This window comes from Dyadobacter sp. AC419 (genome assembly GCF_979253085.1).
On record NZ_CEEDCD010000019.1, the window covers coordinates 286,111 to 516,796 of the forward strand.

175 protein-coding genes and 4 pseudogenes (2 of these 179 running past the window's edge) are annotated in these 230,686 nt (G+C 47.5%); 112 read left to right on the forward strand and 67 right to left on the reverse strand.

Going from position 1 to position 230,686, the window contains the following annotated elements; genetic code table 11:
* A protein-coding gene (locus AC0IYG_RS14810; RefSeq protein ID WP_471711838.1) for a PepSY-associated TM helix domain-containing protein crosses the window boundary here: on the forward strand, window positions 1-463 show its 3' end. The gene continues 659 nt to the left of window position 1, outside the view; the window shows 463 of its 1,122 coding nt (coding positions 660-1,122); its start codon lies off the left edge, out of view; its stop codon occupies window positions 461-463.
* A 12-nt stretch (window positions 464-475) separates the two neighbouring features.
* On the opposite strand, the gene AC0IYG_RS14815 is transcribed toward AC0IYG_RS14810, so the two are convergent.
* A complete protein-coding gene (locus AC0IYG_RS14815) occupies window positions 476-1,750 on the reverse strand; it encodes an alginate export family protein (protein WP_471711839.1) in 1,275 nt (424 codons plus the stop codon).
* A 228-nt stretch (window positions 1,751-1,978) separates the two neighbouring features.
* Here AC0IYG_RS14815 and AC0IYG_RS14820 point away from each other — a divergent pair, with 228 nt between their 5' ends.
* From AC0IYG_RS14820 to AC0IYG_RS14865, 10 genes are all read left to right on the forward strand, one after another.
* The gene (locus AC0IYG_RS14820) at window positions 1,979-3,748 is read left to right on the forward strand and encodes a glycoside hydrolase family 1 protein (protein WP_471711840.1); all 1,770 of its coding nucleotides are present in this window, start codon (window positions 1,979-1,981) and stop codon (window positions 3,746-3,748) included.
* A gap of 286 nt (window positions 3,749-4,034) precedes the next feature.
* Window positions 4,035-4,112 (forward strand): potassium-transporting ATPase subunit F, encoded by a 78-nt coding sequence (locus AC0IYG_RS14825; RefSeq protein ID WP_471712316.1) that lies wholly within the window; start codon window positions 4,035-4,037, stop codon window positions 4,110-4,112.
* Between the two features lie 26 nt (window positions 4,113-4,138).
* Entirely contained in the window at window positions 4,139-5,824 is a 1,686-nt protein-coding gene (gene kdpA, locus AC0IYG_RS14830) for a potassium-transporting ATPase subunit KdpA (RefSeq protein ID WP_471711841.1), read from the forward strand.
* Between the two features lie 14 nt (window positions 5,825-5,838).
* Window positions 5,839-7,878: a potassium-transporting ATPase subunit KdpB gene (gene kdpB / locus AC0IYG_RS14835; RefSeq protein WP_471711842.1), complete on the forward strand. Its 2,040-nt coding sequence runs from the start codon at window positions 5,839-5,841 to the stop codon at window positions 7,876-7,878.
* A 36-nt stretch (window positions 7,879-7,914) separates the two neighbouring features.
* Window positions 7,915-8,472, forward strand: coding sequence for a K(+)-transporting ATPase subunit C (locus tag AC0IYG_RS14840; protein ID WP_471711843.1), 558 nt, complete (start codon window positions 7,915-7,917; stop codon window positions 8,470-8,472).
* 85 nt (window positions 8,473-8,557) lie between these two features.
* Window positions 8,558-9,658, forward strand: coding sequence for a porin (locus AC0IYG_RS14845; protein ID WP_471711844.1), 1,101 nt, complete (start codon window positions 8,558-8,560; stop codon window positions 9,656-9,658).
* 14 nt (window positions 9,659-9,672) lie between these two features.
* Window positions 9,673-10,797: a sensor protein KdpD gene (locus AC0IYG_RS14850; protein WP_471711845.1), complete on the forward strand. Its 1,125-nt coding sequence runs from the start codon at window positions 9,673-9,675 to the stop codon at window positions 10,795-10,797.
* Window positions 10,794-12,548 (forward strand): HAMP domain-containing sensor histidine kinase, encoded by a 1,755-nt coding sequence (locus tag AC0IYG_RS14855; RefSeq protein WP_471711846.1) that lies wholly within the window; start codon window positions 10,794-10,796, stop codon window positions 12,546-12,548. Before AC0IYG_RS14850 ends, AC0IYG_RS14855 begins: the two co-directional genes overlap by 4 nt.
* Before the next feature lie 104 nt (window positions 12,549-12,652).
* Window positions 12,653-12,829 (forward strand): hypothetical protein, encoded by a 177-nt coding sequence (locus AC0IYG_RS14860; RefSeq protein WP_471711847.1) that lies wholly within the window; start codon window positions 12,653-12,655, stop codon window positions 12,827-12,829.
* A gap of 145 nt (window positions 12,830-12,974) precedes the next feature.
* Entirely contained in the window at window positions 12,975-14,531 is a 1,557-nt protein-coding gene (locus AC0IYG_RS14865) for a GNAT family N-acetyltransferase (protein WP_471711848.1), read from the forward strand.
* Window positions 14,532-14,538: 7 nt separating this feature from the next.
* Here AC0IYG_RS14865 and AC0IYG_RS14870 read toward each other — a convergent pair whose 3' ends face one another.
* Window positions 14,539-15,555 (reverse strand): DUF6624 domain-containing protein, encoded by a 1,017-nt coding sequence (locus tag AC0IYG_RS14870; RefSeq protein ID WP_471711849.1) that lies wholly within the window; start codon window positions 15,553-15,555, stop codon window positions 14,539-14,541.
* Between the two features lie 66 nt (window positions 15,556-15,621).
* The gene (locus AC0IYG_RS14875; RefSeq protein WP_471711850.1) at window positions 15,622-16,908 is read right to left on the reverse strand and encodes an alpha/beta fold hydrolase; all 1,287 of its coding nucleotides are present in this window, start codon (window positions 16,906-16,908) and stop codon (window positions 15,622-15,624) included.
* Between the two features lie 175 nt (window positions 16,909-17,083).
* Here AC0IYG_RS14875 and AC0IYG_RS14880 point away from each other — a divergent pair, with 175 nt between their 5' ends.
* Complete coding sequence (locus tag AC0IYG_RS14880) at window positions 17,084-20,653, forward strand: carboxypeptidase-like regulatory domain-containing protein (protein WP_471711851.1); 3,570 nt, start codon at window positions 17,084-17,086, stop codon at window positions 20,651-20,653.
* 20 nt (window positions 20,654-20,673) lie between these two features.
* Here AC0IYG_RS14880 and AC0IYG_RS14885 read toward each other — a convergent pair whose 3' ends face one another.
* From AC0IYG_RS14885 to AC0IYG_RS14945, 13 genes are all read right to left on the reverse strand, one after another.
* Window positions 20,674-21,231, reverse strand: coding sequence for a dihydrofolate reductase family protein (locus AC0IYG_RS14885; RefSeq protein ID WP_471711852.1), 558 nt, complete (start codon window positions 21,229-21,231; stop codon window positions 20,674-20,676).
* A gap of 114 nt (window positions 21,232-21,345) precedes the next feature.
* Entirely contained in the window at window positions 21,346-22,257 is a 912-nt protein-coding gene (locus tag AC0IYG_RS14890; RefSeq protein WP_471711853.1) for a helix-turn-helix domain-containing protein, read from the reverse strand.
* Between the two features lie 13 nt (window positions 22,258-22,270).
* Window positions 22,271-23,077: an SDR family NAD(P)-dependent oxidoreductase gene (locus AC0IYG_RS14895; protein WP_471711854.1), complete on the reverse strand. Its 807-nt coding sequence runs from the start codon at window positions 23,075-23,077 to the stop codon at window positions 22,271-22,273.
* 155 nt (window positions 23,078-23,232) lie between these two features.
* Window positions 23,233-24,822 carry a M12 family metallopeptidase gene (locus AC0IYG_RS14900; protein ID WP_471711855.1) on the reverse strand — a complete coding sequence of 530 codons (1,590 nt, stop codon included), beginning with the start codon at window positions 24,820-24,822 and terminating at the stop codon, window positions 23,233-23,235.
* Between the two features lie 177 nt (window positions 24,823-24,999).
* Window positions 25,000-27,426, reverse strand: coding sequence for an ABC transporter permease (locus AC0IYG_RS14905; protein WP_471711856.1), 2,427 nt, complete (start codon window positions 27,424-27,426; stop codon window positions 25,000-25,002).
* 181 nt (window positions 27,427-27,607) lie between these two features.
* Window positions 27,608-28,264, reverse strand: coding sequence for a hypothetical protein (locus AC0IYG_RS14910; protein WP_471711857.1), 657 nt, complete (start codon window positions 28,262-28,264; stop codon window positions 27,608-27,610).
* A 137-nt stretch (window positions 28,265-28,401) separates the two neighbouring features.
* Complete coding sequence (locus AC0IYG_RS14915; RefSeq protein ID WP_471711858.1) at window positions 28,402-29,250, reverse strand: hypothetical protein; 849 nt, start codon at window positions 29,248-29,250, stop codon at window positions 28,402-28,404.
* Window positions 29,225-30,619, reverse strand: a complete 1,395-nt coding sequence (locus AC0IYG_RS14920; protein ID WP_471711859.1) for a c-type cytochrome — start codon at window positions 30,617-30,619, stop codon at window positions 29,225-29,227. Before AC0IYG_RS14920 ends, AC0IYG_RS14915 begins: the two co-directional genes overlap by 26 nt.
* A gap of 11 nt (window positions 30,620-30,630) precedes the next feature.
* A complete protein-coding gene (locus AC0IYG_RS14925; protein WP_471711860.1) occupies window positions 30,631-32,358 on the reverse strand; it encodes a RagB/SusD family nutrient uptake outer membrane protein in 1,728 nt (575 codons plus the stop codon).
* 13 nt (window positions 32,359-32,371) lie between these two features.
* Window positions 32,372-32,725, reverse strand: a complete 354-nt coding sequence (locus AC0IYG_RS14930) for a hypothetical protein (RefSeq protein ID WP_471711861.1) — start codon at window positions 32,723-32,725, stop codon at window positions 32,372-32,374.
* Window positions 32,706-34,388: a TonB-dependent receptor domain-containing protein gene (locus AC0IYG_RS14935; protein ID WP_471711862.1), complete on the reverse strand. Its 1,683-nt coding sequence runs from the start codon at window positions 34,386-34,388 to the stop codon at window positions 32,706-32,708. The genes AC0IYG_RS14930 and AC0IYG_RS14935 overlap by 20 nt, the downstream gene beginning before the upstream one ends.
* Entirely contained in the window at window positions 34,348-34,917 is a 570-nt protein-coding gene (locus AC0IYG_RS14940; RefSeq protein WP_471711863.1) for a TonB-dependent receptor plug domain-containing protein, read from the reverse strand. The genes AC0IYG_RS14935 and AC0IYG_RS14940 overlap by 41 nt, the downstream gene beginning before the upstream one ends.
* Entirely contained in the window at window positions 34,917-35,396 is a 480-nt protein-coding gene (locus AC0IYG_RS14945; RefSeq protein WP_471711864.1) for a carboxypeptidase-like regulatory domain-containing protein, read from the reverse strand. The genes AC0IYG_RS14940 and AC0IYG_RS14945 overlap by 1 nt, the downstream gene beginning before the upstream one ends.
* Window positions 35,397-35,645: 249 nt before the next feature.
* On the opposite strand from AC0IYG_RS14945, the gene AC0IYG_RS14950 reads away from it, so the two are divergent.
* Window positions 35,646-39,617 carry a hybrid sensor histidine kinase/response regulator transcription factor gene (locus AC0IYG_RS14950; RefSeq protein ID WP_471711865.1) on the forward strand — a complete coding sequence of 1,324 codons (3,972 nt, stop codon included), beginning with the start codon at window positions 35,646-35,648 and terminating at the stop codon, window positions 39,615-39,617.
* Between the two features lie 29 nt (window positions 39,618-39,646).
* Here the strand turns inward: AC0IYG_RS14950 and AC0IYG_RS14955 are convergent, their stop codons facing one another.
* Complete coding sequence (locus AC0IYG_RS14955; RefSeq protein ID WP_471711866.1) at window positions 39,647-40,798, reverse strand: ABC transporter permease; 1,152 nt, start codon at window positions 40,796-40,798, stop codon at window positions 39,647-39,649.
* Window positions 40,770-41,999, reverse strand: coding sequence for an ABC transporter permease (locus AC0IYG_RS14960; protein WP_471711867.1), 1,230 nt, complete (start codon window positions 41,997-41,999; stop codon window positions 40,770-40,772). Before AC0IYG_RS14960 ends, AC0IYG_RS14955 begins: the two co-directional genes overlap by 29 nt.
* Before the next feature lie 264 nt (window positions 42,000-42,263).
* Here AC0IYG_RS14960 and AC0IYG_RS14965 point away from each other — a divergent pair, with 264 nt between their 5' ends.
* The 12 genes and pseudogenes from AC0IYG_RS14965 to AC0IYG_RS15020 all read left to right on the forward strand — a co-directional run bounded on the left by AC0IYG_RS14965 (window position 42,264) and on the right by AC0IYG_RS15020 (window position 64,855).
* Window positions 42,264-44,633, forward strand: coding sequence for an ABC transporter permease (locus tag AC0IYG_RS14965; RefSeq protein WP_471711868.1), 2,370 nt, complete (start codon window positions 42,264-42,266; stop codon window positions 44,631-44,633).
* A 307-nt stretch (window positions 44,634-44,940) separates the two neighbouring features.
* Entirely contained in the window at window positions 44,941-48,132 is a 3,192-nt protein-coding gene (locus AC0IYG_RS14970) for a SusC/RagA family TonB-linked outer membrane protein (RefSeq protein WP_471711869.1), read from the forward strand.
* Window positions 48,133-48,146: 14 nt separating this feature from the next.
* A complete protein-coding gene (locus AC0IYG_RS14975) occupies window positions 48,147-49,964 on the forward strand; it encodes a RagB/SusD family nutrient uptake outer membrane protein (RefSeq protein WP_471711870.1) in 1,818 nt (605 codons plus the stop codon).
* 166 nt (window positions 49,965-50,130) lie between these two features.
* Complete coding sequence (locus tag AC0IYG_RS14980) at window positions 50,131-54,300, forward strand: hybrid sensor histidine kinase/response regulator transcription factor (protein WP_471711871.1); 4,170 nt, start codon at window positions 50,131-50,133, stop codon at window positions 54,298-54,300.
* 31 nt (window positions 54,301-54,331) lie between these two features.
* The gene (locus AC0IYG_RS14985; protein WP_471711872.1) at window positions 54,332-55,384 is read left to right on the forward strand and encodes a glycoside hydrolase family 43 protein; all 1,053 of its coding nucleotides are present in this window, start codon (window positions 54,332-54,334) and stop codon (window positions 55,382-55,384) included.
* Window positions 55,385-55,440: 56 nt separating this feature from the next.
* On the forward strand, window positions 55,441-55,644 hold the full coding sequence (locus AC0IYG_RS14990; RefSeq protein WP_471711873.1) for a hypothetical protein: 204 nt from the start codon (window positions 55,441-55,443) through the stop codon (window positions 55,642-55,644).
* Window positions 55,645-55,661: 17 nt separating this feature from the next.
* Window positions 55,662-58,118 carry a glycoside hydrolase family 95 protein gene (locus AC0IYG_RS14995; RefSeq protein ID WP_471711874.1) on the forward strand — a complete coding sequence of 819 codons (2,457 nt, stop codon included), beginning with the start codon at window positions 55,662-55,664 and terminating at the stop codon, window positions 58,116-58,118.
* Window positions 58,119-58,148: 30 nt separating this feature from the next.
* Window positions 58,149-59,838: pseudogene (locus AC0IYG_RS15000) on the forward strand (glycoside hydrolase family 43 protein).
* 61 nt (window positions 59,839-59,899) lie between these two features.
* Window positions 59,900-61,809: pseudogene (locus AC0IYG_RS15005) on the forward strand (alpha/beta hydrolase-fold protein).
* 27 nt (window positions 61,810-61,836) lie between these two features.
* Window positions 61,837-62,919: an endo-1,4-beta-xylanase gene (locus AC0IYG_RS15010; protein ID WP_471711875.1), complete on the forward strand. Its 1,083-nt coding sequence runs from the start codon at window positions 61,837-61,839 to the stop codon at window positions 62,917-62,919.
* A gap of 103 nt (window positions 62,920-63,022) precedes the next feature.
* Window positions 63,023-63,922 carry an NmrA family NAD(P)-binding protein gene (locus AC0IYG_RS15015; RefSeq protein ID WP_471711876.1) on the forward strand — a complete coding sequence of 300 codons (900 nt, stop codon included), beginning with the start codon at window positions 63,023-63,025 and terminating at the stop codon, window positions 63,920-63,922.
* Between the two features lie 12 nt (window positions 63,923-63,934).
* Window positions 63,935-64,855, forward strand: a complete 921-nt coding sequence (locus AC0IYG_RS15020) for a helix-turn-helix domain-containing protein (RefSeq protein WP_471711877.1) — start codon at window positions 63,935-63,937, stop codon at window positions 64,853-64,855.
* Here AC0IYG_RS15020 and AC0IYG_RS15025 read toward each other — a convergent pair.
* Window positions 64,852-65,424, reverse strand: coding sequence for a Crp/Fnr family transcriptional regulator (locus AC0IYG_RS15025; RefSeq protein WP_471711878.1), 573 nt, complete (start codon window positions 65,422-65,424; stop codon window positions 64,852-64,854). The two genes, AC0IYG_RS15020 and AC0IYG_RS15025, sit on opposite strands and share 4 nt — an antisense overlap.
* A gap of 194 nt (window positions 65,425-65,618) precedes the next feature.
* Between AC0IYG_RS15025 and AC0IYG_RS15030 the strand changes: the two genes are divergently transcribed.
* Complete coding sequence (locus AC0IYG_RS15030) at window positions 65,619-66,386, forward strand: SDR family NAD(P)-dependent oxidoreductase (protein ID WP_471711879.1); 768 nt, start codon at window positions 65,619-65,621, stop codon at window positions 66,384-66,386.
* A gap of 87 nt (window positions 66,387-66,473) precedes the next feature.
* Here the strand turns inward: AC0IYG_RS15030 and AC0IYG_RS15035 are convergent, their stop codons facing one another.
* Window positions 66,474-68,108, reverse strand: coding sequence for a carboxylesterase/lipase family protein (locus tag AC0IYG_RS15035; RefSeq protein ID WP_471711880.1), 1,635 nt, complete (start codon window positions 68,106-68,108; stop codon window positions 66,474-66,476).
* Window positions 68,109-68,245: 137 nt separating this feature from the next.
* Here AC0IYG_RS15035 and AC0IYG_RS15040 point away from each other — a divergent pair, with 137 nt between their 5' ends.
* Window positions 68,246-68,992 carry an NUDIX hydrolase gene (locus tag AC0IYG_RS15040; RefSeq protein WP_471711881.1) on the forward strand — a complete coding sequence of 249 codons (747 nt, stop codon included), beginning with the start codon at window positions 68,246-68,248 and terminating at the stop codon, window positions 68,990-68,992.
* Window positions 68,993-69,018: 26 nt separating this feature from the next.
* Here AC0IYG_RS15040 and AC0IYG_RS15045 read toward each other — a convergent pair whose 3' ends face one another.
* Complete coding sequence (locus AC0IYG_RS15045; protein WP_471711882.1) at window positions 69,019-71,451, reverse strand: ABC transporter permease; 2,433 nt, start codon at window positions 71,449-71,451, stop codon at window positions 69,019-69,021.
* A 195-nt stretch (window positions 71,452-71,646) separates the two neighbouring features.
* Window positions 71,647-72,483 (reverse strand): helix-turn-helix transcriptional regulator, encoded by an 837-nt coding sequence (locus AC0IYG_RS15050; protein WP_471711883.1) that lies wholly within the window; start codon window positions 72,481-72,483, stop codon window positions 71,647-71,649.
* 161 nt (window positions 72,484-72,644) lie between these two features.
* Between AC0IYG_RS15050 and AC0IYG_RS15055 the strand changes: the two genes are divergently transcribed.
* Window positions 72,645-73,472, forward strand: coding sequence for a 3-keto-disaccharide hydrolase (locus AC0IYG_RS15055; protein WP_471711884.1), 828 nt, complete (start codon window positions 72,645-72,647; stop codon window positions 73,470-73,472).
* Between the two features lie 34 nt (window positions 73,473-73,506).
* A complete protein-coding gene (locus tag AC0IYG_RS15060) occupies window positions 73,507-73,908 on the forward strand; it encodes a Dabb family protein (protein WP_471711885.1) in 402 nt (133 codons plus the stop codon).
* A gap of 59 nt (window positions 73,909-73,967) precedes the next feature.
* Here AC0IYG_RS15060 and AC0IYG_RS15065 read toward each other — a convergent pair whose 3' ends face one another.
* From AC0IYG_RS15065 to parS, 3 genes are all read right to left on the reverse strand, one after another.
* Window positions 73,968-74,501 carry a YceI family protein gene (locus tag AC0IYG_RS15065; protein ID WP_471711886.1) on the reverse strand — a complete coding sequence of 178 codons (534 nt, stop codon included), beginning with the start codon at window positions 74,499-74,501 and terminating at the stop codon, window positions 73,968-73,970.
* Window positions 74,502-74,681: 180 nt separating this feature from the next.
* Complete coding sequence (locus AC0IYG_RS15070; protein WP_471711887.1) at window positions 74,682-75,140, reverse strand: RES family NAD+ phosphorylase; 459 nt, start codon at window positions 75,138-75,140, stop codon at window positions 74,682-74,684.
* Between the two features lie 37 nt (window positions 75,141-75,177).
* Window positions 75,178-75,582, reverse strand: a complete 405-nt coding sequence (gene parS, locus AC0IYG_RS15075; RefSeq protein WP_471711888.1) for a type II RES/Xre toxin-antitoxin system antitoxin — start codon at window positions 75,580-75,582, stop codon at window positions 75,178-75,180.
* Between the two features lie 243 nt (window positions 75,583-75,825).
* Here parS and AC0IYG_RS15080 point away from each other — a divergent pair, with 243 nt between their 5' ends.
* The 3 genes from AC0IYG_RS15080 (at window position 75,826) to AC0IYG_RS15090 (ending at window position 80,474) form a co-directional block, all read left to right on the forward strand.
* Complete coding sequence (locus AC0IYG_RS15080) at window positions 75,826-78,336, forward strand: PAS domain-containing sensor histidine kinase (protein ID WP_471711889.1); 2,511 nt, start codon at window positions 75,826-75,828, stop codon at window positions 78,334-78,336.
* A 169-nt stretch (window positions 78,337-78,505) separates the two neighbouring features.
* Complete coding sequence (locus AC0IYG_RS15085; RefSeq protein WP_471711890.1) at window positions 78,506-79,246, forward strand: alpha/beta fold hydrolase; 741 nt, start codon at window positions 78,506-78,508, stop codon at window positions 79,244-79,246.
* Window positions 79,247-79,256: 10 nt separating this feature from the next.
* Entirely contained in the window at window positions 79,257-80,474 is a 1,218-nt protein-coding gene (locus AC0IYG_RS15090) for a PAS domain-containing sensor histidine kinase (RefSeq protein ID WP_471711891.1), read from the forward strand.
* An 8-nt stretch (window positions 80,475-80,482) separates the two neighbouring features.
* On the opposite strand, the gene AC0IYG_RS15095 is transcribed toward AC0IYG_RS15090, so the two are convergent.
* The gene (locus tag AC0IYG_RS15095) at window positions 80,483-81,829 is read right to left on the reverse strand and encodes an alkaline phosphatase family protein (RefSeq protein WP_471711892.1); all 1,347 of its coding nucleotides are present in this window, start codon (window positions 81,827-81,829) and stop codon (window positions 80,483-80,485) included.
* A gap of 301 nt (window positions 81,830-82,130) precedes the next feature.
* Here AC0IYG_RS15095 and AC0IYG_RS15100 point away from each other — a divergent pair, with 301 nt between their 5' ends.
* Both AC0IYG_RS15100 and AC0IYG_RS15105 read left to right on the forward strand, forming a co-directional pair.
* On the forward strand, window positions 82,131-82,403 hold the full coding sequence (locus AC0IYG_RS15100; protein ID WP_471711893.1) for a hypothetical protein: 273 nt from the start codon (window positions 82,131-82,133) through the stop codon (window positions 82,401-82,403).
* Window positions 82,404-82,446: 43 nt separating this feature from the next.
* Window positions 82,447-83,268, forward strand: coding sequence for an alkaline phosphatase family protein (locus AC0IYG_RS15105; RefSeq protein WP_471711894.1), 822 nt, complete (start codon window positions 82,447-82,449; stop codon window positions 83,266-83,268).
* Here AC0IYG_RS15105 and AC0IYG_RS15110 read toward each other — a convergent pair.
* From AC0IYG_RS15110 to AC0IYG_RS15155, 10 genes are all read right to left on the reverse strand, one after another.
* Window positions 83,265-84,155 carry a helix-turn-helix domain-containing protein gene (locus AC0IYG_RS15110; protein ID WP_471711895.1) on the reverse strand — a complete coding sequence of 297 codons (891 nt, stop codon included), beginning with the start codon at window positions 84,153-84,155 and terminating at the stop codon, window positions 83,265-83,267. The genes AC0IYG_RS15105 and AC0IYG_RS15110 overlap by 4 nt on opposite strands.
* An 82-nt stretch (window positions 84,156-84,237) precedes the next feature.
* On the reverse strand, window positions 84,238-85,056 hold the full coding sequence (locus AC0IYG_RS15115; RefSeq protein WP_471711896.1) for an SDR family NAD(P)-dependent oxidoreductase: 819 nt from the start codon (window positions 85,054-85,056) through the stop codon (window positions 84,238-84,240).
* Window positions 85,057-85,186: 130 nt separating this feature from the next.
* Window positions 85,187-85,789, reverse strand: coding sequence for a pyridoxamine 5'-phosphate oxidase family protein (locus tag AC0IYG_RS15120; RefSeq protein ID WP_471711897.1), 603 nt, complete (start codon window positions 85,787-85,789; stop codon window positions 85,187-85,189).
* 38 nt (window positions 85,790-85,827) lie between these two features.
* Complete coding sequence (locus tag AC0IYG_RS15125) at window positions 85,828-86,811, reverse strand: type I glyceraldehyde-3-phosphate dehydrogenase (RefSeq protein ID WP_471711898.1); 984 nt, start codon at window positions 86,809-86,811, stop codon at window positions 85,828-85,830.
* A gap of 71 nt (window positions 86,812-86,882) precedes the next feature.
* A complete protein-coding gene (locus AC0IYG_RS15130) occupies window positions 86,883-87,767 on the reverse strand; it encodes a helix-turn-helix domain-containing protein (RefSeq protein WP_471711899.1) in 885 nt (294 codons plus the stop codon).
* Window positions 87,768-87,874: 107 nt separating this feature from the next.
* The gene (locus AC0IYG_RS15135) at window positions 87,875-89,122 is read right to left on the reverse strand and encodes a hypothetical protein (protein WP_471711900.1); all 1,248 of its coding nucleotides are present in this window, start codon (window positions 89,120-89,122) and stop codon (window positions 87,875-87,877) included.
* A 21-nt stretch (window positions 89,123-89,143) separates the two neighbouring features.
* The gene (locus tag AC0IYG_RS15140; RefSeq protein WP_471711901.1) at window positions 89,144-90,397 is read right to left on the reverse strand and encodes a hypothetical protein; all 1,254 of its coding nucleotides are present in this window, start codon (window positions 90,395-90,397) and stop codon (window positions 89,144-89,146) included.
* Window positions 90,398-90,418: 21 nt separating this feature from the next.
* Complete coding sequence (locus AC0IYG_RS15145) at window positions 90,419-91,303, reverse strand: hypothetical protein (protein ID WP_471711902.1); 885 nt, start codon at window positions 91,301-91,303, stop codon at window positions 90,419-90,421.
* 3 nt (window positions 91,304-91,306) lie between these two features.
* Window positions 91,307-91,879: a hypothetical protein gene (locus AC0IYG_RS15150; protein ID WP_471711903.1), complete on the reverse strand. Its 573-nt coding sequence runs from the start codon at window positions 91,877-91,879 to the stop codon at window positions 91,307-91,309.
* 8 nt (window positions 91,880-91,887) lie between these two features.
* Window positions 91,888-92,397, reverse strand: coding sequence for an RNA polymerase sigma factor (locus tag AC0IYG_RS15155; RefSeq protein ID WP_471711904.1), 510 nt, complete (start codon window positions 92,395-92,397; stop codon window positions 91,888-91,890).
* Between the two features lie 161 nt (window positions 92,398-92,558).
* On the opposite strand from AC0IYG_RS15155, the gene AC0IYG_RS15160 reads away from it, so the two are divergent.
* Complete coding sequence (locus tag AC0IYG_RS15160; protein ID WP_471711905.1) at window positions 92,559-93,704, forward strand: TonB-dependent receptor; 1,146 nt, start codon at window positions 92,559-92,561, stop codon at window positions 93,702-93,704.
* A 7-nt stretch (window positions 93,705-93,711) separates the two neighbouring features.
* A complete protein-coding gene (locus AC0IYG_RS15165; protein WP_471711906.1) occupies window positions 93,712-94,965 on the forward strand; it encodes an outer membrane beta-barrel family protein in 1,254 nt (417 codons plus the stop codon).
* Window positions 94,966-94,973: 8 nt separating this feature from the next.
* On the opposite strand, the gene AC0IYG_RS15170 is transcribed toward AC0IYG_RS15165, so the two are convergent.
* Both AC0IYG_RS15170 and AC0IYG_RS15175 read right to left on the reverse strand, forming a co-directional pair.
* Window positions 94,974-96,035, reverse strand: coding sequence for a phytase (locus tag AC0IYG_RS15170; protein WP_471711907.1), 1,062 nt, complete (start codon window positions 96,033-96,035; stop codon window positions 94,974-94,976).
* A 21-nt stretch (window positions 96,036-96,056) separates the two neighbouring features.
* Complete coding sequence (locus tag AC0IYG_RS15175) at window positions 96,057-98,885, reverse strand: TonB-dependent receptor (RefSeq protein ID WP_471711908.1); 2,829 nt, start codon at window positions 98,883-98,885, stop codon at window positions 96,057-96,059.
* Window positions 98,886-99,025: 140 nt separating this feature from the next.
* Here AC0IYG_RS15175 and AC0IYG_RS15180 point away from each other — a divergent pair, with 140 nt between their 5' ends.
* The 3 genes from AC0IYG_RS15180 to AC0IYG_RS15190 are packed head-to-tail and all read left to right on the forward strand — an operon-like array spanning window position 99,026 to window position 101,825.
* Window positions 99,026-99,703: a response regulator transcription factor gene (locus tag AC0IYG_RS15180; protein ID WP_471711909.1), complete on the forward strand. Its 678-nt coding sequence runs from the start codon at window positions 99,026-99,028 to the stop codon at window positions 99,701-99,703.
* Window positions 99,700-100,986 carry a sensor histidine kinase gene (locus tag AC0IYG_RS15185; protein ID WP_471711910.1) on the forward strand — a complete coding sequence of 429 codons (1,287 nt, stop codon included), beginning with the start codon at window positions 99,700-99,702 and terminating at the stop codon, window positions 100,984-100,986. Before AC0IYG_RS15180 ends, AC0IYG_RS15185 begins: the two co-directional genes overlap by 4 nt.
* A 26-nt stretch (window positions 100,987-101,012) precedes the next feature.
* Complete coding sequence (locus AC0IYG_RS15190) at window positions 101,013-101,825, forward strand: HAEPLYID family protein (protein ID WP_471711911.1); 813 nt, start codon at window positions 101,013-101,015, stop codon at window positions 101,823-101,825.
* An 18-nt stretch (window positions 101,826-101,843) separates the two neighbouring features.
* Here AC0IYG_RS15190 and AC0IYG_RS15195 read toward each other — a convergent pair whose 3' ends face one another.
* The 4 genes from AC0IYG_RS15195 to AC0IYG_RS15210 form a co-directional block, all read right to left on the reverse strand.
* A complete protein-coding gene (locus AC0IYG_RS15195; RefSeq protein ID WP_471711912.1) occupies window positions 101,844-103,466 on the reverse strand; it encodes a S8 family serine peptidase in 1,623 nt (540 codons plus the stop codon).
* Window positions 103,467-103,527: 61 nt separating this feature from the next.
* A complete protein-coding gene (gene ppsA, locus AC0IYG_RS15200; RefSeq protein ID WP_471711913.1) occupies window positions 103,528-105,447 on the reverse strand; it encodes a phosphoenolpyruvate synthase in 1,920 nt (639 codons plus the stop codon).
* Window positions 105,413-105,583: a hypothetical protein gene (locus AC0IYG_RS15205; RefSeq protein WP_471711914.1), complete on the reverse strand. Its 171-nt coding sequence runs from the start codon at window positions 105,581-105,583 to the stop codon at window positions 105,413-105,415. The genes ppsA and AC0IYG_RS15205 overlap by 35 nt, the downstream gene beginning before the upstream one ends.
* A complete protein-coding gene (locus AC0IYG_RS15210) occupies window positions 105,570-106,199 on the reverse strand; it encodes a PEP/pyruvate-binding domain-containing protein (RefSeq protein ID WP_471711915.1) in 630 nt (209 codons plus the stop codon). The genes AC0IYG_RS15205 and AC0IYG_RS15210 overlap by 14 nt, the downstream gene beginning before the upstream one ends.
* A gap of 412 nt (window positions 106,200-106,611) precedes the next feature.
* Between AC0IYG_RS15210 and AC0IYG_RS15215 the strand changes: the two genes are divergently transcribed.
* The 17 genes from AC0IYG_RS15215 to AC0IYG_RS15295 all read left to right on the forward strand — a co-directional run bounded on the left by AC0IYG_RS15215 (window position 106,612) and on the right by AC0IYG_RS15295 (window position 124,931).
* Complete coding sequence (locus AC0IYG_RS15215; protein ID WP_471711916.1) at window positions 106,612-107,616, forward strand: ABC transporter transmembrane domain-containing protein; 1,005 nt, start codon at window positions 106,612-106,614, stop codon at window positions 107,614-107,616.
* Window positions 107,609-108,961, forward strand: a complete 1,353-nt coding sequence (locus tag AC0IYG_RS15220; RefSeq protein WP_471711917.1) for an HlyD family secretion protein — start codon at window positions 107,609-107,611, stop codon at window positions 108,959-108,961. The genes AC0IYG_RS15215 and AC0IYG_RS15220 overlap by 8 nt, the downstream gene beginning before the upstream one ends.
* Before the next feature lie 22 nt (window positions 108,962-108,983).
* The gene (locus AC0IYG_RS15225; protein ID WP_471711918.1) at window positions 108,984-109,469 is read left to right on the forward strand and encodes a hypothetical protein; all 486 of its coding nucleotides are present in this window, start codon (window positions 108,984-108,986) and stop codon (window positions 109,467-109,469) included.
* Window positions 109,399-110,436, forward strand: coding sequence for a TolC family protein (locus tag AC0IYG_RS15230; protein ID WP_471711919.1), 1,038 nt, complete (start codon window positions 109,399-109,401; stop codon window positions 110,434-110,436). Before AC0IYG_RS15225 ends, AC0IYG_RS15230 begins: the two co-directional genes overlap by 71 nt.
* 24 nt (window positions 110,437-110,460) lie before the next feature.
* Entirely contained in the window at window positions 110,461-111,948 is a 1,488-nt protein-coding gene (locus tag AC0IYG_RS15235) for an alpha-amylase (protein ID WP_471711920.1), read from the forward strand.
* Between the two features lie 89 nt (window positions 111,949-112,037).
* Window positions 112,038-112,835 (forward strand): carboxypeptidase-like regulatory domain-containing protein, encoded by a 798-nt coding sequence (locus AC0IYG_RS15240; RefSeq protein ID WP_471711921.1) that lies wholly within the window; start codon window positions 112,038-112,040, stop codon window positions 112,833-112,835.
* Window positions 112,816-113,160 carry a hypothetical protein gene (locus AC0IYG_RS15245; protein ID WP_471711922.1) on the forward strand — a complete coding sequence of 115 codons (345 nt, stop codon included), beginning with the start codon at window positions 112,816-112,818 and terminating at the stop codon, window positions 113,158-113,160. Before AC0IYG_RS15240 ends, AC0IYG_RS15245 begins: the two co-directional genes overlap by 20 nt.
* 1 nt (window position 113,161) lies before the next feature.
* The gene (locus tag AC0IYG_RS15250) at window positions 113,162-113,923 is read left to right on the forward strand and encodes a TonB-dependent receptor domain-containing protein (protein ID WP_471711923.1); all 762 of its coding nucleotides are present in this window, start codon (window positions 113,162-113,164) and stop codon (window positions 113,921-113,923) included.
* On the forward strand, window positions 113,920-114,459 hold the full coding sequence (locus tag AC0IYG_RS15255; protein ID WP_471711924.1) for a TonB-dependent siderophore receptor: 540 nt from the start codon (window positions 113,920-113,922) through the stop codon (window positions 114,457-114,459). The genes AC0IYG_RS15250 and AC0IYG_RS15255 overlap by 4 nt, the downstream gene beginning before the upstream one ends.
* A gap of 65 nt (window positions 114,460-114,524) precedes the next feature.
* Window positions 114,525-114,836, forward strand: coding sequence for a hypothetical protein (locus AC0IYG_RS15260; protein ID WP_471711925.1), 312 nt, complete (start codon window positions 114,525-114,527; stop codon window positions 114,834-114,836).
* Window positions 114,826-115,107: a hypothetical protein gene (locus tag AC0IYG_RS15265; protein WP_471711926.1), complete on the forward strand. Its 282-nt coding sequence runs from the start codon at window positions 114,826-114,828 to the stop codon at window positions 115,105-115,107. The genes AC0IYG_RS15260 and AC0IYG_RS15265 overlap by 11 nt, the downstream gene beginning before the upstream one ends.
* A 2-nt stretch (window positions 115,108-115,109) precedes the next feature.
* The gene (locus tag AC0IYG_RS15270) at window positions 115,110-116,699 is read left to right on the forward strand and encodes a PepSY-associated TM helix domain-containing protein (protein WP_471711927.1); all 1,590 of its coding nucleotides are present in this window, start codon (window positions 115,110-115,112) and stop codon (window positions 116,697-116,699) included.
* 90 nt (window positions 116,700-116,789) lie between these two features.
* Window positions 116,790-117,827, forward strand: coding sequence for an SDR family NAD(P)-dependent oxidoreductase (locus AC0IYG_RS15275; protein ID WP_471711928.1), 1,038 nt, complete (start codon window positions 116,790-116,792; stop codon window positions 117,825-117,827).
* Window positions 117,803-118,648: a helix-turn-helix domain-containing protein gene (locus tag AC0IYG_RS15280; protein WP_471711929.1), complete on the forward strand. Its 846-nt coding sequence runs from the start codon at window positions 117,803-117,805 to the stop codon at window positions 118,646-118,648. Before AC0IYG_RS15275 ends, AC0IYG_RS15280 begins: the two co-directional genes overlap by 25 nt.
* 69 nt (window positions 118,649-118,717) lie before the next feature.
* Complete coding sequence (locus AC0IYG_RS15285) at window positions 118,718-119,989, forward strand: chloride channel protein (protein WP_471711930.1); 1,272 nt, start codon at window positions 118,718-118,720, stop codon at window positions 119,987-119,989.
* A gap of 245 nt (window positions 119,990-120,234) precedes the next feature.
* Window positions 120,235-123,453 carry a SusC/RagA family TonB-linked outer membrane protein gene (locus AC0IYG_RS15290; RefSeq protein WP_471711931.1) on the forward strand — a complete coding sequence of 1,073 codons (3,219 nt, stop codon included), beginning with the start codon at window positions 120,235-120,237 and terminating at the stop codon, window positions 123,451-123,453.
* Between the two features lie 29 nt (window positions 123,454-123,482).
* Entirely contained in the window at window positions 123,483-124,931 is a 1,449-nt protein-coding gene (locus AC0IYG_RS15295) for a SusD/RagB family nutrient-binding outer membrane lipoprotein (RefSeq protein ID WP_471711932.1), read from the forward strand.
* 129 nt (window positions 124,932-125,060) lie between these two features.
* Here AC0IYG_RS15295 and AC0IYG_RS15300 read toward each other — a convergent pair whose 3' ends face one another.
* The gene (locus AC0IYG_RS15300) at window positions 125,061-125,462 is read right to left on the reverse strand and encodes a hypothetical protein (RefSeq protein WP_471711933.1); all 402 of its coding nucleotides are present in this window, start codon (window positions 125,460-125,462) and stop codon (window positions 125,061-125,063) included.
* A 62-nt stretch (window positions 125,463-125,524) separates the two neighbouring features.
* On the opposite strand from AC0IYG_RS15300, the gene AC0IYG_RS15305 reads away from it, so the two are divergent.
* From AC0IYG_RS15305 to AC0IYG_RS15325, 5 genes are all read left to right on the forward strand, one after another.
* Window positions 125,525-125,872, forward strand: a complete 348-nt coding sequence (locus AC0IYG_RS15305; protein WP_471711934.1) for a DUF1801 domain-containing protein — start codon at window positions 125,525-125,527, stop codon at window positions 125,870-125,872.
* A gap of 74 nt (window positions 125,873-125,946) precedes the next feature.
* Window positions 125,947-126,669 (forward strand): SDR family oxidoreductase, encoded by a 723-nt coding sequence (locus tag AC0IYG_RS15310; RefSeq protein ID WP_471711935.1) that lies wholly within the window; start codon window positions 125,947-125,949, stop codon window positions 126,667-126,669.
* A 63-nt stretch (window positions 126,670-126,732) separates the two neighbouring features.
* Entirely contained in the window at window positions 126,733-127,632 is a 900-nt protein-coding gene (locus tag AC0IYG_RS15315) for a histone deacetylase family protein (RefSeq protein ID WP_471711936.1), read from the forward strand.
* Window positions 127,633-127,744: 112 nt separating this feature from the next.
* The gene (locus AC0IYG_RS15320) at window positions 127,745-128,503 is read left to right on the forward strand and encodes an OmpA family protein (RefSeq protein ID WP_471711937.1); all 759 of its coding nucleotides are present in this window, start codon (window positions 127,745-127,747) and stop codon (window positions 128,501-128,503) included.
* A 27-nt stretch (window positions 128,504-128,530) separates the two neighbouring features.
* Entirely contained in the window at window positions 128,531-129,679 is a 1,149-nt protein-coding gene (locus AC0IYG_RS15325; protein ID WP_471711938.1) for a DUF4249 domain-containing protein, read from the forward strand.
* Between the two features lie 55 nt (window positions 129,680-129,734).
* Here the strand turns inward: AC0IYG_RS15325 and AC0IYG_RS15330 are convergent, their stop codons facing one another.
* Window positions 129,735-130,163 (reverse strand): hypothetical protein, encoded by a 429-nt coding sequence (locus AC0IYG_RS15330; protein WP_471711939.1) that lies wholly within the window; start codon window positions 130,161-130,163, stop codon window positions 129,735-129,737.
* Between the two features lie 195 nt (window positions 130,164-130,358).
* Here AC0IYG_RS15330 and AC0IYG_RS15335 point away from each other — a divergent pair, with 195 nt between their 5' ends.
* Window positions 130,359-131,048 carry a hypothetical protein gene (locus AC0IYG_RS15335; RefSeq protein ID WP_471711940.1) on the forward strand — a complete coding sequence of 230 codons (690 nt, stop codon included), beginning with the start codon at window positions 130,359-130,361 and terminating at the stop codon, window positions 131,046-131,048.
* Between the two features lie 42 nt (window positions 131,049-131,090).
* Here AC0IYG_RS15335 and AC0IYG_RS15340 read toward each other — a convergent pair.
* From AC0IYG_RS15340 to AC0IYG_RS15365, 6 genes and pseudogenes are all read right to left on the reverse strand, one after another.
* A pseudogene (locus AC0IYG_RS15340) lies at window positions 131,091-131,650 on the reverse strand (sugar O-acetyltransferase).
* Window positions 131,651-131,776: 126 nt separating this feature from the next.
* Window positions 131,777-133,228, reverse strand: a complete 1,452-nt coding sequence (locus tag AC0IYG_RS15345) for a sulfatase family protein (RefSeq protein ID WP_471711941.1) — start codon at window positions 133,226-133,228, stop codon at window positions 131,777-131,779.
* 1 nt (window position 133,229) lies between these two features.
* Window positions 133,230-134,822 (reverse strand): RagB/SusD family nutrient uptake outer membrane protein, encoded by a 1,593-nt coding sequence (locus AC0IYG_RS15350; RefSeq protein ID WP_471711942.1) that lies wholly within the window; start codon window positions 134,820-134,822, stop codon window positions 133,230-133,232.
* A 30-nt stretch (window positions 134,823-134,852) separates the two neighbouring features.
* Entirely contained in the window at window positions 134,853-137,930 is a 3,078-nt protein-coding gene (locus AC0IYG_RS15355) for a SusC/RagA family TonB-linked outer membrane protein (RefSeq protein ID WP_471711943.1), read from the reverse strand.
* 145 nt (window positions 137,931-138,075) lie between these two features.
* On the reverse strand, window positions 138,076-138,888 hold the full coding sequence (locus AC0IYG_RS15360) for a pseudouridylate synthase (protein ID WP_471711944.1): 813 nt from the start codon (window positions 138,886-138,888) through the stop codon (window positions 138,076-138,078).
* A 193-nt stretch (window positions 138,889-139,081) separates the two neighbouring features.
* A complete protein-coding gene (locus tag AC0IYG_RS15365) occupies window positions 139,082-140,611 on the reverse strand; it encodes a SulP family inorganic anion transporter (protein WP_471711945.1) in 1,530 nt (509 codons plus the stop codon).
* A 165-nt stretch (window positions 140,612-140,776) separates the two neighbouring features.
* Here AC0IYG_RS15365 and AC0IYG_RS15370 point away from each other — a divergent pair.
* The 3 genes and pseudogenes from AC0IYG_RS15370 (at window position 140,777) to AC0IYG_RS15380 (ending at window position 142,022) form a co-directional block, all read left to right on the forward strand.
* Window positions 140,777-141,105, forward strand: a pseudogene (locus AC0IYG_RS15370) (ArsR/SmtB family transcription factor).
* Between the two features lie 93 nt (window positions 141,106-141,198).
* Window positions 141,199-141,603, forward strand: a complete 405-nt coding sequence (locus AC0IYG_RS15375) for an SRPBCC family protein (RefSeq protein WP_471711946.1) — start codon at window positions 141,199-141,201, stop codon at window positions 141,601-141,603.
* Between the two features lie 2 nt (window positions 141,604-141,605).
* Entirely contained in the window at window positions 141,606-142,022 is a 417-nt protein-coding gene (locus tag AC0IYG_RS15380; RefSeq protein ID WP_471711947.1) for an SRPBCC family protein, read from the forward strand.
* Here the strand turns inward: AC0IYG_RS15380 and AC0IYG_RS15385 are convergent.
* A complete protein-coding gene (locus AC0IYG_RS15385; protein ID WP_471711948.1) occupies window positions 142,019-142,813 on the reverse strand; it encodes an alpha/beta fold hydrolase in 795 nt (264 codons plus the stop codon). The two genes, AC0IYG_RS15380 and AC0IYG_RS15385, sit on opposite strands and share 4 nt — an antisense overlap.
* 188 nt (window positions 142,814-143,001) lie before the next feature.
* On the opposite strand from AC0IYG_RS15385, the gene AC0IYG_RS15390 reads away from it, so the two are divergent.
* Entirely contained in the window at window positions 143,002-143,328 is a 327-nt protein-coding gene (locus AC0IYG_RS15390; protein WP_471711949.1) for a hypothetical protein, read from the forward strand.
* Window positions 143,329-144,493: 1,165 nt separating this feature from the next.
* On the opposite strand, the gene AC0IYG_RS15395 is transcribed toward AC0IYG_RS15390, so the two are convergent.
* The 4 genes from AC0IYG_RS15395 to AC0IYG_RS15410 are packed head-to-tail and all read right to left on the reverse strand — an operon-like array spanning window position 144,494 to window position 150,702.
* Entirely contained in the window at window positions 144,494-145,891 is a 1,398-nt protein-coding gene (locus AC0IYG_RS15395; protein WP_471711950.1) for a TolC family protein, read from the reverse strand.
* Between the two features lie 32 nt (window positions 145,892-145,923).
* Window positions 145,924-149,130, reverse strand: a complete 3,207-nt coding sequence (locus AC0IYG_RS15400; protein ID WP_233792103.1) for an efflux RND transporter permease subunit — start codon at window positions 149,128-149,130, stop codon at window positions 145,924-145,926.
* 28 nt (window positions 149,131-149,158) lie between these two features.
* Window positions 149,159-150,241 (reverse strand): efflux RND transporter periplasmic adaptor subunit, encoded by a 1,083-nt coding sequence (locus AC0IYG_RS15405; protein WP_471711951.1) that lies wholly within the window; start codon window positions 150,239-150,241, stop codon window positions 149,159-149,161.
* 59 nt (window positions 150,242-150,300) lie between these two features.
* Window positions 150,301-150,702 carry a hypothetical protein gene (locus AC0IYG_RS15410; protein ID WP_471711952.1) on the reverse strand — a complete coding sequence of 134 codons (402 nt, stop codon included), beginning with the start codon at window positions 150,700-150,702 and terminating at the stop codon, window positions 150,301-150,303.
* A gap of 249 nt (window positions 150,703-150,951) precedes the next feature.
* On the opposite strand from AC0IYG_RS15410, the gene AC0IYG_RS15415 reads away from it, so the two are divergent.
* The 11 genes from AC0IYG_RS15415 (at window position 150,952) to AC0IYG_RS15465 (ending at window position 164,055) form a co-directional block, all read left to right on the forward strand.
* Window positions 150,952-151,335: a carboxypeptidase-like regulatory domain-containing protein gene (locus tag AC0IYG_RS15415; RefSeq protein ID WP_471711953.1), complete on the forward strand. Its 384-nt coding sequence runs from the start codon at window positions 150,952-150,954 to the stop codon at window positions 151,333-151,335.
* On the forward strand, window positions 151,286-154,171 hold the full coding sequence (locus tag AC0IYG_RS15420; RefSeq protein WP_471711954.1) for a SusC/RagA family TonB-linked outer membrane protein: 2,886 nt from the start codon (window positions 151,286-151,288) through the stop codon (window positions 154,169-154,171). The genes AC0IYG_RS15415 and AC0IYG_RS15420 overlap by 50 nt, the downstream gene beginning before the upstream one ends.
* Before the next feature lie 8 nt (window positions 154,172-154,179).
* Window positions 154,180-155,049: a SusD/RagB family nutrient-binding outer membrane lipoprotein gene (locus AC0IYG_RS15425; RefSeq protein ID WP_471711955.1), complete on the forward strand. Its 870-nt coding sequence runs from the start codon at window positions 154,180-154,182 to the stop codon at window positions 155,047-155,049.
* A complete protein-coding gene (locus AC0IYG_RS15430) occupies window positions 155,042-155,614 on the forward strand; it encodes a SusD/RagB family nutrient-binding outer membrane lipoprotein (protein ID WP_471711956.1) in 573 nt (190 codons plus the stop codon). Before AC0IYG_RS15425 ends, AC0IYG_RS15430 begins: the two co-directional genes overlap by 8 nt.
* 93 nt (window positions 155,615-155,707) lie before the next feature.
* The gene (locus AC0IYG_RS15435) at window positions 155,708-157,225 is read left to right on the forward strand and encodes an FAD/NAD(P)-binding protein (protein WP_471711957.1); all 1,518 of its coding nucleotides are present in this window, start codon (window positions 155,708-155,710) and stop codon (window positions 157,223-157,225) included.
* 143 nt (window positions 157,226-157,368) lie between these two features.
* Window positions 157,369-157,668, forward strand: a complete 300-nt coding sequence (locus AC0IYG_RS15440) for a hypothetical protein (protein ID WP_471711958.1) — start codon at window positions 157,369-157,371, stop codon at window positions 157,666-157,668.
* A gap of 5 nt (window positions 157,669-157,673) precedes the next feature.
* Window positions 157,674-157,967 (forward strand): hypothetical protein, encoded by a 294-nt coding sequence (locus AC0IYG_RS15445; protein ID WP_471711959.1) that lies wholly within the window; start codon window positions 157,674-157,676, stop codon window positions 157,965-157,967.
* A gap of 1 nt (window position 157,968) precedes the next feature.
* Window positions 157,969-158,124, forward strand: a complete 156-nt coding sequence (locus AC0IYG_RS15450; protein WP_471711960.1) for a hypothetical protein — start codon at window positions 157,969-157,971, stop codon at window positions 158,122-158,124.
* Window positions 158,125-158,248: 124 nt separating this feature from the next.
* Window positions 158,249-159,715, forward strand: coding sequence for a PhoX family protein (locus AC0IYG_RS15455; protein ID WP_471711961.1), 1,467 nt, complete (start codon window positions 158,249-158,251; stop codon window positions 159,713-159,715).
* Between the two features lie 75 nt (window positions 159,716-159,790).
* Window positions 159,791-161,566, forward strand: coding sequence for a cytochrome-c peroxidase (locus tag AC0IYG_RS15460; RefSeq protein ID WP_471711962.1), 1,776 nt, complete (start codon window positions 159,791-159,793; stop codon window positions 161,564-161,566).
* Window positions 161,567-161,703: 137 nt separating this feature from the next.
* A complete protein-coding gene (locus tag AC0IYG_RS15465; RefSeq protein ID WP_471711963.1) occupies window positions 161,704-164,055 on the forward strand; it encodes an ABC transporter permease in 2,352 nt (783 codons plus the stop codon).
* A 17-nt stretch (window positions 164,056-164,072) separates the two neighbouring features.
* On the opposite strand, the gene AC0IYG_RS15470 is transcribed toward AC0IYG_RS15465, so the two are convergent.
* Window positions 164,073-166,469 (reverse strand): FtsX-like permease family protein, encoded by a 2,397-nt coding sequence (locus tag AC0IYG_RS15470; RefSeq protein ID WP_471711964.1) that lies wholly within the window; start codon window positions 166,467-166,469, stop codon window positions 164,073-164,075.
* Window positions 166,470-166,629: 160 nt separating this feature from the next.
* Here AC0IYG_RS15470 and AC0IYG_RS15475 point away from each other — a divergent pair, with 160 nt between their 5' ends.
* The 3 genes from AC0IYG_RS15475 to AC0IYG_RS15485 all read left to right on the forward strand — a co-directional run bounded on the left by AC0IYG_RS15475 (window position 166,630) and on the right by AC0IYG_RS15485 (window position 169,366).
* A complete protein-coding gene (locus AC0IYG_RS15475) occupies window positions 166,630-167,718 on the forward strand; it encodes a sensor histidine kinase (protein WP_471711965.1) in 1,089 nt (362 codons plus the stop codon).
* Complete coding sequence (locus tag AC0IYG_RS15480) at window positions 167,715-168,470, forward strand: LytR/AlgR family response regulator transcription factor (protein WP_471711966.1); 756 nt, start codon at window positions 167,715-167,717, stop codon at window positions 168,468-168,470. Before AC0IYG_RS15475 ends, AC0IYG_RS15480 begins: the two co-directional genes overlap by 4 nt.
* A gap of 98 nt (window positions 168,471-168,568) precedes the next feature.
* Window positions 168,569-169,366, forward strand: coding sequence for a hypothetical protein (locus AC0IYG_RS15485; protein ID WP_471711967.1), 798 nt, complete (start codon window positions 168,569-168,571; stop codon window positions 169,364-169,366).
* 20 nt (window positions 169,367-169,386) lie between these two features.
* Here AC0IYG_RS15485 and AC0IYG_RS15490 read toward each other — a convergent pair whose 3' ends face one another.
* Window positions 169,387-170,118: an NUDIX hydrolase gene (locus AC0IYG_RS15490; RefSeq protein ID WP_471712317.1), complete on the reverse strand. Its 732-nt coding sequence runs from the start codon at window positions 170,116-170,118 to the stop codon at window positions 169,387-169,389.
* Window positions 170,119-170,342: 224 nt separating this feature from the next.
* On the opposite strand from AC0IYG_RS15490, the gene AC0IYG_RS15495 reads away from it, so the two are divergent.
* From AC0IYG_RS15495 to AC0IYG_RS15530, 8 genes are all read left to right on the forward strand, one after another.
* Window positions 170,343-173,789: a ThuA domain-containing protein gene (locus tag AC0IYG_RS15495; protein ID WP_471711968.1), complete on the forward strand. Its 3,447-nt coding sequence runs from the start codon at window positions 170,343-170,345 to the stop codon at window positions 173,787-173,789.
* Between the two features lie 32 nt (window positions 173,790-173,821).
* Window positions 173,822-177,121 carry a glycosyl hydrolase gene (locus AC0IYG_RS15500; RefSeq protein WP_471711969.1) on the forward strand — a complete coding sequence of 1,100 codons (3,300 nt, stop codon included), beginning with the start codon at window positions 173,822-173,824 and terminating at the stop codon, window positions 177,119-177,121.
* Window positions 177,122-177,155: 34 nt separating this feature from the next.
* Window positions 177,156-177,539, forward strand: a complete 384-nt coding sequence (locus tag AC0IYG_RS15505) for a hypothetical protein (protein WP_471711970.1) — start codon at window positions 177,156-177,158, stop codon at window positions 177,537-177,539.
* Between the two features lie 144 nt (window positions 177,540-177,683).
* The gene (locus AC0IYG_RS15510) at window positions 177,684-179,006 is read left to right on the forward strand and encodes a serine hydrolase domain-containing protein (protein ID WP_471711971.1); all 1,323 of its coding nucleotides are present in this window, start codon (window positions 177,684-177,686) and stop codon (window positions 179,004-179,006) included.
* A gap of 351 nt (window positions 179,007-179,357) precedes the next feature.
* Window positions 179,358-179,630 carry a hypothetical protein gene (locus AC0IYG_RS15515; RefSeq protein WP_471711972.1) on the forward strand — a complete coding sequence of 91 codons (273 nt, stop codon included), beginning with the start codon at window positions 179,358-179,360 and terminating at the stop codon, window positions 179,628-179,630.
* Window positions 179,620-182,562, forward strand: a complete 2,943-nt coding sequence (locus AC0IYG_RS15520; protein WP_471711973.1) for a SusC/RagA family TonB-linked outer membrane protein — start codon at window positions 179,620-179,622, stop codon at window positions 182,560-182,562. The genes AC0IYG_RS15515 and AC0IYG_RS15520 overlap by 11 nt, the downstream gene beginning before the upstream one ends.
* Before the next feature lie 12 nt (window positions 182,563-182,574).
* Entirely contained in the window at window positions 182,575-184,458 is a 1,884-nt protein-coding gene (locus AC0IYG_RS15525) for a RagB/SusD family nutrient uptake outer membrane protein (protein WP_471711974.1), read from the forward strand.
* 7 nt (window positions 184,459-184,465) lie between these two features.
* Window positions 184,466-185,161 (forward strand): DUF3823 domain-containing protein, encoded by a 696-nt coding sequence (locus AC0IYG_RS15530; protein ID WP_471711975.1) that lies wholly within the window; start codon window positions 184,466-184,468, stop codon window positions 185,159-185,161.
* Between the two features lie 76 nt (window positions 185,162-185,237).
* Here the strand turns inward: AC0IYG_RS15530 and AC0IYG_RS15535 are convergent, their stop codons facing one another.
* From AC0IYG_RS15535 to AC0IYG_RS15545, 3 genes are read right to left on the reverse strand one after another with little or no spacing between them, the layout of a single operon-like run.
* Window positions 185,238-186,764, reverse strand: coding sequence for an ArnT family glycosyltransferase (locus AC0IYG_RS15535; RefSeq protein WP_471711976.1), 1,527 nt, complete (start codon window positions 186,762-186,764; stop codon window positions 185,238-185,240).
* A 48-nt stretch (window positions 186,765-186,812) separates the two neighbouring features.
* Window positions 186,813-187,730, reverse strand: coding sequence for a helix-turn-helix domain-containing protein (locus AC0IYG_RS15540; RefSeq protein WP_471711977.1), 918 nt, complete (start codon window positions 187,728-187,730; stop codon window positions 186,813-186,815).
* Window positions 187,731-187,745: 15 nt separating this feature from the next.
* Complete coding sequence (locus AC0IYG_RS15545) at window positions 187,746-188,645, reverse strand: NmrA family NAD(P)-binding protein (RefSeq protein WP_471711978.1); 900 nt, start codon at window positions 188,643-188,645, stop codon at window positions 187,746-187,748.
* Window positions 188,646-188,804: 159 nt separating this feature from the next.
* Here AC0IYG_RS15545 and AC0IYG_RS15550 point away from each other — a divergent pair, with 159 nt between their 5' ends.
* The 3 genes from AC0IYG_RS15550 (at window position 188,805) to AC0IYG_RS15560 (ending at window position 191,301) form a co-directional block, all read left to right on the forward strand.
* Complete coding sequence (locus AC0IYG_RS15550; protein WP_471711979.1) at window positions 188,805-189,032, forward strand: hypothetical protein; 228 nt, start codon at window positions 188,805-188,807, stop codon at window positions 189,030-189,032.
* A gap of 90 nt (window positions 189,033-189,122) precedes the next feature.
* Window positions 189,123-190,547, forward strand: a complete 1,425-nt coding sequence (locus AC0IYG_RS15555; RefSeq protein WP_471711980.1) for a LamG domain-containing protein — start codon at window positions 189,123-189,125, stop codon at window positions 190,545-190,547.
* Window positions 190,548-190,680: 133 nt separating this feature from the next.
* Complete coding sequence (locus AC0IYG_RS15560) at window positions 190,681-191,301, forward strand: BRO family protein (protein WP_471711981.1); 621 nt, start codon at window positions 190,681-190,683, stop codon at window positions 191,299-191,301.
* 47 nt (window positions 191,302-191,348) lie between these two features.
* Here the strand turns inward: AC0IYG_RS15560 and AC0IYG_RS15565 are convergent, their stop codons facing one another.
* The 3 genes from AC0IYG_RS15565 to AC0IYG_RS15575 form a co-directional block, all read right to left on the reverse strand.
* Window positions 191,349-192,590 carry an RNA polymerase sigma factor gene (locus AC0IYG_RS15565; protein ID WP_471711982.1) on the reverse strand — a complete coding sequence of 414 codons (1,242 nt, stop codon included), beginning with the start codon at window positions 192,588-192,590 and terminating at the stop codon, window positions 191,349-191,351.
* A gap of 2 nt (window positions 192,591-192,592) precedes the next feature.
* Window positions 192,593-192,940, reverse strand: coding sequence for a YciI family protein (locus AC0IYG_RS15570; protein ID WP_471711983.1), 348 nt, complete (start codon window positions 192,938-192,940; stop codon window positions 192,593-192,595).
* Window positions 192,941-193,015: 75 nt separating this feature from the next.
* Entirely contained in the window at window positions 193,016-194,098 is a 1,083-nt protein-coding gene (locus AC0IYG_RS15575) for a calcium:cation antiporter (protein WP_471711984.1), read from the reverse strand.
* 199 nt (window positions 194,099-194,297) lie between these two features.
* Between AC0IYG_RS15575 and AC0IYG_RS15580 the strand changes: the two genes are divergently transcribed.
* The 3 genes from AC0IYG_RS15580 to AC0IYG_RS15590 are packed head-to-tail and all read left to right on the forward strand — an operon-like array spanning window position 194,298 to window position 200,055.
* Window positions 194,298-195,461: an efflux RND transporter periplasmic adaptor subunit gene (locus AC0IYG_RS15580; RefSeq protein WP_471711985.1), complete on the forward strand. Its 1,164-nt coding sequence runs from the start codon at window positions 194,298-194,300 to the stop codon at window positions 195,459-195,461.
* Between the two features lie 2 nt (window positions 195,462-195,463).
* Window positions 195,464-198,616 carry an efflux RND transporter permease subunit gene (locus tag AC0IYG_RS15585; RefSeq protein WP_471711986.1) on the forward strand — a complete coding sequence of 1,051 codons (3,153 nt, stop codon included), beginning with the start codon at window positions 195,464-195,466 and terminating at the stop codon, window positions 198,614-198,616.
* Window positions 198,617-198,654: 38 nt separating this feature from the next.
* Complete coding sequence (locus tag AC0IYG_RS15590) at window positions 198,655-200,055, forward strand: efflux transporter outer membrane subunit (protein ID WP_471711987.1); 1,401 nt, start codon at window positions 198,655-198,657, stop codon at window positions 200,053-200,055.
* A 38-nt stretch (window positions 200,056-200,093) separates the two neighbouring features.
* Here AC0IYG_RS15590 and AC0IYG_RS15595 read toward each other — a convergent pair whose 3' ends face one another.
* Window positions 200,094-200,270, reverse strand: a complete 177-nt coding sequence (locus AC0IYG_RS15595) for a DUF3606 domain-containing protein (RefSeq protein WP_471711988.1) — start codon at window positions 200,268-200,270, stop codon at window positions 200,094-200,096.
* Window positions 200,271-200,435: 165 nt separating this feature from the next.
* Between AC0IYG_RS15595 and AC0IYG_RS15600 the strand changes: the two genes are divergently transcribed.
* The 10 genes from AC0IYG_RS15600 (at window position 200,436) to AC0IYG_RS15645 (ending at window position 220,137) form a co-directional block, all read left to right on the forward strand.
* A complete protein-coding gene (locus AC0IYG_RS15600; protein ID WP_471711990.1) occupies window positions 200,436-201,323 on the forward strand; it encodes a dienelactone hydrolase family protein in 888 nt (295 codons plus the stop codon).
* Window positions 201,324-201,383: 60 nt separating this feature from the next.
* Entirely contained in the window at window positions 201,384-205,607 is a 4,224-nt protein-coding gene (locus tag AC0IYG_RS15605; RefSeq protein ID WP_471711992.1) for a hybrid sensor histidine kinase/response regulator, read from the forward strand.
* 234 nt (window positions 205,608-205,841) lie between these two features.
* Window positions 205,842-208,976 carry a SusC/RagA family TonB-linked outer membrane protein gene (locus AC0IYG_RS15610; protein ID WP_471711993.1) on the forward strand — a complete coding sequence of 1,045 codons (3,135 nt, stop codon included), beginning with the start codon at window positions 205,842-205,844 and terminating at the stop codon, window positions 208,974-208,976.
* 12 nt (window positions 208,977-208,988) lie between these two features.
* Window positions 208,989-210,677 carry a RagB/SusD family nutrient uptake outer membrane protein gene (locus AC0IYG_RS15615; RefSeq protein ID WP_471711995.1) on the forward strand — a complete coding sequence of 563 codons (1,689 nt, stop codon included), beginning with the start codon at window positions 208,989-208,991 and terminating at the stop codon, window positions 210,675-210,677.
* A 64-nt stretch (window positions 210,678-210,741) separates the two neighbouring features.
* A complete protein-coding gene (locus AC0IYG_RS15620; RefSeq protein WP_471711996.1) occupies window positions 210,742-212,295 on the forward strand; it encodes a glycoside hydrolase in 1,554 nt (517 codons plus the stop codon).
* A gap of 117 nt (window positions 212,296-212,412) precedes the next feature.
* Window positions 212,413-212,640 carry a hypothetical protein gene (locus AC0IYG_RS15625; RefSeq protein WP_471711997.1) on the forward strand — a complete coding sequence of 76 codons (228 nt, stop codon included), beginning with the start codon at window positions 212,413-212,415 and terminating at the stop codon, window positions 212,638-212,640.
* Window positions 212,641-212,749: 109 nt separating this feature from the next.
* The gene (locus AC0IYG_RS15630) at window positions 212,750-215,854 is read left to right on the forward strand and encodes a SusC/RagA family TonB-linked outer membrane protein (protein ID WP_471711998.1); all 3,105 of its coding nucleotides are present in this window, start codon (window positions 212,750-212,752) and stop codon (window positions 215,852-215,854) included.
* A 29-nt stretch (window positions 215,855-215,883) separates the two neighbouring features.
* A complete protein-coding gene (locus AC0IYG_RS15635) occupies window positions 215,884-217,428 on the forward strand; it encodes a RagB/SusD family nutrient uptake outer membrane protein (RefSeq protein ID WP_471712000.1) in 1,545 nt (514 codons plus the stop codon).
* Window positions 217,429-217,553: 125 nt separating this feature from the next.
* Window positions 217,554-218,630 (forward strand): glycoside hydrolase family 43 protein, encoded by a 1,077-nt coding sequence (locus AC0IYG_RS15640; protein WP_471712002.1) that lies wholly within the window; start codon window positions 217,554-217,556, stop codon window positions 218,628-218,630.
* Between the two features lie 25 nt (window positions 218,631-218,655).
* Window positions 218,656-220,137: a family 43 glycosylhydrolase gene (locus AC0IYG_RS15645; protein WP_471712004.1), complete on the forward strand. Its 1,482-nt coding sequence runs from the start codon at window positions 218,656-218,658 to the stop codon at window positions 220,135-220,137.
* Window positions 220,138-220,536: 399 nt separating this feature from the next.
* Here the strand turns inward: AC0IYG_RS15645 and AC0IYG_RS15650 are convergent, their stop codons facing one another.
* Window positions 220,537-220,725, reverse strand: coding sequence for a hypothetical protein (locus tag AC0IYG_RS15650; RefSeq protein ID WP_471712005.1), 189 nt, complete (start codon window positions 220,723-220,725; stop codon window positions 220,537-220,539).
* Window positions 220,726-220,748: 23 nt separating this feature from the next.
* Here AC0IYG_RS15650 and AC0IYG_RS15655 point away from each other — a divergent pair, with 23 nt between their 5' ends.
* The 3 genes from AC0IYG_RS15655 to AC0IYG_RS15665 all read left to right on the forward strand — a co-directional run bounded on the left by AC0IYG_RS15655 (window position 220,749) and on the right by AC0IYG_RS15665 (window position 223,230).
* Window positions 220,749-222,023: an MgtC/SapB family protein gene (locus AC0IYG_RS15655; protein WP_471712007.1), complete on the forward strand. Its 1,275-nt coding sequence runs from the start codon at window positions 220,749-220,751 to the stop codon at window positions 222,021-222,023.
* A 68-nt stretch (window positions 222,024-222,091) separates the two neighbouring features.
* Window positions 222,092-222,859 (forward strand): OBAP family protein, encoded by a 768-nt coding sequence (locus AC0IYG_RS15660; RefSeq protein WP_471712009.1) that lies wholly within the window; start codon window positions 222,092-222,094, stop codon window positions 222,857-222,859.
* A gap of 122 nt (window positions 222,860-222,981) precedes the next feature.
* A complete protein-coding gene (locus AC0IYG_RS15665) occupies window positions 222,982-223,230 on the forward strand; it encodes a hypothetical protein (protein WP_471712010.1) in 249 nt (82 codons plus the stop codon).
* Between the two features lie 67 nt (window positions 223,231-223,297).
* On the opposite strand, the gene AC0IYG_RS15670 is transcribed toward AC0IYG_RS15665, so the two are convergent.
* Window positions 223,298-224,224: an LEA type 2 family protein gene (locus tag AC0IYG_RS15670; RefSeq protein WP_471712011.1), complete on the reverse strand. Its 927-nt coding sequence runs from the start codon at window positions 224,222-224,224 to the stop codon at window positions 223,298-223,300.
* A gap of 149 nt (window positions 224,225-224,373) precedes the next feature.
* Here AC0IYG_RS15670 and AC0IYG_RS15675 point away from each other — a divergent pair, with 149 nt between their 5' ends.
* The 3 genes from AC0IYG_RS15675 to map all read left to right on the forward strand — a co-directional run bounded on the left by AC0IYG_RS15675 (window position 224,374) and on the right by map (window position 225,761).
* Window positions 224,374-224,577 carry a DUF4142 domain-containing protein gene (locus AC0IYG_RS15675; RefSeq protein WP_471712012.1) on the forward strand — a complete coding sequence of 68 codons (204 nt, stop codon included), beginning with the start codon at window positions 224,374-224,376 and terminating at the stop codon, window positions 224,575-224,577.
* The gene (locus tag AC0IYG_RS15680; RefSeq protein WP_471712013.1) at window positions 224,558-224,899 is read left to right on the forward strand and encodes a DUF4142 domain-containing protein; all 342 of its coding nucleotides are present in this window, start codon (window positions 224,558-224,560) and stop codon (window positions 224,897-224,899) included. Before AC0IYG_RS15675 ends, AC0IYG_RS15680 begins: the two co-directional genes overlap by 20 nt.
* Window positions 224,900-224,996: 97 nt before the next feature.
* Entirely contained in the window at window positions 224,997-225,761 is a 765-nt protein-coding gene (map, locus tag AC0IYG_RS15685; protein WP_471712318.1) for a type I methionyl aminopeptidase, read from the forward strand.
* Window positions 225,762-225,763: 2 nt separating this feature from the next.
* Here map and AC0IYG_RS15690 read toward each other — a convergent pair whose 3' ends face one another.
* Complete coding sequence (locus AC0IYG_RS15690) at window positions 225,764-225,967, reverse strand: hypothetical protein (protein WP_471712015.1); 204 nt, start codon at window positions 225,965-225,967, stop codon at window positions 225,764-225,766.
* Window positions 225,968-226,131: 164 nt separating this feature from the next.
* Here AC0IYG_RS15690 and AC0IYG_RS15695 point away from each other — a divergent pair, with 164 nt between their 5' ends.
* Both AC0IYG_RS15695 and AC0IYG_RS15700 read left to right on the forward strand, forming a co-directional pair.
* On the forward strand, window positions 226,132-226,599 hold the full coding sequence (locus AC0IYG_RS15695; RefSeq protein WP_471712016.1) for a hypothetical protein: 468 nt from the start codon (window positions 226,132-226,134) through the stop codon (window positions 226,597-226,599).
* A gap of 6 nt (window positions 226,600-226,605) precedes the next feature.
* Window positions 226,606-230,686, forward strand: partial view of a CusA/CzcA family heavy metal efflux RND transporter gene (locus AC0IYG_RS15700; protein WP_471712017.1) — the 5' portion only. Its footprint extends 275 nt past the window's final position; only the first 4,081 of its 4,356 coding nucleotides appear in the window; it begins with the start codon at window positions 226,606-226,608; its stop codon lies off the right edge, out of view.

The following is a 230,686-nucleotide window of genomic DNA, read 5'->3' on the forward strand; positions in this document are numbered from 1 at the left end:
TTGGATGAATATGTTTGCATTCAAACCCAAAACCTGGCAAAACGAAATGGTCGCCACGAAGCCCAACGCCGTTATTTCCGTTTCACCCAATCAAATGTATCGCAAAGCACTGGCGGCCATGCCTGACCTGGAACCGACCTACGTTTACCTGCCCACACAGCCGGAGCGCAAGTTTGAGGTCAGGGGTTATACCAAAGGGCAGTTTAAAATATGGGGCAGCGGTAACGCTGTGCGTGTGGATCAGCAAACGGGGGAAGTTGTAAAGATTAATCGACTAAATGAGAAACCGCTCTCTGAACGCATTGAAGCAACTTTTTTCCCGTTGCATGTGGGGAACTTCGGCGGTGTTGCCGTCAAATTGCTTTATGCGGTAATCGGACTTACACCCGGATTACTTGCCATCACCGGTTTTCTGCTCTGGTGGCGGCGTTCCAGAAAGCATTATAATAAAAGGCTTATTTGAAAAATGAGCTGTTCAAGGTTGTCGCATGCTGGACCATTTCAGGTTGAGCAGCTTTGGCGTAAAAGAGATCATCAGATAGCTCCATACGGGAATTTTTCCGGCATCCGGAACCTTGTTAAGCAGCTCCATCCGTTCGTCGGCAACGGTAAATGAGAAGCCATAAATGATCTCAATGCCTTTGACGGGCTTGTAATTAAGGGACAGGTCGCTTTCAAAACCCAGATATTTGCCCTCGATCTCGCTGCGTTCTTTGATGAGCGGATATTGTGAGTAAAAAAGGTGCGCATCGCCACGCAATGACAGACTTTTGCCCGCCTGGTAAATAACAAATAAGTAAGGATTGACCAGTCCTTTTGCATTAACATCCGCCGGAAACCGCGTGAACAGGTTCATATTCCCCATAAATTTCCAGGCAACACCATACAGCGGCACGAATGAACTTGATACGTCTTTTGGCTCGTCACTTTTATCCCCGCTCAAAATTTCTGCACCAAGCCTGAACAGCGTGTTTCCCGTATTTGCGCTGATCTCAGGTTGAATATAATAAGCCCGCAGTTTTTTCGCAGCCGCGTTTTGTCCGTATTGATAATATGCATTCACTGTTCCGTAAATGCTGCCCTTCGTGTATTCGAAGCGACCGCCATTGGTAATGCGCTGATAGTAATCCCGTTCACCCGTCGTTCTCCGAAATACATCCATGGCATTGATGGTCGTAAGCGTAATGTTGTTATCAAACTTGTGTTTTAAATGATGCAGAAAAAGAAATTTGTAAGTGTGCGACCCAACCGGCGAATAAGCGGGATCAAAGTGCTGTCCATACGGCCGTGTGAATGCGATGGTCAGGTCAGTTTCTAATTTCTTTTTATAGAGCAAACGGATTCCCTCATGCGCACGGCTTTGCTGGCTCCATGGTGCCGCCGAGAAAATCCGGCCGTTATCCAGCGACAATGCTTGCCTGCCCACGCGCAGCGATAGGTTTTTTGTAATGTTTGGTTCCGCATAAAGCTCGAAAAAGTTTACGCTGCCCACACGCGAAAAGCGCCCCGGATCTCCCCATACGTGTATTTCCTGCGGTGAAGCGTGCAGGCGAAGCCGGTTTGTTTTGAATGTAATGCTGAGCCGGTTTCTCTGGGTCGTGTACAGGTCGGGCATAACTGTATCCGCGGCGGTCCACATGAAATTGTCGCGATATTCAGCCCTGGGCCTCAGTTCAAAATCGACCGTCAGTTCCCGGCGCAATGTATCTGTGGATTGCGCACGCAAATTATCCGCTCCGGGAAAGAGCATTGAAAACGCCAGAGAAAGAATGGATAATAAAGTCGGGAAGGGGCGCCTGGACACAGAAAAACAGTTTGTCATGCAAAACTAGCTGATAATCTATAATTGCAGGCATCATTCGGCTGGTTTTGCGTAATGACATCTTTTGCCGACCTTCCCTGAGCTGGTACAGAATTAATAGTGCGCGGAAATTTTTGAAGTGACTTGTAAAAGTATTTTGAACTTAGCGGAGCATGTATGGAAACTTCTAATAACACAGTAGAGATTTGGGGAGGACTTGAGTGTACGATTAACCGGGTCAATGATAGCTATTTTGATCAGCTGGAATACGCCGGACACTATGAGCGTGAGGGTGATATTAGCCATATTGCATCTCTGGGCATCAAAAAGCTGCGTTACCCGATATTATGGGAGCGGCATCAGCCCGAGCCGGATGCGGAAATAGACTGGCGTTGCACAGAAGCAAAATTGCAGCAGATCCGCGAATCGGGCATTGATGTTATCGCGGGCCTTGTCCACCACGGCAGCGGACCCCGGCATGTGAATTTTTTTGACGGCAGCTTTGAAACGGGTTTAGCCAATTACGCAGCACAAGTGGCAGAGCGATTTCCCTGGATCCCCTATTACACGCCAGTGAATGAGCCACTTACAACTGCGCGTTTCTGTGGTTTGTACGGACATTGGTATCCACATCTGCATGACGAGCTGAGTTTTTACAAAATACTGATCAGTGAATGTAAAGCGACGGTGCTGGCCATGGCGGCTATCCGAAAGATAAATCCGGATGCCGAACTGATCCAGACGGACGACGTTGGTAAAACTTATAGCACACCGCTGCTGCGTTATCAGGCCAAATTTGAAAATGAACGCCGGTGGCTTTCCTACGAACTCATTTGCGGGACGCTCACACCAAAACACCTCATGTGGAAACGCCTCGTGACGGTGGGAATTGACCCCGAAGAACTGCATTACTTTCAGCAGAACAATTGCCGGCCAGCCGTGGCCGGATTTAATTATTACATTACTTCTGAGCGATATCTCGATGAAAATCTGGGAAAATATGATGCCTGGACGCACGGCGGAAACGGCATTCATGCGTATGCCGACATGGAGGTTGTGCGGGTGCACCACAATGAGCCTTGCGGGCCGAAGGTGCTGATCCGGGAAGCGTGGGAACGCCTGCGGTTGCCAATAGCAATTACAGAATGCCACTTAACCAGCACCCGGGATGAGCAAATGCGCTGGCTGCATCAGATGCTGGAAACCGCGGTAACATTGAAATCCGAAGGCGTTGACATTAACGCAGTCACGGTGTGGGCATTGCTCGGACTTCATGGCTGGGACCGGCTGGTAACCAGGCCCTGGGGCACTTATGAAACGGGTGTTTTTGACATCAGCAATGGTCAGTTCAGGCCCACGGCGCTTGCCATGATGATCAAAGCGCGCAAAGATGGGCAGGCATTTCAGCACCCGGTGCTTGAAGCAAAAGGATGGTGGCAGCGCCCGATCCGGCTGTTGCCATCGTGCAGGGAAGATTGTCCCGAAACAGAGGACGCCGAAAGTGCTTGTCAGCCCGTTCTAATCCTGGATGCAGGAGGGGATTTCGCCGAAGCATTGCATGAAATTTGTAAAGAAAGAAATATCCGTTCAGTGATCATCAGCACTTTAAGTCCGGAACAACTCACGGAAAACCGCATTAAGTCACTCAATCCCTGGGCTATTTTACACGGTCCTTCCGCCGGGGCAATCCATGCGCATCAAGTGAAACAGCTAAGCGAACTGGCCCGATTGTCCAAAAAAATAGGCGCGCATTACGCCATTTTTCAGTCACAAAATGGCGAAGACAATTATGAAAAAGTGCTGGCACAAAACGACCAGACACTGATCCTGTGCGCCGCCCCCCATCGCCTGCATGCACCCGATTTATTGCATCAGGCACTTGACATGCTGCTGGACGGTTATGTCGGCCATCACGACCTGGAAATTGATATAAACGTAAGGGCATAAGCATGCCTCGTTGCATTTTTTGATAAGCCGTCCTATCAAAATGATAGGGTTAAAATCGGTGTGTTTTGATTATCGAAATAATCAATATGCTGTGAAACAGGTTATTAAGTCTGTTTTAGAAAGTTTGGTATGCCTTTGTGATGACTTGTTGAAAATGGAAAGAAACCATTAAACCAGCATTCACTTAAATACCGAATATTATGCTCACAATCCTCTTAGTTGCCGCCGGCTGTTTATGCTTCGCGCTCTTTTATCAAACCGTTCAATTTTTCGAAAAGATCTGATCATGGCAGCATTATTCATCGTCTCCATCGGCGTGTTTGCGTACATGTGCTACGTGCTCATCAAACCCGAAAAGTTTTAACCCGATCGCTATCAATTTTTAACAAAATGAACTCAGAAATTTTAGGCGTCATTGCCATGTATGCAATTACAATCCTGCTGGCGGTGCCATTCGGGAAGTACATTGCCAAAGTATATGCGGGTGAAAAAACACTCCTTGATCCCGTATTGAATCCGCTCGAAAACGCATTCTTCCGCATCAGCGGCATTGATCGTAAATCTGAAATGAACTGGAAACAGCACATGGCAGCCTTGCTGACCATTAATTTTGTCTGGTTTTTACTGGGCATGTTTGTGCTGATGAATCAGGGATGGCTGCCGCTGAATCCGGACGGCAATCCCGGTCAATCGGCGGACCTTGCATTCAACACCAGCATTTCATTCGTCGTAAACTGCAACCTGCAGCATTACTCCGGCGAAAGCGGCGTGAGTTACCTTTCGCAGCTGTTTTTAATGTTTTTACACTTCGTCAGCGCAGGAACGGGAATGGCCGCAGCGGTCGTTCTCTTCATTGCATTGAAAGAAAAAACGGCCGATAAGCTCGGTAACTTTTACAATCTCATGCTGATTTCCTGCACGCGGATTCTGTTACCCGCAGCGATTGTTGTGGCGAGCATTCTGGCCTTTAACGGCACGCCGATGACGCTGGAAGGAAAAGACAGCATTGTTACCATGCAGGGAGACACGGTTGGCGTATCCACCGGTCCGGTTGCTGCGTTCGTGGCCATTAAGCACTTGGGAACCAACGGTGGCGGTTTTTATGGTGCCAATTCAGCCCACCCGCTCGAAAACCCCAACTATCTGACCAATATGGTCGAGATGTTTTCGCAAATGATCATTCCGCTCGCGATGATCTTCGCATTAGGCTTCTTTTTGAAACGGAAAAAAATGGCCTGGATGATCTTCGGCGTCATGACGCTCGGCTTCCTTTTACTCTGCGTTCCAACGGTGATCTGGGAAGTTCAGGGTAACCCCGCTATTGCGCAGATGGGGATTGATATGAGCTCGGGTGCTATGGAAGGGAAAGAAGCCAGGCTCGGCAGTGCAGCGTCCGGGTTCTGGAGTATAGCAACCACCGTTATTTCAACGGGCTCGGTGAATTCCATGCACGACAGCGCGATGCCGCTCTCCGGAATGATGCAGCTTTTGGCCATGATGACCAATGCATTTTACGGCGGCTGCGGGGTAGGAATCCTGAATTTCTTCATTTTCATTATCCTGGCAGTTTTTATCAGCGGGTTAATGGTGGGTCGTACGCCCGAGTTTTTAGGCAAAAAAATTGAAGGCCGTGAAATGAAAATCGCCATGATCGTAGCATTGTTACACCCGCTTCTGATCCTCGCCGGAACGGCACTTGCAGCGGCTTTTCCAGGCATTACATCAGCTAATCTGAACAATCCCGGCTTCCACGGTTTCAGCGAAATGCTTTACGAATACACTTCTTCGGCAGCCAATAATGGCAGCGGATTTGAAGGTTTGGGCGATAATAATCCTTGGTGGAACATTACAACAGGATTTGTGCTGATCTTCTCCCGTTTCATCCCGATCATCGGGCCGGTCGCGATCGCTGGACTTTTGGCCAATAAAAAATACATCCCCGAAAGCGCAGGAACGCTACGCACCGATTCAGGCACATTTGGCATGATGGTCATGGCGGTAATCGTCATCATCACCGCCCTCTCATTCTTCCCCGCATTGACATTGGGGCCGATTGCAGAGTATTTCAGCATGTAAATCAAAATTCTCCAATGAAAAATCAAAATGCATCCTTATTCCAAAAGGATCTCGTTAACCAGGCTTTAAAACAGTCTTTTACCAAATTAAACCCCAAAATCCTGTTCCGTAATCCGGTAATGTTCACCGTCGAAATAGGCACGTTCGTGATGTTTGTCGTGTGTCTCTGGATCCTGTCAGGAAATACCACGCAAGGCGGTTTTGGCTATAACTTTGTAATCTTTCTGATCCTGTTGCTCACATTGTTATTTGCCAATTTCGCAGAAGCCATTGCCGAAGCAAGGGGAAAAGCACAAGCTGACAGTCTGCGTAAAACACGCGAGGAAACACCCGCCAAGCTGGTGATCGACAACAAGCCCGGCTTTTCTGTTTCAACCCAAAGTGTGATGTCGGCGCAAATGAAAAAAGGCGATGTCTTTATCTGCGAAGCCGGAGACAACATTGCCACCGATGGCGAGATCATTGAAGGTCTGGCTACAATTGACGAAAGTGCAATAACCGGCGAATCTGCGCCGGTTATCCGCGAAGCAGGAGGGGACAAGAGCAGTGTGACAGGTGGGACAAAAGTGCTTTCCGACAAGATCAAAGTCATGGTTACCACGGCTCCGGGCGAAAGTTTTCTTGACAAAATGATCGCTTTGGTTGAAGGTGCAAGTCGCCAGAAAACACCAAACGAAATCGCATTAACCATCCTTTTAGCGGGCTTTACATTGGTGTTCGTGATCGTGTGTATTACGCTCAAACCATTTGCCGATTATTCCAACACGCCCATTACGATTGCTGCGTTTATCTCTCTTTTCGTGTGTCTGATCCCGACAACGATCGGCGGCTTGCTTTCTGCAATCGGCATCGCCGGGATGGACCGGGCATTGCGTGCCAATGTGATTACCAAATCGGGTAAAGCAGTGGAAACGGCGGGAGACATTGATGTGCTGCTTTTGGATAAAACGGGAACCATCACCATTGGTAACAGAAAAGCCACGCACTTCCATGCTGCGAAGGGCATTACCGACAATCATTTTATCAAAGCTGCTGTGCTAAGCTCGATTGCCGATGAAACGCCCGAAGGAAAATCGATCCTGGAACTCGCTAATGCAACGCCTGCCACTTACCAGATCGCAAGTCCGACATTCATCAAATTTACAGCCGAGACCCGCAGTTCAGGAGTTGATTTTGAAAATACACGCATTCGAAAAGGCGCATTCGACTCGATCCGGAATTTGGTAACGAGCGCTGGCAATTCCTTTCCAGCCGAGATTGAAGAAAGTGTAAAAGCAATTTCAAATAATGGCGGAACGCCGCTGGTTGTTTCTGAAAATGAACGGGTGCTGGGTGTTGTGGAATTGCAGGATATCATTAAGCCGGGCATTAGCGAGCGTTTTGAACGGCTCCGCAAAATGGGTGTCAAAACCGTGATGGTAACCGGTGATAACCCGCTTACTGCCAAATTTATTGCCGAAAAAGCCGGTGTGGATGACTTTATCGCCGAGGCGAAGCCTGAGGACAAAATGAACTACATTAAAAAAGAACAGGAAGGCGGGAAGCTGGTCGCGATGATGGGAGATGGAACAAATGATGCGCCAGCCCTTGCCCAGGCCGATGTCGGTGTTGCTATGAACAGCGGAACGCAGGCAGCAAAAGAAGCAGGAAATATGGTCGATCTGGATAATGACCCGACCAAGCTGATCGAGATCGTTGAAATCGGAAAGCAGCTCTTGATGACCCGCGGAACGCTGACCACGTTCTCCATCGCCAATGACGTCGCCAAATATTTCGCCATTATCCCGGCGCTATTTATCGCGAGCATTCCCGCGCTCCAAGGCCTCAACATCATGCGACTCAACAGTCCGGAAAGCGCGATTTTGTCAGCAGTAATCTTCAACGCCATCATCATCCCATTCCTGATCCCGCTCGCCCTCAAAGGAGTCGCCTACAAACCCATCGGCGCCAGCGCACTGTTGAGAAGAAACCTCTTTATATACGGTTTGGGAGGAATTCTAGTGCCGTTCGTAGGGATAAAGGTGATTGATTTGGTTGTAAGTATCTGGATTTAGATTCAACAAATAACAAATTATTAAAAGCTTAAAGACATGAAAACGAACATATTTCCTGCAATCAAATTAACCATTGTCACGCTGCTGTTTTTTAGTGTGGTTTATCCGGGTGTGATCTGGGTGATTGCGCAGCTGGCTCCTAATGGCGGGCATGGCGAAGTGGTGAATGCGAATGGTAAAAAGTATTATGCGAACATTGGCCAGACATTTACTGACGACAAATTTTTTAATAGCCGCCCTTCAGTCGTGGCCTATAATGCGGCTGGAAGTGGTGGCAGCAACAAAGGGCCTTCCAATGCAGAATATCTGGGCATCGTAAAGGCCAGGATTGATACTTTTTTGGTGCATAATCCCGGGGTTGAGAAGGCGGACATTCCTGTTGAACTGGTAACTGCAAGCGGCAGCGGACTGGATCCTGACATTTCACCGAAAGCTGCATTGGTACAAGTGAAACGTGTTGCCGCGGCCCGCGACATTCCCGAAGAGAAAGTCGCTCAACTTGTCAGCGCACACATTGAAAAACCACTCCTGGGCATGTTTGGGCCGGAAAAAGTTAATGTGCTGAGCCTGAACCTGGCTTTGGAAAAATTATAAAAACAATTCCCTGGACCTTACTTGCAGCGACGCGGGGTTCGGGCTTTCAACAGCGCCGCTACATTCATTTACAGTGATTATTTCAATGAAAAGTTTATTATTGGCAGCATTAGGTTTAGTGATTTTAAAACCGGCTTCGGCACAGGATTCGACTGAGACGAAAAATCCATTGACGATCAGCGGTTATGCAGAAGCTTACTACAATTACGATTTCAACCGGCCGCTCAACAACACAGTGCCAGGATTCCTTTACAACTTTAACCGCGCCGGGGAAGTGAATTTGAACCTTGGTTTTATCAAAGCAAATTACAGCACCGATCGCGTGCGGGCCAATCTGGCACTTGCGACGGGAACATATATCAATGCCAATTATGCAGCCGAACCGGGCGTGCTTAAAAATATTTTCGAAGCCAATGTGGGTGTAAAAATTTCCAAGACCGCCAATCTCTGGATCGATGCGGGGATTATGCCTTCACACATTGGTTTTGAAAGCGCCATAGGAAAGGATAATTGGGCCATGACCAGAAGTTTGGTTGCCGAAAATACGCCTTATTTCGAATCCGGCGTGAAGCTGGGTTTTACTACAAAAGATGAAAAGCTCTATCTCTCAGCGATGTATCTGAACGGATGGCAGCGGATCCAGCGGGTGGACGGAAACACGACGCCTGCTTTCGGGACGCAGATTACTTACAAGCCAGCGTCTAATGTAACATTGAATTACAGCACATTTATTGGCTCTGATAAACCCGATAGTTTAAAACTGATGCGCTATTATCACAATGTCTACGGAATTTTCCAATTGGCTGAAAAATTCGGGATAACAGCAGGCTTTGACTACGGAACGGAGCAAAAAGACAAAGGCAGCAGCGATTATAACAACTGGTTTGTGCCCGTGCTCATTGCCCGTTTTTCCCCAACACCCAAAGTGAACATTGCTGCTCGCGGTGAATATTTTCAGGATAAAAACGGTGTGATCATCGCTACCGGGACGGAGCATAGTTTCAAGACATTCGGCGTTTCTGCGAACGTTGATTATGCGATTTTCCCCGGCGTGCTCTGGCGCGTTGAAGCCAGAAACCTTAGCAGCAAAGACCGGATATTTCTGGAACGGAGCAATGACAGCACAGAAACAATGACTAAGAAAGACAACTTCTTTTTGACCACGTCCATATCCGTAGCATTTTAAAAACCACCAAACCAATGTCTGAAACCAATCCCAGTGCGCAGCATTTTTTAGACCTGATCAAGAAATCCAGGCGTGGAAAGTTCAAGATTTACATCGGCATGAGCGCCGGTGTGGGCAAAACGTTCCGGATGTTGCAGGAGGCGCATGCGTTGCTGCGCAATGGGATTGACGTCAAGATCGGCTACATCGAAACTTATAACCGGAAAGAAACCCATGACTTGCTCGAAGGCCTTCCCATTATCCCGCGGCGAAAGCTTTTTTACAAAGGAAAAGAGCTGGACGAGCTTGATGTGCAGGCCGTTATCAGTTTGCGGCCGGAAGTTGTGGTCGTCGATGAACTCGCGCATACCAACATTGAAGGCAGCAAAAATGACAAGCGCTGGCAAGATGTGCTCGAAATCCTGGAAGCGGGAATTAATGTGATCAGCGCAGTGAACATTCAGCACATTGAATCGCTGAATGAAGAAGTAAAAGGCATTACGGGCGTGGAAGTGAAAGAGCGGATCCCGGATAGTGTTTTGGGCGCGGCTGACGAAGTCGTTAACATTGATTTGACCGCCGACGAGCTGATTACCCGCTTGAAAGAGGGGAAAATTTATCAGCCCGAGAAAATACAGACGGCACTCAATAATTTCTTCAAAGCCGACCATATTCTGCAACTCCGCGAGCTCGCATTGAAAGAAGTTGCAAGTCAGGTGGAGCGGAAAGTGGAATCTGAAATTCCCAAGCTGGTTGCCTCTAAAAGAGAGAAATTTCTGGCGTGCATCAGCAGCAATGAAAGCACGGCCCGCCATGTGATCCGTAAAACGGCGCGGCTGGCGAGCTATTACAACAGCAAATGGTTCGTGCTTTACGTGCAGACGCCCAAGGAAAGTCAGGATAAGATCGCGTTGGACAAGCAGCGGCATTTGATCAATAATTTCAAACTGGCCACGGAAATGGGCGCTGAGATCATCCGCGTTCAGGATGCGAATGTTTCGGAGGCCATTATTCAGGTTGCCGAACAGCGCGAGATCACGACGATATGCCTGGGAAAACCGCACATTAATTTGTTCAGGGTGATATTAGCGACTAATCTTTTCAATAATCTTTTAAAAAAACTCTCATCTTCGGACATTGACCTGGTTATCTTGTCGTGACCAAAACAGACACCGGATTTTACAACATGAAAATCAAAACCAAACTGCGACTTGGACTTGGCGTCCTGTTTTTAATGATCCTGGCCCTGTCGCTAATTGCCGCGCGATATGTTTACGTCCTTAAAGAAGATACGGAGAACATTTTGCAGGATAATTACAAGACGCTGGATTACAGCAGAAGCATGTTTTTGGCCGTTGATCAAATCCCCAAGGATCCGGAAGGCTGGACGAATTTTGAACAAAATCTGAAAAATCAGCAGGCCAATGTGACCGAGCCAGGTGAAGCGCAGGTGACCGGAAAAATGGCGGAGCATTATGCGTTGCTGAAAGAAGACGTTGATAATCAGCAGTTGCCGGTGGAGATCAGGAATGATCTGGCGGAGCTTACCCGCATTAATATGGAAGCGATCCGCGCGAAAAGTGATAAGGCGCTGGTGACGGTTCAATCGGCGTTTATCTGGATCGCGCTGACGGGCACCATTTGTTTTCTGATCGCATTAACCCTGCTGATCAACCTGCCGGGCAATGTAGGAAACCCCATCCGCGAGCTTACCGAAAGTATCCGCGCGATTGCTGCCAAAAACTACGCGGAGCGCCTGCATTTTTCGGGAAAAGATGAATTTGGTGAACTCGCCAGCTCATTTAATTCCATGGCTGAGAAGTTGGAAGAGTATGATAGTAGCAATCTGTCACAGATTTTGGTTGAGAAAAAGCGCATCGAAGCATTGATCAACAACATGCACGAGCCGGTGATCGGTCTGGATGAAAATCAGAAAATACTTTTTGCCAATGATCAGGCCGTTAAAATAATCGGGATCGCGGTGAGTGATCTGCTTGGAAAGTCTGCCACGGAACTGTCGGGGCAAAATGATCTGATCCGTGCATTAATCGCAGAAAAATCGGGGATCAACGGCAATGTGTCCGCACCGCCGCTGAAAATTTATGCAGACGATAAGGAAAGCTATTTTGAAAAAGAAATCGTCGACATTACCATTGTGCCGACCGGCGAGCGGGTCAAGAAATTCATTGGTCAGGTGATTCTTTTGAAAAACATTACCCCATTTAAAGAGCTTGATTTTGCCAAAACCAATTTTATTGCAACGGTTTCCCACGAGCTGAAAACGCCGATTGCTTCTATCAAAATGAGCCTTCAACTGCTGGAAAGCAAGCAAACGGGCACACTTAACCCCGAGCAGGAACAACTGATGTCGAGCATTAAGGAAGACAGCGACCGCTTGCTGAAAATCACGGGCGAACTGCTGAATATGTCGCAGGTTGAGACGGGAAATATTCAACTCAACATTCAGCAAAGCAGCCCTTATGACATCCTCAAATACGCAGTGGATGCCGTGAAAACTTCCATCGAGCAAAAACACATTGAGCTGGTCGTCGAAGCGGACGAACAGCTCAATGATGTGAAAGCGGATATGGAAAAAACGGCCTGGGTGCTGATCAACTTTCTAACCAATGCGGTCCGTTACTCGCAAGAGGAAAGCCAAATTCACATTCAGCTTACCGGCACAGGCCAGGGCGTTACGTTCTTGGTCAGGGACGAAGGAAAAGGCATTGACAGCCGGTACCGCAGCAAAATATTCGACCGCTATTTCCAGGTGCCCGGCAGTTCCAAAACAGGGACCGGGCTCGGGCTGGCCATCAGCAAAGAATTCATCGAGGCACAAGGCGGCAGCATTGGGGTCACCAGCGAAATCGGCATGGGCAGTACGTTTTATTTTGAGCTGGCCAGATCTTAGCAGCTGTGACCATAAGGATCGATTAGCAGTTTAGTGGGATTCGCGAAGGGGTGGCATAAAAATTTACCAGACCGCGAATTTTTATCACCATCCACAAAAACGTTATGCAAGATCCTAAAATCGAAAATAATGAAGAGCCTAGTGAGAAGGGGCAGGCAGATTTGAGCGACCTGTTCACACCGGGGCTTTTCAGGAAGCTGGAAGGCACTGCTTACGAGCGACCGCTGAACAAACCCACTGATCGCCAGCCTGAAAAAGAAGACAGGGAGGATAATGCCTGAGTGTTTGCCTGCACCTGCGTCACCAAATGGTAACAGGAAGTTTGATCTCGTCTAGCATTTTATATGTACTATTGTGATAGACCACGATCAATCGGCGCTTGTTTCAAGTGACTGGGATGGGTGGAAAAAATTAGGCAAAACTCCAATGGAAGCAAGTAAGGACGTAAAATCGATTGAAAATATTGAGCTGGTTTTTTTGAAACCGGAAGATTACGAAGAAATTAAAGAAATGATGATTGAGACCTATTCCAGTATGCCGGATGCGTATTGGAAAGAACATCACATCAAAAGACTGACGAGTATTTTCCACGAGGGACAAGTTGGCATCAGGGTTGACAATGAACTGGCGGGATGTGCCTTGTCCATCATTGTTGACTACGAAAAAGTTGACTCGAAACATACATACAGGGCTATAACAGGCAATTACAGTTTCAATACGCACACCAACAAGGGCGACGTTTTGTACGGCATTGACGTGTTTATAAGGCCAAAATTCCGCGGTTTGCGCCTGGGAAGGCGTTTGTACGATTACAGGAAAGAGCTTTGTGAGAAATTGAATTTGAAAGGCATTGTATTTGGCGGCCGGATCCCGAATTATCATCAGTATTCGCATTCCATGTCTCCGAAGGAATACATTGAGAAAGTCCGGAACAAGGATATTCACGATCCCGTTTTGAACTTCCAGCTTTCCAACGATTTTCACCCTGCGCGGATTTTGCAGGGCTATCTTGAAGGCGACACGGATTCCAATGAATACGCTGTGTTGCTCGAATGGGATAATGTTTATTACGAGAAAAGTTCGGATCAGGCTGCATTCAAAAAGTCGATTATCCGGCTGGGTTTGATACAATGGCAAATGCGGTTGTACAACGATTTTGATGAACTGATGCAGCAGGTTGAATATTTTGTGGACGCGGTGTCGGGTTACCGGTGTGATTTTGCGCTTTTTCCTGAGTTTTTCAATGCGCCGTTAATGTCCGATTACAATCATTTGGCAGAAGCCGATGCGATCCGGAAACTGGCAGAATATACAGCAAAAATCGTCAGCCGTTTTTCTGAGCTGGCCATTTCTTACAACATCAATATCATTACCGGAAGCATGCCTGAGGTCGTGGACAACAGCCTTTATAATGTTGGTTATTTATGCAAAAGGGACGGGGGAATTGAGCGTTTTGAAAAACTGCATGTTACGCCCGACGAGGCAAAAGTCTGGGGGATGCAAGGCGGCACGAACATTAAAACATTCAATACGGACTGCGGAAAAATCGGGATCCTGATTTGCTACGACGTGGAATTTCCGGAATTGAGCCGCATTTTGGCCGATGAGGGCATGAACATATTGTTTGTTCCATTCCTGACGGATACGCAAAACGGCTATTCGCGGGTAAGGAACTGCGCGCAGGCGAGGGCTATTGAAAATGAATGTTATGTGGCCATTGCCGGCAGTGTCGGCAACTTGCCAAAAGTGCACAACATGGACATTCAATATGCTCAGTCCATGGTGTTTACGCCCTGCGACTTCTCATTTCCAACCAACGGGATCAAGGCAGAAGCCACTCCGAACACAGAAATGATCCTGATCGCCGACGTCGACATTGACATGCTGCGTGAACTAAATCAATTCGGAAGCGTACGAAACCTGAAAGACCGAAGAACCGACATCTATTCCATCATTCGCAAAAACGAGAGCCGGGATAATTAGGGATGCGCTATTTATTGAAACAGGCGAACTTTTTCAGGGACTTTTTGCCCAAGATCTTACGCAGTTTCTTGTAATAGCTGTCCTTATCCCAGCTGATATTCCAAAGAGCGGCGTATTCGGCCAATGTGTCTAAACCAACCGCTTTTCTTCTTTCGTCGACGCTGCCGGGGTCTGACAGTGGAAGCACATAGTAACTATTTGCTTTTTGGTCAAATCCAATCTGACTGCCATAGATCTGACATTTGCCTTGGCCTAATGCTACCAGGTCTTCGAGGAGCGCCAAGGCGCTATTCTCGGCAGCGTCGTTCTTTACTGCGTCTCTCATTAGGGGCAAATATTTTTCCTGCACAGCCAGATTAGCGTGCTGGAGAACCAGAAAGAGCGTATTACCGTGGTCCGCTATGATATCCGGACCTGGCCATCCGAAATTGTCGAATATATCGGTTACTATCGGAAGATTTATGCTATCCGCTTTCAGGATCAAACTATTTATTTCATTGACCTGCCTTGAATTCATTCCATATTTATCTATCGTGTCCCTGACCGTTAACCTATATTTCTGATCGTTTAACAAAACACTATCCAGCACTGCAATCAGGTGTCGATTGTATTTGGCCTCTTTGATTTCCTTGTTGTTTTTAATCAGGCCGATGGCTTGGCTCCACCTCGGATCGCTTCTTAAATTTTTAAATGTTGAATCGGACAGAACCTCATCCAGTTCATCGTATTTAGCCTTTTCGATGATTCTGAATAAATGATAAAATGCGCTGTCTGACCTTCCCGCCATTGACCAGGCAGATGCGGCCCGATAACGATCTTGCAGATAAGCCAGTCCGCCATTGCTATTGAAAGCGGCAGTATAAGTTTCGGCTGCATCCACGTAATGCATTTGGCGAAACAGAGAATCTGCCTTAACGATCTGGCGCGCGTAGCCCGCTCCAAAACCTTGACCAAAACAGTGGAAAACAGATGTTATCAGCAATGCACTGACTTTAATGATGAATCCAACTTGATATTTGTGCATAATGTTCAGGCATTACCATTTTACAACGTCGCTGCGTCGAAAATTTTCATTCGTTCACATAAAGCATCACTTCACATTCTCTAAAAACCTAACCAATGTGGGCACCAAGGTTTCTTCCAGACTGAGGTTTGGATTGTTGTAGGTTTGTAGATTCTCGGTTCTGTTGATGGATGATTTTTTGAGGATGTGATTCATGTTATCGATTAGTATGAGTTTTGCGAATGGGAGGGAGTTGGCTAAATTTTTGGCTTGGTCCGGGCCCGTTTGTAAATCTGTGAGGCCTTGTATGATCAATGTGGGTGATGAAATTCCTTTGATGATCTGGATCGGGTCGTGCGCCATCCATGAGATTAAGTAAGGCTGGACATCGGGCCTGAATATGCCGGATAATGTTGGATTGGAGACATTATCCGTTGTCTTTCCAGCCTTCAAACCGGCTACGATTTTCTCAGCGACGCGGAAGGTTGAATCAGGTAAGTTTGCGCTTAATTGTCTGTTAAGCAGCACATCTGCTGGTTCGGCCTGGCCATTGAGAATGATCAATCCGGCGGGTTTGAGCTCCCGGGCGACGATCATTGCGAGCAATGCTCCTTCGCTGTGGCCGAGCAAAACAACCCTTTTAAATCTTTTATCATTGGCAAGATCCTGCGTTATCGCCGTAAGATCTTTCACATAATCGTCAAACCGAAGATTTCTTTCGCTCATTCCGCCTGCCCGACTTTCACCCACGCCCCGCTTGTCGTAACGCACCGAAGCGAAACCCTGCGCCGCTAATCCGCCGCTCAGCATTTGCAACGAATTATTGCTGACACCATTTTGATTTCCATTGCGATCCGTTGGGCCGGAACCAGGAACGATAATGACCAATGTTTCTTTTTGCGCGGATTTGGGCAGCGTTAATGTTCCTTTCAACGTCAGGTCCGGGCGGGAGAAGCTGATTTCAGACTCCGCAAACTTTTCATTTGAAACTTGTTTCGCAGGCTCAGCATAAGGTGTGAATGTGAGGATGCCTATTTTCTGATCTGCATTGAGTGAAATCGTCAGCAGCAAAGGCGCTTTCGCAAAACTCGCTTTGAAGTAAGCCATTGAATCTTTACTCGAAAGCATCCGCGTTGAATCCAAATTTCCAAATTGCGACTTGATCTGCGTGAAAACAGTTTCCAGCCGACTCGCGGTCAAAACCCGCTGCGTGCCCGGCGACAGCATGGCAAAAGCACTGTCTGCTTTTCCATTATTAAAATGCCTTTGAAATTGATTTACGATCTGAACCGGTGACAATGGTTTTGTTTGTGCAGCAGTTTTCAGGCAGGAGAAAACAGCGATTATGGCCGCAAGGAAAAGTGGAGCTTTCATTCAAAAATATTTAAATACGAATGCATTTCGCCTCATAAACTACACGATCTGCCTAATTAAAACAAGGGTGATTACTTCATTTGGAAATCAGTCATAATCATCATGGACATGGCACATGCATATAACAGTATGATTATCAGGAGGCCTGCTTTTAAACATTGTAACCCAATGTAACATGCGAAGCTCGTCCCTTTTTAGCTGGATTCTCATCGTTCTGCTGCTCGGACCGACCGTGCTGGTTTACGGTCAGACGACCGCTGTGCTTACCGGTTATGTAACCGACGCCACGACGGGAAAGCCGATGCCCTTCGCCCATGTCTACATCAATGGCTCAACGCAAGGTGTGACAACGGACGAGAAAGGCTATTACACACTGGGCGGCATTCCATTGGGCACCGTAGAAATTGCGGCATCATTTGTGGGCTATCAATCCGGTGCGCAAAAGATCCGGTTCGAAAATACATCAGCGCAAAAGGCAGATTTTCGGTTGAAAGAAAGTGAGCATATGCTGGATGCGGTCACCATTCGGGGCAATCCAAAAGGATGGGAGCGGCATCTACGAAAATTTAAAAAGCAACTTTTTGGGGAGCCGTTTGGCGGGCAATGTCTGCTAATCAACAGCGAAGTGCTCAATTTTAAAGAGGAAAAAGGTCATTTCTACGCGACGGCTGACGAGCCTTTGATCATTGAAAACCAGGCGCTGGGATATCGGCTGATTTATGCATTGCAGCATTTCGACGCGAATGCGTCAGGAAAGGTTTATTCAGCCGGGACAGCGCGTTTTGAAGCGTTAAAGCCCGAGAACGAAAAGCAGGCAGATCGGTTTCGGCGCAACCGGCTGATCGCCTATGGAGGATCGATTCGGCATTTGATGGCCTGCCTGATCGACGATACATTTGAGGAAGCTGGATTTCTTGTTTATCAGGAAGATGTTACCCGGCCCATATCCGTCGAGCGCCGCATTATCACGCTTGCTGATGCGGTCGGCGCATACAAGCGGCTGGTTCCTGTTCAAGCTTCAAAACTGATTCAACCCGGCAAGCTGGCGAGTGAACGACGGCTCATTTCAAGTGCCAAACTGGTTATTTTTTATACAAAAACACCTTCCAATTTCTCGCCCTATCCCGACGCGCGTTACGCTTACACGGAAATGAAACTGCCCAGCGGCAAAATGCAGATGACCGTGAACGGGGTTATCACCATGCCTGAGGGAATGGAAGCAGAAGGGTCCATGGGCAATGACCGCCTTTCGACAATGTTGCCGGCGGATTGGAAACCCAATGGCGATGAAGAAGCGTCACTGATAAGCGGACCGCTGGCCACGCAGGGCAAGCTCGCACCACCGGACACATCCTCTGCACGCATTCATTCTGCATTTAATGAGCGATTCAAGTTGTTGTCTCCCAGCTTGTTTGTTCACATTGACAAACCGTTTTACGTAACCGGAGACCGGATCTGGATGAGCACTTATCTGCTAGATGCGGCCAGTCACCAGCGGGCCAGTGGCGAAACGGCCATGCATGTCGACTTGCTGACAGCGACCGGTGAATTTGTGGAGCACCAATGGGTGCGCATCATTGACGGACGCGGCCAGGGCCATTTTCGCCTGTCCGACTCCCTCGCAACGGGCGTGTATCGCCTGCGCGCTTACACGGATGAAGATGATGGGCAGCGAGGCCCGGCTTTCGAGCGTTCGGTGGCCATTTATAATCTGCTTAAAAATGATTTATCAAAAAGCGATGACTCCATTTCGAAGCAGGCAGACATTCAGATATTACCCGAAGGCGGGCGCTGGATTTCGGGGTTGCCAGCTCGTCTGGGTCTGAAAATTGTGCAGCCCAATGGTCATGGCTTATCCGTTGCCGGACGCATTGTGGATGATTCCGGCGCTGAAATTGTTCGCTTTCAGACCAATCAGCAAGGCATGACGAGCGTCGTAATGCAGCCCAATGCACAACGCACTTACTACGCAGATGTAATGCATAACAACAAGCTGCAACACATTCCTTTGCCCAAACCTGAAACGGAAGGGCTGTTACTTTCAGCCGACGCCATCAGTGACACAACCCGCGTAACATTAACCATCATGAGCGCGAACCGGACTGCGGCTGATTCGGCGTATGTGGTCATTCAGCAACGGGGCCAGATCGTTGATGAGCGAAAAGTGATTTTGCAAAATGGGCTGGCCAAAGTAAGCTTACCAACAACGACCTGGTTGCCGGGCGTGGCGCAAATCACCCTTTACGATGCGAGCGTCAGGCCGCAAGCCGAACGATTGGTTTTTGTTCCGGAAAAGGCGGTGCCCGTGCGTGTGGTTCTGAGTTTAAACAAAAAGACTTTATACAAGCCTCGGGAAGAGGTGGTTTTATCGATTCATGTAGATGACAACGGTTCACCAGCGGCAGCAGCCTTATCTGCCTCTGTTACCGACATTGCAAAAGTGCCCGGCGATACGTCCAGCGCAACTTTTTACACACATTTGCTATTAACGGGGGAACTTCGCGGACGCATCGAAAATCCAAATCAATATCTTGATAATCGCTCCGCCGAAACCCGCAAAGCCCTGGACGAATTGCTCCTTACGCAGGGCTGGCGGCGCATAAGCGGCACTTCCGAAGCTGATTCGGTCGGTGGTGTTGCATTTAAAGGCCGTGTGATGAATGCTAAAAATCAGCCGATAGCAGGCGCGCAGGTTGTTGTGGCATCGACGGCACCGAGGCAATCGTTTGTGAAATCGGTTGTGGCTGATGCGCAAGGGCGATTCCGTCTCGGCGGCATGTCGGTTGCCGACACGATCCTTCTGGTAACGCAAATCGCCAGCAGTAAATCCAAGAATATTTCCGCAAAAGAGGCATTTATCATGCAGGAAAAGCCTGGAAAGCAATGGGAAACCGGCAAAATAATGGCTGCACCAAGCTGGCCTGACTTGCAGGTGCAACTGGAAGCAGCGCGGACGCGGCAGCAGGCCAACACCGAAGCTTATCGGGACAAGGCGGCGAAAGACTTAGAGGAAGTGACCGTTCGGGGGCAAAAAATCAACGAAAGACCGGACGATATTCAGCTGCGGAGCTTACACAACAAGGCAGATGCGGTTGTTATTTTTGATGACAGATCGCCTGTTTATCCCAATTTATACGAAATGATCCAAGGGCGATTTACAGGCATAACCGTTACAAAAGCCTCCGCACCACCCAGGGGACCGTCAAAAACACCGGGTTACGTCGTGTATCTGAGAGGGGGAAACAGTTTCAAAGCGGGTGTCAGTCCCCTTTATCTCATGGATGGCGTTCCTGTGCAAGACCCCGACGGTAATGCTTTGTTGAACTTCAATCCCCGGGATATCGAGCGTGTTGAGTTGTTGAAAAATGCCGGCACGGCTGGTATTTACGGATTAAGGGGCGGAAATGGTGTTATTGCTTTTTTTACCAAAAGCGCCCGTTCCGAACTGGCTAAAGGGAGGCAAGAGGAAACTTTAAAACCGATTAAATTCATTGGTTACCCGTCGGTTCAGCGTGAATTTTATGTGCCGCGCTATGATCTGGAATCAACTGCCATTGCTGATTCCAGCGCTGTAGACGACCGGGATGTGCTTTACTGGAAACCACTCATTCAAACCAACACGCAGGGAAACAGTCAGTTGCGTTTCCCTTTATCCGACGTGGTGCAAACCTTGCGTGTAGTCATTCAAGGCATTACAGCCGACGGCCGTCCCGTACTGGGCATTCAGCTGATTAAGGTTCAATAGGTTCGTAAACATTAAGACGCTTAAAAGCCTTTTTCCGCAAGTTCATAGTAAAGCATTACCGCACCAAAATCGAACGGTTTGGTATTTACCAGCTTCAAAATCTTCCTGTCTGTGATCATTTCAAACAATGGTAAGCCGCTTCCCGCGATCACGGGATGGACCATCAGCTGAAATTCATCAATAAGGCCAAGGTTTATCAATGCAATGGTCACGCTTCGGCTGCCCACCAAAATGTTACCACCCGGTTCATTTCTCAGTGAAAGGATTTCTTCTTTCAAGCCTCTTTTTGCAATTCTTGCACTTGCCCAGTCAACATTTTCTAGTGTGTGCGAAAACACGATTTTGGGAATGCGGTCCATGGCTACGGCGAAGTCATCCGTTGATTCATTTCCGGTCGGATTTTCGGCGACGCCTTTCCAATATTCCATTAACTGATAAGTTTTTCGGCCATAAAGGGCAACGTCGGCGCTTTTCAGCAGGTCGCCGTAATAGTCATGCATGGCGTCGTCCGGAACCACTGCCGTGTGGTCGCAAAATCCGTCCAATGTCACATTGATTGCTGCGATTATCTTTCTCATCCTGTTTTGCATTAAGTCAATACATCTTGAACCGTTACAAAATTAGGTTGACGCAGCACCGTTTTGGGAAGCCATTTTAAACAAATGCAGGGGGCATTCAGGACTAATTCTTCACTAATTATAACTTGCTCTGAATTCCAGGGGTGTTTGCCGGGTCTTGGTTTTAAAAAGTTTGCTGAACGATTGCGGATACTCAAAACCCAGCTCGTACGCAATCTCACTAACAGAAAGGTGCGTCGTCGATAACCGCTCCTTGGCGCGTTCGATCAGTTTTTCATGGATCAAATGTTGTGTAGTGCTTCCGGTAAGCTGTTTCAGACAGTCGCTTAAATATTTGGAAGACAAATGCAGCTCGTCCGCCAGCCATTGCGCCGAGGGCAGACCATTGCTGAGCTGATCAGATTCGAAGTAACTGTTCAGGATCTTTTCAACCTTATCCAGCAGCTCACTGCTTACAGCTTTGCGCGTAATAAACTGTCTGTTGTAATAACGGTCGCAGTAAGTCAGCATGAGTTCAATGTTGGCAATCCACACTTCCTGGCTAAAACTGTCGATCGGCAGCGACAGCTCTTTTTCCAGTTGCAGGAAAATGTTTTCTATCGTTTTTTGCTCGTCGTCGGAAAGAATAAGCGCTTCATTTACAGCATAATCAAAAAATCCGTACGATTTGATCTTGCTGCCCAATGCCGCATTACGAAAGAAATCGGGATGGACAGACAGCTGCCAGCCAGCTTTTGCAAAAACAAAATCCTGATCGATAAAGCTCACCTGTTTTGGCGCAAAGCACGACATTACGCCCTCGTCGAAGTCGAATATACTTTGTCCATATTGTATTTTGCACGGGCATTCGGTCTTCAAAGTAACCTGGTAAAAGTCCGTGATAAGCCTTGTCCGCTGCTCGATTTTTATTTCGGGTAAATCCGCAAAGCGCATCAGGCTCACGAGCGGATGCTTTGGTTTGGGCTGCTGCAAAAGTTGGTGCAGCTGGCCGATAGACTGAATGTGAACCGTTGTTGTCGTTTCCATTTTACTAAGTTAGTTACAAGTGCGCTAATTTTTCCTGGTAAGATTTTGCCATAAACCGGCTGATAAAAGCATTAGGCAATAATGCCGCTATGCGTGACCCAATGCGGTTCCTGCTGCCGGATATGTGGAAATGTTTTTTGTCGTCCAAAGCTCTGAGCAGTTCATCGGCCACCTCTTCCGGTGACTGCGTAGCAGCCGTTTGATAGTCCGAGCTCAGCCCGACGCCCTTTTCATTGTTGATGCCCGCGGCTTCGTTGAAATTTGTTTTCGTAAGGCCGGGCGCAAACAGCATCACCTGTACATTGTAAGGCTTGCATTCCTCAGTAATCGCCTCCGTAAATGATTTGACAAAAACCTTACTCGCTGCATAAGTTGCCATATAAGGCACCGGAATGAAAGCCGCCATTGAGGCAACATTAATGATTGTCCCACTTTTTCGTTCACGCATTTGTTGCATGAAAAGGTGCGTCATAGCCACCAGGGAAGCATTATTAAGCTGTATCAGATCCAGTTCTGATTGTAAAGACAATGCTGCAAATTCACCACCGGAGCCAATTCCTGCATTGTTAACCAGGATAGCAATTTCCCAGCCTCGCTTTTTTGTTTCTTCAAAAACCTGAAATGGAGCATCCGGTCTGCTCAGGTCGCACACAACGAATTCGGCTTGAATGCTGTGTTTCGCCCGAAGCTGCTCAGTCAGTTTCAACAGCTTTTCCGCATTCCGGGCGACTAATATGAGATTGTGTTTTCTTGCCGCAAGCTTTCTTGCAAGGGCTTCACCGATTCCGCCAGAAGCGCCGGTTATTAATGTGTATTTCATTTTTATCTGCATTAAGTTGATGTTACAAAGGACATCATCTCATGCGCGAGACTTGTGTTCAAAAGTCGGTTTGTTGTGTTCGATCAGGCGTCGTTAATAAAAAATTCCCTGCACAAAAGCCATTGTGCAGGGAAAAGGATCATTGTTAAAATAAATTAAGGCTGATCTTCTGAATTCTCGGCTGAAATGTCCGTTACATTGCCCCAGCCACCTGAGATTGGTTTTACAGTTCCCACTTCGTCTACACTGTATAATGTGGCCTGGCTCACAACCAGCAGGTTTTTTCCGGTGGATGTCAATTGCGCATTGGATGCAAAAGTCATGGTTCCGTGCTGTACAATGTCGCCGTTTGTTGGGTTCACTTTATAGAGCTTGCCGTTTGGTTTAATAACATAAAGCCATGCTTTCCAGCCCACCATTTCAGTGACACCGTTGTATCCGTAACCCATGATGCTGTTGCTTTTGCCATCGGCCGAAATAATGTGCAGTCTGTCGCCCACAACCGCATAAGGCAGCCCGAATGCGTAAGCCAATGCAGTCCCGCCGGTGAAGAACGGCCCGGTAAATGGCTGTTTAATGCAGTTCGTAGCCAGGGTTTTCCAGACAATGCCGTCCTGCAATGTGTAAATGCTTCCTTTGTAGTAAGTCATGCCGATCACCGGTCCGGTTCCCGAAGACACGCTATAACCCCAGCCCGATTTGGTTTTGATCTGCGTAACCTTGGGGCCTTGTGACAAAAAGAAGTATGTGCCCAGTGCGTAAATCTCTCCGGCACCGGTGTATACGGATGGCAAAGGAGCATTTTTGCCGGTCGCGGCATCTCCCATCAGAATGCCTGTGGGTGTAACAGCCAGCACATTCGAATACATGGCCGTAATGCACCGGGCATCATTGATCGACAGGTGGCTTCGCTGCACACTGAAAGTCTTGTTATCCAGCGTGGTCATTACGGGCTGGCCGTTCATTGAGTGTGCGTACGAGTCAAGCATCATGATGGAGCCGAAATCAAACGGGCCGTAACTCCTGTTGTCGTAGCCCTCATTGTCCAGGACTGTAAAGTTCGCTTTTGCGTTTTCGTAAACATTGTTGAGGTTAACCTTCACATACGAGTCCCGGCCGTAGCGGGTATGCTCGTGCAGCAAACCAGCCGTATGCCCGATCTCGTGAAGGATTCCACCTTTTGTCGCAGCAATAGGAACGCCTATAAATTGCTGGCCACCAGCACGGCCGATCGAAGAAGAATAGCCGCGGCTGCGTGTAAATGTCACATAACTTGCCGGCACGAGCTGATGACCCGGAATGTCAATGACCGTGCGGCGACGCAAAAAACGCAATGGTGTAACGGCTTCCACATCGGCAATGGCGGCGAGAATTTGGCTGTCGTCCGAAATGCTGGCATCAACAGTGTATTGGATCGTGTTATTGGGCCAGAGTGAATGTATTTTGGTAAAAGCCTCCGTCCGCGCACCTGCATTTTTTCCGAGCTGTTCCGGTGTGAGGATGATATCACCTTCAAAAACAGCCTTGCCGTCGATTTCGGAATAGGTTATTTCTTTGCCAAAAAGCATTCCGCGTTTCGCAATGCCGGTTTCTCCCGGATAGGCCACTTCGGCGGCTATGGTATTTACTTTTGTTTCCGCAGCCGCACCGACTGCATTTTCAGGCTCCATTTCACGGCATGATGTGAAATAAAGTGTCGCACACAATGCGATTGATGTTTGGACTAATAGATGTTTTGCTTTCATGATTACCAGGCTTTAAAATGATTTAGTTTGATGAATGTTACCCACATTCGAATGACCAAAACTAAATCACGACCCTGCGCCAAGCCGGAAATAATCGGTGAACGGACGGTTAAAATCGCTGAACGTAAGGGGAAGGTTGGGAATGACTGCGATTAGCAGACGACCAGAATGCGGCACTCATTCGCTGCGCAATGATTTGACCGGGTTCATGAGTGCGGTTGCGACGGTTTTGGTGCTGATGGAGATTAATACCAAAATAAAAACAAGCAGGGCAGGAGCGGCGAACAGCCACCAGCTCAGTTCAATGCGGACGGCGTAATGTGCTAACCAGTTTTTTACCAAGAAATAAGTAATGGGCAAGCCGATCAATATCGCCACGAGGACTGTTTTGATAAAATCCTTTGATAATAACAGCATGAGATTCGTCGTACTTGCGCCAATGACCTTGCGAATGCCGATTTCCTTGGTGCGTTTTGAAACTGTGAATGTGGCCAGACCAAAGAGTCCGAGGCACGATATCAGGATGGCAAAGCCCGTTAAGGCGCCGAAAACCTGCTGAAACCGGTCGTCAGATTTGTATTGTTTGTCGTATTCGCTGTCGAGGAAAAAATAGCTGAAAGGCGCGTAAGGGAAGTTGGCTTCGTACACTTTCTTTAAAGATGCAAGCTGTTCTTCGGCATTCCCCTCGCCAAATTTCAGGCTTGCAAATGACCGAAAGCTGGGCGAATATAAATGTATGATGGGAATGTGCGGGGCTTTGGGCGATTCGTAATGGTAATTTTTGACAACGCCCCGGATCGTCGCTTTGCGGTTCCAAAGATCTACGCGCTTGCCGATGGCTTCTTCCGCCTTCGGGATGCCCCAAAGCCGGATCGTTTCTTCATTAACAATGAGCTGCCGGTCCGTCGTGTCTGCGAATCCCGGAGGCGTTGAGACGTCGAAGTTCTGACCTGCCAGCAGCTTAATGCCCATCACATTGAAAAACGACGTGTCGATTTCAGTTAAATAATAGTTGTAATAGGTTTTTGTGGCCGCCTCGGCCAGGTTAACGCCGGTTGTTGTGCCCATTTGGGTTGATCCTAAGCCAGGCACTGTTCCTGAAAATGAGACTGATTTTACCTTCGCCTGGTCAAGCAGCATTTGCCGAAAGGCGCCCTGATCCTGTCGCGCATTGCTGGCAACGGGTGCTTCTACAACAATGGTGTGATCAATGTCTAAACCGAGATTCTGCTGGCGTAAAAACTTAACCTGCCGATAAACCGCAAAAGTCTGCACGAGCAGGATTATCGTAACTGTGAATTGAAAAACAACCAGCGATTTCCGGAGTAATATGCCTTTGGCAGAGCGTGAAAAATTACCTTTTAATACGGCAACGGGGTCAAAGGATGATAAAATAAATGCAGGATAAAATCCGGAAACGCAAATGCTCAGGAGCAGAAAAGCTGCGACACTTTCCCAAAAGAATGCGTCTCTAAACAGTGTAAAACCCTCAGGCAAGCCCGCCATTTCTACAAAGACCGGCTTAATGACAGCGACCAATGTAAGGGCAAAAATCCCTGCGAGCACATTGATCAGAACTGTTTCGATTAAAATCTGAGTGCGGATCTGACTGCGGGTGGAACCGACTACTTTGCGCATGCCAATTTCGCGCGCACGGTCAAGGGCTTTCGAAGTGGTTAAATTAATGTAGTTGACAAAAGCAGTTAAAAGTACCAGAAAGGCGACACCAAGCAAAAAATAGACAGACTGCGCATCACCATTTGGCTCCGTCTCATAAGTTTTGTGGGAATACAGGTGAATGTCACTGATTTTCTCACCTGCAATGCGCTCATTGACAATCCTTTTTTCACTGACCAGCTTGTTGCTAAAAGCAGCCAGTGACTTTGTAAATGCCTCGAAAGTTGTGTTCTCATCAAGTTGAAGATATGCGTAGGTGTTGTTGTTATTCCAATTGTCTTCCGATTCGCCGAAATCTGATTGCATGGTCGGGTAGGATACGACCATGTCAAATTTCAGGTGGGAATTTGCCGGGCTGTCTGGCACGACACCGACAGTTTCCAGCAAAATGCCGCCTTTTGGCTTTGGGATAGTTAATGTTTTGCCCAGCACATCCAGCGTTTTAAAATAGGTTAATGCCAGGGATTCGGTCAGGATAACTTGCCGCGGCTTGGTGAAAAGTTCTGTTCTGCTGCCTCTCAGCAACGGATAGCCAAACATGGTAAAGAAGGATGAATCGACCGCGAAAACATTGTTGACCAGATAATATTTATCATTGAGCTGAACCGTGACATTCGGTTTGCGCAGCGGATAGGCACGTGTGTAATTGACGATCCCACCCATTTCCCGCATGGCTCTCGGCGCAACCGGCGGATACATTTCTGCATCCTGCGCGTCCAGGGCACCGTTATTCAAATAGTCCATGGAAATGCGGACAATGCGGTCGGACAGTGGATTTGAGTTTTCGTAACTTAATTCAAACCGCACATATTGAATGATCAGTAATGCGACTGCCAAGCCTGTGGCCAGGCCAGCAACATTGATGAGCGTGAAAATATTGTCCTTCCTGACAATGCGCAGGGCGATTTTGAGATAGTTCGTAAACATAAAAGCTGGTATAAATGCAGATCCATTTATACCAGCTTAATTATCATACCGAATTTAAAATCGGCTTTTATGCTTCTGAAATGCCGTTACGTCTATACGTAAATGTACGTATTCGGACAGTCAGGAATTAAATTGTTCGCTTGATTCTGCGACAGTAACTGCACTTAATAAAGGAGCAAGGTTATGGCAGCTCGTTCATATTATACCAGGCCTCCGTGCTCCAAAGCGTGTTTCCGGCTTTGCTAACAATGGTTTTACGGTTCAAATGAATGTAGACCATATGCTTGCTTTTCATGCCGGCCAGCTGCAATGTTACTTTCTTGCGGTCAGAAGAAACTTTAACTGATTTCACAGCCAGATTTTCCTCGTCCATTTTCGGGCCGCCGTAATCGCCGGTCGGCTTAAACCACCATTGACGGATCTCGTAATCAGCGGCTGTTTCAGCGACGCCTTCTTTCAAAGGTTCGGTAAATTCAATTTCCACACCGTCAGATTTGGCGCGTACAGCAAGCATTTCAAAAGCGACCTTATCATTGAAAGTCATTTTTTGAAGTCCGTAACCCAGCCTGCCGGCGTGTCCCCAGTTCCCCGTAGAGCCCACGCCGCCAATGTAAAGTGAGCCATCCGGGCTCCACACGAGGCGGTTAACACCTGCTTCCAATCCTTGCGTAAACCGGAAAACGGCTCCCTGGTAAACGCCATTCACTTTTTCTACAAAAAGGCGTTTAATCCCGCCATGTGTCACATCGCCGTGGATCATTTGATTTTGATAAGGACCTACATTCAATTTGGCAGGCTGGCTTGGCGAGTTGCCGATCTCATCCTGGGTTAGCCACATAACGGGAGGTGTTTCTTTGCGATTCGCCGTGCCTTCAAAAATCTACAGAACGCGAGCCATACCAGGCGCCTTCCTGCAAATGAATGATCTTGTTGGCTGGCAGCCAGTCGCCCTGGTTATCGGCGATGAATATTTCATTATCCACACCCAAACCGATGCCATTTGGCGTCTCTTAATCCCGATGCTACGAATGTGAATGAGCCGTCCTTTTTAGAGATTTTAACCACTTTTCCACGGTCCGGGATCTGTGGTTTGGTGCTTGCTCCGCCGGGGTTAATGGCCGTTGCTAGTGTTCCGTAGAAATAGCCGTCTTTGTACACCAGCCCGAATGCGAATTCGTGGAAGTTGGCAGAAACTTTCCAGCCGTTGCAAATGGTCTGATATTCGTCGATGAGCTCATCTTTGTTCAGGTCGATCAGCTTGGTCAGTTCCTGTTTTTGCATGATGTAAATTTCATCATCCACGACTTTCAAGCCTAGCGGCTCGGCCAGGCCATAGGCAATGCGTTTTACCTTAATGTCATTTGGCGTTGCTGCTTTGCGGCCGTCTACAATGTAAACCGAGCCCAGCGAATCCCAGGTGCTTACGACCATTCTGCCATCCGCAAGGAAATCCATTCCGCCTACTCTTGGCTGGAAATTATCCGGCCTTGCCTGCGCCAATGTAAAGCTTGGGTGAACGGCAACGAGTGGCGACTTATCTCCCGGAACGTCTTCTTTTTTAACGTCAACAGGCGTTTCGCCGGTCTTTTTAATATCGGCACCTTTGTAAGTGAAAACACTTGGCGGAACAACAACGAATTCTTTGCTGCCATATGGCCGCCATTGCAACGAAAGTCCTTTGCCAAATGCGCCCTGATAATATTCAACGCGGAAAGGGTGCTTGCCTGGTTTCAAAATGATCTCACCGTCCGTCGGTTGCAATCCGTGGTTTACGCCATTATCGATCACCATTTGGTTATCAATAAAAAAGCTTTCCGCCATCATCGCATACGAGTCTGAAAACAATGTTGGTCGTTTTTTTAATGTTGATAAAACCGCTTGCGTAAATGGCGAAGTTGTCTTTCAGATCACCAAAATCTTTGTCATCCAAATGCAACGCATTGATCGTGCCGGATTTAACGGGCAACATTTCATCATTAACTTCCGGAACGCTTCCGATGCCGCTGGCAAATTGATAAATGTTCACCGCGATGCCCGGTCGGGCCGCGTTTGGCTTCTCGGTTGCGGAAGCGACTTTTGCCGGAGCGATGGATTTAAGAACAATAGGATAAGCGGGCTTGGGCATTAATTTGTTTGCTGCCTGTGCTCTTTCCTTGTCTGCATCCAGTTCCAGAATGTAGGAAACCATTGTTTCTGCATCCTCTTTTTTCAAATCTGGGTGCGGCGACATGGCGATTTGTCCCCAGTTGCCTGCGCCGCCTTTGATTACTTTGGTAACGAGCGCATTCTTGTTTTTATCATTGTTTTCATAACGCTCAGCAATGGCTTTGTAGGCTGGTCCAACGGTTTTTACTTCCTGATTATGGCACGTGTTACAGTCGCTTTTTGCAAAACGTCCTGCCACCATATCCGCCTTACTTTCTTGCTGAGCGGATTGCGGTTGCGCAGGTTTTTCGGTCAGGTTTACTGACAATGTTGTTTTGCCATTGTTGTTCAAAACCAGTTTTCCATCAACGGCTTTGAAGCTCTTGTTTCCAGCAGTTTCGTCACGCTCATTGGTCACTGAAAACTTGCCGTCTGTTTTGTAATCCGTTGCAGCAGTCAGCGAATTCAAGTGCACATTCAATGTTAACTGAGCGCCCGCAGGAGCATTAGCAACGGTGAATACACGTTCAAAGCCCGCTTTTCCATTTCCGGCATCAAAAAACTCAGGTCTTTCTTCAACTGAAATCTTTTTGCCCTGATAATCCAGGTCGTATTTCAATGTTACCTGATTGTCCAGCACGGTGTGGCCTTTGTAGCTGATCTCCGGCGTGATTTCTTTGCCATCCGCGGTGATGCGCCACGGATTTTCGTCCGGTTCCTCCATGTAAGTGGTTCCGATCGAAACGGGCTGCGGGCCGTGCGAAGAGGTGTAAACAGGTCCGCTGAAATCGATTTTTCCTGTCCAGGCTTTGTATAAAGCAGCGGTTTTGGTGTTGTAGGCGAGCCAGAGATTATCGTGCAATGCAATGCTGAGAATCCGTGGTCTGGAATCGAGCACCGAGCGCAGCACCCATGCTTCGCGCGGGCGTTTTACATCTGAAAAGCCAGCATGGGTTGCTGGCTTTATGTTGAAAGTGCTGGCCGAGCCGAGCACTGCAACCAAAATTGCAGTACTCAGCACAGCCAAACTTGGCTTTTTAAATTTCATTTAAATATATGTTAGTAACCAGGGTTTTGCTTCAATTGTGGTGAAGAGTTCAGCACATTTTGTCCGATCGGGAAAATCTCTGTGTGATTGTCCGCGTCCGGTTTTTTGTCCCACCATGTGCCGGTTGTAAACACGCCCCAGCGGATCAGATCCGTTCTTCTGCGGCCTTCTGCAAGGAATTCACGCATCCATTCGTCGAGCATTTCCTGGTCGGTCAGCTCAGCGCCGTTGGCTTTATAAAGGCTTGGCGAGCCGGCTGGATAGTTGCGTTTGCGGACGGTGTTCAGCAATGTTGCCGCCGCCGCTTTGTTGCCTGCGCGATATTTACATTCAGCCAGAGAATAATAGATCTCTGCAAAACGGATTTCTGCATAAGCCGATGAAATCTTGTTCGGATCATCACTTGGATAGTAAGGATATTTCACGGGATAAAGGCCTGAATTGTTGTCGGCATTGTTCATATTCGAAACCTTGTCGGCAATCTTGGTTCCTGGTTTCGCATCCAAAAATTTACCCACCTGATCGCGCAAAAACAGGGGATAAGGGCCTTTGAAACCTCTTACTGTGTCCTGCTTGCCCGCTGCATTGGTGTAAGGCAAATATCCGTAAAGGAACATTCCTTCACGCTTGCTGCCACCCAGGTTTTTGTATTTTTTCAAACGCAGATCATCCTTATACTTTTGGAATTTGATAAACGGTTTCCCCAAAGTAAAGCTGTATTCCACGCTGTCCACGTCGCGGCCCGGCTGCATCGCATATTTCGGGTTGGCATTGCCAAAATCGGTGAATCCGAAATAGCTTGGCGCCAGGTTAGGCAGCATCCAGAAATACATGCCACCATCATACTGCCAGTGCGTTTGCGCAAAGCTGCCCGGGAATCCGAACATTGTTTCTTTCGAAGTCGGGTTGGTGTAATCAAAAGGAGCGTCCCAACGTGTCTCCAATGCATAAGCGCCATATTTGCCGTCGATAATCTCCTGCGCAAGCGTTTCACAATCTTTGAAACGGTCGGTTCCGGTGTAGACTTTTGCATTCAGATAAAGTCTTACCAGCAATGCGGCTGCGCCGCCTTTTGTCCAGCGTCCCGATACATTGTTGCCCAATGTCGTGTTGGTCGAAAGCTTTGGAAGCGCATCTTTCAATTCCTGCTCAATGAAGGCAAATGCTTCTTGCGGAGAAACTTGCTGACCGCCTTCGGTCTGGCCTTTTACTTTGGTAACAATGACAATGTTTCTGTAAAAATCCAGCAAACGAATGTTCAGCCACGCGCGGAGCACTTTCAGTTCAGCGATCATGCCGTCCAGCTCTTCACGCGTCATTTCGAATTTGGACGGATCGGTGATGCCTTCCAAATCTTCCAGCGAGTTGGTCGCCAGCGTTACGCCTCCGTAAAGTGCGTTCCAGGCATCGGTTGTATAGTTGTCCTGCGGAGTCCAGGTGTGATAATGCACGCGCTGAAACTGCCCGCCGTCAAACCAGTCACCCTGGCGGTTTGGCGTCATCATTTCATCGGAACTGTTCTCTTGCAGCATGAATGTGCTGCCACCCTGAATGGTCCAGTAACTGTGTTCGAATGCCCTCAAAAAGTCCCGCGTCACGTCATCGCGCGTTTGCAGGAAGTTTTCCGAGGTGATCCGGTCGTATAATTCTTCGTCCAGGTTGGTGCAGCCCGCCGTTACAGACAGCAGCGCACAGGCAGCAAACCGGAGCATATATTTTGAAATTTGAGTCCTTTTCATTTTTCGAATTAGGTCAGCTTATTAGAATGTAAGTTGTAAGCCCAGCAGCAACTGAGTCGTCGAAGGGTGAGTAATCCAGCGTGCCGTTGTTGTCGCCATTAGTGCGAACGCCCGGGTAAAGTCCGTTCACCTGGATCAGGTCGGGATCGCCGCCCGTGAACTTGGTGAATGTTGCCAGGTTTCTGGTCGTCGCGTAAATGCGCGCCGACTGCATAAACTTGGTTTTCAACGGCTGCGTGTAGCTGAGCGTAATGTTGTCGATTTTCAAAAATCCGCCCGGTTCCAGGAAGTAATCTGAAAGCGACGAATAAGTTGACGTGCTGCTCAGCTTGGAATATTTGCTGCCATCATACGCCGAAGTAAGCACATTGGCATTTTCCTGAGCAGCCGGAGTTCCCAGATAGAAGGCATACGTGTTGAAAAGCTTGTAGCCGAATGTGCCACGCAGGAACACGCTTAAAATGCCAGTTTTTGTATTTGAATGAGTTGGTAATCCCCGTTGTGAACTTAGGAAGACCGTTTCCTACAAACTGCTTGTCATCATTATTGGCTTCATTAGCAGGCACAATGTCCCCGTTTCTGTTGTAAACCAGCAATGCGCCATCATCATTTACGCCCGCAGATTTAAGTGCATAAAAACTGCCGATCCGCTGATCTTCCTGCAAACGCTGCAATGTTCCAGGGCTTCCCGGTGCAGGCATGCCTACAACGTCAACAAACTTTTGTCCTTTATACAGATCATTGGAGAACGAAACAAATTTGTTGTCATTCCAAGCGCCTGTGATGCCCAGGTTATAGCTGAAATCGCCTTTGTTTACAACTGCTGCATTCAATTGCAACTCAACCCCCGTGTTACGCATTGTTCCTACGTTGGCAAATGTCTGACCCTGAATGTTTGGCGGGTTAGGCACATTGTAGTTACCCAACAGATCCTTGTTGGTGCGCACGTAATAATTCAAACTACCATTGATCTTGCTGCTGAAAAGCTCAAAATCCACACCCGCATTGAAGTTGATCGCTTTTTCCCAGCGCAGGTTGTAGTTGGTGTTTTGGTTAGGACCCCAAACCTGGTAAGGACTGCCATTGTAAGGATAGTAACCATAGCCGCCGTATGTATCAAGCGATTTGTAACTGTCAAAATCCTGGTTTCCAGTTTCACCATAATCGGCGCGCACTTTCAATTCGTTCAGCCAGGGAATGTCTTTCAAGAAGCTTTCCTGCGTCACGCGCCATGCAAGCGATGCAGCCGGGAAATATCCCCATTTGTTGTCATAGCCGAATTTGGAAGAACCCTCGCGGCGAAGACTGGCAGACACGTAATATTTTTGGTCAAAATCGTAGTTAACACGTCCGAAGAATGCAATCAGCTTCGCAGTGTTTTTGTATGAAGCAACGCCATTAACGCCTTCTTCCAGGTTCCATAATCCCGTTCCGAGGCCATTATAGGAAAGCACATCGGATGGGAATTTTTCGTTAGCTGCATCAAAACCGGAGTTGGTAAAATATTGATAAGAGTAACCCGCAAGCAATTTGATCGAATGTTTGTCCAGATCCAGGAAGTAATTTCCCAACCATTCCAAACTCTTCTGATCATTGTCGTCCAGATACTGCCTCGCCGAATTGCGCTTGTTTCCGTTGACAACTGTTGTGTTGGTGGAAGGCGTAAACCAATATCTGCGAGTCGATTTGCTCACTTCTCCAAATGTCAAAGTCGTGTTCAGATTTTGCAGAATGTTCCATTTCGCAGAACCGTTCAAGTCCAGATATTTAATTTCCGAATCGCGGATCACGGTTTTAGCATTCTCAACCGGGTTATTAGCGAAAAATCCGGAGTTAATGTAGTTGTAACGACCCGCAGAATCGCGAACTGAAACCGTCGGGTTCAATGTCAATGCATAATTGAATCCGCTGTAATCCGCGTCGCTTGTTTTAGCATAACGCGGTGCCACACTAAATGTCAATGCAAACATGTCATTGGCAGTGGTATGGTTAATGTTCACGCGGCCACCATATTCTCTTTTTTCCGGCACGAAGGTCAATGCCTTGCGCATCCCGGAAATCGACCGAGCTGAAATAGTTCGTCTTGCCATTTCCACCCGAAAACTGCAATGTATGCTTGTGTGAAAACGATGGCTGACGGCTTACTTCCTTCATCCAGTCCGTATTTCCGCCGAAATCAACCCCGCGTTTGTTGGCCAAAAACTGGTCTTTGGAAAGCACTTCAAGCTGGTTGGTCAGATAATCGAAAGTCGTGTAACCGTCATAAAATAAGCGCGATTCGGCCGAGCCTTTTTTGGTTGTGATCACGATCACCCCGTTGCTTCCGCGCGTTCCGTAGATCGCCGAAGCCGCACCGCCTTTCAGGACGTCGATGGATTCGATCTCATTCTGGTTAATGTTGTCAATGTTACCGCCCGGAATTCCGTTGATGACATACAATGGCCCCAGACCCGCGCTGCGTGAGGAAGCACCGCGCAACTGAATGTTAGGCGAGGAGTTAGGATCCGCGCTGGACGTGTTCGTTACCGAAAGTCCGGCCACTTTTCCCTGGATCGCCATCAGCGGGTTATTGCTTCCACACGAAGCAGGTCCGAAGAAGAAAGGTGCGTGATCGCGCTCGAAACTTCTCTTTTGTTCAAAGATCCGTATCCGATCACGACCACTTCATTAAGGGTTTTTTGATCTTCTGCCAATGTGATTTCCACATTTGACTTGTTTGTTACGTCCACATCCTGAGCCACATAGCCAACGCTGGAAACGGTGATGGCCGTTGCGCCTGCTGAGAGCTGCAATGTGAATTTTCCTTCGACATCGGTAGTAGTTCCGTTTGTTGTGCCTTTTTCCACAACCGAAACACCCGGCAAAGCGCCTTGCTCATCAGAAACTTTACCAGAAACTGGGGTGCCCGTTTGGGCTTGTGCTACCCCGGAAATGGTCACAAGTACGCCCAAAAGCATCGCGATTGCTGTTCCGGCAGACCAGCTCATCCGCATCCGCTTTTTAGCAGCTTGCGCCATTTTGTACAAATTATTTTTCATTAAATTGTTGGTTAAATTGGAATTTGAAACTCCCGACTTGTTACTATCCAACTAAAATATTGGACTTATTTACAGTGGTGCGAATTTCCTGCTTTGCTGATTAATGGAATGATCTGTGAGTCTCAATTTTAGATCAATTCGTCTCAACATTAAGTTTTATTAATTACCGATGATTTTACAGGGATATATTTATAAAAATGTTCAACAAGAAAGGGTCGGTTTAAAAGCTGACTTTGTTCGGATGCCTAAGTGAAAAAGCTGCTTTCTACGTTCTGCTTCGTGTTTTTATATCTGGCCTGTGTGGGTCAGGAAGTGCCGTATTATTTCAAAAATTATAAAGTTTCGGATGGCCTTTCGGGCAATGCTACGGGTGACATTATCCAGGACAAAAAAGGATTTATCTGGATCGCCAGCCGCAACGGGCTCAACCGTTTTGACGGCAATTCTTTCAAGATTTTCAGGAGCAAAGAAGGCGATTCTACCAGTCTGGGAAGCAACTCCGTTTTCTCAATTTCCGAGGATGGCGACGAGAAACTCTGGATCGGCACGCATAAAGGAGTTTATATCTATAATCCTGTTTCAGATCAATTTTCTGTCTTCAAATTAATTCCGACGGGCGAGGTGCGAATGATCCGCGGCGATCAGGACGGCGGCGTGTGGATTATTTCGGATAATCAACTTTACAGGTTTGATTACAAAACAGGAAAAGTTACAGCGCTTCCTGATGCGGCGAACACGGTGGCTATACACGTTTCCACCAGCGGGAAGGTCTGGGCGACATTCAGCAATGGCGTCATCCGGCGTTATCATCCCGAATTGGGCACGGTGGCTAAATTTGACCTTTCGGGCCGTGTTAATGAGATTTTTTCCAACATGCGCCTGCACGCCGTTTCTGATTCTACGCTGCTGATTGGGAATATGAAAACGTTGTTGCTTTTCAATCACCAAACGGGCAACATTACCGACATTTCACAGCAAACTGCACAGAATCAGGACATTTACATTCATACATTCTTCCAGAACGGCAAAGACGAATATTGGCTGGGCTCAGAATCCGGGCTTTTTATTTTGGATTTGAAAAAGAGGAAAATGAAGCAGATCGTGAAGGAGAAATACAATCCTTACTCGATCACGGACAACATTATTAATTCCATTTTCAAAGATCGCGAGGGCGGCATCTGGATCAGCACACAGTTTGGCGGCGTCAATTATTACTCGTCTGAATTCAACCGTTTTCAGAAATATTTCCCGCAGCCCGGCAACAGCATTAGCGGGAATCTGATCCACGAAATGGTGAAGGACAAATATGGAAAGCTCTGGATCGGAACAGAGGACGCGGGCCTCAACCAGCTGGATTTGCAAACGGGAACATTCAAATCATTTCTGCCTGACGGGAAAAAAGGAAGCATTGCATACCGGAACCTCCACGGTTTGGTCGCAGATGGCGACGAGCTTTGGATTGGAACTTACGAGCATGGACTGGATGTGATGGATCTGAAAACCAATAAAGTGATCCGCCATTACAGCACGAGCATGCCCAACACTTTCGGGAGCAACTTCGTAGTGACGCTTTATAAAACCAAAGCGAATGAAATCCTGGTGGGAACGTGGTCAGGGCTGTTTAAATACAACCGTAGCAGGAACGATTTTACACCAATGACATTTGTGAACACGCAGGTGCAGAGCATTCACGAGGACAAGGAAGGCACATTGTGGGTGGCGAGTTATGGCGGCGGGATATTTTATTTTAATCCAAAAACAGGAAAAAAAGGCAGGATTCAGTATGATGCCAGCAAAAAAGGCGGGCTGCTGGATAACTACATTAACAGCCTTTACCAAAGCAAAAACGGCGATTTCTGGTTCTGCACCGAGCACGGACTTTCACGCTATAATGCGGTTTCGCAGCAGTTTAAAAATTATCGGATTGAAGACGGCCTGCCCGATAATCAGGTTTTCCGGGTTTTGGAAGATGACATGGGCAATTTCTGGATTTCGACTTCTCGCGGCTTGTCTATGCTCAATTCAAAAACGGGGAAATTTACCAATTACAATGAGGCCAACGGGCTGCTTAGTGAACAGTTTAACTACAATTCTTCCTTCAAAAATGATGACGGAACGCTGTTTTTTGGCACAGTAGCAGGTCTGATCAGCTTTAAACCGGCTTCATTTAAAAAGAATACTTACGTTCCTCCGGTATACGTGACCAGCATTCAGGCCAATAACCAGGAGCTGCGCATTGGCGGCAAAGATTCGCCGCTGACTGAATCGCCGATTTATACGGGACGGATCAAGCTGCCGTATGACCGATCCAGTCTGAGTTTTGATGTAGCGGCGCTCAGTTACGTGACGCCGGAAATGAATAGTTATAAATACATGATGGAGGGGCTTGAACCGCAGTGGGTTACATTGAGCAGCAGCAAAAAAATCTCTTTTTCAAAACTCCCGCCGGGTCATTATGTGTTAAGGATTAAGGGGTCGAACAACGATCAGGTGTGGAACGACCGGGAAACTAGGCTGAACATTGACATTCTGCCGCCGTGGTGGGCTACCGGCTGGGCTTATATGCTTTACAGCACAATTGTGGCCGCCATCGGGATCACGGTTTTCCGCTATTATCACCTGGCGATGGGCGAGAAGAACAAGCGCGAAATTGACGCCATCGAAATTGGCAAGGAGCGCGAGATCTACAATGCCAAGATCGACTTTTTTACCAACGTTGCCCACGAAATCAGAACGCCGCTGACGCTCATCAAAATGCCGCTCGACAAGCTGCTGGCTGACGAAAAGGCCGATGCGGAAACATTTGAGAACCTGACTATGATTAATAAAAATGCCAACCGCCTCATTGACCTGACCAATCAGCTGCTCGATTTCAGGAAAGCGGAGGCGAATAATTTCAGTTTGAATTTTACCAAAACAGACATTAATGAGCTGCTAGGCGAGGTCTTTTCGATATTCAGACCAGCCGCTGAGCAAAAGAACCTCAACTACAAAATCGAGCTGCCCAGGATCACATTGCACGCTTATGTGGACATTGAAGCCTGCAAAAAGATCATTAGTAACCTCATTAACAATGCCATTAAATACGCCGACAATGCAGTTAAGGTGAAACTTTTGCCTTTCAGCAGCGACGATCTGCTTTTTTATATTGAATTTACGAATGACGGACTGGTCATTGGCGATGAGGAAAAAGACAAGATTTTCGAGCCGTTTTACCGGGTTGCCGCCAGCCAGAAACAGGAGGGAACCGGCATCGGTCTTCCGCTTGCACGGTCGCTTGCCGAGCTGCACAAAGGCAGTTTGGAACTGAAACACCGGGATGAACAAACAAACACATTCCTGCTTTCGCTGCCCATTCACCAGGATTATGAAATGGACCTGAAAGGGGACACCGGCGAAGTTTCACCCGAATTTCTGATCACTGACGAACAAAGTCAGACGCCCGATCCGGCCAAGCCTGTGATCCTGATCGTGGAGGATAATGTTGAAATCCTGACTTACCTGAGCCGGGAATTGAGCGCCACTTATAATGTAATGCGTGCTTTGGACGGCCAGCAGGCGGTTGAAATATTGCAGCACGAAAATGTGCACTTGGTGATCAGCGACATTATGATGCCGGTGATGGACGGGATCCAGCTTTGCAGAAAAATGAAGAACGACGTGCAGTTCAGCCACATTCCGATCATTCTATTAACGGCTAAAAACTCGATCAACTCCAAAATTGAAGGGCTGGAGGTAGGAGCGGACGCCTACATTGAAAAGCCGTTTTCACTGGATCATCTGGCCGCGCAGATCACCAATCTGATCAACAACCGCAACATTATCAAGGAATATTTTGCGCGCTCACCGCTGACGCACATCCGCGGCATTGCATTCACGACGGCCGACAAGCAGTTTTTAGAGCAGCTTAACGCCATCATTTCCAAACGCATTGCCGACAGTAACCTGGACGTGGATTTGCTTTCTTCCTTAATGAACATGAGCCGGCCTACATTGTATCGCAAGATCAAAGGCATTTCGGATATGACGCCGAACGAGCTCATTAACCTTTCGCGACTGAAAAGAGCTGCGGAGCTTTTGGCAGAGAATAAATACAAGATCAACGAAGTCGCTGATATGGTCGGTTACAGCATTCCTACCAACTTTTCCAGAGATTTTCAGAAGCAGTTCGGCATCAGTCCTTCCAGTTATGTGAGCAAACTGCAAAGCAACACATTTTAAACGCGACGCCAAACCGGCGTCGCGTGTGCTTATTCGGCTTTGAGTGATTTTACGGGGTTCATAACAGCAGCCTTAATGCTTTGAAAGCTTACTGTAAACAATGCGATGCAAATCGCTATGCCGCCTGCAATCGCAAATATTTCCCAGGACAGGTCAATGCGATATACAAATGTTTTTAACCAATGACTGGTCGCATACCACGTCAGCGGCGTCGAAAGCACAATCGCGATCAGCACCAGTTTTACAAAATCCTTAGAAAGCAACGCGACAACATTCGCCACATTCGCACCCAAAACTTTTCTGATTCCGATTTCTTTCGTGCGCTGCTCGGCGGTGAAGGCTGCCAGACCCAGCAACCCAAGGCATGAAATGACGATGGCCAGCAATCCGAAACATTTGATCAGCACATTCACAACCATTTCTGAACGATACATTTTTTCGTAATCCTGATCGAGGAAATGGTAAGTGAACGGATAGTCGGGATTGATACTTTTGGTCACATTTTCAATATGGCTCAGCGCCTCATGCGTTTTTCCGGGGCGCGTCCTGATCATCAGATATTCGGTGTTCAATCCCTTATAATTAACCAAAATCAAAGGCTTGATCGCTTCATGGAAAGTTGAGAGGTGAAAATCCTTCATTAAGCCCACAATGGTGCCTTTTCCCATCCAAAACTTCACCTGTTTTCCAACCGGATCGGTCATTTTCATCATTTTGGCGGCCGCTTCATTGATAATGTAATTGGCCGTGTCCGCAGCGAAATCTTTTGAAAAGTCGCGGCCGTCCACCATTTCAATGTTCATTGTTTTGGTAAAATCATAACCCACGAACGTCGCGCTTACGGTGTTATCAAGGTCTTTGTCGCGGCCCGTCCAGTCCAGATCGCCTGAATTACTTGTAATGTTGGTCGGAATGGAACCTGTGGAAGTGGCCGCAACCACGAACGGTGAATTGATGATTTCTTCGCGCGCAACTTCCAGCTTATCATTCAAAATGCCTTCAATGGGAATGTAGACCACATTTTCCCGGTCAAGGCCAAGTCTCTTAGTCTGAATATATTTCATCTGGCGCCCGATTACCAGCATGCCCGTGATGAGAAATATCGAAAGCACAAATTGAAACACAACCAGTCCTTTTCTCAGAAAAACACCCTTATTCGTAAATGTAAGACGGCCTTTCAAAATCCGGATCGGTTGCCAGCGCAGACATGTATAATGCCGGATAACTTCCTGCAACCAAACCCGTAAGCAGCAGCAATGCGGTCAGTGAAAGCCAAAGCGAAGGGTCCGACAGCGAAAGCGTAATCTGTTTTTGAACAACTTCATTGAAAAACGGCAATACGGCGATCACAATCACAAAAGCGAGGAGACAAGCAAGCAGGCTGACAATCAGCGATTCGCCCAGAAACTGCATCGCCAGATATTTCCGCTCCGCACCGACCACCTTGCGCACACCCACTTCTTTCGCACGCTTTACAGATCTTGCGGTGGCGAGGTTCATGAAATTGACACAGGCGATAAGCAATATAAATATAGCTACGATAGAAAATACACGCACATATTCAATGCGGCCTCCGGTTGCTTTCAGGCCTTCATAACCCGAGTACAAATGCACATCCTGCAAACTTTGAAGCAAGGGAAAACTGAGCAATTCAGGCGGCGCGCTTTTCTTGATAACTTGGCGCATCACTTTTTCGGCATGAGCAGCATCGGCGTTCGGCGTAAGGAGCGCATACGTTTTAAAGCTGGAATTGCCCCACCATTTCATCCAGTCCTGTTCCTGAACTTTGAAATTAATGACCCAATCGAACCGTTCTGTGGCATTCAAAGGAATGTCCTCGAAGACTGAGCTCACCACGAAATTCGTCTTATTATCCACTTTCACTGTTTTGCCAACCGCATTTTGAGAACCAAAATATTTCTCTGCGAGCTTACGCGAAATGGCGATGGAAGTGGGCTGCGCGATGGCATTGGCAGCATTGCCATTGATAAATGGCGTATCGAAGATTTTAAAAAAATCACTTGAAGCGTATATCCCGCTTTCCTTGGTCGATTTTTCACCTGCTTTAATGAGCAGATCGCGGTTCCAGGTGATTTTCGTGATAGCCTTCACCTCAGGAACCTGCTTTTGAATCGCTTCCTGCCAGGGACCCGGCGTCGCGTCGCCCGCGCCCGTTTGCCCCTTCCAGTCATAGCCCGACCGGATATAATAGATTTGGCTCAGGTTCGGGTAAAAGCGGTTATAGGACACTTCATCCTGCACCCAGAGCCAGATCAGAAGGCTGCAAGACATGCCCAGCGCAAGACCAAAAATGTTAATGAACGAGAAGAGTTTATTCTTTAACAAACTCCTTACAGCGACTTTGAAGTAATTTTGAAGCATGGCCTGGGTGTTGGGTTTAGTAAAGGAATGTCACCGCTAGAAACTCCTTAAAAAATGTTCCATTATCTATCTTGCTCTAAGTCAGCATATTATCATTTGCTAGTGTTCGTTAATGAACATTCAAACTTGCAAATCGAACATGTAATGCGTTCCCAGCGCGTTTAAAGATGGTTTTTGGAAATGGCATGGCATTTGGGCCGGGTGTTTTTGGTCAATCCTGACTTGCTTAAAAATTGCCCTTAACCCACTTTTCCAGCTCCCGCCATGATCCGCAATTATTTCAAAATCGCCTTCCGGAACCTTATTAAAAGCAAGACATTTTCAGGCATTAATGTGCTTGGACTTGCGCTCGGCATGGCTTGCAGCCTGATGATCATGCTTTGGATAAAGGATGAGCTGAGCGTTGATGCTTTTCATGCGAACAAGCAGCAGTTGTACCGGATTTACATGAAAGAGTTTTTCAGCGGAAAAGTGCAGGGCGTTATCTGGACGCCGGGTTCGTTGGCAGAGGAATTGAAAAAATCAGTTCCCGAAATTGAAATGACGACGCCCTTCGAATGGGCCAGCAGCCAGACTTTTTCGGTGGGGGATAAGCTAAACAAACAGATGACAAATGCGGCGAGTGCGGATTTTTTCAAAATGTTCAGCTACAAACTTTTGCAGGGAACGCCCGATGCTGCTTTGAAAGACCGTAATAATCTGGCGATTTCCAGAAATATGGCGGTCACTTTTTTTGGCAGTCCGGAAGCCGCGATGGGCAAAGCAATCCGGCTCGACAACCGTAAGGAGCTGATGGTAAGCGCGGTTTTTGAAAACATTGCTGAAAACAGTTCTTTGAAATTTGACTGTTTGCAAAATTGGGACGGTTTTGTGGACGATAATGATTGGGCGAAAGACTGGGGCACCACCGACCCGCTGACCTTTTTCATGATCCGTCCGGATGCGGATCCCAAAAAGGTGGAAGCGAAAATCACCCACCTGCTGGATAAATATAATCGCGATGCCGGTAAGCCATTCAAAACGCAGCTGGCCATGCAGCCGTTTCACGAATATTATCTTAACAGCAACATTAAGGATGCAAAAATGGACGGCGGCCGGATCGAATATGTTCGTTTGTTCAGCTTTGTGGCCGTTTTTATTTTGCTGATTGCCTGCATCAATTTTATGAATCTGGCGACCGCCCGATCAGCCAAACGGGCGAAGGAAGTGGGCGTCCGGAAAGTTGTTGGCGCGATGCGTTCCATGCTCGTGGGTCAATTTATGGGAGAAGCTTTTTTGCTGTCCGTTGGTGCCGTCTTGCTGGCTGTTTTGTTTGTCGCACTTGCGCTTCCTTTTTTCAATAATCTAACCTCAAAGCAAATCACGCTGCCCATTCAAGAGCTTTCTTTTTGGGCGATTTTAGCAGGATTACTTGCTATAACCGGGCTCGTTGCGGGAAGTTATCCGGCTTTTTTCCTGTCTTCTTTGAACCCGATCAGGGTCTTGAAGGGTGCATTGAAATTTGATAATCAGTCTGTTTTTTTGCGAAAAGGCCTCGTTGTATTTCAGTTCGGACTTTCGATCATTCTTATTGTAGGGATGATCATTATTTATAAGCAAGTTGAGTTTGTCCAAAACAAAAATCTGGGCTATGACCGGGAAAACCTCGTTTATTTCCGCTTGGAAGGTGATTTAGCTAAAAATTTCAATGTGTTTCGCGAAGAATTGCTGCAAATCCCGACTATCAAAGACGTTTCGCACATGACAGAATCACCTGCGTCCAATGGCTCGGGTACGGAAGGGATAACTTGGGCGGGCAGCGATCCGAATGATAAAGTCAGGTTTACGCCGGTGGGTGTGGGCTATGATTTTGCCAAAACAATGAACCTCAAATTTGCGCTAGGGCGCGATTTTTCGAAACAATTCCCGACGGATTCCGCTGGTTTTCTGATTAATGAAGCCGCATTGAAAGTGATGGGGTTCAAAGATCCGATCGGGCAAAAGATAGGCTGGGGCAATGGCAAGGGCACAATCGTTGGCGTTTTGAAAGATTTTCATTTTCAGTCATTGCACACCACGATAAGGCCTTTGATCGTCTATCTTGGGGTGCGGCAAACTTCGGGTAATGCCATAATCCGCATTGAAGCAGGCAAAACAAAGCAGACAATTGCGCAGATTGAAACGATCTGCAAAAGGCTTAATCCCAAATTTCCTTTCACTTATTCATTCACAGATCAGGAATACGCACGCCAATATCAGAGCGAGCAGGTGGTGAGTAAATTGTCCACTTATTTCGCGTTTCTGGCCATCTTCATTTCTTGTCTTGGATTATTCGGGCTGGCCACATTCACTGCCGAGCAACGGACCAAAGAAATCGGTGTCCGCAAAGTGCTGGGCGCCTCGGTGGCTGGCATTGTCGGGTTGCTGTCAAAAGATTTTCTCAAACTGGTCGGTATGGCGATCATCATCGCTTCGCCCGTGGCGTGGTGGCTGATGAACCAGTGGCTTCAAGGTTTTGCTTACCAGATTGACATTGAATGGTGGATGTTCGCGCTGGCTGCGGTGATGTCGGTTTTGATTGCCGTACTTACGGTAAGTTTCCAGAGCATTAAAGCTGCGCTTATGAATCCCGTAAAGTCTTTGAAGAGCGAATAGGCGAGCGGAGCGACAAAAGTAACTTCTTATAACAATCCAAGATACTCACCGAAAAATACTTTAATTTCTTGGCCAAAATGTAACATAAGCCATCGTTTTTGTAACATAATTCGAGACTTAATTGCACTATCTGAATATATATTTGTGCTCAGTTATGCTGGGAAAGCAAATATGTTCAATTGTGTTTCATTTTCCTTTTTGAAAGGCACCCGACTTTTCCAGTGTAAGACCTCTGCTTAATGCGCAACCGTTTCGTTAGAAATCGTTGCGTAAAGAATGTTTCTATCACCTTAAATTCATTTTCATTATGAAAGGAAAATTACGGCTTCTTTTACAATTGTCATTTTTACAATTAACGAGCGTGGCGCTCAGCCCCGATTCGTTTGCAGCGGATGTTCCCGCCGGTAAAAAACATGGCAACAGCGCGCACGTGCTATCCACGGATAGGAAAATCAGCGGGAAAATTACAGATGAAAACGGGCAGGGACTTCCGGGTGTGAATGTGACGATCAAAGGCAGCACACGCGGAACTTCCACCGACGTTAATGGTGCTTATAACCTCGAATCCGTTAATGATGGGGATGTTCTCGTTTTCTCATTTGTGGGTTATCTGGCGAAGGAAGTGACCGTGGGAACCATGACCACGGTGGACGTGGTGCTTGCAACGGACACGAAAGCATTGGAGGAAATTGTGGTTGTAGGTTATGGCACGCAGAAAAAGGCAACCGTTACCGGATCGATCAGCAGCATTAAAGGGGATGCCATTGCGCAGGTTCCGGCGCCCAACATTTCGCAGTCGCTGGCCGGTCGTGTGGTGGGTGTGAGCATGCGGCCCAATGGCGGACAGCCTGGAAAAGACGATCCGGATATTCACATTCGTGGCATTGTAACAACCGGCAATAACCGCCCGCTTGTGGTTGTGGACGGCGTGAGAAGGGACAACATCCGCCAAGTGGACCCGGCCAGCATTGAAACCATTACCATTTTGAAGGATGCAGCCGCAGTTGCGCCTTACGGAATCGGCGGTGCAAACGGTGTAATTATGATCACCACCAAGAAGGGCAAAACAGGCAAGCCGCAGGTTCGGATCAGCTCGTCATATGGCTTTCAGAATCCGACTTATTTGCCTAATATGCTGAATGCGAAGGATTACATGGCATTGCAGAATGAGGCTTATCTGAACCAAACGCCGGGCGGAACAAGTCTTCCCAACGATCCCGAACTGGTTAAGAATTACGATCAGCTGCACGCCGACGATCCCTGGAAATATCCGAATTCAAGTTTTGTTGATGTGTTTAACAAGAATGTTCCGGTCCAAAACCACGGCCTGGAACTAAGCGGCGGCTCGGAAAATGTGACCTATCACGCCGGCGTAAGCTATTTTGACCAGAAAGGAATTTTCGATCCGGTGGGTTACAAGCGCTACAATTACAATCTGAGCCTTGAAATGGCAGCGACGAAATCGACAAAAGTTGGCTTGTCGTTATTCGGGAGCGTGGAAAATACCAAAGATGTCGATGCGGACGAAACCACTTCCGGGCACCTTTTCCGGAGCTTTTACAAATTCTTGCCAACACAAAGTCTGATTTATCCGGAAGGCGACAAGTGGGGCGAATCCTCAGCCAGCACACCCATCGGCGTTTTACGGTCGCCGGGATACAGACGGACTAATGGCAACACATTGCTGGGAACCATATTTGTGGAGCAGCAAATCGCGAAAGGCCTGAGTGCCAAAGCAGTTTTCAGCTATGACCCTTGGCAGCAGAACGTGAAATTGTGGCACGTGCCATTTGTTTATCACAAAATTGATCTTTCCCAAAAACCATATACTTACACGGAAGCCATTTCTTTGCAGGAAGGAAACGGACGGCCTTTCAGGTGGTTGGGTTTGCAAAATCAACGCCGGACCAACTTCACTTATCAGGGTTATTTAAACTATAACCGCACATTCGGCGCTCATGCATTTACTGGTTTGGTGGTTTTGGAAATGCGCAAAACTAAAATGGATTCCATGGCAACGCGCCGGAACAATTTCGCCATCGGCATTGACGAGCTCAGCTTTGGCAGTTCAGACAAACTGGATTATGACAACGCCGGAATCTCGGCAACCGGATCTGAGCTGGGTTACGTATATAGATTAGGGTATACTTACAAAGACAAATACATTCTCGAAGCAGCAGGTCGTTACGACGGACATTTTTATTTCGCTCCGGGCAGCCGCTGGGGATATTTCCCTGCTTTTTCAGCCGCCTGGCGTGTGTCGGAAGAAAATTTCATGAAGAACTTCCGCTTCGTGGACGAGTTGAAAATCAGAGGATCGTGGGGTAAGGCCGGAATGCTGGCAGGAGGGCCGTTCCAGTATCAGTCGGGATATGACTTGCGGGGCGCTGCTTATGCTTTTGGAGGTGGTTCACTGGTGCAGGCATCGAGAGTGCCGCGTGAGGCGAACTCCAAAATCACCTGGGAAATCTCTACCAAAACTGACATTGGTTTTGACCTGAGCATGTGGAATTCACTGCTGAACGTAGAATTTGATTATTTCCATGAAAAGCGGACGGGCATGCTGCTGGCACCGCAAGTAACGTTGCCGGTGGAATACGGACTTTCGCTTTCCCAGGAAAACAAGGGAAGGATGAGCGCCAACGGCGTTGAACTGAACATAGGAACACGCAAGCGGATTTCCAAAGACCTTGACTTTTCGCTGAATGCCAATGCAAGTTACTCCATCAACCGCATGCAGGAGGTTTTCCAGACCGACGCCGAAGCCAATAACCCGAACCGCACGCTGGTAGGAAGACAATTTGGAACACCTTATGGATACAAATCGCTGGGGTTGTTTCAGTCGTCGGAAGACACCAATGGTGACGGAATTGTGGGCGCGGCGGATGGATATAATGTTGTGCAGTTTGGCGATCTGCATCCCGGCGACATTAAATATGCGGATCTGAGCGGCCCCGACGGCACACCCGACGGACTGATTGACAATTTCGATCTGACCGTGATCGGCAATCCCGTTTATCCGGCATTAACATTTGGCCTTACGCCAAGTGTAAACTGGAAAGGCTTTGATGTGAGCTTGTTCTTCCAGGGATCAGGAAAGTCGAGCATTAGTGTGAGACAATTTATGACCGTTCCTTTTGAAAATAACGGCAGTAACACGGCTTACGAATATTTTGATAACCGCTGGACGCCTGAAAATCAAAACGCCAAATATCCAAGATCGACGCCTGCGCCTTATGCCAATAACACGAAGGATTCGGATTTCTGGTGGGTTAATTCAAGTTACCTGCGTCTGAAAACGGCGAGCATTGGCTATACAATCCCGAAAAGCGTGCTGGGTAAACTAAAAATGAGCTCGGCGAGGGTTTATTTCCTTACCCAAAACCTGTTCACGATCAGCAAGATCAAGCACATTGACCCGGAAATGGGATACACAGACCGCGAAACGGCTTATCCGGTCATGAAGGCAAGCACATTTGGAATCGATCTGACATTTTAATGATAACCAATACAATGAAAGCAGCTATAAACTACTTCAAAATCATAAGTATCGGCATTTTAATGCTTGTGCTTCCCGTATCCTGCGATACAGATGAGTTTTTGGAAAACGCCAACAAGGCCAATCTCACGGATAAAACACAGTGGGAATCCGAAACCAATGCAGACGTTTTTCTCAATGATGTTTACAGTGAAATTCCCAATAAGCTCAATCAAACGGAGACACTGGATTATTTCAGCGACGATTACAACATCAGCCATTATTACACGGCTTCCAACTGGCGGCAGGGCGTAACGCAGATCCCGTCCAGCAGCACGGACAATCCTTGGGGAGGAACGCAAGGGCCTACTTACGGTTACACGTGGCAGAATTTCTTTGTCAAAATCAGGAAATGCAACACATTTATCCAAAAATTGACGGAGAACAAAGCCAACTTTTCGGAGGGATATTTTAACAAACGCATTGACGAAGCGCGGTTCCTGAGAGCATTCTTTTACAGCGAGTTTTTTGTTCAAATCGGCGGTTTACCCATCATTACGGAGCCTTTGGACAGAAATACAATGAGCCCTGAGGAATTGCTGAGACCGCGCAACACTTTTCAGGAAACCTTCGATTTCATTGTGACAGAACTGGATCAGATTTCGAAAAATGAATTCCTGGCTGTAAAATATAATTTGTCTGACAAAGAAGCGGGCCGTGCAACATTAGGAGCAGCATTAGCCGTAAAAGGATGGGTCGAGCTTTTTGGCGCAAGTCCGTTGTTCAACACGGCAAAACCTTATCTGGCTGATCCGGGAAAATTTGTTCACTTCGGAAATTATGATCCGGCACGGTGGGCAAAAGCTGCGGCGACAAACAAAATGTTTATTGACAAATATGGCAATGGTCAGAAGTATGCATTGTTCGGTGATCTTAAAAACCTTTTCAGAGCGAGCAATGAATACAATTCGGAAGTGATCTGGGACCGTCAGGTTGTGGCCAATGTTGGCGGAATGGGTTCGAGTTACGAGCAGCGCGGCGGGCCTACATATGTGCTTGGCGAATATCGTTCGTGGGGAAATTACAATCCTACACAGGAGCTTGTGGACCAGTTTGCGATGGCCAACGGAAAACCGATCACCGATCCGACTTCGGGTTACAATCCACAGAAACCATATGTGAACCGGGAAAAGCGCTTTTATGACGCCATCGTTTATGACGGAGCCATTTACAAGCAGGACTGGATGCCCCGTGCGGACACCATTTACACCCGCATCGACCGCACTTACGCCAATCCCGACCGCACGAATCAGATCGACCTCGCCGGCAAAACAGACGTGGGCGATTCGGGTTACTATCAGAAAAAGCGCCTTAATCCCGATGCAGCGCCGGGTGCTGATGCAAGCGGACAGAACTACATCTTTTTCCGCTATGCCGAAATCCTGCTGAACTACGCAGAAGCACAAAATGAAGCCGCTGGTCCGGACGCTTCCGTTTACGACGCGATCAACAAACTGCGTGCGCGCTCTGAGCTGCCTGCGCTTACTGCGGGCCTTTCCAAAGATGCGATGAGAACGGCCATTGCCAGAGAACGGAGAGTGGAATTGTGCTATGAAGACAAACGCTTTTTGGATAACAAACGCCTGGCCACCGCCGCAGCCGTGATGAGCAAGCCGCGTCACAATATGGTGATCCGCAACTCGGTGCCTTCCAACAACTCGGGCGTGTGGGTTTACAGCGTGGAAGAAGAGAAGAAATACAATGTCAAATTTGAGCTGAAACAATACATGAGCCCGATCCCGCAAAATGTATTGGATCAAAATGCGGGCATCAAGCAAAATCCGGGATATTGATCATTTGAACCAACGAAGCCTGCCTGAAAAGGGCAGGCTTCTGTTTTATGCGCCTTTCCGTTCAGAATGTAACATGCGCTAGGGTTTATGTAACATAGTGCCAATTGTTATAGTATTATCTCCATATATATTTGTTTTCTGATGTAAACCAATGTAACAAGACACAATGGTAACAACAGATATTGAAATAAACGCACGGGTTAAGCGGATGATTGGAAACATATACAATGCATTATTTACGAACATTAAAACAGCAGCATTTGCCAAGTCGGGCGTCTGTATGCTGGTTGTTTGGCTTTGTTTTCTGACCCATGCATCCGGACAATCTGCAAAGCTTTTCAGTGTTGATAATGGGTTGTCGAGCAGCATGGTCACGGACATTCACCAGGATCGCAGCGGGTTTATATGGGTCGCGACGGAAGACGGGCTTAACCGTTTTGACGGAATAAAATTCACCGTTTACCGGCACGACAAAGCCAATGACGCAGGCGTTTCCAGCAATTTTATCCATGTGCTTTTTGAGGATCGCGCAGGCAAAATGTACACCGGCTCCATCCACGGACTGCAATATTATGATCAGGCGACGGATTCATTTCAGACGATCCCGCTGATGATTGGTCAAAGCAAATTGGGTAATGTCCGCGTGCTGACCATTTGCCAGAGACAAAACGGCGACATTCTGGTCGGGACTTCGGGGCACGGCATATTTAAGGTTGAGGGCAAGGGTTCACAGCTTTATGCCAAACAAGTTCCTATTGATATCCCGAGTAACCTGATCATTCATTTGTTTGAAGACAATGATCAGAATCTCTGGGTTTCAACGGAAGACCGCGGGTTGCACCGGTTTGTAAAGTCGTCGATGAAGTCCGGCAAAGCTTATTTTGTTTCCAAAAAAATTCAAAACAACATCATTACCAGTCTTTGCGAGGACAAATACGGCCGCGTTTTTGCGGGCAATATGGTGAGTGGATTGTTTCAATACAACATTACAAATGACACTTTTCAACCCGTCCCGTCCAATGAAAACGATCCGCTTCCGATCGCCGATCTGCGGGTGAATGCCAACGGGCAGATTCTCATCGGAACGCGAGGAAAAGGAATGAAATACTTTGATTCTGTTTCGGGTAAGATCCTGGATATGAGCCACAATGTAAATGCTTTTGACTTTTCCAAATCCAAGGTTTTTTCCATTTTTGAAGACAATGCGGGGAACACCTGGCTGGGCATTTATCAGAAAGGCTTGCTGCTATTGAGCGTCAACACGAACAGATTTGGCTACATGGGCTACAAGTCGGCAGGCAATAACCTGATCGGTTCGAGCGCGGTGAAGGCATTGTTTGAGGATAGCAACAGCACCATGTGGGTGGGGACGGATAATGATGGTTTATATGCATTGCCGCACGGAAGTAAGTCCAGCAAACATTATGTCAAAAGCCCCGAAAATCCTTCCGTTCCTGAAAATGTCATGGCGATTTTTGAGGATTCGGAAAAGAATCTCTGGACCGGATCTTACCTCACAGGACTTTCAAAACTGGATCGCAAAACCGGAAAATTCACCTATTCCGACGCATTAATAGATAAAAACGGTGACAATGTGCAGCGCGTCTTCGACATCAAGGAAGATGCGCAAAAAAGGCTCTGGATCGGCACGATGGGTTCAGGCATTTTCAGCATGGATCTCCGCACGGGCAAAACCGAAAATCTGGATGACCTGGATGACAAGATCAACCGGCCGAATGAGAATATGCTGCCCAACAGCTGGATTAACTGCTTATTGATTTCAAAAGACAACAAACTTTTTATCGGCACATTTAATGGATTGGCATGCCTGGATCTGGACACCAAAAGTTTTATTTCTACGTTCGGCGTCAACAGTCTTTTGAAAGGAATCGCAATTTATTCATTGTTTGACGATGACAGGGGCAACCTGTGGGCCGGGACTTCGCAGGGATTGAAAAAAATCTCCCGCGCCACCAAAGCGATCACGACATTCGACATGAGCAATGGCCTGCCCAGCAACTTAATTGGTGCTGTGAAAGGGGATAGGGCGGGCAACCTCTGGCTGAGTACGAACCGCGGCTTGTCCAGAATGGACGGGGGAAACCATCCAGGGGAAAGCAACACATTCGTCAACTTTTATTCTGCCGACGGCTTACAGGGAAATGAGTTTAGCCAGGGCGCTGCAATGGTCAGCAAAACCGGCGAGTTCTATTTTGGCGGAATCAATGGCATTACTTACTTCAAGCCCGAAGAAATTCGCTTGTCCGGCAAGCGGCCTGCTGTCCGCATTGTGGATCTTTATATTCACGATAAAGCGGTCAAAAAAGGCATGAAATCAGGCGGTTATATGATCGTCGATACGACCGTAAGCAGCGCGAAAGAGTTTAATCTGGCACATTATGACAATTCTTTCAGTCTGGAATTTTCCACGATGGATTTCATCGATGCCGAGCGCGTTTCCTATATGTACGCCATCAATGACAACGACTGGACGGCGCTGCGGACCGGAACGAACAGGCTTACATTTGACAATCTGGCTCCCGGAAAATACCGGTTCCGGCTGAAAGCCAAGTCCAGCAAAACCGATTCCGAGCAAACAGAGGTGACCATTATCATTCATCCAGCCTGGTATTTTTCCGTTTGGGCATGGTCTGTTTATGCGCTTTTGGCAATTCTGGCGGGCATTTACATTTTTATAACATTCAGGAACAGGCGGTTGGTAAAGCACGAAATGCTGGCGCACCTGCGACGCGAGGAAGTGAACGAAGCCAAGCTGCAATTTTTTATCAACATTGCGCATGAGATCCGGACACCATTAACATTGGTGGTGAGTCCGCTGCAAAAGTTGCAAAGCCAGGATTATAATCCGGAACGCATGCATTTGTATGAGATCATGGGCAGGAATACCAAGCGGATCCTGGATCTGGTGAATCAGCTGATGGACATTCGGAAGATCGAAAAAGGGCAAATGTCCCTGCAATTTTCAAATGTGGAAATGGTGGATTTTACCAAAGACATTTGTCTGCTTTTCGAGGAACAGATCGAATCCAAAAACATTGATTTCGTTGTTGATGTGCCCGCTGACAGGATTTTTGCACACATTGATCCGCTTAATTTTGACAAAGTTTTGATCAATGTTCTTTCCAATGCATTCAAATTCACGCCGAAAGGCGGAAGGATCCGGGTTGCACTTTTCACAAAGGAATCGGATGCAGCAAATGGCCAGTCTGAACTAATGATTGCCATCGAAGATTCCGGGCCATTCATCGACCAGCACGAAACAGAGCGCATTTTCGATTGTTTTTACCAATCCGATAATCACCGGGATTACAACCGATACGGAACAGGAATTGGTTTGCATTTGGTAAAACAATTGGTGGAGCTGCATGGCGGGAAGATCCGCGCCGAGAATATGCCCGAAAACGGCTGCCGGTTTGTGATCGCGATGCCGGTTGAAAAGGCATGCATAACAGCATTGGATTTTGTCCATCCGGGAACAGATGATCAGATTCAGGAAGAACCGGCACTCGCAGACCCCGCTCATAAAAACAGGCCGAAAAAGAATGCGAAACGCCTCGTTATCGTGGACGATGACAGTGAAATCTGCAATTATCTGACAGACGAAATGTCCGGGGAATTCACCGTTTCAGCTTATGCCAATGGCGAGGAAGCGTATAAGGCCATTCTGCGCGAGGTTCCGGATCTGATCGTCAGTGACGTGATGATGCCGGTGATGGATGGGATGGCGCTTTGTAAAAAAATCAAGACAAATCCATTGGTTAACCACGTGCCCGTCATTCTGCTGACAGCAAAAACCGCGGAGTCAACGAATGCGGAAGGGCTGGAAATGGGCGCCGACGCATACATTACCAAGCCATTTAATGTCGAAATATTGACCAAAACGATCAAAGGGCTGATTAAAAATCGGCAGATCCTGAAAAACAATGACAACGAGCAGCATTACCAGGAAGAATTTATTTCCAAAGTGAACATTAAGGCTTCCGAAGAAAAGCTTTTGGAAAAAGTGCATCTGCTGATTGATAAAAACCTCTCAAATCCCGACCTCAGCGTTGAAATGATTTCCAACGAAATCGGGATCAGCAGGGTGCATTTGCATCGCAAGCTGAAAGAACTTACGAACCTCACAACCAGGGATTTGATCCGCAACATCAGACTCAAACAAGCTGCGGAGCTGATGACCGTAAAAGGTCTAACGGTATCAGAGGTGGCCTTTGCCGTCGGTTTTGCGAATGTCAATAGCTTTTCGGTGGCTTTCAAAGAATTGTATGGCGTGTCGCCGACCATGTTTGCGGAGAATTATTTAGAAAAAGCATAATCCAATCAGCAGTTATATAATGTTTCAAAATATGATTTTATTTAAAAAACCGATTTTCGCCGCCCTCGTAATAGCAGGAGCGGTTGCAGGCCAGAGCGTGGGCCAGACCACAACATTGAAACCAAAACCATTGGTTACAGATCTCTTCACCGCTGATCCATCGGCGCACGTTTTCAATGGCAAAATTTACATTTATCCATCCCATGACATTGAAGCCAATGTGGCTCAGGACGACGAGGGAGGCCATTTTAATATGCGCGATTACCACGTGTATTCCATGGACAAGATCGACGGAAAAGTGACCGACCACGGCGTAGCACTCGATGTGAAAGACATTCCCTGGGCTGGCCGGCAACTCTGGGCACCCGACGCTGCTTATAAGAATGGCACTTACTATCTCTATTTTCCGGTAAAAGACAAAGAGGACGTTTTCAAGATCGGTGTGGCCACGAGCAAGTCGCCGACCGGCCCATTCAAGCCGGAAGCAAAACCAATTCCCGGCAGTTACAGCATTGACCCGGCGGTTTTTACGGATAAAGATGGGAAAAGCTATATGTATTTCGGCGGCATCTGGGGCGGACAATTGCAACGCTGGCACACAGGAAAATACAATGCAAGTCTCAAAACAGATCTCGGCCCGGGGCATGAGAACGAGCCTGCATTAAGCGCCAAAGTTGCGCGGATGAAAGACGATATGCTCGTCTTTGACGAAGCCCCGAAAGACGTGGTCATTCTGGATGAGAACGGCAAACCATTGCTTGCAAAAGATGCGGAACGCCGGTTTTTCGAAGGCGCGTGGATGCACAAGTTTGGTGACAAATATTATTTCTCTTATTCAACGGGCGACACGCATTTGCTCGCTTATGCCGTCGGCAGCTCGCCTTATGGGCCATTTACTTACAAAGGCGTCATTATGAAGCCCGTTTCCGGCTGGACAACCCACCATTCGATCATCGAATTTCAGGGCAAATGGTACATTTTCTATCACGACGTGGAATTGACTGGAAAAACGCATTTGCGCAACATTAAGGTAAGGGAATTACTGCGTGACAAAGACGGCAGCATTCAAACCATCGAGCCGTAATCCGCTATTTACGCTAACCTCTCACAGCGAATATGATGAACATGAACGCAAGCGAAATGAAGAGTCACTTAGCCGCATATCTGAACGGAAATGCGGATCAGCCCACAAAGCTGCTGATCGAGTCGTGGCTTGGTGACAAGCAGAATTTGCAGGCGTTTTATGATTATCTATTCCAGTTCGAGTCGGATAATCCCGTGATCAGCACCAATGCGGAACGGGCGCTGGTCCGGATTAAAGCCAGATTTTACAATTTATCATAGTTTATTCAACGAATACAATGCGCGTACTTTGCTTCCTTTTTTTACTGATTACAACGAGTGGTTTTGGTCAAACAAAACGTCCGTTAAAACTTTGGTATAACCAGCCTTCGGGTAAGACCTGGGAAAATGCATTGCCCGTTGGCAACGGCAGGCTAGGAGGAATGGTTTACGGAAATGTGGCCGATGAGCGCATTCAGCTCAATGAAGGAACGCTCTGGTCGGGCAGTCCCAACCGGAACGATAATCCTGATGCACTGGCCGCATTGCCCGAAATCAGGCGGCTGATCTTTGAAGGAAAGCAAAAGGAAGCTGAAAAGCTGGCCAATAAAGCCATTATCACCAAAAAATCGCATGGACAAATGTTCCAGCCTGCGGGTGAGCTGCACCTGGCGTTTCAGGGACACGAAAATTATGACAACTATTACCGGGAGCTGGACATTGCGCGCGCCGTTGCCAAAACGACCTATCAAGTCAATGGCGTAACATTCACCCGCGAAATCCTCGCATCGTTTTCGGACCAGGTTATGGTTGTGCGGCTGACCGCCGACAAGCCCGGTCAGCTGTCCTTTGCAGCGTATTATTCCACATTACATTTGAAGCCGGAGATAGGAACCACGCCGGGCAAGGAGCTGATCCTTGCCGGCAGGGGTTCTGACCACGATGGGATTACGGGCGGTGTGAAGTTTAAGGTGATTTCGAAGATCAAAACGGAAGGCGGAACGGTCTCTGCAAATGACACTTCGCTGGTTGTGAATGCAGCCAATTCGGCGACAATCTTTATCTCCATAGCGACCAGTTTCAAAAACTACAGTGACGTAAGCGGTGACCAGCATGCACTCGCAGCAGCTTATCTGAACAAATCATTTCCCAAATCTTACGATGCCATTCTCAAACCGCACGTTGCAGCTTATCAGCGCTATTTTAATCGCGTCAAGCTTGATCTCGGCACGACGGAAGCAGCCAATCTGCCGATTGATGAACGCTTGAAAAATTTCCGGAACGTCAATGATCCTGAGCTGGTTAGCCTGTATTACCAATATGGCCGTTATCTGCTGATTTCCAGCTCGCAACCCGGGGGTCAGCCTGCGAATTTGCAGGGAATTTGGAACAATAAAATGAGCCCGCCCTGGGACAGCAAATACACGATTAACATCAACGCCCAGATGAATTACTGGCCTGCGGAAAAAACCAATCTGCCTGAATTGCACGAGCCATTCCTCAAAATGGTGCAGGAACTTGCGCAGACCGGCCAGCAAACGGCCAAAGACATGTACGGCGCAAGAGGCTGGATGGCGCATCATAACACAGACATCTGGCGGTTTACCGGCGCCATCGACGGCGCGTTCTGGGGCATGTGGATCGCCGGCGGCGCGTGGACAAGCCAGCATCTTTGGGAACATTATCTGTACGGCGGCGACAAAGCTTATCTGGCCAAAATCTATCCCGTATTGAAAGGCGCTGCCACTTTTTACGTTGATTTTCTGGTGGAGCATCCCAAATATCACTGGCTTGTGGCCAACCCCGGCAGCTCACCCGAAAACGCCCCTGCGGCACATGAAGGCTCTTCGCTGGACGCAGGCACGACGATGGATAATCAGATCGCCTTCGATATTTTTAGCACAACCATTCGTGCGGCCGAAATCTTGAAAAAAGACGCTGCATTCACCGACACGCTCAGACAAATGCGAAAGCGCCTGCCGCCTATGCACGTGGGCCAATATGGTCAGTTGCAGGAGTGGCTGGACGATGTGGACGATCCGAACGACCATCATCGCCACGTTTCGCATTTGTATGGACTTTTCCCCGCCGTGCAGATCTCGCCTTACCGCACGCCCGAACTTTTCGCAGCTGCCAGAACAACATTAATGCAGCGCGGCGATGTTTCGACAGGTTGGAGTATGGGCTGGAAAGTGAACTGGTGGGCGCGGTTGCAGGACGGAAACCACGCATTTACATTGATCCAAAACCAGCTTTCACCGTTGGGAACGAACAAAGAAGGAGGAGGCACTTATAACAATTTATTCGATGCGCACCCGCCATTCCAGATCGATGGCAACTTCGGATGCACTTCCGGAATCACTGAAATGCTCATGCAAAGTGCAGACGGTGCATTGCATTTACTGCCCGCATTGCCCGACGTTTGGCAAAAAGGCAGCATCGGCGGACTGCTAGCATTAGGTGGTTTCGAGGTTGTTGATATGGAATGGGACGGTGCGCGATTGACAAAAGTTGAGATTCGCTCCCGGCTGGGTGGTAACCTCCGTTTGCGCGTGCCCAATGCATTGAAACTGGACAGCGGTGGTGCTTTGAAAACGGCAACCGGACAAAATTCTAACGCCTTTTACGCAACGGAAGAAACGCCCGAGGCAGTTATTTCGCCCAAAGCAACCAAAGCAACCCAATCTTTAAAAGAGACATTGCTTTACGATATTCCAACGAAGTCAGGAAACATTTACCGCTTTTCCGCCCAATAAATTTGACCAGCTGACCCCTAACTTTCAAACATGAAGAAGCATTTTTTCAAGGCTGTTTTCACAGCGTTTTGTCTCGTCATAACCCATGCAGTTTCGGCGCAGACCACCACATTGATCAACCCGATCCTGACCGGCTTTTATCCTGACCCGAGCGTGGTGCAGGTTGGCAAGGATTATTATCTGGTCAATTCAACATTCTCTTATTTTCCTGGCATCCCGGTTTTTCATAGCAAGGATCTGAAAAACTGGAAACAAATCGGCAATGTCATCGACCGGCCTTCGCAGATGGATTTTATGGGAGAGAAACTCACGCGCGGCCTTTTTGCGCCAGCGATCAGTTACCACAAAGGCACATTCTATGTGACCTGCACGGACATTGACCATGACGGAAACTTTGTGGTTACGGCCAAAAATCCGGCTGGTCCGTGGAGCAATCCCATCCGTGTGCCGCAGGTGCGGGGAATTGACCCTTCGCTGTTTTTTGATGACGACAACAAAGCCTACATTATATACAACAGCGACGCGCCCGATCACAAGCCATTGTATTCGGGCCACCGAACGATCCGGATCTACGAAATTGACCCTGTAACGCTGAAAGTGATTGGTGCGGAAAAGCAGCTGGTGAATGGCGGTGTCGACATTAGTCAAAAGCCCGAATGGATTGAAGCACCGCACATTATGAAGCGGTTTGGCTGGTATTATCTGTATGCTGCGGAAGGCGGCACGTCTGTAAACCACACCGAAGTCGTTTTTCGCAGCAAGTCCGTTTGGGGGCCATATGTTCCGGTACGAAAATAACCCGATTTTAACGCAAAAAGGATTGCCTGAAGACCGGAAAGATCCGATTACTTCGGCAGGGCACGCACAATTTGTAGACGGCCCGGATGGTAAAACCTATGCCATTTTTCTTGCTGTAAGGCCTTATGAAGGGGATTATTACAACACCGGTCGGGAAACATTCATCGCACCGGTTACGTGGAAAGACGAATGGCCGATCATTAACCCCGATTCCAAAGAGATTCAGTATAGTTACAAGGCCGCGTTCAGTGAAGTGAAGCAGCAGGGAGCGATTCCACAGGCGGGAAATTTCAGCTATACACTCACTTTTGAAAAATCACTGGACCCGGCGTTGCTTTTCATGCGGACCATGGACAGCAGCTCATTTTCACTTTCTCAAAAAAATGGCCTTACCATGAAATTGAAGCCCGAAACGATCATGGAGCTTGGTAATCCTTCATTTATCGGCAAACGCCAGCAGCATTTGTACTGCACGACGGAAACCGAGCTGAATTTCTCACCCAAGTCGGAAAAGGAAAAAGCCGGTCTGACCATTTTTCAGGATGAAGGCCATTTTTACCTGATCAGCAAATCCATGGATCAGAACAAACCGGTGATCCAGCTTTTCAAAAGCAAGCCGAAGGAAAAGGAAATGGAGCTCATCACGCAAATGCCGCTCGCGGATGCATCGTCGCCGGTTAAGCTGCGCATTATGGCAGAAGGTGGCACTTATAGTTTTTATTTTTCCAAAGGTTCATCCTGGCAGCTGCTGAAAGACAAGCTCGATGCCAAATTCCTAAGCACCAAAGAAGCGGGCGGTTTTATTGGTTGCCTGTTTGGCATGTATGCAACCAGCTCCGGCGACCAGACTACGAACTCGGCTTCATTTAAATATCTGAAATACAGCGGTAATGATGCTGTCTTTGGAAAAAATGCGAAGTAAGCTAGCCCCAACATTTGATAAACCTAAAGCTAAACCGATGAAAAGAATTTTTTTACTGGCCATGAGTGTGCTCATGTTCACCAGCATTGCGTCCGCACAAACTGCGCCTATGGAAATGCCCGCCGGTTTTGACACGGTGCGTCCGGGTGTTGCTGCCGGGAAACTGGACAGCATTCAATATCAGTCCAAAACAGTTGGCAATGCGCGTAAAGCATTGGTTTACACGCCGCCGGGTTATTCCAAAAGAAAAAATATCCGGTGCTTTATTTGCTGCACGGCATTGGCGGGGATGAGAAAGAATGGTTGAAAGGCGGCAATCCGCAATTGATCCTGGATAATCTTTTGGCAGAAAAAAAGATCGAACCGATGATCGTGGTGATGCCCAACGGCCGCGCCATGAAAGACGACCGCGCGACGGGCAACATTATGGCGCCAGATAAAGTAGCCGCATTTGCGACATTCGAAAAAGACCTGCTTACTGACCTCATTCCATTTATAGAGAAAAAATACGCGACCCTTACCGACCGCGAGCACCGCGCCATTGCGGGCCTTTCAATGGGTGGCGGGCAGTCGCTCAATTTTGGACTTGGTAATCTGGATCAGTTTGCGTGGGTGGGAGGGTTTTCATCCGCTCCGAATACGAAAAAACCGGAGGAGCTCATGCCGAATCCTGAGGACGCAAAAAAGAAGTTGAAACTGCTCTTTTTGTCTTGCGGCGATGAGGACAGGCTCATTACATTCAGCAAGCGCACGCATGATTATCTGTTTGAAAACAATGTGCCGCACGTGTTTTACATTGAGCCGGGCGTGCATGATTTCAAGGTCTGGAAAAACGGGCTTTATATGTTCTCGCAGTTTTTGTTCAAACCAGTTGACGTGCTTGCTCTGACCAAATACACCATTTTAGGCACGCCGGCCGCGACCAACATCCGCAATGCCAAATTCCCGCAGATCCTGCCTGATAACCGGGTGGTTTTCCGCACCAAAGCGCCGCAGGCGCAGAAAGTGCAGGTCGATCTGGGTAAAAAGTATGATATGGTCAAAGACACAGCCGGTTTCTGGTCGGTGACCACGGATTCTATTGGCAAAGGTTTTCATTACTATTCGCTGCTGATTGACGGCGTGGCGCTGGCCGACCCTGCGAGTGAAACTTTTTATGGTATGGGCCGCATGGCCAGCGGGATTGAAATTCCGTATCGCCAGGGCGGATTTTATGCATTGCGCGATGTGCCGCATGGCGATATCAGCATTAAAAAGTATTTGTCCAAAGCCAGCAACTCTTGGCGCGAAATGTACGTTTACACGCCACCCGGCTATGCACAATCCACTGAAAAATATCCTGTGCTTTATCTGCTGCACGGCGGTGGGGAAGACCAGCGCGGCTGGGCAACGCAAGGCAAAACAGGCTTGATTCTGGATAATCTGATCGCCGAAGGAAAAGCAAAGCCGATGGTGATCGTGATGATGGATGGGAATCTGGGAAGCCCGATGGGCCCGGGGAGCATGTCCACAGCGGGTGATGCGTTCTTGAAAATCTTTGAAAACGAGTTGAAACAAGGCGCGATCCCTTTTGTAGAAAGCACATTCCGGGTGCATGCTGATGCGGCCAACCGGGCGCTTGCCGGCCTTTCGATGGGTGGAATTCAGACGTTGTATGCGGGTGTGAAGAACACGGACATGTTTTCTTCACTGGGCGTTTTCAGCTCGGGGTGGTTTGCTAACAATGCAACATTGTCGGGCCCGCATTATGAATTTGCCAAAACCAATGCAACGGCCATCAACACCAACCTGAAAAATTTCTGGATTTCGATGGGTGGTGAGGAAGACATTGCCTATAAAAATTGCAAGATCATGCTAGCTAAATATGATGAGCTCGGCATTAAATACAAATACAGCGAGTATCCCGGCGGCCACACCTGGCCCGTTTGGCGGCACGATCTGTTCGAATTCTCACAATTACTGTTTAAATAAAACGCAGCATCATTCAATTAAGTCGTTATGAAATTTTTATCAGGATCAAAAATATGGGCGGTGACGCTTTGCATTTCGGGTTTTCTAAGCTCGGAAAATGTGTCGGCACAAAAAACTTTAAAAGAAGCTTATAAGGATTATTTTCCAGTGGGAGTGGCCGTTTCTCCGAGAGGCCTGACGGGCCCGGACGCGGATCTGATAACCGGTCAGTTCAACAGCGTTACGCCCGAAAATGCCATGAAAATGGGTCCTATCCATCCCGAGGAAAACCGTTATGCGTGGCAGGATGCGGATGCAATTGTTGCTTTTGCCCAAAAAAACGGCATGAAAGTGCGCGGACACACATTATGCTGGCACAACCAGACTCCGAAATGGCTTTTCACCGATTCTGACGGAAAGCAGGTGACCCGGGAAGTGCTGCTTGCAAGGCTCAAACAGCATATTAACAATGTTGTCGGCCGTTATAAAGGGAAAATCTACGCCTGGGACGTGGTCAATGAGGCGGTGCCGGACACGAGTGAAAGCATTTACCGGAAGTCGAAATTTTATGAGATCATCGGCGAGGATTATATTGAAAAAGCATTTGAATACGCCCACGCGGCCGATCCGAATGCCAAATTATTTTACAATGATTACAACACCGAAAGCGCTGCGAAAAGGGAAAAGATCTTTCAGCTCGTCAAAAAGTTAAAGGAAAAGAATGTGCCCATTCATGGCGTCGGATTGCAGGGACATTGGTCTATTTACGAGCCTACCGCAGCCGAACTGGAAAAGTCGATTACACAATTTGCGAGCCTGGGATTAGCCGTTCAGATCACCGAACTGGACGTGTCCGTTCACCCGAAAGAGCATGAGCGGCGTGCCAAAAAAGCAACAGACACTGGCGAGTTAACCCCGGAAATGACGGCCAAACAAGCCACGCAATACAAAATGCTTTTTGACACATTCAGAAAACACAAAGGCACAATCACCGGCGTCACATTCTGGAATGTTTCGGACAAAACCACCTGGCTGGACAACTTTCCGGTGCCAGGCCGCAAGGATTATCCGCTGCTTTTTGATGCAGAATACAAGCCGAAAGCAGCTTTCAAGGAAGTGGTCAATTTCTGATTTCCATGAGATCAGAGGTTTTGATTCAACAAGCGTAGATTTGGTTAAGTCGGCGTGTCCAATGTTAGCGAATTTTGTATATCAAAATAAAGCTAAAAACACAATGAACATTATCTTAACAGGCTCTCTGGGGCACATTGGCAAGCCGCTCACCGAGGAATTGGTGCAAAAAGGACACGCAGTAACCGTCATTAGCAGCAGTGCGGACAGACAGGAATCCATCGAGGCCATCGGTGCGAAGGCCGCCATCGGCTCGGTAAAAGATGCGGACTTTCTTACGCGCGCTTTTGAAGGAGCTGATGCGGTTTACACCATGGTGCCGCCCGTAGGTTACTTCGACGCCAGCATTGAGCCGATCGCATATTTCAGCAACATTGGTAACCAGTATGCCGAAGCGATCGGCCGGGCAGGCGTGAAGCGGGTTGTGAATTTGAGCAGCTGGGGTGCGCATCTGGACAAGGGCAACGGAGGAATTGCGGGAGCACATTATCTGGAAAAAATCTTGGATAATCTGCCAGCAGGCATCAACATTACACACCTGCGGCCAACTTCATTTTACTACAATCTTTTTGGTTTCATTCCTGCTATCAAAAACGCCGGAATCATTGCTGCGGCTTATGGCGGCGATGACGTTACCGTGCTGGTGGCGCCCGAGGATATTGCTACGGCAGCGGCTGAGGAGCTTGAAATAACATCAGCCGGGAGGAACATTCGTTACGTGGCCAGCGATGAACTAAGTTGTAATGAAGTCGCGCGCATGCTGGGAGAGGCCATTGGCATCCCGGATCTGAAATGGATCGTAGTGCCGGGTGAACAGGTGCAAAGCCGACTTGAATCGGTGGGAATGCCGCCGCATATGGCTGCGAGTTTGGTTGAGTTGCAGACTGGGCATCATAGCGGCATCATTGCCGGGAATTATTTTCGCAACAGACCGGCTGAGTTGGGAAAAGTGAAAATGCAGGATTTTGCCAAAGATTTTGCAGCCGCATTTCATCAGAAATAACCATCTTGCATCATGACAAACGCTCAGCCTTACCATATTAAAAGCATCAGCGAGTTTCACCATTTCCGGAAACTGCCCGGACCGGCGCATCCGTTGGTGAGCGTTGTGCGGTTTGACGATATGCGGGAATTTTCCGGCGGACATCCGAAAAGCTGGGTGCTGGATTTTTATGCCATTGCGTTGAAAAGGAATTTTGGCGCCAAGCTGAAATATGGGCAGCAAGTGTATGATTTTGATGAGGGCATCATGACATTCATGGCGCCTGGCCAGAAAATCGGTGTCGAGGCCGGAGCGGATGAAGTGCTGCAGCATTCGGGATGGTTACTGATCTTCCATCCCGATTTCCTTTGGCATACGCCGCTTGCTAAGACGATCAAACAACACGAATTCTTCGATTATTCAGTTAATGAGGCACTTTTTCTTTCTGAGGAGGAGGAAAATGTGATTACTGGCATTATGCAGAATATTAGGCAGGAATATCATTCGCGCATTGATCAGTTTACCCAAAACATCATCATCGGCCAGCTGGAACTGCTGCTGAATTATTCGGACCGCTTTTATCAACGACAATTCACGACCCGCAAAGGCAGCAGCCACGACATTCTCACAAGGCTCGAAAATCTGCTCGCAGAACGTTTTGAAAGCGGCGTTTTATCCAAAAAAGGGCTTCCTACTGTTCCCGAAATCGCTGCTTCTTTAAATGTCTCGCCCAATTATCTGAGCGGTCTGCTAAAAACGCTTACGGGAAAAAGCACGCAGCATCATTTGCGCGATCTGATCATTGAAAAGGCGAAGGAGAAGCTCTCCGGAACGAATCTGTCCGTCAGTGAAATCGCTTACGAGCTCGGTTTCGATTACCCGCAGTCGTTCAGTAAATTGTTCAAAGCCAACACCAATTTTTCACCCGTCGAATTCCGTCAGTCATTTAACTAAATGCGTTTTTGCCTGACCCGGCTCAGCGTTTCGCGAGAAGTGCCCAGGTAGGATGCGATCATATGCAGTGGAATGCGTCGGTTGAACTCGGGATACGATTGAATGAACTTCAAATATCTTTCTTCGGCAGTGTCACTGATATTGCTGAAGATCCTGTTTTGGCTCACGTCAAAACTTTTGTATTCCAGCTTTCTGATAAAATTTTGAAAATTGGGAATGGCATTCAGCAAAGCATCCAGGTCTTCTTTTTTAAATAGCAGCACTTCACTGTCTTCGAGTGCGTCGATGTTTCGGAGGCTTGGGTTGCCCGTGTTATAGCTCTCATAATCAGCCATCCACCAGTTTTCGATCCCAAATCTTAGAATGTGTTCCGTACCGTTATTGCCTGCCCGATACATGCGAAGGCAGCCTTTTACGATAAACGAGTTGTATCGGCAAACGTCACCTTCCTGTAAAAGATATTGTCTTTTCCGAAGCTTTTTAGCAGTGGTTACTGCTTCAATTTGCTGCAATTCAGGCTCGGTAAGGCCTGCTTTTTCTTTCAGATATGCCGCCAGAGGTTCAAACATGGGGACTTTGTATTAAATAAGGATAATTAAATATCACAGCAATTTTATCAGCAAATGCGTTCAGCATTACAGCACAAATTAGCGGTTTCAATGCATTAAGCCGTGACATTTATCACCAAAAGTTCGTGTCAGATGACCTTGGTCTGCGTGCCTTCGTTGCCAGAAATTTGCAGCAACATTTAATTATTAAAATCATGAAGTTAAAAGACAAAGTAGCAGTCATTACCGGCGGAAACAGCGGAATTGGTTACGGCATTGCAGAGGCATTTAAAAATGAAGGCGCGGTGGGCACCATTACGGGACGAAATCAGCAAACGCTGGATATCGCATCAGAGCAGCTTGATAATCAATTTATTGCAATAAACGCTGATGTGACCAAAATGACGGATCTGGAGAACGTGTTCAAGGAAACATTCGACCAGTTTGGTAACATTGACATTCTGGTCGTCAATGCGGGTGGAGCGATCCAGGGAACCGCTATGCCTGCGATAGAGAACGCGGAAGAAGCAGCATATGATGAATATATGGATCTGAATCTGAAAAGTGTCTACTTTACCGTGCAAAAAGCGCTTCCTTATATGAATGACGGCGGTTCGATTGTGTTAATCGGTTCGAGTGCGGCGCATCGTGCGGCTCCCGGAATGGCCATTTACGGAGCGGCCAAAGCTGCCGTTATATTTTTTGCAAAAGGCCTTTCCCATGATCTGCTGGGAAGAAATATCCGCGTGAATGTGCTTTCGCCAGGCACAATCGACACACCGGCATTTGACAAGCTGGCACCAGCCGGACAGGTTGATTATGTGAAACAACTTTGGGTGGACATTATCCCGGTGTCGAGAATCGGAAAGCCTTCTGATATCGGTAAAGCCGCTGTCTTCCTAGCTTCCGAAGACTCTGCATTTGTACTCGGCACAGAGCTTTTGGTGGACGGCGGCATGACGCATCTCAGCCTGATGAAGTAAGTTAGCAGCTTTAACATTCAATTTAAAAAAATCAAAAAAGCTCTTCCAACATCGCCGGAAGAGCCTTTTTTAATTGGGGGTTGCAAATTATTCTTTTGCAGCCATCGCATCTATCAGTATGTAACGTCCTCTGTGTTTTTCAGTTTCCAGGCGGCTGTCGACGTCCAGATACATGTATTTCGCGTCTCCTTCACCTTTCACAGGAAGCCACTCTGGCAAGCCTTTGCCGTTAGGATTTGCTGTTTTGATAAAATTGGCAAAATATTCCTGCATCGTTGCCGATACTTTATGGTCTTCCTGCGTCCAGGCGTAAACTTTATTAAGCGCAAGGTTTCCCATTGCGTATTCAATTTCAGCCGAATGCACTGCTCCTTTTGGCAACGGCGCTTTTGCAGCCGCGTCGGTGCTTTTGGAAACGCCGCCGGCCAGGTTAGCAGACACATTGCCCATTTCAGCATTCATGGCTGGGCGCGGACGGCCGTATAAATAGCGATAAACAGGTTTTCCACCCGTTTTGCTTTGCAAGTCAATCCATTTCCATGTGCCAAAGCCGATGAAACGGTCACCCGCCAGATCCGTTGCCACTTGCTCCACTTCTGCGTCGGAGGCTGCCGCATATTCTTTCAAAACCTTGTCCGCTTGCTCTCCGTATAATTTCTGAACGGCTTTTGTATAATTTTCAAGCGTCGGAGCTTCTTTTCCTAAGATCATTCTGTAATTCATTTCCTCCGAATTCCAGCCTGCAAGCAAAGGAACTTGTGATTGCTTTCCTTCGCGGAATGTCTTCAACGGTGATTCAGTGAAAAAATAGCCGTCCACCGAAGAAAGAAATCTGGAAACGCCTGGCGCAGCCGTGGCTTTCAACAATTCCTCAGCCGGGATTGCGCGCATGTCTGTCAATGTTTTTTTGCCAACCTGTTCGTTAAACTTTTCGCCAGCCTGCTCTGCCTGCGCCAAGGGAACGGGAGGCAGCGTACCGAGCACAGATCCGCTTTCGCCGATGGCTGCGCTAAACAGATTTTTGGAAAGTGGTGACGCCATCAAAGCGCTTACAGACAGCGATCCTGCCGATTCTCCTGCAATGGTCACCTTCTCCGGATCTCCGCCGAATGCTGCAATGTTCTGTTTTACCCAGGCCAATGCCGCCGCCTGATCCAGATATCCGTAGTTGCCGGATGCGTGATGCGGTGATTCTTTGGTAAGATCCTGCGATGCATAAAATCCGAAAACACCCAGACGATAGTTAACCGTTAAGCTCACTATGCCTTTTTTTGCCATGCTTTCTCCGTCATAACGACCCTCTGAACCGTCTCCGGCTACAAATCCGCCGCCGTAGAAATAAACCAGAACCGGCAGTTTTTCACTCGCCGACTTAGCGGGCGTCCAAACATTCAGATACAAACAATCCTCGCTCATTCCGTCTGAACGAAAGCCCATATCACCGAAAACCGGATTTTGCATGGCACGCGGGCCAAACTTATCGGTCTTGCGAACGCCTTGCCAGTTTTTCACAGGTTGCGGCTCCCGCCAGCGGAATTCACCCACAGGCGGTGCAGCAAATGGAATGCCTTTGAACGACCGGATGCCCGAAGCTTCGGTAAGGCCTTCCACGGTTCCATTGGCAGTTTTGGCCTGAGGCGCTGCGGTCGCTTTTTTCGATTGAGCCGTGGCGACCTGCATCATTTGAAGCGCCAACAGCATGGTAATAAAAATTGTTTTCATCTTAATTTGAGAAAATGCATACGATTAGAAAAGGCAATGCGACGAATAAAATCTATATTGTCTCATTGTGGAACAATAATAAAAAATTAAATTGACAATCTTCCTTTTTTCTAACTTGCACATCAAATTTTGATATAATGCCTGAAACAAATGTGCCATTAGAGCAAAACGAAGCGGGAACTGGTTATCTGCCTGGCTTAGCCCTGGATTTCGTGATTTTTGGTTTTGATCAATTTCAGTTGAAAATCCTGGTCCTCGAATATCGCAATACAAGCTTGTTTGCACTGCCCGGCGGGTTCGTCAAAACGCAGGAGAACCTCGATGACGCTGCGCGGCGCGTGCTGTCTGAGCGGACCGGACTTTCGGACATTTACCTCGAACAATTTCACACATTCGGTGATATTGGCCGCTATGATCAGACTCCGCTCAGGACGATTATGGAGGCAAAAGGCATGAGCCCGACGGATGACCACTGGCTGCTCCGGCGCTTTGTTTCGGTGGGCTATTATGCATTAATCGATTTCAGCAAAGCCGCCCCGACACCCGATCCGCTGGCCGACACCTGCGTGTGGCATACGCTGGAAAACCTGCCGGAGCTGATGCTCGACCATAAAGAAATTGTGCAAAAGGCTTTGGAAACATTAAGGGCGGATCTGTACAGAAACCTGGGCGGTTATAAAAGCTGGGCGGCGCCGTTGCTGGCTAATGCTTTCACAATGGGGGAGTTGCAGAAATTATACGAGACAATTCTCGGGCAAAAGCTGCGCAGGTCCAGTTTTCAGCGCAAGATGCTGGGCCTCGATATTTTAAAAAGGCTGGAAAAGCAATATAACGGCGGCGCGCACAAAGCCCCTTATTTGTATCAGTTTGTCATGGAAAAGTGACCATTTCCATGACAAACTGATGCTCATTATTCACTTTTAAGAATGTCCACCGGATTGCTTCTTGCCGCTTTCATGGTTTGTGAGCCGATCATTATGAACGCAATGAGCAACACCGTAACGAGTCCAACAAAGAGCTCGGCGATTTGCACGGGCGTATGATAAGGGAAGTTTTTGAGAACAAAGTTTTCGAAAAAAAGATAAGTCACCGGCAACGCGATGAGTGCCGAAATTGACAGCAGCATCAGAAAACCGCGGCTCAGTAAAAACACCAGATTTCCCGAGCTCGCACCCATTACTTTCCGGATGCCGATTTCCTTCATTCTCGTTTCCGTTGTGAACACGACCATGCCAAACAAGCCAAGCGAAGCAATGGAAATGGCGAGGAACGACAGGAACCCAATGATCTTGATCATCATAGAGAATTCGCTGTAAGCCTCTTCAATGGATTCGTCATAAAACTGCGCTTCGAACGGATGCACACGGTCAATTTTCTTCCAGGTCGATTCAATTTTCGCCATAGTCGCTTCCATATCCTTGCTCTGTATTTTCGCATTGATGATGGTGCGGTCGTCCGGTGACCAGGGCATGAACGCGACCGGCCCGATGAGGTTGTCGACCTTGCCATAGTGAAAGTCTTTCATCACGCCGACGATCTTCATCCTGCGTCCGCTCACTGCGAAGTTGCTGAAAGTCACTTCTTTTCCAATCGCTTTTTCAGGATCGCTGCTATCAATGTTGAACCGTTTCAGGAACTGCTGGTTCACGATCAGCTCGCGTGCGCCTGCTCCGGTTGTGGGACGCGTGACGAAATTTTCACCGGCTAGGAGCTTGTAACCATGGAGCGGCAGGTAATTTTCGTCGACCTGGTTGGTCATCACCAGCGCTGAGTCGCGGGAATCTTTGTATTTTATGTATCCGCCCCAGGCATTGCCCACGCTGGTAATGATCATGGAGCGCGACAGGGCAGTGACTTCCGGCATCTCGCTCAGTTCTTTTAGCAGCGCATCCGGTTTTGTTCCCTGCATATCAATGTTGAGAATGTTCTCCGTATGGAAGCCGAGGTCGAAGGCTAGGATATTTTTGTACTGCACATAGCCGACGGCGGTGGCGGTTATAAATATCAATGTTACCGTATACTGAACCACAACCAGCGCACGTCTGATCATTCCGTTTGTAAATTTTTTTCCCAAACCGTTTGCTGGACCGGCCACATTTCGGAGGGCATGAATGGCACTGACTTTTGAAAAAAACATGGCTGGCATAAAACCGGCAAGCACACCGATGGCAACCGAAAAGAGGATGAATGCAATGACCGTGGTCGGGGTAAGGTCGAGCTTTACTAATTGCTGCATTTCGGGCGCAATGTTGATCAGCTGCGGCCGCATGAACAGAAACAGGAAGAATGACAAAAGAAGCGCAGCCAGGGAAATCATGATCGCTTCGGCCAGAAACTGTTGTCGCACCTGGGCTTTTCCGGCACCGATGGATTTTCGCAAGCCAACTTCCTTAAAACGCCGCATAGCACGCGCTATGGACAAATTGGTGTAATTAAAACAGGCCGATAAGATCACGATGAATGCAAGCGCGCCCAATATCCAGAGCACAACCGGAGGCATATGCGGGCCTGATGCACCCATTGTCCGGCTGAGATTTTCGCCAACCACAATGTCGTATAACGGAAGCAGTTCGAGTTGGATTTTGGTGTCTTGCTCGCCTGCGTTTTCTTCCTTCGCAAGCGCGTTGAGCTGGGATTGTACTTTGGTTAAATCACCATTTTCAGGAAGCAGCAGATACACGTAATTGGACCACATGTTTGACCAGTCTTCAAAATTTTTGTCGGTTAAATTGAGCTGGCGGGCCGTTGAAAGGGAAACTAATGCTTCAAAATGAATGTGCGAAAAGAAAGGCACGTCCTGCATGACGCCGGTAACCTGATAATCCAGCGTATCGAATTGGATCGATTTGCCAATTGCGGATTGGCCGCCGAAGAGCTTTTTTGCCGCCGTTTCCGTGAGCACGATCGAGTAGGGATCTTTCAGCGCCGTCTCCGGATTGCCTTCCAGCATCGGCAATGTCATGATCCGGAAAATCGCAGATTCGGCCCAAAATCCCTTCACAGGAAGCACATGATCGCCGACCCGCGCATCCTGCTGGAAATCGCTGCGCAGGGTTGCGACTTCTTCCACACCGGTCACTTTTTCCTTGATCAGTTTGCCCGTTTTGATGGAAGTGGTGCCGTATTTAGCACTTTTTTCACCTTTGAATGTCGCAAGATTTGTAATGCGATAAATCCTTTTCCCATGCTTGTTAAACTTGTCATAAGAAAGAAGGTCAAGCACGAAGGCAATCAGGAGTAACCCGACGGACATGCTGACGGCGAGGCCAACAATGTTGATAGACGAGAAAAGTTTGTTGCGCATCAGGCTGCGTCCCGACGTTTTGAAATAGCTTCCAATCATGATCCTGGCGTAAAAAAGGTTAATAAAAACAGATTTTATTAGATTAATCGGGTAGTCAAACGAAACCTAGGAAAAATTTCGTGCCTTTATTTAACCAACTTTTAATCAAGGATATAGCGAAGATGTCCTGTCAATTTCTGTTCGAAAACGGACGTTTGTGATACAAGCGTACACCTCGAAAAAGTCCGGGAAATGTCAAGCCCGGGACCTGAACAAAATGGGTGAGGTTCCTGTGTATTTTTTGAACTGCTTACAAAGATGGCTTTCGTCCGTATAACCAAACTCGTGCGCAATGTCGCTCAGCGGCAGCTGGCTGTAAAGCAATCGCGCTTCGATGAGCTTGATCTTGTGTTTGATAATATATTGTTTGACAGATTCCCCGGTGTGTTTTTTGAAAAAAATGCTGACATAGGCAGGGGAATAATGGAATGTTTCAGCCAAATGTTCGATAGTAAGAACTTCCGGCTGATAAATGTGTCGACGGATATGCATCAGAATGGCCTCAATTGAATCCTTCAAAACGGGTCTGCTTTGCGTTTGGCTAAACAAGCTGCGCGCCAGAATAATGAGCATGCTGCGCATCAGACTATCCCGGATAATTTCGAAATACTGCGCCTGATCATTGGCCGATTCTGCTTCCAAGACATGCAGCAAATGGTGCAGTTTTTCTTTTTCCTGCTTATCCGTCACGATGGAACCCCTGCTTTGCGAAGATGTGTTCAGCAGTCCGCGGATAATGGGTTGCCACGGATGTTCCTTATCGCCGGGCAGCTGCTTGTGGATCGATTCGTTGAAGCGCACGAAACTGAATTCGGTCTGTTCGTGAATGTCGAAATGATGGAAGTCCTCGGGTCCCAAAAGAAACACGTCGCCTTCCGCATATTCAAAGGCGTTACCATTAATGCGATGGATGCCATTTCCTTTCAGTATAAAAATAATTTCGAAATACGTGTGCTTATGAACCGAGTGCACCCAGGTGACGGCTTCGAAATGATAAATGCTAAACGGCGTATGGAGAATGTATCGTTTCATAGGATTATCAAGATTGTCATAAACCTACCAATTAAGAATGGATTTTTACAATAGGGCTGGCAAAGCGTTCTCTAAATTTGCTTTCGTATAATCAGTTACACGGCAAACACAGTCACCAATATGAGACGAACTTTTATCTTATTATCAGGAATAGCATTCATATGCTCCCTTTTTCGATGCGTAAAGCCGATGAGTGGACGCCACTCCTCGACAAAGAGCTCAGCCAATGGGAAAATTATCTCAGCTATGCACACAAACCGGGATACAATGGAAAAATACCAACTGACAAATCGGGTACGCCCATTGCGCCCATTGGATATAATAAGGATAACGGGAAAGTGTTTTCGTTATTAAATCAGTCCGGCGCGCCGGTGCTGCGTGTCAGCGGAGAAACATACGGCTGCCTGTTTACACGCAAGAGTTACAAGAATTATCACCTCAAACTGCAAGTAAAATGGGGAGAAAAAAAGTATGACCCGCGGCAGGACAAGCTTCGAGATTCGGGCGTGTTATATCATTCCAATGGCGAAGCCGGTGCCGAATACTGGCGCTCATGGATGCTTTCGCAAGAATTTCAGATTATGGAAGGGCATATGGGCGATTTTTGGTGCCAGGCCAATTCCGCGATCGATATCCGCTCTTTCCAATCAGAGGGTGTGATGAACCGCGTTGCCGACCATAAACAGCCTTTTGGCACATTCAAAACTGGCTCGGATTACTATTGCATGCGTTCAGCCAATCACGAAAGTCCCGCCGGAGAATGGACAAATCTGGAACTGATCTGCTATGAAGGAAAAAGCCTGCACATTGTAAACGGGCACGTCGTGATGGTGCTGAATAACTCGCGTTACATTACGCCGGAAGGCAAAGAAGTGCCCATGATCAGCGGCAAGATCCAGCTGCAAAGTGAAGCTGCGGAAGTTTTTTATCGTGATATTTTTATCAAAGAATTGAATGCGATGCCGAAGGAATACGCGAGTCTATTTTAATATTTGATCCAACATTAATTTAACCAAATAAAAAATGAAGCAGCAATCAAGAAGAAATTTCGTTAAAAGCACCCTTGCAGCCGGGCTGGTTGGCGGCACATCAGCAGAGTTCGCACCGAAGGACATTTTTATACACCACGTATTTTTTTACCTTAAAAACCCTGGTAATGCTGCTGATAAGGAGAAATTACTGGAGGGGTTGAACAAGCTGGCCAAATGTCCGACGATTAAAATGGTTCACATCGGCACGCCGGCAGGCACAAACCGCGAAGTGATCGAACGCAGCTACGCATATTCATGGCTATGCTTTTTCGACAGCCCGGCAGATGAAGAGGCTTATCAGAAGCATCCGATCCACGATGATTTCCGGAACAATTATGCGCAATTCTGGGAAAAAGTGGTCATATATGATTCCGTAGGGCCAAAAAGAGCTTAATATTATTGCCAATGAACATGAAGTGTGCCGGTTTCCAAGACGGCACACTTCACATTGAATCAAGCCGCTTTTGCGAGCTGAATGTTGGATATAACCTTGATCTTTTCGCCCAGCGCGAGTCCGCCGGTTTCAGTTAATGCATTGAATGTTACATTGAAATCTTTTCGGTCGATGGTTCCTGTTACTTCAAAACCAACTTTGAGATTGCCGTATAAATCTCTTTCCGTTCCTCCGTATTCCGCCTCGAATTCCACCTCCCTCGTGATTCCTTTGATCGTCAGATTACCAACGAGCTTATAAAGATCACCTTTCACTTTTGTAAATGATGTTGATGCAAAAGTGAATTGCGGAAAGGTTTCTGCTTCAAAGAAATCAGCATTCCGCAAATGCTCATCGCGTCCCGGCTGTCCCGTGTCCACGCTTTTCACATCGATCGTAAAATTGATTTCCGCATCTTCAAACCGGTCTTCATCCGCAGCCACAATGCCGCTGAATGATTTGAATGAACCTGTTACAGTTGAAATAACAAGGTGTTTTACTTTGAATTGAACTTCTGAATGCAATGCATCTACGTTCCAAATGGTCTTTGACATCTTCTTAAATTTTATGTTCTAAACTAATTTTCGCTGTCGTGAAGCAGATGATTTGCTTGACACTACAAAGCTAGATACATTCAATATTAAAAAGATAGTAGTATACAAAAGGATAGTGGTATCCTTTTGTATAGTGATCTGTAAGATGGTTGCGATGTTCAGAATGCGCAGCCGTAACGCTTAGCTAATGTGCCACAGGCGCGGATCTATAAGGAAAGGCTCGATGTTTAAAACTTCAATGTCAGCGTAATCTTTGTGCATTGGATGAAGCAACACATTATATGATGCAGCCACAACCGCTGACGGCACTTTGAGCGCCATTGGATCCGGATTATTAAGCCAATTTTTTAGCGATTGATAATTGTCTTGATAGTAAGCAGGATTGCGCCAGTTGGGAGACAGATTTTCGACGATTTCCGGGAATGTTGGTAAATCGAGTGTGATCAGGAATAACCTGGGAAGGTCAGCGTAGGAAAGTGCGGGCAAGTGCACCAACTGTTCGAGCAGCGCAAGTTCAGGACTTGTCGACGTGTAAAGAATGCCTTTTCCAGGCGGATTCCATCTGCCGCCATAACGCCTGGCTCCTTCTGTGGAAAGTGGCGTGTCAATAAATCGCTCCTTAACCAGGCGATAAACCATAGTAGGATGGGCATTGGCTAAATTTACTACGATATTTTCAGGCATAAATGCCGTGCTCAATTCGCCCTAAAACAGTGTGCACCATGCCGAAGCCTGTTGTCGTGTCAAGCAGTGCGAGGGGAGGTTGCTGACGAAGCTCTGATAACGGGATTCTCAGCCATCTACCCAACACGTCGGCTCTGTCATCAAAAACATCCAAACCATGACTGAGAAGCTGTTCGAGTAACAAAAGCCTTTCAGAAGAATTATTGTCCAAAAGCGCATCAGGCCGTATCCTGTGCAAGGTGCGTTCGGAAAGATTAAGGATTGGGGCCAGTTCTTTGTCCGTCAACCCAAACCGCTGAGCAATCTCATCGGCCTTTCCTCTTTGCACTCCCGAACGAACTTGCTGAATCACTTCAAAGCTGCCACGGGAAAAGTCACTTTCAAAAACTGAGTCCATATTGTTACATTATGGCATAAATATAACTGCCATTTGTCAGTTTTCCAAATCTTCGCCTAAGATTAGAATGGTGGCTCGTCAATGTTCCCAAGAATGAAATGTTAAATGCATAATAGCAGGAAATTGTAACATTGTCACCAAGATTTAACTAAATCATTTGCTGTGATCAGCCGAAGGAACAATTTTTTAGTATTTTCCAGCGGTTAATTACGCTAACGATAACACAACAACCACCGATTACTAATGAATGGCGACCCACAGCCGCGACATTTTGCACGCACGCTCAATCAGCGACTCGACATCGATTTTGCCTTAGAGGCTGCCGGACTCGGCGTCTGGGAACTTGATCCTGTTACCAATGAGGTTTTTTGGGACGAAAAGTGCCGCCAGCTTTTTGGGATGACGACCGACAGCAAGCTGACATACATTGAAGTAATACAAAACATTCATCCCCAAGACATTACCCGCGTTAGCGAAGCCGTTCAATCTGCTCTCAGGCAAGACTCAAATGGGTTTTACGACCAGACTTTCCGGGTAACCGGAGTCGATGACGAACTTTTACGATGGTTGCGATTCTACGGACGCGCTTATTTCAATGATGCCGGTGAGGTTTATCGCTTTGGCGGTGTGGCGCAGGATGTTTCTGAAACCGTGAAGGCGCAGGAGCAGCTTGTTAAAAAGAGCGAGGCACTGCTGGAAAGTGAAACCCGCATCAAAAATATTATCCAGCAAATACCCAGTGCGATCCTGGTCGTGCGTGGCGGTGAGTATGTTGTTGAACAGATCAATCCGCCGATGATGGAACTGATAGGACGCGGTCCCGAGGTTGTTGACCGCCCTTTTCTGTCGTTTATGCCTGAGCTGGAAGGTGAATTTGCCTGGCAGCAAGTGAAGCGTGCTTATGAAGAAGGCGCACATTATGACGGAAAAGAAATATTGGTAACCCATAGCAGGGCAGAGGTTATTAATCAGCATTATTATAACCTGGCTTACAGGCCGTTATGGGAAGGCGGCATTATTACAGGCGTAATTCAGGCGGCGACGGATGTGACCGATCTCGTGCTTGCGCGTAAAAAGCTGGAAGAAACAGAAACAAAATTGCGAGGGATAATCGCTGCTGCACCGGCGGGGATCGGTCTTTTTATCGGACGTGACCTCGTCATTGACAGCGCGAATCAGACTTTTATAGACATTGTTGGAAAAGGGCCTGGTGTGGAAGGACTGCCGCTTCGCGAAGCCATGCCTGAACTTATCTCGGAAGGGCAGCCGTTTTTGAAGATCCTCGACGATGTTTTTGCCACAGGCATCCCCTTCATTTCACCCGCGTCACTGGTCAAGATCGTCCAGAATGGCGTTTTGAATGATAATTATTACAACATTTCTTACACGCCGCTGCGCAACACTTCCGGGGAAATTTACGGCATACTGGACATTGCAATCGATGTCACCGAGCAAGTCCGGTTTCAGGAGGCATTAGCGGAAAAAGAATCCACTTTGAGGGGCGCAATTGAGATTGCAGACATGGGGATCTGGGAATTGAACATGAAAACGGGCAGGACCATTTATTCTCAGCGGCTCAAAAAACTGTTCGAGTTTAAGGATGATTACATTGACCTGGAAAATCTGTACAACCCAATTCACGAAAACGACCGGGAAAGACTGCAAGCGGCCGTCGCGAGGGCAGCTTCACCCGAAACCGCGTTCCTGGACGAAGACTACACGATTGTAACACAGGTAACAGGCAAGCACAGGGTTGTGCGAGCGCAGGCAAAAATGTATTTTGATAAAGACGGCCGGCCCGACAAGTTGGTGGGCAGCATGCGCGATCTGACGGAGCAGCGGCAGACACAATGGGCTTTGGAGCAGCTCGTGCACGAACGAACACAGGAGCTGGAAGCCGCCAACGAAGAGCTGGCTGCTATGAATGAAGAACTGGCGTCCACCAACGAAGAGCTCGCTGCTGGCAATGACGAATATGCAGCGATCAACGAACGGATGGAGGAAGCGAACATTAACCTGATCCGCTCGAATAACAACCTGGAAACATTTGCATACGTGGCGTCGCACGACTTGCAGGAACCGTTGAGGAAAATTCAGCAGTTCAGCAGCTTGCTGATGACGCGCTATGGCGATTCCCTTGGCGACGGCTCACATTATGTGCAGCGCATGCAGGCAGCAGCCGGTCGCATGTCGACGCTAATTGATGATCTGCTTGATTTTTCGAGAATTTCCACGCATCAGGATGTTAATAAGGCCGTTCCGCTGCAAGATGTGATCAATCAGGTGCTGTCGACATTGGAACTGACGATTGAAGAAACAGGTGCGCAGATCAGGGTGGAGGCATTGCCCGTTGTGATCGGCGATGCACCTCAACTTACGCAGCTTTTCCAAAACTTGCTTTCCAATGCCATCAAATTCAGTCGGGTAGATAAATTCGGTGCGCCAGCCGTGCCATTCATTCGGATCCGCAGTGAGAAGTTTGCAATGGTGGAATTGCCTGCGAATGTGAAGCCGGTCCGTTCCGCGCTGGCTTATCATTGCATTTCCATTTCCGATAATGGGGTTGGTTTTGATGAAAAATATCTGGACCGCATTTTCCAGCTTTTTCAGCGGCTGCACGGACGCACGGAATTTGCAGGAACAGGCATCGGGCTCGCCATTAGTGAAAGGGTTGTGATCAACCATGGCGGTGCAATCACAGCCATCAGCAGTCCTGGGAAAGGGGCGACTTTCAAGGTTTATTTACCGATTTGATCCTGTTTGAATTAAAAGGGGATTAACTTGTAAGCGCCGGAAAGCCACAACATTAAAAAGATATTTTTTAAGGCGAAATTGCCTTTCTTTCAAGTATAAATAGCATTCTGCCCTTATGGACGTTTTCAGGCGAAATAATATTCAAGTCTTTGGCCAGGGATTACAACCGATGATTTTTGCTCACGGTTTTGGCTGCGGACAGCAAATGTGGCGTTACATCTGGCCCGCATTTGAAAACGACTACAAAATCGTTTTGTTCGATTACGTCGGAAGCGGCAGCTCAGATATTGCGTCCTATAACCAGGAGCGTTACAGCAGTTTAAACGGTTATGCGCAGGATATTCTGGACATTTGTCATACATTGAATTTGAAGGACTGCATTTTCGTAGGACATTCTGTAAGCTGCATGGTTGGCTTGCTGGCGTCCATCAAAGAACCGGATCTTTTTCAAAGTCTGATCCTGGTCGGGCCGTCTCCTCGCTATATTGATGACCACGAATATATTGGAGGTTTCCAGCAAGCCGATATTGATGAGCTGCTGGTCACTATGGAGAAAAATTACATTGGCTGGGCCAATTTCCTCGCACCAGCGATGATGAAAAATGATGATCGTCCCGAGTTGAGCGAAGAGCTAACCGAAAGCTTTTGTTCCACCGATCCGGTCATCGCCAAGCAGTTTGCTGAAGTTACTTTCTTGTCTGACAACAGGCGTGATCTGGGAAAAGTACGGCATCCAGCTTTGATCTTGCAATGTTCCGAAGATATCATTGCGCCGGTGGAGGTTGGCGAATTTTTGCATAATCAAATGAATGGAAGCAGTTACAGGCTCATGGAGGCCACGGGGCACTGCCCGCATCTGAGCGCTCCGCAAGAGACCGTTGCCTTTATGAAGGAATTCCTGGAATCTTAACCATTCGCTGTTGGAACAAGCTGAAAAAATACTGCAGGACTTACCCGTTGGCTTCGTCATTTTCAACGAAGCCGGCACCATTACATTTATTAATCAAACATTGTGCTCCGCGCTTGGCTGCGAGCCGGACCACATGCAGGGCAAAAACGTGGAAGTGGCGATGACCATATCTAGCCGTATTTTCCATCAAACACACTTTCTGCCATTACTCAGACTGCGGGGAGAGGTTACCGAAATATTTTTGACATTAAAGACGCAGCGTGGCAGTCCGATCCCGGTAATGGCCAATGCTAAATCAATGCTTTACAATGAGGAGCCATGTTATGGCTGCGCATTTACGCCCGTTTGGGAGCGCCAGAAATATGAGGAGCAGCTTCGGGAAATCAACCGTTCGCAACAAAAAGCATTGGCAGAAAATGCAGTGTTGAACAAGCTTAAAGATGAGCTTGAATTAAATCAGTTTGAACTGGACCGAAAAATATCCATTCTCAGGGAACGGAGCGACGAATATTTGCAAATGGGAAAAGTGCTGATGCACGATTTGCAGGAGCCGATCCGTAAGATCAGCCTTTTCTTTGACACTTTTTTAAGAAAAACACAGATTCCGCAGGACGCGGACGAATATGATCATCTGGCCGTAATCAAGCGATCCATTGTGCGTTTGCGGTTTCTGATGGCTTCATTGCTAGACTTTGTGCAAGTGAGCAATGTGGATGATCCGATAACGCTGCTCAAACCGGAAGAACTCATTTTACAGGCACGCGAACAGCTGATCAGCAAAGAAGGTAACATTGATTTTGATCTCGAAATTGGTCATATGCCAGATTTCGAAGGACGGGCAAGACAGATCAAACGGGTGTTTTACGAGATCTTGTGCAATGCCGTCAACAACAAGTCTCCCGACCGCAAATTACTCGTTCAGGTGAACGCTGTTGTCACGGAGGAAAATGCCTTTCAAAATCATTTGGCAAAGTTTAAATACACTGACCATATCAAGATCAACTTCACCGACAATGGCATCGGATTTGACGAAAAGTACAAGGATTATGTCTTTGGACTTTTGAACAAACTCGATGCCAATGCGAAGGGGCCGGGTCTCGGGCTCGCTTTATCGAAGCAAATTATTTCTCACCATTACGGCGCCATTAAGGCCAAATCCATTATCGGGCAGGGAACGACAATCGTTATATTATTGCCTCTTGAACAGATTCCGGACGACCAGATCTAGCAATTACGTTACTTAGCAAGTAAGCCCGGGTAAAGCGTTCCGTCAGCCGATGGAAATTCGATATTGAGCAATTTCGCGATTAGTGGCGCAATGTCTTGCAAGCCCATTTCAGGAATAACCGTGCCTTGCTTAATGCCTTTTCCAAATGCTACGAAACCTGTCTGGATCTCCTTTGAATCGGGAAAAAATCCGTGTGTGCCACCGCTTGCTGGTCTGATCAAATCACCTGTTGCTGCGCTGCTGAATGTAAAACCCTGCTTCGGAGCGAGTGCGAGCGCGGCATTCGGATCGGCGCCTACTGCGCCGAGTGCAGCACGATCTTTAATATCAAACATTGCTTTTTGCGCGGGAGTCAGTTTGTCAAGGACCTGCTTTACGGCCTGCAAAGTTTTGGTGTCTTTTGGATCTTTCAAATGCAGGAATGAAGATCCGGCCGATGCGTGGAAATAAGCCTTCCAGTTTTCCTTGTTATTCGGATCATAAAGACCTGCTTGTGCCAGCAGAATGTTCGGCGCAATGGACGAATGAATGTCTACAAAACCGTGATCACCAACGACTATGAATGTTGTTTTATCTTTAAGTCCCGCTTTTTCAACGGCTTCCATAATGGATTTGATTGCCCGGTCAGCACTGGAAAGCGCTGCACGGACTTTGTCACCGTCCCGGCCTTCTTCATGCTCAAAATGGTCGACCGCAACCAAATGCAGCGCCAGGAATGATGGCTTGTATTTGCGGATAATGTATCCGCTTGTGCGAGCGAGGTTATCGTCAATGCCCAGGTAATCTCCGTCAAAATCAATCTCTTCCAGCTTGCCGATTGCATTGTCTTGCACTTCTTCAAAAAAGCCTTTTGGAAAAGAATTGTCGGATAATGCATGCATCATATCGCGCTTTTCACCCTTGGTTTTTGGTAAATACCAGTATTCAGGAATGTTATAATCAGCAGGACCGCCCAGCGAAACGGGCCAGAAAACGGAAGCAGTTTTTAAACCTTTTTCTTTGGCTGCACTAAAAATTGTTGGCACTTTAATCGTCTTGTAATCCCAGATCCATTTGCCTGTAACTTCCAGAGGTTCAGGAGGTGTGTTGTAATAAACGCCGTGTTTGATTGGTTTCACGCCCGTAACCATAGTCGTGTGAGAAGGGTAGGTTACCGTCGGAAAAACGCCGGTAACACCGTCCGCGGATGAGCCTGTTTTCATGGCCTGCCGCAGGTTCACCATTGACCAGCTCGGATCTTTATAAAACTCAGGACGCAGTCCGTCAATGCTGATGAGGATGACATGGGAATCCTGGGCGAATAATGTGCCCAGTGACAAAAAAGAGAAAGTGAAAATGCTGATTAATTTCTTCATCTAAAATTTTGGTTCAATCGGACAAAAGCCAATTACGGCCGCAAAAGTAGTTTCGTTGTGTTACGTTAAGGGCAAGGAAATGTTACCAAAATGTGAAATTTGAGAGATTTGGCGGGGAAATCATAAACTGCATTACTTTTGCTGGCACAAGACGAATTTGAAATAAAACAGATAAACCCGATGTCCTCCAAACGATTGTTTTTTCCTCCACGTTGCTCTCTTATTAGTTAGCCCGGCTTTCGCGCAGAACGGTAAAAATAAATCACTTTTTGTAATCGTCGATGGCATTTCCTATGAGCAATTGAAAAAGGTTGCAACGCCAAATCTGGATGCAATTGCGAAAGTGGGCGGCATGACGCGCGCTTATGTAGGCGGGGAAAAAAGCACTTATTCACAAACCCCGACCATTTCAGCAGTGGGTTACAACAGCCTGCTCACGGGCACCTGGGTGAATAAGCACAATGTTTGGGATAATGACATTAAGGCGCCGAATTATCATTATTATACGATTTTCCGTTTGTTTCGGGAGGCGTATCCTGCCAAAAAAAACGGCTATATATTCAACCTGGCTTGATAACCGCACGAAGCTGATCGGAACTGGCTTGCCGCAGACCGGGATGATGAAAACAGATTATTTTTTCGACGGATTTGAGCTGGACACCATTAATTTTCCCCACGATAAAAATGCAGAATACATCAGCAAAATCGACGGGAAAGTGGTGGACGAAGCCGCAATGCACATCAAGAACGAAGCGCCCGATCTTTCATGGGTTTATCTGGAATTTACGGATGATATGGGCCATCGCTATGGCAACAGCGAGCAGTTTTTTAATGCGGTGAAAAGAATGGATACGCAAATGGGCCAGCTTTGGGCGGCGATCAGAGACAGACAGGATAAGCATGGAGAAAACTGGCAGATATTTATCACAACAGACCACGGCCGTGCAGAACCGGCGGGTAAGAACCACGGCGGTCAGTCGGATGCCGAACGCAGCACCTGGATTGTTACCAATGCGAAAGACCTGAACTCTTATTTCACCAAATCGGCTCAGAACAAAAAGATTCCTGCGATCGTGGACATTATGCCGACCATGGCGCGGCACTTGGACCTCAAAATCCCGAAAGAGCAGCTTTTTGAATTGGACGGCATTCCACTCACCGGCAAAGTTTCTGTCACAGATCTTGTCGTAAATAAAGAGGCAAACAACATTAACCTAAGCTGGACGCCGCAGGAAAAAGAAGGTGAAGTGAAAATCTGGCTCGCTGTTACGAACAAGTTTGAAACCGGCGGAAGTGACCTTTACATGCTGATGAAACAACTCCCGGTTGCGGATGGAAAAGCCACATTAGACGTCAGCAAGCTTCCAAAAGGATTTTATAAGATCGTTTTGGAAGGAAAATACAATGCAGTGAACCGCTGGATCGTGGAGAAGGATTAATTCAGGCTTTGCTTTTTGAACAAAACAGGCGTTAGGCCTACTTCTTTTTTGAACAAACGTGAGAAGTAGGACAAATTCTCAAAGCCTAATGCATAAGCAATTTCCGAAACCGTGCTGTCCTCTGATCTGAGGCGGTTTTTGGCTTCCGATATCAGGTAAATGTGAATGTGTTCGAGTGCGGTTTTCCCGCTTTCCTGTTTTAAAACATCACTTAAATAGCCCGCTGAAATGGCCAGCTTCTCAGCCATATAATGAACGGAAGGCAGCCCTTTGACCGTGAGAAATCCGCTGGAAACGTATTTGTCCATCTCCTCCAAAAACCGGCTTACGGTTTTGCCCGAGATTTCAGAACGGTTGATAAATTGCCGTTTATAGAACCTCTGCGCATATTTCAGCAAGGTTTCAACATTCGCCAGAATAATCTCGCGACTGAATTCGTCCACGTTATTTTGATATTCAGTTTCAATTTTGCGGTATAAATCCCAGACCGTCAATTCCTCTTTCGGGGAAACGTGCAAGGCCTCGTTGGTCTCGTAATCGAAATAATGATATTTCTTGATTTCGTTGTGCAGCGGGTGGCCATTCAGGAAATCTTCATGGATGAACATCAGAAATCCGTCTTCATCGAGATGAAGGTTTTTCATTTCAATGATCTGACGCGGTTTTACAAAAAGCATCGAACCGCGGTCGTGATCGTATTTGGTGCGGCCGTAAAGGATGACGCCGGACTTCAACTTTTTGAAGCCGATCATATAAAAGTCAGTCGTGAACTCTTCCGCTCCGATCGAGCACTGGCCATTGCATTGATAAATGCTGAACAGCGGATTTTCAGTTGGCGGAAAACCGTTATCACGGTGCAAGTCACTCAGGTTTTTGTAATGTTTCATCTTTGAACGCTTTATCATATGTGTAACACAATCCGCCCGAATTGGTTTGCAGATTGTGTTACCATTTTTAGCTTTTAGTTGATCAATGTCCGTGTGCCTCGGCAGAAACTTCCTTCCAGGCCTCAAATTCAGCTAATCTTTCGCTGTAAACTTGTTTTACACCCGGATAAGCGACTTTTCCAAGCAAAAAGTGAAGCGGAGGATTTTCAGAATCGATCAGTTGCAAAACCGCGTCCGTGGTCGCTTCTGGCTTGCCCCAGCTGTCCGGCGCATTGCCTTCTGAGAATGCTTTTTTCAGTGGTGCGTATGCTTCCAGTGGTTCAGTCTGCGCGGCCGACGCGCCCGACCAGTCTGTTGAAAAGCCATTTGGTTCGATCAAGCTCACTTTAATGCCGAAGTCTTTAACTTCGCTTGCAAGCGTTTCGCTCAAACCGTTCACTGCATATTTTGATGCATTGTAAATTCCAAGAACCGGAAGTGTTACCAAGCCAAGGAAGCTCGAAACCTGGATAATGTGACCGCTCCGCTGCTCGCGCATAATCGGAGTAACCGCCTGCGTAATCCATAGCAATCCGAAAAAGTTGGTTTCCATCTGAGCGCGTGCCTGCTGTTCCGTGGTTTCTTCAATGGCACCGAATAGACCGAATCCTGCATTGTTGATCAGGACGTCGATGCGACCGAAATGTGCTTTTACTTTATTTACTGCCGCAAATCCGGCTTCTCTGTCATTTACATCCAGCTGGATCGGGAGAACAGCATCACCATATTTTTCGACAAGGTCGTTCAGATCTTCAATTTTTCTGGCGGTTGCGGCAACTTTATCGCCACGTTCTAAAAGTGCATTTGCCCAAAGTTTACCAAATCCACGAGATGCGCCGGTAATAAGAATTATTTTTGACATGATATTTTGATTTTTAATACACTACAAAGGTATCGCTGCCAGGTGAAGTGCGTTTGACACAAAATCCGGGTTCTTTGACACATTCCGGAGATTTGAAAAAAGCCGAAGCACAAACGGCCCGAACACAGATTCACTTTGCGCGCAACACCGCCAGTTCTTGTTCCAATTGCAAAATGTATGCGTCCTTTGCATCGTTGATTTCGCCTATTTCGGCCAAAGTGTATCTTGGTGTGATGTGTTGCGGGCAGTTCCAGTCGTAGGCTTTGATATGGAACAGCATCATGCGCTCAGGCTTGAATTTGTAATCTTCTGGTTTCAATTGATCAAACAATTCGGGATTATCATGGATTTCCACGATCTCTGCTTCTGCATAAATTTTTAACCGCGCTTTGAGCGGGTAGGAGAGCAGGATCAGCGACACATTCGCGTTTTTGGCAATGTTCCCAACCGAAATATATTGCCTGTTTCCGCTAAAATCCACGATGCCGATGGTTTCTGAATCGATCACTTTAATAAATCCTTTCGGTCCGCCGCGGTGCTGAATGTAAGGAAACCCGTTAGCGCCGTATGAAGCAATGTAAAAGCTGTCCATTTGATTGATAAAGCCTTGTTCAACGGAAGTAATGCCTTCGACGAAGCTCATCTTTTCAACCCTTTCATATGCGCCGCGGCTGCCCATTCTTTCCTGGATCGCCTTAATGCCGTCCGAAAACGCGAGTGCTGAATAATTCATGATGGTAAAAAGTTAAAGGCGGCCGTAGCCGCCTTTGATTATATAGACTGGATTTGTCTGATCATTTGATTGGTAAATCCCCATTCGTTGTCGTACCAGGCCATTACTTTTACCAGATCGCCATCTACAACCCTTGTCATTTCCAGATCCACGGTTGCCGCGAACGGGCTTTTTGCAATGTCGCTGGAAACCAGCGGTTCGTCGGTCACAGCCACCACTTTTTCATAGCGCGGAGTGGCTGCTTCTTCTGTTAATATCTGATTAATTTCTTCAATGCTGGTCGGACGTTCGGCAATGAATGTGATGTCCGAAATGGAGCCGACCGGCACAGGAACCCGCACGGCAATTCCATCAAATTTCCCTGCATATTGAGGCAATGCTTTCGTCGTCGCCACCGCTGCGCCGGTTGCTGCTGGTGCCAGGTTAATCGCAGCCGCACGGCCCATGCGCGGTTCACGTTTGGATGGTGCGTCCACAAGTGTTTGCGAAGCTGTATATGCGTGGGTTGTGTTCAGAATGGCTTTTTTGATGCCAAGTCTACGGCCCAGGATCTCGATAATAGGACTAATGTTGTTGGTTGTACAGCTCGCGCAAGAGAACACAGCCACTTTTCCGTCTTCCGTGTTTACGCCATGAACAACAGTCGGTGTGTCTTTGGTTGGACCAGAAATAACGACAAACTTCGCGCCGGCTGCAATGTGTTTTTCGGCATCCGCCTGATTAGTGAAAATTCCTGTGCTTTCAATGACAACATCTGCTGCGAGTGATTTCCAGGGCAGACTTTCAATGTCACGGATGCTGGTGTATTTGATGGATTTTCCGTCGATCAGCAGCGTGTCGCCTTCAACCTTAATGTCTTTTTCGTATTTGCCGTAATTGCTGTCATATTTGAGCAGATAAGCCGCATTTTCAATGCTCATCAGGTCGTTGACACCAACCAGTTCCAGGTCGTTTGTTTCAAAAATTACTTTGAGGGCGGCGCGTCCGATGCGGCCAAATCCGTTGATTGCTACTTTTTTCATGATGCTATTTTTTGAGTGAGAAACCTGCTTGGTTTCATGTATCAAAGTTGCACCATTATTTGGATTTAACGTTAGACAGCAATTCCTGAATAGTTGTCAATTTTACCTTTTGCGCGGTTTATTTGCCCGAATTTCTCCCGGTAATGCAGAGGGGACATGCCTTCTTTGTTTTTGAAAAAGCGGCTGAAAGTCTGAATGTCGCTGTAACCAAGCTCGTGCGCGATTTCCTTGATGGATAAATTGGAGTAACCGATCTGTCGCCGGGCGTGGATCATAATGCGGTCGTGGATGATCGTTTGCGGGCCGCGGTTGGAAACGATGGCGAAAAGATTGGAAATGGTTTTTGGCGACTTATTAAGCTTTTCGGCATAAAAAGCCACGTCATGATGGGCTGCAAAATGCCTTTCTACAAGATAATTAAACTCCCGGATCACGTCGCTCTGACCCATTTCGAGCTTGTGAAAATTAGTGGACTTACGCAGGATGCGGGCAGAAAGAATGAGCATGCGTTTCAAAATCGCTTGCAGCATGTCTTTTTTCAAAATATCCGACTGACGCATTTCACTGCAAAAGATCTCCCATGAAACCTCAAAATCCCTTACCAGATCCCCTTCCACCGAAACAATGGGAATGCCCGATGCTCCAAAAAACAGAAACCCTTTGCTGCCGACTTCATTATCATGATTTACAATGCAGTAAAAAGGCTGATTAAACCGCACCATTCTGGCAGCTTGCAGGTCAATGCTGTCAATGTGGTGAAATTCTGTTAGAAAAATAATCTGGTTTTGCGAAAGGCTGTAAGGCACTTTGTCAACGGTAATGTCCATTCGCGTCCCGACATTCCAGATAAAAGTCATATCGGTCGCCTGCGTTTCAAAAACCAGATTGTAATTCGTGTGATCGAGCTCGTATATGCCAATGCTCTCATTCAGGTCATTATCAAAGACCATATTCATTCAAGGAGATCAGGTTGCAAAAACAAAGTCTCCAATGTTAACGGTTTCCACGCACATTGCAAAGTTTGGCGATGCTGCGAGTCACTGGTCAATATGCTTCCGAGGTCTTAAAATGTAAAACCAATCGTCATCTTTGAAGAAAGCAACGGAGTAGAATTGCGGGGAGTATAAAAGCTGGACTGATACGATTTTGAATAAAATACAGATGCGTCAATGTATACTTTCCTGAAAAGCCGTTGCTGATATCCCAAAACCAACGGAACATCAAATCCCTTGGTTTTTTCATTCAAATCAGAAGATGCATTGTAATGTTCTTTTATTCTGTGAATGTTGTAGTCTCCTTTCAGGGCAGCATAAAAACCAGAAAAATTACTTCCTGCTTTACCGCGTCTCATCATCCATTTTTGCAAGAAATAGTAACGGAATTCCAAACCGACGCTTGCATTCAAATAGGTCACATGCGTTCTTTCCCGAGCTGCCAGATTGGATAGCATCATGTTTGAATTTGCCTGCAGTGAAAACGGACTATCTGCAAGTTTGAACTCATACGACAAGCCTGCACGAGCTCTCTGGCTCGTTATTCCCAAAGAAATGTCAGGCATTTCTATTTTGAGCTGGCTCTGAATCGACTCATCACAAACGATCACGTCACATACCGGGCTTGTTCGGCTTTTTTTCCAGTCGCCTATTGCGATTCCAAGCGTCGCCTGCGTGCCCAGCACAAAGTTTTTATAATTGAAGGCATCCTGATAATCGAAGAAACCATATCGCTGCGGAACTTCCTTCTGATAGAGACCGAGGGAGAAATCGATAAATCCATTATTGAAAAAACGGCTTTGAAATCCGTAAAGAAATCCAAATCTGGAATCGTTTCTGTCGACCAGGTAACGGCCCCTGAGAACGGACTGTTCGTAAGTAAACCCAACATAAGCGCCGCTGAAATTGTTAGCATTTTGGCCACTTTCGATTCGCTTATTCATATTATAATACCAACGGGCTTTGGCATTTGCCCAGAAATTTATTCGTCTCAAGTCCAGATAGCGCAACTGGTACGCCAATCCAACATTATCGCTGTTCAGCTGCGAATAAACTGACGCTTCAATGGATAGGGATGGAAGAACCTTATATTCATAGCCAAGGCTGATGCCAATGCCCTGAACAAGCGACGCAATTGTGCCTAACTTAAACATTTGCTTTGTGGGCACTTTGGTCATAAACACATTCTCATAACGGTCGATGAAGCGCTGTTTTGTCAGCGTATCAGGCTCCTGCCGGAAGGTAACGGGAATGCTGTCCTGAGCGTAAGCACAGTGGAAAAGAAGTAAAAGGAAAAGCTGAGCGAGGCTCTTTTTCATGACAATAGCATTATAAATGTATTACAACGTCAAACCGATCGTCATTTTTGAAGAAAGGAACGGTCTTGTTGCGCCTATGAACTGGTCACCGGAAATGGCTTGCTTGCGGTAGAAAATGGAGCCGTTGATGTAAAGTCTTTTGAACAACCGCTGCTGATATCCGAGATGCAACTCGCCGCTGGTCGTCTCATAATTGAATTTTCTATTCAACTCCGGCTGATAAACGTATGTGATCTCTCCTCTGTGCACATCATATGCTCCCCGCAACCCGACATATGGACCAGAAAAGTTGCTGCCTGTTTTCCCTCTCCGCATCATATAATTTTGCAGAAAATAATAGCGAAGTTCAAGTGCTGCGCCAGCGCTGAAAAATCTGCTGTGGAAGAAGTTTTGAGTTGTTCTGTTTGCGTAATAGATTTCAGTGCCGCCCTGGATGGAAAGTGGTGTTTTACCAATGCGCCTTTCATACGCCAGTCCTGCCTGCGCCACCTGATCCTTTAAGCCAATTGCGATGTAGGGCACCTCGATCTTAAACTGATCTTGAATGGATTCATCACAGACCAAAACATCGCAGATTGGGTTATTTGTGGTCTTTTTCCAGTCGCCAAATGCAATTCCAATGTTGACCTGCGTCCCCAAAACGAAGTTTTTCGATTTGAAAAATGCCGGATCTTCAAGAAAGTAGGAGTTATTCCCAAGCTTACTCTGGAACAGCCCGACCGAATAATCAATGTATCCCCGATTTAAGAACCGGCTCTGAAAACCATAAAGCAATCCCAGCCGCGCCACGTTTTTGTTTGAGTAAGTGTCTCTCAGCTGCAAAGACTGCTCGTAAGAAAATGCGAAGTAACCTCCACTGAAGTTGTTCGCGCTCAGCCCTTGCCTGATCCGCCGGTTCATATTATAATACCAGCGCGCTTTTGCATTAGCCCAAAGATTAACGCCTTTCCAGTTGAAATGCAGCAGCTCCGTCGCCAGCGCCGTCTTATCCCGATCGAATTGCGTGTAAAGGGAAGCTTCAAAAGACAGAGAAGGGAGAATTTTATATTCATAACCAAAGTTGATTCCATTACCCTGAACCTCAGAAGCGACAGCCGCAACTTTGAACATATGCCGCGTAGGCACTTTGGTCATAAAAACATTTTCGTAACGGTCGATAAACCGTTGTTTCACCAGCGTATCGGACTCCTGGTGGAAGGTTACCGGAACGGAATCCTGAGCGTAAGTGAATTGGAAAAGAAAAAAAAGGAAAAGCGAAGCCAGGCTCTTTTTCATGACAATAGCATTAAATAAATATTATTTGACAGTAACCCCTCCAAACTCCGCCTCAATGCTGACATTGGCCAGCTGGTTTTTGGAAAAAAACGCTTCCTTGAAATCAGACGTGTTGCGCTTCCACTTGAAGCCATTGGGCAGTTTCATAGTCGCATAGGCGCTGTTGATGGTGTAATCGAAGTTCTGCCAGTTTTTGGTCTGCAATGTAATCTCCGCCTTCTTCGATTTAATGCCCAGACTTGTGAGTCCGCTGGCGGGGAAAAGTTCGATATCCCCATAAACCGCATCCACCTTTATGACCCCGGCAATGCTTTGCAGCGACATTTTGGTGTGGTCGCTCTGGAATGTGAAGACGCCGGAGATCTCGTTCGCTTTCAGCTCGCCGAAAGAGGTTTGCATTTGCCCTTTTCCGCTCAAATCGACAAGATAAGTTGTGCAAAAGTCCGCTTTCAGTTGCAGGTTATTGGTCAGTCCTTTTAATGTGATCGTGCCAAAAGAATTTTTCAGATCAACCGCACAAGATGCCGGCAAATGGATCTTATAACGTGCCCTAAGGTTTGAAACGGGCTTGGCTTCGCCTTCTTTGAGCACAATGTAGTTGCGCAGGAAATAGTCTTTTCCGTTACGGTCGGCTATATACTGGACTTTCGAAAGGTCATTCGCGGCGGTGTTTTTCTCAGGATGCCGCGCAGACAATTCCATAATAATAGAAATCTCCGGTTTATCCCAGGTGATCATTTCAATGTCCGCCTTTTCCGCCGTGATATGCAATGTGCGTATGGCCTTCACATTCTTTTCTATCGTCTTGGTGGCAACCTGCAGCACGCCCTGCGCACAGGCCATCGCCGCGGCACTCGCCCAAAGCACGGCCAGGAGCAAAAAATTGAGATAAATATTCCTTTTCATATGCTAGATCATTTTGGCCATTTCGTTCAACACCTGGGCCTTTTGTTGTTCAATGTTTGCATACTGCCGCACGAGTGCGGGTTCTGCGTTGTATTTGCCGATCGCCTGTTGGAGCTGCGCTGCCGCGCTGACAAGTTCTTCATATTCCTGCTGCAGCATTTTGTAATCGCTGCTGCTGCACACCAATGTTTCCGTTTCGCAGTAAGCTTTCAGTTTGGCATATTCCTGATCGATCACCTGATCGGCGCTTGCCTGCAACCGCTGATCCACGGTTTCCTGCGTGAAAGCAATTTGTTTTCCTGATTTTTTACCAATAAACCAGACCCCGGCAACGCCTGCGAGCAACACCACGGCGGCGGCATACTGCCAGTAAAATGCAGCTTTTCTTGCCGTCTGGCCCTTAGCGATCAGGTCCCAGAGCATGGCATCCGGTTCGTATTCGGGCAGTGACTCCACAGCCGATTTCAGCGGCAGATCGTTCAGTTCCTGGTTTAATGATGCCCATATGCCTTCTCCCGGCGAATAATGCGGCAGCTTGGCCAGGGCATCTTTTAATATATGCGGGTTCTTTTCCATTGCAGTTGTTATCTTGGCGAAAGCATGTTTCGCAGCTTTCTTTTCGCGTGAAATAGTTGTGATTTAGAAGTGCCCTCCGTAATGTTGAGCATCACCGCAATCTCCCGGTGCGTGTAACCTTCCACTTCTGCCAGCACAAAAATGGTGCGGAAGCCGTCGGGCAGGGCCAGGACAGCCGTTTCCAGATGTGCCGTGTTGATCTCTACTTCGTTCCAGTCAATGCTTTCACCTGTGTATTCTTCCAGGTCCCTCCAGACCACAATTTTTTTCTTTTTTGTAGATTTCCTGACCACGATCTGCTTAATCCAGGCCCCCAGCGTGGAGTCGCCCCGAAACTGGCTGAGGTGTTTGAAAATGTCCATAAACGAATCCTGCAACACATCATTGGCATCGTCAAAATCTCCCGTTATGCGATAGGCAAGTGTGTACATCGCTTTTTTATAGCGGTCGTACAATTGCCGTTGCGCAATCCGGTCGTTTAAAAGGCATCCTGAAATAAGCTCAGCCTCTGAGGTCATACAATGTTTTTTAGTGCATTCGAATCAAAGAGGCCGCAAGAAAGGCAAAAGGTTGTACGGCTTTATAAAATTTGTTGAATCTTCCGGTGCAACATTAGCAGGGGTGAGTCGTCTTTGCATTATCGTCGCCGTCCGGCGATATATTGGACATTAGCCTTGATATGAAACAAACGTTACTCACCCTGATCGCATCGGTGGCAAGCATTGCATTTGCCCAGGCGCAACAATTCAAAGTTAAAGGCGTTCTCGCCGATTCAGCGACCGCCAGACCCGTGGAATTTGCCAATGTTGCCTTGCTGCAAAATGGAAAAATACAGCAGGGAGTCACCACAGACACCAGCGGCGTGTTTCAATTTGACAAAGTAAATCCCGGGAACTACACCATTCAGGCTTCGCTGATCGGTTATGCGACAAAAAACACCGAGAAATTTGATGTGAAGACGAAAGACGTTGATCTAGGCAAAATTACATTGGCTGCCTCGGTCCGGAACCTCAGCGAAGTGACCGTGTCGGAGCAAAAGGCTTTGTTTGAAGAACGCTCGGACCGGATGGTTTACAACGCCGAAAAAGACATCAGCATCCGCGGCGGCGACGCAACGGACGTCCTCAAAAAGATCCCGTCTATCGCGGTGGACATTGAGGGCAATGTTCAATTACGAGGCAGTGGGAACATTAAAGTGCTGATTAACGGAAAACCTTCCAGTGTGGTCGCCCGGAGCGTGTCGGACGCTTTGAAACAGATTCCTGCCGACATTATCAAACAAGTTGAAGTAATCACCTCACCATCTGCAAAATACGATGCCGAAGGAACCGCCGGGATCATTAACATCATCACCAAAAAGAATGCATTAAAGGGCACCAGCGGCTCGGTAAGCCCCAACTTCGGACAATGGAACAACTGGCCTAATGCCAGCATTAATCACCGGAATAAGGGCATCAGCTTCACGGCAAACGGAGGATTCAGTAACTGGCGTAACAAGCGTGAAATGAATCAGTTCCGCACTTTTTCAGATGCAGACACACTGTTTTTGCAAGATCAGCGGCAATTTATCAAAGGCAATGGCAAGAACACCTACGGGACTGTCAATGCGGATTGGGATGTGGATTCGCTGAACCGCATCGGGGCGGGCATCAACTATTATGACGGGCGCAACACCAACGGGTTTGACATCACATTTGAGGAAAAACAACAGGGCATTGTGAGCGAATATTTCAAGCGGAATATGAGCCGGACGTACGACTGGGCAGGCGCCACATTCAATGTGGATTACACACGCCTTTTTTCAAAACCAAAAAAAAGAGCTTAACCTGCTCATGATGTACGCTTTCGAAGGCGAGGACAGCGATTACTCGGCTAATGTGCTGAACCGCGAAGGCCAGACTTTTTACCGGGAAAAAAGCTACAACATTAACAACAATAAGGAAGGCACTTTCCAGCTCGATTTTACCAATCCATTGGACAGCATTAACACCATTGAAATGGGAGCAAAAACCATTTTCCGCCGCATCCTGAGCGATTACCGCATTGCCAGTGCCTTCGACGGATCGACGGATTTTGTGGATGTGCCGGAGCTTGCCAATATCTTTGATTACAATCAGCAGGTTGCGGCTGCTTACCTGGTTTACAGTCGCACACCTAAGAAAAACTGGGCATTTAATCTGGGCGCCCGTTATGAGCACACATTCATTCAGGCGAACTTTTTAAACGGGACAAGGCCGTTTTCCAACGATTATGGAAATTTTATCCCTAGCGTAAGCCTGTCACGGAGCTTGCCCAAAAACCAGCAGATCCGCCTCAGTTACTCGCAGCGAATTCAGCGGCCGCAGTTTTATTATCTGAACCCTTATGTTAACCAGTCGGATTCTAAAAATCAATATGGCGGCAATCCATATCTGAGTCCTGAATTAACACATTCCGCGGAAGCGAATTATAGTGTTTCCATGGGCGCAACGAGCATTAATGCATCGTTTTTTCTGCGGAAAACCAAGAATGCGATTGAACAGATCAGCTCCGTAGACAGCAGCGGCGTCCTGACGCAGATTTTTCAGAATGTGGCTGAAAACGCTGCATATGGCGTAAACCTGAGCGCAAATACCAAGATTATCAAACAATGGACCGTCAACGGCTCACTGAACCTGTTTTACAATGTGCTCGAAAGCGCCGAACTCAAAACGCGGAATGCGGACTGGATGTATCGCCTCAACCTCAATTCAACCGTCGATTTTGGTAAGGGTTTCAAGGCGCAAATGTTCGGATTTTATAACTCAGCCAGGGTTAACATTCAGGGTAGATTTGGCGGATTCGGGTTTTACAACATTGTTTTTCAAAAAGAAATTTTGAAGAAAAAAGGCTCGATTGGATTCGGATATGACAATCCGTTTAACCGTAAGATCAGCTGGCGAAACGATTTTGTGGGCGCCAATTTTGTTCAGGTCCAGGACGTGGCCATGTATCGCAGAGGCTGGCGCATCAATCTGAAATATGAATTTGGTAAAATGAACGGCGCACCACGTCAGAAAAAACGGATCAATAATGATGACAAAAAATCGGGTGACGGCAACGGATAATGTTAATGTCAATTACGTTTTGAGCCCATAATATCTTCCCACTTATAATAGTGGAAAACCTTTCCCTCCGACATCACAACAAAAAGACCTTTTGGGAATTGGGGGGAAAGGGGAAGGCTGGTCACATCGGAACCGTCACTGCTTATGGCTGCAACTTTAACCGTTTTTACGAGCGTATGCGCGTGCGGATCGGCTTCTGTTCCTTCTCTTTTAAAAATGTGGAACTTGTTAGCGCCCTGGTCCGAAACGAGAATGTAACCCGTTTTCGGGCCCGTTTTATAGATCGAAATGCCTTCGTTATCCTCTGTGAAACCTGTATTTGGAATCAATGTCAGCTCTTTGCTGCTGCTATCTGGATCCGCATAATATTTCCGGACGCCAACCTGTTCGTCAGAATAGTAAACGTAGCCCATTTCGTTGTCGACGGCAATGGATTCAATCTCTTTTTTGCCGCTGTATTTGCCAAATTTCCGCACCAGATCAGCCTTAACATTGCCTTTTCCATAGTCCAGCAGCCTGTATTGCCACAAATATCCCTCAGCCGGTCCGGTCTTGCGCCCAACAATTGCGAAGATGGCTTTGTCCGAAGGGCGGGTGTAAAGTGCAATGCCCATCGGCGCCTGCATTGAATCGCCTCTGAAGACTTCAATGCCGCCTGCATCGGCTACTTTCATATCCGGCAATGTGAAAATGCGCATTTTGTTTGCTTCCCTTTCTGTGGCCACTGCAATGTCGGTTGCTTTGCCTGAGAGCATTAGTCCGTACGCAACATCCACATTGTTAGGCCTTTTGAGTGGAACAAATTTCTCTTTCTGAATTTTTCCTGCAAGGTCAAAAACGTACAAACCGCCCTCCGCATCCTTATCAGTGCCAATGATCAGACTTTTGGAAGGATCATCCGGATTGATCCAGATCGCAGGATCGTCCGTGTCGTGCACAACCGAATCCGTGACGACAACGGGCTGGATAATCGTGGAGTCAGTTGCCGTAGATTGATCAGAAGACGGGCTGTTATTGCAGGAAATGAAGCCTAATGAAGCAAGCAGAAATAGGGCAGAATATGAATGCATTGGGTTGTTTTTCATGGGTTATTACTTCGTCATGTCAAATTTCAATCCGAAATTAAATCGCGGACGATAATATTCGGCCTGAACTGTTCTTGACGAAATGCTTTGGTAATAACGCAATGGCTGATTGGTCAGGTTGTTGGCTTCTGCAAACAGGCGCAGGTTTTTGGTGATCTTGTAAGCCGCGTTGGCGTCGAGGAAAAACTGTTTGTCGTAATAAATGTCGTCAAAATCCTCACCGCCGAGCGCGTCCAGGTAAGCCGCTGTGTAATTGGCGGAAAGGCGTGCCGAAAAGCGCTTATTTTCCCAGGAAAGCGATGCATTGAACATATGCGGCGCAGTTCCGGGCAGGGAAACGTCCGTCCTTTCATCGCCGTCTTCGTTATACACGCCGTCTGCGAATGATTTGGTAAAGGTGTAATTGGTGTAAATCCCGAAGTTTTTCAAAAAGCCGGGAAGGAAATCCAGCTGCCTTTGGAACGCGATTTCAAAACCAAAAATGTTCACATTGTCACCATTGCGAGATTGCAGAAAATCCCACTGCTGGCCAGCCGAAATCGGGTTGGTAATGCCCGGAAATCCAGCGCTGAAATCGGCTTCTGAATATTGCTGGTTGCGATAAGTGTAAATGAAATTTTTAAGATTTTTGTAAAAAACACCGCCGGAAATCAAGCCAACGGACTCGAAATAATTTTCAGCCATTAAATCGAAATTCCACGAATAAGTCGCTTTAAGGTCCGGGTTACCAGCCGAAATTTCCTGGTCGCCCGGGATAATGCTAATGTACGGAGCCAGTGCGTAATAATTCGGACGTGCGAGCGCCGTTGTTGCAGCTGCTCTCAGGATGAAGTTGTCCGTCGCGTTATAGCGGAAAGAAACGCTCGGCATCACATTCAGATAATTGTTTTTCACCGACCGCGCACCCGCAAGTTCTTCCTCATCCTCGATAATGTTGCCCGTGTAATCAATGGAAGTGTTTTCCAACCGCGCACCAATGATCATCGACAGTTTTTCATTGAAATCCTGATCAAACCGCACATAGCCAGCCACGATGTTTTCTTTCGCATTATAATTCGCACCCAGGAATTCCCCAGGCACCGATTCTGCTTCGAATTGCGCCGTGTTGGCCAAATTCAATCCGCCCAGAAATTTGTTTGAAGCAAATATCCCTGGCACCAGATGCGATCCGGCCTGGAAATTACTGCCCGGCCAGTTAACCGTCGCAGCATCACCAAGCGTAGCAATGTCATCCTCATTAACAGGTGTGTATTCAAAGAAATTGTTGTCCCTGTCTTTCGTTTTCAGCCTCAAACGAGCACCAACGCGGATTCTGCCTTTTTGATCAGGAACAAATGAAAGCGGGAAGCGGAGGTTTAGTTTCGCACCCAATTCCGTTTCCTTAGTAAAATCATGGTTTTCCGTAATCTCATTCAAACCCAATGTGGCAGCATCCAGTCCAACCGGAGTCATCAGCGGCGCGCGTGAGTCGTTGTTGTAAATGAGCGTGTTACCGCCTTCACGGAAACCAATGTAGCGTTCGTTAGGCCGGTCTTCGCTCGCCGTGGAATAGCTTACCGACCAGTCCATATCCACTTTCGGGCTCAGCAAATGGTCGCCGCGAACTGAATAATTCTGCACCGTTTGTCTTTCGAGACGGCCGCTCTTATTTTTATTATTGTCAATCCCGCCTTTGGTTTGTCTCGCTACGCGGCCTTCAAAACCGGTAATTTTATCATTATCATCATAAATCGGCTCAATGTCATCGACTTGCAGGCGGTAACGGTTTTCAATGTCGTCGCGCCAGTTATACATTGCATTGGCAGTAATGGTGTGATTTTGACCTAATTTAAAATCAAATGCGGCCGAAAGGCTTCTTCTCATGCGCTGCACATCATATTTACGGACGTCGTTTTCGTTGATAAATACATTACCGAAATCATCTTTCGCCCAAACTGCCTCCACGTCATCCGAGCCGTAACTGTTGTTGTTATAAGATCCGCTCAGGACCATTCCAATGGCATTTTTGGTAAAACGATTTGCATAAACAAAACCGCCCGTGTACAAGGCTTTGTTACGAATAGGGTTGAAGCCCGATGAAAGTGTGGCCGAAATCCGCTGGCTGTTTGGAGCCGCGCGCGTCACCAGATTGACCGACCCGCCGATGGCATCAGCGTCCATATCGGGTGTTAGAGTTTTGTTTACTTCAATGGTCGAGATCATATCCGAAGGGATCAGGTCCATTTGCACGCGCCTGTTGTCACCTTCCGCAGAAGGAATTCGGTCGCCGTTCAATGTTACCGAATTAAGCTCCGGCGCAAGTCCGCGCACGATGATGTTCCTGGCTTCTCCCTGGTCATTCTGCATGGTGATGCCCGGAACCCTTTTCAATGCGTCGCCAATGTTGGAGTCCGGAAAACGGCCCACCTGGTCCGAGGAAATGATATTTGTAATGTTGTCATTGTTCCGTTGCTGGTTAAGCGCCTTGGCCTGCCCTTTCAGGCGATCACCCAAAACGACCACCTCGTTCATATCCAGCCCGCCTTCCTGCAGGACGAGCTCAAAGGATGACGCGCCGCCGGTTTCCACAACGATATTTTGCGAATAATTGCGGTAACCCATATAAGTCGCTTCCAGCTGGTAAGTGCCGGGACTGACATTCAGAAATTCAAATTTGCCATACACATCTGAAATGGTGTATTGATTGCCGGGAGTAATTTTGACTGTTGCGCCGGGAAGGGAAAGCTTCTGGGCATCCATGATTTTGCCCGAGATCACCGCCTTTTGAGCAAATGCAGTGCTAGGCGCCCAAAGCAACAACAGCAAGAGCGCGTGGAGTAGTAAATTTTTCTTCATCAGCCTGTTTTAATTAATCCGCAAAAGTCACAGACTAATGTTACCCGGTTGTCAGCTAAGTGTTATGAAATTGTTATTACATCTTGTTTCTTACGGTTTTTCCAGATTCTTTCCAGTTTTCAAGCGCAATTTTATAGTCTATGAAGATACTGATCATTGAAGACGAAGAATATCTGAGGGAAGTTATCCAGCAGTCGCTGGAACTCGAAAACTATCTGGTAGAAACTACAATTGACTATCAATCAGCACTTGACAAGATTATCTCTTTCAATTACGACTGCATTTTACTCGACATTATGCTGCCGGGCGGGAGCGGGCTCGACATTTTGCAGGAACTCAAAAACCTGGAAAAGTCAGATAATGTGATCATTATTTCTGCCAAAGATTCGCTCGACGATAAATTAACGGGGTTAAATCTGGGGGCGGATGATTATCTGACCAAGCCATTTCACATTGCCGAATTGCGGGCACACGTTAAATCCGTGCTGCGCAGAAATTCTTTTCAAGGCAAAACATTGGTCGTGATCGGCAACCTTACGCTCGATCCCGAAGGCAGGACGCTTTCTATCAATGATCAGGTTCTGGTTCTGAACCGGAAAGAATTTGACATTCTTACTTATATGGTGGTCAACAAAAACAGGCTGGTCAACAAAACTTCCCTTGCCGAACATGTCTGGGGCGATCATATGGATCAGGCGGACGATTACGAATTCATTTATTCGCAGATCAAAAATCTTCGGAAAAAGTTGAAAGACAACCACGCCGACGTCGAGATCCAGGCTGTTTACGGCATTGGCTACAAATTGGTACAGCTATGAATCTGCTCGATCACACATTAAAATATCTCGCAATTGCATTGTTTGGGATCATCAGCGTTTGGGCGGTGATCTTTTATGTCAATATGCTCGATGAAGTTTACGATAGTCTGGACGATGGACTGGATAACTATAAGCTGCTGATCATTCAAAAAGTCCACGACGATCCGTCCACATTGCGCAAGACCGAGTTTGCCGAGGGGAATTATGAGATCCGCGAAATAAGCCGGAAAAGTGCGGAAGAAATGAAAGACGTGCATAAGGATACGCTCATGTATATGCCTTATGAGAAGGATATGGAGCCCGTCAGACTGCTCACCACCGCATTCCGACTGGGTGAGAAACATTATGAATTGAAGGTGATCTCGTCCATGGTGGAAGAGGACGATCTGATAGAAGATCTGTTTTTTGCCTTGATATGGCTGTATCTGGCATTGATCGCGAGCATTCTTGTTGTGAATAATTTTTTGCTCAAAAAGGTCTGGCAGCCATTTTACAAACTCGTTGACCAGCTAAGAAACTTCCGGTTAGGAAAAGATCAGTCTTTCAAAACGGTGGACACGAATGTAAAGGAATTCGCTATGCTTAATGAGTCGGTGACATCGCTCGTGCAGCATGCACTGGAAGCCTATAACAGCCAGAAACAATTTATCGAAAATGCTTCGCACGAACTGCAAACGCCCATTGCGATCAGCATTAACAAGCTTGAACTGCTTGCTGAGAAAAACGAGCTGACCGACGGAAATCTTGAAACGGTGGGCAAAGTGATTCAAACGCTCGAACGATTGACGCGCTTGAACAAATCCCTTTTATTGCTTTCAAAAATAGAAAACCGCCAGTTCGGCAGCACTGAAAATGTTTCTGTCAATGCAGTTTTTAATGACCTGAAAGAAGAGTTTACCGATTTTGCAGAATACAAAGGCGTAACGATTTCAATGGTTGAAAATGCGCAGCTGAACGTGGTTATGCAGAAGGATCTGGCGATTATCCTGATTTCTAATCTGATGAAAAATGCGATCGTGCACAACCATACGAACGGAATAGTTGACATTGAAGTGGGCACGGATTATTTCAAAATCACGAATTCGGGCGCAGCAGCGGCATTGGATCAGGAAAAAATCTTCCGCCGTTTTCACAAAGGCTCGGCCGATAAGAACAACACGGGCCTTGGTCTTGCCATTGTGAAGGCCATTGTGGATTTGTACGGACTCAAAATTGATTATTTATTTGACGGAAAACACGTAACGACGGTTTCATTCCCAATTCCTTCCGGTTTTGCCCTTTAACATTGTAAGAAAAAACAGTTAAAGGCATGAAAAACTTCATCATCACTACATTGCTGTTCGCGTCGACAATGCTGTCCGCCATGGCTCAAAATGATTCAATTCAAAAACCAAAACCATTGAAAATACGTCACGCCGAGCCGCTGTACATGGATTTGATCCGTGACCTCGGAGCGAGAAAAGGCGAGAAGGAGTGGAATGTCGGTTATGGCATTGAAGGGCACAAGGATTACAGCATTAACCATTCGTTTGTCGAATATGAATTTTCACCAGTGAACCGGCTTGGTCTGGAAGTTGAAGTTCCGTTTGCATTTTACCGCGCGGCCAATGCGCAGGAAGGAGCCGACATTCCAAGAAATCGCGTAGAAGGACTTAAACTGGCTGCACAGTATACTTTTTTAGTTTCAGAAAAACAGCAAATGTCCATGGCTGCGGGTTATATGCACGAGTTTCGCGCGCATTCCTTTTACTCCATTAACCACGGCCGTGGCATGCTGAAAGGTAATTCGATCAGTCCTTTCTTTATTGTTGCCAAAAAATGGGGAAACCGGATCAACACGATGCTTTACACTGGCCCGGAATGGGAAATTACGCCTGGAGAATCCAAAAAAGAGCTTTTTTATCAGGTCAATGCCAGCATGCATTATGTGTTGCCGAGTGGTCACTTCGTAGGCGTCGAGGTCAATGATGAATCGTCAGCCATGAGCCGCCACACCGTTGTGCGCCCGCAAGTGAAACTCGTTTTAGCTCCCAACCTCGCGCTGGGACTCGTAACCGGCATCCCAACCAACTTCCAAAACGACGGCATGAGCTTCATGGCCAGGATCATTTTTGAGCCTTGATGGGTTCTCGGTCAAAGTTTATTTCTTTTTATAAATCGCCCCGGCGAGTTTAAGTGCTTTGTAAGCATTTACGACGCCTCCGGTGCGACTTAGCGAACTGAACGGGACTTTTTGTTCAGTCCCGGGCTTTATAACCAGGGTTTGGATCGGTGAAGCTGAATTTTCAATGCATGATCTAACCTGTTTGTAGGTCAGGGACGGATAATAGCTCCAAATCAGTGCAGCAATGCCAGACACCATTGGAGCTGCAAAGCTCGTGCCGCTTTCCGTCAGATATTTTCCATGGATTGCAGTGGTAAAAATGTCACTTCCCGGCGCGAAAATGTCCACCGATTTCTTTCCGTAATTGCTGTATTCAGCAACTAATGTGCTGTCTGACGACGTGGCGCCTACTTTTATGAAGTTAGATGCGACTTTGTTATTCAAAGAAAGGGCAGTCGGGTACATAGGCAGGCTATCTACATTGTTTCCTTCATTGCCGGCACCCGAAATGAGCAGCACACCTTTGGTTTCAGCATAAGCAATGGCCCTGTCGACTTTGGATTTTTGTGGGGAAAAATATTTGCCGAAACTCATGTTAATCACCTGTGCGCCATTGTCCACTGCATATTCAATGGCATAGGCGACGTCTTTGTCGATCTCATCTTCCTGCGAGGAAACGAAAATCCGGATGGGCATAATGCGGACATTGCCCGCGATCCCGTCCTGCCCCTGGCCATTGTTGCGCTCGGCAGCCACAATGCCCGCACATGCCGTTCCATGGTCATCTTTGGGCATTGTTACATTGTTTCCATAGGTTTTACCATGGTCCACATTCGGGGCGGTAATGTTGTCCCTGGCTGAGAAATAAGTAACATCGTCATGTGAGATCACGGCGTCCGCAACAGAGAGCTGTCCACTGAATGACTTGGCAAGATCTGCAAAAACCTTCATCCGTTCATCAAGCGTAACGCCAGCCATCACCGGTTCTGAAAATGCACCGAGCCGCGCGTTGTAATAGGACTGTAAAAGGCTGTCTTCGCTTGCCCGCACGGGATACGCGAGCAGCGTTTGGTAATCAACCGAGTCTTTCTTGAAATTTGTCTTGTAATAATCGATCAGCGCCTTGTACTCCGTTACGGTGCTTTCAAACCGCTTCTTATAGGCAAGATTTTCTGCGTAAAACTTCTCTTTTTCCTGCCGGATTTTTTTCCAGTAATCGTAACCCTTCTTTTTAACAAGCGCAGCGCTGTCTGTTGTACTTTCAAAATCTTTCCTCAGCCGCACATATTCCCTGATCACTTCTGTAATACCTGCCTCGGTGCTGCCGACAAAATTCCAGCCACGCGCGTCATCGGGATAACCGTTCTTGTCGTCATCCTGCCCGTTTTCCGGGATTTCCTTTGTGTTCTGCCAAACCACATTTTTCAAATCCGGATGTTCATAGTCAACGCCTGTGTCGATAATGGCTACGATCACTTGCCTGACGGGCTTTTTATCTTTAAGCAAAAGTCGGTAGGCTTTCTCCACACTCACGCCCGGAAACCCATCTTCCTGCGCGTCGAGAAGATGCCAGTTTTTGGGAAGTTCTTTCGTCTGCTGCGCTTGCCCTACAATTGAGTTCAAAAGGAAGAAAATCACGAACGTTAGTTGGAAATGCATTGGCGAAGAGCATGTTAGTGAGATTGTAAATTAATGTTTTTTCAACAAACATGTACTTCAATTATACGGCTTCGTCCAGGATCTCAACAACGCCATCGGTTCCGTTAACCCGGATTCGCTGGCCGTCCCGGATTTGTTTGGTGGCATTTTCTACACCTACGACTGCGGGCAGACCATATTCACGGGCTATGACTGCGCCGTGGGTCATTAATCCGCCGACTTCGGTGACAAGGCCTTTTACGGAAACAAAAAGGGGCGTCCAGCTTGGGTCGGTGAAGGCGGTTACGAGAATGTCGCCGCTTTTCAGTTCGCTTGTTCCGGCAAGGGCCGCTTCCATATTCAAGATCACCCGCGCGCGACCTTCAATGATGCCCGCAGAAACCGCCAGCCCGATCAATGCTCCTTCGGGCACATTATCGCGGTTGTAGGAACCCTCCAGGCGCTCGCCCTCGGACGTCATCACTCGCGGAGGCGTGAGTTTATCGAAAATTTTGTAATCAGACTTGCGCTGATTTATAGTCTGTTTCAGCATTTCCGAGTCGAGCGAGCCGTTTTCCGCATTGCGGACTGCTTCACGGAATTCATCGAAACTGAGAAAAAACACATCTTCTTTTGCGTCAGTCACATGACTCGCCACGAGCTTTTCCGCTTCCTGCATCAATGCTTGCTTGTACACAAAATAGCGGTTGATCATCGCGTATTTGGGATATTCGCGATAACCTGCAAAATTTCGGATCAGGTCAATCATTCGTTTGGTGTCCCGGGCTTTCTGCTCTCCGTCGGGCAATTGCCTTAATTGTTCCAGCAAATCCTGCTCTTTCCTCCATGCTTCCTGCCGGCCCTGCTCGAACCGCTGCCTGCTGACATTAGGCGCGAAGCTTTTGACGTGGCTTAAAATGATCGGAACAAGTGCCGTTGGATTTTCGGCCCAGCGCGTGCGGGTTATGTCGATTTCGCCGGTGCACCGCATGCCATATTTGTCTAAAAATGCATTAATCGCTTCCCGAGCCGCTTTTCCGCCATTTAATTTTTCCAAGGCATTTAAAAACGAACTATCCTTCACTTGCTGAAAATAGCTAACAACTTCCGGAAAAGGGCGGATCACATCTGCGACGTCCAGCAATGCGAGACCCATTTCGGAAGTGACATTGCCGGGCACGGATTGCGCCAGCGTGTCGGCCGCATTCTTTTCACCGAGCCAATCGTACATTTTTTCATTGATCCAGGCAGTCGCATCGATGACGGCGGAAAGCGTCTTAAAACTTTGCGGATTGAACAAGATCTTCTTGAACTCCGGCAAATCTTCCACGATAAAATCAAACAATGCTGCGCCCGATTTCGTCTGAATGTCGCGTTTCAGTTTGTCGAGCGAACTTTCACATTGCCCGATAAACTCGGAGACAAATTTTGCACAATCATCTAATTGAATCTGCGGAGGCGGCGTTTGCGAACTTTCAGGTTTTCCGTCGTATTGTTTAACGTCAAAATCCGCGGGCACCAATTCTTTAAAATCGCCGGTTAGAGCAGTTATCAGCGCATCTTTCACGAGCGGGTCAGACTTTCCAAGCATATTAAACACGCGGTTGCGGCCATCAGGCGAAGCGAGCATCGCAGTAATGTCGACGAACAATCTGCCGGCCGCAATGCGCATGGACGCAGCATTGATCAGCAGCCAGAACGACAATCCCAGCGGCTTCATGGCGTCCGTCATCATTTGCTGATGGCCTACGGACACATAAATCCGCCGCCCGTTTTCGCCAGTATGCATCTCGGGAATTGGATATAATGTTGTGATCGGGCGGCTTTGCACAATGTAAAAAATGCCATCGGCCAGGCACCATTCAATGTCTTGCGGTTGCCCGAAATGTGCTTCGATTTTCTTGCCTAATGGTGCTAAACTTACAATCTGCTCGTCTGTCAAAGACTGAATCTGCTGCTGTGCTTCATCAATTTCCTGCGTTTCTGTGCTGCCTGCCGACAATGCTGATATAGCGATCTTTTCTGACAGCGATTTGTTTTTGAATGATAGCGCCGTCTCGCACTTTATAATGATCCGCATTGACAATGCCGGAGACGAGCGCTTCGCCGAGGCCGAAACTGGCGTCAATGGCAGTCACATTCCTGATTGCCGCTGACAGGATCAGCCGTGAACAGAATGCCCGCCACATCTGGAAAAATCATTTTTTGAACAATGACGGCAAGCTGCACATTCCGGTGATCAAAGCCGTTTTGCATCCGATAATGCACCGCCCGATCTGTAAAAAGCGATGCCCAGCATTTTCGGACATGCGCTAAAACTGCATCTTGCCCCAAGACATTTAGATACGTATCCTGCTGCCCGGCAAATGACCAACCCGGCAAATCCTCCGCCGTCGCACTCGACCGGACCGCATAAGCCACCCGCTCACCAAAATGCCGAAGGCGATCCGAGATTTCTTTCTGAATGTGATCAGGAATTACACTTGTTTCAATCCTTAATCGAATGTTAGCAGTGAGATCTTTGATTTCCTCGGCATCCCCAATTGTCATTTGCGCAAGCCGATTAATGAGCGAACCAAGCGTTTCATCATTAGAAATAATTTCCCGGAATTCTTCCGTTGTAATGCAAAACCCGTCGGGAACATGGATGCCTTTTAATGTGGACAGCTCGCCCAGGTTTGCGCCTTTTCCGCCTGCACTTGCAAGCTGGCTTTTGTCGAAGATTCCGTAAATCGACTGTGTAATGCTTGTCAATTTCCATGGCTGGCTTTTATGAAGTGGTGTGAATCGATCTTGCAAAACGATTAATTGCCTCTTACGTATTATGTAACCGTTAGTTAAAATTGCTTATTGTGTTTTTCGGCTAAATAAACTGACGCTTTCCTTTCTCAAATCCTGAAATCGATATTCCCGATGGTTGTAATGCGCTGATTTTAATCATTAGAGAGGGATTAATAATCATTAGAGAGTGATTAGAATGTTTGACGATCATTAGATTAATGCTTAAATTAATATAACAGAACTACGATTTCGGGCACAAAATGATCATTGCCAAAATCGCGTGACGTATGGTGGCACAATTTTCTTAAATGCGGATGCGGACCCGGTCACTCATCATTTAAAAGACCAATGATGCTGATGGCTAATGATTAACAACAATTAAAGAATGAAGAAAGGACATCGTGTCGAAGTTCCCACCCCTTGGGAAAGACTTATGGGGATGCTTTACGTTGAAAGGACCACAATTAATTACATTTTCATTTATGCGATTCTGATCGGCCTTATCGGGCTGACGCTTCCGCTTGGAACCACTGCCGTTTTCAATTTCCTTTCCAATGGTGCTTTATACAGCTCAACTTACATCCTGATCGGCGTCGTGCTGCTCGGGGTCGTTGTAGGCGGGCTTTTGCTCATCGCGCAGCTTACGCTTGTGGAGGTGATCGAGCAGCGGATCTTTGCAAAGGCTACATTGGAATTTGCTTACCGGTTTCCCAGGATCAAAAGGGAGGAGCTGAGCGGAGAAAATCCTCCTGAACTTGTAAACCGCTTTTTCGACGTTATTACCATTCAAAAAGGGCTTACTAAGTTGCTTGTCGACGTGGTTGCAGCAACTGTGCAGATCTTTTTCGCTGCTATTCTGCTTTCATTTTATCACCCGGTTTTTATCGTTTTCGGGATTTTTACCGTGCTGGTGATCTTGTTAATGCTGGCTGTTTTTTACAAAAGAGGCGTGGAAACGAGCATTGACGAATCGGAATACAAATATGAAGTGGTGGCTTATCTTGAAAAAGTGGCAGCCAATCTGGACGATTACCGGAATCAGCCGGATCAGCTCAGGACAGTGATTTCGCAGACGGATAAGATTACTTCGAAATATCTGAAAGCCAGGAATGCGCATTTCAAGATACTCCGGAAATTCTTTGCAAGCTCGGTGGTTTTGCGGACGGTCTTAATGGGCGGTTTGCTTTTGATGGGTTCTTACTATGTGATCCAGCGTCAAATGACACTCGGGCAGTTTGTTGCGGCGGAAGTGATCATTGTGCAAATCAGCTATGCAGTTGAAAAATTCATGACCAGTTTGAATACGATTTTTGATATGGTGACCGGTAGCGAAAAACTGGCCGTTGTCACAGACCTTGAACTTGAAGAAAGTGAGGTGACAAATGGCTAAGAAAACCAACGACAACCGTAAATGGGAAGAAATGGGAATGCTGTCCAGGGATCAGATCCTGGAAACGAGGGGCCCGAGATTGTTAGGCAAAATCATGCTCGCGCTGCTGTTTGTGTTCATCATCACTATGTTTTTGCCATGGCGCCAAACCATCCCGGGTCGCGGTAATGTCACCGCATTACGCCCGGAGGACCGGCCGCAAACCGTTCAGAACCAGATTGGCGGGCGCATAGAGCATTGGGCTGTACGTGAAGGGCAGCACGTCAATATCGGCGATACGATCCTGATCATTTCAGAAACAAGTCAGTCTTATTTTGACCCGGAACTGCCTGTGAGGCTGCGCGAACAGCTGGCGGCCAAAGAAGGGAGCGAAGGCGCTGCGACGCAAAAAATGGAGGCAACTTCGGCGCAAATGCGTGCACTGACCAGAGGCTTGGGCATTAAGCTGAATGCTGCGGAAAATAAAGTGCATCAGGCAGAAAACAATGTGAGCATTGACAGCGCAGACCTGGTTGCTATCCAGCGGTTTTACGAGATCAGCAAATCCAGGTTGGTGCGTTACGAAACGGGCTACCAAAACGGACTTTTTTCGCTCACGGACATTGAGTCGCGGCGGATGAAGTTGCAGGAGGACAATGCAAAGGTGATCAGTCAGAACAACAAGCTGCGCAACTCGGTGCAATCACTGCTGAATGCACAGATTGAACTTGATAACATTCGCGCAGAATATGAGCAGTCGCTCGCCAAGGCGCAGTCTGAAATGAGCTCTGCGCTTTCGAGTAAGGTGAGTGCGCAGGGGGAGATTTCGAAATTGCGAAATGAGATTTCTAATACAGCCATTCGGCGTGGATTATATGTGGTCCGCGCGCCGCAAAGCGGATTTGTCGTGAAGACATTGAAAGCCGGGATTGGAGAAAATATCAAGGAAGGCGAATCCATCGCGACGCTGCAGCCGCAATCGCCATTGGTTGCTGCTGAGATTTATGTGGATGCAATGGATGTTCCGCTGATCCTAAACAACAGCGATGTGCGGCTTCAATTTGAGGGCTGGCCTTCCGTGCAGTTTTCGGGATGGCCGTCGGTTGCGGTCGGGACTTTTGCAGGAAGGGTTTCTGTGATTGATCTGGTGAGCAGCGAGGGCGGGAAATATCGCTTATTGGTAAAACCCGCCGATCCGGTGCCCGACAAAGACCAGCCGTGGCCTAAGCAGTTGCGCCAGGGTTCGGGTGTGTATGGACGTGTGATCTTGCGTTCCGTTCCGCTTTGGTATGAGATATGGCGACAGCTCAACGGATTTCCGCCAAGTTTGGAAGCCGAGCCGGCAGCGCAGGTAGGAGCGAAGTAAGCCAACCTTCAACATGGTTAAAATGAATTTTGTGAATCAATATAAGTGTCTTTTCTGCATCCTGTTTTTACTGATTGCCAGCCCCGGCTTTGCACAGCAGGATACTACACAAGCTGCGCGCGTTTTTGCACTCAGGGATCTTGAAGAAATGGTGCTGATGAATCACCCGGTGGTAAAGCAGGCCGGACTCCTTAGCGACGAGGCGCGCACCAAAGTGCAGCAGGCCTGGGGAAGTTTTGATCCTGCACTGAAAAGCCATTTCGGAAGGAAAACATTTGGCGGAACTGAATATTATAACAACTGGTCAAATGAGCTGAAAGTGCCTTTGTGGCTTGCAGGAGCAGATTTGAAAGTAGGTTATGATCGTTTTGTGGGAAAAAATACAAATCCTGAAACCCGGACCAGTGTGCCCGGACTGGCGGGATTGGGACTGAAGTGTGCCCATAGGACAGGGATTCCTGATCGATTCGCGGCGAAATACGTTGCGGCAGGCGCGGGTGATGGTTAACTATGCAGAAGCTGAGAAGATTGGGGAGATCAATAAGGTCTGGTTCGATGCCGTCAAAAGTTACTGGGACTGGTTTTACGCCTATCGCCAGTATGCGCTTGTGAAGGAAGGTGCGGATTTGGCCTATACACGGTTCATTGCCGTAAAAAATCAGACATTGATCGGGGATAAGCCTGCCATTGATTCTGTAGAAGCCGCCATTACATTTCAGGAGCGCAGCATTCAGCTGGCCAAGATCACGGTTGAGCTCAACAATGCGCGATTGATCATGTCAAACCATCTCTGGAACAATCGTGAGGAACCATTGGAATTGCCCGCGAACAATTTGCCTCAGGACACAGAATCGCCCATAACCGCATATTACAGAGATCAGGTGGAAACGTTGATCGGCAATGCTGCTTCTACACATCCTGACATTTTAAAGCTAAAAAACAAAGGATTACAGCTCGATCTGGAAAGAAATTACCTGCGTGAAATGTTAAAACCGAAGCTGAATGTGAGTGCGTCACTGATCACCAGCAGAACGGATTTCGGTTCCTATGTCCCTGAATATTACGACCTTCAATTTAGTAATTACAAGCTTGGCGTCGACTTTTCATTTCCCTTGTTTCTACGGGCTGAACGCGGAAAGTTGCAGGAAATTAAAGTGAAGCAGCATGCTTTGAACTTCGACGTCCAGCAAACAGGAAGGGAAATCAACACGCGGATCCGCAATGCTTTCAACAGCCTTGCCGCCTATGAGTCGCAGCTGGTTATTCAGGTCAAAAGTGTTGAAAATCAGCAGGTGCTGCTCAATGGGGAACTGGCCAAGTTTGAATTGGGTGAAAGCACATTGTTTTTAATCAATGCACGGGAAACCAAGCTTATTGACATGAAAATAAAGATGGCCGAGCTTGTTGCAGGCTATCAGAAAGCCGTCGCAGAACTTTACTATGCTGCGGGAACGCCGGGGCAAAATCAAAACTAAGAATCATCAACTAAAACAAATAAAATGGATAATTACACAATGCTGCAATTTTTTGAATGGTATTATCCCGCGGATGGAAGTCTGTGGAACCACTTTGCAGCAGAAGCACAGCGACTAAAATCCTTGGGTTTTGACGCTGTATGGCTGCCACCGGCACACAAAGGAATGGCAGGAGACAAAGCATCAGGATATGATTCTTACGATTTGTATGACCTCGGCGAATTTGATCAAAAAGACTCTGTCCGCACCAAATACGGGACCAAAAGTGAGCTGATCGCAGCGGTTAAGAAAGGGCAGGAGGCAGGATTGAATGTGTACTCGGACATTGTCCTCAACCACATGGGCGGAGCGGACGAAAAAGAGCTGGTAACCGTGCGCGAGGTTACGCCTGAAAACAGGAATGAATTCGTCAGCGAACCCAAAGAAATTGAAGCATATACAAGGTTTACATTTCCGGGCAGGGATGGGAAATATTCAGATTTTGTCTGGGATTACCAGTGCTTTTCAGGTGTCGATTACAATGCTTCTACGCAGGAAACAGCGATTTACAGCATTCAGAATGAATATGGCGACGGCTGGCAGGATGTCCTTGATTTGGAAAATGGCAACTATGATTATCTGATGCTTTCGGACGTTGAGTTCCGTAATCCGCACGTGCGCGAAGAGTTGAAACGCTGGGGTGAATGGTTTTACGAAACGCTCGGCATGGATGGTTTCCGGCTCGATGCGATCAAGCATATGGATCCGCAATTTTTTGTGGAATGGCTGGATCATCTTCGCGGCAAATACAACAGGGAATTTTACACAGTAGGAGAATACTGGGCACCTTATGACCTGCCTTCGATGCACGCTTACATTGAAGCGACGGGCGGCAGGATTTCCTTGTTTGATGCGCCTTTGCAAGCCAATTTTTTCAGGGCTTCAAAGGAAAAGGAAAACTTTGACCTGCGGACCGTTTTTGAAAATACATTGGTCCAAACTAATCCGGAACTGGCCGTAACATTGGTGGAAAATCATGACACGCAGCCTTTGCAATCGCTGGAACAAACGGTGGAGCAATGGTTCAGACCGCTTGCATATTCATTGATTCTGCTTCGCGAAGCCGGTTACCCATGCGTTTTCTACACCGATTTATACGGTTCTACTTACAGCGATGAAGGCAACGACGGCGAGCAGCACGACATTACACTGGAAAAGCTCAACGGATTGGAAACATTGCTGCACGTCAGAAAAAACATTGCCTACGGCCCGCAAACCGATTATTTCGAATCACAGGATTGCATCGGATGGGTGAGAGCCGGAGATGAAGATCACGAACATTCCGGATGCGCAGTTGTGCTGGCAGTTGCAGGCGACACGGCAAGGTCTATGCAGGTTGGCGAGCAGCACGCAGGCAAGATCTTCGTTGATTACATGGGCCATTTTGATCATGAAATTACAATCCAGGAAGATGGCTGGGCTGAGTTTCCGGTCAAAGGCAGTTCGGTTTCGATCTGGGCTGTGAAAGTGTAACCAGAAGGTTTATTATGGAAATAGCTTGGAAGTGTTCGCTTCGCAAAATACATTTGTGCTCTAATTGTATTTTGTCTAAATAAGCTTAAATGAAACTTCTTCTATCTATTTCCATTTTCCTCCTCTTATCAAGTCAGGGTTTTGCGCAGTCGGGCAAGATCAAAGGCACTGTTACGGACAACGCAAAAGAAGGCGTTCCCGGTGTTAGCGTGGTGATCAAAGGCACCCAAAACGGCACCCAGACTAATGATTCAGGATATTTTGAATTAGCCAATATCAACGACGGCGATTACGTGCTGTCGGTTTCTTCCATCGGTTTCAAAACCCGGGAAATTCGTGTTACTGTTGCCCAAAACGAGGTTGATCTGCAAACGATCACCTTGTATGCGGGTGACGAGATCCTGCGGGAAGTGGTTGTTTCCGGCGAGCGTGAGAACGCATTTTCGCGCAGCAAAACGGCTTACGTTTCCAAGTTACCGTTGCGTGATTTCGAGAATACGCAGGTTTACAGCACCATTACCAACTATTTATTGAAATCTCAGATCGTCACCAACTTCGATGACGCATTGAAAAATGCAACCGGCGTTGAAAATCTCTGGACTTCAACCGGCCGCGGCGGCGATGGCGCGGGTTACTTCTCACTTCGCGGATTTGCCGTGCAGCCTAAATTGGTAAATGGTCTGCCTGGATTAACGAACGGAACCATTAACCCAGCTAACATTGAACGCATTGAAGTGCTCAAAGGACCTTCTGCAACATTGTTTGGAAATGCAGTAAGTTCTTATGGTGGTTTGATTAATGTCGTTACCAAAAAGCCTTACGTAGGAACGGGCGGCGAGCTCTTCGTTCACAACCGGATCGTACGGTTTGAATCAGATTACGGGTGATTTCAACACAGCTTTAAACAAAGAAAAGAACCTTTATTTTAGACTAAACACGTCCTATGCAACGGAACGCAGCTTTCAGGATGCAGGTTTTAGGAAATCGTTTTTCGTAGCGCCGTCACTTTCTTACAAGGTTAATAACAGGCTGTCATTCTCATTTTACGGAGAAATCACACAGGCTGAGCAGACCAACCCAATGTTCCTGTTCCTGAACAGAAGCGCGCCAACAGCAGCCAGAAACATGGATCAGCTGAATTACAACAACAAGCTTTTCCTTCACCAGCAACGATCTGACGCTGCAAAACCCGACGCAGAATTACCGCGTTGAAATGGATTATAAACTGTCGGACGCCTGGGAATCGCAGACGCTGATCTCGAAAAGTGCGACTTCAACAAAAGGATATTATTCGTATTTGTTTGACTACGGCATCTTAGGCGACAATGTGTATTCCCGCTTTTTGAACAAACAAAATGAATACACAGGAACTTCCGACATTCAGCAAAACTTCATTGGCGATTTCAGGTTGGGATCGTTGCGTAACCGTGTAGTGATTGGTCTTGATTATTTTACAGCCACTGCTACCAGCAATGGAACGGGTTATGCATTTTATGGCAATGTGACGCCTCAGGGCGGTGTGAGCGGCGACAGTCCATTTACGCCAGCGATCGAAAAGACGGTTTACCCACTTTCGACGGCAGCGGTTGACGCCGTTTTGGCAACTCAACCCGTGTCCAATTCCAAGTCAAAATTCAACATTTACAGCGCTTATGCTTCCGATGTGTTGAATTTGACAAACACATTGTCAGTCATGGTCGGCCTTCGTCTGGATCATTTTGACAATGTTGGCGACATTACGACTTCGCAGGACGATTATAACCAAACGACATTGTCTCCGAAATTCGGGATTCTCTATCAGCCGGTTGCAGACAAAGTTTCTGTTTTTGCCAATTTCCAGAATGGCTTTACGAACGTAGCGCCGGCACTTGTGGGCAACCCGGAAGACGGTCCGCAAACGATCAAGACTTTCAGACCTGAGCAGGCAAATCAGATTGAATTTGGTATCAAAACCAATTCATCAAAAACCGTTTGAATGCAACGATCAGCTATTACGATATCCGCGTAAAAGACCAGGTCATCACCGATCCGGCATCGCCATTCAACAAAATCCAGGGCGGCGAAATTTATAGCAAAGGCTTTGAAATAGAACTTAATGCAAACCCGGCTCCCGGCCTCAACATTCGCGGAGGATACAGCAACAACGACAGCAAAACCACCAAATCAGACAACGCCGAAATCCTCGACAGACGACCGCTCGACGCAGGCTCGAAACACACGTATAATGCGTGGGCGAACTACGAAGTGGCAGGCGGAAAGCTGAAAGGATTCGGAATCGGCGCCGGTTTCAATGGGGCAAGCGAACGTTTCGCCATTAATTACGCATCAACAGGCAGCTTCATGCTTCCCGCTTACACAGTTGCAAATGCATCGCTTTTTTACCAGGCTGAAAATTATCGCATTGGTTTGAAGCTGAACAACGCATTCAACAAGGAATATTACAAAGGCTGGTCTACGATCGCCCCGCAAATGCCGCGCGCATTGCTGGCGAATATTACTTATTCTTTCTAAGAACAATGTTGTCGTCACCCTTAGCAGCTCGGTTTGCTGAGGGTGACGATTAAAATTCAGCACCCATGACTGCATTTTACCTCATCTTCGCCGGAATGTATTTGTATTATTCCAAATCAAAATACTTCCCGCACTCCATTTTTAAGCTCAACTTCACCGGTCAAACCTGGCTTGGGCTGGCGCTTACCATTGCCGGAACAGTGCTTTTCATTCAATCCGATGGCGTTGTTAGCGGTTTTTTAATGGCGATTACGGCCTGCACATTGGCGATGGGAATGGTTCAGTTGTTTGCGGTTTTGGGGAAGGCTTATTTCTACGGAATGATTGCGGCTGTGCATGTTCTGCTCATTTTTGACCTGCTATCTTATGCCAGCTAAACAAGAATATCTGACCACGCCTGGACAGCGGGCGCTCAAAATTTCGGCTGGCTTACTGGGCGGATATTTCCTTTCTGTCGCCATTCATTTGGTGCTTAGCGTGGTGCTTCCGTATCGCATGGAAGTGATTTTAACGGGTGCTTTTTCGGTGTTTTTGCTTTGGGTTGCGCTGATGGTCGTTGCATTTTTAATTCGAAACGGCTGGGTTGCCTGGGGTGTTTATCTGCTTTCCATTCTCATTTGTGCGTCCATCGTGTTTTTCCTTAAATGATCATGAAACTGAAAGGACTGAATCCCCGGCTTTACAACATTACATTTAATACACACACCGTTTCCGGCATTGTGATCAGTTTTGCGTTGTACGTGATCTTCTTCGCGGGCGCATTCACGATCTTTAAAAGTGAATTTTACCAATGGGAAAACCCGGCTGCACGGGCTGAATTTTCAAAAACGGTCGATTATGACCAGATTTTACAAGATCTGAAAAAGGCAACGCCACGATTTGACCTTTCGGAAGACATTACCATTGTCACCGAGTCAAAAGAGCGGCCATTGGTCAATATTTACGGGCATTTGATTGTGCCAAAAGGCAAGCCTGAGGAACATTATTACACGAGTTATCTGCCGGCAACGGGCGAGTTTAGCAAAGACGAAAAATCCACGGTAGGCGAAACATTATACCGGCTCCATTTCTTTGATCAAATCCCTTTGATCGGCCGTTATCTTTCCGGTTTTGTCGCCTTGTTTTTCGCATTTGCAGTCGTGACAGGCGTGATGATCCACTGGCAAAATATGCTCAGCAAGTTTCATGGATTTTCGTTAAAAGGCTCATTAAAGAATATCTGGACCAATTCTCACACTGTTTTCGGATTACTTGGTCTGCCTTTCCAGCTGATGTATGCCATAACCGGCGCTTATTATATGCTGTCGTTTTTGGTGCTGTTGCCGGTCGTGATGGTTTTTTACGGCGGTGATCAGGAAAAGGCTTTTAAAGCCATTGTTCCGGAAAGATTTATGGATGTGAGCGAAGCTGCGCCGGTTACGGACAAAAATCTAAAAGTAACCAGCATTCTCGATAAGCTGGAAAAACAAAATCCGGAGCTCGACCTGCATTACATTCAAATCAAGCATTATAACCGGGAAGACAGCATTGTTTCAGCTTCATTAGAAAACAATAAAACTTTTGCCGGCGAAGGGTCGGTGGCGGTAAGATTGAAGGATGGAAAAGAACTGCTCAACTTACTTCCCGACGACAAAGGTTACGCCCAGCGCGTGCTATTCGGCATTTCCAGACTGCATTTTGCCACATTCGGCGGGCTTGCATTGAAGGTCATGTATTTCGTACTCGCCTTGTTTTCGTGCTTCGTGATCATCAGCGGCGTGTTGTTATGGAAAGAAGCGCGCAACAAGAAGAACTACACCGATAAGCAGAAACGCTTTCATCACCGCGTTACAATGGTTTATCTCGCCATTTGTCTCTCGCTTTTCCCTGCAACGGCGATTTTATTCGGCGCGGAACTGGCATTACCCGGCACGGAAAGCCACGTTTTTAATGTCAGAACAGCGTTTTTTGTGTCCTGGCTTCTGCTCACCATTGCTGGAATTTTCTTCAAAACCGAAGCTCGAATGACATGGTTTTATCTGGTGTCAGGTGGGTTAATGTCATTGCTTGTGCCTGCAATTAATGGTTTTGCAACGGGCGACTGGATTTCGACTGCATTATCTAGTGGTAACTACTACGTGGCCGTAACGGATTTATTCTGGCTTTTCACGGGACTTGGTTCGCTAGCCATTTCAGCGGCGATGAAAGCTCCTAGGCGTGTTGAAGCCGAAGTTTTTGACCAAACCATTGCGGTTTCATGACATTCTGAACACAGTAAATTGACAGTTTGAACACAATGCGCTGGTGCCTGACCAGGTAATTTTGTCCTATCACTTTTAAACAAAAAGACAATGGGACAAAGTAATTATCAAGGCGTATTGCAGCAGCCATTAGGTTCAGGATTCAATGCAGGTTCAACTGCAAGTGAGGTGATCAAAGGCATCGACCTCACAGGCAAAATCGCAATTGTAACCGGCGGCAATGCGGGCATTGGCCTGGAAACGACGCGGGTTCTGGCAGCAGCCGGGGCAACGGTGATCGTTCCGGCCAGGGACGTGGAAAAGGCTCGCAAAAATCTCGAAGGCATTCCAAATGTAGAGCTGGCGACCATCGACTTCATGCAACCGGAGTCAATTGATGCATTTGCAGGGCAATTTCTGGCATCCGGCCGTCCGCTTCATCTGCTGATCAACAATGCGGGCATTATGTGGGTGCCGCTGCGCCGGGACAGTCGCGGCATTGAATCGCAACTGGCTACCAATTATTTAGGCCAATATCACCTCACAGCAAGGCTCTGGCCTGCGCTCAAGCAAGCGAATGGCGCACGTGTCGTTAATGTTTCTTCACTTGGTCACCAAATGGCGCCTTTCAACTTTGAAGACCCCAATTTTTTGCATCGCGAATACGAGACATTACATGCCTATGGACAGTCGAAAACGGCGAGTAACTTGTTTTCGCTGGAACTGGATCACGTCGGTAAAGACTTCAACATCAGGGCATATGCATTGCATCCGGGATCGATCAATGGCACGGAGCTAGGCAGGGAAGCGCCTTTGGAATTATTTCAGCAAATGGGTTTTGTGGATGCTGATGGCAATATGCTGCCAGAAGTGGCCGCATCGCTCAAAACCATTCCGCAAGGCGCAGCCACAACCGTCTGGTGCGCAACGAGCCCAATGCTGAAAGATATCGGCGGAGTTTATTGCGAGGATGCGGATGTTGCAGTCCTCAGTCCGGAAGTGACGGAAGACGGCGGTTTTGAAAATCAGCGTGGTGTAAAAGCCTATTCGCTGGATGCGGCAAGTGCGAGAAAATTGTGGAAATTGAGCGAGCAAATGACCGGCATCACATTCGGAGCGCCCCTATGGAACACATTTCAGCATATTTGACCAAAGAAATCAAGCTTTCCAGCTACGACGACAAGCTTTTCAAGTCGGACCTGATGTTTGACGATCACATGCTGATCTGGTTCATTTCGGGCGAAACGAAGATCATTCAATCCGATGCGACCTATTTTTTCAAAACGGGAGATACGTTCCTGATTCCGAGAAACCAGCTCGCTACCATTGTCAATTATCCCAAAAACGGAGTGCCGCACAAAACGGTTGTCATGCATTTGTCGATGGAAAGGTTGAAGCGGTTTTATGACAAAATAGAAGTTAAAAAGCCGCTCGTTACGGAACAGAAAATATTCAGTTTTTCAAATCATCCCCTGCTGGAAAGCTGTCTGGCTTCGTTGATTCCTTATTTTGATATGCGCGGCGAACTGCCCGAAAGCATTGCCTCACTCAAAATAGCGGAGGCGATCACGATCCTGAGAGAAATCGATAAAAGCGTGGACAGCGTCCTTGCCAACTTCGACGAGCCGGGAAAAGTCGACCTGATCAGCTTTATGGAGCGCAATTTCATGTTCAATATGCCGCTCGACAAGCTGAGTTACCTGACGGGTCGCAGCTTGTCGACATTCAACCGGGATTTCAAAAAGAACTTTAACACAACCCCGCAAAAGTGGCTGACCGAAAAGCGGCTGGAACTGGCTCATTATCATTTGGTAGCGAAACAAAGAAAGCCCACGGAAGTGTATTTGGAAGTGGGTTTTGAAGATCTTTCACACTTTTCTTTCGCATTCAAAAGGAAGTATGGCGTAACGCCCACGCAGCTGTCGGTTAACGGTTTCACGAAAGATTTTGAGCTGAGAAAGGCAGTTTGATGTAAGAAATTTGGTAAAATAATGACCCGCGCCGGACAATTCCCGCCAAAATTGCGTTGAATTTATAGCATGAAACTTACAGCTTACAAAATTTTAAAAATCAGGAGGGTGAGCAGCGTGATCGCTGCTGCCGGGTTTACAGGCGTTTTATCCGCATTGCTGGCCGATACGCTCAAAGTCATTACGGAACATTATGAGGAGCAGTTCATTGAACAGCTGCATCACCGTCAATATCTCATTTTTGTGCTTCCGCTGATCGGCTTGTCACTCATTCATTTGTTCCGCCGGTTTTTGTTTAAAAACAAGGCCAACAAAGGCATTAAGGAGGTTTTAGACACGGTTAACAAAAAATCAAATTCGCTTCCTGCTTACAAAATTCCGTCACATTATCTGAATGGTTTCCTGACGGTCATCTTCGGCGGTTCGACGGGCATTGAAGTTTCGACGGTCGTTTCTACGGCGGCGATTGGTGCATTATCGAGCAGGAAAGCGGGATTTTTACAGAAATACAAAACGGATCTCGTCTGCGCTGGTCTGGCAGCCGGGGTTACTGCGCTTTTCAATGCTCCCATTGCCGGATTTCTGTTCGCATTCGAGGTTTTTACAAAGCGTAAGAGCAAGCTGCATACATTGTCGGTCATCACGGCGGTGCTGACTTCCTATTTATTAACGCACTTTTTCTTTTACAAGCAGATTTTCCATTTTGACATTGTTCGCTGGAACACCAGCGCATTGCCTTATATGGCTTTGCTGGGCATTATAGCAGGTTTCAATGCAGTTTATCTGACCAAAAGCGTGCTATTTTTCAAGAAGCTTTTCCAGTCATTTTCTAACGAATATGTGAAGATCATTGGTGGCGCGCTGGCGATTTCCATCATGATATTCACATTCCCGAGCCTGTATGGTGAAGGTTATGCGGGCATTAAGGCCATTGCTGCGTCGGAACCGCTTCCGGTGATGGCGGTTATGCTGCCGTTGCTCATGGTGCTTTTACTGAAACCTTTGATTACTTCTGTAACATTGGGAGCCGGTGGAGATGGCGGCGTTTTTGCGCCGAGCCTGTTCATCGGAGCTTTTTTGGGGTTAATCGTTTGCGTTACGCTGAACCACTTTTTCGGGCTCGGATTGATTCCTTTGAACTTCATTGTCATTGGAATGGCCGCCGTGCTGAGCGCCAGCATTCACGCGCCGCTGACATCCATATTCCTGGTTTGCGCCATCGCCGACAATTATGTGCTATTCATTCCGATCGCCATCGCCAGCCTGATTTCCATGGCCGTGGCACATTCCATCTTTCCCTATTCAGTTTACACTTACAAGCCCGCGAAGACACTGAAGTGATTCTCTCTTGGCAGATGTCGATTTCTGCATCTAATCCCATCCGTTCACGGGTGGGATTTATTATGCCCTGCAAAAAGTCATATGTAACCACTTGGATATTATTTTGAAAAATAGTCTTCCGATAAAAGAATATTTTAGTAGAAATTACAATTTTGAGTAATTGTTCTGTTAAATAGTTGATTTGTGTTGTAGTTGTCAAAACAATATATATTTTTACGCAACATATTATACCAAACCAACTATTGATGAAAAAAGATCTACTTCTCCTGCTGGGAGGGCTGCTACTGCTTTGTAGTCAGGCCATTGCTCAGAGCCGCGAGGTGACCGGCACAGTTACCACCCTTGATGACGGCTCGTTTTTGCCTGGCGTCAACATTTCCATCAAAGGAACCAACCGCGGCACCACAACGGACGGCCAGGGCAACTACAAAATCACAGCCGATGCGGGAAGCACGCTGGTGTACAGTTTTATTGGCTTTTTGAGCAAAGAGGTTACGGTTGGCAATGAAAGTGTCATCAACATTACACTCGTTAACGATGCCACTGAATTGCAGGAATTTGTGGTCACTTCCCTTGGTATCAACCGTGAAAAGAAGGCATTAGGCTATTCTGTGCAGGAAATCAGTGCGGACAAACTGACCCTGGCGCGTGACCCGAACATTGGAAATGCATTGGCAGGAAAAATCGCCGGGGTGCAGGTTTTAGGGCAATCGGCTGCTAAATTCGGTGCGCCGAGCATCCGAATTCGCGGCATTAATTCGCTTACCGGAAGTGATCCTTTATATGTTGTCGATGGAACGCCTACTGACATCAGCATGGTGAATATGGACGACGTTGAGTCACTGACCGTTCTTAAAGGACCATCCGCAACCGCACTCTATGGAAACCGCGCTTCTGCGGGGGTTATCGTGGTGACAACGAAGCGTGCCAAATCGGGTGAAACTTCGCTTACGCTGAACCACAGCTCGACATTCGATCAGATTTCCCTCCTTCCAAAATATCAGAATGAATATGGTGGCGGTTATTCGCAGGAATGGGATACTTTCAAATTCAACCCGGCAATTCATCCGGCAACCTGGTCAACATTCGACGGGCAGAAAATCCTGGATTACTCAGCGGATGAAAGCTGGGGGCCAAAAATCGACAATTCCCTGCACCGCTCAGCCGCTTCCTGGCAGCAGGGTGAGGCTTTCGGAAAAGAAACGCCTTACAGCGCAAATCCAAACAACGTGCGCGATTTCTTTGAAAAGCCGATCAGCCACAACTCTAACATTGCGTTCTCAAAAGCGGGAGAAGGTTACGCTTCAAGGATTTCGTATACACACATTACCAACAATGGCATCATCCCGAACAGCAAGCAAGTGCGCGATTATGTGAGCGCGCGCAATTCCATCACTTTTGCAAAACATCTGGTAGCCGACCTGAATGTAAATTACACCGGAACCAAAACACTGAATACGCCCGCCGACCGCTATGGTTCAAGCGGCGGAACCGGCCCGGGAACTTCCTTATTTGGCGTAGGAAATGCCACATTGAACGGTTACAACCAGACGATAGGCTCATTTAATCAGTGGTTTCAGCGCCAGTTGAGCATTGATGATCTTAAAAATTACAAAAACCCTGATGGCACATTCCGCAGCTGGAACATTGGCGGTCCGTTGGATCCGAAGCCGAAATATTGGGATAGTCCATACACACAGGTTTATGAAAACACGAATGTCAGCCGCTTGCAACGCATATTCGGTGACGTCGGCCTGACTTATAATGTTACCGATTATTTAAAGGCAACTGGAAAATTCCGCCGCGATTACGGGACTTATGTGCAAAGCGGTCAGATTGCAGCCGGGACACTTAATGCAGGCGGATTGGGTGCTTATTCCTATCTGACAGGTGTGAATCTGGAAAATAACTTCGAAGGTTTAGTGAGTTTTGACAAAGCTTTCGGGAAAGTTTCTGTTTTGGTAAATGCAGGTGGAAACTTGCGCTACAACCGCACAGAAGGCACATTGCAGGCAACTGTGGGTGGTTTGACAACGCCGGGTTATTACAACATCGGCGCTTCAAAAGACCGGCCGATTGCTGCCAATTATTTGTTTGAAAGAAAAGTAAGAAGTGTTTTTGGTAACGTCAGTCTGGGTTATAACGACTTCATTTTCGTGGAAGGATCATTGCGCAATGACTGGTCGTCCACATTGCCTGAATCGAATAATTCCTATTTGTATCCATCGGTTTCAGCAAGTTTGATATTCTCCGAATTCCTGCCAAGCAGCACCGTGTTCTCCTTCGGAAAGCTGCGTGGCGGCTATGCACAGGTTGGAACCGATCTGGGTCCTTACCAAACTGCGCTGACTTACGGCGTTGGCACCAATTATGGAAGCAACCCATCCATGTCGTTACCCGGAACATTGCCTAATTCGGCCTTGAAACCAGGAATGTCGTCTTCCTATGAAGGCGGAATTGACCTGAGATTTTTCAGGAACCGGATCGGACTGGAATTTACTGCTTACAAAAACAACAACAGCAACCAGATCATCCCGCTTGCCGTTGCATCGACGAGTGGTTATAACAATGCAGTCGTAAATGCAGGTTTGATCACCACCACAGGTTTGGAGCTGCACATTTCGGCAACACCAATCAAGACGGATGACTTTTCCTGGGACCTGGATTTCAATGCGGACCGCAACCAATCCAAAGTGGTTGAGCTGACCGAGCAAAGCCGCAACTATCAACTGGACGGACCGCAATGGAGAGCTTTAACATTGAATGCGCGCGTAGGAGAGAAGTGGGGAATGCTGGAAGGCGTTGGCATTAAGAAAGATGCAAACGGAAACAAGGTCGTTTACGCACCGACTCCCGAGAATATTGAAGCGGGAACTGCCGGACTTTATGTGAAAGAAAACAATGTCAATCTCGGCAATGTGCTTCCCAAGTTTAAAGGCGGATTTGTGAATTCATTCCAATACAAAGGCTTCAATCTCCAAGCCAGCACAGACTTCGTGGTAGGAGGCAAATTCTTCTCCGTAACCAGAATGTTCAATGCTTACTCGGGACTGGCTGCTGAAACGGCTGGTAACAATGAGCTTGGAAAGCCAAAACGCGATGCTCCGGATGCGGGCGGCGGTGTATTACTCGATGCCGTTACAGAAGACGGCCAGCCAAACACCTATCGGGTTGACGCGCAAAACCTTTACGAAAACTGGCTTTTCGGATTGAACGAAAATTGGATTTACGACAAGACTTACGTGAAGCTGCGCGAGCTTTCTCTGGGCTACAAAATTCCAAACCGTTTGCTGGGCAAATACGTGAAAACCGCGAGCGTTTCGGTGATCGGACGTAACCTGCTGCTGATTTACAGCGCCATTGACGGCGGAATTGACATTTCTGAAACGGAAACCTTGTGGTTCGAAGGCGGACAGCTGCCTCCGGTGCGCTCGATCGGCGTTAACCTCAAATTGGGCTTCTAGTCTTTAATCAACATTTAAAAACATCAATCATGAGAAAATATTGGCAAAAACCAGTCGTAACTGCCATGCTAGCCGCATTGCTGGTCGGCTGCAGTGATTTTGACAACATTAATGTTAACCCCAACAGCCCATCCCTGCCAAGCACGGCGGGTTTGCTTACAGGCGTTTTGAGGAATGTGGGGACGATCAATTCGCAGGTAGGACCGGGCGCGGCCAACATTGTGCCAGCGATGTATGTGCAGCAATTCGGAGATGTCACCTACATTGAAGATTCCAGATATAAGACGATCAATTTCAGCTATAACGGATGGTATGCCGGTCCGCTGGCGAATTTGCAGCACATTATCGAGCTCAACACCAACGAAGAAAGCAAGGTGAGCGCAGCTGCATTCGGCTCCAACAACAATCAGATTGCCACTGCCAGGATCCTGAAAGCCTATTTTTATCAATGGATCACGGACAGATGGGGCGATGTTCCCTACACGGAAGCGCTGAAAGGGGATGGCGACTTTACGCCTGCATTTGACAAACAGGAAGCGATTTACACCGATCTGTTCAAGGAGTGGAAAGAGGCGTCTGCGCAGTTTGATGGTGGAGCGGCCATTCAAGGCGACTTTCTTATGTCCGGAAATGCTGATAAGTGGAAGAAGTTTGCCAATTCATTGAGGATGATCGCAGCATTGCGCCTTTCAAAAGTGAAACCCGACCTGGGCAAGCAGGAGTTTGCAGCCGCATTGGCAGACGGTGTGTTCACGTCGGCGGCGGATAATGTGCAGTATAAATATTTGTCAGAATCGGCCAATGAAAATCCGGTTTACAACAACTACACGGTTGGTAACCGCAAGGATTATGCAGTAAGCGATGTTTTTATCAATTATTTGAAAAAAACGGCTGACCCGAGATTGCCTTTCTTGGCAGCCAAGAACATTACGGGTGATTATGTAGGCGTGCCTTACGCGATCGGCGGAACGAAAGCGCAGGACGTGTCCTTAATCGGCACGATTCTCTCGCAGCAAAATTCAGCGGTGAATGTAATGACTTATGCTCAGATCCTTTTTGCACAGGCAGAAGCTGCCAAGTTAGGCTGGACAACGGGCAATGCAAAAACGCTTTACGAAGCAGCCGTTCAGGCGTCATTGCAGCAGTGGATGGGCGCAAGCTTTACCGATGCAGCTTTCAAAGCCTTCATCGCCAAGCCGGAAGTGGCTTATACAGAAGCAACTGCGCTTGAAAAGATCGGGACGCAACGTTGGATCGCGCTTTATTTTCAGGGAACGGAAGCGTGGTCCGAGTGGAGAAGGACGGGTTATCCGGTGTTGAAGCCAGCCGCCAGCACCTTGAACGGAGGCACGGCCATTCCAAGAAGACTGGCTTACCCGGTGACTGAAAACACATTGAACCAGGAAAATTACAAGGCTGTCGTAGCGTCACAAGGTGCTGACGATCAGTATACGAGGGTCTGGTGGGACAAGCCCTGATGCTTTTGTGAATACAGAAATTATGCTGAATGTGCAGCAATGCCATTCAGCAAACCACACTCATAATTGAGTAGATTTGTTATGTTAGTGCACTAACAGGCAGGTGTATCACTTGCCTGTTTTTTGTGTTTATAAGGTTGACTTTTGGAAAGAAACGGCTCCGTTCTGGTCTTTTTTGTAAACGGCCATGCGGCTGACATTGAACTTAGGATCAAAGTGCGGTTCCGTTGCGCCGATGGCATTGGGTGTCGGCTTTGACGCATCGAAAAAGTAAACCGTTGTGCTTCCGTATTTCGTATAAGGCATCAGGTCACCGTATTTTTTCATTTCGTCCCAAAACTGTCCTTCCACCGAAACCGCGTAAATCCGGACGATCGGACCGGTGTTATTTGCATTTCTGTAAACGGCCGTTTCTTTAAAATTTCCTTTCAGATCGTCGACCGTTGGCTGTGACGTAGAATCGTAAATGATGAACCCGAGCGTCGCCAGGATCAGGATCAGAAATATGAATTTTTTATTTTTCAGGATCATGCAATTGAATCATGTTTCTGTAAAGTTAAACGAATAAATTTGCGCCATACCAGACGACCTGCATGAAGCTCAGAGCAATCGATGAGTACTTTTACAACAAACCCGAGCCACTGCGCAGTTATCTGATGTCGCTGAGACATTTTTTGCTGCATGAACGGGCCCACATTACCGAAGTTTGGAGTTATGCAATGCCGTTTTATCTGCATAACGGCAAGCGATTCTGTTACATTTGGACAGAAAAGAAGACCAATTTGCCCTATCTGGGCATTGTGGACGGAAATCGCATTGCACATCCCGCGTTGGTGTCAGAGAAGCGGTCAAGGATGAAAATCTTAAAGCTCGACCCGGAACAGGATTTGCCTGTGGAATTGATAAAAGAAATTATGGAAGCGGCAATCGGGATTTTATAATTATATCAGAAAGCACATTTTTTGAGCTTTTAATAAACTTAACAGACATTTTTCATCAACAATAAGAGATCATTATGAAGACCACAAATAATAAGATTCTGATAACGGGTGGGGCGAGCGGGATTGGTTTTGCTATGGCGGAGCGGTTCGTTAAGGAACAAAATACGGTCATCATTTGCGGCCGTCGCGAATCAGCATTGCAAGAAGCTGCGCAAAAAATCCCGGGATTGATTACACGGCAATGTGACCTCAACTCGGAAGAAGGAAGAATTGAATTGTATAACTGGATCGCGCAGGAACATAGCGACCTGAATGTTTTGGTCAATAACGCTGGAATTCAGAACTGGATGTCGCTGTCGGATACGGATTTTTACGAAAAAGCGAAGCTCGAAATCAAGACTAACATTGAGGCGCCTTTGCACCTGACTTCTCTTTTCCTGAAACTGCAATCATTGGATACGGTCATGAATGTGACTTCCGGGTTGTCATATGTTCCCTTCACAAAAGTCCCTGTTTACTCCGCAACAAAGGCATTTTTCCACTCTTTTACAATTTCGCTTCGACATTTGTTAAAAGAGAAAAATATAGAAGTAATTGAAATTATCCCGCCAGCATTGAACACAGATCTTGGTGGAAAGGGCTTGCACGACCATGCTCCACCGGTTAGCGAGTTCACGGACGCGATATTTAACCAGCTCAAAGAAGGGAAAACTTCGTTGACATTTGGTTTTACAGAAGCGCTGAACAACGCAGGAAAGGATGTGCTCAAACCTATATTTTCACGGCTTAACCCTTGATCGTCATGGCATTAGCAATGTTCGGTTTTCGATCTGCGTGTTGCTAATGCCATTTTTTTTCGCATGTTTCCAATCGCTTTTGATCCGATTTACAAATATCCGGTGCCGGCCGGGCATCGGTTTCCGATGGATAAATATGAGCTGTTGCCTCAGCAGCTGTTGCGCGAAGGCGTTGCGGAGCCCTCAGACTTTTTCAGTCCGGAAGTGGTTGATATGCAGGCCGTTTATGCCGTGCATGATCGGGGTTATGCCGACCGGATCGTCGAAGGAAAGTTGAGCAAGCAGGAAATGCGGCGGATTGGTTTTGAACAAACGCCTCTGCTGGCCGAACGCGAGCGGCGGATTACGAACGGAACAATTATCGGTGCGCTTCATGCTTTTGAAACGGGCATTGCATTCAACATTGCAGGCGGGACGCATCATGCAGGAAGAAGTTTCGGCGAAGGGTTTTGCATCATTAATGACCAGGCCGTTGGTGCGCAATATCTGCTTGATCATAACAAAGCGAAAAAAGTGCTCATTGTTGATCTGGATGTGCATCAGGGAAACGGGACGGCCGATATTTTCGCTAACAAGCCCAGCGTATTCACCTTTTCCGTTCATGCCAAAAACAATTATCCTTTCAGAAAAGAGCAAAGCGACCTGGATGTGCCGCTCGAAGATTGGACGGATGATGCCACTTACCTGCGCATATTGCACGACGTGCTGCCGGGACTGATTGAAAAAGTGCAGCCCGATTTTATATTTTACCAGGCCGGTGTCGATATTTTGCAAACGGACAAACTGGGCCGGATGTCTTGCACCATTCAAGGTTGCCGCCAGCGTGACGAAATGGTGTTGCGGCTCGCGGCTAAGCACAACATTCCCGTTCAATGCAGCATGGGAGGCGGTTATTCACCGCAACTAAGGACAATTCTGGATGCGCATGCCAACACTTACAAAGTCGCCCGGCAGGTTTTCTAGCGTCAAAATCACATCATTTATTATTTAAATAAATCAATTAGCAGTAACTTTCATATGCTGTTAATCTTTATGATTGCAAGCGTTTTATGGTCAGAACATAACATGGCATGCTATGAAAACTTTCGTCTGCGCCGTCATTTTTACATTGATCAACTGCCTACCCGGGCTTTGTCAGGAGGCAATCAAAACACATCAGTATTTTTCAACATCCCGCGTAACGCTGCGTGTGCTCGATAAGGAAACATTCCAGCCCATTGACGCCAAGATCCTGGTTGCAAGTCAGGGGCCGGGCAGGCAGATTGCGCCGATTTATGAAGATCACGTTTACAAATACAGGCTTCCGCTGACCGACACGTGCACATTTTCGATTTATGCCCCGGGTTATGAAATGCTGAACGAGTCACTTCTTGCCAATGAGATAAATGGCACGGAGGTCTTTTATCTGACTCCAAAAACGGTTAGTAAAAGTGATTCTGCGGCGACGGCCAAAACTATGCGCGATGCAGGAACACCCAAATCGATCTTGCGGGAAGACATCACGTCGGTGCTTTATTTCAAACAAAGTGATACGGATATGTCGGACAGATCGCGGCGGGAATTGGAACGTGTCGTAGATTTTTTGAACACCAATGAAAATTTGCAGATCGAGCTGGGAGGCCATACGGATAATTTAGGCGATCCGGACAAAAACATGATGCTTTCGTGGGACCGAGCCGATGTTGTAAAGGAACATTTGGTTAGTAACAACATTGCGCCGGACAGAATTAAAAGCAAGGCTTTTGGCAGCACCAGACCAGTTGCCCCGAATGACAGCGAGCGAAACCGGCGGTTCAACAGGAGGGTGATGATTCGAATGGTGCCTGCTTTCTGAGGTTAATAGCGGGTTTATTTACACAGCATGAAAAATGTAAAACTTTATAGTCAATTAGCGACGGTGATTCTGGTTCTGATAGCGCCTTTGCTGTTTTTACACGGTTGTATCGAGCCTTTTTCGCCGCCGGAAACCAATTCGGATGAAAATTATCTGGTCGTTGATGGTTTCTTCAATGCGGGCGGAACGGACACGAGCCGGTTTGAATTGAGGCGCACCCAGAATGTTAATCAGAACACGACTCCGGTCATTGAAACCGGCGCAGCTCTAAGTGTCGAGGCGGAAGCAGGTGAAATATTCCCATTTACAGAATCGAACGACGGACTGTACGTTTTGCCTCCGCGGGCATTTGATATGGCGGGGAAATACCGGATAAGGATCGCAACTCAGGACGGTCAGGAATATCTGTCGGAATTTGTTACGGTAAGCCGCACGCCGGCCATTGACAGCCTCACGTACAAGATCGATCTTTTACAAAATGCCGTGGTGTTCTATGTGAACACGCATGACGATAAAAACAGCACGCAGTTTTACCGCTGGAAATTTGACGAAACCTGGGAATACGACGCGACTTATTTCTCTGCTTTGGAAGTCGTTGATAATGAAGTTGTGCTTCGAAAAGATAACATTAACAAATGCTGGGGCCGAAAGAAATCGGGAAGCATATTGCTGGGAAGCACGGTGAGGCTGAGCGAGGATATTATCAAAAATCTTCCGCTGAACACGGTTCCGATCGCGACGAACAAATTTTTCATCAAATACAGCATGCTTGTTAAGCAATACGGGCTTTCGCGGCAGGCTTTCGAATACTGGACAGATCTTGCCAAAACAACGCAGGGAACCGGAAGCCTTTTTGACCCACAGCCCTCGCAGGTCACGGGTAACATTAAGAACACGGGCAATGCACGAGACCTTGTGTTCGGCTATTTCAGCGCTTCCACGGAACAAACCAAGCGCTTAACCATCACGCCAAAACTCGGAATTTTCCCCAGATGCACAGAACCGGACACGCTTCCGCTTGCCTGCGGCCGAAACGGAGAACCATGCGCATTGAACACCTCGAACCTGTTATTAACCTACTGGGGCATCCGCGCAGACTCCGTTTTAGCCGCAACGGTCGGCTGCACAGACTGCCGCACCATGGGCGGAAACACGGAGCGGCCTGGTTATTGGTGAAAACAAAAAACCTTGCACCCGATTGTGATGCAAGGTTTTTGTAACAATCAAACCGCTACCGCGTAGCCGTCAGCGTGAAATCGGTGCCGTCGTCGTCGGTTGCGTTGATGATGATTTTTTTGCCTTTGATCTGTGCTACTCTTTCGTTGTCGTAGATGAGATCAATCGTTGTGCCATCTTCTGAAAGTTGAATGTCGCTGACGTCGTAGACCATAAAGTCGTCGCCGGTGGATTTTGAACGGATGTCGAGCTCGGCATCGACGGTTTTTTCGGTTTTCCTGATGATCCGGATGTCGCCTTTTAGATTGCTTTTATCGGCGGGGACGGTCTGACCGTCGAATTCCAGTTCGGAAAATGTGTAGGTTCCTGAAATTTTGGTTGCCAGGTCGGGCGCCGGCTCTTCCTTATCATCTTTGCAGGAAATAATGGACATGCATAGCAGCAGCAAAGCCGCGAAATGTTTGAGATTGAATAGGTTTTTCATAGCTAAATGGATCTTTAATGTTCGACGCTTCAAATGTATGGCGGCGGGCTCCGTTGTGAAATGGCTTCACGCACAGACTGTTGCTTCCGTGACTTGAATTGATTGGATGCTGTGATAAATTGTGGCATGCTTTTACTAGTGCATGCTGAGACTGCGATCCGGATTGGAAGCGGCTAATTACTTTTAAATAAAATCATGAGCGAACTGCAAGTAAAGATTTTGTCATATAATGCAATCAGCGAATTGCCTGAATCCTGGTCTAAAACGGACTACATTAACCTCCTTAACAGCATGGATTACGGAGATGTGGGCGACATTCAGGATGCCGAGATCAAGGAAATGTGCATGATGTCCCTGACTGATTTTGAACCCGACGAAGCGGCCAAGCTTGTGCTCGACTATGTCGTTGCAGAAAGGCTTACAGCGGGTCAGATTGAAAACCTGTCACACGAAATTCAGACCGAAAAGCTTTGGGAAGAATATCCTGTGCTTGAACTCCATCCCGATCTGTTCCGTGCCACGCAATTGCTTCATGACGCTTATAATGGCAAATTTCCGCGGACGGAAGCCGTTGAGTTCACGATGGAAATCCAGGGTGATCTTTCTGTTTTGGAACAAAATAAAGAGGCTGTTATCGTGCGGATACTGGCTGCCGGAATTTCAGACCGGAGCCTCATTAACCGTCTTTTTTCAGATCAGTTGGCGGGCGCGAAATTTGATGAGGCAAAAACGATTTTGTGGAAATTGAAGACCGTTGCAGAAACTGAAAATTCAGTGACTTACGACATTGTAAGTTCTGCATACTGGCTGGATGAGATCAAATATGCCGATGCATTTACAGCCAATGTTGAGGCCGATTTGACAGAGGCAGAAGAAGCAGAATAAAATAGCTAAGTCGGGCGAAAATCTAATCGCCCGACTTTATTTTTAAGCCAGTTGACGGATCACTCTGCAAGGATTGCCAGCTGCAAAAACGTCCTGCGGAATGTCTTCTAAGTAACAACGCTTCCGGCTCCGATTATGGTGCGGTCGCCAACGGTTACGCCAGGACAAATGACTGCACTTCCGCCGACCCAGACGTCCTCACCAATCACGATGGGTTTGGCATATTCCAGACCTGACGCTCTTTCTTTAAAATCGATGGGGTGGGTGGCGGTGTAAATCTGCACATTGGGCCCGAAAAGCGTCCGGCTGCCGATGGTAACCGGTGCTACATCCAGCACAATGCAGTTAAAGTTGAAAAACACCCTTTCGCCCACATTCATATTATAGCCATAATCGCAGTAAAACGGCGGTTGCAGCCAGAGCCCTTCCAATGCATTTGGAATAAGTGCTTTCAAAATCCTGCCGCGTTCTTCAACCTGGTCCTCAGCCGTATCGTTTAATTCCTTGATCAGAAGCCGTGTTCTGAGCCGGTCCGCAGAAAGTTCTTCGTCCAGCGCATTATACAATTCCCCGGCAATCATTTTTTCCTTTTCCGTTTTCATAAAGTCGCATTTTAGGCGATGAATGGATACAATTAATGCATTATTTTTTCATTACAAAAACAATTCCCCGCACACCAGCGTGAATTGACTGGGATGCGGGGAAATTAAATGCTGTAAAATCGGCTGTTATTTTACCAATTTACCAAGCGGCCGGACGTTCTTGCCTTCCCGTTTTTGCAAATCATCACCCAAATCTTCGCGTGCGGATTCGGCGATCTTTTCCAACTGCGCAACGATTTCAGGATATTGTGCATATACATCATAGCGTTCGCCCGGATCTCGTTCCAGATTGTAAAGTGCCAATGGAATTGCATGATCTTCGGGAGCGGGGCCCGGCTGGCCGTCTTTGCCCGGAACCTGACCTTCGTAAGTGCGGCCGGGATGTGCAAAAACGAGCTTCCAGTCGTCTTTACGAACTGCTTCCAGACTATTTTTCCGATAATAATAAAGGAAATTTTCACGCGGTTTTTTAGAATCGTCGCCTTTCAGCAGATCCACAAACTCAATGCCGTCAATCTTTTGCTTAGGCAATGTTGCTCCGGTCAGCTTCGCCAATGTTGGCAAAATGTCAATGTTGGAAAGCAGCCGGTTTGAAATCCGTCCCGCAGGCACAACGCCCGGCCACCGGATCATGGCTGCCACGCGCTGACCGCCTTCATAGGATGTTCCTTTTCCCTCGCGGAAACCGCCTGACGATCCGGCATGGTCGCCGTAATTCAGCCACGGTCCGTTGTCGCTGGTGAAGATCACAATCGTGTTTTCATCCAGGCCTTGCGCTTTGAGCTCCTTCATAATTTGCCCAACCGACCAGTCCAATTCCGTGAGCACATCCCCGAAAATCCCGCGCTCGCTTTTGCCTTTGAAGTTGGCGCTCGCCGCCAGCGGAACGTGCGGCATCGGATGCGGCACATACAGGAAAAATGGGTTCTTTTTATTTCTCTTGATAAATGAAACTGCCTTTTCCGTAATAGTCGGCGTCAGCTCGGCAGCATCATTGAGGTCTTTGATTTCCTTTGCAGGCTTATTTCCATCAATCCAATGAAGCGGCGGATATTGCGCCTTCTCCTGCCACGGATGCAACGGCCACATATCATGCGAGTAGGGGACGCCATAATATTCGTCAAAACCTTGTTTCAATGGTAAAAAGATGGAATCGCTTCCCAAATGCCACTTCCCGAAAATCCCGGTTGCATAACCATTCGATTTCAGCACTTCCGCAATCGTTTCTTCTTGCGGAGCGAGCCCTAAGCCCTGTTTCGGGCCGAATGCGCCATAAACACCGACGCGATTTGGATAGCAGCCCGTCAGTAATGCAGCACGTGAAGCACTGCACACAGCCTGCGCCGCCATGAAATTGGTGAAGCGCGTTCCTTCCGTAGCGAGCCTGTCAATGTTAGGCGTTTTGTAACCCAAGGCTCCCGTAACCGATAAATCTCCGTAACCCAGATCGTCTATAAAAAACAGGACAACATTGGGCTTTTTGACCGCTTGCTTTGGAATGAATGCGACCATAATGGAAGCAACACTTAAAGCCAGAACGGGTAAAACAATGAACTTGATTTTTTTACTAAAAAACATGTTACCAGCCAGCGTTTTGAGTTAATGATGGGTTCAGATCTCTTTCCTTTTGCGGAATCGGCCAAATATAGTGACGGCTCACGTCAAATGTTTTATTTACCGCCACAACTTCCGCCGTTTTCAGTGCACCGCTCGCATCTTTGTAAGTAATGCCATAAACCGGTCCGGGGATCACTTTTTCAGCCGTTTTCCAACGACGGATGTCAAATAAGCGCTGACCTTCAAACGCAAGTTCAACAGTTCTTTCACGACGGACAATGTTACGGAGTTCGGTGGCCGAAGTCGTTTTTACCGATGGCTGTTTTACGTCCGTCCTGCCATTTCTGACCAAATTAATCGCTGCCAAAACACTTGCATCAATTTGCCCCAGCTCAATTTTCGCTTCTGCATAAGTAAGCAAAACCTCGGCATAGCGAAGCAAAATAATGTTCAGTCCGCTGTTTACCGGGTTCGCAAAGTCATCTGCACTAATGTATTTCTTAATGTTAAATCCCGTTGTCGACGCAATGTAAGTGCTGCCGATTGCGTCAGCCGTGCCGCTCGTGGGCTGCGGCTTGAATGCGATGCCGCTCGGTAACACGTCGCCTTCTAGAAAAACAGAGAATTTTAAACGCGGATCACGGTCTGCATAGGGTTTCGCGGGATCATAACCGCTGGCGGAATCGGTGATAAGCTTGCCTTCGAGGGTTTCGTAAGTGTCCACAAGCGCCTTGGTCGGAACATAAGTGCTTTGGCTGTTTTTCTGGCTGTAAGGTGCCAAAAGTGCGAAAACGTTGATCGGGTAAGTGTCTTTGATAAACTGTCTGTCAAACAGAACCTCTTTGTTGTTTTCCGCCGCGTAGCTGAACAGTTTTTCGTAAGATTCATACAATCCGTAATTGCTGGATTTGATCACTTTATCCGCTTCTTCGGCTGCTTTGGCATAACGGCCCGCGTACAAGCTCGCCCGGGCGGCAAGTCCCAACGCCGCACCCTGGGTAACCCGGCCTTCGTCAGTTGCCGGATAAGTTGCAGGCAGCAGCGCCGCAGCTTCATTGAGTTCTTTGTCAATAAAATCCCAGATTTCGGCCACAGGTGTTTTTACCAAAGACCTGCTTTCATCAACCGTAATCGCCGTTGTAACGAGTGGAACATCGCCGTAAAAACCGGCCAGCTTAATGTATTGATAAGCCCGCAGCACTTTCGCCTCGCCTTTCAGCTGGTTGATGAGCGCTGTGTTTGTTGAAGCAACTTTATCGACATTGTCCAGAAAATAAGACGCCGAACGAATGCCGCGATAAGCCCTTTTCCACTCATTATAAATCTTCGAGCTTGTTCCGTCATAGGTTCCCAGCTCCACGTAAGCCTGCACGTCAAAATTTTGATTTGTGTGCGCAATGTCCGTCAATGCATCCCAGGAAATGATGTTGGTGCTGTCCAGATCCGTGTAAAGACTGTTCACTGCCAGCTTGGCATCCTGCTCCGTTTTCCAGAACATATCAACCGATAATCGGTCGTTCGGGACGGTTTCGAGGAGGTCATTGTCGCAGGAAACCAGCGCACCGGATGCGATGGTCAGCGACAGGAAAATATATTTTAAAGAATTCGTTTTCATAATTTAAATGTCAATAGTGCTTTGGAATGATCAGAATTGCAGGTTAAGGCCAGCCGTGTAAAGTGCAGTCTGCGGATAGTAAACGGCACGTCCGGAAGGCGCTTCCGGATCCAGGTTCCACTCGTTCAGCTTTGAAATGGTGAAGACGTTGGTCGCGGAAACATACACGCGGATCCTGCTCAAATGAATTTTTTCAGAAACGGTCGAAGGCACATTGTAGGCCAGCTGCACATTTTTCAATCGCAGATAAGAGCCGTTCAGGACCAGGCGGTCGGAAGTGGCAACATTACGCAAATCATATTTGACCGGGCGCGGGAAACGGGCGTTTGGATTTTCTGGTGTCCAGTAATTGTTGGTGTAAATCTCGTGCGTAAAACCTTCCTGATTTCCCATTTCAGCCAATGCGCCTGCCAGCCGCGAATCCACTTTTGCCGCTCCCTGGAACAGAATGTTCAGGTCGAAGTTTTTGAATGAAAAATCAGCATTGGCTCCGAAAGTGTATTTCGGGAACGAGTTACCGATTGCAGTCATGTCGTTTGCGTCAATTTTCCCGTCACCATTCAGGTCCACATATTTGACGTCTCCCGGCTTGGTGTTGGCCGCATAAGTTGCTTTGTATTCTGTGATTTCCTGCTGCGTCTGGAACAAGCCATCTGTTTTATAACCCCAAAGTGTGTTGATAGGAAGGCCTTTTTTGATAATGTAACGCGGGTCAATGTCCGAGCCGGTGAGATAAGGACCGGTTCCTTTGAGGTCTGTAACTTTGTTTTCGTTGATGCTCAGGTTCGCGCCAACATTATAACGGAAGCCGCCGCTTGAAGGCGTTCCCCGGTAACTCAGGCTGAATTCCCAACCCTTATTTTGTACTGAACCGGCATTTTGCGGAGGCGCCGTCAAGCCGATTGTCGCCGGAATGTCGAGGTTAAGCAGAATGTCGTCTGTTTCTTTATTGTAATAATCAACGGTCAGGTTCAGTCTTTTTTGTAAAAACGATGCGTCCAAACCAATGTCCAGCTGCGTTGTAGATTCCCAGCCCAGGTTTGTGTTGGCCAATGTGTTCTGGCGATAACCCTGCACCGGCAAGCCGCCGAAGCTGTAACCATTGGCAGTCAGCGCCGCATAATAACTGTACAAATCCACCGACTGATTTCCGGTGATTCCCCACGAACCTCTGAATTTTAAATCGTTAACGGCGCTTTCCAGTCCCTGCCAGAAGTCTTCCTTCGAAATGCGCCATCCTGCTGAGAATGAAGGGAAAAAGCTGTATTGTTTGGAACCGGTAAATTTGGACGACCCGTCATAGCGACCATTCACCTCAGCCAGATATTTACCATTATAATCATAATTCACACGGCCAAAAAACGACCGCAAACCATAAACTGCATCACGTCCACTGTTTGTCTTCGTTCCATCATTAGCGCCCTGACCGATTGAGCCAATGTCATTATTGTAAAAACGCTCGCGGTAAGCCGTCAGGAATGTTTGCGTGTTGCCGATCTGTGAGTAGCCAACTAATGCTTTCAGGTTGTGGCTCCCCAAGCTTTTTTCGTAAGTCAGCAGGTTGTTGATCGTGTATTCGCGCAGATTATTGCGCACTTCCGTGAGGCTGTTATTGGCAATGGTTTTGGTAATGTTTGTAGTCTTATCCGTGTTTACGTAAGAATTTGTATAGTTTTTTTGTTGGGTAAAGAGCCCGCGACCCGCGATTTGGGTTGAGAAAGTCAGGCCTTCTGCCAGTTCAAAATCTGCTTTTACAAAACCTGCAACATAGTCCGTCTTCTGCCTGGACTGCCCGCCGATCTCCAAAAACATCAATGGATTGTTTCCTTGGGTGCTCAAACCATAAGTTCCATCCGGATATTTTGGAACTGCCCAGAGTGAGCCGTGAAAGAAGTTATTCAACGGTGCATCAGGATTCGTGGTTGGACTTTCCGTGCTGTTATAGCGATAGTTAATGTCCGCACTGATCCGTATTTTCTTGTTCACATCGTAATCCGTATTCAGCCTGAACTCACCGATTTTGTTGCCAAAATTCTTGATCACGCCGTTTTGATCCTGGTAACGAACGCTCAGCCGCGTCCGCAATGCCTCGCTTCCGCCTGCGATGGAAAGACTGTGATTTTGCTGGGGAGCAGTCCGCAGCAGCGTTTCAAACCACGTGTTAGGCAAAGGATATTTTTCACGGTCCGTCGCATTAACATAAGCCTGGATCGACTCTTCGGTGAAGCGTGGGGGAACTGCCGCACCCGCATTGGTGTAAGCAGCAACCTGTTCACGCATATAAGCCTCCAATCCCATCATTTTGGGGACATTGTTAGACTTTTGAAGCGCATAATAACCATGGTAATCGACCTGCACTTTGCTGCCTTTTGCTCTTTTTGTGGTGATCAAAACAACACCATTTGTTGCCCTTGAACCGTAAATGGCCGTTGACGCCGCGTCTTTTAGTATGGAAACAGATTCAATGTCATCGGGGTTAATGTCGCTCAATTGCTGCTCAATGCCGTCGACAATGATCAATGCGTCGTTTTTGCCCAGGTCGTAGCCGCTTGTGCTGCTGCCGTTAATGTTGAAAGTCGTGATCCCGCGCACGCGGATCGTTGCATTGGATTTGCCGGGAGATCCACCGAGGTCGTTCACGGCAACCCCTGGCATTAGTCCCTGAAATGATTGCTGCACATTTGAAACCGGCCTGCGCGCCACATCTTCGCCGGATATGGTCGAGATGGAATTGGTCAGGCTGGTGCGTTTCTGGGTTCCATAACCAACGACCACGAGCTCATCGAGCTGTTTGGTGTCCGCGGCAAGCTGGATATCCACGACGCTTCTTCCGTTCAATGGTGATTCCTGAGTTACGTACCCGATGCCCGAGAAAACAAGAATTGCATCAGCGGGAACGCTCAATTCATATTTGCCTTCCGCATTGGTTGATGTGCCTGTAACTGTGTTTTTTACGACGATATTGACGCCAGGCACACCGGTTTTGTCGGTGGCGGCTGTAACTGTTCCTGTAACTGTAACATTTTGAGCAAACGCATGGAAGCTCAGAAAAATGAATGCGGACAGGAAAACCCATTTCGGGATAGACTCTGATAAATTTCTTGGCATTTTGGAACGTGGATTAAATGAAATAGGATGCATCAAATTTAGTTAGACGACAAAGTCTATGAATTTGATAGGCAAATTAAATTACATATCCGCGAAATACCAAGGTGGACGGCTTCAAATCGTTTGAATCGTGCGATTAGGTGTTTTAATCACAAATAAAATTGGAATCTTCCAGTTCCATCCCGGCCAGCATATGTGCCAGGATCGGTTCGCATTTTTCCCGGCAGGCAGGGTAAAACTGACCATGTTTCCAGAAGTCTGACTTGGGAGATTGTCCCCACCAAAACTCAGCCATAGCAAGCGGCTTCATGTTGTGCTGGAAAGCATATTGCAACATTTTCGGTGCGGCACATTCACCGGCTCCGGCAGGTGGATTCTTGTACGCGGCATCAGCAAAAATAGCCCGCAGGCTTTTTATTTCGCCCGATTGATTATGAAACTGATATTGGTCAAAAATCTCATTTTGCAGCGAAACCGAATGTGCCTTACGCCTGGCTTTCAAAATCGAGATCTGTGTTCTGAGATGTAGTCCTTCCTGGTCTTCCAATGTCCGTATTTCCTCGGATAATCTGGAAAGTTCGGTCATTCCGGCATTAAGAAAACCTCCGTCCGCAACACCGTCAAAAACGGGCGGGACGAATTTGGCGTGATGGTTTGCTCCTGCGAGTTTTCCAGAAAAAGCAGCAATGTAACCGATCTCTTTTTGCTGGGTTTGCACAACAAGGACACCAAACATTTTCCCAACAATATTGATTTCATCATTTGCCAGACCAAAATTATGTTTCCAGTCTTGCTGCGTTTCGAGGTGAACTTGCAGCATTTCAGCGGCACGCAAGCTGAGCGGATGCGGGTTGCAGACGAACGGGAAGGTGAATTTTTCGGGAAGGGCGTAGTCTGTCAATGTTCCTTCGAAGGGCGTGAAACAGATTTCAGCGGCGGAATCAGTGAATGCAGACAAGCGAAATGGGGGCGGGGAGAAGCGGATTAGCGAAGGGAATCAGGCGAAAGGACCGGCCCCGAAGGACCAGCCCATTCTTAACGTTGAGTATATTCATTACAAATAACAAATAGTTTTACAGCCGTTTACTTAATCATCAAAATACTTCTATTCTTTCCTATTATATAAATATTGATTTGATTTAACGGTCAAATTAACGGGCTACATGATAGGTTGGATCGTCGATAATGTTCACTTCAATGATGCTGCCGGCGTTTTCCAAAAGTTGGCGACAATCCTGGCTCAGACTTTTTAAATGCACTTTTTTGCCAGCTTTGTGATAGCGTTCGGTTATTTTGTTCAGCGCATCAATGCCCGACATATCCGCCACGCGGCTTTCGGAAAAATCGATAATTACCTCCTGCGGATCGTTGCTAATGTCGAACTTTTCGTTGAATGCGGTTACGGAGCCAAAGAAAAGCGGACCGTAAATGATATAATGTTTTACGCCGTTTGCATCAATGTATTTCGAGGCCCGGATCCTTTTCGCACTTTCCCATGCGAACACTAGCGCAGATATGATCACGCCAATCAAAACAGCAAGCGCCAGATTATGCAGGTAAATGGTGATGGCCGCTACGAGTATGCCCACGAAAACGTCTTGTTTAGGCATTTTATTAATAATCCGGAAGCTGACCCATTCAAATGTGCCGATGGCGACCATGATCATAACCCCGGTCAGCGCCGCCATCGGCACCAGCCCAATGACAGGGGATGCGAACAAAATGATGGCCAGAATGGTCAGTGATGCAATAATGCCCGATAATCTTGCACGTGCACCGGCAGAAAGATTAACTAATGTCTGCGCGATCATAGGACAGCCGCCCATGCCGGTGAAGAAGCCGTTCAGAATGTTTGCGCTGCCTTGTGCGATACATTCCCGGTTGCCATTGCCGCGGGTCGCAGTGATTTCATCCACCAGATTGAGCGTCAGCAAACCTTCCGTGAGGCCAACACCAGCCATGATCAATGCATAGGGAAAGATAATTTGCAAAGTCGCGAGCTCAAACGGAATCTGCGGAATGTGAAAAGGGGGAAAGCCGCCACCAATTTCGGCAATGTCCTGAACGGTTTTTGTGTCGATATTAAAAATGGTCACGACAGTAAAGACCACGACGATGGCGACGAGTGAAGGCGGAACGACTTTGGTGATTTTTGGCAGCAGGATAACAATGGCAATCGTCAGCAAAACAAGCCCGGCCATGATCAGCAGCGGAGTGCCGCTCAGCCAGACCGTTTCTCCATTGACGACCGTTTTAAATTGTTCGAGCTGCGACATGAAAATTACGACAGCCAGTCCGTTCACAAAGCCATACATAACGGGTTGGGGGACAAGCCGAATGAATTTTCCAAACTTAAAAATGCCCACCAATATTTGAAAAACGCCCGCTAATGCGACGGCAGCAAACACATATTCAAGTCCGTGCGATTGCATTAATGCGATCAGCACAATGACGGTCGCACCGGCACCACCCGAAATAAGTCCGGGCCTTCCGCCAAAAATGGAAGTTACGATGCCCATTATAAATGCTGCATATAGGCCGGTTAGCGGGGGAAATCCAGCGAGAATGGCAAAAGAAAGCGACTCCGGCATCATGGTCATTGCCACGGTAAGCCCTGCCAGGATTTCGTTTTTGTAATTTATTTTTTGAGTGAAGTCAAACAAGTTGAGGTAACCTTTCATTGGGAATTATAAATGCCGGGCAAAAATACCAATAGTAAATGCCTCCATCGCTTACATCAGCACATATTGATATTTATTTGAAAAAAAATTATAAAAACACTTGCGCAATCAAACGGTTGCGCTTACATTTGCAACCGAACAGTTTCATATTAAACTGATGTGCTGATGAGAAGAGATGTATTTCAAGCCATTGCAGACCCGACGAGGCGGGCTATCCTCGTGCTGATCGCGTTGCAGCCTTTAACACCGAATGCGATTTCTGATCATTTTAATGCGACGCGCCAATCGATTTCAAAGCACTTGAAAATCCTGACTGAATGCGAACTTGTTACGCAGGAACACCAGGGAAGGGAGATTTACTACAAATTGGAAATTGATAAAATGAAGGAAATAGACCAGTGGCTCGAACAATTTAAAAAAAGATCTGGGAAAGCCGTTTTAACCAATTGGATGACTTATTATTAACCATAAAAAAAGGACGAAATGAGGCATAACCTTCAATTTGACTTTCTTACAGACAAGGAAGCAAACACAATCACAGTGGTCCGGGAGTTCATGGCGGACCGTCAGCTGATCTGGGAACGTGTATGACAAAAATTGAGCTTCTTGAACAGTGGTTTGCTCCCAAGCCACTCACAACCAAGACTAAATCCATTGATTTCAGCGAAGGCGGTGCGTGGGTTTATGCCATGGTGGATCCTGGCGGCAAGGAATATTGGGGCAGAACGGATTATCTGACTGTTGAACCAATTGATCGTTACACGGCATTGGATGGATTTTGTGACGAAACGGGCACGCTTAATCCGGAACTGCCGCGCGCAGAATGGGAAGTGTCGTTTAATGATGCAGGTGAAAATGCAATGGTGAAAACGGTTATCAAATACAAATCGCTGAATGACCTGGAAGTTGTCCTGCAAATGGGCATGCAGGAAGGGCTGACGATGACGCTGGATGAACTGGATAATTTATTGGAAACACTTAAAATTCAATAACAATGAGTGCAAAACAAATCACGGTTGAAACAACTGTTGCGGCGGAAAAAGAGAAGGTTTGGGATTATTACACCAACACAGCCCACATTACAAAATGGAATTTCGCGTCCGATGACTGGCAATGTCCGAGTGCCGAAAATGACATGCGCGTAGGCGGATTGTACAAAGCCAGAATGGAAGCCAAAGACGGCAGCTTTGGTTTTGATTTCGAAGCAATATATGACGAGATCAATGTTGGCAACAGCTTCACTTACAGCATGCTGGACGGAAGAAAGGCAACGGTGCGATTTGAAAGTGCTGGCGATAAAACAGATGTAACAGTGGTTTTCGATGCTGAAAGTCAGAATCCTGAGGAAATGCAGAAAGGCGGCTGGCAGGCCATATTAGACAATTTCAGAAAGTATACAGAAGCGAACTAAGTGCTGTGTTTACCAAGAAATTCGTTGATCAATCCGACCACTAATGCCGGGATAACACTGTCCGGACCAGGCGCGCAGATCTCACCAATGTAATGTCCATGGCCACCTGGCAAAATCGCCAGTTCCGCATTCGGGATCAGTCTTGAAAGTTCGATTGCATGCTCAACCAAAACGACGTCCTTGTCTGCATTAATAATCAATGTCGGCGCCTGGATGGTTTTGACCAGTTCATCGGCAATGTCCTGAAAATTAATCATTCGGGTGGAATCGCGGACGAACATTGCTTCCAATCCCTTGGGATCCGGATTCACTCTTTGAAAAGCTTCTATTAATGGTTGCGGCATGTTGTCGAGAGAGGCATGCCGCATCCCTTCAAAAAATCCGGCTATCATTCCATCCCGCTTTGTTGTCGCCGACGCTGGAATAAGTGCATTAACCATTTGCGGATGGCGTATCGCAAGCTGAATGGCAGTGGTCCCGCCGTTACTAAATCCAAAAATATTTGCCTTCTCGATCTGCAGCATTTCCAGCAAAGCAGCCACATCATCCGCATCCTGCTCAAAAGTCATTTCCCTATCGATGTCGGCCGTATGCCCATGCGCCTGCAACTCCACGGCAATCACCCGGTTCGTTTTAGCAAGCTCCGACAGCACCTTCCCATAATTAGATTCAATCGTAGATCCCCCGCCATGCAACAGCACCAGCGGCAACCCGCTTCCGTGGATTTCGTAGTAGAGGTGGAGGCCATTAATGGCGGCGTAGTGGGCGTTGGGTGGGGGTGCTGTTGGCATTTATTTGGGGGGATTGGGGATTTGTAAACTTAAAAATAACCTTAATATTATTTGTGAACTTATTTCACAAATAATATCTTCGCATCAGTGACTTAACACATACTATATAAATGAGCAAATCAAGGAAAGCGGACGAATGTTTTGAAGATGTAAATCATGTAACTGCTCTCATTAACATTTGAAACTGAATGGAAACTGTAAAAGAAAAAAATAGCGTATCTGCGGAAGTTAACAAAAAGCTTGACAAGGTAGAATCGATGTTGATGGATTTCACCAACAGCAAATTGGTCATCATGGATAAAGAATACAGTCTGAGAGAATGGATGACGCTTTCTGATTATTGCAAAAAATATAACATAAAGCCATCCAGGCTTTCCAACTGGATTGATAGGGGTGTTGTGCCTGATGGCAGCATCATTGTTATTCCTGAATTGAATGGATTGAAGTTAATAAAAGACCAAGCTCTGATGGCTCGATCCTATAAGACGCGGGTTGCAGCTGGGGCTGGTTATTAGATTTTTTTCTGAGTGAGAGTCGGTGGGAGGTTTGTGTCGAGCGACGCCGGCGGAAGCTCGACGGGTTAAAACCCGTCGTTAGGAATCGGTCGAGCCTATGGCTCTTTTCGTGGTCGGTGGTTTTGGCGCGTGGGGTTTTAGCCGACGGGTTAAAATCCGTCGTTAGTGAATCGATCGAGCCTATGGCTCTTTATTCGGGACGAAATAGAAGAGTCATTCGCTGTGCTGCGTTACCTGTCGATCTTGCTCCTCAAAAGATTAAGGCAGTGATAATCCTAATGCTAATGCAGATCTCCCACATAAGTGAAAAAAGAGCCATCGGCTCGGCCGATCTCCTACCTGCGGGTTTTAACCCGCAGATATGCACCGCTTCTTTCGACATCCGCAGACAGATGCCCGAATCTTTCTACATCCGCAGACAGCCCCGCCTCCTTCCACGAGATGAGATAAAGTCCTGACTCTTCCTCATGAGTAAAAAGAGCCAGAGGCTCGACGGGCTGATGAGCCCGATCGTGGAGTTCCACCGCTTGACCGACGCTTCCTACTAGGCCTTTTAGGACTGATACCCAGTGGGGGGCCGGCGAGCGTCACCGGTGGAAGCTCCACGGTTAAAACCCGTCGTTAGGGGATCGGCCGGGCCTACGGCTCTTTATCCGGGCCCCTAAAAGAGTAATCCACTGTGCTATATAACGTTCCGGCTAGCGCTCCTCAAAACGGTAAGGATATGATAGTGCTAATCCTAATGCAGATCTCCTACATAAGTGAAAAAAGAGCAAGAGGCTCGGCCGATCTCCTAACTGCGGGTTTTAACCCGCAGTTACACCCCGGCTCATTTTACATCCGCATACAGATCCCCGCTCTTCTTACATCCCCGTACAGACCCCAGACCTCTTTTTACATCCGTAGACAGATCCCCGGCTCATTTTACATCCGCATATAGATCCCCGGCTCTTCTTACATCCGCATACAGACCCCGGGCTCTTCCTACATCCGCATACAGACCCCCAGACCTCTGTTTCAACCCGCAGCTCCCGCAGCTCCTCGCAAACCCACATCCCAAAAAAAGCCCCCAGCTCCCCCTCACATCCGTGAAAAAGAGCCAGAGGCTCGCCCTAATCCTTGCAACGGGTTTCAACCCGCTGCAAAAGCTAACAAAAGAAAAATCTCAATTCCAACCCCCGCCAAGCGCGCGGTAGATATTCACCGTCGCATTCATCTGCTGCATCTTGGTTTCAATCAGGTCAAATCTTGATTCGAGTGCTTCGCGCTGCGTTAATAACACTTCCACATAATCTGCTCTTGCTGAGGTGAAGAGGCGGTTTGCAATGTTCGTTGACTCGGTTAATGCAGCCACCTCACGCGTTTTGGTTTCGTAGCTTAGTTGCAGGTTGTTAATGTTCGATAACTGGTTCACAACCTCCATGTAAGCATTCAAAACCGTGCGTTCGTAATTGTAAATCGCCTGAACCTGACGTGCGTTGGCGCTTTTATAAGTTGCCTGAATTGCGTTTTTATTGATCAATGGGCCAGCCAGATCAGCCACCAATGTCGACATCAGCGATTTTGGGACATTACCCAGATAAATCGGGTTGAATGCTTGCAAGCCTACGGCTGCATTCAGTCCCAATGATGGATAGAAATTGGCTCTTGCAACCAGCACATCCAGTTTCGAAGCTTCCAGATCCTGCTCCGCTTGTCTTACATCCGGACGGTTCTCCATTAATTGCGAAGGAATCCCCGCCTGGATCACTGCCGGCACCATGGTTTCGAAATTTGTGCTTGATCTCAAAACAGGCTGCGGATATCGTCCTAAAAGAAAATTAATCCGGTTTTCGGTTTCCACAATGCGCTGACGAATGGCATACTGACGGTTCTGCGTGTTCAGCACTTGTGCCTCAAACCTGCGCACAGCCAGTTCGGTAACCCGCGTCGCTTCTTTCTGCATTTTCACGATACGCAATGCATTGGTTTGAATCTCAATGTTTTGTGTAACAATGTTCAGCTGCGTGTCCAGTGCCAGAAGCTCGTAATAGGAGTTAGCGATCTCTGAAACAATGTTGGTCATCATGAAATTTTTACCTTCCACTGAGGACAAATAACGGTTCACAGCAGCCTTTTTCGCATTCCGCAATTTGTGCCAGATATCCACTTCCCAGCGCGCATAGGCGGCCACGACGAAGTCGGGCAGTGGCTCGGGCGTTTCTCTGCCGGGCTTGATTTCCGTAGTTGCTTCGCTGGAACCCACTTGCGTGTAACGGCCTGCTTTTTCAATGCCGGCTCCGCCTCTTAAACCTACGAAAGGCAAATATTCCCCTTTCCGGGCGCGGATCTCGTTTCGTGAGATCTCGATTTCTTGCAATGTAATGTTCAGCTCCTGGTTGTTGTTTAACGCCGTGTCAATCAGGGCAGCCAGTTGTGGATCGGTGAAATAATCCTTCCATTTCATTTTGCCCACATTGTTTGTGGAAATCAGCTGCCTGACCATTGTAGGCAGCTGATAATGTTTTGTTAGGAGATCGCTGGACCTGAGAAGGGGCGTTGCAGGCGGTGTAGGCGAAGGCACTTAAAGTGATCCCCACCCACGTCAATATTCTTTTATTGCTCATCATTTTGAGTTTCTTGAGTGTGAGGGAAAATGTCGACTGCGTGAACGAATTGTTCGGTAAGCGAGCCGTCTTCCTCGTCTTTAATCATTTTTCTGCCGTCGGCCAGGGTGCCAAAGATGTAGTACAATCCAGGGATAATGATCACCCCGAAGATGGTCCCGAAAAGCATCCCGCCCATCGCTGACGCACCAATTGTACGGTTACCGATCGCACCGGCACCTGTGGCAATGATCAATGGGATCAAACCTGCAACGAATGCGAACGACGTCATCAAAATAGGACGGAAACGAACCCGGGCACCTTCAATAGCAGCATTTAGGATGGTTTCACCCTGCGACCGCTTCTGGACGGCGAACTCGACGATTAGTACGGCGTTTTTACCCAGCAACCCGACGAGCATGATCAAACCGATCTGCGCATAAATGTTGTTTTCCAAGCCCATTAATTTGAGCAAAAGGAATGAACCAAAAACCCCAACCGGCAATGACAACACCACCGCAAACGGAATAATAAAGCTCTCATACTGTGCTGCCAACACGAAATAAACGAAGGCCAACACGATCGCAAACACAACCAGCGACTCATTTCCACGGATCGATTCGTCATAAGAAAGACCTTCAAATGCGATGTCATAACCCTGCGGCAGTGTTTTGGCAGCCACTTCGCGGATCGCCTGAATGGCATCGGCTGTGGTGTAACCTTTGGCTGGAAGACCCTGGATCGCAGCTGAATTATAGAGGTTGAAACGTGTGATCTCATTCGGGCCCTGACCTTTTTTCAATGTCATGAAGGAGGAGTAAGGCACCATTTCGCCTGCATCGTTTTTCACAAACAATTTCAAAAGATCAGAAGGAAGCCTTCTGAAACTCGGGTCAGACTGGACGTACACTTTAAAGAACTGGTTGAACCTCGTAAAACCCTGTTCATATGTACTACCGATCATAATGTTCAGGTTGTCCATCGCTTTTCCAATCGACACGCCTTTTTGCATCGCAAGCTGGTTATCGATCTGCAATTCATACTGCGGATAGTTCGCTGCGAAGAATGTAAACAAGCCCGTTAGCTCAGGACGTTTCGCAAGGTCGTCCATGAATTTCTTGTTGATCTTGTCAAACTCTGCGTAATCGGTGTCAGAAGTTTTATCCAAAAGACGCATCGAGAAACCGCCGGATGTACCAAAACCCGGGATCGCTGGTGGTTCGAAGAATTCGACTACGGCACCAAGACCGCGCGTTTCTTTTTCAAGTTCTTCCATGATCTCTTTCACATTTTGCTTGCGGTCGTGCCAAGGTTTCAAGTTGATCAAACAAGTTCCTGCATTGGAACCGCGTCCTTCCGTCATGATCTCGTAACCTGCCAGTGACGAAACCGATTCAATACCTTCCACTTCTTCGCATATCTTTTGAAGACGGCGCGAAACTTCGTTGGTTTTTTCCAAAGTGGATCCCGGAGGCGTCTGAATGATCGCGTAGATCGTGCTCTGGTCTTCATTTGGAATAAAACCTGCGGGCAGAATTTTGTTTACAAAAACAATCCCTGCGCAGAAGCCGAGTAACACAACCCAGGTTACAACCCTGCGGCTCACAATGCGTTTCAGCAGGCTCACATATCTTCCTGTCAGCTTATCAAATGTTCTGTTAAAAGCATCAAGCCCTTTCGTAAGGAAGTTTTTCTTTTTCTGGTGACCGTGGTGATTTTGAAGCAGCATTGCACACAAAACCGGCGTCAACGTCAAGGCGATAAGGGCCGAAATAACGATAGAGCTGGCCATGGTGATGGAGAACTGCCGGTAGAATGTGCCGACCGGGCCGGACATGAACGAGATCGGAAGGAACACCGAAACCATAACGGCCGTGATCGCGATAATGGCACCGCTGATCTCACCAAGCACTTTTTTCACCGCATTAAATGGGGAAATCCCCGGCTCTTCCTCAAACTTCGCATGGACGGCCTCGACGACGACAATCGCATCATCGACCACAATACCAATCGCAAGTACAAGCGCAAAAAGGGTAATCAAGTTGATCGAAAGCCCGAAAGCCTGTATCACAAAGAATGCCCCGATTAGCGAAACCGGCACAGCCAGGATCGGGATCAATGTGGAACGCCAGTCGCCAAGAAAGATGAATACAACGAGCGCAACAAGGATAAATGCATCGCGCAATGTGTCAATAACCTGCTCGATAGACGCGTCCAGGAATTGAGAAACGTCATAACTGATCTTGTAATCCACGCCCGGAGGAAAGGATTCTTTCATCACATCCAGCTTCTTTTTCACCTCTTCAATTACATCGCTCGCGTTACTTCCATAGTTTTGGCGCAACACGATCGCTGCCGAAGGATGGCCGTCGAGGTTGGAGTAAATGTCAAAGAATTCAGATCCAAGTTCCACTTTGGCAATGTCACGCAAGTGAACACTTTCACCCTGTGCATTGGCGCGGACAATGATGTTTTCGTATTCTTCGGGCTTGTCGTAACGACCTTTGTAAGTAAGCACATATTCCAGCGACTGGGCCGCAATACCGGAGCTTTGCCCGATACGACCCGGGCGACCAACGATACTTTGTTCGCCCACCGCCTTCATGACTTCTTCGGTAGAAATATTGTAAGCACGCATACGCTCCGGATTCAGCCAGAGACGCATTGCATATCTCCTTGAACCTAAAATTTGCGCTCTTGCGATCCCTTTTGTCCGCTGGATTTCGGGGATCATTTTCACCGTTGCGTAGTTGAACAGGAATTTTTCGTCAATGCTCTTATCTTTTGAATAAAGATTGACATACATCAACATACTAGGCTGAACGGGCGAAATAATAACCCCTTCACGCTGAACGAGTTCCGGTAAAAGCGGCATAACCTGGTCAACCCTGGTTTTTACCCGGATAACGGCCACGTTCGGGTCGGTGCCGGGCTCAAAGATGATCCTGAGCGTCGCCTCCCCCGCACTCGTTGCATCGGTAGCAATGTACCGCATGTCCTGAACCCCGTTAATGGCCTGTTCAAGGGTGATCAATGTTGATTTTACTAACACATCGGCACTCGCGCCAGGGTAGGCGATGAAGATGTTGACGGTGGTAGGGGCAATGTCCGGGAACTGGGAAATGGGTAATTTCTCAATCGCCAGGATGCCTATAAATACGATCATGATCGAGATCACGATTGCAAATACAGGTCTTCTTATGAATTGATTAAACATGTCGTTTTGTGCTTGTTAAGATAGCTGACTATTCGGCGTACAGACTGAGGTTGGAAATCACGGAATCAGGCTTTACGAAATTGGAGTGGATCTTTTCGTTCTCTTTCACCTGACGCAGACCTTCCAGCAGGATTTTATCGTCCACTTTCAGACCTGATTTCACGACGAAAATGTGCGGAAGCTCTGCTTCGATTTCGATTTCCCTCGAACGGATCTTGTTGTCTTTATCCACCACATACACGTATTTCTTTTCCAAAACCTCGAAAGTGGCTTTCTGTGGAATCAGCAAGGCATTTTTCATTGGAACGGTTACCAAAACATTTCCTGTTTCGCCGTGTCTCAGCAGTCTTTTTGGATTCGGGAATGTAGCCCTGAAAGCGATGTTACCAGTCTCATTATTGAAATCAGCTTCAATCGTCTTCACTGTTCCGGAGTGGGGGAACATTTGGTTATTGGCCATGCGAAGGTTCACATTCAGCATGCCGGCTGTGGCTTCGTTTGCTTTATAGTCAAGATATTCTGCTTCGGGAACATTGAAGTAGACCCACATTTCACTATTGTCAGACAATGTTGTCAGCAAATCGCCTTCGTCCAAAAGACTTCCTAATCTCACCTGGAAATGGTCCATAATGCCGTCGAATGGCGCACGGATCGTAGTGAAACCCAAATGCGTTGTGGCTAACCCGAGTTCTGCCTTGGCTTTGTCAAGTTTCGCTTTCGCAAGTGCAAGCTCATTTTTAGAAACTACATTGCTGTCTGCCAGCGACTTGGTGTTTTTGAATTCAATTTCTGCAAAATTGGCCTCAGCCTGCGCTTTTTGTTGTTCAGCCTGATAAAGCATCGGCATGATCTTGAACATTAACTGGCCTTTTTTAACCGTCTGGCCTTCATCTACATAGATGTTTTCCAGATAACCCTTTTCCAGTGCCCGCAGCTCAATGTGGCTGATCGCGCGGATCTGGCTTACATATTCCTTTGTGACTAATGTGTCTTTTTGAAGGGGACTTGTAACGAGGAATTTCACTTCTTCCTCTTTTTCTTCTTTTTTGGATTCACAGCTGGTGTGTAAAAACATTGCACACATGCCGATTACCACGAGAATTCGCTTCATGATTTTTGCTTATTATTTATATATGGTTCGTTTAAAATGGTTTACGCTTTCCTATGGTATCAAATCCGCATGACTTGAAGAAAGATGTATCGATAAGAAGAGCAATAGAACCAATGCGTTGACAGCGGAATGTGATTTTTGACACGACCGAAGAAAAAGTTGGATTTTTGTGTGCAGGCAAAGGCGAAAAACTGACTGCCTGTATTATACGTTTTCTTCAAAATCGGCCTTAAAGTTTCTTCCGTCCTTTCTTCAAAAAAGAACTTAATGTGCTCACTGTCGTCGTGTTGGCTGTTTTTGATAAAACTGCCATCGTGATCCGTGGAAGAAAAGAGACTGAAATGCTTCGAAAGTGAAGCGATTGTAATGGAAGAAATGCGATCACCTGCTCCGGACGCATACACATATGCACTCAGTTGGAGCGTAAAGAAGAAGGCGAAATATTTTAATTTTTTAAACATTCAATGGGAGTAGCATGTAGAATGCTTCTGCAAGTCATTCTGAATACAAAAACCGCATCTAAACCTTAATAACAAGTTAAAAGCATGTTAAAAAGGGGTTAAAATCCTGCTTTGACCAAATTTGTGAGCTTCATTATTGTAGACAAAAGCCTTTCGTACAACTTTTCAGGTTGTCTACCGACGGCTTTTTTTTATGTCCTGCAATCCTTCTTATTTCCCTCCATTCGTTCAATTTTTCCTATTATGACCATGAAAAAACATTTATTCATTTTCTTTTTGATGCTGGGAAGCGCTGTTCAGCCGCTGCTCGCTCAGAACAGAACGGTGACCGGCAAGGTGACCGACGGATCGACGGGGGAGGCGCTGCCAGGCGTCAACATTCTCGTCAAAGGAACGCAGCTCGGAACTGCCTCAACGACGGAGGGAACATTCAAGCTGGAAGCGCCGACGTCGGCTAACAGATTGGTGCTGAGTTTTATTGGTTATACAACCGTGGAAGTGCCGATCACCAGTTCAGCCAGCATTGAGGTTGCCATGCAGCCCGATTCACGCCAGCTTAGTGAAGTTGTCGTAACCGCATTGGGTGTGGAGCGGACGCGTAAATTCTTTGCCATATGCGGCCACACAGATTGACGGAAATTCAGTTACAGCAGGCCGTAACCCCAACATGATAAACGCACTGGCCGGAAAAGTGGCGGGGCTCAACATTACCCAGACCAACACACTCGGAGGTTCCTCCAACGTGGTGATCCGGGGCACAAAATCACTCACGGGAAACAACCAGGCATTGTTCGTAATCGATGGCGTGCCGGTTAACAATGACGTTGCAAACACGCGCAGCCAGAGCACAGGCCAGGGTGGATATGATTATGGAAATCCGGCTTCGGACATTAACCCGGATGATATTGCATCGATTAGTGTGCTCAAAGGCGCAGCTTCAACTGCATTATACGGGTCACGCGCATCAAACGGAGTAATTTTGATCACAACTAAAAAAGGAAGAAAGGGACTGGGCATCACGCTTAATACGGGGCTCACCATTGGAACAGTCGATCAGAAAACGCTTCCTGTTTACCAGAAAGAATATGGCGCGGGCTATGAAGAAAAATGGACAAAATTCGATGTGAATGGAGACGGAAAGGAAGATAATGTTGTCAATTTGCCCGACGATGCTTCCTATGGCTACGCGTTTGATCCGAACATTCAGGTTTATCACTGGGATGCATTTGATCCTGCTTCACCCAATTACCGCAAAACAAAGCCCTGGGTCGCGGCAGAGCATGGGCCAGAGTATTTTTTTGAAAAATCGGTTTCCGCCAACAGCAGCATTATGATTGACGGCGGAAATGAAAAAGCCACATTCAAAGTCGGTTATACGCGCACCACTGACAAAGGGATCGTGCCTAACAGCCAGATCAACAAGAACATGATCAGTTTTGGAGGCTCGCTGAACCTGACACCCAAATTGTCCACGCAGGCGAATGTGAACTTCACGCAGCAGGACGGTCTGGGACGATATGGTTCGGGTTATTCATCGATCAACCCTATGCTGGGTTTCCGCCAGTGGTTTCAAACCAATGTTGACATTAAGGAGCAAAAAGAAGCCTATTTCAGAGAAGGAAAGAATGTGAGCTGGAACTGGTCTAGTCCCAGTGACCTGACTGCCGCTTATTCGGACAATGTTTATTTTACCCGATATGAAAATTTCGAAAACGACGAACGTTACCGGACTTTCGGCAACATTGCAGCCATTTATGATCTCGCAACCTGGTTAAAGATAACCGGACGTGTATCGCTCGACAGCTACGACGAATTGCAGGAGGAAAGGCTGGCAGTAGGAAGCACAGCCAATGAAGGCGACCCGTATTACTCGCGCTATACCAGAACATTCCGCGAATTCAATTTTGATCTTTTTGCCAACTTTCAAAGGAATTTTAACAAAGACTTGTCACTCAACGGACTCGTAGGCATGAACATGCGCCGGTCTGAAATGAATTCGTTAAATGCTAAAACGAGCGGGGGACTGGTGGTGCCCAAATTGTATGCATTGTCCAATTCAAGAAGCCTGCTTTCGCCGCCGATTGAAAATGAGCGCCACATCGCAGTGGACGGTGTTTTTGCAAGCGCAACATTGGGCTTTCGTGAAACCGTTTTTCTAGATCTTTCTGCAAGAAGAGATCAGTCTTCGACATTGCCGAAAGCGAATAACGCCTATTTCTATCCATCCGTCGCGGCTAGTTTTGTGTTTTCCGAAATGCTGAAAAACGTCCCCTGGCTTTCCTATGGCAAGATTCGGGGCAATTATGCCGAGGTGGGCAGCGATGCGCCTTTTGCGGCAACGGGCAAATATTACAACAAGCAGGATGAGGAAATTGGAAATCCGATCGGCGGCTTCGACGGCATCCCACTTTACTCCGTGCCCAACACGAGATACAATCCGGATTTGAAACCCGAGCGGACAAAAAGCTCAGAATTTGGCCTGGAAATGGCATTTCTCAGCAACCGTGCAGGATTTGATTTTACCACTTATAAAGCAAGGACATTGAACCAGATCCTGCCTGTAACCGTGCCGACAACCACGGGTTACGGCTATAAATATGTGAATGCAGGCGAGGTGGAAAACAAGGGAATCGAGCTGTCAATATTTGCTACGCCGGTCAAAACAGCATCATTCAACTGGACGATCAATGCGAACTGGTCCAGAAACCGGAACAAAGTCGTAGCGCTTGCGGAAGGAGAAAACATGATTTTGGCCCAGTATCAAACGAGCGTTACTTCCAATGCAGCTGTCGGCCGGCCTTTCGGGATCCTGCGCGGATCCGGTTATGTCTTGCATGAAAATGGCGGCCGGATCATTGATGCAGACGGTCAATATTTAAAATCAGCGCCGACCAAGGAAATCGGTGACCCAAACCCGGACTGGATCGGTGGGGTTTCCAACACAATTAGCTTCAAAGGGCTGTCGCTTTATTTCCAGGTTGATGTCAAAAAAGGCGGGCAGCTCTACAATCTGGACACTTATTATGGCTTTGGAACAGGCCTTTATCCAGAAACTGCCGGTTTAAATGAGCTGGGTAATCCGTCGCGTCTTCCTGTTGCAAAGGGAGGCGGGATCTTGCTGGAAGGCGTGAAGGAAGATGGCTCACCCAATGACGTAAGGCTTGAAAATACCGAAAGCTCACTCGGAACCAACAGCCCGAACGAAACCCAGATATACGGAGCAGGTTTTGTAAAATTACGTGAAGCGTCGCTCAGTTATGCATTGCCGGCCGGGCTGATTGCGAAGCTCAAAATCGTGAAAGGGATCGACCTTTCGCTGGTGGGCCGGAACCTCTGGATTATCCATAAAGATGTGCCTTACAGTGATCCTGAGGCGGGCATGGGCGCGGGTAATATCGGCATGGGTTTCCTCGGCGGCGCGTATCCCACAGCCAGGAACATCGGGTTTAATGTCAAACTAAGATTTTAAGAAAAGTCATGAAAAAAATATTGCTATACGGCGTTTCTACGCTGTTTTTTGCCTCAGCCTGCGTAAGCAACCTGGACGACGATTTCAATGTCGACCCCAAGAAAGCGACCGAAGTGCCGCCTGCTACACTGGTGGCCAATGCCGCATTTAATCTTTCCAATATCATTACCACTTCGGATTATAATTCCAATCCGTTCCGCTATTATCTGCAATACTGGGCGGCTGTTCAGTATCCGGATGAGAGCCAGTACAACATCAATGCAAGGGAGATCAACCGCAATTTCTGGGACACCATTTACCAGGATGTGTTGAGCGATCTGAGAGAAGCGCGGCGTAACATTGAAGCGGATAAGGACCTTCCGCCTGCGATCAAAGCTAATCAGCTGGCAACCGTTGAAGTGCTGGAAGTTTACGCCTGGTCGGTGCTGGTGAATACTTTTGGCAACATTCCTTACAGCCAGGCGCTCGATTTTACCAATGTGCAGGCGGGTTACGACGACGATGCGGCAATCTACGCGGATCTTATCAAACGATTGGATGCTGCGATAAAGAGCTTTGATAAAAAGGAACAGTCATTTGGACTGGATGAGCTGTATTACAGGGGTGACATCAGCCGCTGGAACAAATTTGGCAATGCGCTGAAACTGCGTTTGGGCATCACGATCGCAGATGCAGAGCCGGCAATGGCAAAGAAGATCGTGGAAGAAGCTGCGCTTAATGTGTTTTTTTCCAGTTCAGAAGAAGCAAAACTGAATTACACTGCCAATCCACCGACTGCGAACCCGCTTTACGATAATTTGAGGCAGCGGAATGACAATGTTGGAGCAAACACCTTTGTGGATGCGCTGAAATGCACTGGCCGATCCGAGATTGGATGAATATTTGAGGCCAGCGAGAGAAGGGGCTAATACAGGGAAGTTTGTCGGCGGCATTTACGGCGCTCCCAATGTTTACGAAACATTTGCACAGCCCAGCTCGGTTTTGCGCGATCCCTTGCTGCCGGGCGTGTTGCTATCTTACACGGAAGTTGAATTTTTGCTGGCCGAGGCAAAAGCCAGAGGTTTCAATGTTCCGGGCACGGCGAAAGAGCATTATGACAAAGCCGTAACGTCTTCTATTGTAAACGATTGGAATGGCACCGCAGCAGAAGCAGCCGCTTATCTGGCTAAGCCCGCCGTTGCATTTGACGCAGCCAACTGGAAAAAAAGCATTGGAACACAAAAATGGATTGCGCTGTATAACCAGCCCGTTGAAGGCTGGAAGGAATGGCGCAGGCTGGATTTTCCTGTTTTGAAAAAGCCGGTACTGGCACAATCCGAAATGCCTTTGCGCTTCCCATATCCATTCACGGAGCAGAATCTGAACAGTGCCAATTACCGAAAAGCGGCAGAAGCCATGGGTGGAGATGTGGTCACTTCAAAAGTGTTTTGGGACGTTAAATAGCAAAATGGCAGGGCCGGTTTGAGCATGATTATTTTAGGTCTCTGGTTGAAATCCGTTCAGAAAACAAGCGGAAAGCAATCAGAGATCTAAAAAATGAGTCTTAAAAATATTACGATTATAGGCGGAGGAGCCTGCGGAATTTCAGCATTTATCGAGCTATTTCTTCAATTACGCATCGCCGGGCATCACCGGAAAGTCAGCATCACAATCATCGAAGAGAACGAGGAAGTTGGAAAAGGACTTGCTTTTGGCACGAAACAACCGGGTCATATTCTCAACACCCAGGCGGATTTAATGGGAATCCATTTTACCGAACCCCAACATTTCAGCGAGTGGCTTATCGAACACGAGCAGCGTGTGCATCACGAAGTGGTCGATAATAAAGGAAAAAACGAAGCATTTACAACCAGGCGGTTGTATGGCGATTATTTAAAGGAACAATTTGAACATTATTTCAAATTGGCCAAAGAGGAGGGAATGGACGTCAGCGTAATACACGCCCGCGCTGTGAATGTGCAGAAACATGAAGATGGTTTCAATGTACAATTAGCAGATGCTAATGAACATCGTTGCGATTTCCTGCTGCTTTCCCCCGGCACGCCCGTTGCCAACAATTATCCGGATCTCGAAAAAAGAGAAAATTACTTCGGCTCGCCGTGGCCGTCTTCTGTTATTTTAGACAACATTCCCAAAGATGCAGACATTGGCATTTTGGGTTCAAGTCTGAGTGCGATCGATGCGCTGATGACGCTGACTGATAATGGTTATCAGGGAAAATTTACCTGCTATTCGCCGGACGGATTAATGCCGCGCGTGCAGCCGGAAAATCCCGTTAAGGTCGATTGCAAATACATTACGCTTAAAAATCTGCATCAAATCCAGCGAACCGAACTTCGTAATCCGAAGGTCAAGGAAATTCTAAGGCTTTTCATGCAGGAAGCGGAGGAATTTGCAGACGAAAAAATCGATTGGAAAGCCACCAAAAGAGATAAGCCGGCTGATCAGCTGCTGGAAAAAGACATTGAAATCGCTAAAAATGGTGGCGACGCATTGATCAACATTCCCTATTCTCTGCGCTACGAAAGTTCTGAGATGTGGAAATGGCTGGATGAAAGCGAAAAGCTCAAATTCAAAAAATGGCTGGGAAATTACTGGTCTGTAAACCGCCATTGTATGCCGCTGGTGAATGCCGAGCGCGTTTACGGATTGTTTAAAAGCAAGCAATTGCAGGTCGTTCCGGATTTGAAAGACGTTGTCTATGACGAGCAAAAACAGTCGTTTGTGCTGACTTATGACAATGGTCAGGAGGCTTCGGAAAAATACATCATCAATGCAACCGGCCCGGCCGCGTCCGTTGAGATGATGAAATCGGAGCTGATGCAAAATCTGGCCGATGGCGGTTTGATTGAGCCCGAAGCTGCCGGTGGGATCAAGATCAACACAGAAACCATGCAGGTGATTGCCGAAGATGCGCCTTATCCAAATTTCTACGCGATCGGCCACATTACCAACGGACTGTTGCTGGACGTGAATGCGGTTTGGTTTAATGTAAAAATGATTGGCAAACTGAGCCGTCACCTAATTAGCCAGATCATTGGAAACGCTGCTTAAACTTTATAAAGAGCTGCTGCCGGTGATGGCATTCATTCCCGCCGGATATTTTATCAGCAAAAAATTCGATTTCAACTCAGATTACGTCAGTAAGCCGCTGATCAATGTACTGCTGCCGCTGCTGGTTTTCACCAATATGCTCGATGCGGAAGCTTCCGAAACTGATCGTCTTGCCGATTTTGACATTTCTGCTTGCATTAGGGATGAATTATGTGGCTGTTGCCGTTCAGAAAAAGATCGCAACTGAAACAGATCCATTGCTTTTGCGGAGCTCATTTTCCTTTTTTAACATTGCCTTTTTCGGCATTCCAACGGTCACTGCACTTTTTGGACAAGATAAGGTTAGTGTGCTCATTTGCATTTACTTAGGCTCCGCATTATTCGGTGATACGATTGGTTATTTTCAGGTTGCCAAAACGAAATTCGATTCGGGAAAGCATTAAAGGAAATGTTCAAAATTCCTTTCCTATATGTGTTTGTGGCCGGCGTGATTTGTAAAGTTGCGGGACTGGAAACGCCTGAGGCAGTCAAGCCGGCGCTCAAAGTCGTAAGTTTTGCAGTTTCCGCAGCCGGAATGATGATCGTCGGATTTCAGCTCGCTAATGTCAATTTCAAGAACATCAAGCTTGGCTATTTCTTCAAATTGCTCAGCGTTCGCACGATTGCGGCTGCTGTTTTACTTGCCGGTGATTGCATTTGCGGCATCATTTCTTGCCAAAGATCTGGAAGAAGAAGATTATAAAATGCTGGGACTTGTGCCCCTTTTCCCGATTGCGGCGAATGTGACGGTTTTCGCAGCTTTCCTCAAAGCCGACGAAGAGCAGTCATCCATACTGGTGTTTTTATCAATGATGCTGTCCGTGGTGCTTGTGAGCGTGGCGACCTTGTTTTTAATGTAGCTTACGCACACATGGTTTTCCGACCTCTGTTTCCCGCTTGTTAATTTTTGTTCACAATTGCATAACATTCTGGTAAAGTGTGAGATGGCGCGTTCGCCTAGATTTGTGTAAAAACTATCTCACCATGAACATGTATTTTACCAACGCCAGGAGAACAGGAGCGACAGCGCTATTCCTGGGGGCGATCACATTCGGATGCAGCGTGCAGGATCATCCCGGCGTCCCCGTTGATTCTGCCAAACTCATCGACAGATCTGTAAACCCTGCTCTTGTAAAAGCCCTGCCGGGATTTGAAGACCTGAAAATCACAACGCTGATCAGTTCGGATGACAAATTGCAGGATTCTCCTGATTTTATTTACGGTGCACAGCCGGACGGAGGCGCATTTGTAAGAAATCCAAATGGGGACGGATTCATTATGATCAACAACCACGAGATCCATTTCTCTGTTTCACGCGTGTTTTTGGACAAAGAATTGAAGCCCGTAAAAGGTGAATACATTGTGGACGCAGAGGGCGGTCAGTGGAGATTGTGCTCTGCTACGCTGGCGACTCCGCAGGAACACGGTTTCGGACCACTATTTCTTACAGCCGGTGAAAGCAACTCTGAGTCGATGACGCATGCGATCGATCCTTTTGCTCCTGCAGACAAGAAAAACAAAACGTGTACGGTAAGTGCTTTTGGTAAATGGAATGCAGAAAACGCAGTGCCGCTTCCTAAGGATGCATTTCCAGGGAAATCGGTGATCGTAATCGGCGAAGATGATACAAACGGTCAGCTGGTGCTTTACGTTTCTGACGCTGTGGGTGACTTGAACAATGGTAAATTATACGCATTGCGCCGCACAAACCAAGAAAGCGTTGAAACGGATATGCAGCCGGGACAGCAGTATGACGTGGAATTTGTAGCATTTGATAATGTAAAGACAAGCACAGGAACTGAATTGCAGGCGCAGACGGTGGACAAAAAAATGATCCAGTTTGCCCGCGTGGAAGACATTGATTATCGCAAAGGCGGCAATGGTGTCGGACGTGAAATTTACTTCACAGCAACGGGTGTAAGCCAGGCTGATAAAGTAACTCCTGTGGCTGGAAAAAATATGTGGGGACGCGTTTACAGATTAAATTTTGATGCTGCTAACCCATTGAAAGGCAAGCTGGAAATCATCATGGACGGCGAAGAGAAGCCTGGAAGCTTCATCGTTAACCCGGACAATATCTGTGTAACGAACAATTATGTTTACGTGCAGGAAGACGGTGACTCATTTTACAAAAACAATGATCACGACGGCACGATCTGGCAGTATAACATTGCTACAAAACAGAGCAAAGCAATGCTTCGCATGAACCACCGCAGAGAAGATGCTGCATTCAATGCGAAATACAACTCTGTGGGGAACAACTCTTTGAGCACATGGGAATATGGCGCTATGATCGATATTTCTGATGTCGTAGGCATTCCTGAGACTTTTATGGTGAACCTGCACCCGCACACATGGCAGGATGAAAAATACAAAGGCGCTGACGGAAGCGGCATTTCTACCAACAAGGAAGGCGGCCAGACTGTAATCGTAAGAGGCGTAAAGCAATAAACATTTTCATCAACATCGAGACCAGGAAGGCCTTTTTCGAAAAGGCCTTCCTATGCTTTTTTCAGGGATATGAACATGAGCCCACGTTTGATTTTATCCATCCTGCTGATCGGCATAGTTACCCGCTGTGCCATGCAAAAAAGTCCCAAGGAAATTGTTTACGACCAGTTCAATGAAGATCTGAACACATTGATCGCGCGCAACGAGGATTTCTTGGGGAAAGTGAGGACATTGGATGACAAGAAACAATTGCAGGAAGATTTTCTGAAACTTCGGATGCAATACAAAAAGACCGAGGCGTTTTCGGAATATTTTTTTCCAACAACCGTAAGGTTGGTTAATGGTGCGCCGCTGGATGAAGTGGAGGATGAGGAGAATGCGGTTTTCGAGCCAGGCGGCTTGCAGGTGATCGAAGAACTGATATACACCGATGAAAAAATCGAAAGACCGGAACTGATCAGGCAAGTAAGGAAATTACAGGTCAATGTAAAGCGGATCAAGACCTTATGGATTGACATCAGCCTCACGGATGCACACATTCTGAATGCATTGCGACTCGAACTTTTCAGGCTCATAACCCTTGGGATCTCAGGATTTGACAATCCGGCTTCGGGAAATGCTTTGGCCGAAAGTGAGCAGGTTTTGCAGTCATTTCAAGATTATCTGAGCGCTTACGACGGCGTTCTCAAAGATGCGGACGCTGTGGATGCCCAAACGGAAAAGGCGATCCTGTTTTTGAAGAAAACCAAAACATTTAATGATTTTGACCGCGCAACATTCATTGCAGATCACATTAATCCGCTTTGCCGCAACCTGCACAGCCAGCAAAAGGCGTCAGGAATCGCATTCGTGAACGACCGTCGCTTACTCAAAGGAAATGCAGCCACATTGTTCGATCCGGGTGCATTTGACGCGGAAGCCCTGGTTTCGAATGACCGTTTCAAATCAACACCTGAGCGCATTGCATTAGGACAAAAACTATTTTATGACGGCCGCATATCCGGCAATGGAAAAACCAATTGCGGGTCGTGCCACCAGCCCGGGCTGGCTTATAGCGACGGCCTGAAAACGAGCAAAGGATTTGGCAACGAAAGCATTCAAAGAAATGCCCCGACGATTCAATACGCAGCATTGCAACAGGCATTATTTTACGATTTGCGCTCGCCTTCGCTCGAAGATCAGGCAGCAGACGTGATCCATAACAAAGCCGAAATGCATGGCTCGATGGAGCAAATCGCAAAAATGATCAGCTCGGATGAAGATTATAAGCATTTGTTCAGAAAAGCCTATCCCGAGCTGGATTCGGTCCCGGCCGTTTATATCCAAAATTCGCTGGCCGTTTTCGTCCGCTCGCTTAACCCGTTCAGTTCTCGTTTTGACCAATATATGCGTGGCGACAAAAAGGCCATGACATTGGATGAGGTGAAGGGTTTCAATATTTTTATGGGCAAAGCCAAATGCGGCACTTGTCATTTTGTGCCCCTTTTCAACGGCACCGTCCCACCGGATTACCAGCGAACCGAGTCGGAAGTGCTGGGCGTAACGGCCGGGGCGAACTTCAAAAATGCCAGCCTGGACGCGGATGCGGGTCGGGGCGTTCATAACAATTTTCCGCAGTGGGAAAATGCATTTAAAACCAGCACAGTCAGGAATGTTGCCAAAACGGCTCCGTATATGCACAATGGTGCATTTACCAATTTGCAGGAAGTGATGGAATTTTACAATGAAGGCGGAGGCGCGGGACTCGGGCTCAATGTGCCCAACCAAACGCTCGCCGCAGACAAGCTCAACCTGACAAAACAAGAGATCAGATTAGTCGTGAAATTCATGGAAAGTCTGACGGATAACTGACGGCATTTCCGAACGCGCGCCGTTCGGAAATGCACAGGCGTGTGAGGCAAAATGAGGCATTAGAGTAAGTCGGAAGCATATTCGTTTTTTGGTATAAAACTTTTACCAAAGGTGATTTTTCTGCTAAACCGGACCATATGCTAAAAAACTACATCAAGATCGCCGTAAGGAATATCTGGAAGCATCGCCTTTTTTCATTGATCAATGTGTTCGGTCTGGCTTCCGGTTTGATGGTCTGCTTCCTGGCCATTGCCCACATCAAAGGCGCATTGGAATACGACAATTTCCATCCGAAACGCGACCGCATTTTCCGCATTCTGACCGATATTACCAACAAGGAAAATGACAAAGCCGCATTCGCCACATCGGCTGCGCCGCTTGCCGAAACATTGCAGAAAGATTATGCTTTTGTCGAAAACACGGCACGGGTTACCCGCACATATGGCGAAGTGGAAGGCAACAGCAAGCGGCTAGATTTTCTGACATTCGCAGTCGATCCGTCGTTTTTCCAAATCTTTGGCTATCCGCTCGCAATTGGACAAGCTGCAAATCGGCCGAACACAGCCGTGATCAGTAAGAAGACCGCTGAAAAACTGTTCGGCAAGAAAAATCCGGTTGGCGAAATACTGATGCAGGAAGGATTGGAGCCGTCTGTGATAACGGGCGTAGTAGGAGACACGACCTCACTTTCTCATTTGAAATTTGACATGCTGTTCAGCGTTTCCAATGAAAAGCTTGGCTCGCTTGGCGGTAATAATGATTGGAAGGAATTTTCGAAATGTTACACGTATGTTTTGCTCAAAACGGGCACCGCCGAAGACCAGCTGCAAGCGGTGTTGCCAGCGATTGCCAGCAAGCAGAATGCCGTTTTGAAACAAAGCGACCTGCACGCATATGATTTTCGTCCGCAGGCACTGACGGCACTTGCGCCTTCAATGGAAGAGCTGATCAACAGCACTTATGAACCGCAGATTGGCGGCTTATCGGCCGAAATGGGCGTGGGTCTGGTGACCTTACTAATGGCGGCTTTCAACTACATTAACCTTACCCTGGCGCGCTCAATGAGCCGTGCAAGGGAAGTGGGTATCCGCAAAACATCGGGGGCGCTCCGCTGGCAGTTGCTGGGACAGTTCATGGCGGAATCGGTAATTCTTTCATTGCTGGCCCTGGGGCTGGCATATGTCATGCTGGAACTCGTAAAACCGATGGCTTTTGTGCAGCAATGGCTGATCGGCGGCGTCATTTGGGATTGGAAACTTTGGGGATCATTTCTCGCATTCAGCGTTGCGGCCGGGTTGCTCGCCGGACTTATCCCGGCAAAAGTGCTTTCTAATTTTCAGCCCGCAGAAGTACTGCGCAGCCACAATGGTTTAAAAATCATCAAAGGACTTTCGTTGCGGAAAGCATTGATCATCGCGCAATTCAGCATTTCACTCATCGCCATGATTACGCTGGTGACCGTGATGCGGCAGCAAAATTACATGGCAACGGCTGACTATGGCTTCCAATGTAAAAATGTGCTTAACATTCCGTTGAGTAATGTGCCATACGAAAGGCTTGCGAACGAAGTTGAAAAACTGGCCGGAGTTGAGCATGTGTCAGGCATTTCGGAGCCTTTTGGACATCATGGCGCAACCGAGCGAATCCGCATGAAACGTGCTGATCAGAATTTTGTTCAATCATTCATTGCCGACATTGCTCCGGATTTTACAAAAACACTTGATTTAACATTAATTGCGGGAAAGGATTTGCCAAAAGGCGCAGCCTCAATGGTTTTGATCAATGAAGAAGCAGTCCGGAAATTCAGATTAGGCAGTAACGGCGATGCGGTCGGGAAATCGATCTGGCTAGAAGACAGCACGGAAATGCAGATTGCAGGCGTCGTGAAGGATTTCAGATTTACCAGTTTCAATTGGGAAATAAAGCCGCTCATTCTGCGTCAGCATCCCGCTGGCCTGCGTTACATGCATGTTTCTGTTGCCGCGGGCTCCGGGGAAAATGTACTGTCCGAAATCAGCAGAACCTGGAACAAGCTCGCGCCTTACGACGCTTTCGAAGGCAAATGGTTTGACGACTTCCTGTACGAACGCCATGCGCACATGGAAGACATTAGTTTCATGGCATTACTGCTCGGAATTTCGTTTTCGATCGCCTGTCTCGGCTTGCTCGGGATGGTCACTTACAATACCCAAACGCGGATTAAAGAAGTAGGCATTCGCAAAGTCATGGGCGCGGAGATTAAACAAATTATCTGGTTGCTTTCACGCGATTTCGTCGTGCTGCTGTCCATCGCCGCCGCCATTGCCTTACCGCTCGGTTATCTGGCTGGTTACGCTTTTCTGATGAATTTTGCTTACCACGTCTCCCTTGGCTTTGAGACACTTGCGCTATGTTTCAGTGTCCTGCTCATGCTCGGCGGATTGATCATCACAACCCGGACCTATAACGCTGCAACGGGCAACCCGGTTGAGGCGCTGGCTAATGAGTGAGATCCGTTTTTCATGACTCAATCCGCTTTTAAAGACTTCGTCGGATTCATCAGTGCGGCCTTAATGGATTGGTAACCAATGGTCAGCAATGTGATCAGCACCATGAATGCGCCTGTGCCAATGAAAACGCTCACGCTGATGGAAATGTGGTAAGCGAAGTTTTGCAGCCATTGGTCCATCAGCCACCAAGCAGCCGGGAAAGCAATGCTAATGGCGATGAAGACGAGGGCAAGAAAATCCTTGGTCAGCATCGTTACGACATTGGTAACCGTTGCGCCGAGCACTTTTCGCACACCGATCTCTTTCCTGCGCCGGTCAGCCGTAAATGCTGCAAGCCCGAAAAGACCAAGGCATGAAATGATGATCGCCAGCCCGGCAAAGTAACGCGCCAGCTCACTCACCAGTTTTTCGGACGCATACTGAACCTGAAAATCGTGATCGAGGAATTGATAGTCCAAAGCATAGCCAGGATTGAATGTTTTATAAAAATCCTGAATCCGAGTTATCGTTTCCTGCTCACTTCCCGCACTGATTTTTGCCATCACAAGCATCGTTTCTTGCGGAGATAAATGGAGGATAAATGGCTTTATTGACTCATGCAACGAGTTGTAGTGAAAGTTTTTGGTAACACCCACAATGTGCTTTTCCGTGTTGTCGATTGTAATTGTTTTGCCAATAGGATCACTGATTTCCATAGCCTTTACGGCCGCCTCGTTAAGGATAATGTTGGTTGTTTCCGTTCCGAACTTTCTTGAAAAACTCCGGCCCGATGCCATTTCCATTCCCAGAGTTTCGATCAGATCGAAGTTGACGGGCATTCTGAAAAAGCGGATCTTGTCATCGGCATTTTTCCCATCCCACCGCACGCCAGAGCCATTTCCGGGCAGCATAGCAGGCAAAATGATCTTCTGCTGAATGCTCGAAGCATTCACAACGCCCGGCACCGTTTTGAGTTGGGCAAGGAACAACCCGGCCTGCGCAGCCGCACGCCCTTCCATTTCAAAATAAATGATGTGGTCTTTATCATAACCCAGATTCTTGTGCTGCACAAACCGGATCTGCTGGTAAACCACAAACACCGAAATTATGAAAATCACCGACACCGCAAATTGAAAAACCACAAGCCCTTTCCGCACCAGCAGCTCGCTGAACGAAGTCACCAAGCCGCCTTTGAGTGTAAATGCAGGATTGAAGCCAGAAAGGTGGAATGCCGGGTAACTTCCTGCCAGCAAGCCTGTTAATAGCGCAATGATAAAAATTGCCAGCATTCCCTCGAATTGAAAATGCAAAGCAAGATCCTTTCCCGTAATACCATTGAAGGCCGGCAGCAGTGCCCACGTCAAAACCAGCGCAATGAACAATGCTGCAAAACTCAGCAGCAATGACTCGCCCAAAAATTGCAAAATCAATGTCGGTCTGCCTGCGCCAAGCACTTTTTTAACCCCAACTTCCCGCATCCGCATGGAAGCTTTTGCGGTTGACAGATTCATGAAATTAATGCAGGCAATAACCAGAATGATGATCGCTATCACCGCAAACAGGCGAACATAAGTGATCCGACCGCCTGCCTGTGCGCCGTTTTCATAATTTCCATACAAGTAGGCATCTGAATATTTGCGCAGGAAAAGTTTTGATGTCGAATCATTAAAGCTGGTTCTGGCAAGCGCAGCCATTTTCGCATTGACCGTTTCCATATCAGCGCCCGGTTTCAGCACGACAAAATTGTCAAATGGTCCGCTGCTTGCTGGCGCCGTTCCCGGCGGCACAATCTGAGCCCAGGCGTGCATAGACAACAAAAAGTCATATTGCTGCGAAGAATTGCTAGGGAAATCCTGGAAAACGCCCGTTACCAAACATTTTTCAGCGTATGCCTGCCATTTCCATTCGAGGACTTTGCCCATTGCAAGCTCAGGTGATTTGAAGAGCTGAACCGCCAGCTTTTCAGAGATCACAATGGAATTTTTATCGTTCAAAACCTGCGTAGGATCGCCTTGAAGCAAAGGAAATGAGAATGCGCGAAAAAAATCTTTACCAACAAAATTGCCGTCGGCACTTACCGGATTGTTGCCCGCAGCCAAGCTGAATTTCTGAAACCAGACCGCGGGCGTGGTCATAACGACGGTTTCTACTTCCGGGATTGCGGCTAGCATTCTTTCGCCCACCATTTCGCCCGTGCTGCTAGAAGTCGCGATCGCATCGCCCGCTTTTTCGTGGATCATTACTTCGAAAAGGCGGCTGTCGTTTTCATGAAATTTGTCAAATGCAAATTCATCATTGACCCACAAACCGATCAGCAGGGCAGAGGCCAGTCCGCTCGAAAGTCCGACTAGATTAAGCAGTGAAAATTGCCGGTCTTTAAGCAAGCGGCGCCAGGCGGTCTTGAAATGATTGGTCAGGATGTCGAGATTCAGCATATAAGGAACATGGCTAACAGATGAAATCGTTGTGGAGCAATAATAGTAAAAAATATTTATATATAAATAAATTATATATCATTTATCTGAATGGTTAAATCTTGCTTCCGCCGATTCCCTAAAAATGCTTTACATTTGAAAAAACAGCTTTCAGCGGGATATGCGGGTTTACAGATTTGGTCAAAAATGGTTACTGGGCTTCGCATTAGCGATTGTCTACATTCCGTTGAGGACTTTTTTGAATTTAGATCAAAATGTGTGGGAGACCATTCTTCGCAAATTGCCGCTGTTTTTTATAGAGATTTCGATTAGCACCGTATTCTACACCAGCTGGATTTACCTGATGGATTGGTTTTTGAAAAAACTGACGACATTAACGGGTAGCGACCGGTCTACGGACTTCAAAATTTCTCACCAACTCATTGCGCTTGTTCCCGCGGTGTTACTTGCACTCATTTTCAACTATATACTCAGGCACACGTGGGGTTTTATGGATTCATTCTGGAGCGATGAGACTTTCCGTTACAGCAATTCGGCGGTCACATCGCGATTTTATCGCACAAGCACGCGCGCAAACCAATCCCTCACCATTCTCGCATTAATCGCCGGATATTATTTGTGCGTCAGCAATCAGGTGCAGGAAAAATTGAAAAAATTGCTGGTGGATTCTGAAAAGCTGGCGACAGAAAACATGAGCGCCCGGTTTCTGGCGTTAAAAAATCAGATCAGTCCGCATTTCTTGTTCAATAACCTCAGCGTGCTGGCGTCACTCGTGGAATCGCGGCCTGAGAAGTCGAGCGCGTTCATTCAGCAGCTTTCGCAGGCTTACCGTTACATTCTCGAACAGGCGGAACTGCATCAGATCAGCTTGAAAGAAGAGATCAAATTTCTTGAAACATACACGTTTTTACTGCGGACAAGATTTCAGGAAAAAGTGCGCATCGACGTGGACATTGCACCGGAAGATCTGGAAAAGTTTGCGATCATTCCGCTTACATTGCAGCCGCTGATCGAGAATGCGGTGAAGCATAACACCATGTCATTACAAAATCCGCTTAACATTCGCATTTATATTGAGAATGGCATGCTAATGGTGATTAACCCTTTGCAGGTCAGGCAGTTGCGCGAGCCTACAACAAAGCTGGGACTGAGTAACATTGAAAGTCGTTACAAGCTTTTGCAAAATAAAAAGGTCATCGTTGAAAAAACCGATGCTAATTTTGTCGTAAAAATTCCGCTGATAACATGAATGTGCTGATTGTAGAAGATGAAGATCTGAGTGCGGAGCGCCTTGAAAAGCTGATCCACGGCATTGATCCTTCCATTCATGTGCTGGCCACGATCCCGTCGGTTTTTGATACCATTGCTTATCTCGAAAATGAGTCAAAAACAAAGCCGGATCTGATATTTCTGGACATTCACCTTGAAGACGACAACGGTTTTCGCATCGTGGAAACCCTTAACCTGATGATTCCCGTCATTTTTACGACCGCTTTCGATGAATATGCACTTAAAGCCTTCAAAGCCAACAGCATTGACTATTTATTAAAGCCCGTTAACCCGCTCGAATTGCAGGCCTCGCTGGCAAAATTTAAGCGATTGACTCCTGCGGCAACCGAAGCCCGTCCCGATAAACCAACCGGGCATGCGCCCACGGAAACCTATAAAGATCGCTTCCTATGCACGGCCGGTTCGCGGATTTTTACATTCAAAAGCCATGAGATCGCCTATTTCATCATTGAAGAAAGATCCACTTTTCTCCGACTTTTCGATGGCCGGCATTTCGCGGTCGAATACAGCCTGGAACGCTTGTCGCAGATCATGGACCCCAGTCAATTTTTTCGCATTAACCGCACATTGCTGATTTCCATTGAAGCCATCAAAAACATCCACACGATTTCTGCCGGAAAGCTCAAAATAGAGCTTAATCCGGCATTAGCCCAGGAAACAACGGTCAGCACGGACCGCATTACGGAATTTAAAAACTGGCTGGGCCGGTGAATTTAGCAAAAGGCTTCCGCGCGTAAAATTGGCTTTTCAGACATCGAAATCGGGCTTTCCGACAATGTGATTTTTTTTGTAACTCTTGATTTACAAAATTGGCTTTCGTATTAGCCAGCTTTGTCATGATCAATGGAATAAAATTCAGTGCGCAAAAGAAATTTCACCTGCTGCAATGCAAAACGAGCAGCCTGAATGCGCGTCCGCAGCATTTGGAACATTATCGCATTTTGTTTCTGATTTCCGGTGACGGGAAATTTGTCCTGAATAGCGAAATCCATTCCTATTCTCCCAACGGAGTAATTTTTCTGGAACCGGATCAGCAGCCGATTTTTCAGGAAGACAAGGATACGGAAGTGCTCATGATCGCTTTCGACACACATTTGGCAGAAGATTTTGCCAGGAAAAAAGCGCTGAATCCCGACTTTGCAGACACTTACAAGCAAGCCGAAAATCTCTGCACAAACCTGCGCATCAGGCAAGGCGAGCCCATCCGCAACGAGCGCGACGCACAAACGATCGGCTATTTGATCAGCCAAATTTCGTTTGAACTCGCGCAGCAGCCTGCGTCTTATCTCAAACTTGTGAAAAGCAGCATTGATCTGATCGTCACCATTTTGGCTCGGAACAATTTTGAAAGCAAGAAAACCGAAGAAAATTCCGAGCAACAAATGCTGACCGATTCCATGATCGATTATCTCAAAACGGAGCTGCAACGGAACAAAACCATCCGCGTAAATGAGTTGCTCTTGCGATTCAACATTTCCGAAGAAGCCGCAAATCTGTGCATGCTGAATCAAACCGGCTTCTCGCTGCGCAATTTTATTTTTAAATACAAAACAGACCTTTTCAAAAGCCGGATGCTGAAAATGGATGTTTCTCAATTATCAGCATAATGTTGCAAAATAGCTGATTGTCAATGCTTAGCGGTAAACCGATAAAGATACGGCGCCTTGTTGGCGGCTCCGGTAAACTTCTTTTCCAGCCGTTCCAGCACATTCATATCCAGAATCTTCTTTTGAAAATTGTTGCGCGCGAGCGGTTTGTCGAATATCGTTTCATACAATTCCTGCACCTCTTTCATCGTGAATGTTTCCGGCAGCAAGTTGAATGCGATGAGCTTTTCGTCGAAACTGGCGCGCAATGCCGTCAATGCTTTTTCAACGATTTCGTTGTGATCAATGATCAGCTCAGGCAATTCTTTAACATTATACCAGTCAATGGATTCGTCAATGTCTATCTTTTGAGGAATCACCTTGTTAATGTCCACCAACGTGTAATAGCCGATTGAAACGAATCTTTTGGTAAACCATTCGTATTCTTTTCTATGCTCCTCGTCCATGATAAGCAGCTCAGGATTAAGCTTTAACAGCTTTTTCATAAACTTCAAACTGTTCCGGGCAGACTTGCCAAAAACATAAAATTGTTCGAGATAAATCTCCTTAATGCCCGTCCGCTGCTGTAAAATGCGGTGGGCAGCGTCGTCAATGTCTTCGTTCTGGTGCACAAAGCCGCCCGGAACACTCCAAAAATCACCTTTGAAGCTGAGTTTGGGCGCTAGGACTTTCAGCGCTTTGTTATGGTAACCAAAAATTACGCAGTCGATCGAGAGCTGGTCAATGTAATTCTGCTCACTGGGATTGTGCAGGAGAGGCGTGTCCAAGGATTTTTCAGGTTTAGGATTTTGGGTCATTGTTTTGCAAAACTAAGGGTGACTTCAATAAATCAAGCATTCAGGCCTAATCAGCGCATTAAATCAGAAGTAACTAGTACTATACAAATGAAATATAGAAAAATATTTATTGTCTAAATTAAAGACAATAAATGAAATAAGATTAGCTTTGCTTGACTTAATTCAAACTTATTATTCAGATGAAAGTAAAATCACTCATCATCCATGTCTTCTTTCTGACGCTGGGATTCGCTTCCAACCCGTCATTTGCGCAAGCGCAGAAGGCGAATGTGCTGGTGTTCAGTAAAACGGCTGCATTCCGGCACGCCTCCATTGAAGCAGGCAACGCAGCTTTGGCCAAAATGGGGAAAGAGCAAGGTTTTGGCGTTAGTTTTACCGAAGATGCAGCGCAATTCAACGAGCGTAATTTAAAGAAATTCAATGCGGTCATTTTCCTGAACACAACGGGCGATATCCTCAATAGCGAGCAGCAAACGGCATTTGAAAGATACATTCAGGCAGGCGGCGGATACGTTGGCATCCACGCAGCCACCGACACGGAATATGAGTGGCCCTGGTATGGTCAGCTTGCCGGCGCATATTTTCTCGATCACCCGATGACACCGAGCAATGTGCAGAAAGGCAAGTTTATTGTAACCGAAAAAAATCACTGGGCGACGCAGGGAATGCCGGATGAATTTGAGCGTTCTGATGAATTTTACAGTTTCAAAGACATTTCCCCAAAGATTAAAGTTGTCGTTAAAATTGACGAAAAAAGCTATATAGGCGGCAAAAACCCAGATTTTCACCCGATCAGCTGGTATCAGGAATTCGATGGCGGTCGCGCATTTTATACAGCGATGGGCCACACGGACGAAACATTTGCGGAGCCATTATTTCTAAATCACCTGCTGGCCGGAATCAAATATGCCGCTGGCGGAGACGCTCCGAAAGCAGTTGATTTCTCAAAAAGCCGTCCGGAAGAAAACCGTTTTGCTAAGGTGATTTTGGAAGAAAAACTGGATGAACCGATGGAATTAAGCGTGCTGAATGACGGCCGCATCCTGTTTATTGAGCGCAAAGGCGATGTGAAGCTTTATAACATTAAAGACAAAGCGCTGAAAACGATTGCAAAAATCCCTGTCAGTACGAAATACAAAAACAAGGAAGGCAAGGAATCAGTGGGGGAAGACGGACTTCTGGGACTTAACAAGGACCCGAAATTTGCGCAGAATCACTGGATTTACCTTTATTACTCCGTTCCTGAAGAGCCTAAGAATGTGCTGGCGAGATTTGAGTTGAAAGGCGATGAGCTGGATTTTAATTCTAAAAAAGTATTACTTGAAATCCCTAGCCAGCGTGAAGAATGCTGTCATACAGGCGGTTCTATTGCCTGGGATAAGGTGGGTAACCTTTATTTATCAACGGGCGACAACACCAATCCACACGGTTCCAACGGTTATAGCCCAAGCGATGAGCGCGAAGGCAGAAGTGCATGGGATGCGCAGAAATCTTCGGCCAATACAAACGATTTGCGCGGAAAGATCATCCGCATTACACCGCAACCTGACGGCACGTATACCATTCCGGAAGGCAACCTGTTTGCAAAAGGAACAGCGGGAACCAAACCTGAGATTTTCACAATGGGCCATAGAAACCCGTTCCGCATAGCCGTAGACCAGAAAACGGGCTACGTATATTGGGGAGAGGTGGGGCCGGATGCTGCCAAGCCCGATTCCATGCGTGGACCGGCTGGTCATGATGAGGTTGGACAGGCGCGCAAGGCGGGTAACTTTGGCTGGCCGCATTTTGTAGGCGATAACAAAGCATATAATAAATACGATTTCTCTGCAAGCAAGTCTATGGAATTGTGGGATGTGAATGCACCGAGCAATAATTCTCCGAATAACACAGGCTTAAAAGTGCTTCCGCCGGCTCAGAAAGCATTTATCTGGTATCCTTATGGAGTTTCAAAAGAATTTCCGCTGGTAGGAAGCGGCGGCCGTAATGCCATGGCCGGACCCGTTTTCTATTCCGATGCATTTCAAAAGGCACCGAATGCTTTTCCAAGTTATTACAATGGCAAACTGCTGACTTATGACTGGATGCGCGGATGGATCATGTCTGTGACGATGGATAAAGAAGGGAATTTCGTTGCCATGGAGCGTTTTATGCCGAGCTATAAATTCTCAAATCCGATGGATATGGAGTTTGCAGAAAATGGCGATTTGTATATGCTTGAATACGGAACGGGCTGGTTTTCAGCAAATGATGACGCGCGTTTGGTCCGCATTGAATACAATGGAGGAAATCGCAAGCCGCAGATCCAGATGACTGCAAACAAAATGGGCGGCGCTTCACCGCTGGCATTGAAACTGAGTGCGAAAGGAACGAAAGATGCAGACGACGACATCATGACTTATTCCTGGAAAATTACTTCCAAAAACGGCTTCAACAAAGTCGTTGCCACACCTGACGCCAACCTTACATTGGCAAAAGTAGGAACCTACAAAGCCACATTGACCGTGAATGACGGAAAAGGAGGCGTAAGCACGCAGTCGATGGACATTAGCGTTGGAAATGAGCCGCCTGTGCTGAGCCTTGATATGCCATCCAGCAACAAATCGTTTTACTCACCGGATAAGCCTTTCAATTACGATATTAAGGTGGCCGATAAGGAAGACGGGACGTTGGAAAAAGGCATTGACCCTGAGCGCGTTGCAGTGAACATTGACTATCTGGCGGAAGGTTATGACAAAATCGCAATTGCGCAGGGACACCGGTCAGCCGATGCCAGTGCAGCCTTTAATGCGGGTAAGAAATTGATCGAAGCCAGTGATTGCAAGGCTTGCCATGCTGTTGATAAAAAATCGATCGGACCTGCTTACCGCGAAGTTGCAGCCAAATACAAAGACGACAAGAGCGCAGTTGAGCGATTGACCAAAAAAGTAATTGCTGGCGGCAGCGGCGTCTGGGGTGAAACGGCGATGGCGGCACACCCGCAATTGTCAGCAGCCGATGCTTCTGAAATGGTGAAATACATTTTGAATGTTGTAAACGAGAAACCAAAAGAAAAATCGCTGCCATTGAAAGGAAGTTACAGCGCGAAACTGCCTTCGGGAGACAAAGGAAAAGGTGTTTTCATCGTGAGAGCTGCCTATGAAGATGGCGGAGCAAGTGGGTTGCCTTCGTTGAGGTCCGAGCAGTCGCTTGTGTTGCGGAATGCAAAAGTGGATATGCACAGCTATGATGCTTACGAGGACATTATGAAAATTTCAAATGGTGGCATGAACCTCGCCATTGCTTCCAAAACCGGCGCATATATGCTGCTTAAACAAGTGGATCTGAGTGCGGTTACCGAATTGCAGCTGCAAGCCATAGCGCCAAAACCGCAGGTGAACGCAGCCGGTGGAAAAGTAGAATTGCGGATCGACAGCCCGACAGGCAAACTGATCGGTGAATCGACCATGCTTAATGCTTCGGAAGCACTTGATTTCAAGCCGACATTGTTATCAGTGCCGATTAAAGCAGCTGCGGACGGAAAGCTTCACGACGTGTATGTGGTGTTTGTAAATCCGCAGGCAGACGGCCACTCATTGATGGTCGTTATGGGATCGGAGTTCAAGCTCGGTTCAGCAGCGCAATGACCTTTAATCAGAAAAATTAAATAAGCAGTCCAATGAAAAGATTAACGGTTCTTGCCTGGATGTTGCCTGTTTTCGCCTTTGCACAATCCCTCCTTCAGACTGGTTTTCAAAGTCCGCCAGATGCCGCCAAACCTCGTGTTTGGTGGCATTGGATGAACGGGAACATTACCAAAGAAGGCATTACCAAAGATCTTGAGTGGATGAAACGCGTCGGCATCGGCGGTTTTCAAAACTTTGATGCGAGCCTATTTACGCCTCAGGTTACGCCAAAAAAGCTGGTGTTCATGACGCCGGAATGGAAAGATGCATTCAAGCACACAACCGATCTTGCCAAAAAATTGCAGCTCGAAATGACCATCGCCGCCTCGCCGGGATGGAGCGTGACCGGCGGGCCCTGGGTGCCGGCAAGCGACGCAATGAAAAAATATGTCTGGACAGAAACGCCGGTTAAGGGCGGCCAGGCGTTTTCGGGCAAACTGCCGAAGCCTTCTGATGTAACGGGCGCATTTCAAAACATTCCCGCAGGAGGGAGCACGTTAGGCGGTCCGTCGGGCCCGCTTCCAACTTATTATGCTGATGCCGCAGTGATCGCTTATCGTTTGCCTGCAACTGAAAAGTCACTGGCTACATTGAACCCGAAGATCAGCGCAAGCGGTGGCACATTTAATCTCGGGGAACTCACGGACGGTGATTTAGCCAAGTCCAGCATGCTTCCGCCAATGGAAGTGGGACAGGAAATGTGGATCCAATATGAATTTGAAACACCTCAAACCGTTAAAGCCTTCACCATTGTAGGCGCAAGCAGCGGCGGTCCGCTAGCCGAATTTCGCGGAGCGCCGGATAATCGCATGCTCAAAGTAAGCGACGATGGCGTCACTTTTAAAGACGTTGTAATCATCAGAGGAAGCAATGTGCAGCAAAATACAATGGGCATCTTGCCGGTTACTGCCAAATATTTCCGAGTTACATTCAAGACGTTACCCCCGCAGGGCAATCCGTTTGCAGAAATGTTCGGCGCCAGCGCAGAAGCTCCGAAACCCGAAGGCGTTCCCATTGCAGAACTGGTGCTTTACAACACCGACCGCGTGGATCTGTTTGAAGAAAAAGCCGGATTTAGTCCCTGGAAAGAAAGCACGCACAGTCTGATCAGGAAAGGTGCAGATGCCATTCCGGTGCAGGATGTGATTGATTTGACAGGAAAAATGACGGCCGACGGAACATTGAACTGGACGGCTCCGGCTGGAAATTGGGTGGTTATGCGCATGGGATATTCCATCACAGGCCGCCAAAATCACCCGGCATCACCCGAAGCAACAGGTTTAGAAGTCGATAAATTGGACAAAACGGCCGTTACCAAATACATTGAAACTTACCTGGACATGTATAAGGACGCAACGGGCGGACAAATGGGCGCATCCGGCCTTACGCACGTGGTGCTCGACAGTTACGAAGCCGGTCACATGACCTGGACCAAGGCAATGCCCGAAGAATTTAAGAAACGCCGGGGATACGACATTACGCCGTGGATTCCTGTGCTGACGGGCAGAATTGTTGAAAGTGCGGAAGCGAGTGAAAAGTTTCTGTGGGATTTTCGGAAAACCATTGGCGAGCTCATTGTGGACAACCATTATGAAACCATCGGCGATGTGCTGCACGCCCACGGCTTAAAACGTTACACCGAGTCGCACGAAAACGGAAGGATTTTCCTCGCCGACGGCATGGACGTGAAACGCAAAGCCGACATTCCAATGTCTGCAATGTGGACGCCCGGAAGTCTGGCGGGTGGGGCAGATGAGGAAGTAAGGAGTGAAGCGGACATCCGCGAAGCTGCTTCCGTGGCGCACATTTATGGTCAGAACCTGGTGGCAGCCGAGTCGATGACCGCGATCAGCAATGCATTCAGCTGGACGCCTGAGAAACTAAAACGTACGGCAGATCTGGAAATGGCTTCGGGGTTGAACCGGTTTGTCGTGCATACTTCGGTGCATCAGCCGCTCGATGATAAGAAACCAGGCATTTCACTCGGGCCTTTCGGTCAGTATTTTACGCGTCAGGAAACGTGGGCTGAGCAGGCGAAAGTTTGGATGAGTTATTTGGGAAGAAGCTGTTATATGTTGCAGCAGGGCAAGCCTGTCGTTGATATTTTGTATTACTATGGTGAAAACAACAACATTACGCAGGTAAGCGCAGTCAAACTGCCCGCGATTCCGGCCGGTTATGAATTTGACTATGCCAATGCTTCTGTCATTAAGGATGCGATCAAAATTGAAGGCGGAAACATTGTCGCCAAAAGCGGTCAGCAATATCGCTTGCTCGTGCTCGATTCTACGGCCAAAACCATGACATTACCCGTTTTGAAAAAATTGGGTGAACTGGTAAAAGCAGGCATGAAAGTGGCTGGCACGAAGCCCGAATATTCGCCGAGCATGAGCGATAACGCGGCTGAATTCACAACATTGGTAAGCCAGATTTGGAGTAACTCCAATGTATCGGCGAAGCCTTTGGAAGCGGTTTTGTCTGATATGGGCGTGAAGAAAGACGTGGACATCACCAATGCAAAATCTAAAATTCTTTACGTGCACCGGCAGGCTGACAATGCGGACATTTACTGGCTCAACAACCGCAGCGATAACCAGAACGAGGCGACAATCAGTTTCCGCGTGACGGGTAAGGTGCCGCAATTATGGAACGCGGAAACAGGAAAAACAGAGCCGGTTTCTTATCAAATCAAGGACGGCCGCACAATCGTTCCATTGAAATTTGAGTCGTGGGACGCTTATTTCATTGTTTTTGCTGAAAAAACAACGGTAACCTCCTTTACCAAACCGGCCACGACTGAATCTGAAATCGGCACACCAAAAGGCGCCTGGAAAGTAACGTTTCAGGAGGGCAGGGGAGGCCCGCAGCAGACTTCGCTGAACGCATTGGCATCGCTTTCTGATCATGCCGATCCCGCAATTAAATATTTCTCTGGCACAGCTGCTTACGAAAACACCATTACGGTTCCAAGTGTCAGCAAGACAAGTGCTTATATGCTGGATCTGGGTGATGTGAAGAACATTGCAGAGGTGACTGTTAACGGAAAAAAAATGGGCACGGCCTGGAAAAAACCTTTCCGGATCGACATTTCGAGTGCTTTGAAAGCAGGAGAGAATACAATTGTGATCCACGTGACAAACACCTGGGTCAATCGCCTGATCGGTGATGCGCAGCCGGGCGTTACCAATAAGGTAACATTTACAACATTGCCATTTTACAAAGCCGATGCGGCTTTGCTGCCTTCCGGCTTGATCGGGCCAGTCCGGTTGATGGAAGCGAAATTAAAAAAGTAATCAAATCAAGTTTCAGTTTATAAATCAAAAAGCAATGAAAAAAGCAGCTATTATTCTTGTCGTTTTACTTTCAGTAGTATCATTCAAAGGTTTTTCCCAAACCGCAGCACCAACCGATTTTTATGCTGGAAAATGGGAATTAATGATCGTGGGCACACCCAATGGTGATGCGAAACTGGTAACCGACCTGGTGCGCAAAGACGGCAAGCTCACCGGCGAATTGAAAGACCCGACAGGCACCAATCCCGAAGCGTTGCCAATCACGAATGTGGTCGAAGAAGGAAATAAACTGACGCTATACTTCACAGCACAAGGAACGGATGTGAATATGGACCTTGAAAAAGTGGATGACGATCACCTGAAAGGCTCAATCATGAGCGGAATGTTTGACGCCACAGCAGTCCGCATTAAGCCATAAGCAGACGTTAATTTGTTGGATGTTATTGCATTCACCGCCGAATCATTCGATTTCGGCGGTGATTTTTTTTGAGACAATAATTGCAATGCGGTTACAAATCTGCTCTTTTGTGTTTAATACATGTCTCAACTTATCTGTTACCACATGAAAAAAGGAATACTGCTCCATTTAACCCTGCTGCTTATTACGAACGTCAGCATTGCGCAATCCAAGACTGCGCGACTCGATAGTCTTTTCAGCTTGCTGGATTCAAAAAACAAGACAATGGCCAGCATAAAAATGACGGTTGCGGGCCAGCCGTTTTTTGAAAAAAGCATTGGCTTTGCCGATATCAGTGAGTCAAAAAAGAAGCTTGCAACATCAGAAACGAGATATCACATTGGCTCCATAACGAAGACATTCACGGCGGTCATGATCATGCAGCTTGTGGATGAAAAGAAGTTGGAACTGACCACAACACTCGATAAATATTTCCCTAATGTGCCCAATGCGGCTCAGATTACGATGCGCATGATGCTTAACCATCGCAGCGGCATCCACAATTACACCAATGATGAAACATTTTTCAAGGCCATGTCCAAGCCTAGAACGGCTGAGGAAATGCGCACGCTGATCACGGGCTTAAAGTCCGATTTTCAGCCGGATCAGCAAACGGAATACAGTAATTCCAATTATGTCCTGCTCGGCTGGATTATTGAAAAAGTGACAGGAAAGCCTTATGCCGAAAACCTTGAAAAACGTATTAACACAAAACTGGGACTGAAAAACACGCGATACGGCGGCCCAACGGACGTCGCAAAAAATGATGCATATTCGTTTGACTTCACCGATAAATGGGTGAAAAGCCCTGAATCAGACCCAACTAATGTGCTCGCAGCAGGATCGATTGTCTCTACAACCGCGGACCAGATCGCTTTCATAGACGGACTTTTTGGTGGCAAGCTCGTAAGTGCTGAAAGTCTGGAAAAGATGAAAACGATCACGGACGGAATGGGGCTCGGCATTTACAGAGTTCCATTTTACGACGAAGTTGGTTATGGCCACAACGGAAGCATTGACGCTTATCAAAGCATTGTTTACCATTTTCCAAAAGATAAAGTTTCGCTCACGATTTTGTCTAATGGCACTTCCTATGCACTCAACGATATGGTGATTGCATTGCTGAGCACTTACTATGACAAGCCTTTTACACTGCCGAAATTGGATGCTCCAAAACTGACGCCCAAGGAGCTGGGCCAGTATGCGGGCACTTATTCCAGTGAACAGATTCCGCTAAAAATCACCGTTTCAGAAAGCAATGGAACGCTTAATGCGCAGGCAACCGGCCAGCCCGCATTTCCGCTGATGTACAATGGCGATCATGTTTTCAAATTTGATCAAGCGGGCATAGTGATGGAATTTCACCCTGAGCAAAACGACTTTCTGCTGAAACAGGGAGGCGTGGATTATCTCTTCAAGAAGAACTAGATCCTTTTTTCTTTTCAAATCCCTGTGCATCCGCTGTGCAGGGATTTTTTTGTTCAATTGTGGTAATATTTTTCTATAAAATGGTCTTTAATTTATAAAAGACATCAAAATACAGTCAATAGTAATCAAATCCTGAAATGTATTTGGTATTATTTTACTTTAAAATTGTATTGTGAAAATCGATTCTCGCCTTTAATCATCAAAAAACTAAATATGCCTATGGAAACTAAAAAGGACAATAAATAATGTAACGTTTATTGTATACAGTTAGGCGCGGTGTCGGCATTTTGGCCGGATGTGACGCGCTACGCCCTAACTTCTTATTTCTCACCGTTAAGATTAACTCAATTTATGAATCCACTTAGACAAAATCCCTCCCGGGGACTTTGCAAGGTTCTTTGTGCCGTAATGGTAACAGGACTGATGCATACGCCGGGAAACATCACCGCCGCGCCAGCTTCCGGCGCAACGGCCATTAACCTGAATCGACGCGTTGATAAAACCCTGACAGGTAAAGTTGTTGATGAAAAAAGCTCGCCGTTGCCGGGAGTCAGCGTCATTATCAAAGGCGGTAGCCGGGGAACAACCTACGGGCACCGACGGAAGCTTTACATTGGTCGTTGAAGACGCGGCACAAACGCTGACATTCTCCTTTATCGGTTACACTTCTCAGGACGTTGCCATTGGCAATCAGTCGGCATTTAATGTCACATTGCTGCCTAGCAGTGAGGAACTTACGGAGGTTGTGGTTGTGGGTTACGGCACGCAATCATCCGCCGCTGTAACGGGTGCGGTAAGCAACATTCAGGCGAAAGATCTGATCCGCACGCCGTCCATCGGAACATCTGATGCGCTCGTCGGACGTGTTCAGGGGATTACAGCCAGAAAAGCAGACGCCCGTCCGGGAGCAGCAACATCGATTCAAATCCGAAATCTGGGCACGCCGCTTTATGTCATTGACGGCATTCCTTCTGACGCGGGCAACTTCAATAACCTGGGTCAGAATGACATTGAAAGCATTTCAATTCTGAAAGATGCATCTGCGGCAGTGTACGGACTTCGTGCGGCGAACGGCGTTGTGCTGGTGACGACCAAGCGCGGGAAAGCAGGCGACGGACCAGCGAAAATCAACATTTCAGGTTACTATGGTTTGCAAAATTTCACCCGTTATCCCAAGCCTGCGAATGCTTACCAGCACATGCGCGGGCTGGTGGAATCGGATGTGAACCAGGGACGCACGCCTTCAATAACACCCGAGGAACTGGCCAAATGGAAAGCCGGGACTGAGAAAGGTTATCAGAGTTTTGATTATTACAAAATGGTGATGCGTCCTAATGTGCCGCAATATTCGGTTAATGCGAATGTATCCGGCGGCACCGAAAAGATCAGTTATTTCCTTTCTGTGGGGCATTTGAACCAGGATGCATTGATCAAAGATTACAACTTCAAGCGTACGAACGTGCAGGCGAATGTGGAGTCGAGCATTACTAAAAAGCTGAAAGTCGGTGCGCAGATCAGCGCGCGGATCGAGGACCGTTTTCAGGTCGGTGTGCCGGGGTTGGACGATTATTTCAATCCGTTCCTGAGCATTTTCACGATGTGGCCCACAGAGCGCCCTTACGCAAATGACAATCCGAAATACATCAATCAAACGCATAATGTGAATGTGAACCCTGCAACTTACAAAAGAGACATAACGGGTTACATCGACGAGATCACGCGCGTTGTAAAAGGCAACTTTTACGCAGAATACGACTTTGCATTCGGCCTGAAAGTCAAAGGAACGTATTCTTACCAATATCACAACTTTGACTTTGACGGATTTGAATACACTTATGACGCTTATAATTATGATGCGGCGACGGATAAATACAATGTCGTAATCGGCGGTGGAAATCAGAATCCCTGGCGCGAACGCCGCAAGCGCAACATTGTCGACCGTTTCGCGCAGCTGCAATTGAATTATAGCAAAACCTTCGGCGATCACGAGCTTTCGGCTGTTGCAGCTTACGAGCAGTCGGATAATGTGAACACTTATCTCGTTGTGCACACCGTGCCGCCGAATAATTATATTCCGTTAATGTCATTTGCGAACCAGGATCTGCTGATCGATGAGTGGAGCACGGAGGCAAGAGCGGGTTACATTGGCCGGGTTAATTACAACTATAAACAAAAATATCTGCTTGAAGCCGTAGGCCGTTACGACGGATCGTTCCTGTATGCGCCTGGAAAGCGGTTCGGGTTTTTCCCTGGTGTTTCTGCTGGTTGGCGGATTTCTGAGGAGAACTTCTTCAAAGGAAAGCTTGAAAATGTGTTCAGCAGCCTCAAAATCCGTGCTTCTTATGGCCGCACAGGAAGTGACAGAAATGCAACCGTGGCCAATGAGCCATTCATTGTTGCGCCGTTCAGTTATCTGCCGGGTTACAATTTCTTGCAGGGAAGCGCGATTTTCAATGGTCAGTACAACATTGGTGTAAGGCCGCGCGGTCTGCCGATCACCACACTTTCTTGGATCACCAACATTTCTACAAACGTCGGCATTGACTTTGGTTTGCTGGGCGGCAAGCTGAATGGTCAGGTGGACGTTTTTCAGAGAAAGAGAGACGGATTGCCAGCGGCGCGCTATGACGTGCTTCTGCCTTCCGAAGTGGGTTATACATTGCCAAACGAAAACCTGAACAGCGATACACATCGCGGGATCGAAGGCGTTTTGACTTACAAAAGCTCCGTAGGACAGTTTGACTACACAGTAAGCGCCAATGCAACATTATCCCGCCGCCGCGACCTTGATTTTTACAAACCGCGTTTTGGTAATTCGTACAATGAATATCGCGACTCGTTCGTGGACCGCTGGGGAAATATCAACTGGGGTTATCAGGTCGAAGGCCAGTTTCAGTCTCAGGAACAGATTGAAAGTCACCCGATTGACAATGACGGACAGGGTAACCGCACACATTTGCCAGGTGATTTTATTTACAAAGACATTAACGGAGACGGCATAATCAACAACCTCGATGAGCGCCCGATCGGTTATGCAGAAGGAGCGAACCCTTACCTGAGTTTTGCATTAAACGGAAGCGTTTCCTACAAAGGTTTCTCGCTGTTTGTGGATTTCGCAGGTGCATCATTGCAAAGTTTTCAGCGCGCTTTTGAATTAAAAATTCCTTATCAGAACAACGGAACTTCACCGCACTTTATGCTGGAAGACCGCTGGCACCGAGAAGATCCTTTTGACCCGACGAGCAAATGGATTCCGGGGACTTACCGAGCGATCCGGAAGGACAATTCTAGCCACGTTAACTTCCGTAAAAGCGATTTCTGGATCACCAATGTACGCTATATCCGTCTGAGAAACATTGAGCTGGGTTATAGTTTTGATCCGAAAGTTTTCAAAAAACTGGGAAGCAGCGGACTGCGTGTTTACGTTAATGCGAGCAATCTGTTCTCGATTGACAATGTGAAAAAATACGAGATCGACCCGGAAATTTCATCGGGTAATGCACTTGTTTATCCGCAGCAACGCTTGTTCAATGCGGGTTTTAGTATCAATTTTTAATTCAATTCGACTATGCAACGATTTTCAAGATATATCCTCGTCCTCGTTATCCTGATCATGTCGGGATGCGCGGAAGAGTGGCTGGACAGAAAGCCACAAAATATCATTCTGGAAGAACAGATCTGGAACGACCCGAAGCTGATCACCGGCTTGCTGGCCAATTATTACGACCGCCTGCCTTATCACACCGACCTGAATCACGGTTCAACGACCGATAATGCGATCCCTAATAAGGAAGGCTGGCAGGATTTTGCCGCCTACGACGAAGCGATGTGGTCCAACAATGACGATGCGCGCAACAACATTGTAACTTATGGTTTTGAGCGCTGGAGACTCTGGGATTTTGTGTTGGTAAGGGACATTAACCTCGCCCTTGAAAACATTGAAAAGTTCGGAACATCGCTTTCTGCGGAACAAAAAGTGCTGTTTTCAGCGGAACTGCGTTTCCTACGCGCACAGGTTTATTTTGATCTTGTAAAAAGAATGGGCGGCGTGCCGCTGGTTACCAAGCAGTTGATCTACGACTACAATGGTGACCCGTCTTATTTGCAGCAGCCCCGCGCCAAAGAAGCGGAAGTCTACGATTTCATCGCTTCCGAGCTCGACGCGATCAAAGACCAGCTTGGAAATGCTGGCAGCGACACGCGTGCGAACAAATACACTGCTCTTGCGCTGAAAAGCCGTGCCATGTTGTACGCCGGTTCCATTGCGAAATATAATAACCTCATGGCCTCACCGATTTCAACGCCGGGCGGAGAAGTGGGGATTCCAGCCGCTCGTGCCAATGATTATTATACCAAATCGCTGGCTGCATCCGAGGAGATTATCAAAAGCGGTGTTTATCAGCTTTATAAAACAAACCCGAATTTGGGCGAGAACTTTTATGACGCAATCACCAAGAAATCGGCGAATCCGGAAATCATCTTAGCGCAGGATTTTTTGGTTAGTAAAGACAAAAGGCATGGTTTCACGTATGACAACATTGCCCGGAATGTACGCGAAGACAATCTTTCGTCCTCGTCCATCACGCCATCGCTGAACCTGGTTGAGGATTTTGAATATCTGGACGGCACTTCGGGCGAGCTGAAAACGCGCAATGCAGGCAACACGGATTACATTTATTACAACAATGTGCAGGACGTTTTTGCCAATAAAGATGCGCGTTTGTACGGAACGGTGATCTATCCGGGAACATCATTCCGTGGAACGCCTGTTCAGATCCAGGCTGGCGTAAAGCTGTGGAATGCAACCACAAACAGTTTCCAAAACATTGAATCCAACACTTTGGGAGCAAAATATGATGATGGCGGTTTGCTAACCGGCTCGTCGGGGCCGCAGCGTTCCCAAACCGAAGTCACTAACTCCGGCTTTTATCTGAGGAAATATGTGGATCAAACGGCGATGTCGAGCACGCGCGGAATCCGCAGCGATATGTGGTGGGTGCGTTATCGGCTGGGTGAAATTTACCTGAATGCCAGTGAAGCAGCGTTGGAATTGGGCAAAACGGCGGACGCAGTAAAATACGTGAACCTGGTTCGGGAACGCGCTGGTTTTGGTGCTAACAGTCTCAAAACGCTGACAATCGAGCGCCTGCAAAACGAGCGTCGCGTAGAACTGGCTTTTGAAGATCACCGCGTTTGGGATTTGAAAAGATGGAGAAAAGCGCATGAGATCTGGAATGGCAATGCGTCGAATCCGGATGCCGTCATTTATGCATTATATCCTTACCGCGTGGTTCGTCCGGGACATCCGACGCACAATAAATACGTGTTTGACAAGCTGGTTGCGCCTCGTTTCCGTGCACCGCGCTTTTTCCAGATGGGCAATTATTACTCGTCTATCGAGCAGCTGGTGATCGATAACAATCCAAAAATCGTCCGGAACCCTTTCCATTGATATGCTTATGAAAACGAAAAATACATTCGCCAAACCGTTCCTGATCGGAATGCTGGCAGTTGCAGGATTCATTTCGGCCTGCGAAAAAGACAATCGTCCGGAGCCTAAGTCGGTCTTGAAAGGACGTGTGGTTTACGAAGGTCAGCCTGTGGGCGTGCGCTCAAATGGCGTTCAGCTCGAAATATGGCAGCGCGGTTATCAGTTATTTACCAAAATTCCTGTTTTTGTAAATCAGGACGGCACATTCTCGGCCACATTATTTGACGGAAATTACAAGCTCGTCCGCCTGCGCGGAAACGGCCCTTGGGCGGATAATACAGACACAATTGACGTGGAATTACGCGGATCAAAAGAGCTCGACGTGCCTGTGCAGCCTTATTTTGTCTTTCAAAACGACACTTATTCAAAAGGCGAAGGCAAAGTTTCGGCAACATTCAGCCTCAAACAACTGGATGCAACGCGTAACCTGGAACGGGTGAATCTGTATGTGGGAACGACAACAATCGTCGACCCGAATAACAATGCGGGCAACGCCCAGGAAGTGGCGGCGAATATCAAGGACTTTACCAAACCCATTACATTAACCGCGACGCTTCCGGCAGCTCTGGCCGGGCGTGAATATGTATTTGTGCGGGTCGGGGTGAAAACGGCGGGCGTAGGAGAAATGCTGTTTGGCCAGCCGCAGAAAATCATGCTGAAATAAGCTTGTTCGGGACAGTTAATAGTTAAAATGGCGTGAGATTGCTCACGCCATTTTTTTTGTTTTGCCAAAAGCATTTTCAATCCCAGGTGCTGTCCTTAATGTCTTGTCTCAGAATGTCATTGATCGAAACCCTGGCATCCCGCAATGTGTAAATGCTTGTCCCGAATTCTCTTGCGTAACGGTTTTCAATTTTGCCTGTCAGCTTCACTTCGCGGAAAAGCGGCTGCTCTTTTTTTCGTTCAGGATCGTCGTCGTCCGCACTTTGAACGAGAATTAAATTCTGAATTTCCTCATCCAGCGGAAACCAGTTGATATAATCCGCATTAACCGTCACGGCGTGGATGTTTTTGAATTTGGAATAATAGTTGATCGCGCCAGCCTGACCGTAATTATCGCATAAAACCAGCGTGTGTTTTTTGTCAGCGATTTTGCCATATTCGACATCCACTTTCTCCGCAAGTTCCTTCCAGCCAAGCATATCCGCAAAATCCTGGGGCAATTCGTGATCCTTCCCGTCTTCCCAGCGCAGCAGGCCCAGCGCTTTGTAGCGTTCAGCATTTTGCGCAATCTCGGCCGGACTATCCACCGGAAATCCCACCCTGAACATGGGAATAAACAACGCAAGATTAACCAAAATAGCCACTGGACGCAGCCAAATGAGTTTTCTGGTAAAAAGCAATTCAAGATACACCGCCCCGAAAGCGATGAATATCGGATACAGGCCAATCGCGTAATAACCCTTCGCACGCATGTAAGTAAAGAGCGATAATGTGATCACAAGCGCCCAGAAAAAAACCTGGTATTTTTTGAAAGGAGGATATCTGAAAAATGCGACAAACGCTGCTAGCAATACGAAAATAGATCCGATGAAATAGATGAGTTGCTCCTTCAAAAAGTCGAGGCGGTTCACATTCACTAGTTGCGATTTTGCAAGGAGTTTCATGTGATAAACAACCGGAAAATTGTTTTGATACTGCCAGAAAAGGTTTGGCAAAATGATCAGAACCGCAAGCAGTCCGGCAAAATACAAGTGCTTATTGGCAAATATCCGCGGACGCGTAACCAACAATGCCAGAACCAGCCCGGCAACCAGGAAAACAACGTTGTATTTATTCAAAAACCCGAATCCGAAAACGACCGCAGCCACATAAAGCCAACGGTTTTTTTCTGTTTTGATAAATTGTAAAATCGCATAGTATAATGCAGTCCACGCAAGAATATCGACGGAATTGGGCTGGTAAAGCATATTCAGCCTTAAAAGCGCAGAGAATAGAATGGCCGATGCGCCCAGGACCTGAGCATAAAGCTGACCACCCAACGCACCGATCGCTTTCCAGACAATGACAAGCGTAAGCACGCCCGCGAGCGCCGGGAAAAATTTCACCCAAAACTCTGAGCCTCCCAAAAGCAGGATAATGTAGGAAGTCCACGATGTAAAAGGCGGAACCGAAAGATAGCCCCATGCCAGATGTTTGCCTTGATCCAAATGCAGATATTCATCGCGCTGCAAATCGTATTCGGGCGCGATAATGACATAATGCAGCACGAATTTGACCGCAATAAAGAGGCACAAGACCAGCGTGGACAGAGATCTATTTTTCATGCTCGTAAGGTAATCACAAAACATATTTCCGCTCAGCCGGCTCTCCGCTTAATTAAATGACTGGCGAAATTCGAGTGGCGAAAGGTTGGTTTTTGTTTTAAAAAGCTTGCTGAATGACTGCGGATGCTCAAAACCGAGCGCATAGGCGATCTCGCTAACAGATAAATCGGTCACAGACAGCTTTTCTTTCGCTTTTTGGATCAGCTTGTCGTGGATATGCTGCTGCGTGGTTTGTCCGGTCAAAACTTTGAGCATTCCGCTGAGGTAATTAGGCGACAGGTTCAGCTTCTGCGCCACGTAATGCACGCTCGGCAAACCGCTTTTGAGCATATCATCGCTGTTCAGATAATCATTGATGACCGTTTCAAGCCGTTCCAGAATCTGATGATTTATAATTTTTCGGGTCAGAAACTGGCGCTGATAAAAGCGTTCCGAATATTTAAGGAGCACTTCCAGTTGTGCAATGATCAAATCCTGGCTGAACTGATCAATGTTGGAATGATATTCCTGCTGAATGCCTTCCATGATCCCGCCAATGATCGTCTCCTCTTTTTCAGATAAAAACAGCGCTTCATTCACCGAGTAATCAAAATATTCGTAATGTTTGATGGTTTTGGCCAAAGGCGTATTCCATAGGAAATCGGGATGGACAAGCAGGATCCATCCCGACTGCTCTAACGGAGTATCACGGTCCACTTCAAGTTTGAGAATCTGGCCAGGCGCCATGAAAAACATGATGCCTTCGTCAAAGTCAAATGCCTGCTGACCATATTTGATCTTGACATTGAAGTTCTTTTTCAGCGAAATGGAGTAAAAATCATTCACCAATGCCAGCTCGTCTGCCGGCAAATGATCGATCATACGCAGATTGATCACACTGATCAGCGGATGTTCCGGCTTTGGTAATCCTCGGAACTGGTGAAATTCGCTGATGGTTTTGAACCGATGAAGTTGTGCCTGGGCCATGATACAATGTAATGATTAATGTTGAAAAGCAGCGGCAAATTCCTTTGCAAATTCTTCCAGTTTAACGGCGCCCATAACAGGCTTGTTTCGGTAATAATCCGCTGAAAGCACGCCACTGCGCAGGCCGGCATACATCTCCACAAGTCCCGCGGCGATGGTCGGGTTCATGCCTATTCCTACAAGACTATTTAGCACGGCTTCGTCGGGAACAACGATCCATTTCAAATCCGGCTTTCCAATAGCAGCGCCCAAAACAGCCGCGGTGTCATTTCCGCTTCGATCGTCGCTCGCAACATAACGCACTTTCCTGCCAGCGTCCGGAGCGATAAGTTCTTCGGCAACAACCGCAGCAATGTCATTTGGTGAAACCCACGGAATGCTGTCCTCGCCTCCATAGTTCGCAATAATGGCATTTTGCTGCTTGATTGAAGTCACATATCCGTAAAGGTTGTAGAAAAATGATGTCGGCCGAATGTGCTTAATGCTGACTTCCTCCGGCAACTCATTTAATGTAGCTTCTACGCCATGTGCACCCACCAGAATTCCGGATCCTTCTCCAGCTTTCAAATGTGCACCGATCGTGCTGAGATTAACCACACGTTTTATACCCGTTTCGGTAATTGCATTCGCATAATTGTGGCCAATGCTGCGGTAATGTTCAAAAATGTCAAAATCCAGATCAAAATAATTTCCTGGCGGCACCATTGTAAAAGCAGCGTCAGCGCCTTGGAATGCGGAAGTCAAAAACGCCGCGTCGTACAGCGAGCCGATGGCAGCCGTTGCGCCTAATGTTTCAATTTCCGCCTGCTTTTCAGGATTGCTGCTGATCACAGTCACATGGTGTCCTTTTTCTATCAATTCAGTTGCTAATGGCTTGCCGATATGTCCGAGCGAGCCCGTTAAAACGATTTTCATTTTTTTGTCTTTTAGTTTATGCAAAGTTCAGCAACAGCACAAAAGCAGACTTAGCCAAATCTATGGTTGTTGTAGCCGAAAGACGGTTGATTGTAAGGAAATCGGAGATTTTGGAAAGATATTTGTAAAAGCAGCAATTCACGACAATTATTAAATAGCATGTCCGAGACACAACTAACCGGCCTGCAGAAGCGGGCCTCCAAATACATTGACAAAGCGATCCATTATCAGCTGCGGCCAGGAGAAATGATCGAAGGCTATTTCGTCGGTTTCGATGACGCCAACATCGATCGCGCAGTGATCCAATTATCCAATGCTGCCGATCGCACCACACTTCCGCTGATGACGGTCGTCAATTACTTCGAAGGGGTGGAAGATGAGGAGTGAAAACATCTTGTAACGAACTTGGCACGCGTTTGAACCGGCTTAAAACGCCTGAAAATGCATTTTTGCAAAAATATAAACTTCAAAAATGCCATGAAAACAATTGTTCAGATGCTCTGCATTCTTTTGGCCATTCCCTGTTTTGGACAAAAGAAAAAGGAAACCACCGCTGTGAAAAAAGCAGATTACCAGATCTCCTTAACGCCGGAGAGGTGGGAATTTAAGGAAGGGAAAGTCGCATTCACCGATTATAAGGGCGTCAAAGCCATGAAAATTTCGCCCAATTCCGGGCAGGTGATTTTGAAGGATCTGGTTTTCAAGGATGGAACAATCGAGTACGACATCGAGCCGGTGCTGCCGGAGTTTGCGCTGTCGATTTACTTTCACAGGAAAGACGAGAAGGAGCAGGAGATTGTGTATTTGCGTGCCGGGAAAATGGACAACAAGCTGGCAAACGAAGGCATTCAATACACGCCGTATTTCGACGGGGTCAATATGTGGGACATGTATCCGGAATATCAGGCTCCGGCCATGACCAAGCCCGGCGATTGGAATCATGTGAAGCTGGTGATGGCGGGCGCGCGGATGCAGGTTTTTCTTAACAATGCAGCCCGGCCAGTTCTGGATATTCCCAAGTTGGAAGGGAATGAAGCGCAAGGCAGCATTGCTTTTGAAGGCTCGTCCTACATTGCCAATGTGCAGGTAAAACCCAACGAAACAGAAGGATTAAGCCCTCAACCATTGCCCGATTTGACTGATAATGATGGCACTTATCTAAGAAGCTGGGCCTTAACGCTTCCGCAAGATTTGCCCGATGGAAGCGAATTGTCCGTTCGCAAGTTGCCGCAAGTTTCAGAATTCACAGACACCATTTCAGCAGAACGCCGTGGAATGATCGATCTCACACGTAAATATGGCGCGAGCAAAACGCGCAGGGTGGTTTGGCTAAAAACACAGATCACTGCAAAAGAGGCTGTGAAAACAAAACTGCATCTTGGGGTCAGTGATGAAATTTGGGTGTTTCTGAATAATCAGATGGTTTTTGTCGATAAGAATCTTTTTGCACAACGGATGCGCAAATATCCGGAAGGACGCATTTCCATCAATAATACAGCAACCGAGCTGAGCCTGAAACCCGGTGAAAACGAGCTGCTCATCGGTGTAGCGAACGATTTTTACGGCTGGGGCATCATGGCACGGCTCGAATCAACAGACGGCATTACTGAAACAGGGAAAGTCGCTGGTATTCTTGCCGCTGCAAAGGAAATCGGTAGTCTGGATTTGAATCAATATGAGGGCATTTATAGCAGTTCAGAATTCAGTTACAAACTGAATTTCACCCGGAAAGACAAGCAACTGTTCGTTCAGGTTACAGGCCAGGAGCCCGCACAGCTGCAAACGCTCGGAAAGGACCGGTTCGCGTACGTCAGCGCCAATGTAACGTTTGATTTCATGCCGGATACCAAAAAATTGATGCTGAGGCAGGGAAATGAAAGCAAGGAGTTCCAGAAAGAATAATTTGATAAAATAAGTTTTTGCATCGAGGCAATTATTCTCCGGCGGTTTACAATTTTCCTGCGGTTCTTTACAGAATTTTGAAGACTCTATATTTGAAAAGATCAAAATGATGGCAAACAAAAAAAGACACACTATGGAAAAATCGCTGATCACACAGCTGAGTAAAACCTTCGAAGAAGCCGCGTACGAGCAAGACGGAGTTGAATATTGGCTAGCCCGCGAACTGCAAGTTCTGCTGGGTTACAATGAATGGCGAAACTTTACAAATGCCATCGAAAAAGCCAAGGAAAGTTGCAAAAACACCTCTGAGAGCGTCTCTGATCATTTTGTTGACGTCAACAAAATGATCAGAGTGGGAAAAGGCGGTTACCGTGAACTTGACGATGTCATGCTAACCCGATATGCCTGTTATCTCATTGCACAGAACGGCGACCCTAAAAAGGAGCCGATCGCTTTTGCTCAAAGTTACTTCGCCATTCAAACGCGAAAGCAAGAGTTGCTGGAAGAACGTATCCGGTTGATGGAACGCCTGCAAGCCAGGGAAAAGCTCGCAGTAACCGAGCAAGGGGAACCGAACATTGCTGAGGAGCATGTGCAAAATAATGGTGATATCAGAACATTACTGGAAAAGAGCGGCATCAAGCCAGAAAATCTGCCAGCTGAGGAAGACATTAAAAAGCTGGAACGGCGGGTAAAGTCGACTGACAAAGCATTGGAAAAAAAGAAACTGAAATTCAAGCCGGAAAACGGGTGAAACATGAAAAAACCCTGTTTCCTGCCTCTCAGATCATTTTGTTGACGTCAACAAAATGATCCTGACGTCTTTTGCAACATTTGGATTTCCTTCTCAATAAACTGTTTTTCAAAAGCGTTGATCTGGCAGGTCAGCGCTTTTTGGTATGAGCTTAATGCATGGGCGTAATCCTTTCTGTCGTGAAAAATTTTGGCCCAAAAACAATGCATTAAATAGTAGTTCTGAAAAAACGGATTTGATTTCAGTTGATCCAGGATTTGAACAGCAGCCACTTCGTTGCCTCCAAAATAAAACGCCGCTGCCTGACTGATCTTAATGAATGGCGATGGATTGCATTTAATCAGCTTTTCATAAACCAAGTTAATCCGGCCCCAATCAGTTTGTTCGAATGTTTTAGCAGCAGCGTGCAGATATGCGATTGTGGCTTCCAGCTGGTAAACGCCCGCATCGCCGGATTCCCTTTGAGCGCTGAGCAGATAATGGTTAGCAACCTCAATCATTTCACGGTTCCAGGTGCTCCGGTCTTGTTTAGAAAGGTCAGTGAGTTCGTTGACCTCATTCAGCCGGGATTGTGCCTTTGCTAGGTTGTAGAGCATTAATGCATACAAAGCCTTGACCTCGCCATTAGCATTACTATCCATTTTCAGCATTTCCTGCACAAGGCTCAGCGCGTCCTCACAGAGCGTTTCATCCGCCATTTTCCCCTCGTCAGAAAGTTGGTATCCTTCCGTAAACATGACATACAAGATTTTCAGCGTCATTCTGACTTTTTGTTCGTCAGGCCGACGTTCTGAATCTGATAAAGTCAGGGCATTCGATTTGTTTTGATTGCGCCAGCGGTAAAGGATTTTGGAAATAGCATCTTCATTCGAAGCCAGCAATGCGGCAATGCGTTTCACTTGCAGACCGCACACATAGCGCAACGCGATCACCAATTGCACCTTTGGCGGAAATTCGGGTTGGATACAAGCAAATAGCACATGAAGCAGATTACGATCATTAACCTGATAATTTTCTGAAACAGCATAATCACCTTCCAGCATTTGCTGACGAAGCTCCTTTTTTAAGTAATTATAAGCTGTATTTCGGATCGTTTTGTATAACCACGCTTCCGGGTGTTCAGGAGTGTTTAATGGCCACTTTTCTGCCGCAATTACAAATGCTTCCTGCACAATATCTTCCGCCACAGCAATGTCCCCAATGCCGGTATGATACATCAAAACCGCAACCATTTTACCAAAATGATTGCGGTGCAAGCGTGAAAGCAATGTTGAAAGATCCTGATCCAAGGTTATTGCTCAACTTCCATAATCTGACGGACTTCAATGCTGATCTTACCTTGAATAATCTGCGGACATTGTTCGGCGATGGCCGCTGCCTGTTCCAGATTTTCTGCCTGGATCATCATATAACCGCTGATTCCTTCCCTCGCATCCATAACCAAACCGTCTGTCGCAACCTGTTTGCCAACGAGCTTCGATTCATTTTCGAGCGGTTCTCCGGCGATGAAGCTGTCGAACTTGATAAGCTCTTCGACCCAGCTGTTCATTTCGGCAATGTCTTCCTGCAATTCTTCTTCCGACATTTGTGAAAGCCGGTTAATGTCCTCACGGATAAGTAATAAGAATTTTTTCATCATGATCTTTTATCCTATAATACAGGAAGCGGCACATTTCCGGACAGATTTTTTAAAAATATTTTTACTGATCTCTTGTTAAGGAACAATGGTCGTAAACAAATACACGGCAAAAAGCACCAATAACACCACGCCCTGCATAACCGTCGTCCTGCCGGTGCCAAATGATAACGCAACCGTGAACAGCGAGAGGATCAGCAATAGCGTAGATTTTGTGTCAATTCCCAATGTCACGGTCATGCCTGTGAAGATGGACACGACGGCGACAACCGGAATCGTAAGTCCGATACTCGCCAATGCTGAGCCCAAAGCCAGGTTTAAACTAATTTGTAGACGATTTTTCTTCGCAGCCCTCACCGCCGCAAGGCCCTCAGGCAAAAGAATAACAGCTGCCACAATCACACCCACTAGCGACTCCGGTGCGCCCATATCAACAACACCTTTTTCAATCGTCGGGGCTAATAATTTGGCCAATAATACAACCGCAGCAAGGCAAACCAGCAACAGCACGGTGCTCAGCAACGTCACCCGATTGGTAGGCGGCTCGACATGCACTTCTGATTTAGAATCAATGTCCGCAGGAAGGAAATAAGCGCGGTGGCGGACCGTCTGAACCATGACGAATGTTCCATAAAGAACCAGTGAAATGATCGCCACAAAAATAAGCTGGCTGTTGTTGTAAAATGGACCTGTGATGCTGGTCGTATAATTGGGCAGAACGAGTGTAAGAACCGAAATGGCAGTCAGTGTTACCAACGCCGCGCTCACACCATAACGCCCGAAATGCTGCTCCTGATAACGATATCCGCCGACTAAAAGACACAATCCGATGATGCCGGTTAAGATGATCATAATGGCAGCAAAAACGGTGTCCCGGGCAAGTGCAGCCGTTTCTGTGCCCCCTGCGAGCATCAGTGAAACGATCAATGCGACTTCAATAATGGTGATTGCAATTGCGAGCACGAGCGTTCCTGCCGGTTCGCCTACGCGGTGTGCGATCACTTCCGCATGGTGCACTGCTGCGAGCACCACGGAGATCAGGGCAACCGCTAATAATATGTCATAAAAGCCGCCTAGCTGCAAGGAATTTCCATAATAAATGAGCCACGCCAGAACAGGACTGACGATGGACCAGACAGGAAGGGAGAGTTTATTTTTCATGTTTTTGTACTGGATGGTTTCGTTACGGCAAAAATCAATTTATAAAACAAATCCTCAAACACACCTTTTTTTGAAGAAAACTTGCCCGGAAAATTTCGCGCCAGCAAAATTTTATTTGGGATTTTGACCTGGAAAAATGGTTTCCGGCGCGCTTTTTGTAAGGCCCGCGGCCATCATTAGTCATCGTAACAGACGCCGTATGTATCCAGGATTAAAGCTCCCGCGCACGATCGTTTTTTTGACACTGTTTGCGCTCATTTCATGCAAGGATAATCAGAAACAGCAGGCCAGCAATGCCGACACGCCCAAGGCTTACGCTGTGCTGGCTTTGGGCCTGAGGTCCATCACATTAAACAGCGAATATCCGGCCACGATCGAAGGGCAGCAGGACATTGAGATCCGTCCCAAGATCGACGGATTCATCGAAAAGATCTTTGTAGACGAAGGCGCGGCAGTCAGAAAAGGACAGCCGATTTTCATGATCAGCGCACCGGAGTATGAACAGGAAGTGCGGACGGCCGAGGCGAACATTAAGATTAACCAGGCAGATGTAAATTCAGCCGAAATGAATGTCAATAAGGTGCGGCCGTTGGTGGAGAAAAAAATCATCAGCAAATACGAGCTCGAATCCGCAGAGTTTAATTTACAAGCCAAACAAGCTGCACTTGCACAGGCATACGCAGCCCTTGCAAACGCCCGGACAAACCTCGGTTATACACGCATAACAAGTCCGGTCAACGGCATTATCGGGTCCATTCCATATAAAATAGGAAGTCTGGTCAACAGCAACACGCCGCAGCCGCTCACCACAGTTTCCAACATTGGTAACATTTATGCTTACTTCTCGATCAACGAAAAGCAAGTTTTGGAATTTAGCAAAAATACAAAAGGAGCAACAACGCAGGCCCGGCTCGCAACCATGCCGCCCGTTTCACTCGTGCTGGCCAACGGTGCCGAGTTTCCCGAGAAAGGCCGGATCGAGGCCACGAGCGGTTCCATTAATGTAGAAACCGGATCCGTGCGGGTAAGAGCAACTTTTCCAAATCCGGGCAGCATTGTCAGGAGCGGAAGCAGCGGCGTCATCCGCATTCCTACAAAGTTAGATTCCGCCATTGTGATCCCGCAAAAAGCCACTTATGAGATCCAGGGCAAAAGATTTGTCTACCGCGTCGGCGCCGACGGAACGGTCACAAGCACCGAAGTAAGCGTTCGCGAGAATAGTGACGGGCAGTTTTTTGTCGTGGAAAAAGGCCTTGCGGCTGGGGATAAGATCGTGCTGGAAGGCGTTGCAACGCTTCGCGAAGGGGCTAAGATTGTTCCGAAACCCGTCGCGGCCGATAGTGTGTATGTTCAAAACCAATAGTTATGTTCAATCGATTTATAGACCAGCCTGTACTTTCTACGGTCATCTCTATTCTTATTGTCATTTTGGGTGTGCTGGGATTGCTGTCATTGCCCATCGCCCAATATCCCGAGATCGCGCCGCCCACGGTTGTCGTTTCCACTTCTTATCAGGGAGCCAATGCGGATGTGGTCCTGAACAGCGTCATCGTGCCGCTTGAAGAACAGATTAATGGTGTGGAAAATATGACTTACATGACCTCGGCAGCCGGCAATGATGGAACCGCACGCATTACGGTCAATTTCAAACTCGGCACCGATCCTGACCTTGCATCAGTAAACGTTCAGAACCGGGTTGCCCGCGCCACCGCACTTTTGCCTGCGGAAGTCATCCGTTCCGGGGTTACCACAGCCAAAAGTCAGAGCAGTAACCTCGTTATTTTCTCACTTTACAGCGATAATCCGGCTTATGACCAGACATTTCTCCAAAATTATGCTGAAATAAACCTTGTTCCGTTAATCAAGCGCGTCACGGGCGTGGGAGAGTCTGCGGCATTTGGGCGGATGGATTATTCGATGCGGATTTGGCTCAGGCCGGACGTCATGGCCACGCACGGACTCGTCCCGTCAGACGTAAGTGCTGCCCTAGCCGAACAGAACATTGAAGCAGCGCCCGGCCAATTCGGAGAGCAGGGATCGCAGTCGTTCCAGTATGTGATCAAATATACAGGCAGACTCAGGGATGCTTCCGAGTTTCAGGACGTCGTAGTCAAAGCCACTTCCGGCGGGCAAATCCTGCGGCTCCGGGACATTGCACGGATTGAGCTGGGCGCACTCAGTTATTCCAGCAGCACAACAACAAATGGCAAACCTTCGGTGGGTGTTTCCATAAACCAGACGGCCGGTTCCAATGCAAAAGAAGTGATTGAAGGAAGTCTGGCGGTTTTAGAACAGGCAGCCAAATCGTTTCCCCCCGGCATTAAATATGTAACGCTCATCAATGCCAACGATTTCCTTGACGCTTCCATTTCCAAAGTGATCCACACGCTAATTGAAGCGTTTGTGCTCGTGTTTATCGTCGTATTTATTTTTCTGCAAGATTTTCGTTCCACACTCATTCCGGCCATTGCTGTGCCTGTGGCCATTGTAGGAACGTTTTTCTTCCTTTTAATCTTCGGTTTTACAATCAACTTGCTCACGCTCTTTGCCTTGGTGCTGGCAATCGGGATCGTCGTGGATGACGCCATAGTTGTCGTAGAAGCAGTTCACGCCAAGCTCGACCAAGGCTATACATCCGCCTTGAAAGCCACCAAAGATGCAATGTCCGAAATTTCGGGGGCCATCATTTCGATCACGCTGGTTATGGCGGCGGTTTTTGTGCCGGTTAGTTTTATTCAGGGTTCATCAGGGGTTTTTTATAAACAATTTGGCCTTACGCTCGCCATTGCCATCATATTATCAGCCGTTAATGCGCTTACGCTGAGCCCGGCCCTTTGCGCCATTTTTCTAAAACCACACGAAGTGCATGAGGAGCACAAGAAGAGTGTTTTACAAAGATTTTATGCGGGCTTCAACCGGGGTTTTGAAAAAACGACAAATAAATACAAGCAGTCCGTCACCTTCCTGATCGGCAAGCGCTGGGTTAGCGCAGTGATCATTCTCGTGTTCGCCGGGCTGTTCGTTTTCCTCCTCCGCACCACGCCCTCCGCATTTGTGCCGGGTGAAGACACCGGTTCCATCATGGCCGACATTGCCTTGCCGCCATCCGCATCCACCGAGCGCACCGAAATCATGACAACACAAGTGGAGGCCATAGCGCGCACCATTCCGGAGATCCAGAACATTCTGAAAATCACCGGGCGCGGGATGATTAGTGGCGTAGGGAGCAATTACGGAATGGTCGTAATGCGTCTGAAACCCTGGGCCGAGCGCGGCGGGAAGGGGCAGGATGTGCAGTCTATTATTGGTAAATTATTTGCCAAGACAAGCGGCATCCGGGACGCGAAGATCATTTTTTTCGCACCGCCCACAATCCAGGGTTTCGGAACATCGGGTGGTTTTGAATTTCAATTGCAAGATCGCAGCGGAAGTGACATTGCGATATTTTCCAAAGTAGGCAACGACTTTATTGCAGCACTCAACCAGCGTCCCGAGATCCAGTTCGCGTCCACCTCTTTCAATGTCAATTTTCCACAATATCAGATCGACGTCAATGTTGCCAAGGCCAAAGTTGCGGGCATCACCGTGAACGACATTATGAGCACGATGCAGGGTTATTACGGAGGCGTGTATGCGTCCAATTTTAATCAGTTTGGCAAACAATTCCGGGTCATGTATCAGGCAGAAGCGGCCGCCAGGGCCAATCCGCAGGGATTGAGCAATGTTTACGTCAGAAATGCCAGCGGGCAAATGGCGCCTATCACGGGTTTTATCAACCTTAAAAGAGTTTATGGTCCCCAATCCATTTCCCGGTTCAACCTCTTTACATCCATCGGCATAACGGGCTCGCCCAATGCAGATTACAGCTCAGGCGATGCAATTGCGGCCATTCAGGAAGTAGCTGCGGAAGTGCTTCCTGCTGGTTATGGCTATGAATTTTCGGGAATGACACGCGAAGAAATTGCGGCTGGCGGACAAACGCTGTTCATCTTTCTGCTCGTGATATTGTTCGTTTATCTGCTGCTCAGCGCTCAATACGGAAGTTACATTCTCCCATTTGCGGTGCTTTTGTCACTGCCCATCGGTTTGGCTGGTGCCTTCATTTTTGCGAGCCTTTTTGGCATAACAAACAACATTTATCTGCAAATCACGCTCATCATGCTCATCGGACTTTTGGCCAAAAACGCTATCCTAATCGTGGAATTCGCCGTTGAGCGGAGGCGGCACGGCATGGCGCTCGTGCAGGCTGCGGTGGAAGGAGCCGAAGCCCGGTTGAGACCGATCCTGATGACATCATTCGCATTTATTCTGGGTTTGGTGCCGCTGATGGTGGCAAAAGGAGCGGGGGCAACCGGTAACCGCTCCATAGGCACAGGCGCAGTTGGGGGAATGCTAATCGGGACGCTCGTAGGGGTGTTCGTTATCCCTGTCCTTTACATTGTTTTTCAATCATTGCAGGAGCGGATCAGCGGCACGCCGGAAGAAGTGGCAGAGAGAAAAAGAAAGTTGGAAGAATGATTTCGAATGGTTGCAAATACGGATTTAACACGCGGATTATGCAAAATAGAGAATTGAAACTGCTAATTATTTTTTGCCTGACGGGCATGCTGATCGCCTCTTGCAAGGTGACGCGAAACTATGAAATGCCCCAAGTGCAAACCGATAATTTGTTCCGGGACGTAGCAACAAACGATACGACGGGCCTCGCCAATGTTCCCTGGAACCAGCTTTTTACTGACACGATTTTGCAAAGGCTGATCAGCGACGGCATCAACCGAAACCTCGACTTACGGGCTGCTTACACACGCATTGAGCAAGCTGAGGCTTATTACAGGCAGAGCAGAGCAGCGTTTTATCCGGTGTTAAGCGGCAATGCGGGAGTCACAGAATCTAAACTTTCGGAAGCGCAGGGATTTGGGATCAGGACGGGTGCGACGCAGTTCACGCTCGGACTGGCCGGAAGCTGGGAAGCCGATATTTGGGGCAAGCTCAGGAGCAGCAGAAGGGCCAGTTTTGCGAGTTTGCTGCAATCACAGGCAGGAGCGAGGGCGGTGCAAACCAGTCTTGTGGCTGACATTGCCAATTATTATTACACCCTGCTGGCGCTGGATCAGCAGTTGATCATTACGCAGCAAACCGTTTCCAACTGGGACACAACCGTGCTGGCTATGCGCGAATTGAAGGAGGCAGCCATTGTGACCGAAGCCGCCGTTGTCCAAAGCGAAGCACAGCGTTATGTTGCCGAAGTGACCATTCCTGATCTGCGACAGCAAGTCAGGGAAACTGAAAATGCATTGAGTATTTTGCTCGGCACGCCGCCTAATGCCGTCAGACGCGGTGCACTCGACGGACAGGATACGGTGGAAGTGCTGCAAACCGGCGTGTCGTCCAGGTTGCTGGCGAACAGACCCGATGTGCAGCAAGCCGAGTTGAATTTTCGTTATTATTTTGAGTTGACCAATGTTGCCCGCACTTACTTTTATCCGGCATTTACGATCACCGGATCAACGGGTTACTCTGCCCTGGACATCGCGCAGCTGCTCAATCCGGTTTCCGTCGCCGCAAGCATTGGCGCAGGTCTAGCACAGCCGATTTTCAACCAGCGCGCCAACCGGACGCGGCTTGAAGTGGCCAGAGCGCAGCAGCAGGAAGCATTGTTAAACTTTCAAAATACATTACTAACGGCCGGTCAGCAGGTGTCGGACGCGATGTCTTTGCATAATAATGCATTGGAAAAAATGAATATCAGGCGAAATCAGGTGATTGCTTTGGAAAAATCCGTTGCCTATTCTCAGGAGCTTTTGAGAAATGGTTTTGCCAATTATACGGAAGTGATCACGGCAAGACAAAGCTTATTGCAAGCACAGCTCGGCGGTGTTAACGACCGGCTGCAAAGACTGCAGGCGGTCGTTAATCTTTACCGGTCGCTCGGAGGCGGCTGGACTGCGGCGCAATGATCCTAATGAAAAAGACCTGCACCTTAGCGAATCAAACACTATTTATTAAGATGCTCTTTCACCGCTTTTACGGAAGGCCCCACTTGCTTCACGGCGTCTTCCAGTTTTTCTTTCGAGACGCCTAATGCATCTGTCCAATAGGCAATTTCGTAATCTTCGCTAATGTTAATGCGGCTGCTGTCAGCCGGTCCTTTCTTGGTTTTATCGTCTGCCATGTCTGTTGTGAAGTTTTAGTGATGCCAACCAATTAAAAAAGTCATACCGAAGCATATTTGGGCCAACATTGCATTGAGTAAACCGGCGTGTTACCGCACTTTGATCCATTAATGTTGAGCAGTAACAATTGGCCAGCAAATTATTTGACTAAACTAAAAAGATACATGGACGAGATTAGAAAAGAAGACATTAAGCAGGAAGTTTTTGACCTGTACGACGACTACGCGCACGACCGGATCGACAGGCGAAATTTTATGCAAAATCTATCTGCATATGCGGTCGGCGGCATTACCGTTGCGTCGCTGATGAGTTTCCTGATGCCGGATTATCAGGGAGCCATTCAAGTGCAGGCCAATGATCCGCGGTTGAAGTCCGATTACATTACTTACGATTCTCCAAAAGGCGGAAAATCCATTAAAGCACTGCTATCCAAGCCAGAGGGCGCAGCCGGCAAACTGGGCGGCGTTGTGGTTGTACACGAAAACCGCGGCCTCAATCCGCACATTGAAGATGTGGCAAGACGCGCTGCATTGGCTGGTTTTATTTCCTTGGCACCGGACGCTTTGACGCCGTTGGGTGGTTATCCCGGCAATGATGATCAGGGCAGGGAAATGCAGAGCAAGCGAGACCGCAATGAGATGCAGGAAGATTTTATTGCTGCATATGAATATTTGAAAAACCACAAAGACTGCAATGGTAAAATCGGCGTCGTAGGCTTCTGCTTTGGCGGCGGCATTGCCAATATGATGGCCGTGCGCATTCCTGATCTGGCGGCGTCTGTTCCTTTTTATGGTGGACAACCAGCTGTGGAAGATGTTCCCAAAATCAAAGCGCCGCTATTGTTGCATTATGCAAGTCTGGATGCGCGCGTTAATGAAGGCTGGCCCGCATATGAAGCCGCTTTGAAGGAAAACAAGAAGGATTACACCGCTTATATGTATCCGGATGTGAACCACGGGTTTCATAATGACACGACGCCGCGCTACGACAAAGCCGCCGCGGAACTGGCCTGGAAACGGACGGTCGATTTTTTTAAAGAGAAACTGAGCTAGCCCTTTTCGGCGCACAACATTCCACTGCTTTTGAAGTTATAAAACGCGTAACTTTGGATCATGAAAGGTTGCGCTATGACTGTGGCAAGATTTGGGGCCGATAAGAGAAGATTTACGTTGATTTTATGCCTGCTGCACTGCATTTCCGGTTTTACAATAGCCGGAGAAAGCGGCAGGGTTTTACAATATTCACTGAGCCAGGGATTGTCCTTCGGCATCGTCAACAGCATTGTTCAGGACAATGACGGATTAATGTGGTTTGCCACCGGAGACGGCCTTAACCGCTTCGATGGCACCACTTTTAAAGTTTTTAAAAACAATCCCGACGATCCGCAAAGTCTGTCCGGAAACTATGTGAAATCTGTTTTTCGCGATCGCGACGGCACTATTTTTACCACTTCCCGCAATGGGTTAAATGAATTCGTTGCCGAAAAAGAGATCTTCAAAAGGCATGTTCCTGAACCCGGGCCAAGTGCGACGGGAAGCGATGTGAGTGACATTTCGCAAGCCGCCGACGGCAACCTCTGGGTTTCATTGAATGGTTCGGGATTCGCGCTTTTTAATAAAAAAACAGGCAAATTCACCTACTATAATCAAAGCACGCTCCCCGGACTGAAAACAAATTCCGTGTTGAATGCCTTTGAAGATTCACACGGGTTTTTGTGGCTGGGCACGCGCGAGTCGGGCATTGAGGTTTTTAAGATTGGTAAAAACAGAAAGCTTCAAAAAGCAGCGCTTAACCTGCAAAATATCCCTTCCACCCGCATCAACGGCATTTTTGAAGATCATTTACACAACATCTGGATCGCTTCTGCCCGTGGTTTAATCCTTTTCAAACGTGCCGACGCGCGGTTTCATGTGCTGCATTTGGCAGCCAATTTGCGCAGCGACATTTATCTCGCAATCCAGGAAAATGACCGGAAACAATTGCTCGTCGGGTTGCAGGACGGCGGACTTTACAGCATGGATTTGGATCAGGTTGCCGGCCGAAATCCAGCCGATTATGATTTTGTAAAAGTTAATGATTCTCAGAATCAAGGCATTACCAGACGATCTGTTCAGGCCATTTACATGGATCGTGACAAGAATGTCTGGCTCGGGACTTATGGGGAAGGCGTTTATCTGATCAGCAGCATACCCGAAAAGTTCAGGAGCTTTGCAACCAAAATCCAGGATTCGCGTGCTGAAAGTTATTTGCGTTACTATGGAATGTGCGTCGATAATGATGGCAATTTGTGGCTGGGCACCGACGGCGACGGGATTTATAAAACCAAAAGCAGCGGCGAAATTATCAAGCATTACAAACCCAGCGACGCACCCGGCGCACTGACCGACGGCGCCGTCATTGCGGCCCACCGCGGCAGGGACGGCACTTTGTGGTTTGGGACTTACTCCAAAGGCCTGTTTCGTTACAATGCTGCTAATGACTCATTTACCCAATTTGCAAACAACCCCAACGACCCGGCCAGTTTGCCAAAAAACGATGTCCGGGTTATTTATGAGGACAAAAAAGGAAATATCTGGGTCGGCACGAATGGGGGAGGACTGGCCCGAATGAATCCGGAAACGGGCAAGTTTTCACAATTCATTACGAGAAACAGCAGCATTAATTCCAATGATGTGCGTGCCATTGCGGAAGATCAGGCGGGTAATTTGTGGATCGGAACCTATGGCGGCGGGCTTAACCACCTGGACGTATGGCGTATGAAGTTTACGTCTGTTCTCAATGATCCGAAAGGCTCCGTTTACTTATCCAACCGTATTATTTTCTCCTTATACTTTGATGCCAGAGAACGGCTTTGGATTGGTTCGGAGGGAAACGGGCTCGTGATCTACAATCCAAGGGAGCGCACTTCGAAGCATTTTACAGAAAAGAACGGCCTTGCTAATGATGTAATTTATGCCATTCAGCCCGAGAGTCCGGACCGGATGTGGATCAGCACAAATAAAGGGCTTTCCCGCATTGACCTGAAAACGAACAAAATAGACCACTTTAATCAAAGTAACGGCTTGCAGGGCGGGCAATTTAATCCCAATTCGGCCTTATACAATATAAAGGAACGGTTCATGGTTTTTGGTGGCACCCAAGGCTGGAACCTGTTTTATCCTGCCGAAATCAAACCTTCGAAATTCAAACCGGAGATCATGCTCAGCGGACTGGCTCTTTTTGGGCAGAATGTTGCAGTAGGGGATGAAAAGGATGGCGAAGTAATCCTGGATAGTCAGATTTCTGATCAGCAGGAGATTACATTGCAGCCAAACCAGTCCGTATTTACCATTGCCTACACCGCGCTTAACTACGCTTATCCGGAGTTGAACAGCTTTGCATACAAGATGGAAGGCCTTGATAATGACTGGAACTATGTCAAAAATGAGCGGTCCGCGACTTACCGCTATTTGCCCGCGGGTGACTACACATTCAAGGTGAAAGCGGCTAATCAGGATGGAGTCTGGTTTGAAGATTATGCAGCGTTGCGTGTGCACATTTTGCCGCCCTGGTATCGCACCATTTGGGCATATCTGCTTTATATGGGCATTGCGGCAGCATTGATTTACTATTATCAGCAATATAAAATGAGACAAGCCGAGCTGAAATATCAGGTCCAGCTTGCGCATTTTGAAACGCAAAAAGAGAAGGAGCTCAACGAGAAGAAGCTCGCATTCTTTACACACATTTCGCATGAGTTCCGGACGCCTTTGACATTGATTATCAATCCCGTGCGAGAGCTTTTGCTTAAAATGGACCACCGCAGTGCCGATCAGGAAAGTCTGAACATTGTTTACAGAAATGCAAAACGATTGCTCAGCCTTGTGGATCAGCTGCTGCTTTTCAGAAAGGCGGATTTGCATGCGGATAAGCTTAATCCGGTTGTTTGCAACATTACCAAGCTCGGATTGGAGGTTTTTCAGCATTTTACGCACCAGGCGGAGCAGCGGAATGTGACTTACACATTTCATAGCAGCAGTGATGATCTCGAAATCGTTGCCGATCGGGAGAAAATTGAAATTGCGCTTTTTAATCTCATTTCCAATGCCATCAAATACACACCCCGAAACGGCAGTGTCAGCATGGAAATCAGCGAGTTGGATGAACAGGTCGAAATCACCGTAACGGACACCGGTCAGGGCATTCCCGAAGAAGCGCGCGACAGTGTTTATTCCGTTTTCCATCAGTTTCAGGACAGCCGCTCACCTTCAAAAGGTGGTTTTGGTATCGGACTTTATCTTACCAAGACATTTGTAGACAGCCATTTTGGTAAAATAACATTTGATTCAGAAATTGGAAAAGGCACTGCATTCAAGGTTTTGCTGCACAAATCACACCCGGAATTAATTGGCGGACAACGGCCCGTTGATTCCTCAGAAGGCAATTCTGTGTTGCTGGAAGAGCTTTCAGAAGGGGATGTTTTGCTTGGTTCAGCGGCTATTTCCAGCCAGCAGATGATCATGGACGAACTCAGCTCAGACGTCAAATCGATGCTGATTGTGGAAGACGATGCGGACATTCGCCAATATATCGGACAAGCTTTTGCAAACGATTTCAAGCTTTTGCAGGCCGAAAACGGAGAAGACGGCCTCGCGCTTGTCCGTAAGCACATGCCCGACATTGTGATCAGCGATGTGATGATGGCGGGCATCAGCGGCATTGATATGTGCAGCCAGATCAAAGCTGACGTGACGCTGAGCCATATTCCCGTGGTTTTATTGACGGCCAGCACTTCTCAGGAATCCAGATTGAAGGGCATTGAAGGCGGAGCGGACGACTACATCAGCAAGCCATTTGACAAAGCCATGCTCGTGGCGCGGGTGAATGCGATCCTGAAAAACCGGAACGACCTGCAACGTTACTTTTATAACGAGATCACATTGCAGGCAAGCGATTTCAAAATCTCGTCGGAATACAAGGATTTTCTGAAAGAGTGCATCCGCGTAGTTGAAAATCACCTCACGGATCCCGACTTTTCCATCAAAGTGCTGGCTGCGGAACTGGGCATGAGCCATTCGACGATCTATAACCGGATCAAGTCCATTTCAGGTCAATCCACCAATGCTTTCATCCGTTTTTTAAGGCTGCGCCGCGCCGCCCAGATCCTGATCACAACCGACATTACAATCTCAGAAGCATCGTATCAGGTCGGAATCAATGACATTAAATATTTCCGTGAGCAGTTCAATAAATTGTTCGGTATGAAGCCTTCGGAATATGTCAAGAAGTTCAGAAACCCGTTCCATGTCAGTGTTCAGATGAATCGGGGTGTTTTTCAGAACAAATTGGATAATTGAAGTTTTTTGAGTCGAAAATTGGATAATAGTATTATTGCGTAGCAAGTTATTTATCGAAAGGCCCTGATTTTTTCCAAATCAGGGCCTTTTTATTGATTTGCCCCCTCTTTAATGTGAGAATGCCCCCCGCCCTGCAAATACAAATAATCATACTTTTGATTGGTCGATTTATAAAACTGCGCACCCCGTAAGTTTAGATCGGACAGCCAATTATTCATTATTTACAATTGATTTATGAAGAAATCTTTTCAAAAAAGCAGCGCGATGCCGGGCTCCTCTGGCAACCTGCGCGCCAAGCAAATGATCCTGGCACTGCTGATGGCCATGACTTCGCTGTGCAGTGTGGCGCAGACAGCCTTCGTGGTGAAGGGGACCGTCACAGGCGATAATGGCGACGCATTGCCGGGCGCAAGTGTCATTTTAAAAGGGACATCAACCGGAACAACCACGGACGTTGACGGGAAATATTCGCTCAGCCTCACCGACGGAAACGGAACGCTTGTGTTCACCTATATTGGTTATGTAAATCAGGAAATCGCGGTGACCAACCGCAGCGTGATTGACGTGACGCTGCTTACCAATGACAAGACACTCGATGAGATCGTCGTTGTGGGTTACGGAACGCAGAAAAAAGCAACATTAACCGGATCTGTTTCGGAAGTGAAAGGTGCAGACATTGTCAAAAGCCCGCAGCCTAACCTTTCCAACTCACTGGCTGGCCGGTTTTCAGGATTTGTAGCCAACAACCGCGGCGGAGAGCCGGGTTATGATGGTTCCAGCTATACAATCCGCGGATTTGCTTCAACAGGAAACAATGATGTGCTTGTGGTTGTAGACGGAATTCCAGGCCAGGTGGGCGGACTTGAACGTCTTGACCCGAATGACATTGAAAGCATCTCGATCCTGAAAGATGCATCCGCTGCCGTTTACGGAAGCCGCGCTGCGAATGGCGTTATTTTGGTTACAACGAAAAGAGGAACGACGGGCAAGCCTGTCATTTCTTACAGTTTCAATCAGGGTTTTTCGTCGCCAACGCGGTTGCCTAAGCTGGCTGATTCGCCTACATATGGCACAATCCTGAACGAGATCGACTATTATAACAACCCTGCTGGCGGCATGAACCAGTTTTACACGGCTGAGGAAATCGAGAAGTTCCGTAACGGATCTGACCCATTGAACTATCCGAACACCAACTGGCAGAAGGAAACATTGAAAAATTTCGCGCTGCAAAACCAGCATAACCTGGGCATCAATGGCGGAACGGAGAACGTTAAATATTACGTGTCGCTGGGAACGATTTATCAGGATGGTTTATACAAAAAGGGAGCAACCAAGTATAAGCAATACAATTTCCGCTCGAACATTGACGCCAATATTACCAAGGATTTCTCAGTAAGTCTTTCACTTTCGGGACGTCAGGAAAACAGACAATTCCCGATCTCATCTGCTGGAAACACATTCCGCTCAATTTACCGCGCTTACCCGACTGTAATCGCGCGTTACCCGAACGGTTATTACTCGACCGGAGTTGAAAACAGCAATCCGGTCGTGCTGGGAACGGATATGGGCGGAGCAAATGTGAACCCGACATCGGTTTTCAACGGAATTGTGCGTGCAACTTATCATTTGCCATTTGTTGAAGGACTTTCTGTCGACGGCTTTTATTCGGTTGACAAATCATTCAATTTCTCCAAAAGTTTCAGCACGCCCTACACGCTTTACGGTTATGACCAGGCGACTTCCGCTTACAATCCGGTTGTAACAGGCGGTTCAGCCGGCGCGGCTTCATTGACCCAATCGCAGATCAACATTACCAACATTACGCAAAACCTCCGGCTGAGTTTCTTGCGTCAGTTTGGCAAGCATAATGTGAATGCATTTGTGGCTTATGAGCAAAACAAGCTGAACAACATTACATTCGGCGCTTCACGAATCAACTTCCCGACCGTTTCTACGCCGGAACTTTCACAAGGCGGTGCGGCGGCAACGGATAAGAACAACTCAGGAAGCAGCTACAACTTTACCCGTAAGAGCTTCATCGGCCGTTTTGCTTACAATTTCAGCGAAAAATATCTGGCCGAAGTTCAGGCACGTGTGGATGGTTCGTCCGTTTTTCCGAAAGGCAAGCAGTTCGGATTTTTCCCGTCGGTTTCTGTTGGTTACCGCATCTCGGAAGAAGACTGGTTCAAGAGCAGCGTAGGTTTTATCAACGACCTGAAATTCAGAGCATCTTACGGTTCCTTGGGTAATGATAATGTGGGCCAGTTCCAGTATTACAACAACTATTCTTTTGTTAACCAATATGTGCTGGGTTCCAATGTAATCACGCCCGGAATTGACCTCACAAAGCTTGCTAACCCGGACATTACGTGGGAAGTTGCCAAGAAAATGGATTTGGGTATCAATGCGGTTTTCCTGAAACATTTCAACCTGGAATTCATTTACTTCCAGCAGAAGCGTTCGGACATTCTTGCGGCACGAAATGCTTCTATTCCAAACACTTCGGGAATTGTTAACCCGTACAAAACCAATGATAATACGCCATTGGTGCCGGATCAGAATATCGGAAAAGTGAACAGCTCGGGTGTTGAAGCCACATTGGGTTACTCACGCTCCGGAACATTCCGTTACAGCATTTCGGGTAATGTAACTTATGCAAAAAGTAAGATTGTGTTCATCGATGAAGCGCCTGGCGTGCTTGATTATCAGCGCCAGACAGGTAATCCGCTTTACACGTATCTGCTTTATAATGCTGTCGGCATTTTCCGTACACAAGCCGATCTGGATCAATATCCGCACTTGAAAGGCGCGCAACTAGGCGACCTGATCTACGAAGACCACAACGGCGACGGCGAAATTACAGCCGACGATCAGACGCGGACACCATATGGAAATGTGCCTCTATTAACGTACGGAATGGTTTTCAATGCAGGTTACAAAGCATTTGACGCATCGATCGTATTCTCTGGACAAGGCATGGTAAGTCAGTATGTGCTTCCGGAATCGGGACAGGTTGGAAACTTTTACAGCAGCTGGGCAGCCAATCGCTGGTCTCCATCCAATCCCGAAGGTTCTTACCCACGGGTTGACACACGTTCGTCATCTTCTGTGAACGGTGGTTTGTATGGCAGCACTTTCTGGTTGGACAACGCTTCTTTTGTCCGTTTGAAAAACATTGAGGTGGGTTACACACTTCCTAAGGATGCATTAAGCAAGATCAAAATTGCTTCGCTGCGTGTGTATGCAAGTGCATTTAACCTGTTCACGATCACCGGTGTAAAGGATTATGACCCGGAAGGAAACAGCAACAGCGGACAATTTTATCCGCAGCAGAGAATCTTGAACCTCGGTGTAAACATTAAGTTTTAATTGAAATTGAATATGATAAAGCAAGTAAAAAATATATCAATCGCATCCGTCCTGCTTGCCGCAACGATGACCTTTGTAGGCTGCAAGGAGAATTTCCTGGACGTGGTGCCCACAGACCGGGTTTCTGATGCTGCAATTCTGAGCGATTCGGTGCTTTTTGAATCCTACGTAATCAACCGTTACCTGGGGACCCGCCTTACCGACAAAGAAGCGGAAGGAACATTGCCCGGATTCGGAAGAGGATTTGAATATGCCATGTGGTCGTCTTTGACAGACGAATCCATTTACAACAATGATGACAACACCTGGCTCGTGCAGCGCGGACAGATCGCTCCGGAAAACACCGGCATCGCAGGCACCATCTGGGGCAGAAGTTACAGAAGCATCCGCGAGATCAATTATGCGTTGGCTAACATTGATAAAGTGCCCATGAGCGCAGGCAGAAAAAGCCGCTTAAAAGGAGAATTGCAATTCCTGCGTGCCTTCCGTTACCACGATCTGGTTCGGAATTACGGAGAAGTCGTTTTGCTTGGCGACAAAGTGTATGAGCTTAGCGACGACCTTACCAACATGGAATTGTTCAACCGCTCGGACATTAAGGCCGGTGTCGATTACATTGCGTCACAGCTGGACGAAGCCGCTGCATTGCTGCCGCTCGATAATGATAATGGTGCATGGAAACTGGGCCGTGTGACCAAAGGCGGTGCATTGGCATTGAAATCGAGGATCTTGCTTTACGGCGCGAGTCCGCTTTATAACAGTGCCGCAACATGGCCTCAGGCCGCAGCAGCAGCGAAGGCTGTTATGGATTTGAACGAATACAGCCTTTACACAGGCGGTTACGGGAAATTATTTATTACAAATGACAACCCAGAGATCATTTTCGGACGTCTGTATGCACCTGGCGCACGCCACGTATGTCTGGAAATTGCCAATGGTCCGAACAGTTACAATGCATGGGGTGGCAATGTGCCGGTTCAGAATCTGGTCAATGATTATGAAATGATGGACGGCTCCAAAATCACCGATGCAGGCACCAGTTACAATCCGCAAGACCCTTACAAAGGCCGTGATCCAAGGTTTTACGAAACCATTCTTTACAATGGCGCAACCTATCGCGGCAGCACGATCCAGACTTACACGCCGGGTGGAAAAGACAGCAAAGACGGTCCTTCCAACTGGAACACGTCCAAAACGGGTTACTATTTGAAGAAATTCATGAACGACGCGCTTCCTATCGACAACCCCTGGGACGTTGCCGGAACGCAAACCTGGATTTACTTCCGTTATGCTGAAATTTTGCTCAACTACGCAGAAGCACAAAACGAAGCTTCTGGTCCGGATGCATCGGTTTATGCAGCAGTTAATGCAGTGAGACGCCGTCCGGGCGTAATGATGCCTGTGCTTCCTGCGGGACTTACACAAGCGCGAATGCGTGAGCGGATCCGCAACGAACGCCGCATTGAGCTGGCATTCGAAGAGCACCGTTACTATGATGTGCGCCGCTGGAAAATTGCTCCGCAAACCGAAAATGTTCCTGCTTATGGCATCGAGATTGGAAGAAGCGGAAGTGCATTTACCTACAAATTGAAGGAGGCGCTGACTGGAAAAGCATTTGCTGAAAAGCAATACTGGCTGCCGATTCCCCGCTCGGAAATTCAGGCTTCCAACAACAGGCTTGAACAAAATCCAGGGTATTAATATATATTGTAGCTGAGCGGACACAAAACCGCTCAGCTTTTTTTATTCATCCTAAACCAGCCACATGTTGAATCATTATCACAAAGGATTGTTTGCGCTTCTGTTCAGTTTTTGGTCCGTATCGTGCTCCGCGGCCGACGAACCCGAGACCAAGCCGGTCGCCAAGCCGGTGACATTAACCATTGACATTAATAAAACGTATCAAACCATCAGCCACTTCGGCGGATCGGATGCCTGGGCTTGCCAGTTTATCGGCAACTGGCCGGACGCCAAAAGAAATGCAATAGCCGATCTGCTGTTCAGCAACGACACATTGGCGAACGGACAGCCAAAGGGAATCGCACTTTCATTGTGGCGTTTCAACATTGGCGCCGGGACCACCGAACAAGGCGCAGCAAGTGACATTAAGGATGAATGGCGCCGGGCAGAGTCATTTATGAATGCGGACGGAACTTATGACTGGAACAAACAAGCCGGTCAGATGTGGTTTCTGAATGCCGCAAAACAGCGTGGAGTGAGCGAATTTCTGGTTTTTCCGAACAGTCCGCCTGTGCAGTTTACAGTGAACAAGAAGGGTTATGCCAACAACGGAAAACCGAACCTTACAGCCGAAAACTTCGATCGCTATGGTGCATTCATGGCCGAAGTCGTGAGCGGAATCCAGAAAAAAGCGGGAGTTACCATTACCCACATCAGCCCTGTAAATGAGCCGCAGTGGGACTGGAGCGATGCGGGCCAGGAAGGAACGCCGTTTTATAATAATGAAATCGCAGGCATTGTACGTGCATTAAGTGCCGCTTTAACAAAAAAGAACCTGACCACAAAAATCAACATTGCCGAAGCTGGACAAATTGATTACTTAACCTCAGACTTCAACAAACAAGGCAGGGGAAATCAGGTCAACGCTTTCTTCAATCAAACTTCACCCGATTACATTGGTAACCTGCCTAATGTGACGAAAGCTATTTCGGGCCATAGTTATTTCACAACATCACCTTACGCAACCGCTGCGCAGAAAAGACGCGAACTGGCGACTGCAACAAAAGCCGTTCCCGGCCTGCAATACTGGATGTCCGAATATTGTATTTTGGGCGACAATGATGGCGAGATTAAAGGCAATGGCAAAGATTTGGGCATTGATGCAGGGCTTTACGTGGCCAAAGTCATCCATAATGACCTTGTTAATGCCAATGCGAGCGCATGGCACTGGTGGACGTCCATTTCGGCGTACGATTATAAGGACGGGCTTGTATATGTTGACAAAAACAAAACGGACGGCGCTTATCAGTCGTCGAAAATATTATGGACACTTGGCAATTACAGCCGGTTTGTACGCCCAGGCGCAACCCGCATTGATGTGGCAACTGGTGCAGAAAACAACGGTTTACTCGTTTCTTCTTACAAAAATGCGAACAATCAGCTGGTGACGGTTATTGTCAATGAGCAAGGTGCAAAAGCCGAAATTGAATTGAAGCCTCAGGGTTTCAAGCTGGCAAATTTGAAAATATATGAAACTTCGGCACAGGCAGATTTAAAACCATCCGTTGCGAAAAATGGAAATGTGGTCAGTGTTGGTGAAAGAAGTGTTTTAACCATTATCGGAGATATTATTAACTAAGCTAAATCAATTACTTAATTACGGGCTCACCATCAGACCCGATTTGTTGGAATGATTTTTACTGTGCACGGGATTTTTTCGTGTACAGTTTTTTTTTGTCACTTCAACAAACAAATTATGAAAAAGCAATTGATGTGCGCCGCGCTGGCAGCAATGTTTCTGGCGGGTTGCACAAAAAAGAATGAGGGTCAGGACCAGGCTTCCGAAGGCACTGCCATTGACTCTAGTGTAGTGGGCACAGACACGAATGCAACGGATGTGCGCAAAGGAATCGACCAGAGCGATCCGACAAAACAAACTACACCCGGACAGGATACACTCAACTCTGACCAGCCGAGAAAATAACGCGGCGAAAATAGAATCCTGGGCATAATTTTTATAAGAATTCCACTCCCCAGGATTCTATTCAATCCAGAAAAGGAATGTCCCATTCAACAATTTCAGTCCATCTTATATGAAACACTTTACCTTTCGGGCTATGTTTCAAATGGTTATGGTTTTGCTTGTCGCCACACGGTTGCTGGCGCAAGACAGAACTGTGACCGGCGTAGTCCAAACCGAAGCAGGCGAAGCGCTGCCCGGTGCAACTGTGCTGCTGGTCGGAACCAGCACCGCAACAATTTCTGATGCAGACGGCAAATTTTCCATCGCTGCGGCCTCCGGACAAACATTACGCGTCACATTCATCGGCTACCAGCCCACTGACGTGCCCGTAACCGACCAATCCACTTACACCATCACTTTGCAGGAAGATGCGCGCAATTTGCAGGAGTTCGTGGTGATCGGTTACCAGTCCGTCCGGCGTACAGACCTAACCGGTGCAACGGGAATCGTCGACGCGCAAAATACGAACCGGCGCATCGCGCGATCCGTGCCTGAAGCATTGCAGGGCATGACGCCCGGCGTGCAGGTCCGCAATGGCGGAGCGCCCGGCCAGGAAGCCGTCGTTAACATCCGCGGATTAAGCACATTATTTGGCAATGCAAGCCCGCTGTATGTGATTGACGGCATGTTCGCCGATGCCAATACAACTGTGAATCCCAATGATGTGGAAACCATTCAGGTTTTGAAAGATGCCTCAGCCGCCGCCATTTACGGATCGCGCGCTGCAAATGGCGTCATCATTATCACAACCAAAAAAGGAAAAGAAGGCACGTTAACGGTCAATGCAACAGCACGTTACGGGCTTTCTTCCATTCCAAAGCGCTGGGATATGATGAATGCGCAGGAATATGTGGAGACTAACACGCGTGCTTATCAGGCAGCCGGTTATGCATTGCAGCCAGGCGTTGCGAATTATAATGGCAGCGTCAACACAAACTGGGCCGACGAGCTTCTGCAAACGGGCTCCATTCAGGATTACAACCTCAGCATTTCAGGCGGAGGTAAAGACAGTAAATACTTGATTTCCGCTTCCTACTTTGCAGACGAAGGCGTGCTGAAAGCGCGTGATTTCCAACGGGCTGCATTGCGGATCAATACGGAAGCATCACGCAACAAATTCACATTTGGTGAGAATATGATGATCTCCGCAACGGAAAGAAACGCGCCGTTCCAGGGTGGCTTTGCGGAAGGAAATGCATGGTACGACATCTGGTCCAGCCTGCCGATCATTCCCGTGCAAAGTGCCGATCTGGCTAGCAGTTCTAATCCGGGCGGGTGGGGTTTTGGATCGTTCAATAACCGCTCATTTGCCAGAAATCAGATCGCCATTAATAACATTACAAAAAGCACTTCCAACTTTTTCAAAATTCTTGGTAACGCCTATCTCGATTATAAAATCCTGAAAGGGCTCAATTACAGGTTTAATGCAGGGTTGGAAACCAGTTTTGATAAAGTGAATGATGTGAGAAGAGAAGGGCTTTGGTATTGGAACCAGTCGCCAGAATTCAGCAGCGTAGGACAGACCCGTGCACAATTCCTGAGTTATCTTTTCGAGCATACGCTAAACTTTAATTACACATTTGGCAAACATGCACTGAATGGTGTGGCCGGTTACACGCAGCAAACCATCCGAACCGATGATGTGGGCGGACGCAGATTGCAGCTCGGTCAGTATGGCGGCGAATATTTTACCACCATCAATTCAGCAAGCGGCGGCATGACCGCAACCGGAACCCGTTCGCAAACATTGATCAGCTCCGCATTAGGCCGGATCAATTACAGTTATGCGGAGAAATATTACCTGACCCTGACTTTCCGGGCAGATAAGGACTCGCGCTTTTCACCTGCGCACCGGACCGGCTATTTTCCTTCTGCCGCAGTTTCCTGGAAGCTGAGCAATGAGGAATTCTTCAAATCAGACATCATTACCGAGCTGAAACTGAGAGGTTCTTATGGCGTGCTGGGTTCTGCTAACCTAACCAATTATCAATACACGGGTTTCCTGAATCAGGCGCCCCGGGCCGTTTTTGGCACAGGACAAAATGAATATCCCGGCGCAACGCAAGCCCGGCTCGTGTATGAGGATATCAAGTGGGAACAAAAAGCGACTGCCAACATTGGTGCTGATATGACCTTGTTTAACAACAAGTTATCGATAACGGTCGATGCGTTCCGCTCAAAAGCAAAAGATGTGTTGCTGTCCCTTCCGCTGCCTTTGTACATTGGCAATTTGCAGGGTGATCCTTTGGTTAACATTGGCTCTATTGAGAATAAAGGCATAGAGCTGGAAGTGGGTTACCGGCAAAACTCGGGTCCGTTCACTTGGAGCGTGGCTTCCAATTTCAGTGTGATCAGGAACAAAGTGCTGGAACTTGGGAATCTTGGAATTGATGAAGAAACGGGTGAGCCGCGCAACTACATTCAGTCGGGGAACACGCGATCACAAGTCGGCCGCTCGATCGGTGAATATTATCTGATCCAGACCGACGGACTTTTCCAAAGCGACGAAGAGGTGCAGGCGCACCGTGCGCAAGCCGCTTATGCGAAACCGGGCGACATTCGCTACGTTAACCGCGTGGATCAGGGAACGACGGACGACATTAACGACCGCGACCGGACCTTTGCAGGAAGTCCCTGGCCTAAACTCACATCCGGTCTTATTCTAAACGGCACATACAGTGGCTTTTCTTTGAACGTGCAGTTTTACGGCGCTTTTGGGCAAAAGATTTACAATGATGTCCTGCGCGAACTTGATGCAATGGGCTATTCGAATTACCGCCGCGGCATTAATCCCTGGACGCCCACCAACACAGACACAGATTTTCCAAGGTTAGGCGTTTCCTACGCCACGGGCGCAGCCGGCGATCCTGCTTCCGCAGACAGGGGCATTGTTTCCAATGTGCGCGGAAACACCGATCGCTGGCTTGAAAACGGATCTTATCTGCGGCTGAGAAATGTGGAGCTGTCTTACTCACTGCCGGAAACTGTCACCAAAAAAGTCGCATTGGGAAGCGCAAGAGTCTATATGAGTGCTCAGAACCTGCTGACTTTTACCAAATATTCGGGACTGGATCCCGACGTTGTAGGCGCCAACTTCAACTTGGAACCGGGTGTGGATCTGGGCGGATATCCTGCTTCGAGAATCATTTCGTTCGGCCTTAACCTCGGATTCTAAACTCCTTTTTTATCAAAAGAGACATTATAATGAAAAAGATATTTTTGCTAACCATCGTCGTCCTGCTCGCCACGACGGCCTGCGACCGGGATTTCGACGAACCGAATCCAAACAATCCGACCATTGCCTCATTCTGGAAAAGTGAGTCGGACGCGATCAAGGGGATCAATGCTGTTTACAGCACATTTCACCGCACCGCCACGCTTTATTCCCGCTTCCTGTTTTACCACGGCATGCTGCGGTCCGACGAAGGTTACGGCTCCGGCGGCGACATTACACTGAACAACGTGATGAGTTTTGTCCAGACCAATTACAACGAAGGCCTGACAGCAGGAACCTGGCAAAATCTGTTCATCGGTGTGTTCAGGGCCAATCAGGTAATCGCTTATGTGCCGGCCATACAAATGGACGAGGCGCTGAAATCGCGTATTATTGCGGAAGCCAAATTCCTGCGCGGATTATTTTATTTCAATCTGACCCTGTATTTCGGTCGTCCGCCGCTTATTCTGGAACCATCGGAACCCACAGACCGGCCTTCCAATGCGACCAATGAGCAAGCCTGGGCACAAGTTCAGACCGACCTGAGTGAGGCAGCGCCCAATCTGCCGGTGCGTTACACCGGAGATGACATTGGCCGGGCCACCCGTGGAGCCGCCTATGCATTGCTTGGAAAGGCGTATTTGCAGCAAAACAAACATCAGGAAGCAGTTAATGCGCTAAGCTGGCTTGTGACGGGCGAAGGAAAGGACATTTACACACTGGTGCCCAATTATCAGGACAATTTCAAAGCATCAACGGAAAACAATGCAGAGTCTGTTTTTGAAATCCAGTTCCGTTTTAATCCGAATGAGAGCACCGATGACGATGTGGACGAAACGCGCATTAACAACACGGGGACTTCCATCGCGCAGTTCTACGCACCAAGAGGCGTGGGGTTTTCGGACGGTGCAGCACGGCGCTGGCTGGTCACAGAATTTGAGAAGGAAAAAACAGCAACCGGAGCACGTGATCCCAGGCTGCCTGCGACATTGCTCTTCGATTCCACGGATGTGCGCGGGCCGCAATTTACGCAGGTCTACGGGCAGACATTTGCTGCAAGATATGGGGTTAATACGGGCGAAAGCAACACGGTTTGGTTTCGTAAACAGTTGAATGACAATGAGCCCGGCAGAACAGAAGAAGGTTTCCGCTCACCCAATAATTATCGCCTGATCCGCTATGCCGATGTGCTGCTGATGTATGCGGAAGCATTGAACGGCATTGGGCAAACCGCTCAGGCTTACCCATATGTGGATCGCGTTCGGGTACGTGCGGGATTGCGGCCGTTGACTGCGGTAAGGCCCGGGCTGAGCAGGGAAGCATTTCTGGCGCAGCTGAAACATGAGCGCATTACCGAGCTCACCGGTGAAGGCTGGCGGTTTGCCGATCTGCAAAGGTGGGGAGAGCTTGGGCCTGAGCTGGCTTCGCGCGATCCCGAATTTACCAATTTCGTCAAAGGCCGGAACGAATGGTATCCGATTCCGCAATCCGACATTGACCTGAACCCCAATCTGACACAAAATCCGGGTTATTAGTCAGGATGATAAAACAGGAATTAGTGCAAAAGCGTTAACATAACAAATCGCAAATTGGAATGATACCAGGTTAAATGTTCCTGGTATCATTATTTTGACCCAATGATCAACTTCTCGCTTATATAATGAATAAACCCGGTAAAGCTTTACGTGACATTCTTTTGAGTTGGTGCATACTGGCACTTTTTCTGGACGCTTCCTGCAAGAAAAGCAGCAAAGTTCCTGAGCCCGGTGTTGCCAGCGAGACCACATTTACAAACCCGTTATTGCAATCAGCTCCCGATCCGTGGGTTTATCAAAAAGACAGTTTATACTATTATACACACACGCTGGGCAACCGGATACAGATCTGGAAAACGGCCAAAATGAGCAATCTGCGCAATGTTACGCCAGTTACAGTTTTTACTGCTCCGGACACGGGTGGAAATTCCCGCGACATTTGGGCACCGGAATTGTTTTTTCTGGACAACAAATGGTATATCTATTACACGGGCTCAGATGGAGAAGACCGCAATCACCGGATGTGGGTTTTGGAAAATGAAAGCGCCGATCCGACAACGGGAACTTGGGTGAGCAAAGGCATGCTGACCACGAATCCTGCTGATCTCTGGTCCATCGACGCAACTGTTTTCGAGCATCAGAACGCGCGTTATCTGGTATGGTCCGGGCGTCCGTTCGCGAGCGGCGCCAACGATCTGACCCAAAATATTTACATATCCAAGATGAGCAATCCATTCACATTAACAGGTCCGACGGTGCGCATTTCGACTCCGCAGTATGACTGGGAAAAGCATGGATTTGGCGTGAATGAAGGGCCGGAGATTTTGCGCAATCCGTCTGGTAAAGTTTTTCTGGTTTATTCCGGAAGTTACTGCGGCGACGACCGCTATGGGCTCGGATTATTGAGCCTGAACGAGAATGCTGACCCGATGAACGCTGCAAGCTGGGTTAAACTAGACCAGCCGGTCTTCACGGGTTTGGCTTCGGCAAATGCATTTGGAGTCGGTCACAACGGTTTTTTTAAATCAAAAGACAAAAAAGAAGACTGGATTTTGTATCATGCGAATTCGTCGGCAGGGCAGGGCTGCGGTGGCGCCAGAAATGTGCGTATGCAACGTTTTACGTGGACATCGGCCGGACTGCCGAGCTTCGGTGAGCCGGTTTCGACCGGACAAGCGCTGCCGGTTCCGTCGGGAGAATAAGGATTTTAAACTAAAATATATTGAAATGAGATTTGTATTGCTTTTTGTTGCCACCCTTTTAACTAACCTCACGTGGGCTCAGCAGGCCATTATTCCTGGTGATTTCCCGGATCCTTCCGTTATCAAATTCAAAGGTGCGTACTATGCATCGGCCACCAGTTCCAACTGGGCGCCATCCTTTCCGATCTTGAAATCGACCGACCTGAAAAGCTGGAAACAAGTCGGATATATTTTCCCTGAACTGACTGATTGGGCCGATTATTATTACTGGGCACCGGAGCTTAATGTTGACAATGGCAAGGTTTACGTTTATTACACAGCGCATAAAAAGGACGGAAATCTTTGCGTAGGCGTTGCCAGCGCCGATTCGCCCGAAGGGCCTTACAAGGATCACGGCCCGTTGGTTTGCGAGGAAGTCGGCTCCATCGACGGTTTCCCCATGCGGGATGAAAACAACAAGCTATATCTGATCTGGAAAGAAGACGGCAACAGCGTCGGCAAGCCAACACCGATCTGGATACAGCCGATGAACGAGGAACGGACTGCATTAACGGGCGAAAAGAAAGAGCTTTTCAGAAATGATACGCCTTGGGAAGCCAACCTGGTGGAAGGCGTTTCGATAGTTAAAAATAACGGTTACTTCATTGCGATTTATGCTGCTGCCGGATGTTGCGGAAGCGGCTGCACTTATGCAACAGGCGTCGCCCGTTCGAAATCTTTGCACGGTCCGTGGGAGAAATATGCCAACAACCCCATCCTCACGAGTCAGGAAAAGTGGGTGTGTCCCGGACATGGAACGGCTGTGCAGCACAATGGCAAAAACTATTTTATGTATCACGCCTATGACAAGCAGTCAAACAAATACACCGGTCGGCAGGCGCTTATGCAGCAGTTCACATTCACGAAAGACAACTGGATCAAGTTTTCCAATAATTATGTAAGCGCTGAAAATATGGAGACAGTGATCGCCAGCAGCGATGATTTCGAGAGCAGCAAGCAGGATTTGCAATGGAACTGGTCTGTGTTCCGTAAACCCGAAATTGCCCAGGAAAATGGTAAGTTAAACATTAAAATAGGGGATGGGAAAGAAATTTATTTAGGCAAAAAAGTTCTGAAATCGGATTATGAGGCCACTGTTGAGGTCGTTCCGTCGGATTCCGCCTGGGCTGGTGTGGCTTTGATCGGAGATGATAAAAACATGGTCTATGCAGCTGCAAGTAAAGATAGTATCGCCGTAATTGCTTTAAAAGATGGTGTTGCAAGCCGCCTAGCGGGTTTTTCGTTGAACAATTTGCAAAAAAACATCAGTGTTAGATTAGCTGTCACCAGTAACACGAAGCTTCAATTCGAATATAGCACAGACAACGGAGCTACGTATATAGATATGCGTTCTAATATTCCGGATATTGCTTACCTGCCGCCATGGGACCGTGCACTGCGCGTGGGGATTGTGGCCAAAGGAGCGCCCGGCACGAATGTTGCTATTGAAAAGTTTGTATTGAAGTAATGCTTCAGGCAATCATTTGGATAGAAGATCGGAGTTTGTAAATGAACGTTATGCTTTGTTAATCAATTAAGCAACAAGATAATTTTAACAAATTATTAGCGTTTTTTACAAAAACTTCCGAAATTTTATCGTGCTGTTAAATTCGTTGATTTATGGAGACAAATCTAGACCAAAAGCGGCGTGAACTTTTTGAACTTCACAAGGCCAAGCTAGGCACGGACGCCCCGCTGATGCGAAAGCCAATTGTTACACCTGTTCTTGAAAAAAAGGTTGCGGAACCCCGAGAGGTGAATGCGCCTATGTCAAGAGAGACAAGATCAAGTATGGAGTAATTGCCGTCACCAGTGTAGTAGTGCTGCTCGAACTGGTGTTTCTGGCCAGGGAAGCCGGTTGGTTGGGTTAAGCCTGCCAATCGGGTCTTGACCCTTTCAAAGAGGTGACTTCCTCTTTGCCTTCAACATGCCCGGATATTTCCTTAACCGCCAGCGATCCTGACGGATTTTTTGGTTTTGCCCTATTCTGACAAGCCAGGTTGCTTTTTTGCCTTGGAACGATTTTAGTCCAGCGTGCCGGCTTTAATGCCAGCAATGGCGATTTGACTTATTGGAATAATGAATGAGGATTTTTTTTTACACTATCCGGCTGCACCTGTTGCCGTGAAAATAGCTGTTTCGATCGGCATCGGCATGCTGCTCGGAATGGAGCGAGAATGGTCTAATAAAGATGCGGGCATCCGGACTTTTGCCGTCGTAACATTGCTCGGGACACTGGCTTCCATGATCAACATGCAGTTTGTGGTGATCTGCCTTTGCGGCGTCTTTTTATTAATCTTTTTTACAAATACGCGCAGCATTATCACAAACCGGACCATTGAAATCACCACCTCAGCCGTCCTAATCCTCACTTACACATTAGGCGTGCTCGTGGGATTGGGACACATATTTACGCCCGTGGCGGGTGCCGTCATCAGTATGACGCTCCTGGCCTGGAAAACAGAATTGAACCGTTTCGCAGGCGGCCTGCAACCATCCGAAATCAGGAGTGCGATATTGCTGGGGCTGATCGGCTTTGTCATTTTCCCCCTTATTCCCGACCGTTTCATCGATCCCTGGCAACTTTTCAATCCGCATGATGCCTGGTCGGGCATTCTGGCGATCAGCGGCATCAGTTTTATCAATTATGTTTTCCTGCGCATTTACAGAAGCAATGGCCTTTATCTGAGTGCTGTTTTCGGTGGGCTTGTCAACAGCACTGCCGCCATTGGGGAGCTGAGTTCGCGCGTTCATGAAAACGGGCTCATTCATAAGCTCGACAAATTATGCCTGACCACGATCGTAGCCATGTTTGCCAGGAACATTGTGATCGTTCTTCTGTTTTCGCCCACTTCCGTAATCCAGGTCGTCGTTCCATTGCTCGCCATGTCGCTTACGGCTGCCTTTCTCATTTTCCAGAGCAGGCGCAATGAAATTAAGTCAACAGATGAGGTGACCATTAATCTGGATTCGCCGATTTCGATCAAGAAAGTCCTTTGGTTTGGTTTCCTGTTTCTATGCATCCAGATCGGAGGCACGCTGCTGACCAAAGTTTTCGGTGATTATGGAATCCTTGCGGCGGGCATGCTTGGCGGCTTGGTGAGCAGTGCAAGCACCACGGCGGCGGCGGCCAACATGGCAACCCACGGTGTCATCAGCGCGCCCATGGCCGGCACAGTTGCGGTGGTTTCATCGCTGGCGAGCACCGTCATTAACCTGCCCATTATCTGGAAACTCATCGATAATAAGCAGGTTGTTCGTCATGTTTTCTTCGAGATCGGCGTCGTCATGGCCGTTGGCATTCTGTTTCTTGTGCTGGAAGATATTTTCCGGTTCTCTCAATATTTGCATTAAAGCGTTCTAGCCCGCAAGCCCCTATGGCATAATAATTTGAAGCCGGTCTGCTCATTAATTTTACCAAAATGGCAACTCTTCACAAATTTTATCTGCTTGCGCTGCCCGCAATGATGTTTTCTTGCGGAGGCGGCAACACTTCTTCCAATGTAGCAGCGCCGGGAGATGAGAAAACGGCCAAGGAAAAAACGCTGAACGCGGGAGCCGATCTCATGCAGGCCAAAACACCATTGCGTGGTTTTGACGCTTATCTCGACGGTTTTCACTTTTACAACGGCAACATTAACGCGCAAATGGAGGCACATCATTACGTCAACCAGCTTAATGAGGACGTTTATCAGGCCATTATTTTCGACGGAAATGAGCAAAATGCCAAAATCATGGGCGTCGAATACATTATCACGGAAAAGCTTTTCAAAGAGCTGCCGGCGGAGGAGAAAAAGCTTTGGCACAGTCACGTTTATGAAGTAGGCTCGGGCTCGCTGATCGCTCCTGGCATCCCGGAAGTTGCTGAACATGAATTGATGGAAAAACTGATTTCCACTTATGGCAAAACCATTCACACTTGGCATACGGACCAGAAAAGAGATCTCCCGCTGGGCTCGCCTATGATCATGATGGGATTCACAAAAGAAGGCCAACTTCATCCTGAGCTCCTTGCCGACCGCGACAAACGATTCGGAGTTTCAACCCAAAAGAAAAAGGAAAACCGAAGTGACATTCCGGCTCCCAAGCCGATTCCGGGCGCTAATGCGTGGGAACAAGGTGAGATCCGCCAGTTTGTGATTTCGAGCAAAGCGGACTCGGCGGTTAAGAAACATCAGCACACGCCTTAGTTGGCACATTTCCCCAAAATCGCATCAACAACAGTTCAATTGCACATTAATGCTGGGCAAATGGCGCTTTTGGAATGGTTTTTATAATTCCGTAACGATTTATCACTTAAACATGTAAAGCAATGATTGAGAAATTAGATGAAATTAATCCGGAACAGAAGGAAGGTAAAGTAGCAAAAGCAATCGAAAATCAGACTGCTAAGATTCCATCAGACGTCTTTTTATGGTCAGCAATCGCATCCATGGGCGTTTCACTTACTTTAAAATGCCTTGGTCAAAAGCACACCGCTTTATTCGTTGGCCAATGGGCTGCACCATTCCTGCTATTGGGCGTTTACAACAAGATCGTTAAAACGCAAGGAAATGACTAAAACGAAAACGGACGGCCTGAATGCTCATTCAGACCGTCCGTTTTTTCTTGCTTGAAATTAGCCCTTGCTATTCTTTCGCTTCCTTCACTTGCTTCACGGCATTCATCGCTTCATCCAGTGTTCCGCTCAGCTTCATGACCATTTTACTGTTATGAAGCATTTTGTTTTCTGATTCCACGTTTGCGCTGAGCTTTGAAGTAAATTGTGTGTTCTTTTTATCCGTAAGCAGTTTCCATCCGCTTTTCAGCACACTTCCGCCGGTAACTTCGGCATGCATGGAAACATTCTGGCTGCCTTTTGCCGGAATGGAAATGACTTTTTCCAAAACCCCCTGCATCTGCATCGCATCTTCTACATCGAATGAAAATTTGGAATTGCTGATTTTTAATGGAAAAAGATTGGGGTTATAAATCTGAACATCCACATCCATTCCTTTGCTTTTCAGCGCCAGTGCATTCAGGTCCATGTTCGTAATCTTCACTTTTGGAATCCGTAGCGCGGGTAATCTCCTTTTAATGTCCATTTTAAATTTGCGCTCGCCTGCAATGGGCACATCAGTTTCAAAGCTGGCGGTCATCGCATAATCCGCGCTGTCGATCTTTTGATCGTCAAAATATTTCAACACCCGCGTCATCGGCTTAATCATTAATTCCATCGGCAGATCGATCGTCGTGCTGTCGGATGAGCGGATGCTGAGTGGCTTTTCGTATGCATCTTCAATCACTTTGATGGAATCAATATAGATCACGTAGGTCAGCTTTTTCGTGTTAATGTCAACCGGAAGCGGGTTGTTGATGGTGACTTTACTCCTCATTTTTATCCGCTCATCATCGATGTCCGTAATGTTGAGTGAAGCAACGCCAACGGACGGCGCCACTTTTTCGACAGCCTTTTGTTTGGCTTCATCGGAAGACGGAGATTTCCACCACCAGATTCCGATCCCCACCAGAACGGCTATCACTACGAGCACGATCAACCATTTATTTGAGCGCATAATCAGATCCTTTTAATGTTTTTCAAGAAGCTTTTTTTCAAAATGCCGCTGTAATTACCGTGCCACCATTCCGCAGGAATGCTTTTTGCTTACCGCCGTAATTTTTAGGGAATGTTCCCGGATTTTTATAAACCGTAATCAACAAATTTATGAAAGCCATTTTTTTATTAGCATCCTGCGTGTTACTATCCGCTTTTCTTGCCTTTTCAGACCGCTTTGTGGCCGACTCGCCTGATAAAGAGTTCGTGCTGGCAGCAGCAGACGGCGGCATGCTGGAAGTGAAACTGGGTCAGCTGGCTGAGAAGCAGGCGACTTCACCGAAATTTAAGGATTTTGGCAAAAACAATGATTAAAGACCACACCAAGGTAAATGACGAGCTGAAAGCTTTGGCCCAAAAGAAACAAATCGAGATCCCGGCCAGCCTTACACCGGCGAAACAGCAGCAATATGACAGTCTGGCTGCGTTGCAGGGCGAGCAGTTTGATATGCTTTATATGAACATGATGATTGCTTCCCATGAGGAAACAATCGGCTTGTTCCAGACAGAATCGAACGCCGGAAAAGATCCTGATTTCAAAAAATGGGCCGATGCCAAACTGCCTGCATTAAGGCATCACCTTGAAATGGCTAAGGGCTTGTTCAAAGGCACGCAGCACAGCGGAGCAGGACATTGAGCCGCATTTTATCAAACTGAAAATCCCGCCGGAGCGCTATATTTGCACCGGCGGGATTTTTATTTTGTTATATCGCCAGATCATAAAAACAGCAAATATGTCGATTACAAGTGATGCTGAACTCAGCGGAATAAAGAAGGCCAGTGAAGTGGTTGCATTAACACTCAAAGAAATGCGCAACTATGCAAAACCAGGCATGACAACCAAAGACCTTGATGATTACGGCGGCAAGATCCTGGCCGATTTCGGCGCCAGATCAGCACCCAATGCCACTTATGGGTTTCCGGGATGGACTTGCATCAGCGTAAATAATGAGTTTTGCCACGGAATGCCTTCTGTGAAGCGGATTTTGCAGGAAGGTGATTTGGTTAATATTGACGTGTCTGCCGAATTGGAAGGTTTTTTCTCTGATAATGGCAACTCGTTCGTCCTGGGAGAGGACATTGCGCATCACCAGAAGCTGGTGGATGCTTCCAAAGAAATCCTGCGTAAAGCGATCGCAAAAATCAAAAGCGGCGTGCGCATTTCTGATATCGGGTTTATTATGGAAACAGAAGCCAAACGCCGTGGATATAAGGTGATTAAGAATCTTGCAGGACATGGCATTGGCCGTGCATTGCACGAAGAACCGAGTGAAATTATGAATTTCAGGGACAGTTCTAATTTCAGGCGTTTCCGGAAAAATTCAGTCGTTGCAATTGAAACATTTATTTCCACCACATCCAACTTTGCCGTTACAGCAAGCGATGGATGGACAATGGTTGGAAACAAAGGCGGTTTTATGGCGCAGCACGAGCACACGATTATCGTAACGGATGGCGCCCCAGTGATCCTGACAGCCAATAATGGTGTCTGGAACTGACATTAGTAAAGTTCGGACTGAGGCAACCCAAGTTTCGCTTCGACTTCCTGTTTCGCGCCGGCCACGAAATGTTTCTCTTCGTTCTTTAATATAATGAGACAAAATCTGAAATCTGCATCCGGGACAAGTTCTGCAACGTCCTGGGCGCTGATTTCAATTTCTTCGTTTTCATCCTCCTTCAATGTAAATGTTGCTGCTTGCGCCATGTTGTGTTTGCTGTTTTGTTTTGCCAAACAGAAACAATCGCGCCAGAAAAAATCGGTTGTAATATTTTTTTATAAAATCGAATAAAACCAAGTAGTTGCCCGGTTACAAATTTTCAATTGTCATTTATTTTGTGATTTTGCCGATCCGGCTTTACATTTAGTATGTGAAAAGGTTTATCCGAAATATTGTTCTGGCCATTGTCATACTCGACACCACGTCGTTGTATCAGGTAATGAAAGCGCCTACGCTGATCAGACATTTCCTGGAACACCGCTCACTGGATCACAATGTCAGCTTTGTCGATTTCCTTTCCATGCATTATTGGGGTGAAGATCTGAACGATAACGACGATGAAAAGGACATGCAGCTTCCTTTCAAGAAGATCGAAATCCACCACGCCAATTTCTTGTTTATTTCCAGCGCTGAGACATTCACTTTCAATGAACGTCCGCAGCCAATAGTTAAGTCCGATTACGGACCCGATCAGCCACAGATCGCATACAGCACCACATTGGGTTCGCTGTTTCGCCCGCCCCTGTGCCTAAATACATTTTGCAAAGGATCTGATCCTGAACACTATGCGTGCGCTTTATGCGCGTGCATAGCCTCATTTGCTATGTATTTATTTTGATTCAATATGCTGAATAAAATTATCCGGTTCTCTGTGGAGAACAAGCTGGTAATTGGGATATTCATGCTGCTGTGGGTGATCTACGGCGCGTATGAAGTAACCCGGTTGCCCATAGATGCTGTTCCTGACATTACTAATAATCAGGTCCAGGTGATCACAACCGCGCCTTCACTGGGTGCGGAAGATGTGGAACGACTGATCACTTTTCCGATCGAGCAGGCGATCAGCAACATTCCGGGCCTTAAAGAAAGCCGGAGCATGTCGCGCTTCGGACTTTCGCTCATCACCATTGTTTTTGACGACGATTCGGATGTTTACTGGGCACGCCAGCAAGTCACGGAGCGGCTGTCGCAAGTGGACATTACCGAAGATGCCAACACGCCGCAGCTCGCTCCCGCCACCACGGGTTTGGGCGAGATTTACCAATATGTGCTTAAACCAAAAGATGGTTTTGAACAAAAGTTTTCCCAAGCCGATCTGCGGACCACGCAGGACTGGATCGTGCGCAGGCAGCTGCTGGGAACACCCGGCGTGGCGGACGTCTCCACATTCGGCGGCGATCTCAAACAATACGAAGTGGCCGTAATTCCTTCGAGTCTGAAAGCCCTTAACCTTACCATAAGCGACGTTTTTACTGCATTAAGCCGTAATAATCAGAACACGGGCGGCGCTTATATTGAAAAAGGGCCGGCAGTGCTTTATATCCGCAGCGTCGGGCTGGCTGGCTCGATGAATGACATTCGCAAAATTGTTGTGAAGAGCAATGCCAATGGCACGCCCGTGCTGATCAGCCATGTCGCAGATGTGCGCCTCGGTTCGGCGATCCGTTATGGCGCACTTACAATGGCCGGAAAAGGGGAGCTGGCGGGTGGGATTGTCATGATGCTGAAAGGCGGCAATTCATCCGAAGTAATCCAGAATGTAAAGACGCGCGTTGCAGAAATACAAAAAACGCTTCCGGAAGGACTTGAAATAGAGCCATTTCTTGACAGGACCAAAATGGTGAACAATGCCATCGGAACCGTCGAAAAAAACCTGCTTGAAGGAGCGCTGATCGTGGTTTTGATCCTGGTGCTTTTTCTGGGTAATCTCCGTGCGGGGCTCATTGTGGCTTCGGTTATCCCGCTATCAATGCTGTTTGCAATTACAATGATGAACCTGTTTGGCGTCAGCGGAAATCTGATGAGTCTCGGAGCACTGGATTTTGGGCTTATTGTGGACGGCGCCGTGATCATTGTGGAAGCAATTCTGCATCATCTGCATTTTTCCAAACGCTATGCTGGGGTTGAGCGCATCTCGCAAGCGGAAATGGACGAGGAAGTGTCGGGGTCGGCATCACGCATGATGAATGCAGCTGTTTTCGGGCAGATCATTATTCTGATCGTTTACCTGCCTATTCTTTCACTTTCCGGCATCGAAGGGAAAATGTTCAAGCCTATGGCACAGACAGTTGCCTTTGCCGTCATGGGTGCTTTTATCCTGTCGCTTACTTACATTCCCATGATCAGCTCGCTGCTGATCAGCAAGAAGATCGTGCATAAGCCCAACATTTCGGATCGCATTATGACCAGGCTCGAAAATGGTTACGCGCGAATGTTGTCGGGTGCATTACGGATCAAGAAAACGCTGGTGATTGCAGCATTCGGGCTGTTTGGCGTTGCATTGTTCCTGTTCATGCGCATGGGCGGCGAGTTCATTCCGCAGCTCGAAGAAGGTGATTTCGCCACGGAAACACGTCTGCTCGTCGGCACCAATCTCAGCACGACCATTGACGCATTCAACCGCATTTCGGATAAGCTGAAAGCAGATTATCCCGAAGTTGAAAAGATCGTTTCCCGCATCGGAAGTGCCGAGATCCCGACGGACCCGATGCCCATTGAAGGCGGTGATATGATCATTGTTTTGAAAGATAAATCCGAATGGACGAGTGCGCAAAACTTCCCTGACCTCGCCAGCAAAATGGCTTCCACAGCTCAGGAAGTCATGCCCGGCGTCACAACCGGCTTTCAATATCCCGTTCAGATGCGATTCAATGAGTTGATGACGGGAGCCAAGCAAGATGTGGTTTGCAAGATTTTCGGTGAAGATCTCGACAAGCTCGCCGCCTATGCCGAACAGTTGGGAGCCATCTCCAAAACGGTGGACGGCACCGCAGATTGGTATGTCGAAAAAGTGACGGGAATGCCGCAGGTCGTAATTGATTTCAACCGCGACGAAATTGCGAAATACGGCATGAACATTGACGAAGTGAACCGAACGATCAATGCGGCTTTTGCGGGCGCTGCCGCCGGACAGATCTACGAAGGCGAGAAGAAATTCGATCTGGTTGTGCGGGTTGGCAGCGAGGGGCGGAGAAACATTAATGACGTTCAAAACCTCCTCATAGCAACGCCAGGCGGCATTCAGATCCCGTTATATCAGGTTGCCAACATTCAGGAAGTGGAAGGGCCCAATCAGATCCAGCGCGAAAATACGCGCAGACGGATCATCGTCGGCTTCAATGTGCGTGGGCGAGATGTGCAGTCCATTGTAGAGGAGCTGCAATTGAAAGTCGACGCAAAAATCAAATTCGAACCCGGTTATACGATCACTTACGGTGGCGCATTCGAAAATTTGCAGCAGGCCAAAGCACGGCTTGTGATTGCGGTTCCGGTCGCGCTCCTTTTAATCTTCATCATGTTATATTTTGCATTTTCTTCTATAAAAGATGGCGCGCTGATCTACACGGCCATCCCGCTTTCCGCCATCGGAGGCGTTTTCGGACTGGCCCTGCGCGGCATGCCTTTCAGCATTTCGGCTGGTGTCGGTTTTATTGCTTTGTTTGGTGTCGCTGTGCTGAATGGCATTGTACTGCTCTCGGAATTCAACCGGATCAGGAAAGAAGGCATCATTACGAATGCATTAACACTGGTTATGACGGGCACACGAAACCGCCTTCGTCCCGTGCTGATGACAGCCGCCGTGGCTTCACTCGGATTTTTGCCCATGGCGTTAAGCAATGGGGCGGGGGCAGAGGTGCAGCGTCCGCTCGCAACGGTTGTAATTGGTGGTCTGATCAGTGCTACATTGCTGACACTCTTTGTGTTACCGGCACTATATCTTTTATTCGACAAAGGCAGCAAGGTGGGCGGAATGAAAACTGCTGCGGTGCTCCTTTGCTTACTCATTGCTAATGCGACCTTCGCGCAAACGCAGCCGACACCGATTCCGCTTAACGACGCGCTAAAAATAGCCGTTAGCAAAAACCTGCGTGCACAAAGCAACCGGTTAACTGAAAAAGCCGTGGATCGCTTGCAATCCAGCGCTTACGACATTGCAAAAACGGAAATCAGTGCTGATTACGGCAAAATAAACAGCATCAACAACGACACCCGCATCGGCATCAGTCAGACATTCAGCTTTCCAAGTATTTATGCCAATCAGCGAAAAGTTCTGGAAGCCAATTTCCTTGCTTCCGCGGCGAATACGAGGCTCACCGAGCAGGAAATTCGGGCGAATGTCCGGCAGTTGTTTTATGAATATGCTGCGCTGACCGAACGGCGCAAGCTGCTCGCCTATGCGGACAGCGTTTACAGGCTTTTTGAAACAAAATCCAACCTGCGTTTTGAGAAAGGTTCGGCCAATGTTCTTGAAACAACGGCTGCTTCTTCCCGCCGCCAGCAAATCAGCATTCAGCTCAATCTGGTTAATCATGATCTCGACATTACGGCACGGCAGTTCAATTTTCTTTTGCAGGATGAAAAGGCTTACATCCCGGAAATCGATCAGCCCAAAATCACATTCGCAGCCGTTGATTCTTCCCGCATTCACGATCTGCCACTGATCGAACTGGCGCGGCACCAGCAGGACGCGGCACGTTTTCGCTGGCAAACTGAGAAATCCCGGTTGTTGCCGGATCTCACCATTGGATATAACAATCAGAGTTTGATCGGCCCGCAGTCTGTGGGAGGTCAGGAAATGTTTTACAATGGCAGCAAACGCTTCCATTATGTGAGCGCCGGCATTGGGATCCCATTGTTTTTTAAAGCGCAGAAATCACGCATCGCTGCGGCCGAGCTGGATTGGGAAAGCAATAGGAAACAAACTG

Coding starts and splice junctions, on each gene's coding strand:
- AC0IYG_RS15195 (WP_471711912.1), bottom strand. CDS start 103,466: ATGCATTTCCAACTAACGTTCGTGATTTTCTTCCTTTTGAACTCAATT.
- AC0IYG_RS15110 (WP_471711895.1), bottom strand. CDS start 84,155: ATGAAACATTACAAAAACCTGAGTGACTTGCACCGTGATAACGGTTTT.
- AC0IYG_RS15455 (WP_471711961.1), top strand. CDS start 158,249: ATGAACATGTATTTTACCAACGCCAGGAGAACAGGAGCGACAGCGCTA.
- AC0IYG_RS15325 (WP_471711938.1), top strand. CDS start 128,531: ATGAAAAATGTAAAACTTTATAGTCAATTAGCGACGGTGATTCTGGTT.
- AC0IYG_RS15080 (WP_471711889.1), top strand. CDS start 75,826: ATGAATGGCGACCCACAGCCGCGACATTTTGCACGCACGCTCAATCAG.
- AC0IYG_RS15425 (WP_471711955.1), top strand. CDS start 154,180: ATGAAAAAAATATTGCTATACGGCGTTTCTACGCTGTTTTTTGCCTCA.
- AC0IYG_RS15345 (WP_471711941.1), bottom strand. CDS start 133,228: ATGTTTTTTAGTAAAAAAATCAAGTTCATTGTTTTACCCGTTCTGGCT.
- AC0IYG_RS15465 (WP_471711963.1), top strand. CDS start 161,704: ATGCTAAAAAACTACATCAAGATCGCCGTAAGGAATATCTGGAAGCAT.
- AC0IYG_RS15640 (WP_471712002.1), top strand. CDS start 217,554: ATGAATAAACCCGGTAAAGCTTTACGTGACATTCTTTTGAGTTGGTGC.
- AC0IYG_RS15600 (WP_471711990.1), top strand. CDS start 200,436: ATGGACGAGATTAGAAAAGAAGACATTAAGCAGGAAGTTTTTGACCTG.
- AC0IYG_RS15605 (WP_471711992.1), top strand. CDS start 201,384: ATGAAAGGTTGCGCTATGACTGTGGCAAGATTTGGGGCCGATAAGAGA.
- AC0IYG_RS15295 (WP_471711932.1), top strand. CDS start 123,483: ATGAGAAAATATTGGCAAAAACCAGTCGTAACTGCCATGCTAGCCGCA.
- AC0IYG_RS15185 (WP_471711910.1), top strand. CDS start 99,700: ATGAATCTGCTCGATCACACATTAAAATATCTCGCAATTGCATTGTTT.
- AC0IYG_RS15235 (WP_471711920.1), top strand. CDS start 110,461: ATGGATAATTACACAATGCTGCAATTTTTTGAATGGTATTATCCCGCG.
- AC0IYG_RS15595 (WP_471711988.1), bottom strand. CDS start 200,270: ATGGCAGACGATAAAACCAAGAAAGGACCGGCTGACAGCAGCCGCATT.
- AC0IYG_RS15570 (WP_471711983.1), bottom strand. CDS start 192,940: ATGATGAAAAAATTCTTATTACTTATCCGTGAGGACATTAACCGGCTT.
- AC0IYG_RS15620 (WP_471711996.1), top strand. CDS start 210,742: ATGTTGAATCATTATCACAAAGGATTGTTTGCGCTTCTGTTCAGTTTT.
- AC0IYG_RS15270 (WP_471711927.1), top strand. CDS start 115,110: ATGAAACTGAAAGGACTGAATCCCCGGCTTTACAACATTACATTTAAT.
- AC0IYG_RS15550 (WP_471711979.1), top strand. CDS start 188,805: ATGTCCGAGACACAACTAACCGGCCTGCAGAAGCGGGCCTCCAAATAC.
- AC0IYG_RS15630 (WP_471711998.1), top strand. CDS start 212,750: ATGAAACACTTTACCTTTCGGGCTATGTTTCAAATGGTTATGGTTTTG.
- AC0IYG_RS15040 (WP_471711881.1), top strand. CDS start 68,246: ATGCCTGAAACAAATGTGCCATTAGAGCAAAACGAAGCGGGAACTGGT.
- AC0IYG_RS15175 (WP_471711908.1), bottom strand. CDS start 98,885: ATGAAGAAAAATTTACTACTCCACGCGCTCTTGCTGTTGTTGCTTTGG.
- AC0IYG_RS14895 (WP_471711854.1), bottom strand. CDS start 23,077: ATGAAATACACATTAATAACCGGCGCTTCTGGCGGAATCGGTGAAGCC.
- AC0IYG_RS14990 (WP_471711873.1), top strand. CDS start 55,441: ATGAAGAGTCACTTAGCCGCATATCTGAACGGAAATGCGGATCAGCCC.
- AC0IYG_RS15155 (WP_471711904.1), bottom strand. CDS start 92,397: ATGACCTCAGAGGCTGAGCTTATTTCAGGATGCCTTTTAAACGACCGG.
- AC0IYG_RS14970 (WP_471711869.1), top strand. CDS start 44,941: ATGAAAGGAAAATTACGGCTTCTTTTACAATTGTCATTTTTACAATTA.
- AC0IYG_RS15050 (WP_471711883.1), bottom strand. CDS start 72,483: ATGAAACGATACATTCTCCATACGCCGTTTAGCATTTATCATTTCGAA.
- map (WP_471712318.1), top strand. CDS start 224,997: ATGTCGATTACAAGTGATGCTGAACTCAGCGGAATAAAGAAGGCCAGT.
- AC0IYG_RS15280 (WP_471711929.1), top strand. CDS start 117,803: ATGGAACACATTTCAGCATATTTGACCAAAGAAATCAAGCTTTCCAGC.
- AC0IYG_RS15125 (WP_471711898.1), bottom strand. CDS start 86,811: ATGAAAAAAGTAGCAATCAACGGATTTGGCCGCATCGGACGCGCCGCC.
- AC0IYG_RS15260 (WP_471711925.1), top strand. CDS start 114,525: ATGACTGCATTTTACCTCATCTTCGCCGGAATGTATTTGTATTATTCC.
- AC0IYG_RS14980 (WP_471711871.1), top strand. CDS start 50,131: ATGGTAACAACAGATATTGAAATAAACGCACGGGTTAAGCGGATGATT.
- AC0IYG_RS15150 (WP_471711903.1), bottom strand. CDS start 91,879: ATGGAAAAGAACCCGCATATATTAAAAGATGCCCTGGCCAAGCTGCCG.
- AC0IYG_RS14920 (WP_471711859.1), bottom strand. CDS start 30,619: ATGAAATTTAAAAAGCCAAGTTTGGCTGTGCTGAGTACTGCAATTTTG.
- AC0IYG_RS15495 (WP_471711968.1), top strand. CDS start 170,343: ATGAAAGTAAAATCACTCATCATCCATGTCTTCTTTCTGACGCTGGGA.
- AC0IYG_RS15065 (WP_471711886.1), bottom strand. CDS start 74,501: ATGTCAAAGACCATTTGGAACGTAGATGCATTGCATTCAGAAGTTCAA.
- AC0IYG_RS15460 (WP_471711962.1), top strand. CDS start 159,791: ATGAGCCCACGTTTGATTTTATCCATCCTGCTGATCGGCATAGTTACC.
- AC0IYG_RS15220 (WP_471711917.1), top strand. CDS start 107,609: ATGGCTAAGAAAACCAACGACAACCGTAAATGGGAAGAAATGGGAATG.
- AC0IYG_RS15130 (WP_471711899.1), bottom strand. CDS start 87,767: ATGAATATGGTCTTTGATAATGACCTGAATGAGAGCATTGGCATATAC.
- AC0IYG_RS14910 (WP_471711857.1), bottom strand. CDS start 28,264: ATGTGGCTAACCCAGGATGAGATCGGCAACTCGCCAAGCCAGCCTGCC.
- AC0IYG_RS14940 (WP_471711863.1), bottom strand. CDS start 34,917: ATGGCGATCCAGGGAAAAGTGGCCGGACTTTCGGTAACGAACACGTCC.
- AC0IYG_RS15095 (WP_471711892.1), bottom strand. CDS start 81,829: ATGAAGAAATTAATCAGCATTTTCACTTTCTCTTTTTTGTCACTGGGC.
- AC0IYG_RS14925 (WP_471711860.1), bottom strand. CDS start 32,358: ATGAAAAGGACTCAAATTTCAAAATATATGCTCCGGTTTGCTGCCTGT.
- AC0IYG_RS15675 (WP_471712012.1), top strand. CDS start 224,374: ATGAAAGCCATTTTTTTATTAGCATCCTGCGTGTTACTATCCGCTTTT.
- AC0IYG_RS15365 (WP_471711945.1), bottom strand. CDS start 140,611: ATGAAAGGTTACCTCAACTTGTTTGACTTCACTCAAAAAATAAATTAC.
- AC0IYG_RS15670 (WP_471712011.1), bottom strand. CDS start 224,224: ATGCGCTCAAATAAATGGTTGATCGTGCTCGTAGTGATAGCCGTTCTG.
- AC0IYG_RS14905 (WP_471711856.1), bottom strand. CDS start 27,426: ATGTTTACGAACTATCTCAAAATCGCCCTGCGCATTGTCAGGAAGGAC.
- AC0IYG_RS15275 (WP_471711928.1), top strand. CDS start 116,790: ATGGGACAAAGTAATTATCAAGGCGTATTGCAGCAGCCATTAGGTTCA.
- AC0IYG_RS14875 (WP_471711850.1), bottom strand. CDS start 16,908: ATGAAAGCTCCACTTTTCCTTGCGGCCATAATCGCTGTTTTCTCCTGC.
- AC0IYG_RS15545 (WP_471711978.1), bottom strand. CDS start 188,645: ATGAAAATCGTTTTAACGGGCTCGCTCGGACATATCGGCAAGCCATTA.
- AC0IYG_RS15015 (WP_471711876.1), top strand. CDS start 63,023: ATGAACATTATCTTAACAGGCTCTCTGGGGCACATTGGCAAGCCGCTC.
- AC0IYG_RS15315 (WP_471711936.1), top strand. CDS start 126,733: ATGTTTCCAATCGCTTTTGATCCGATTTACAAATATCCGGTGCCGGCC.
- kdpB (WP_471711842.1), top strand. CDS start 5,839: ATGAAAAATCAAAATGCATCCTTATTCCAAAAGGATCTCGTTAACCAG.
- AC0IYG_RS14860 (WP_471711847.1), top strand. CDS start 12,653: ATGCAAGATCCTAAAATCGAAAATAATGAAGAGCCTAGTGAGAAGGGG.
- AC0IYG_RS15350 (WP_471711942.1), bottom strand. CDS start 134,822: ATGAAAACGAATTCTTTAAAATATATTTTCCTGTCGCTGACCATCGCA.
- AC0IYG_RS15385 (WP_471711948.1), bottom strand. CDS start 142,813: ATGCCAACAGCACCCCCACCCAACGCCCACTACGCCGCCATTAATGGC.
- AC0IYG_RS15535 (WP_471711976.1), bottom strand. CDS start 186,764: ATGAAAAATAGATCTCTGTCCACGCTGGTCTTGTGCCTCTTTATTGCG.
- AC0IYG_RS15055 (WP_471711884.1), top strand. CDS start 72,645: ATGCTCCCTTTTTCGATGCGTAAAGCCGATGAGTGGACGCCACTCCTC.
- AC0IYG_RS15525 (WP_471711974.1), top strand. CDS start 182,575: ATGCAACGATTTTCAAGATATATCCTCGTCCTCGTTATCCTGATCATG.
- AC0IYG_RS15400 (WP_233792103.1), bottom strand. CDS start 149,130: ATGTTTAATCAATTCATAAGAAGACCTGTATTTGCAATCGTGATCTCG.
- AC0IYG_RS15190 (WP_471711911.1), top strand. CDS start 101,013: ATGAAAAACTTCATCATCACTACATTGCTGTTCGCGTCGACAATGCTG.
- AC0IYG_RS15405 (WP_471711951.1), bottom strand. CDS start 150,241: ATGAAGCGAATTCTCGTGGTAATCGGCATGTGTGCAATGTTTTTACAC.
- AC0IYG_RS15575 (WP_471711984.1), bottom strand. CDS start 194,098: ATGAAAAATAAACTCTCCCTTCCTGTCTGGTCCATCGTCAGTCCTGTT.
- AC0IYG_RS15355 (WP_471711943.1), bottom strand. CDS start 137,930: ATGCCAAGAAATTTATCAGAGTCTATCCCGAAATGGGTTTTCCTGTCC.
- AC0IYG_RS15660 (WP_471712009.1), top strand. CDS start 222,092: ATGGCAACTCTTCACAAATTTTATCTGCTTGCGCTGCCCGCAATGATG.
- AC0IYG_RS15225 (WP_471711918.1), top strand. CDS start 108,984: ATGAATTTTGTGAATCAATATAAGTGTCTTTTCTGCATCCTGTTTTTA.
- AC0IYG_RS15320 (WP_471711937.1), top strand. CDS start 127,745: ATGAAAACTTTCGTCTGCGCCGTCATTTTTACATTGATCAACTGCCTA.
- AC0IYG_RS15435 (WP_471711957.1), top strand. CDS start 155,708: ATGAGTCTTAAAAATATTACGATTATAGGCGGAGGAGCCTGCGGAATT.
- AC0IYG_RS15030 (WP_471711879.1), top strand. CDS start 65,619: ATGAAGTTAAAAGACAAAGTAGCAGTCATTACCGGCGGAAACAGCGGA.
- AC0IYG_RS15085 (WP_471711890.1), top strand. CDS start 78,506: ATGATTTTTGCTCACGGTTTTGGCTGCGGACAGCAAATGTGGCGTTAC.
- AC0IYG_RS15515 (WP_471711972.1), top strand. CDS start 179,358: ATGAATCCACTTAGACAAAATCCCTCCCGGGGACTTTGCAAGGTTCTT.
- AC0IYG_RS15135 (WP_471711900.1), bottom strand. CDS start 89,122: ATGAAAAAGAGCCTCGCTCAGCTTTTCCTTTTACTTCTTTTCCACTGT.
- AC0IYG_RS15390 (WP_471711949.1), top strand. CDS start 143,002: ATGGAAACTGTAAAAGAAAAAAATAGCGTATCTGCGGAAGTTAACAAA.
- AC0IYG_RS15120 (WP_471711897.1), bottom strand. CDS start 85,789: ATGAATTATTCAGCACTCGCGTTTTCGGACGGCATTAAGGCGATCCAG.
- AC0IYG_RS15410 (WP_471711952.1), bottom strand. CDS start 150,702: ATGTTTAAAAAATTAAAATATTTCGCCTTCTTCTTTACGCTCCAACTG.
- AC0IYG_RS14985 (WP_471711872.1), top strand. CDS start 54,332: ATGATTTTATTTAAAAAACCGATTTTCGCCGCCCTCGTAATAGCAGGA.
- AC0IYG_RS15305 (WP_471711934.1), top strand. CDS start 125,525: ATGAAGCTCAGAGCAATCGATGAGTACTTTTACAACAAACCCGAGCCA.
- AC0IYG_RS15035 (WP_471711880.1), bottom strand. CDS start 68,108: ATGAAAACAATTTTTATTACCATGCTGTTGGCGCTTCAAATGATGCAG.
- AC0IYG_RS15285 (WP_471711930.1), top strand. CDS start 118,718: ATGAAACTTACAGCTTACAAAATTTTAAAAATCAGGAGGGTGAGCAGC.
- AC0IYG_RS15580 (WP_471711985.1), top strand. CDS start 194,298: ATGTATCCAGGATTAAAGCTCCCGCGCACGATCGTTTTTTTGACACTG.
- AC0IYG_RS15250 (WP_471711923.1), top strand. CDS start 113,162: ATGGATTATAAACTGTCGGACGCCTGGGAATCGCAGACGCTGATCTCG.
- AC0IYG_RS14880 (WP_471711851.1), top strand. CDS start 17,084: ATGCGAAGCTCGTCCCTTTTTAGCTGGATTCTCATCGTTCTGCTGCTC.
- AC0IYG_RS15330 (WP_471711939.1), bottom strand. CDS start 130,163: ATGAAAAACCTATTCAATCTCAAACATTTCGCGGCTTTGCTGCTGCTA.
- AC0IYG_RS15070 (WP_471711887.1), bottom strand. CDS start 75,140: ATGGTTTATCGCCTGGTTAAGGAGCGATTTATTGACACGCCACTTTCC.
- AC0IYG_RS14915 (WP_471711858.1), bottom strand. CDS start 29,250: ATGATGGCGGAAAGCTTTTTTATTGATAACCAAATGGTGATCGATAAT.
- AC0IYG_RS15470 (WP_471711964.1), bottom strand. CDS start 166,469: ATGCTGAATCTCGACATCCTGACCAATCATTTCAAGACCGCCTGGCGC.
- AC0IYG_RS14890 (WP_471711853.1), bottom strand. CDS start 22,257: ATGGAAACGACAACAACGGTTCACATTCAGTCTATCGGCCAGCTGCAC.
- AC0IYG_RS15530 (WP_471711975.1), top strand. CDS start 184,466: ATGAAAACGAAAAATACATTCGCCAAACCGTTCCTGATCGGAATGCTG.
- AC0IYG_RS15475 (WP_471711965.1), top strand. CDS start 166,630: ATGCGGGTTTACAGATTTGGTCAAAAATGGTTACTGGGCTTCGCATTA.
- AC0IYG_RS14870 (WP_471711849.1), bottom strand. CDS start 15,555: ATGCACAAATATCAAGTTGGATTCATCATTAAAGTCAGTGCATTGCTG.
- AC0IYG_RS15375 (WP_471711946.1), top strand. CDS start 141,199: ATGACAAAAATTGAGCTTCTTGAACAGTGGTTTGCTCCCAAGCCACTC.
- AC0IYG_RS15045 (WP_471711882.1), bottom strand. CDS start 71,451: ATGATTGGAAGCTATTTCAAAACGTCGGGACGCAGCCTGATGCGCAAC.
- AC0IYG_RS14815 (WP_471711839.1), bottom strand. CDS start 1,750: ATGCTCTTTCCCGGAGCGGATAATTTGCGTGCGCAATCCACAGATACA.
- AC0IYG_RS15655 (WP_471712007.1), top strand. CDS start 220,749: ATGAATGAGGATTTTTTTTTACACTATCCGGCTGCACCTGTTGCCGTG.
- AC0IYG_RS14945 (WP_471711864.1), bottom strand. CDS start 35,396: ATGAAAAATAATTTGTACAAAATGGCGCAAGCTGCTAAAAAGCGGATG.
- AC0IYG_RS15625 (WP_471711997.1), top strand. CDS start 212,413: ATGAAAAAGCAATTGATGTGCGCCGCGCTGGCAGCAATGTTTCTGGCG.
- AC0IYG_RS15010 (WP_471711875.1), top strand. CDS start 61,837: ATGAAATTTTTATCAGGATCAAAAATATGGGCGGTGACGCTTTGCATT.
- AC0IYG_RS15165 (WP_471711906.1), top strand. CDS start 93,712: ATGATGTACGCTTTCGAAGGCGAGGACAGCGATTACTCGGCTAATGTG.
- AC0IYG_RS15145 (WP_471711902.1), bottom strand. CDS start 91,303: ATGAAAAGGAATATTTATCTCAATTTTTTGCTCCTGGCCGTGCTTTGG.
- AC0IYG_RS15440 (WP_471711958.1), top strand. CDS start 157,369: ATGCGGAAGCTTCCGAAACTGATCGTCTTGCCGATTTTGACATTTCTG.
- parS (WP_471711888.1), bottom strand. CDS start 75,582: ATGGACTCAGTTTTTGAAAGTGACTTTTCCCGTGGCAGCTTTGAAGTG.
- AC0IYG_RS15665 (WP_471712010.1), top strand. CDS start 222,982: ATGATTGAGAAATTAGATGAAATTAATCCGGAACAGAAGGAAGGTAAA.
- AC0IYG_RS15635 (WP_471712000.1), top strand. CDS start 215,884: ATGAAAAAGATATTTTTGCTAACCATCGTCGTCCTGCTCGCCACGACG.
- AC0IYG_RS15265 (WP_471711926.1), top strand. CDS start 114,826: ATGCCAGCTAAACAAGAATATCTGACCACGCCTGGACAGCGGGCGCTC.
- AC0IYG_RS15380 (WP_471711947.1), top strand. CDS start 141,606: ATGAGTGCAAAACAAATCACGGTTGAAACAACTGTTGCGGCGGAAAAA.
- AC0IYG_RS15215 (WP_471711916.1), top strand. CDS start 106,612: ATGAAGAAAGGACATCGTGTCGAAGTTCCCACCCCTTGGGAAAGACTT.
- AC0IYG_RS15560 (WP_471711981.1), top strand. CDS start 190,681: ATGGAAAAATCGCTGATCACACAGCTGAGTAAAACCTTCGAAGAAGCC.
- AC0IYG_RS15060 (WP_471711885.1), top strand. CDS start 73,507: ATGAAGCAGCAATCAAGAAGAAATTTCGTTAAAAGCACCCTTGCAGCC.
- AC0IYG_RS15540 (WP_471711977.1), bottom strand. CDS start 187,730: ATGGCCCAGGCACAACTTCATCGGTTCAAAACCATCAGCGAATTTCAC.
- AC0IYG_RS15610 (WP_471711993.1), top strand. CDS start 205,842: ATGAAGAAATCTTTTCAAAAAAGCAGCGCGATGCCGGGCTCCTCTGGC.
- AC0IYG_RS14965 (WP_471711868.1), top strand. CDS start 42,264: ATGATCCGCAATTATTTCAAAATCGCCTTCCGGAACCTTATTAAAAGC.
- AC0IYG_RS14840 (WP_471711843.1), top strand. CDS start 7,915: ATGAAAACGAACATATTTCCTGCAATCAAATTAACCATTGTCACGCTG.
- AC0IYG_RS14865 (WP_471711848.1), top strand. CDS start 12,975: ATGGAAGCAAGTAAGGACGTAAAATCGATTGAAAATATTGAGCTGGTT.
- AC0IYG_RS15335 (WP_471711940.1), top strand. CDS start 130,359: ATGAGCGAACTGCAAGTAAAGATTTTGTCATATAATGCAATCAGCGAA.
- AC0IYG_RS14960 (WP_471711867.1), bottom strand. CDS start 41,999: ATGCTTCAAAATTACTTCAAAGTCGCTGTAAGGAGTTTGTTAAAGAAT.
- AC0IYG_RS15290 (WP_471711931.1), top strand. CDS start 120,235: ATGAAAAAAGATCTACTTCTCCTGCTGGGAGGGCTGCTACTGCTTTGT.
- AC0IYG_RS15450 (WP_471711960.1), top strand. CDS start 157,969: ATGCTGGGACTTGTGCCCCTTTTCCCGATTGCGGCGAATGTGACGGTT.
- AC0IYG_RS15505 (WP_471711970.1), top strand. CDS start 177,156: ATGAAAAAAGCAGCTATTATTCTTGTCGTTTTACTTTCAGTAGTATCA.
- AC0IYG_RS15480 (WP_471711966.1), top strand. CDS start 167,715: ATGAATGTGCTGATTGTAGAAGATGAAGATCTGAGTGCGGAGCGCCTT.
- AC0IYG_RS14820 (WP_471711840.1), top strand. CDS start 1,979: ATGGAAACTTCTAATAACACAGTAGAGATTTGGGGAGGACTTGAGTGT.
- AC0IYG_RS15500 (WP_471711969.1), top strand. CDS start 173,822: ATGAAAAGATTAACGGTTCTTGCCTGGATGTTGCCTGTTTTCGCCTTT.
- AC0IYG_RS15445 (WP_471711959.1), top strand. CDS start 157,674: ATGTTCAAAATTCCTTTCCTATATGTGTTTGTGGCCGGCGTGATTTGT.
- AC0IYG_RS15025 (WP_471711878.1), bottom strand. CDS start 65,424: ATGTTTGAACCTCTGGCGGCATATCTGAAAGAAAAAGCAGGCCTTACC.
- AC0IYG_RS15180 (WP_471711909.1), top strand. CDS start 99,026: ATGAAGATACTGATCATTGAAGACGAAGAATATCTGAGGGAAGTTATC.
- AC0IYG_RS15240 (WP_471711921.1), top strand. CDS start 112,038: ATGAAACTTCTTCTATCTATTTCCATTTTCCTCCTCTTATCAAGTCAG.
- AC0IYG_RS15590 (WP_471711987.1), top strand. CDS start 198,655: ATGCAAAATAGAGAATTGAAACTGCTAATTATTTTTTGCCTGACGGGC.
- AC0IYG_RS15105 (WP_471711894.1), top strand. CDS start 82,447: ATGATGAAAACAGATTATTTTTTCGACGGATTTGAGCTGGACACCATT.
- AC0IYG_RS15140 (WP_471711901.1), bottom strand. CDS start 90,397: ATGAAAAAGAGCCTGGCTTCGCTTTTCCTTTTTTTTCTTTTCCAATTC.
- AC0IYG_RS14825 (WP_471712316.1), top strand. CDS start 4,035: ATGGCAGCATTATTCATCGTCTCCATCGGCGTGTTTGCGTACATGTGC.
- AC0IYG_RS15510 (WP_471711971.1), top strand. CDS start 177,684: ATGAAAAAAGGAATACTGCTCCATTTAACCCTGCTGCTTATTACGAAC.
- AC0IYG_RS15645 (WP_471712004.1), top strand. CDS start 218,656: ATGAGATTTGTATTGCTTTTTGTTGCCACCCTTTTAACTAACCTCACG.
- AC0IYG_RS15300 (WP_471711933.1), bottom strand. CDS start 125,462: ATGATCCTGAAAAATAAAAAATTCATATTTCTGATCCTGATCCTGGCG.
- AC0IYG_RS15170 (WP_471711907.1), bottom strand. CDS start 96,035: ATGCATTCATATTCTGCCCTATTTCTGCTTGCTTCATTAGGCTTCATT.
- AC0IYG_RS14885 (WP_471711852.1), bottom strand. CDS start 21,231: ATGAGAAAGATAATCGCAGCAATCAATGTGACATTGGACGGATTTTGC.
- AC0IYG_RS15585 (WP_471711986.1), top strand. CDS start 195,464: ATGTTCAATCGATTTATAGACCAGCCTGTACTTTCTACGGTCATCTCT.
- AC0IYG_RS15415 (WP_471711953.1), top strand. CDS start 150,952: ATGAAAAAACATTTATTCATTTTCTTTTTGATGCTGGGAAGCGCTGTT.
- AC0IYG_RS14995 (WP_471711874.1), top strand. CDS start 55,662: ATGCGCGTACTTTGCTTCCTTTTTTTACTGATTACAACGAGTGGTTTT.
- AC0IYG_RS14850 (WP_471711845.1), top strand. CDS start 9,673: ATGTCTGAAACCAATCCCAGTGCGCAGCATTTTTTAGACCTGATCAAG.
- AC0IYG_RS15020 (WP_471711877.1), top strand. CDS start 63,935: ATGACAAACGCTCAGCCTTACCATATTAAAAGCATCAGCGAGTTTCAC.
- AC0IYG_RS14845 (WP_471711844.1), top strand. CDS start 8,558: ATGAAAAGTTTATTATTGGCAGCATTAGGTTTAGTGATTTTAAAACCG.
- AC0IYG_RS15115 (WP_471711896.1), bottom strand. CDS start 85,056: ATGTCAAAAATAATTCTTATTACCGGCGCATCTCGTGGATTTGGTAAA.
- AC0IYG_RS15160 (WP_471711905.1), top strand. CDS start 92,559: ATGAAACAAACGTTACTCACCCTGATCGCATCGGTGGCAAGCATTGCA.
- AC0IYG_RS15690 (WP_471712015.1), bottom strand. CDS start 225,967: ATGGCGCAAGCAGCAACATTTACATTGAAGGAGGATGAAAACGAAGAA.
- AC0IYG_RS14900 (WP_471711855.1), bottom strand. CDS start 24,822: ATGAAAGCAAAACATCTATTAGTCCAAACATCAATCGCATTGTGTGCG.
- AC0IYG_RS15555 (WP_471711980.1), top strand. CDS start 189,123: ATGAAAACAATTGTTCAGATGCTCTGCATTCTTTTGGCCATTCCCTGT.
- AC0IYG_RS15310 (WP_471711935.1), top strand. CDS start 125,947: ATGAAGACCACAAATAATAAGATTCTGATAACGGGTGGGGCGAGCGGG.
- AC0IYG_RS14975 (WP_471711870.1), top strand. CDS start 48,147: ATGAAAGCAGCTATAAACTACTTCAAAATCATAAGTATCGGCATTTTA.
- kdpA (WP_471711841.1), top strand. CDS start 4,139: ATGAACTCAGAAATTTTAGGCGTCATTGCCATGTATGCAATTACAATC.
- AC0IYG_RS15615 (WP_471711995.1), top strand. CDS start 208,989: ATGATAAAGCAAGTAAAAAATATATCAATCGCATCCGTCCTGCTTGCC.